Origin of the sequence: Pseudomonas sp. BJP69, assembly GCF_007633355.1 — a bacterium.
GTDB lineage: Bacteria > Pseudomonadota > Gammaproteobacteria > Pseudomonadales > Pseudomonadaceae > Aquipseudomonas > Aquipseudomonas juntendi.
The window spans coordinates 2800614-3025334 of record NZ_CP041933.1 but is presented as its reverse complement, the minus strand read 5'-3'; the positions used below and the strand labels follow the sequence as shown (position 1 = coordinate 3025334).

Below are 224721 nucleotides of genomic sequence, written 5' to 3'. Positions count from 1 at the left end.
ATCAACGCTTGCTGTTGGGCCTCATACCGGCGCTTGAGTTCGGTCAGTTCCTGCTTCAGTGCCTCGACCTGCGGGTCGGCAGCGGCATACAGCAATGTGGCCGGAGCCAGGGTAGTCAGACAAACAAAAGCCTTGAGCGTAAAAGATCGGTGCATGGAGTTGCCGTCCCTTCCAACTACTTTTGATGAGACTGAGCGTAGATCAGTATCCGAAAGTGCGAAGGCCTTTGAGCTGATCGAGGCTGCCATTGAGCGAAGCCGCTGTCGGCATGCTCTCGCGCATGACCACGTTGAGGGAGGTGACATTGCTGACCAGGTTGCCGTTGCCCAGCAGCGTGGTGTTCTGCATCAGGCCGCCCTGGGCCAGGCGTTGCATGCTGCTGCCCTGGTTGTTGCTGGCGTTGATGTTCAGCTGCACGCCCACGCCGCTGGCCGAGACGCTCAGCGAACCGGCGCCGTTTTCTGCGTTCAGGGTCTGGCCTGCGGCCAGCGCCTGGCCCTGCTGTTGCACCACCGGTGCCTGGTTGGCCTTGGTGACGTTGATGTCGACGTTGTTGTATGCGCCGTTGTTATCACCGGCGGCGCGCACTACCTGGGTGACGCCCTCGCTGGTGGCCAGCCCGGCACCGCCGGTCACGCTGCCGGTCCCGGGCGCAGCGGCCGCCCCAGCCGCGCTGCCGGTGCCTTTTTCATTGATCGTCGACACGTAGAATTGTGGCTTGATTGTCGACGCTTGCACCTGCAGGCTGCTGCTGGCGCCAATCACGTCGCCTTTGGCATTTTGCCAGGTGCTGCTCATGACGATGCCGAAGCTCACGATGCGCCCCGGCATCACGTAGCGACCACGCAAAGTTGCCAGTTCCTGGTCCTTCAGTTCGATGGGTTTGAACGTTTCTGCATGAACCGGCAGGCTGGCAGCCAGGCAGGCCAATGCCAGCAGGAAGGGGTTGTTCATGGCGGGCTCCCGGGAGCGTCATGCTCCTTATCATTGGACGTATCGTTAGAAGAAGTCGCTTTTGATGAAGCCAAAGTCCAGCAGCTCTGCGTCCTGCACCGGGGTGAAGTTGTTCACTCGACCCTTGGCGGTCAGCGGCAGAGGCGGGTCGAGCAAGACATTGTTCTTGTCATAACCCTGGCCGATCACGGCGAAGATGATGCCGTTCCAGCCCTTGAGGAAGTCGTCTACCTTGTAGCGCCTGTGGCCCAGCACTGGGTCACCGACATACACCCAGCCCTTGTCGACTTTCTGCATGACCACGAAGTGCTTGTAGCCACGCACATCCATCAACACCACCACCGGAATGCGCACGCTGTGCAGGGTATCGGGCGCTACACGGTAGCCGCGGGCACGCATGCCCAGGCTTTCCACGTAGCGCTTCATGTCGAGCATCGAAAAGCCCTGGGTGCGCACCAGGTCCTGGTCGGCGTGGGCCAGCATGCCTTCGATGATCTGGTGTTCGTCCACATCCAGCCAGTAGGCCTGGCGCAGGATGGTCGCCAGGGCAGCAGCACCGCAGCTGAAGTCGGTTTTCTGTTGCACCAGGTCGGCGAACTTGCGCTCGCGCACGCTTTGCAGGGGTTTGAACACCACGGCGCCGCCCGGCAATACCGCCAGCGGCATTTGTGCAGCTTCGCTCACGCTGGCCAGGCACAGTAAAAACGCCAAGGCGATAATGCGCATGATCGGATGCCTTCTTGTTCTGTTGAAGAAAGGCCCCCCGAAGGGGGCCTTGATTGCAGCGTTAGAACGAGGTGTTGGAGATGGCCAGCGAGTTGCTCTGCTGGTTGCCTACACCGGCGGCCACGTTCACGCCCAGGTTGCCGCTGCCACCGTTGACCGAACCGCTAAGGGTTGCAGTGTTGGTAACAGGGTTGGCCCAGCCGGTCGGGGTCAGCACTTGGAAGGACACGGTATTGCTCAAGTCGTAAGCACTGCTTTCGCTGTAGCTCTTGGCGACGTCGTTGGAGGACTGATGCGATTGCTCGCCAGACTTGGAGAAGTCAGAGGCGGAAGCATTTTCGTACGAGGACTCATGAGACTTGGTGTACGAAGAATCGCGCGACTTGTCGTAGGAGGACTGGTGCGACTTGTCGTAGTTCGAGTCGAATGCCTTCTCGAAGGACGAGTCATAGGCACTTTCGTGCGACTTGTCGATCGAGGCGTTCAGCGAGGCGTTCAGCGAACCATCGAAGCTGCTGGTGCGCGAGCGTTCGCGGCGGCCGTCGTCGGTGGTGACCGTGCGGGTCGCGTCGGCTGCTGCAGCCAGGCTGGCGTTCAGGCTGGCACTGCTGGACGAGCTGTTGGAACCGCTGGCCGAACCGTTCATGCCCCAGCTGTTGGAACCGCTGGCGCTGGCACTGTTGGAGCCACTGGCGTTGGCGCTGCTCGAACCACTGGAGTTCCAGCCGCTGGAGCCGCTGTTGCTGGCGCTTTGCGAGCCGGCCACGCTGAAGCTCGACGACGCGCTGCGGTCATCGCTCGAGTTGAAGGTGCCGTCACGCGAGCTCGAGCCGCTGGCCGAAGTGGTGAAGGTCAGCGTGTCTACCCGGTAGGTGCGGTCGGCGCTGTTGTTCACCGTCAGGCCTGGGCCGGACTGGTTGGCGGAGGCGGTCGCCGTGGCGTTGCCCAATGGGGCGCCGGTGTTGGCGATGGCCATGGTGTTTTTCTGCTGGTTGAGGTCGCCACCGGCCACGTTGATGCCGATGTTGCCTTCAGCCCCGCTGGCCGAGCCGCTCATCAGCGCCGACGATTGCGTCGAGTAGTTGTCTACCCGGTTGCTGCGGCTGGTTTGCACCACGTCGGCCGTGGCGTTGGCCATGCCGAACACGAAGCTGTTGTCCAGGCTCGATTCGGAGCCGGCGTTGGCGATGGCTGCAGCGTTGTCCTGCTGGTTGCCGTTACCGGCCGCGACGTTGATGCCGACGTTGCCGCTGGAGCCGGTGCCCGAGTCGCTCATCTCGGCTTCGTTGATGGTGCCTTGGTTGGTGATGCGGTTGTTGGTACTGGTTTGAGTGTCCCAGGCATTGGCGGTTGCATACACCGGGATCTTGGTGGCAGGAGGCGTGTGCTGGCCATTGTTGTTGCCATTATGGTAGTCACCGCGCCGGTCGTTTTGCCCAGCTTGTACAGCAACAGCCATGACCGCAGCAATTGCGAAAACCAGAGGCTTGATTGCCATCGAGGGTTTCATGGTGATTCTCCGTACTCTAGTAGGTTAAGTGTCGTTCTTAACTGAAAGGGTCAGTCCGCGACCCGGATGCTCAAGGTGTTGGCCATGCGGTTTCCCACCCCGGCACTCTGGTTCAACTGGATCACCCCACGGCTACCGGTGAAGGCCTGGTCACTGGTGGTGACCTGGCGATAGCCGGCTGGGATATCCGTTGCTCCGGAGTTGTTGAGCAGCGTCACGTTCTGTTGCATGAGGACGCTGTCGTCGATGCTTTGCGGTTGTGCGCCAATGCTGATGCGCATGGCATTGGCTTGCTGGGTGTTGGCGCCTGCACTCTGGTTCACCCCCAGGGCGCCGCTGCCGTTACTGAAAGCGTTGCCCTGAATGGTCGCGCGGGCGTCCATCCTCGGGTCGGCGGGGGTGTTGAGCTGTTGGCGGATCTGGGTACTGGCGTTGGCCTCGGGGCCAACGGCGATGGCGCGGGCATTGGCCTGCTGCTGCTGGTCCCCGGCGGCCTGGTTGACGCTGAGGTTGCCTTGGTAGCGGCTGCCGGAACTGTCGATGTCAGCGTTGTTGATGACCGGAACGGGGGACTGGGCGAAGGCGGGCGCACTGCACACCGCAGCCAGCATCAGCAGCATGTACTTCATCTCACTTGCCCCCGCCGGTCAGGATTTGCAGCGGCGCCAGGCCACGTTGCACGCTGGAGTTGACCATGTTGGCGATGCCGTTACCGGAACCACCGGTACCGCGGCCGCCGGCCAGGTTGGGCAACTGGTTCTGGTTGCCGAGGTTGCCGCCCAGGTTGTTGGTCTGCTGGGTGATCATGTTGCTGATGCCAGCGCCGCTGCTGATGGCGGCGAAGTCGCCGTCGCTCAGCTCGTTGGTCTGCTTGAGCACATAGGCAGAGGGGTTGGCGTTGACCGTGGTCGGATTGGGATCGGGCCGCAGGGGGGGAACGGTTGCGTTGCGCACCTGCACGTCGCGGGTGATGGTGATGATCCCCTTGTCGGCCTGCGCCGTCAGGCTCAGTGACCCCAGTACGCAGCCCATCAGCAAGGCGTGATAAAGGTGGTTGGCTGTTTTCCTCACGACGGCACTTCCTTCTTTGAGCGCTGGGCCTGATCAGCGATGCGAAGGACAGAGCAGAAGGTGTGCCGCTTTTTGAATTGGTATGAAAATCAGGCGCTTGGCGATGACAGCTAAGACGCAGGTGGGGTGTGGTGTGTCAGCCGTGAAACAGTTGCACACCGGCATGGCCGGGCGGGCCTGCTGTGGCGTCGCCTGAAGGGAGATTTCGCAGCGGTGTTTCACCCGCTTGACACTCACCCTGCTAGTGGGAGCAGCCGCCTGGTTTCGGGGGTTGTACCGCAGGGGGCTGTGTCAGTGGCTTAACACTCGGCAGGGTAGGCTGGCTTATCGCTATCAAGGAGCCTAGCCACCGCTTCCAGGGCCAACAACTGGCGCTGTGGCCAACTCCCTTCAATTATCTGGTGGGGCTGGCCATGCTGCTGCAACCAGGCCCGGCTGTCTTCGAAAAAGCGTTGCCGATCGCGCACGTCCGGCTGGCTGCGCTGGCCGTCGGCGACCCATTCCACGCCTTGTGGGCTTAGCAAAAGATGCAGGTCGTAATGCCGGGCGAGCAGGGCCTGTTCCAGCCAGGCCGGGCAGTCGCCGAACAGGGCATGGCTCCAGAGCATGTTGCTGAGCAGGTGGGTGTCGAGGATCAGCAAGGGGGGCGCCTGCTCGCGGGCCTGGTCTTCCCATGCCAGTTGGCCACGGGCAATGCTGGGGATATCGGCGTAGCAGGTATCCCGGCGCTCCTGCTCGATGAAGTGACGCACGTATTCGGCCACCACCAAACCGCCAAAATGCGCCTGGATCACCCCGCTGAGCCAGCTTTTGCCGCTGGACTCGGGGCCGCACAGCACCAGTACTTTCGTCGCCTGCACCGTGCTCATGGCTGCACCAATGCCGGGTCTCGCCGCCATTCCAGCCAGCCGCGTACGGCTATGAGGGTCAAAACGGCGAACAAGCCTGCCGTGAAATACAGCTGCTGGTGCAGGTACAGGCCGACATACAGGGTGTCGACCACAACCCAGAGGGCCCAGCATTGCAGGCGCTTTTGCGCCATCCACAGTTGTGCCACCAGGCTGAAGCCGGTCAGGGTCGCGTCCAGCCACGGCATGGCGGCGTCGGTCCAGTGGGCCATGGCCGCGCCCAGGGCGGCACTAAGCAGCACCCCGACGGCCAGGCCGGCAAATAGCGCCGGGCCTTGCAAGCGCGAGACCTGGCGGGCGTCTTCAGCGCGGTCGGGGCGTTGCCATTGCCACCAGCCGTACAGTTGCAGGAGGGCGTAGGCCAGTTGCAGCAACATGCCCGAATACAGCTTCACCTCATAGAACAGCCAGCCATAGATCAGCACCATGACCAGGCCGATCGGCCAGCACCAGGCGTTCTGCTTGACCGTGAGCCAGACAGCGATGACGCCGAGGACGGCGGCGATGAGTTCAAGGCCGGACATCGGCGATCCTTGGAGGCTGCGGGGAAGGGGCGCGATTGTAGCTGTTCGGCGGGCGAAGGTGTAGCCGCGCCCGCCGGCAGCCCGTACTACACGCGGAACTGGCGCAGTAACTGCTCCAGTTCTTCGCTCAACTGGCCCAAGGCCACCCCCGCATCGCTGGACTGGCGCGCCGCATCGGCGGTTTGCTGGGACAGCCCAGCAGTGTCCAGTACGTTGCGGTTGATCTCTTCGACCACATGCGCCTGCTGCAGGGTGGCACTGGCAATGGACGCATTCAAGGCGGTGAGGTTGTTCAGCGCCTGGTTGATGGCGTCCAGGCTGGCGCCGGCCTCGCGGGCCTGTTCGACGGTCTGGCGCGAGGCCTCGCTGCTGGTGTCGATTGCCCGCACAGCGGCGTCCGACTGGCTTTGCAGGTGCTCGATCATGGTATGGATCTCGGCCGTGGACTGCGCGGTGCGCTGTGCCAGCAGGCGCACCTCGTCGGCGACCACGGCAAAGCCGCGGCCTTGCTCCCCGGCCCGGGCCGCCTCGATGGCGGCGTTCAGCGCCAGCAGGTTGGTTTGCTCGGCAATCGAACGGATCACGTCGAGCACGCCGCCGATGCGCGTGCTGTGCCCGGCCAGGTCGCGGATCACTTGCACAGCCTGGTCGATGGTCAGCGACAGCCGGTCGATCTGCGCCAGGCTGCCGTGGATGGCTTGCTGGCCCTGTGTGACCTGCAGTTGGGCGCTGTGCATTTCCCCGGCAGCCTGTTCGGCCGTCTTGGCCACGTCCTGCACGGCGTAGGTCACTTCGTTCACGGCGGTAGCCACCTGGTCCATCTGCAGCGACTGCTGGGCACTGCGCTGCTCGGCGGCCCCGGCATTGTCACCCACATGCCCGGCCGACTGGGCCAGCGCATGGGCGGCCCCTTGCAATTGGCCGACCACGCCCTGCAGCTTGCCATTGAAGCGGTTGAAGTGTTGAACAAGGCGGGTGATTTCGTCGCGACCATGGGTGTCCAGGCGCCGGGTCAGGTCACTTTCGCCACTGGCGATATTGCCCATGGCCTGCACCGCTTCCTGAAGGGGGCGGGCAATGCTGCGGGCGATCAGCATCACCACCAGCGCCATCAGCAGGGCAATGCCCAGGCCAACCAGCGAGGCATCGCGCAACTGGCGGGCGAATTCGGCCTGCACGTCATCGACGTACACGCCCGACCCGATGATCCAGCCCCATGGTTTGAACAGCTGTATGTAGGAGGTCTTGGCCACCGGCTCGCTCGCCCCGGGCTTGGGCCAGCGGTAGTTGACCGGGCCCGCGTCGTGCTGGCGCGCCAGGGCGACCATCTCATTGAACACGGCAAAGCCGTCGGGGTCGCGGATGGCTGACAGGTCCTGGCCGTCGAGCTTGGGGTTGGTCGGATGCATGATCATCTTCGGCCCCAAGTCGTTGATCCAGAAATAATCGTCGTGGTCGTAGCGCAGCCCCCGGACAACTTGCAGCGCTTGCTGCTGGGCGGCTTCACGGCTGAGCGTGCCGGCTGCCTCCAGCCCTTGGTAATAGGCCAGTACCCCTGCAGCGGTTTCCACCACATGGCGGGTCTTTTCGGCCTTGGCCTGGTACAGGTCGCCGTGGATCTGGCGCAGCATCAGCAGCCCCAGCACCACCAGCATGGCCACCGCCACCACCAGGATCAGCCACAGGCGTTGGCTGATCGACATTGATCTCAAAGTGTTCATCCAGCCGCTCCCCCATTGTTCTTTTTATTCAGCTGCATCCAAGCACGGTTTGCAGCCATGCCCCACTCGACTAATGGCTAAGTGCTATCTTTGTCACAGTCTGCAGAAGGTTGCGTAACGGATTTGCAAAGGTGCTCTGACAGGATTTCGGCCGCGCAAGATGAAACCTTTAGCCGCCGTGAACTTTTCCACTGGCGCTGGTCCCAACAGTCGCTGTAAAAAGCCGGTCCGCGTGCGGCAATCGTCAATAGATCAAGAACAAGGAGCCTGCTGCGAGCAGCGCTCCACCGGGGGAATGATGGATTTTTGGACTGCCTTCCAGGCAATCATCTTGGGCGTAGTAGAGGGGCTGACGGAGTTTCTGCCGATTTCCAGTACCGGCCACCAGATCATCGTCGCCGACGTGATCGGTTTTGGCGGTGAACGGGCCATGGCTTTCAACATCATCATCCAGCTGGCTGCGATCCTGGCCGTGATGTGGGAGTTTCGCAGCAGGATCTGCGAAGTGGTTTTCGGCTTGCGCAGCCAACCCAAGGCACGGCGCTTTACCGGTAACCTGTTTTTGGCATTCCTGCCTGCGGTCGTACTGGGCGTACTGTTCGCCGACCTGATCCACGAGTACCTGTTCAACCCGGTCACCGTGGCGGCAGCGCTGGTGGTGGGTGGGGTGATCATGTTGTGGGCCGAGCGGCGCACGCATCGGGTAGAAGTTGACCATGTCGACGACATGCGTTGGAGCCATGCGCTGAAAATAGGCTTCGTGCAGTGCCTGGCGATGATCCCCGGCACATCGCGTTCGGGCTCGACCATCATCGGCGGGCTGCTGTTCGGTCTGTCGCGCAAAGCGGCCACCGAGTTCTCGTTCTTTCTCGCCATGCCGACCATGATCGGCGCGGCCGTGTATTCGGGCTACAAGTACCGCCACCTGTTCCAACCGGATGACTTGCCGGTGTTCGCCATCGGTTTCGTCACGTCGTTCATTTTCGCCATGATCGCCGTGCGTGCGCTGCTCAAGTTCATTGCCAACCACAGCTATGCCGCGTTTGCCTGGTATCGCATCGTGTTCGGCCTGTTCATCCTGGCGACCTGGCAGTTCGGCTGGGTCAACTGGACCTCGGTTCATGGCTGAGCTACGGCGTGCCGCGCCGCTGGACGGGGTACGCAACCTGCGCCTGAAACTGCTGGTGCTGGCCGTGTTGTGCGTGCTGCCAGGGCTGGGCGCGGCTCGCATGGCCTGGCTCGACCAGGCCTGGTGGCCATTGGCGCTGTACCCGGCGATGAGCCTGGTCAGCGTCATGCTGTACTGGCAGGACAAACACCAGGCACGTCAGCAGGCCTGGCGCACGCCCGAGAAAGTGCTGCATGCCAGCGAGCTGCTGGGTGGCTGGCCGGGTGCGTTGCTGGCGCAGCAGCTGTTCCGGCATAAGACACGCAAGTTTTCGTACCAGCTGCTGTTCTGGGCGATTGTGCTGTTGCACCAGGTGTTCTGGGCCGACTGGCTGTTTTTCGATGGGCGCTTTCTGCCTTTAGGGTGAAGTGCGGTACCGAAGCGGGGGGGGGCAGGCGGTATTACAGCAGCAAACCCACCTGTAACCGCTTCGGCAACCGTCGCACCACCAGCTGGTGCGAACGCTGCAGCAAGTCACGCAATTCGTCCCGGCCCATGGGGTAGGGCGGCGCCATGCTGATCCAGCGTGCCCGGGCCAGGTAAGGCGCAGGTCGCACTCCAGGGCGGTCGCAATAGCCGAGAAACAAATCGTCGGCCACCTTGAACGACAGCCCTGCGCCGGCCAGGTCGAGTACCGCGAACATCTTGTTGCCGGCCACCGAGAACACCCGGATACCGCCCCACTTGTAGTCTTCCTGGGCACCCGGCAGCTCCAGGCAGAATGCCGCTACTTCGGCTTCGCTCATGTTCGCGTTCATACGTATCGCTCCCCACACGCCTCGAACGAAGCTGCCAGGTGGTCGATCCACACCCGCACAGCCGGCAACAGGCCGCGCCGGTGCGGGTACACCGCCTGCAGGTAGCCACCTGGCAGCGACCATTCAGGCAGCAGGCGTACCAGCTCGCCGCGTTCTAGCTCCGCCTCGCAAAACATGCTGGGTAATGCAGTAAAGCCCAGGCCAGCCCGTACAGCGGCATTACGTACTACGAAATCGTCGATCGCCAGGCGTGGCTCCAGGGCCAGGTCCTGTTGCTTGCCGTTGGGGCCCAGCAGGCGAAAGTGCACCAGCCGGTCTGCCTCGGCGGCGCCCAGTACCGGCAACGTCGCCAGTTCGGCAGGGTCGCGGATGTGGTCGGCGAAGCCCGGGGCGGCAACCAGCTGCATTTGCGCCTGGCGCAGGCGGCGGGTGACCAAGGCCGGGTCTTCATCGCCCAGGTCGCGCACGCGCAGGGCAACGTCGATACCTTCGGAAATCAGGTCCACCCGGCGGTTGAGCAGTACCATGTCCAACTGCACCAGCGGGTACTGCTCGAGAAAGCGGCTGATCACCTGCGGCAGAAACGCGTGGGCCAGCGCCACGGGGCAGGACACACGCAAGCGCCCGCGTGGTTCGCTGCTCATGCTGGCCACCGTTTCATCGGCAGCTTGGGCCTCCAGCAGCATGGCCTGGCAGTGATGCAGATAGCGCTCGCCCACTGCGGTGAGTTTCAACTGCCGGGTGGTGCGCTGCAGCAGGCGGGTGCCCAGGCGCTCTTCGAGCTCGGCGATGCGCCGGGACAAGCGTGACTTGGGAATGCCCAGCTGGCGCCCCGCTGCAGCAAAACCGCCGGCTTCCACTACGCGGGCGAAATAGAAAAGGTCATTGAGGTCTTGCATGAACAGGTCTCATTGTTCCACTCATGAGACAAACTAACGCATTTTCTGCGGCTTATCAGTCATTAATCACTCCGGTAGGATTCTGCCCATCGTGATCGCCAAGAGATGCGGTCTTCATTCACAGGAGAGTCCCATGAAACTGTTGCACATCGATTCGAGCATCCTGGGTGACAATTCCGCATCCCGCCAGTTGAGCCGCGAGGTGGTCGAAGCCTGGAAAGCCGCAGACCCGAGCGTTGAAGTGGTGTACCGCGACCTGGCTGCCGATGCCATTGCACACTTCTCTGCTGCCACGCTGGTAGCCGCTGGCACCCCGGAAGACGTACGCGACGCCGCCCAGGCATTCGAGGCCAAGCTCAGTGCCGAGACCCTGGAGGAATTCCTGGCCGCCGATGCCGTGGTGATAGGCGCACCGATGTACAACTTCAGCGTGCCGACCCAGCTCAAGGCCTGGATCGACCGCGTTGCCGTGGCCGGCAAGACCTTCCGCTACACCGAGGCGGGCCCCGAGGGGCTTTGCGGTAACAAGAAGGTAGTGCTGGTTTCCACCGCGGGTGGTCTGCACGCTGGCCAGCCAACGGGTGCTGGGCATGAAGACTTCCTCAAGGTGTTCCTGGGCTTCATTGGTGTCACCGACCTGGAAATCGTGCGCGCTCACGGCTTGGCCTACGGCCCGGAGCAACGTACACAGGCGCTTGACGCCGCGCAAGCGCAGATCGCCAATGAGCTGTTTGCAGCGGCTTGATGCACAGCGATAAGGCTTGCAAGGGTCAGGTGCCGGCAAGTCCGCGCTGCTGATCGTGCCCTGCTCAAGGGCACTGGAAACCCGCGAATACGCAGTGTTCGCGGGTTTTCTGCGTTATGCATCAACGTTACAGGTTGACGCAACAGTCGGACTGTTGCGCCAGCCTAGGCCACAACTGTGCTGGTCCTCTTCAGAGTTATAGCCTTATGCTGTAACGAAATATGTCTAGAACGCCTGAAGAAGGAAGCTGCCGTGCCGCTCAAGGACCTGCTCATCGCCCTGGTGGTGATTGTTGCCTGGGGAGTCAACTTTGTAGTCATCAAGGTTGGCCTCGACGGCTTGCCGCCGATGCTGTTGGGGGCACTGCGCTTTTTGCTGGTGGCGTTTCCCGCGGTGTTGCTGGTCAGGCGCCCCAAATTGCCCTGGCGCTGGCTCATCGCCTACGGCGCAACCATTTCTCTGGGCCAGTTCGCCTTTCTCTTCCAGGCCATGTACAGCGGCATGCCACCAGGGCTGGCTTCGCTGATTCTGCAATCGCAGGCATTCTTCACGCTCGGCTTCGCCGCGCTGTTCCTCGGTGAACGGCTGCGCCTGGCCAGTGTGCTGGGGCTACTGGTGGCGGCCAGTGGCCTGGCCCTGATCGGCAGCGAAGACGGTGGCCACGTGCCGATGGTGGCGCTGCTGCTGACATTGTGTGGCGGGGCCATGTGGGGGCTGGGCAACATCATTACCCGGCGCTTTGGCTCGGTTGACCTGGTGGCGCTGGTGATCTGGGGTGGGTTGATCCCGCCGTTGCCGTTCCTGGCGTTGTCCTGGTGGCTGGAAGGCCCAGAGCGTATTGGCCATGCGCTTGCCAACATCAGCCTCAGCTCGGTGCTGGCGCTGGCATACCTGGCTTTTGTCGCCACCATGATCGGCTACAGCCTGTGGAGCAAGCTGTTGTCCCGCCACCCGGCCGGTAAGGTCGCGCCTTTTTCGCTGCTGGTGCCGGTGATCGGCTTGAGTTCGTCGGCATTGCTGCTGGGCGAACGGCTGACCGCAATTCAGGGCTGGGGCGCCGTGTTGGTGATGGCCGGGCTGCTGGTGAACGTATTCGGCGCGCGGATCTGCCAGCGCTTGCGTGCGGCCAGCGCCTGACAGGAGGGTAGTGGGGGGGGCGTGGTGACGGCTGAAGCGTTGACCGGGTGGTAAGGCCCCATTGCCGGTTGCTCAGGTGCGGCTCTGTTAGACTCGGCCTCATTGTTCGAGACCAGGCCAACGGAGCGTTTGCATGATCATTTCCACTACCAGTCAACTTGAAGGTCGCCCGATTGCCGAATACCTCGGCGTGGTCAGCGCCGAATCGGTCCAGGGCATCAATTTCGTCCGCGATTTCTTTACCCGTGTTCGCGACGTGCTGGGTGGTCGCTCGCAGACCCTGGAAAGCGCACTGCGCGAGGCCCGCGAGCAGGCCACCGAAGAGCTGAAGGCGCGCGCCCAGCAGTTGCGAGCCGACGCGGTAGTCGGTGTGGATTACGAGATCAGCATGCCTTCGGTACAAGGCGGCATGGTCGTCGTGTTTGTCACCGGCACCGCAGTGCGCCTGCGCTGAAGCCCGGTTTGCCACTGGTCGGCTGCCTGGGTTTTGCCCGACTGGTCTGTAAATGACCGGCTAGTCTCACTTTTACAGGCCGCGTCACTTGGCAGCTTTTCTGGTTGCCGGCGCGTTACCGCTGAAGGGAGACAGGGCATGAGCGAATCTTTTTTCGAAGACCTTAACGATGCGTTTCCGATCAACAGCCAGGTGCGTTGCGGCCAGGCGGCATTCCGGCTGGGGTTCGCCCACATGACCCTGGATGATTCCGAGCAGCTTCAGCCTGCCCATCTGCAGCGCAGCAAAAAGGGCCGCTTCATGCCACGGGTGCCGCTGAAGAAGTAACCCCGCGCTGCCCGACGGCGGACTTTTTATGGCCATTCGTTGACCCGCCTCATGAAATGATTGGGTAACACTCGCCGGATCGCCAAGCCTGTGCTTTGCTGACGCCACATTCGAGCAACGGAGGACTGGATGCTCATGCGCGTCAGGGAAGAGACTTATTGGCACTGGGCGGACGCCCAACTACACAGCCGCAGCCACGACGAAGCGCTCAGCGATGGCACCACACTGGACGTGCAGGTGCGCTTGTCGCGCCTGGGCGCAACGCAATTGTTCCTGGGGTTGTATGCCGGGGATGGGCGGGCGCTGGTGGAGGAGTATTACCCCGCGCGGCCGGGCGAGACCATGACCCGTGCCATGGTTTGGGGTGTCGACCGCGCCAGGGCCATGGCGACAGGGGCATTGCCGTTGCCGCCAGCCCGCCGCCAGCGGCGCCAGGCATGAAAAAAGCCCGGCCTGTTCAGGCCGGGCTTTGCTAACGGTGGCAACCTCAATTGAGCGGTTCGATCACCTTGACTGCCTGCTGCTCACGGGCAGCGGGCCACTCCTGTTGCAGGGTCTGCAGCACACGGCCAACGAACTCGGTGTCGGCGGCGGCCTTCTTGCCAACGTAGCCTTGGCCACGACGGTAGACCTTGAAGCGGGCACGCATGCTGGGCAGGTGCTCTTCAAATTCAGCTTCGACGGTATTCGGTGGCAGGCGATCGAGGCGCACTTCACCGGTTTGGCTGACCCACAGCAGGTGGTCGTCGAGGCTGTCTTTGCGGCCGGCGAACAGCTGGGCCAATTGGTCGATGGTCGGATTGTTGTTCAAGTTCATCATAAAGCCCCCATTACCCATTCGTAGGTGATTTTCACAGTTGGCGCTACCACGGTGTAGCGCACTACCAACGCTGCTACAGCAGCATCGCAACAGGGGCTTTCTCACGCTGCCTTTTGGACAGTTTCCCGCTCCACGAACGGCCCGCGTTACCGCGCAGACCGTCTGGAATACCCTTGCCACCGCCCCCGATCAGGGGGACGGCTTCATCATGCACAAGGGCGATGAACGGCGTCAACCATTTTGTAGTGAATATTTTTTTTCACTACATAGTGTCGATTTGTTCGACAATCCGCAGCCTTTCTACAGGCCGGAAAGGATCGCAAAGGCGGCACGGACCCGGGCCTCATTGGGGTAATTGCGGTTGGCCAGCAACACCACCGCCAGCTGTTCGGCGGGCACGAACGCAGCGTAGGCACCAAAGCCATTGGTGGAGCCGGTCTTGTTGTACCAGGCCGCAGGCAGCGCCGGCTGGGCTGGCTGCAAGCGCGTGACTGGCTGTGGTTCACGGATCAGCCTTGGGCTGTTGCCATCGACCAGCGTGTCCAGTGCGACCGGGTAGGGGTAGCGCTCCCAACCCAGGCCCTGGGTCATGGCGCCGACCTGAAAGTAGCCTTGGCGGGTAATGCTCAAGGCTTGCTGCAGCGTTGGTGGCAGGCCCTGCGGTTGCAGGTGCAGGCGCACGTAGCGCAGCAGGTCGCGGGCGCTGGTCTTGATCCCGTAGGCTTCGTCGGCATAGGGGCCGGGGCCGACGCGTACCGGCTTGTCGGCGGCATCGTAACCTTGTGCGTACAGGCCCTGGGCGCTGGCGGGCACCTGCAGATAGGTGGCGCGCAGGCCCATCGGTGCCAACAGCCCTTCGCTCATCAGTGTCGAAAACGATTGCTGTTGTGCGCGGGCGGCCAGGTCGCCGAACAGGCCCAGGCTAGGGTTGGAGTAGCAGCGCTGGGTGCCGGGTTTGGCGCGTGGTTGCCAGTGCCGGAAGAAATCGACGACCTGCTGCGGCGTCTGGACGTCATCCGGGAACTGCAGCGGTAGGCAGTCCGCGCTGTAGGCACCGAGGTCGCGAACGGACGCCTCGCCAATAGGGGCGCCTGCCAACGCCGGGTGGTAACGCTTGGCCGGCGCCGACAGGTCCAGCTTGTCCTGCGCGCTGGCCAGCGCGGCCAAGGTGGCGGTATAGGTCTTGCTCAACGAGCCGATTTCGAACAGCGTGTCGCGGCTTACCGGCACGTTGTCGGCCTTGCTGGCCACGCCGTAACTGAAATAGTGCGCATGGCCGTGGGCATAAATGGCCACCGCCATGCCGCTGATGCCTTGCTCCTGCATCAGCGGGCGGACGACCTGGTCGACCTTGGCCTGCAACGGGTCGTGAGCCTGGGCGGTGGTATGGCCCAAGGCAAGCGTGATGGTGGTGGCAATCAAAGCCTTGCGCAAGCGCGGCATGGGCGGTTCCTTGTGTGCATGGTGTCCGTTGAGCGATACCCCAGGGGGTTCCGGCGTTAGCGCTGAAAAGCCGGAAACATTATCGTCTGCCCTTGCACAATGACAAGACGGGAGCCGTGATGAAGTATTTGCGCATGCTGTTCGACAATTTCACCCTGGCCTTGCTCGGGGTGGTCTGCATTGCCACCGTATTGCCTTGTTCGGGCGACGGCGCGGTGTACTTCGGCTGGCTGACCAACCTTGCCATCGGCCTGCTGTTCTTCCTGCACGGTGCCAAGCTGTCGCGTGAGGCGATCATCGCAGGCGCCGGGCATTGGCGCCTGCACCTGCTGGTGTTCTCCTGCACGTTCGTGCTGTTCCCGCTGCTGGGGTTGGCGTTTAAGCCGCTGTTCGTGCCACTTGTAGGCACTGAGCTGTACCTGGGTGTGCTGTACTTGTGCGCCTTGCCCGCAACCGTGCAGTCGGCCATTGCCTTCACTTCGCTGGCCCGCGGCAACGTGCCGGCGGCCATCTGCAGTGCGGCGGCGTCCAGCCTGCTGGGTATCTTCCTCACCCCATTGCTGGTGGTGATGTTGCTGGGCGCCAGTGGCGATACTGGCTCCGGCCTGGATGCGGTCCTCAAGATCACCTTGCAACTGCTGGTGCCATTCGTGGCCGGGCAGATCGCGCGGCGCTGGATTGGCGCCTGGGTCAAGCGCAATGCCCGCTGGCTCAAGGTGGTCGACCAGGGGTCGATTCTGCTGGTGGTGTATACCGCCTTCAGCGAGGCAGTGGTGACCGGCCTGTGGCACACGGTTTCGTCGCAGCACCTGGCCGGGTTGTTCGCGGTATGCGGCATTCTGCTGGCGGTGGTGTTGTTCGCTACCCGCTTGTTGGGCAAGGCGCTGGGCTTCGACCTCGAGGACCGTATCACCATCCTGTTCGCCGGCTCGAAGAAAAGCCTGGCCACCGGCGTACCCATGGCGCAGGTGCTGTTCGTGGGCAGTGGCATTGGCGCGATGATCCTGCCGCTGATGCTGTTCCACCAGATCCAGTTGATGGTGTGCGCGGTGCTGGCGCAGCGTTATGCCAGCCGTGAGCAAGGTTTGCCAGAGGCTCTGGCAGGCGCTGAACGTGCTGCGGCGGGCCCCCGCCAACCCCCAGCCAACCCGTGATCAGTCGCCCTCCAGCGCGCGTTCGACAAACGCGCGGCTGGCGCCAAGCACCTGGCCTTGCACGCTTTCGCTGACCAGCATGCGGCCAACCAGCAGCGCGCCCACGCACTGACTGATCAATACCCAGGCCAACTGCTCATCCTCCAGGGTGGCGCTCCAGGCCTGGTGCAGCTGCAGTAACCAGTGCTCGGCCACTTCCCGCACAGGCGTGTCAGCGCGGGCTATCTCCACCCCTAGCGGCGGCAACGGGCAACCCTGCTCGGCGTTGTGCAGGTGCGCCAGGCTAAGGTATTGCTGCAGGCAGCGGGCCAGGCGCTCGCGGCTGGCACCTTGGTTGGCCAGCCGGGCGAGTGGGCTGTTGCAGAGTTCCTGCCGGACCACCTCGGTGAACAGGTCATCCTTGGACGGAAAGTGGTTGTAGAACGCCCCCCCGGTCAGGCCAATGGCTTTCATCAAGCCGGCAACGCCCGTGCTGGCAAAGCCCCCACGCTTGGCCAGCGCACCGCTGCTGGCGAGCAAGCGTTCACGGGTTTGCTGCTTGTGTTCGTTTGGGTAGCGCATGGGCGTGCCTCTGCAAGACGGCTTGACGAAAGCCGGCATCGTAGCATAGCGTTCGTTTACTAAACGATCATTTACCAATGGGTGCAGGCATGTCGGAACAACAAAAAGTCGTGCTGGTGATTGGTGCGGGGGATGCCACCGGCGGCGAGATTGCCAAGCGTTTTGCCCGCGAGGGCTATATCGCCTGTGTCACCCGGCGCCAGGCTGACAAGCTGCAGCCGTTGCTGGAAGAAATACGCGCTGCCGGTGGCCAGGCCTACGGGTTCGGCTCCGATGCGCGCAAGGAAGACGACGTGGCGGAACTGGTCGAAACCATCGAGCGCGATATCGGCCCGATCGAAGCCTTTGTGTTCAACATTGGCGCCAATGTGCCATGCAGCATTCTGGACGAAACCCCACGCAAGTATTTCAAGATCTGGGAAATGGCTTGCTTCGCCGGCTTTCTGACTGCCCAGGCGGTAGCGCGGCGCATGGTCCGGCGCGAGCGCGGCACGCTGCTGTTCACTGGCGCCACCGCCGCAACCCGTGGCGCGGCCGGTTTTGCCGCCTTCGCCGGCGCCAAGCATGGCTTGCGCGCATTGGCCCAGAGCATGGCCCGCGAGTTGGGGCCGCGCAATATTCATGTCGCCCATGTGGTGGTGGACGGGGCCATCGACACTGCCTTCATTCGCGACAGCTTCCCCGAGCGCTACGCCCTCAAGGGTGAGGGTGGCATCCTGAACCCTGCACACATCGCCGACAGCTATTGGTTCCTGCACGCCCAGCCCCGCGACGCGTGGACCTTCGAGCTGGACCTGCGGCCCTGGATGGAAGGCTGGTAAACCCTTTTCCCTGCAAGGACATGACCATGCACAAGCACGTCGATTTCTACTTTGACCTGGGTAGCCCAGCCAGTTACCTGGCCTGGACCCAGCTGCCGGCGCTATGCGCCTGCCACGGGGCAACGCTGCACTACCGGCCAATGCTCCTGGGCGGCGTATTCCAGGCCACGGGCAACGCTTCGCCAGCGATGATCCCCGCCAAAGGGCGCTATATGCTCAACGACCTGGCGCGCTTTGCCGCCCGCTACGGGGTGCCGTTTGGGCTGCCACCGGGTTTTCCGGTCAATACGCTGCACTTGATGCGAGGCGTCATGGGTACGCAGTTACGCGCGCCGGAGCGTCTCGAGGGGCTGCTGGCGGTGTTGTTCAAGGGTTTGTTTGCCCAGCAGCGCAACCTGAGCGATGTGGCGGTACTGGACGCCACCCTGGCTGAAGGCGGCTTTGACCCACACGCGTTTCACGCACTGGCAGCAGATGACGAAATCAAGGCAGCACTGCGGCAGGCGACCGAGGTAGCGGTGCAGCGGGGGGTATTTGGTGCGCCGACGTGCTTTGTCGGCGAAGACATGTTCTTCGGTCAGGACCGCCTGGACTTCGTCGAGGCAGCGCTGCAGCAGGGGGCGAGCAGCCTTTCCAGCTGAGTGCGTTCCCACTGGCTGAGCAGATCGCAGGGGTTGCTGCCATACCGTTGCCAGGCATCGAGCCCGGCCTGCGCCCCGCACGGGGCCGTGCAGTGGATGCACTGGGCAAGGCCCTCGCTGTCCAGCGCGAGGGTCAGTTGCCAGCCGTCGATGATCACGTCCACCAGGGCGTGGTCATGGCGCTGGGCTATCGACAGGGTATGGATACCGAGCGCTGCGTCACGCAGGCGTTGATAGACCACCCGGCTGTTCATGCCGTCAGAAGTTCGCCGGGGTATTGGCGCTGATGATCTCGGCCTCGTCCGGGCCGATGTTCTTGAAGCTGTGCGGCAGCGTGGTGGGGATGTAGTAGCCATCACCCGAGTTGAGCACGCTGACCTGGCCGTCGACCCACAGCTCCACAGTCCCCCGCGTGACCAGCCCGCATTCTTCGCCTTCGGCATGCACGATCGGTTCGCCGGAGTCTGCGCCCGGCGCGTACAGCTCACGCAACATGCGCATCTGCCGGCCTTCGACACTGGCACCGACCAACAGCATGCGCAGGCCGTTACGGCCCAGGTCTGGCTGTTCGCCGCCGCGGAACACATAGCGCTCTTCACGTACTGGCTCGTCGAAGCTGAAAAACTCCGCCAGGCTCATGGGAATGCCTTCGAGGAGCTTTTTCAAGGAGCTGACCGAAGGGCTCACGCGGTTCTGTTCGATCTGCGAGATCGTCGAGTTGGTCAGCCCGCTACGGCGGGCCAATTCCCGTTGGGAGAGGTTGTTGCGTTCCCGCACCAGTTTGAGTCGCGTCCCCGTGTCCATAGCCGCCTTGTAATCAGAGGTGTTTAAAATAACGAGCGATGCGCATTAAAACATACTCTGCCGCGTTGCGCGCTGTGCTTCTCAACGCCTTTGTTCACGCGGGATTGGCCACAGCCCGACCAGCAACAACAGCGTTGCCACGGCCAGGAATGGCAAGCGCGGGTCCACGGCATAGACCAAGGTCCCGGCCAGCGGGCCGATGACCGCGCCCATGCCCTGGGCTGCACCTATGGAGCCGGCCGTGGCGCCTTGCTCGCCGGCCTGCATGGCATTGGCGGCCAGGGCCGAAAACGCCGGGAATACAAAACCCATGCCCGCCGCCGCCACAAAGTAGCAGGCCCATAGCCAAGGGGCCGTGGTCGCCAGCGCGCCGCTGGCAAAGCCCAGCGCCGAAACCGTGGCACCGACCCGGATCATCTTCAGCGGTGGCCACTGCAGCTGGCGCAGCAGGACCTGGGCCAGCATCAGCGCCACACCCACGGTGGTGAGGGCAATGCCGGCAGCCTGGGCGGCCTGGGCTGGCCCCAGGTGCAGGCGGTCAAGGGCGAAGAAGCCGACGGTGATCTGCGACACGGTCACACTCAGCATGGCGCTGAATGCCACCAGCAACGGCCGGCGCAGGCGGGGGTCGTTGAGCCTGACCGGGGTGGGCGCGTGGCTGTGTGCAAGCGCCTGTGGCTTCAGGGCCAACAGCAGCACCACGAAGGCACTGGCAGGGAGCAGCGACATGACCAGAAACGGCAGGCTCAGGCTATGCCGCGCCAGCAGCGCTGCCAGGGCTGGGCCGACCACCAGGCCCACGGCATTGGCCGCCCCCAGTGAAGCCATGGCACGTGCCCGCTGCTGCGGCCCGACATGGTCGGCGATCAGGGCGTTGCAGCCGACCGGAATGGCGGCATAGAAGGCACCGATGCAACCGCGGGCGACCATCAGGCCGATGAAGCCCATTGTTGCACCTGGCATCCAGCGCAGTGCACCTTCTACAAACAGGCACAACAGCCAGTAGGCCAAGGTGAAACCCGCGCTACCCAGCAGCAATACGCGCCGACGGCCAAGGCGGTCAGCTGCGCGGCCCCAAGGGCGGGCCAGCAATACCCAGACCACGCCGGCCACGGTAATGGCGGCGCCGGCTTGCCAGGTGGCCATGCCCAACTGGCGGGCGATCGGGCCGATCAAGGCGACGAAGGCCATCATCGACATCGTACAGGCCATGTTGACCAGCAGCAGCGGGCGTAGATCGAGGGTGCTGGCTGGGCTGAGCGTTGCAGGATCCTTTGCGAGGGTCATGGGGTTTCCAGGGCAGTAGGGCCGTTGACAGCCGGTCATTGATGGAGGTCGACCGCCCTGGGCTGCCTCAGGTCATTGATTGCGGCGCAGGGGGCCAGGCCACATGCTACGCAACACGCCGTCGCGGCGCACCCAGGCATGCATCAGCGCCGCACCGACATGCACCAATACGGTGGCGAACAGCAAGTAGCCCGCCCAACCATGGGCCTGGCGCAGCACGGCATACAGCTGCAGGTTGTGCGGCGCGATCGCGGGCAGGCCCAGCGGGCGCGGGTAGTCGCCGGCAGACAGCATGGCCCAGCCCAGCAGCGGCATCGCCAGCATCAGGCCATAAAGCGCCAGGTGCGATGCGCCGGCAGCCCAGCGCTGCACGGTTGGCAGGTCTGCAGGCAGCGGCGGGTGGGGTACGGCCAGGCGCACGCCAATACGCAGCACGACCAGCACCAGCAACGCCAGGCCGGTGGCCTTGTGCAGGCTGATCAGTACAGGGTGGCGCAACGACAGGTCGGCAACCATGGTCACGCCGATGAACAGCATGGCCAGGATCAGCACGGCCATCAACCAATGCAGCGCGCGGGCAAGGGGGTGGAAGGCTTCGGGCTTCATGGGCGGGCTCCGGTGCCGAGCGATTCACGGCTGCGGCGGTTGAAAGATTCCGAATAGGCGGCGGAACGGGCGGCGAGGATCGGGTCGTTGGAGGCTTCGATACCTTGCGGCAGGATCAGGGGGTCGAAGTTGATGTCGCGGCAGGCCCCTTGTTCGGGCCCATCGACCTGCTCCAGCACCAAGGTGCCGGCGTCTACGCTGCTCCGCTCGGCAGGCCAGGGGCGGGCCGGGTCATCCACCGCATCGCCCGGTTCCGCCAGCACCAGGCGCAGGGTCCAGCGCAACGGGCCTTGGGCCAGGCGCTGCTGCAAATCGTGCTGGAGGAACAACTTGTCGTCGACCTGCCCAGGCAACGCGGCGAACGGCGCCTGTGGCTCCAGCTGCCAGCGTACCGGGTGGGCCGCGCCGGCTGCGTCGATCAGGCGGAAGGCATTGATGCTGTGGTACTGCGTGCTGGCGAAGCTGTCACTGGGTTTGTAACTGGTCGCCCATTGACGAAACGCTGCGCTTTCCGGGTGTGCGGCGAAGAACGCCTGCAGCTTGGCCGGGTCGGGTTTGCCGGTGGCCTTGACCGGTGCGCTGGCCAGCACCTGCTCGTAGAACCCTTGGGGGTTGCTGACGGCAAGCACCGGCGGGTTGTTCATGCCGGTGCGCCAGACCTGGCCGTCATCGGTGCTCAACTCAATTGCCAGGCTGCGGACCGGTATGCTGGTGTCCGGGGCGAACGGGTTGGCCCCGCCGATGGCGAAACGGCCGATGACCGGCACCCGTGGCTGGCTGAATGCGCGTGCCGTGGACAGGCTGGCTGCCTGGCCGCTGGGCTGGAAGTAACCACTGACGCACAGCCCTTTGGCGTGGTTCTTGCGGTAGCCGGGGTAGTGCCCGGCTTGGGCTTCGAAGGTGTCGATGATGCGTTGCGGGGTCAACTGCGGTTGGCCCAGCCAGCCAGCGGCATACGCGAAGCCGGCACCTGCGGCCAGCATCACGGCGCCGATGGCGGCCAGGCGCAGGGCCTTGGCCGGGCCGTGCAAAGGTGAGTTCATGGTGTGCGTCCGGTTCAGTGAAGGTGCCAGTACGACGGGGTAGCGCGCTATTTATTCCCATGGGGGAATAAAATAGGCCTGCACGCGTCTGCCCCTTACACTGACTGCCCCATAGGCCGGACCTGACCATGCACGACCTGGACAACCAGCAGTGGCGCGAACTGCTCGCCCGCTTGCGCCGCTTTGCCGTATGGCTGACCCGTGAACCGGGCAGCGCCGACGACCTGGTGCAGGCTACCGTCGAGCGCGCGCTGAGCCGACGAGACCAGCAACGCGACGCGCAGGCGCTGCGTGCCTGGCTGTTCACCATCCTTTATCGCTTGTACCTGGACGGTAAACGCCGTGAGCGCCTGCATGCGCGTTGGCTGTCCTGGTTCGGCCGTGCCGAGCGCGATGACGAACCCGTTGGTGACAACCTTGAAGCGATCATCCTGGCCCAGGCCGACTTGCAAGCGTTTTCCCGGCTGAGTGCCGAGCAGCGTGCCTTGCTGCTGCTGGTCAGCGTCGAGGGCCTGAGCTACAAGGAGGCCGCCCAGGCCTTGGGCATTCCTATCGGCACGGTAATGTCGCGCCTGTCGCGGGCGCGCAATGCCTTGCGTGAACTGACCGAAGGCTCACCCCAGCCACCGGCCTTGCGGAGATTGAAATGACGCGCCTTATCCCCACCGAAGATGAACTGCACGCTTACGTCGACGAGCGCCTGGAGCCGGCGCGGCGCGCCGAGGTGCAGGCCTGGCTGGCGGCCAACCCGCAGGCGGCGGCACGTGTGGAAGGCTGGCGCGCCGATGCCCGGCGGCTGCGCACGGCGCTGGCCGGGCTTGGCGAGCCAGCCGGTGCCCCCGCGCTTGAGCTGGGCCAGCTGCGGCGGCAACTGCGCCAACGCCGGCAGCGGCGCTGGGCCGCGGCAGCGGCCATGGTGCTGGCCCTGGGTGTAGGGGGCTTGGGCGGCTGGCAGGCCCGCGATGCCACCCTGGCCAATGCCGAGCTGCCGATGGCCGATGCCGTGCAGGCGCACAAGTTGTTCGCCGCCAGCCAGGCGCTGGATATTCAGGCCAGCGACCCGGCCCAGTTGCGCGATTGGCTGGGCCGGCACTTCAACCGTGTCGGGCAGTTGCCAGACCTGGCGGGCTATGGCTTCAGGCCGGTGGGGGCGCGGTTGCTCAGCAACGAGCAAGGGCCCGCAGCCTTGTTGGTGTTCGAGGACGGCAAGGGCCAGCGTATCAGCCTGTTCATGCGTTCACCCAGCGAAGGCTTTCGGCGCATGCCGAACGGGCAACGGGTCGATGGCCAGCTGGAGGCGCGGTACTGGTCGCATGGGGCGTACAACTTTGCCTTGGTCAGCGCGGCGGACGATGTGCGTGGGGCGGGGGTAGGCGAGGTGCTGCGCCTGGGCTTGTAACCCAGGCTTTGCCGGCGCGCCCTTGTGTCGCGATCGAGCCGCCCCGGCAGACATGTTGCGCTCACACGGTCAGCTCAACTCAAGCCAGATCGGTGCATGATCGGACGGCTTTTCCATCCCGCGCAGTTCATAATCCACGCCTGCTGCCTTGATCCGCGGCACCAGCGCGTGCGAGGCCATGATCAGGTCGATGCGCAGGCCGCGCTTGGGCTCGTCTTCAAAGCCGCGGCTGCGGTAGTCGAACCAGCTGAAGCGGTCGTTCACGTCCGGGTACAGGTGGCGGAAACTGTCTACCAGGCCCCAGCCTTTCAAGCGCTCCATCCATTCGCGCTCTTCCGGCAGGAAACTGCACTTGCCGGTCTTCAGCCAGCGCTTGGCATTGTCCGGGCCAATGCCGATGTCGCAGTCCTGCGGCGAGATGTTCATGTCGCCCATCACCAGCACTGGCTGGTCGTTGCGGAACTGGCTTTCCAGCAGTACCTGCAGGTCGCTGTAGAAGCGCTGCTTGGCCGGAAACTTGGTGGGGTGGTCGCGGCTTTCGCCTTGGGGGAAGTAGCCGTTCATGATGGTGATCGGGTTGCCCTGGGCGTCGGCGAAGGTGCCCCAGATGAAGCGGCGCTGGGCGTCTTCTTCATCGCCGGCAAAGCCTTTGTGCAGGCTGAGCGGCGCCTGGCGCGAGAGCAGGGCGACGCCGTAGTGGCCCTTCTGCCCGTGGTAGTGCACGTGGTAACCCAGCGCCTGTACGTCGGCCAACGGGAACTGCTCGTCGCTGACCTTGGTTTCCTGCAGGCCGATCACGTCTGGTTGGTGCTTTTCGATCAGCGCTGCCAGCTGGTGCGGGCGGGCTCGCAGGCCGTTGATGTTGAAACAGACGATCTTCATGGAAAGACAATCCCGGTAAAAGGCGCGATGCTAGCGGACATCGCCGGCGATCACCAGCGTGGCGGGGCAGGAGGCCTGCTGCTAACGTGCTGTAAGGGTGGAACGAAGCGCGGAGCGCAACCTCCAAGGCTCTGAACGCCCATTCCAGGAGGTCTGCCCGCAATGCCCGAAACCACAGCCGCTCCGGCCCGTGTCTGCCTGCTCGATGATGGTTACAGCCGCGAGGTACGTTCCCTGCTGTACAACGCCTACCGGCACGAACCCACTTTTGCCTATATCTTCGAAGCCCAGCGCCCAGGCTATGAACGGCGCCTGCGGGTGATGGTGCGTGAATGGGTACGCCAGCACTTCTACCTGCAACTGCCTGCGATCGGCTTGCTGGTGGACGATCGCCTGGTGGCCGTGGCCCTGATCGTGCCGCCGCTGCGCCGCTTGGGTGTGGCGGACAGTTGGGCCTGGCGCCTGCGCATGATGCTCGGCACCGGCCTGCGCTGCACGCGGCGCTACATGGACTACCAGGCCGCTTTGTCGACCTGCCTGCCCAGTGATCAGGTGCATGTGCTGCCACTGCTGGGGGTGCACCCGCAGTTTCAAGGCAAGCAGTACGGCGAACAATTGTTACAAGCTGTGCATGACTGGTGCGCCGAAGACCCCGGCACCCAAGGCGTGGTGCTGGACACGGGCAATGAGCACTATCTGGCGTTTTACCAGCGCCAGGGTTACGAGGAAATTGGTGAGGTGGCCATAGGGCCGATCCGGGAACGGGTATTCTTTCACCCCAACCCGGTGGCTTCGACATCCGCTTTGGCCTGAACAGGCCGCAAGGCGGCTCCCTTGAGCGTTCGGGTCTGGTAGCATTCGCCGCATGACGTATTCAGGAAGATTGACCTGGGGCTTGGTTATCTGGGCCGCCAGTTTTGCAGCATGGGGCCAGAGCGAGTTGCTGGTGCAGGTGAAACCGGCCAACAAGGCGCTCAAGGCCAATGTCGAAGGCTATATAGGCTCACTGGGTGACCGCGATGAAGAAGCACTGTTGCGCTTCAGTCGTGGTGCAGAGGAGCAGGCGCGCAAAGCCGCGCAGGCACTTGGCTACTATCAGGCGCAGATCGACAGCGAGGTCAAGCCTGCCAGCGATGCCGACCATTCCCCGCAGTTGATCCTCAGCATCAACCCGGGCGAGCCGATTCGGCTGCGCAACGTCACGGTGCGCATCGAGGGCCCGGCCAGTGACATGAAGGCCTTTCGGGTACCCGACAGCCGGGCGCTGCGCCCGGGTGAACAGCTCAACCACGGTACCTACGAGGATGCCAAGCGCCTGATCCAGAACCAGGCGTCGCGTTACGGCTTCTTCAGCGGGCGCTTCAGCCGCCAGCGCCTGGCGGTGGACCCGCAGGCCGGGGTGGCCGATATCGAACTGGTCTACCAGAGTGGCCCGCGCTACCGCCTTGGCGCAGTCACCTTTGGCGGCGACACGCCGCTGGACGAAGACCTGCTGCAGCGCATGGTGCCGTTCAAGCCAGGTACCCCGTACGACTCGGAGCTGATCGCCGAACTGAACAACGACCTGCAGTCGAGCGGTTATTTCGAAGGGGTACGGGTGGATGCGGCGCCCACCGCCGCGGTGGGTGAAGACATACCGGTGGACGTGCGCCTGGAAACCCGCAAACCCCGCACCATGGGGCTGGGCCTGGGTTACTCCACCGACGTCGGGCCGCGCGGCAAGGCCAACTGGACCCGCCACTGGGTCAACCCCCAAGGCCACAGCTATGGCTGGGAAACCGAGCTGTCGGCGCCGCGGCAGAACGTGGGATTGTGGTACGACATTCCCCTCGATCCGCCGTTGACCGACAAATTGCGCTTTGCCGGCGGCTATCAGAATGAAGAGCTTGCCGGTACCGACACCCTCAGCAAGCTGCTGACGGTGGGCCCCGAGTGGCACAGCAAGCTGCCCAGCGGTTGGCAACGGGTGATCTCTCTGAAATACCAACGCGAAGAGTACCGCCTGGGCGACGACAGCGGGTTGAGTAATCTGCTGATGCCCGGCGTTAGCTACTCGTTCCTGCGCAGTGACAACCGCATCGACCCGCACAATGGCTACCGCCTGCAATTCGATGTGCAGGTGGCCAAGCAAGGGCTGGTGTCGGACACCAACCTGCTGCACGGCAACGTGCTGCTCAAGGGCCTGACCACCCTGGGCCACAACCACCGCTTGCTTGGCCGCGTGCAGTTCGGCGGCAGCGCAACCAACGGTTTCAAGAACAATATCCCGCCGTCGCTGCGCTTCTTCGCCGGCGGCGACCAGAGCGTGCGCGGTTACGACTACCAGACCCTGTCGCCCGAAAACAGCGACGGTGACCGTATTGGCGGGCGTTACCTGGTGGCCGGCAGTGTCGAGTACCAGTACTCGCTGACCGAGAAGTGGCGGCTTGCCACATTCGTCGACCAAGGCAACTCGTTCAACGACCTGGAATTGCCCAGCCTGAAAACCGGGGTCGGTTTTGGTGTGCGCTGGGTGTCGCCGGTGGGGCCGCTGCGCCTGGACCTGGCCAAGGCGCTGGATGACGACGGTGGCATTCGCCTGCACTTTTCCATGGGGCCCGAGTTGTGAAACGCGTAATCAGATATACCCTGCTGGGCCTGGCTGGATTGCTGGCGGGCCTGGGCCTGGCCCTCGGCTTGCTGCTGGGTACCGAGGCCGGCAGCCGCTGGGCGCTGGGCAAGGTTCCCGGTTTGCAGGTCACCGACTTCCAGGGCCGCCTGGGGGGCAGCTGGCAAGCAAGCCGGGTAAGCTGGGCCGACGCCGGCAGCAAGGTCGAGCTGCAGGCCCCGCAGTTGGCCTGGTCGCCTGCCTGCCTGCTGCGCGCCACCTTGTGCATCGACCGCTTGCAGGCACAGCGCATCGACATGGCCTTTGCCCCTAGCACCGAGCCGGCCGACAGCGGCCCCCTGCAATTGCCGGCACTGCGCCTGCCGGTGGCCATCGAACTGGGCGAGGTGAAGGTCGGGCAGCTGCGCCTGGACGGCAGTGACCTGCTGGGCGACGTGCAGCTTGCAGCGCACTGGACCCGCGGCGGGATGCAGATCGACAGCCTGCACCTGCAGCGCGACGACCTGCTGCTGAACCTGCAAGGCCATATCCAGCCCGAAGGCGACTGGCCGACAACGCTGCAGGCGCAACTGCAGCTGCCGGCTGTAGGGGGCAAGCCCTGGCAGCTGGCGCTGAACGCCGAGGGTGAACTGCAAAAGACCTTGAACCTCACGGGAGCCAGCAGCGGCTACCTGGACGCCACGTTGAGCGGCACGCTGCAGGCCCTGGCCGAGCACCTGCCTGCGACGCTGCAGATCCGTTCCGAAGCGTTCAAGCCGACTGCTTCCTTGCCTGACACCTTGCAGTTGAACCAGCTCGACCTGGCAGCCAAGGGCGACCTGCTCAAGGGCTACCAGCTGTCGGGTACCGCCAACCTGCCCGCAGAACAAACGCCGATCGCCCTGGCGTTGTCCGGCCTGGTCGACAGCAAGGGGGCCAGGCTCGATGCCCTCGACCTTACCGCCAGCGACACCCAGCGCGTCAAGCTGCAAGCCACGGCAGACTGGCAGCAAGGCCTGACCGCCGATGCTCAGCTGGACTGGCAGGATTTTCCCTGGCTGCGCCTGTATCCGCTGGAAACGCCGCCACAGGTTACCCTCAAGCGCTTCAATACCCGTGTGCATTACCGTGATGGCAAGTATCAGGGGACCTTCGCCGGTGATCTTGACGGCCCGGCGGGGGCGTTCACCCTGGCCAGCCCTTTCGAAGGCGACCTGGATCAGGTCAGGCTGCCACAACTGGCGCTCACCGCCGGCCAGGGCAAGGCTGCCGGCAGTGTTGCAGTGCGCTTTGCCGATACCCTGGCGTGGGATGTCGACTTGCAACTGTCTGCACTCGACCCGGCCTACTGGTTGGCCGAGCTGCCTGGCACCCTGGCGGGGCCATTGCGTACCAAAGGCGAGCTGAAGGATGACGTGCTGAGCCTGGATGCCCAGCTTGACCTCAAGGGGCGCTTGCGCGGCCAGCCGGCTGTGTTCAAGGCCGAGGCACAAGGGGCCGGGCAGCGCTGGACACTGGGTGCGCTGGCGATCCAGCTGGGGGACAACCGTATCAATGGCAGTGGCAGCCTGCAGCAGCGCCTGGCCGGGCGCATCGACCTCGACTTGCCCCGCCTGGGCCAGCTGTGGCCCCGGCTGCAAGGCCAGGTCAAGGGGCGCGTGGATGTCGCCGGCACGCTGCAGGCGCCGCAAGGCACCCTGACGTTGCAGGGCCAGCGCCTGGCGCAGGCTGAGAACCGCCTGCAACAACTGAACCTGGATGCCAAACTCGACAGCGCCCAGCGTGGGGTGGTCGAGCTCAAGGCCACCGGCATTCACCTGGGTGACACGGCACTGGGCACGTTGCAGGCCAGCGGCAAGGGTGACATTCGCCAGCAGGCTCTGAACCTGGCCCTGGACGGCCCGCAGCTCAAGCTTGACCTGGGGCTGGATGGCCAGTTGAGCAAGGGCGACTGGCGCGGGCGACTGGCCAGCGGGCGAGTCCAGGCCGGTGGCCAGGACTGGCAGTTGCAGGCCCCGGCGCGGTTGCAGCGGCTGGCCAACGGCCAGCTCGATTTCGGTGCCCACTGCTGGCGCTCTGGCCAGGCCAGCCTGTGTGGCGATGACCAACGCCTGGCGCCGGAGCCACGCTTGCGCTACCACCTCAAGCAGTTCCCGCTGGGCAGCCTGGCGCAGTGGCTGCCCAAGGACTTCGCCTGGCAGGGGCTGCTCAACGCCGACATCAGCCTGGATATACCGGCCAGTGGCCCCAAGGGTAGCGTGGTGGTCGATGCCAGTGGCGGCACCCTGCGCGTGCGCGACAAAGGCCGCTGGATCGACTTCCCGTATCAGGCCCTACGCCTGGACAGTACCCTGGCACCGCGGCGTATCGACACGCGCCTGGTGTTCCGTGGCGAGCGGCTGGGTGAGCTGAACGTCAACACCCGGCTCGACCCGCTGGGCAAGAACAAGCCGCTGTCGGGTGATTTCCGCCTGTCGGGCCTGGACCTCTCGGTGGCCCGGCCCTTCGTGCCGATGGTCGAGCGGTTGGCCGGCCAGCTCAACGGCAGCGGCCAGCTCTCGGGTACCTTGCTGGCACCGCAGGTCAACGGCAACCTGGCGCTCAGTGGCGGCGAAGTCAGCGGCGCGGAGCTGCCAGCCAGCCTGCAGGCACTGTCTGTGCAGGCGCAGATCGCCGGTGAGCAGGTGCGCCTGGAAGGCAATTGGCGCAGTGGCGAAGCAGGGCGCGGGCAGTTGAGCGGCAACCTCACCTGGGGCCAGGCGCTGGGCATGGACGTGCGCTTGCAAGGCCAGCAACTGCCGATCACGGTGGAGCCCTACGCCACGCTGGAGGTCGCCCCGGACCTGACCTTGCGCCTGATCGACGACAAACTGGCGGTCACCGGCAAAGTACTGGTGCCCAAAGGCAAGATCACTGTGCGCGAATTACCGCCTTCTACCGTCAAGGTCTCGGACGATACGGTCATCGTTGGCCGCCAGACCGAGGAGGGCAAGCCACCCATGGCGATGGCCATGGACATTGACGTCGAAGTGGGCCAGGACAAGCTGTCGTTCACCGGCTTTGGCCTTACCGCCAACCTGCTTGGCCATGTGCACATCGGTGACAACCTCGACACCCGCGGTGAGTTGAGCCTGGCAGACGGTCGCTACCGCGCCTACGGCCAGCGCCTGACCATCCGCCGCGCGCGCCTGCTGTTCGCCGGGCCGATCGACCAGCCTTACCTGGACATCGAAGCCATCCGCAAGGTAGACGATGTGATTGCCGGTATTCGCTTGAGTGGCAGTGCCGAACAGCCGACCAGCCAGGTGTTTTCGGAGCCGGCCATGAGCCAGGAGCAGGCCTTGTCCTATCTGGTGCTGGGGCGGCCATTGGGCACCTCCGGCGAGGACAACAACATGCTCGCCGAAGCGGCACTGGGCCTTGGCCTGGCAGGCAGCGCCGGTATCACCGGTAGCCTGGCCTCCAGCCTGGGCATCGACGACTTCCAGCTGGATACCGAAGGCTCGGGCAATACCACCAGCGTGGTCGCCAGTGGCAACCTCACCGAGAAGCTGAGCCTTCGTTACGGGGTAGGGGTGTTCGAGCCAGCGAACACCATCGCTTTGCGTTACAAGTTGAGCAAGAAGGTCTACCTGGAGGCGGCCAGCGGTTTGGCCAGCTCCCTGGATATCTTCTACAAGCGCGACTTCTAGGTTGAACGCGGCGGCGCCGTCAACGGACGGTGGCCGCGTCGATGAACTCATTACTGTCGGGTGAGGGTGGCGGGGTGGGGGCGCGTACCGGGGTGATCAGGCTGGTGTACTCCTCGATCAGCCGGTTCAGCGCTTCAGGCGGCTCACTGGCCTGGAACTGCATGCGGATCTGCACTTCGTCAGGGTCTCGGCTGTCGCCCTGGCGACCCTGGCCACCGATGGTGACCTTGAAGCTGGCAGCCTTGTTCTCGCTGGTAGGCAGTAATGCCGGCTGTGCCTCGGTGCCTTTGACACGCACCGACAGGTCAACCTGCATGCGCTCCAGCGCCAGGCCTTTGGGCGACACCAGGGCGAACAGCGGTACACGCATGATGTGCTGGCCGTCCATGGCCACTTCCACCATCTTGGCTTTCATGGGGGCGCCCAACGCTTCGCTGTCACACTCGAAGAACTGGTCGAACAGGTTGATGTACTGCTGCGCGATCAGGCTGTTGGTGGCACTGGCGGCTTCTTGCAGGCCGCGAGTGATCTCGCGCAGGTCGATTGAAGTCATGGGCGCGGGGGCCTTGTCCATTGCGTGGGTTCCTCAGGCCAGAATGGCCCCTTGTTGCTGATCAAGGGGCCAGGCGGAAGTGAGCGAAAAACATCAAGGTCTGGTTCAACCTTTTTTGTCAGCTTTGTCCGTGGGTTTGTTTGCAGCGCCGGGTGCTTTGTCGTTTTCCACCTTGAGCCCCGGTGTGTCGGCTGCCGGGTTCTTGAGGGTATCGCGCTGCGAGATCTGGTCGGGGCTTTCCAGGGCGGCGTTTTTGACCACCGTAGGTTTGGTCGCAGCGTCGGTGAGGAACTCGATCAAGCGCATGACCGCTTCCGGCGGCTCCTGGCGTTTGAGTGTGGTATTGAATGCATAGCGGGCGCGGGTATCGGTCTTGCGGGTTTGCGTGGATTTGTGGCTGACGCTGCCCCTGACGTTGAGCTTGAACGGCCCCCAGCCGATCGAGCCGCTGGCGGTGGCGTTCATGTCCTTGCTGGTCACGTCCTCCGACATCTGGTTGATGACCAGCTCGAACTCGACATTACCCTCCTCAATGGTAATGTTCGGGTGGGTAATGGCCGCCAGCAGCGGCACCTTCATGGTCTTGCTGACCACACCTTTGTATTCGCCCTGTTCGTCGACGATGGTTTCGTCATAGTCGAACTGGATGGCCACGGCCTTGCCGTTCTGGATGCAGACCTGCATCAGGAAGTCGGCGTACGATTTACTCGCGGTAACCTGCGCCTGGACCATGGCTTGCAGGGGGCCGGCGATCATGCGATCCATGGGCAGGGCATTGATGACCGAGCCAATGAGGCTGTTGTCTATCGACATAGTGGGATGCTCTTTCTAGTGGGTTGGAGCCGCCGAGGATGCTCTGGGCGGCAGGGGTTCAGCGGGCGCACGCCTCCTGGCGGCGGATGTTGCCGATTTGGCGCAGGCTCAGGCCGTACTTGTTGGCCAGCAGGCTGCGGGACAGGCCATTGGCGCTTTCTTTCTGGATTTGCTGGTTACGCAGTTGGCGCAGGAAGTGGTCCGCCTTGGGGATCTCCAGGGCTACCCCGGCAAAGCGCTTGATCAGCGCATCGAGCGCTTCGGGCGGGAGGACGTCGGCGAGCTTGGTGCGCTCGCGGTGCTTGGGGATGTATTTGGGCCTGCCGCCGAACGCGCAGGTCAGCTGGTAGGCGTTGTCGATGCCGATGCAGGTGATCAGTGCCTGCAACGAGTGGGGCAATTGGCTGATATCGATCTGGCTCAAGTCTGGCGTTTGCATGTGGCGCTCCTTCGGGATAAGGGGATATGCGACCCGATCACCCGTGGCGTTATGTCGGAGGGTGTGAGCAAATTCTGTGCGACAGCCGAGGCGTGTCGCTAGGCGGCATATGGGTTGGCGGCTGTAGCTTCGGTGAACAGGTTTTGCAGGCAGCAATATCCGCGCATGTAGGAAATGGCGTTGCTGGTAGGCTGCATAGGGTGATTTCCCGCTCGCTCACTGCCGTTCTCAACGAAAGGGTGCTGAACCCTTAGTCGCAGGGAAAACTGCTCAGCAAGCTGGCGCTGTGCAGGTAGGCTTGGGGCGCCGTTCGCATGCTTGCAGGCAACGTTCGCCAATCCACCAGCAGGCACAGGGTGTACAGGGGCTGCCCATCGCGCTGGCCGATCACCTGCCCGTCAAAGCTGCGCCGGTACAGGGCCTGGGTCTGGCGTACGGCTTGCACCTGGTCGGCCTGGGCCAGGGTTTCCCGGGCCAGGTGGGGGAGGCGGGTGGTGGGCACGGTGAAGTTCAGCGGCCTGTTGTCCCCGCCCAGGTAGCCGGCCTGGCGTACCCGTTGCCACAGTTGCTGCCACTGGCTGGTGCCGGCGTGGGTCGCCAGCTCGCGGCCCAGCTCCAGCAGGTGCTCGGCGGGTACCTGCTGGGTATCCAGGGCGTGAACGTAGACGGGGGAAAAAAACAGCGAAGTGAGGAGCAAGGGTTTGTACACGGTGCCTCCGGCATGGGTGCTTGGAGGTTTCATGCTTTCAGGCTGTCACCGCCTGACCCAGCAGGAAATGCAGCGCCGGGGCCGGTGCCCGTTGTATCATTGCCGCGGCTCATTGCGAGCCATTTGCCCCTGATGTTGCAAGGAACCTTCGATGACACACGTGCAGCGCCTCAAATATTCACTTCTGATCATACTGGTCGTACTGGGCCTGATGCTGGGCCTGTCCCACCTGCAGAAGCAGGGCACTATCAGTGAACAGACGTTCCAGATGCTGGCCATCGCCATTGCCGTGGTGGTGGTGGTGATCAATGGCATCCTGCGGCGCAAGGTCAAGCCTTGACCTGCGCGGGCCGGCCAAGCCTGGCCGGCCAGGCACTCAGCGCGCGGGCGCTTGTTCCAGTATGGCGCGCGCCTGGGGGGCAAGGCTGTAGCACTTGTCGCTGCCCAGCTGGATCACCCCCTCGCTGCACAGGCGCTTGAGCACTTCGCGCACGCTGAGGAACGACAGCGGAATATCCAGTTGCTCCAGTTGCGCGTGCACGCCACGCACGCCAATGCTGCGGCCATTGCGGTCGGCGGCGTGCAGGGCGTCGATCACCTTCAGGCGGATCAGGCTGGTGCGCAGGCCGAAGGTGCGCAGCAATTCGCGGATCTGCTCGTTGCCGGTGCGCTCGTCAGCAAATGCGTCCTGTCCCTTGGGCGCCTTGCCTGGGGCGCGCCCAGCCAGTAATGAGGGTTGCGGGTTGTACATGTGAATGCTCCTTTTCGTGGACGAACCCGAAATGTGGTTGCCTCACTTACTAGGACGAATGAGATCGCAAAAACTGCAACGCACGCGTTAAAAAAATGGCTGTTTTTCATCAAGACGTTCCATCGCCCTGTAAAACGTAAAATTTTCATCTGGCCATTCGTCTGAACGGGATAACCCGCGAACCCGAGGAATGCCCGTGTTTTCACTGTCCCGTCCCATGACCTGCACCAGCCTGGCGGCCGCCCTGGTGGCCTGGAGCGCCACTGCGCTGGCGCAACCTGCTGCAGCCGACGCCAGCGCCCAGATCCGCCGCACCAGCTTCGGCGTGCCGCACATCGTGGCCAGGGACGAGCGCGGCCTGGGCTACGGTGTCGGCTATGCCTATGCCCAGGACAACTTGTGCCTGCTGGCCAACGAAGTGTTGACCGTCAATGGCGAGCGCTCCCGGCACTTCGGCGCCACGGGCAAGACCTTGGAGCAACGCGACAACCTCAGCAGCGACCTGTTCTTCACCTGGCTCAACAGCCAGGCCGCTGTCGACGCGTTCCTCCAGGCGCAGCCGGCGCCGGTACAGGCACTGCTGGCCGGTTATGCCAGTGGCTACAACCGCGCGCTGGCCGAGCGCCGCCGCCAGGGCTTGCCTGCCGAGTGCGGAACGGGTGAGTGGGTGCGGCCGATCAGCAGCCAGGACCTGGTCAAGCTGACCCGCCGCTTGCTGGCCGAAGGCGGGGTTGGGCAGTTCGTGGAGGCACTGGCGGGGGCGCAACCGCCAGGGGCCGGCAGCCAGCTCGCGGCCGCTGGCTATGCCACCGCCCTGGCCCGGCAGGCGCGGTTTGCCACGGAGCGTGGCAGCAATGCCGTGGCGGTGGGTGCCCAGCGCTCGGCCAATGGCCATGGCCTGTTGCTGGCCAACCCGCATTTCCCGTGGATGGGTGGCATGCGCTTCTACCAGATGCACTTGACCATCCCCGGCCAGCTGAATGTCATGGGCGCGGCGCTGCCAGGCCTGCCGCTGATCAATATCGGTTTCAACCAGCACCTGGCGTGGACCCATACCGTCGATACCTCCACGCACTTCACCCTCTATCGCCTGCAGCTCGATCCCAAGGACCCGACCCGTTACCTGCTCGACGGCAAGTCATTGCCGCTGGCCCGGCAAACCGTCAGCGTGGCAGTCAAAGGTGAGGATGGGCGACTGAGCCAGGTACAGCGTGAGGTGTACAGCTCGCAGTTCGGTCCGTTGGTGCAATGGCCTGGCCGCCTGGACTGGGACACGCATGCGGCCTACAGCCTGCGTGACGCCAACCTGGACAATACCCGCGTGCTGCAGCAGTGGAACCAGATCAACCGCGCTGAAAGCCTGGCGGCCCTGCGCGGCTCGGTCGAGCAATTGCAGGGTATCCCGTGGGTCAACACCATTGCGGTGGACCAGGCGGGCAGGGCCTTGTACCTGAACCAGTCAGTGGTGCCTTATGTGGACCAGCAGATGCTCGACACTTGCAGCAATCCGCAAGCGCCGGGCAGCCTGGTGGTGCTGGACGGCTCACGCAGCGCCTGCCAGTGGAAGGTCGATGCGCAGGCGGCACAACCGGGTATTTTCCCGGCAAGGCTGCTGCCAAGCCTCGAGCGCGACGATTACGTGCAAAACTCCAACGACCCGGCCTGGCTGGCTAACCCGGCGCAGCCCCTGACCGGGTTTTCGCCGCTGGTCAGCCGCAGTGACCAGCCGTTGGGCATGCGCGGCCGCTTTGCCCTGCAGCGCTTGCAGGGCAAAGCGCGGTTGGGCGTCGATGACCTGCAGCGTATGGTCACCGACGACGAAGTCTACCTGGCCAGCCTGGTGCTGCCCGACTTGCTGCAATGGTGCCAGGGCGCCAGTACAGACGTGCAGGCCCTATGCACCAGCCTGGCGAACTGGGATGGCAAGGCCGACCTCGAGAGCGGCGTGGGCCTGGTGCATTTCCACAACCTGCTCACCGCCTTGGCTGAGCACCCGGACAGCTGGCGGGTTGCGTTCGACCCGGCCGACCCGCAACACACCCCGCGCGGGCTGGCCGTGGAGCAGGCGGCCGTGCGCAAGCGGGTGCACGAGGCGGCACTGGCCTCACTGCAGCAGGTGGCCGAGAGCGGTATGGCGCCACAGGTGAAGTGGGGGCAGGTGCAGCAGGCACTCGATGGCACGCCGGTGCCGGGCGGCCCGCAGGCCTTGGGGGTGTACAACGCGATGTACAGTGTGCCGCACGGGCAGGGCAAGCGCCTGGTGGTCAGTGGTACCAGCTATCTGCAACTGGTCAGTTTCACCGACAAGGGGCCAGAGGCCCGCGGGTTACTGGCGTTTTCGCAGTCCAGCGAGGCGGCATCGGCACACGCCAGTGACCAGACCAAGGCCTTTGCGGCCAAGCAGCTGGCGGTAATTCCCTTTACCGAGGCGCAGATCAAGGCTGACCCGCAGTACCGCGAAGTGGTGATCAGTGAAGCCGACAAGGGCGCAGTGGCACAGCACTAAGGGCGTTTGGCCCGATCGCCGGCGAGCCAGCGCCCACAAGCTCCCACCGTATTGAAGGCCTGGTGGGAATTGGGGGCCGGCTTGCCGGCGACGTTGCCTTCAGGAAAAGTCGAACGGCGCCAGCTGAAACCCTTGCTCGTCAACCTGCAAGGCCCAGCCCCGGCGGTCCCAGTCGCCCAGCACGATGCGCCGGGCCGGTTGGCCGTCCACGACCAGCTTGTGAATCGCTGGCCGATGGGTATGGCCATGCACCAGGGTACGCACGCCATGCGCCGCCATTACCTTGGGCACTTCCTCTGGCGTGACGTCGACGATTTCAGTGGATTTCATCCGCCCCTGGGTGCGGCTTTCGCTGCGCAGCTTGCGTGCCAGTCTGTAGCGAGCCGACAGCGGCAGGTGGCGCAGAACCCACAGGCTCAGTGGGTTGCGCAGCAGGCGGCGCATTTTCATGTAGCCCACGTCGCGGGTGCACAAGGTGTCGCCGTGCATCAGCAATACCTGCTCACCGCCCAGCTCGATCACGCAGGGGTCGTCGAGCAACGTGCAGCCGGCCGCCTCGCAGAAGCGCTGGCCAAGCAGGAAGTCACGGTTGCCATGCATCAGGTAGATGGCCGTGCCGCTGTCGCCCAGCTGCCGCAGGGCACGGCAGATCGACTGCTGGAACGGCGTCATGGCATCGTCGCCTACCCAGGCCTCGAAGAAATCGCCAAGAATGTACAGCGCCTGGGCGTGGCGCGCGCGGCCATCGAGCAGATCAAGAAACGCCCGGGTAATGTCCGGGCGTTCTTCTTGCAGGTGCAGATCAGAGATCAGCAGAATCACTCAATGATCTCGGCTTTCTCGATGACCACGTCGTCTTTCGGCACGTCCTGGTGGCCGGCTTTGGAACCGGTGGCGACTTTCTCGATGGCATCGACCACTTCACGGCCTTCGATCACTTCACCGAACACCGCGTAGCCCCAGCCCTGCACGTTCTTGCCGCTGTGGTTGAGGAAGTCGTTGTCGGCAGCGTTGATGAAGAACTGGGCCGAGGCAGAGTGCGGCTCCATGGTACGGGCCATGGCGATGCTGTACTTGGTGTTCTTCAGGCCGTTGTCAGCTTCGTTCTGGATGCTGGCGCGGGTTTTCTTCTGGCTCATGCCAGGCTCGAAGCCACCGCCCTGGATCATGAAACCTTTGATCACACGGTGGAACACGGTGTTGTCGAAATGGCCGTCTTTGACGTATTGAACGAAGTTCTCAACAGTTTGCGGAGCTTTTTCGGCGTTCAGTTGCAGGACGATATCGCCGTGGTTGGTGCTCAGTTTGACTTTGGACATGCTGAAATTCGCTCTTTCAAGGCATACGGGAATGAGGGCGCGCAGGGCGCGTGCTTACACCTGACGCAGGCTCAGGCGCTCGCGACACATGGCGCGCATTGGCCATTTTGCCACGCCGCGGCAAAAAGCCGTGATAAATCACGCCAGTTTATCCGGGCCCGACTGTCGGCAGCTTGACTGCTTCGGCTATGATAGGCCCTTTGATTCAATCGGCCTACCCAGGCCGGACACGTGCATTCAAGGATCCTATGAGCAAGCCCACTGCCGACAACGCGCCCAACGCCGCTGCCAAAGGCGCCCCCGCTGTCCCTGCGAACTTCCTGCGGCCGATCATCCAGGCCGACCTGGATTCGGGCAAGCACAGCAGCATCGTCACCCGCTTCCCGCCGGAGCCCAATGGCTACCTGCACATCGGTCACGCCAAGTCGATCTGCGTCAACTTTGGCCTGGCCAAGGAATTCGGTGGCGCCTGTCACTTGCGTTTCGACGACACCAACCCGGCCAAGGAAGACCAGGAGTACATCGACGCCATCCAGCGCGACGTGAAATGGCTGGGTTTCGACTGGGCCGGTGATGTGCGCTATGCCTCCGACTACTTCGACCAGTTGCACGACTGGGCGGTCGAGCTGATCAAGCGGGGCAAGGCCTATGTCTGCGACCTCACCCCCGAGCAGGCCAAGGAATACCGCGGCAACCTCAAGGAGCCAGGCAAGAACAGCCCGTTCCGCGACCGCAGCGTGGAAGAAAACCTCGACCTGTTCGCCCGTATGAAAGCCGGTGAATTCCAGGACGGCGAGCGCGTGCTGCGGGCCAAGATCGACATGGCCTCGCCGAACATGAACCTGCGCGACCCGATCCTGTACCGCATCCGCCATGCCCACCACCACCAGACCGGTGACAAGTGGTGCATCTACCCCAACTACGATTTCACCCATGGCCAGTCGGACGCCATCGAGGGCATCACCCACTCGATTTGCACCCTGGAATTCGAAGGCCACCGCCCGCTGTACGACTGGTTCCTCGATAACCTGCCCGTGCCGGCACACCCGCGCCAGTACGAGTTCAGCCGGCTGAACCTCAACTACACCATCACCTCCAAGCGCAAGCTCAAGCAGTTGGTGGACGAAAAGCACGTCGACGCCTGGGACGACCCGCGCATGTCGACCTTGTCCGGCTTCCGCCGCCGTGGCTACACCCCGGCCTCGATCCGCAACTTCTGCGAAATGATCGGCACCAACCGGTCCGATGGCGTGGTCGACATGTCGATGCTCGAGTTCAGCATCCGTGACGACCTGGACCGCACCGCACCGCGCGCCATGTGCGTGCTGCGCCCGCTGAAGGTGGTCATTACCAACTACCCGCAGGGCCAGGTCGAGCAACTGGAGCTGCCACGCCACCCGAAGGAAGACATGGGCGTGCGTGTGCTGCCGTTCTCCCGCGAGCTGTACATCGACCGCGACGACTTCATGGAAACTCCGCCCAAGGGCTACAAGCGCCTCGAGCCAGCCGGTGAGGTGCGCCTGCGGGGAAGCTACGTGATCCGTGCCGACGAAGCCATCAAGGACGCCGACGGCAACATCGTCGAACTGCATTGCTCGTACGACCCGGACACCCTGGGCAAGAACCCGGAAGGCCGCAAGGTCAAAGGCGTGATCCACTGGGTGCCGGCCGAAGGCAGCGTCGAGTGCGAAGTGCGCCTGTATGATCGCCTGTTCCGCTCGGCCAACCCGGAAAAGACCGAAGAGGGCGGCAGCTTCCTCGACAACATCAACCCCGACTCGCTGCAAGTGCTCAGCGGTTGCCGTGCCGAGCCGTCGTTGGCCCAGGCGCAGCCCGAGGACCGCTTCCAGTTCGAGCGCGAAGGCTACTTCTGCGCCGACCTGAAAGACAGCCAGCCGGGCCGTCCGGTGTTCAACCGCACCGTCACCCTGCGTGACTCCTGGGGCAGCTGAGGAACCGCCGTGCTAACCATCTACAACACCCTGACCAAAGCCAAGGAAACCTTCAAGCCGTTGGATGGCAACAAGGTGCGCATGTACGTTTGCGGCATGACCGTGTACGACTACTGCCACCTGGGCCACGGCCGCAGCATGGTGGCGTTCGACCTGGTCACCCGCTGGCTGCGCAAGAGCGGTTACGAGCTGACCTACGTGCGCAATATCACCGACATCGATGACAAGATCATCAACCGGGCCAACGAGAACGGCGAAAGCTTCGACGCCCTCACGGCGCGCATGATCGACGCGATGCACGAAGACGAGCGCCGCCTGAACATCCTGCCGCCAGACCAGGAACCGCGTGCCACCGACCATATCGCCGGCATGCACGCGATGATCCAGACCCTGATCGACAAGGGGTATGCCTACGCGCCGGGCAATGGCGACGTGTACTACCGCGTCGGCAAGTTCGTGGGCTACGGCAAGCTGTCGCGCAAGAAGATCGAAGACCTGCGCATCGGCGCCCGCATCGAGGTCGACGAGGCCAAGCAAGACCCGCTCGATTTCGTGCTGTGGAAGGGCGTCAAGCCGGGCGAGCCAAGCTGGGAGTCGCCATGGGGCCCGGGCCGTCCGGGCTGGCACATCGAGTGCTCGGTGATGTCCACCTGCTGCCTGGGTGAGAGCTTCGACATTCATGGTGGCGGCAGCGACCTGGAATTCCCGCACCACGAGAACGAGATTGCCCAGAGCGAGGCGGCCACCGGCAAGCAGTACGCCAACGCCTGGATGCACTGCGGCATGATCCGTATCAATGGCGAGAAGATGTCGAAGTCGTTGAACAACTTCTTCACCATCCGTGATGTGCTCGAGAAGTACCACCCGGAGGTGGTTCGCTACCTGCTGGTGGCCAGCCACTACCGCAGTGCCATCAACTACTCGGAAGACAGCTTGCGCGACGCCAAGGGCGCTCTGGAGCGCTTCTACCATGCCTTGCGCGGCCTGCCGCGCGTGTCAGCCAAGGGCGGCGAGGCCTTTGTCGAGCGCTTCAGCGTGGCGATGAATGACGACTTTGGCACGCCCGAGGCCTGCGCTGTGCTGTTCGACCTGGTGCGTGAGATCAACCGCCTGCGCGACAGCGATGTAGACGCTGCTGCCGGCCTGGCCGGTCGCCTCCGGGAGCTGGGTGATGTGCTGGGTGTGCTGCAGCTGGACGCCGATGACTTCCTGCGCGCGGGCGCCGAAGGCAAGGTCGATGCGGCCGAGGTCGAGGGCTTGATCCAGGCGCGCCTGCAGGCGCGGGCAGACAAGAACTGGGCCGAGTCCGACCGCATTCGCGACCAGCTGACCGCCATGGGCGTGGTGTTGGAAGACAGCAAGGGTGCCACTACCTGGCGTCTGGCTGACTGATCGGTGCAACTGGGGCCGCTTTGCGGCCCATCGCGACACAAGGCCGCAATGCAGGACTCGAAGATTACACGGTTCTTGTGGGAGCGGGCGTGCCCGCGAAGAAACCAGCGCGCTGCATGGCACCGGCTGCGCCGGTGTTCGCGGGCATGCCCGCTCCCACAGGTTACTGCGTCGGCTTTTCAAATTTGGAGAAAGACAGTTGCTCCTGCAAGTACGGCGGCAACTCCAAGCCAGCGCAGACCCCTGTGGGAGCGGGCATGCCCGCGAACACCGGCGCAGCCGGTGCCAGGCACCGCGTCGCCTGCTTCGCGGGCTTGCCCGCTCCCACAGGTGAATCGCGCAGGCTTTTCAAATTTTGAGAAAGACAGTTGCTCCTGCAAGTACGGCGGCAACTCCAAGCCAGCGCAGGCCCTGTGGGAGCGGGCATGCCCGCGAACACCGGCGCAGCCGGTGCCAGATCCCGCGTCGCCTGCTTCGCGGGCTTGCCCGCTCCCACAGGTGAATAGCGCAGGCTTTTCAAATTTTGAGAAAGACAGTTGCTCCTGCAAGTACGGCGGCAACTCCAAGCCAGCGCAGACCCCTGTGGGGGCGGGCATGCCCGCGAACACCGGCGCAGCCGGTGCCAGATCCCGCGTCGCCTGCTTCGCGGGCTTGCCCGCTCCCACAGGTGAATCGCGCAGGCTTTTCAAATTTTGAGAAAGACAGTTGCTCCTGCAAGTACGGCGGCAACTCCAAGCCAGCGCAGACCCCTGTGGGAGCGGGCATGCCCGCGAACACCGGCGCAGCCGGTGCCAGGCACCGCGTCGCCTGCTTCGCGGGCTTGCCCGCTCCCACAGGTGAATCGCGCAGGCTTTTCAAATTTTGAGAAAGACAGTTGCTCCTGCAAGTACGGCGGCAACTCCAAGCCAACGCAGGCCCTGTGGGAGCGGGCATGCCCGCGAACACCGGCAAAGCCGGTGCCAGAGACCGCGTCGCCTGCTTCGCGGGCTTGCCCGCTCCCACAGGTGAATCGCGCAGGCTTTTCACATTTTTGAGAAAGACAGTTGCTCCTACAGCGTGGCCTTGTGTCGCGATGGCCTGCAAAGCAGCCCCGATGGTTATTTGGCCAGCCCGGCCAATGGGCAATGCAGTACCAGCTTGGCCCCACCCAAAGGGCTCTCGCCAATTTCCAGGCCGAACCCATGCAGGTCGACGATCGCCGCAACGATTGATAGCCCCAGGCCGAACCCGGCGTGGCGGTGGCCTTCATCACTGCGGTAGAACCGCTTCAGTACCGCCGTGCGTTCTTCTGCCGGAATACCCGGCCCGCTGTCTTCGATGGCCACATGCACGCCGGTGTCGTCCTGGGTGGCGGCCACGCGCACCTGCCCACCTTCCGGGGTGAACTTGATCGCGTTACCTACCAGGTTGGCCAGCGCCTCGAACAACAGCTCGCGGTCGCCGTGCAGTGCCGGCAAGTGCCCAGGTTGGTGCAGCTCCAGGTGAATGCCGCCATCTTCGGCCAACGGCAGGTAGAAGTCGTGCAGCTCTACCAGCAAATCATGCGGGTCAAGCTGCACGAAGCCGGCCCGGCGTTGGCGGTCTTCCAGTTCGCTGATGCGCAACAACCCACGAAAACGCGCCATCAGGGTGTCGGTTTCGCCGATGGCCTGGTCCAGTGCCTCGGCTTGCGCGGAATCGTTGTCGCTTTGCTGGCGTATGCGGTACAGCTGGGCGCGCAGGCGGGTCAGTGGGGTGCGCAGGTCGTGGGCAATGTTGTCGCACACGCCCTTGACCTCGTGCATCAGCCGCTCGATGCGGTCAAGCATGGCATTGACGATGGCGGCCAGCATGTCCAGTTCGTCGCGCCGGGCCGACAGCGGTAGGCGGTGCGTGAGGTCGCCGGCGACAATCAGCTCGGCCTGGGCCTGAATGGCCCGGATGCGTTTCAGGGGGCGGCGGCGCAGCAGGTACCAGCCGGCGAAGCCGGGGATCAGGGTGAAGGAGATACCCCAGAGCAGGGCATCGAGAATGATCCGTGTGACGACGAACAATGAGCCGTTATCGCGGAACAGCACCAGCCAGCGCCCATCCTGCACCTTGATGGCCACGGCATCGCAGCTGTCGCGGGGCATGCGCGGATCATCGGCGTCCAGGCAACGCTTCAGCTCATGGATCTTGCCGTCCAGCCGCAGCCCAGGGGGCAGGGCACGAACACTGCCGCCCAGCGGGTTGAGTTGTGCATCGAACAGGCCATAGGCATCGAAGCTGCGTTCCTCGAAAGCCTGGCTGGCAATCAGGGCGTCGTCCAGCTGCTTGCCGCTCATGTGCGCGAACAGGTGCTGACGCTGCAGCATGGAATGGCGGGTGAGCTTGTTCAGGTAGCTGGAAACCTCGAAGTACAGCACCCCCATGAGGATGCTGCTCCAGGCTACGAACAGAAAACTGTACAGTGCCAGCAGGCGGCTGGTGGACGAACTCCAGCCTTTAGACGGGTTCAGCAATGGCATAGCCGGAGCCCCGCACCGTACGGATCAGCGGCGACTGGCCGGGTGAGTCGATTTTCTTGCGCAGGCGGCCGATATGCACGTCGATCAGGTTGGTACCCGGGTCGAAGTGGTAGCCCCACACTTCCTCGAAAATCATCATCCGCGTAATGACCTGGCCGCTGTGGCGCATCAGGTACTCCAGCAGTTTGTACTCGGTCGGCAGCAGGTTGAGGGTGTTGTCGCCGCGGCGCGCTTCGTGGCTGATCAGGTCCAGTTGCAGGTCGGCGACCTGCAAGCGGGTCTGGGTCATCGGCACGCTGTTGCGGCGCAGCAGCACTTCGACCCGGGCGGCCATTTCGTCGGAGGCGAACGGCTTGGTCAGGTAGTCGTCACCGCCGGCGCGCAGGCCGCGCACCCGCTCATCGACGTCGGAGAGGGCGCTGATCATCAGGATCGGCGTGGCGATCTTGAGGTTGCGCAGGGTCGTGACGATGGTCAGGCCATCGACCTCGGGCAGCATGCGGTCCAGGGTGATCAGGTCGTAACCGCCGGCAATGGCCTTGGCCAGGCCTTCACGACCATTGTCGGCCCACTCCACCTCAAGGCCATGGCTGGTAAGTTCGGCGACGATTTCCTGGCCGGTGACGGCGTCGTCTTCGATGGTCAGTACGCGAGGCATGCTGGTTCCTGGGCATCTAATGGAGACTCGATTGTGCCAAAGAATAGACAACCGGCGATTTAAGAAAAATTCATCTTGCCACAACCCGCCTGGCTTCACCCATTGTGAAGACAGACGAGCATGTCGCAGCAGGCTGTGAGAGGATGTCCGTCAACACAGCCAGGACCCCGAACGCAGCCTGATGAAGACACCCAAAAGAATCGAACCCCTGATCGAAGACGGCCTCGTCGACGAAGTACTGCGGCCGTTGATGAGTGGCAAGGAAGCCGCCGTGTACGTGGTGCGTTGCGGTAGCCAGGTGCGCTGCGCCAAGGTCTATAAAGAAGCCAACAAGCGCAGTTTCCGCCAGGCCGCTGAATACCAGGAAGGCCGCAAGGTGCGCAATAGCCGCCAGGCCCGGGCCATGGCCAAGGGCAGCAAGTACGGCCGCAAAGAGGCCGAGGACGCCTGGCAGAACGCCGAAGTGGCGGCACTGTTCCGCCTGGCCGGCGCCGGGGTCCGGGTGCCCAAGCCCTATGACTTCCAGGACGGCGTGTTGCTGATGGAGCTGGTGACCGACGCCGATGGCGATGCCGCACCCCGGCTCAACGACGTGCACCTGGAGGCCGAGGAGGCGCGGGTGTTCCATGCCTTCGTCATTCGCCAGATCGTGCTGATGCTGTGTGCCGGGCTGGTCCATGGCGACCTGTCCGAATTCAATGTGCTGCTCGGCCCGGACGGGCCGGTGATCATCGACCTGCCGCAGGCAGTGGACGCCGCCGCCAACAACCACGCATTCAGCATGCTGCAGCGTGACGTGGACAACATGGCCCACTACTTCGGGCGCTTTGCCCCAGAGCTGAAGAGCACGCGCTATGCCCAGGAAATGTGGGCGTTGTACGAGGCTGGCAAGTTGCTGCCCGATTCCGTGTTGACCGGGGTATTCCAGGACGACGAGCATGAGGCCGACGTTGGCGGGGTAATGCGGGAAATCGACGCCGCCCGCTTGGACGAGGCCCGGCGCCGGGCAGCGCGTGCCGAGGCGGAAAACGGCCCGGCCAAGGCCGAGGAGCCGACACCGCCCTGGCTGCAATGATGTGCTGCCGGTGCAGCCCGCTTCGCAGGTTCCCCACCGAAGCGGGCGCCACCGGCTCAGCCAGTGCCCTGCGCGGCCATTACCTTTGATGCAGGACAATATCTCGTCATCCGGCCTTTTCACTGGCCCCTGACAGGCATAAGGTATACGCCGTTCAAATTCCCTGGAGCAGTCATGTCCAACCAATTCCCCTCCGTTCGTCCTCGCCGCCTGCGCCAGAACGAGTCCCTGCGCACCGTATTCCAGGAAACCGAATTCCGCCTTGAAGACCTGATCCTGCCGATCTTCGTGGAAGAAGGCATCGACGACTTCGTGCCCATCAGCAGCATGCCCGGCGTGAACCGCATCCCTGAGAAGCGGCTGGCCCAGGAAATCGAGCGCTATGCCCGCGCCGGTATCAAATCGGTGATGACCTTCGGTGTGTCTCACCACCTGGATGCCGTTGGCAGCGACACCTGGAACGAAAACGGCCTGGTGGCGCGCATGTCGCGTATCTGCAAGGACACCGTGCCGGAAATGGTGGTGATGTCCGATACCTGTTTCTGCGAATACACCAGCCACGGGCACTGCGGCGTACTGCATGACCACGGCGTGGACAACGACGCCACCTTGGTCAACCTGGGCAAGCAGGCGGTGATCGCTGCCGCTGCCGGTGCCGACTTCATCGCACCTTCGGCGGCGATGGACGGCCAGGTCCAGGCCATTCGTAGCGCGCTGGACGGTGCAGGCTTCCACGACACTGCGATCATGGCCTATTCGACCAAGTTCGCCTCGTCGCTGTACGGCCCGTTCCGCGAAGCAGGCGGCACGGCGCTCAAAGGTGACCGCAAGAGCTACCAGATGAACCCGATGAACCGCCGCGAGGCCGTGCGTGAATCGCTGCTTGACGAGCAGGAAGGTGCAGACGTGCTGATGGTCAAGCCGGCCGGTGCCTACCTTGACGTGATCGCCGACATTCGTGCGGCCTCGCGCCTGCCGCTGGCGGCGTACCAGGTCAGCGGTGAGTACGCGATGATCAAGTTCGGTGGCCTTGCCGGTGCCATCGACGAAGGCCGCGTGGTGCGCGAAAGCATTGGCGCTATCAAGCGCGCCGGTGCCGACCTGATCCTGACCTACTTCGCCATGGACCTGGCCCGCGAAGGCATTTGAGCAGCAAAGCAGCTCCCCTGGCCTGGGGGCGGGCTTACCCGCCCCCAGCGCAATTCCCTACAAAAATTCATTAAGCGCTGAATTATTTTGTGTCCCGTTGTATCAGATGCCATAGAGCATTGATCGACAGGGATACAGGCATGAAATCTCGCAGGAAAAGCGTCAAACCTATTGGCCTCAAGGACATCACGATCGTCGACGATGCCAAGATGAAGAAGGCGATCACCGCCGCTGCACTGGGTAACGCCATGGAGTGGTTCGACTTCGGGGTCTATGGCTTCGTCGCCTATGCATTGGGCAAGGTGTTCTTCCCCAACGCCGACCCCAGTGTGCAAATGATCGCGGCGTTGGCCACCTTTTCGGTGCCATTCCTCATTCGCCCCCTGGGCGGGCTGTTCTTCGGCGCCCTCGGCGACAAGTTCGGCCGGCAGAAAATCCTTGCCGCCACCATCGTCATCATGTCCCTCAGCACCTTTGCCATTGGCTTGATACCGTCCTATGCCAGTATCGGCATATGGGCGCCGATACTGCTGTTGCTGGCGAAAATGGCCCAGGGCTTCTCGGTGGGCGGCGAGTACACCGGCGCGTCGATCTTCGTGGCCGAGTATGCGCCTGACCGCAAGCGCGGCTTCCTTGGCAGCTGGCTGGACTTCGGCTCGATCGCCGGCTTCGTGCTGGGCGCCGGGGTAGTGGTGCTGATTTCCACGGTGCTTGGTGAAGAAAGGTTCCTTGAGTGGGGCTGGCGCCTGCCGTTCTTCCTGGCATTGCCGCTGGGCATCATCGGCCTCTACCTGCGTAACGCCCTGGAGGAAACCCCCGCGTTCCAGCAGCACGTCGACAAGATGGAGCAGGGTGACCGCGAGGGCCTGGCGTCGGGGCCCAAGGTGTCGTTCAAGGAAGTGGCGACCAAGCACTGGCGTAGCCTGGTGACCTGCATTGGCGTGGTGATCGCCACCAACGTCACCTACTACATGCTGTTGACCTACATGCCCAGCTACCTCTCGCACAACCTGCACTACAGCGAGGACCATGGCGTACTGATCATCATCGCGATCATGGTCGGCATGCTGTTCGTGCAGCCCATTATCGGCCTGCTGAGCGACAAGTTCGGCCGTCGCCCGTTTATCGTGGTCGGCAGTATCGGGCTGTTCGCCCTGGCCATTCCGGCGTTCATGCTGATCAACAGCGGTGTGCTGGGGTTGATCTTCTCGGGGCTGCTGATCATTGCCGTGCTGCTGAACTTCTTCATCGGTGTGATGGCGTCGACGTTGCCGGCGATGTTCCCCACTCACATCCGCTACAGCGCACTGGCCAGTGCCTTCAACATTTCCGTGCTGATCGCCGGCCTGACCCCCACCATCGCCGCCTGGCTGGTGGAAAGCAGCGGCAACCTGTACATGCCCGCCTACTACCTGATGGTGATCGCCGCGGTGGGCCTGGTGACCGGCCTGACCATGAAGGAAACCGCCAATAAACCGCTGCGCGGTGCCGCACCGGCGGCATCGGACATCGACGAGGCGCGCGAGCTGCTGCAGGAACACCACGACAACATCGAGCAGAAGATCGAGGACATCGACGAGCAGATCGCCGAGCTCGAGGCCAAGCGCAAGTTGTTGGTCCAGCAGCACCCGCGCATCGATTGATCAGCGCGGCATGTAGCCACGCTGCCAGGCACGGGGAATGAACCGCGACACCAGGGCCAGCAGGCACGCCAGCACGCAACTGCCGGCCAGTGCCTGCAGGCCCAGGTGGTGTTGCAGCCAGGCGCCCAGCGCGGCGCCCAGCAGCATCCCTGCCCACGGCACCAGTTGCACCCGCCAGCCGTGGCGCCGCTCGCCCAGCAACCAGCGCCCAAGGCCGCGGCCGAAGCGTGACAGTGCACCGGTGACGTAGGTCAGGCCGATTGGCAGGCCGTTCACTTGCTCGACGACTGCGTTGATCATGCCCATGGCCAGGGTCGCGGCCAGCAATGCCGGGAAGGTGGCCGCCAGTGGCCACGCTGCAGCGCAGGCCAGCAACGCCGCCACGACCACCAGCACGGGCCAGGCCCGGCGACGGAAGCCGCGCGCCAGCACTACCCCCAATGTGTTACCCGCGACAAAGCCCAGCAAAGCGCCGCTCAGGCGCAGCACCAGGGCCAGGTCAGCCTGGCTGATCGCCACCGCCAGGCGCGTGGTATTACCGCTCATGAACGATACGAAGTCGCCCAGGGCCAGCAGGCCAATGGCGTCGGTCATGCCTGCCAGCACCGACAGCCCGGCCACCAGGCCAAGGCCGACACGGCCACGCAGCACCTGCAGGCGCAAGCGCCTGGCCGTACGGGTAGTAAGGGGATGGGGTAGCACGGGCAGGCCTCAGGGCAACAGGTTTTCGCGGGCCAGGGTGCCTTTGATGGTGCGCTCGACCACATCCACCAGCACCATGGTCTGGTGATCGACCTCGATGTTCAGCAAATCGCCGGCAGCGTAGCTGGCGAACGTGGTCTGGCGCAGGGTTTCCGGGATCAGGTTGATGGTGACCAGGTTGTCTTCCACGTCGGCCACGGTCAGGCTGCAGCCGTTGACCCCGATGAAGCCCCGCGGGAACACGTACTTGCCCCATGGCGGCGGCATGCGGAAACGGATGAAGGCGCCGGTCTGCTCGATCGACAGTTCGACTATTTCTGCGGTCGTGGCAATGTGGCCAGCCATGAGGTGGCCGCCGACTTCGGCGTTCATCTTCGCCGAACGCTCGATGTTGACCCCTTGGCCGGCCTTGAAATTGCGCAGGTTGGTGCGTTCCAGGGTGGCCGTCATTGCATCGAACCTGACGTGGCTGCCGTCGATCTCGGTGACAGACAAGCACGTGCCCTCGACGCTAACGCTGGCGCCGATCTTCAACTCATCGAGCAGTTCCGGGGTGAGATCGATGGTGAACTGGTTGTGGCCCGGGTAGCTGGTCACATCAAGCAGTGGGCGGACGGCCTGGACGATGCCGGTGTACATGGTGTTGCTCCTGGGCGCGAAAAGAAAACACCCGAACGCTATGCCTGTACGGCCTCAAAAGCAAGGCGCCAGCGCCCTGGTGCTGCCCAGGCATGCGGCCGGGCACACGCAGGGCGCTGGCCGGCTCACACATGCCCGGTGCTGTTGACGATGCGCAGGCACAGCGCTTCGTACGGGTCCAGGTTCACCAGCAAACGGCCATCCTCAGTCAGGTCGCCTTCTACCGTTTCGTTGATCATGTCCACCACCGGCCCTGGCGTGAAGCCCGTTAGCAGTAGCTCCTCGGCGATCACCTCCTGGCTGAAGTTCAACGCACTGATCTGGATGCCGCGCCCCGCCGGTAGCTCATGCACCATGACCAGCAACCCAGGGCTGCTGACCTCCGGCACCAGCACCTGGCGGCTGGTGGCAATGCCGTAGGCCTGGCGCACCGCGAGCAGTTTTTTCACCTTGCAGGCGAAAGAGTCAGGGTTGTCCAGTTGGCTGTCGAGGCTGCCATACAGCGCCCGCGCCCGCGGCATGCCGCGCACTGACGTGTCCGCTTGCGGGTCGAGCCCGGCCAGGTCGTAGCCGCCGCGGTGAATCCAGCGGGTATCGCCGTCGAGCATGCGCTCGGCCACGGCTTCGCCTGGCAAGGGCAGGGCGCCGACCATGTCCCAGCCCGACAGCGCCACCACACCTGGCTGCATGGCGTTGTACATGACCAGCAGCAGGTGCAGTTTCTGGATCTGCTCGATGTCCGCCGGGCCTATTTGGTCGAGGTCGCGGATGCCCAGTGCCGCAGTGATGAGGCTGGCGGTGGTGCAGGCGATGCCATTGGTGACGAAGCGTAGGTTGTAGGGCGCATGCTCGCCCGACAGGCGTTCGTAGATTTCTTCGCGGATGTGCTCGCGCAGGATGTTGCCGGGTAATGTCTGGCCCTTGTACAGGTACATGTCATGGGCATGCAGGGTCCAGAAGTGCACCAGCTCCACGGTCAGTTCGTCGTGGTTCTGCAGGGCATGGATCAGTGAGGCCGGGTCGATGCCGAAGGCGTGCATTTCCTTGAGCATCAGGCGCAGGAACTCGGTGTCGCCGGTCAGCAAGGCATGTTGGTAGGCGGGCCGGGTGACGAAGTCGTAGGACAGGTCGGCACCGCCCTTGGACATTTGCGCAATGTCATCGAGGGTCAGGTTCAGTTCCTGGAAACTGAAGCCGCCGGCCTTGCGGATCATGCCACCGATCAATTGGTTGCCGACCAGCGACAGCGGGTGGCTTTCCGACCAGGCGGTGCCACTGGCACGGGTTTCCACCCCGAGAAAACCGTTGGCATCCAGGCGCAGGCCACGTGCACCCAGGCAATCCAGGGCATGCAGGGCGTCGCCGATGATCATCTGCTGGGCGGCAAAGGTGGGGTCCAGCCAGTTCAGCGACGGTTGGCCATCTTTGAAGTAGTGCAGGTAGACCCAACGCCGGGTCTTGCCGTCGACACCGGTGACCGGTGGGGTGGCGCTCCAGTCGGTTTCCTTGACCCCCGGCTCGAAGAAAATCACTCGCTGCAACTGCCCGACGATGTGATGGCGTGCCTTGAGCTCGTCGCACTGTGCGGGCAGCAGGTTGGCCGAGTCACGTCCGGGTGGCACCTCGGGCAGCAAGTGCCAGTCTTCCTCGCGTATCTCCACCATGTGGTACAGCCCCGGGTAGGCGCCGTAGGCCATTTCCGCCAGGCGGAAGTCGGCGCCCTTGCCGGTGTGCGAGGGGATCAGGTCGTCGATGGTCACCGCATTGTGCGCGGCGGCCATGCGGCTCATCTGGATCAACTCCGGCTCGCTGCCATAGAGCGGGTCGATATCGAAGCTGATGCGGTCGAAGTTGCCGTCTACGCTAGGTGTGAGCTCGCGGTCGCGAATACCGCCAGACAGCTTGATCGGCCCGGTGTGCAGGCCTTGAATGCCGATTTCCGACAGGCGCTTCCACAAGGCTTCATGGGCCAGGGCACCGAGCACCGAGCAGCCCTCTGGGGCGATGATGGCATCGGGGTAAACGGTCAGCCAGACCGAGGCGATTTCCGTGGCCCGGCGGGGCTGTGCCTCGGCGTAGGGTTGTTGCCACAGGCGCGACTGGCCTGAGTACAGGCTGGCGCGCTCCTGGGAAGCCTTGAGCATGGCGCGCGCTTCGAGCCATTTCACGTATGCAGGGTCGGGCTGGGTCATTTCGCGTCCTCTTTGCGTGTCGGCACCGGCTCAGGTTATGACGGCAGAGCGGTCGGATCGTTCGGCTGGGAGCCAGGGCCTGCACGAAATGCCTGGCACAGCGTGCTCAGCGCCGTGCAGCCCACTGCTGCGGTGCCAGGAAGGCGCCGTGGAAGTAATTGCGCAAAGCCTGCATCGCCGGGCTGAACGCCCGCTCGCGGTGCCAGGCCAGCCCCACGCTCATGGGCGCTACCGGGTCGCTGATGGTGACTGTTTCGATGCGCTTGCCCTCCAGCGACCATGGCCGGTGCACCAGGTCTGACAAGATCGCTACGCCACTGCCATTGGCGACCATGCTGCGCACCGCCTCCACCGAACTGGTGCGCACGCGCACGCTGGGCCGTTGCCCGGCCTGCTGCCAATAGCGCATGGCGCTTTGCTCGGCTTCGTCCACGGTCAACAAAATGAACGGCTCTGTGGCGACATCGGCCAGGCTCACGGCCGAGCGTTCGCACAGGGGGTGGTGCGCGGGCAGCCATAGGCGGCGCTCGGAGTTGAACAGCGTTTCTGAAACGATAGCCGGGTGGGTCAGGTTGGCGGTCAGCACCACCGCCATGTCGAAGCGCCCCTCCAGCAGCCCTTGCTCGATGGCACTGCGCTCCTGTTCGTAAAGTTCCAGGGTCACGTCGGGGTGCCAGTGCTCCAGGCGCTGCAAGTGGTGCGGCAGGAAGTAGCCGATTACCGTGTAGCTGGCTGCCAGGCGCAACAGGCCGCTGGCGCGTATGTCCGGCAACGGGCTGTTCAGCGCATCGTCGACGCTGCGCAGGATGACGTAGGCGCGGTTGAGGAAGTGCCGGCCGGCTTCGGTCAGGTTCATGCCCTGGGCGGAGCGCTGGAACAGCAGCACGCCGAGCATGGCCTCCAGCTCTTTGATTGCCGTGGTGACCGCCGACTGGGAAATATTGAGGTGGATGGCGGCCTGGGAGATCTGGCCGATTTCGGCAGTGGCGACAAAGTAGCGCACCTGGCGCAAGGTAAGTGACACGGCAGGCTCCCGGGGTATCTGTTTTTCCGAAGACACCCATTCTGTTTATAGATCTTCCCAAGGGGTAGGGGAGAATCTAACGTGGCTTGCATGCAGCCACAAGCGCCAGGGAGATACGGTCATGCAAGCAGTGGATTTCAACTCGGACATGGGCGAGGGCTTTGGCCCGTGGACCATTGGCGACGGCGTGGATAACGAGCTGATGGGTTACATCAGCAGCGCCAATATCGCCACCGGTTTTCATGCCGGCGACCCCGGCACCATGCGCCGTACGGTGGAGCGGGCCAAGGCCCTGGGGGTTGCCGTGGGGGCACACCCGGGGTTCCGCGACCTGGTCGGTTTCGGTCGCCGGCACATCAACGCATCGGCGCAGGAACTGGTCGACGACATGCTTTACCAGCTCGGGGCGCTGCGTGAAATCGCCCGGGCCCAGGGCGTGAGCCTGCAGCACATCAAACCCCACGGGGCGCTTTACATGCACCTGGCCCGTGACGAGCAAGCTGCACGCTTGCTGGTGGAAAACCTGCGGCTGATCGAACCGCAGTTATTGCTGTTCTGCATGCCCGGCTCGGTGATCTGCCGCATTGCCCAGGAGCTTGGCCAGCCGGTGGTGCGCGAGTTCTATGCCGACCGCGAGTACGACCTGAGCGGCTCGATCGTGTTCACCCGTAACGTAAGGGGCTACCAGCCTTTGGCAGTCGCCGAGCGTGTACTGCGGGCTTGCCGGCAAGGTGTGGTGCGCACCGTCGAGGGCCAGGACCTGGCCATCGAGTTCGATTCCATTTGCCTGCACAGTGATACGCCGGGCGCCCTCGACCTGGTCGAGGCCACGCGCAAGGCGCTGGACCAGGCTGGCATCGTGGTGCGTGCACCGCGCTGACGCTGGCATCCGGCAGCCACAGGCCGGAGCCTGATCATGTTGTTTTCGCCTGCCTTTCTATAAAGATTTCAAGAAAAGGAACAGTCATGGCCGAATCGCTTGCTACAACGCCTATCCGCTACAGCTTCGGCGCCGACGAGCACCTGTTTGCCGAGGTCAGCGAGAGCATGTCGCTGGAAGCCTTCTTCAAAGGTATGGCCGTCACCCGTGCGGTACAGCGCCTGGCGCTGGACGGCGTGCTGGATGTGTGCCTGGCCAATGCGTCGTTCCAGGTGCGTTTCGACCCCGACCGCATCGCCCCCGATGCCCTGCTGGCAGCGGTGCGCGGCGCCGAAGCGCAGGCGGTGGCCGAGCGTTCGTTGCATACCCGCATCATCGAGATTCCGGTGCTGTACAACGACCCCTGGACCCACGAAACCTTGATGCGCTTCCGTGACCGCCACCAGGACCCGGCCAGCACCGACCTGGAGTACGCGGCCCGCATCAATGGCCTGGCCGATGTCGACGCGTTCATTGCCGCGCACAGCGGTGCACCGTGGTTCGTTTCCATGGTCGGCTTCGTCGCTGGCCTGCCGTTCATGTTCCAGATGGTCGAGCGCCAGCGGCAATTGCAAGTGCCCAAGTACCTGCGGCCGCGTACCGACACGCCCCGCCTGACCCTGGGCCATGGCGGTTGTTTCGGTTGCATCTATTCGGTGCGCGGCGCGGGCGGTTACCAGATGTTCGGCGTCACCCCGGCACCGATCTACGACCCGCAACAGACCTTGAGCTACCTGAAGGAGCACATGGTGTTCTTCCGCCCAGGTGACATCGTGCAATTCAAACCCATCGACCGCCGCGCGTATGACCAGGCAGTGGCTGAGGTGGAGGAGGGCCGTTTCGACCTGCGCATTCGCCCGGTGGTGTTTTCCCTGGACGCATTCCTTGCCGACCCGGTCGGCTACCCCAAATCGCTGCAGGAGGTGCTGGCATGATCAAGGTACTCAAACCGGGCCTGGCGACCTCCGTGCAGGACCTGGGCCGCGAAGGCTATTACCACCTGGGCATTCCGCCATCTGGCGCGCTCGACCAGTATGCCCTGAGCGCAGCCAATTACCTGGTGGGCAACCCGCCGGGCGCTGCCGGCCTGGAATGTGCGCTGGTCGGCCCTGAACTTGAGTTCCAGGCAGATGCGCTGGTGGCAGTGTGTGGTGCACAGATGCCCGCCTTGCTCGATGGCCGCGAGCAGCGGCCCGACACGGCATTTGCCGTGCGCGCCGGGCAGGTGCTGCGTTTCAGCTTCCCGACGGCGGGGGCGCGGGCCTACCTGGCAGTGGCGGGGGGTATTGATGTGGCCGAGGTGCTGGGTAGCCGATCGACCTACGCGCTTGGGGCCTTGGGTGGCTTCCAGGGGCGCAAGTTGTTGGCCGGTGACCTGTTGCCGGTCGGTACGCCCACCGGCACCGGCCGCGCCGGCGCAAGCCTGCCGATGGCACTGCGCCAGGCCCTGGGCGGCGAAGTGGTGCTGCGGGTGGTGCCGGGGTTGTATTTTCACCGGCTGACCGAAGCTGCTGCGCAAAGCTTCTTCACCGAAGCCTGGACGGTAGGCTCCGAGGCGGATCGCATCGGTTACCGCTACAAAGGCGGCAGTGCCTTGAGTTTCCAGCCACGGGAGCAACCGTTCGGTGCTGGTTCGGACCCTTCCAACATCGTCGACAGCTGCTACCCCATCGGCTCGATCCAGGTACCGGCCGGGCTGGAGCCGATCATCCTGCACCGGGATGCCGTATCGGGCGGTGGCTACGCCATGATTGGCACGGTGATCAGCGCCGACCTCGACCTTATCGGGCAGATGCAGCCGAATCAGCAGGCACGCTTTCTGAAAGTCAGCCTGGAGCAGGCACTGGAGGCACGCCGCTCTTACAAGAAGAAGCTGGCGTGCCTGGCCCGGTTGTTCAGCTGAACGGAGGACAACTTGCCGATGCGGGGGGGCAAGGGCCGCCAACCCCGCTCGGCCATTTACGCGGGTTGCTGGGCCAAACCGTTACTGACGTTGCGCCCCAGCACCAGCACGGTGACGAAGCCACAGCCCACCAGTGCCGTGGCCAGGCTCAAGAGCACTGCGGTGCCCATGTGGTCCACCACTTGGCCGCCAAAGAACGAGCCTACGGCAATGATCACCTGGAACAAGGCCACGAACAGCGGCATGCCCCGCTCGACATCCTTGGGCGCGACCACGAACATCCATATATTGGCGCAGGCCGGGAACGCGCCGAAGGCGAACCCCCACAGCGCAATCAGCATCGCCGCGCCGGTCAGGCCGGTGGCGAAGTACGGAAACAGCGCTGTGCTGGCGGCGATCAGCAGTGCCACCAGCATCAGCGAATGGCGCACACTGCGGTTGGCGGCGAAGCCGGCGAAGATATTGCCCATGAACCCGGCCACGCCATACAGCAGCAACAATGAGCCGATGGTCGGGCCGTCGAAGCCGGCGTTCTGTTTGAAGAACGGCGCTACATAGGTGTAGGCGGCAAAATGCGCCAGGCCAATCAACAGCACGGCGATCAGGCCAACACGCGCTTGCGGGTTGATGAACAGCGCCGGCAGGTCGCGCACACCAATGGCTTTTTCGGGCAACAGCCGCGGCAGCAGCAACACCTGCGCCAGGAGCACAGGCACGCCCACCAATGCAGTCACCAGGAAGGTCATTCGCCAGCCCAGCAGGCCACTTAGCCAGGTGCCTACCGGCACGCCCACCACCGTCGCCAGGGTCACCCCGGCCATGATGATCGAGTTGGCCTTGGCCACGCCAACGCCCTCAGGGGCCAGGCGCCCGCTGAGGGCGATGGCAGTGGCCCAGAAGCCGCCGATGCTGACACCCAGCAGCACCCGGCCGAGCAGTAGCAGGCTGAAGTCGCCCGCATAGGCGACGATGCTGTTGGCGATGATCATGATCAGCGTCAGGCCGATCAGCAGGTAGCGCCGGTCCAGCGCGCCAACGCCCACGGAAATGGCCGGGGCGGCCAGCGCGGCCATGATGCCGGGCAGGGTGACCATCAGGCCGGCGAAGCCTGCACTGATACCCAGGTCGCTGGCGACATCGTTGAGAACGCCCACTGGCAGAAATTCGCTGGTGACCAGGGCGAAGGCGCCAATGGCGACCGAGAGGATCGCCAGCCACTGCTGGGTCACACTCTGTTGATTATGTTCAGGACGGCCCCGTGGGGCCTGGCTGGCACTTGGCATGGTGTTGACTTCCAAGGAGGGATGACGCCTGTAGCAGGCGCGGGAGGGGGGATTGGCCGGGGATTATAGGGGTGGGTGTGGGTGGCCGACAGGCGAACGGCGTGATAGTGAACATCAGTGCCATCGATGAAACGCCGGGTGCAGAGCGATTGCTGGCGAATGACGCCTCGGCGTGCAGACCGCTGACCCAAAATATTGCATGAGTCTTCTTGATGCTTTCACCTAGCGGTACTAATACTAAATCACGGCCGCAGAGGGATGATCATGCAAACACGGTTCGTTGTGGTTCCCGCAGTGCCGCTGAAAAAAGAGGTTCAGCCTCGGCGGCTTGGCTTTCCCGCTGCATTGGGCGAGGGTTACGACCTCTACGATACGCAAGACAAGGTGCGTTTGAGCCTGAACTTTGCCACCCGAGCCCAGGCGGAATTCGAGTGTGACTGTCGCAACCGCTGCCCGGATGCCGACGCTGCGGAGATCGCCGGCATGGTCTAGTCACGTACGGTGGGCTTTCACCAAGGGGTGAGGGTAGCGATCAGCCGTGCTTGCGCAGGGCGGCGACCAGTTCGGCCTTGGTCATGCTGGAGCGGCCTTTTATGGCTTTGCTGCGGGCTTCCTTCAGCAGGCTTTCCTTTGTCTGGCTTTCCAGTGAGCTGCTGGATGCGCGCGCGTGCCCGTGGCGGGTGTGTGCTGCCCGCCTGGCCGAATCGGCGCGGGCGGTTTTCTGCTCGCTGGCAGAGGTGCTGTTCCCCGAACCGCCTTGCTTTTCACCGCCGCCGGATTGCTTGTTGACCGTGGCCCAGGCGCGCGCTTCGGCTTCCTCTTTGGCCAGGCCTTTATCCTCATAGGCGTGCTCGATGTGCTCGGCCTTGCGCTTCTGTTTTTCGGTGTACTTGCCTTTGTCGCCGCGTGGCATGGTGTTCACTCCTGCAGTTGTACCTGAACGGTTGAAACGCTCCCCGCCAGAGAGTGCCGGTCACTGGACGAGCGGCACCGCGGGGGCGCATCGACGACAACAGCCCCTGTGGGAGATTCTCTGGTTTCGGGCAAGGGTAGCCGCAGTATCTTCAGCGCCTGTGAGATCGAGCGCCGCCCGCGCGGCGCATCGCGAGCTGCGCTCGCTCCTACGTTTTTTTCGGGCCAATTATGCCTGGGGGATTTGCGCGCGAACCCTTTGGCGCATGCCTCAATATCGCGTCGTATGAACCAGGCGGTCGCGCGCGCCTCTCACAGGCCTCACTGGCCCGAAACAAACGTAGGAGCGAGCGCAGCTCGCGATGCGCCGCGCGGGCGGCGCTCGATCGCACAGGCGCTGCATACCTTGTGGCAAACACCTGTCCGAATCAGGATCAACCAACGGCCTGCCTTTCAATGGTCACAAAGCTGTAACACAGCTGATGCAAAGTGTGCCGGCCATCACAAGGAGCGCTTTTCGATGATTCGCCTGATGAAGTCTGCTGCACTCGCCGTTGCCGTTTCGCTTTGCGCCACTTCCGCTGCATTTGCTGCTGAAAACGTACGCCTGACCGGTTCCGGCGCCAGCTTCCCGGCACCGATCTACCTGACCTGGTTCAAGGATTTCAGCAAGAACACAGCGGGCGTTACCGTTGATTACCAATCCAAGGGGAGTGGCGCGGGCGTTCAGGACTTCCTGAACAAGACCGTCGACTTCGCCGCCAGCGACTCGGCCATGAGCGAAGCCGACATCGCCAAGGTTGCCGAGGGCGTCCAGTTGCTGCCGATGACCGCCGGCGAAATCGTCCTGGCTTACAACCTGCCCGGCAACCCCAAGGGCCTGAAGTTGCCGCGCGATGTTTACTCGAACATCTTCCTCGGCAAGATCACCCAGTGGAACGACCCGAAAATCGCCGCGGCCAACCCGCAAATGAAGCTGCCTGACCTGCCCATCACCGTGGTGGTACGTGCCGACTCCAGTGGCACCAACGCCGTGTTCACCAAGCACCTGTCGGCCATCAACGCCGACTTCAAGAGCACCTTGGGTGAGGGCAACACGGTCAACTGGCCAGCGACCGACAAGTTCATCAAATCGCCGAAGAACGACGGGGTGACCGCTACCGTTCGCCAGACCCCAGGTGCCATTGGCTACATCGAGTACGGCTTCGCCAAGCTGGCCAAGGTGGACTTCGCTGCCCTGGAAAACAAGGCTGGCCAGTACGTGGTGCCGAATGCCGAAAGCGGTGCCCAGGCCCTGGCAGCGGTGAAACTGCCGGAAAACCTGGTCGCCAACCTGCCCGACCCGGAAGGCGCCAAGTCCTACCCGATCACCTCCTACACCTGGATGATCTTCCGCAAGGACAACGGCAACCCGGCAAAGGCCAAGGCCATGCGTGAGATGGTCGAGTACGGCCTCACCCAGGGCCAGAAGATTGCCGACTCGATGGGCTACATCCCGCTGCCGCCATCGGTTGTCGACCAGGTGCGCAAAGCGTCTGCAAACATCCAGTAACACCCAGGCGCTCCCGGCAGCGGCATGAAGCCATGCCGGGGGTGTTTGTCCCTTGTCCCGGAATACGCCATGAACACACCTTTTGCCATACCGGATAATCCCGATTCCGCGTGCCAGCCACCGTCTACGAAAGACTTTCTGGTCGACCGCACCTTCCGTGCGCTTGCCCGTATCGGGGTGGTGCTGGTACTGGCGCTGGTTTTCGCGCTGGTCTACGAAGTGGGCCGCAAGGCACTGCCAGGCATTGAAAAGCACGGTTTCGACGTGCTCCTGGGCAGTGTCTGGGATGTCAACCAAGGCAAGTACGGTATTCTGCCCGCGATCTGGGGTACGCTCTACAGCGCCTTCATCGCCCTGTTGATTGCCGGTTTCTTCGGCGTCAGCATGGCCATTTTCCTCACCCAGGATTTCCTTCCGGCCAGGCTTGCCGCGGTGTTCCGCACCATCGTCGAGCTGCTCGCCGCCATCCCCAGCGTGGTCTATGGCCTGTGGGGCATCTATGTGGTCATCCCGGCCATTCGCCCCCTGACCACCTGGTTGAACAGCGAGCTGGGCTGGATTCCGTTTTTTGGCACCTCCCTCAGCGGGCCCGGCCTGCTGCCGGCCGCACTGGTCCTGGCGATCATGATCCTGCCGACCATTGCGGCCGTTTCGCAAGACGCGCTCACCAGCGTGCCGATGAAAACCAAGCAGGCCGCCTACGGCATGGGCACCACGCACTGGGAAGCCATCCTGAAAGTGATGGTGCCCTCTGCGGCCACCGGTATCTTTGGCTCGCTGGTGCTGGGCCTTGGCCGGGCACTGGGCGAAACCATGGCGCTGGCCATGCTGGTGGGCAATGCCAACACCATTTCCGTGTCCTTGTTCGCCCCGGCCAATACCCTGGCGGCGCTGCTGGCGCTGAACTTCCCGGAAGCCGGCCCGAACGAGATCGAAGTGCTGATGTATGCGGCACTGGTACTGATGTTCATCACCCTGCTGGTGAACGTGCTTGGCTCGATGATCATGCTCTACGCTCAGCGGGGGAATAAACAATGACCAACCTGACAACCCCTGCCGCCGCGCTGCCCAGCCTGCAGCGCCGGCTCGAAGGCCGCGCCTTGCGCAGCCTGGTGTTGACCATCCTGGCCTGGTTGGCCGCGTTGCTGGCCAGTGTGCCGCTGATTTCCGTGCTGTACATGCTGATCACCCGCGGCGGTGCCCGCCTGAACCTGGAAGTGTTCACCGAACTGCCGCCGACGGGGTTCGAGATGGGCGGCGGCTTCGGCAACGCCATGGCCGGTACCTTCGTCATGGTCGGCATCGCTGCCGCCATCGCGGTGCCGGTGGGTATCCTGGCCGCGGTGTTCCTTGCCGAGCTGGGCCCGGACAGCAAGCTGGCCAACGCTGCAAGGTTTGCCGCCAAGATGCTCACCGGCCTGCCATCGATCCTGGCCGGTGTGTTTGCCTACGCCCTGGTGGTGATGACTACCGGCACCTATTCGGCACCGGCAGGCGGGGTGGCACTGGCGGTGCTGATGCTGCCCATCGTGGTACTGACCGCCGAAGAGGCGATGAAGATGGTACCCAAGATCATGAAGGACGCTGCCTACGGCATGGGCTGCACCCGTGCCCAGGTCATCTGCAAGATCGTGCTGCCCACCGGCTTGCCGGCCATTCTCACCGGCGTGATGCTGGCCGTGGCCCGTGCCGCAGGTGAAACCGCGCCCTTGCTGTTCACCGCGCTGTTCAGCAACTACTGGATCTACCACAACGGCGACCTGGCGGTGATGAACCCCACTGCCTCGCTGGCAGTGCTGATCTATAACTTCTCCGGCATGCCGTTCGACAACCAGCTGGAGCTCGCCTGGGCGGCCTCGCTGGTGCTGGTCATGATCGTGCTGGTCATCAACATCCTTAGCCGTGTATTCGGCAAGCCCAAGTATTGAGAACAGGGAGCATCCATCTTGAACGTATCCACCGCACAACGTGCCGCTCCCGTGGCCAGCGAAGCCACCCCCATCGTCATGGACTGCAAGCTGGACAAGATTTTCTACGGCAACTTCATGGCCGTGCGCGACAGCCACGTGCCGATCCGCAAGAACGAGATTACCGGCTTCATCGGGCCGTCCGGCTGCGGCAAGAGCACCGTGCTGCGTAGCCTGAACCGCATGAACGACCTGGTGAAAGGCTTCCGCTTCGAGGGCCACGTGCACTTCCTGGGCCAGGATGTGTATGGCAAGGGCGTAGACCCGGTAGTGGTGCGCCGCTATATCGGCATGGTGTTCCAGCAGCCCAACCCGTTTTCCATGAGCATTTTCGACAACGTTGCCTTTGGCCTGCGCCTGAACCGCTACAAAGGGGACCTGGGCGAGCGCGTGAAACACGCCCTGCAAGGCGCTGCGCTGTGGGACGAAGTGAAGGACAAGCTCAAGGTCAGCGGCCTGTCGTTGTCCGGCGGCCAGCAGCAGCGCCTGTGTATCGCCCGGGCCATCGCTACCGAGCCGGAAGTGCTGCTGCTGGACGAGCCGTGCTCGGCACTTGACCCCATTGCCACCCGCCGCGTGGAAGAGCTGATGGTCGAGCTGAAGAAGGACTACACCATCGCCCTGGTGACCCACAACATGCAGCAGGCGATTCGCGTTGCCGACACCACGGCGTTCTTCTCGGTGGACATTTCCCAGGGGACCCGTACCGGCTACCTGGTCGAGATGGGGCCGACCGCGCAGATCTTCCAGAACCCGCGTGAACAACTGACCAGTGACTATATCAGCGGCAAGTTCAGCTGACCCATCGCTGCACAAGGGGGCGGTGCTGCAACCAGGGAGGTGGCAGCACCGCCCGCACAACCTTTGGTTAAAGTGTTACCCAGGATTTCCAATGCAACCGATGCGTCGATTAGATCTGTCTGCGGTAGAGCGCGCTCTGCGCGAGGTGCAGGGCCGTTTTGCCGAGCTGAGCCAACACTTCACCGAACCGCGGGACCCGTTCACCGACGAGGTGCTGCTGAATGTGGTTGAAGGCTACGCGCTGATTGACGACTATGTCGCTCGCGGAATAGACCTGTTCGACCTGCAACAGCTGAACCTGATGCTGGAAATCAATGCCACGGTGCTGTGTGGCCGTGACCCGGCCCGGCGCGTGGAGTTCGCGGCGCACCTGGCGGCGACCGAAGCGCATTTTTTCAACAATGTGGAAGGTGGCATCAAGGACTTGCATAACTGGTATTGCGCCTACCGCAGCGATTCGATCTGGAAGCGGGCAGCCGGTGTGTACGTACGTATCCTCAGCAAGCCACAGCTGTTCATCGAAGGTAACAACCGCACCGGCTCGCTCATCGTCAGCTACCTGCTGATGCGTGCCGGGCTGCCGCCATTCGTGCTGTCGCTGGACAACGCCGAGGGCTACTTCAACCCGTCCTCGGTCATACGTAATTCCGCCAAACACGGTGTCAAGGCTTTGTACGAACTGCCCAAGATCAAGAAAAAGTACGCCTCGTTCCTCGAGGCCAAGGCGCCTGCGCCCGGCAAGTTCTTCCTGGGCGCCACCGCGGTGCCTGTTTGCGCGGGGGGGCGCTGATGCAACCGTTCACCCTGATAGAGCGCGGGCGGCAGGCCATCGAGCGCAAGCTCAAGCGTGGCCAGGTGCGCATTTCGTTCGATATCGACGACACCCTGGCCTGCCAGCCTGAGCACGCGGCCGCCGAGCACAGCAGGTTGCCGGGCTTCGTCCACCGCTGGCTCGGTGAGCCCCTGCGCAGCGGTACCCGCGAGCTGATTCGCGACCTGCGCCGCCAGGGCTGCAGCATCTGGATCTATACCTCGTCCGGGCGCACCCCAGCGTACATCCGCCGTTGGTTGCTGCTGTACGGCATTCATGTGGACGGGGTGGTCAACAGTGACCGCCACCAGCACATACTGGCGCGGAATGGGCTGGCGCATTCCCCGTCCAAACTGCCTTCGGCCTTCGATATCGACCTGCATGTGGATGACTCCGAAGGCGTGCGGCTGGAAGGCGTGGACCATGGTTTCCGCGTTGTGGTGGTGTGCCCGCAGGACCAGCACTGGGCGCAGAAGGTCAAGGCCGCAGCGGTGGACGTGCAGGCCCGCCTGGCCCGGCAGCAGCCGCACCGCTACGAAGCGCCTGTGAGATCGAGCGCCGCCCGCGCGGCGCAATCGCGAGCTGCGCTCGCTCCTACGTTTGTTTCGGGCCAGTAACGCCTGTGACAGGCGCGCGCGGCCGCCTTGTTTGTACGGCGCGATATTGAGGCATGCACCAAGGCGTTCGCGCGCGAATCCCACAGGAATAATTGGCCCGAAACAAACGTAGGAGCGAGCGCAGCTCGCGATTGCGCCGCGCGGGCGGCGCTCGCTCTAACAGGCGCTGCCATACCTTGTGGCAAACACCTGTCAGCCCTAAGGCGATCCCTGTGGGAGCTGGCTTGCCGGCGATGGGCCGCAAGGCGGCCCCGGTTCATTCAGGCGTATTGATACCCGCCTGCCACGCCTGCCTACACCCTAAGTCTTGCCCCCCGACCCCAGCAGGTCCCAAGACCAAATCACCGCGCCACACCCTCCGCCCCAAAGCACCCGCCAACCCACGCCAAAGCAGCGTTCCGGGTGGCCTGCCGGCTTCTGATAATCGCCTCCGACATCCTGTCCCCCGTTTGGAGCGCGCCATGCACAACAACAAAAAGCACCTGCCGCCTCGTTTTCTCGCTGCTGCCTTCGCCAGTGTTTCCGCCTTGGGCCTGAGTGGTGCCGCCGAAGCCGAGATCATGCTGTACGACAAGGACCAGACGACATTCTCTACCGATGGCTACATCAACGCCTTCTATGTCAACAGCAAGGTCGACCGCGAGGGCGAGCAGTTCGACCGGCGCCAGTCGCGGGTGAAGATGGGCTTTTTGCCCAACTACATCGGTTTCAACATGGGCAAGCAGGTAGACGACCTGAAACTCGGCGCGCGGGCGTCGTTCTGGGTCACCATCAACGACAGCGAAACCAACGGCACCGATACCGCCATCGACGTGCGCCAGTTCTACGGCACGGTGGCCAACCCTGAGTGGGGCGAAGTGCTGATCGGCAAGGACTTTGGCCTGTTCGCGCGCTCCAACATCCTGTTGGACGAGCTGCTGGCCGGTTATGGCCAGGTCAGTGACACGCTGGGCCTGGTGGATGGCGGCGGGGTGTCGTTCGGCAACATCGGCAGCGGTTATCCCTATCCGTTTCCCACCTCGCAGATCACCTACCGCACGCCGGTGATGGACGGCCTGCGCGTGGCGGTCGGCATCATGGACCCTGTGGATACCAACGACAGCAGCCCGACCGGCAAGGCCTACCAGGAAAACCCACGCACCGAGAGCGAAATCACCTACCAGTTCGACCTGGCGGGGGCGCAGATCTACAGCTGGGTCAACGGTAGCTACCAGACCTCGGACAACACCGACTCGACGGTCAAGTCCGTCACCTCCAAGGGGGTCGGCTATGGGGTGCAGGCGAAGCTGGGCGGCTGGTCATTGACCGGCTCTGGGTTCCAGGCCAAGGGCATCAACCCGTTCTTCACCAATAACGCGGGCGAGCCGGTGTTGCGTAATGTGGACAGCGACGGCTACCTGTTACAAGGCTCCTACAAGTTCGGCAAAAACCGCGTGGCGCTGTCGTATGGCAAGACCAAGGACGATGGCAACGGTGCGGTGGGCAGCGGTGCCGACTACAAGACCCGTGGCGTAGCGTTGTTCCACGACGTCAACGACAACCTCAAGCTGGTGGCCGAGTACAACCAGTTCTCCATCGATGGGCATGAGGGCAGTGCGCAGAATGAAGACACCGATACCTTGGCTGTGGGCGCGGTGCTGACCTGGTAAGCACGGGGCGGCAAGGCAGGCGCAGGTGAAGCTGGCACTTACACCCTTGGAACCGCCCACCCGCTACCCAAGTAGCATTCGCCCCACGTACCCGGCTTCGTACACTGCACCTTCAGCCGCCCTGCGCCGGAGACTTTGATGCAACAGGCCCTCAACGACGGTGTGCTCAGCGCCATGTCCCAGGCCACCGATGCCCGGTTGGCCGCCCAGGACCTGGCGCGACAGCTCCTGCACCCCCACCTGGGCCTGGTGCTGTTTTTCTGTTCCGCCGAATACAACCTGCAGGAACTGGCCCAGGCGTTGGAACAGGGGTTTGGCGGCATCCGCCTGGTGGGGTGCACCAGTGCCGGCGAAATCACCCCTCAGGGGTACGGCCGCAACTGCGTGACCGCGCTGGGCTTCGATCACCGGCACTTTTCCATCGCCACCGGGCTGATCGACGAAATGGAGCACTTCAGCCTCATCGATGCGCAACAGATGGTCGAGCGCCTGGTCGGCACCTGCCGCAGCAATTCGTTGGCGCCGATCAAGGGCCACAGCTTCGCCCTGACCCTGCTCGACGGGCTGTCCAGCCGGGAGGAAATGGTCCTCGCTGCCCTCAGCGCGGCGTTGGGGGACATCCCGCACTTCGGCGGTTCGGCCGGCGACGACAACTACCTCAACCGCACGCATGTCTACCACGGCGGCGCCTTCCACAGCGGCGCAGCGGTGGTGGTGCTGGTCAACACCTGGCTCGACTTCGAAGTGTTCACCACCCATCACATCCAGCCGCGCCAGGAAAAACTGGTGGTCACTGGCGCCGACAGCGGCCAGCGCCGTGTATTCGAGCTGAATGCCGAACCCGCTGCCGAGGAATATGCCCGGCTCATCGGTGTGCCGGTGGCGGCGCTCGATTACCGGGTGTTCGCCGCGCACCCGTTGGCCGTGCGCATTCACGACCAGTACTACATGCGCGCCGTCCAGCGTGTGCACGATGACTTGAGCCTGAGTTTCTACTGTGCCGTGGAGAACGGCATCGTGCTCACGGCCATGACCCCAGGGCCGTTGCTGCCGAACCTGCATGAGCTGTTCGACGGCCTGCACCAGCGCCTGGGCCCGCTGTTGTTGACCATTGGTTGCGACTGCTTCCTGCGGCGTCTGGAACTGGAGGGGCAACACAGCCTGGAACTGGTGGGGGCGTTTCTGCGCGAGCAACGGGTGATCGGGTTCAACACCTACGGAGAACAGTTCAATGGCATGCATATCAACCAGACCTTCACCGGCGTCGCCATTGCCCGCAACCGGCCTCCTGTCGGTCGCTGACCTGCAGGCCGAGGTGGCCCGGCTGCAGCAGCAGAACCATAAGCTGCAGCGCATCAATGGTGCGCTGATCGAACGTGTCGAGTCCGGGGTCACCCGCGGCAACGACCCGTACGCGGCGTTTCAGCATTCGGTGGTGCTGGCCGAGCAGGTGCGCGAGCGCACCGATGCGCTGAGCCAGGCCATGGCCGAGTTGAAGGCGGTGAACCACCTGCTCAGCGAGGCCCGGCAGCGGGCCGAGACCGCGCACCAGCACCAGATTCGCCTGATCACCGACAACGTTCCGGCGTTGATCGCCTACCTCAATGCCGACCTGGTCTATGAATTCACCAACAAGGTGTATGAGGAATGGTACTGCTGGCCGCGTGGCGTGATGCTGGGGCAAAGCCTGCGCGAGGCCCACAGCGAACAGCACTACCAACGCCTCGAGGCCTATGTGACGCGGGCATTGGCGGGCGAGAGCGTGACCTTCGAGTTTGCCGAAACCAACATCAAGGGCCAGGAGCGCTACATGCTGCGCTCCTATGTCCCCAACCGCCTGGCCAGCGGCGAGGTGGTGGGTATCTTCGTGTTGATCCGCGATATCACCGAGCGGCGCAATACCGCGCAGGCATTGCACCAGGCCTATCAGCACCTGGAGCAGCGGGTGCGTGAGCGCACGGCGGAGCTGACCAGCCTCAACGACCAGTTGCTGCAGGAAATTGAAGAGCGCAGCCAGGCGCAAGCGCGGCTGCGCGAAGCCAAGCGCGAGGCCGAACAGGCCAACCTGTCGAAAACCAAGTTTCTGGCTGCGGTCAGCCATGATTTGCTGCAACCGCTGAATGCGGCGCGGCTGTTCACCAGCGCGTTGCTGGAAAGCCGCGAACCGCAGCACAGTGCCCAGTTGGTCCGCAATGTCAGCAACTCGCTGGAGGATGTGGAGAGCCTGCTGGGCACCCTGGTCGACATTTCCAAACTTGATGCGGGCGTGATCAAGGCCGATATCGCGCCTTTCGCGCTCAGCGAGCTGCTGGACAACCTGGCGGCCGAATATGCCCAGGTCGCGCGTAGCGAGGGCCTGGCCCTGCATTTTGTGGGGTGTTCGGCGGTGGTGCGCAGTGATATCCAGCTGTTGGCGCGCATTCTGCGCAACCTGCTCAGCAATGCCATCCGTTACACCCGCAGCGGGCGGGTGGTGCTGGGTTGCCGGCGCCTGCGTGGCGGCCTGCGGATCGAGGTGTGGGACAGCGGCATCGGCATCGCCGAAGAACACCTGGAGGAAATGTTCCAGGAGTTCCGGCGCGGTGATGTGCAGCGCCCTGAGCAGGATCGCGGGCTGGGCCTGGGCCTGGCGATCGTGGAGAAGATCGCCGGTATCCTGGGCCATCGCATCCGCGTGCGGTCATGGCTGGGCAAGGGATCGGTGTTTGCCGTCGAGGTCCCGTTGAGCACCGTTGCGCCCAAGGCGCAGCCGAGCCAGCCTCTGTGCGAGCCGATGTTCGAACGCCTGCGTGGGGCGCAAGTCTGGGTGCTGGACAACGATGCGGCCATTTGTGCCGGCATGCGCACGCTGCTCGAAGGCTGGGGGTGCAAGGTGATCACCGCGCTGTCGGAGGAAGACCTCGCGCGCCAGGTAGACAATTACCACGCCGAGGCCAACCTGCTGATTGCCGACTACCACCTGGACAATGACTGCAACGGCCTCGACGCGGTGGCGCGGATCAATGCCCGCCGCACCCAGCCGCTACCGGCGCTGATGATCACGGCCAACTACAGCAACGACCTCAAGCAGCAGATCCGTGAGCTGGGCCATACCCTGATGCACAAGCCGGTGCGGCCGTTGAAATTGAAGACTGCAATGAGCCATTTGCTGGGCACCCAAGGCTAGGGCCGGGTGTGCTATGGGGGCTGCAACGCGGCCCCCATGAAGCTGGAGACGGTCAGCGCCGCAGGTAGTCGGCGAAGTCGATATCGCCCGCACTGAGAATGGCCTGCACGCGGTTGTGCACATTGAGCTTGCGCAAGATCGCCGACACATGCGCCTTGACCGTGGTCTCGGCGATATCCAGGGTGTAGGCAATCTGCTTGTTCGATTCCCCCTTGGTCATGCGTTCCAGTACCAGCAACTGCTTGCGGGTCAAGGCCTGGAGCATTTCCGGCGGGAAGCTCGGCGCATCGTTCTGGCGCCGGCCGGTGCTGCTTTTCTGCGCGCGGATGATGTCGGGCGGCAGGTAGACATTACCGTTGAGGATCTGCTCGATCGCCTCGATCATCTGTGCGCGCGGCGAGGACTTGGTGATGAAACCCACCGCGCCGTAGGTGATGGCCTGCAGCACGATCTGTTTCTCCTGTTCGGCCGACACGATCACCACCGGCGTGGTCGGTGCTTCGTTGCGCAGGGTGATCAGGCCGTTGAGGCCGTGCATGCCGGGCATGTTCAGGTCGAGCAGGATCAGGTCGAGGTCGTCATGCGCCTGGGTCAGCGCCAGGGCGCTGTCCAGGTCGGCGGTTTCCATGACCTCGCTGCCTTGGAACCCATCGCTGATGACGTTGTGGATGGCTTCGCGAAACAGGGGGTGATCGTCGGCAATCAGAATTTTGTACATGGCCTTTTCACCTTGTTTTTATTGGATGGAGCAGGGCACGCAGTGGCAGTTGAACAGATCAGGGCAAAGGCACCGGTTGCGCCGGCTGCAGCGGCAGGTTGGCCTGCTGCCACGCGTCAACGCCGTCGCGGTACCAGTACAGGTTGTGGTAACCCAGGGCTTTAGCGCGTTTTACCGCGTTCCAGCTCAGCCAGCAATCGGCGCGGCAGTAGAACACCACAGGCTGGTCGGGGTGCCCGGCGGTGGCGCTTTGCAGGTTGTGCGCAAAGTACGCCTGCCAGGCCGGGCTCAGCTCGCCATCGCCGGTGTTGGCCAGCCACAGGCTGCCGGGAAGGTTGGCGTGCGGCTCGTCTTCGATGAAGCGGCCCTGCAGCCACTGGCGGCGGTACACGTCGATCAGTACCGGCCGCGGCTGCTGGCTGAGCAGGCGTTGCAATGTGGCGGTGTCTACCACCTGGCCGCCGTCGACCTGCGCTGGGGTCGGGCTGCGGTAAAGGGTGATGCGGTAACCGTCGGCAGAGAACAGCGGCGCCGTGTCGGCCTGGGCGGTGCCCAGCGTCAGGCTCATTGAAAGTGCCGCCAGCAAGGGGCGTGGCAGCCGGGGCAGGGCACATGGCATGGGGTTCTTCCTTTTTGTTATGAACCCATTACATGCCAGTAGCGGTGCTTTGTGAATGCGACGATAGACAGTAAATGCAGTACTAAAGTAGTAGATGGCTTAGCGCCGCCCGTCAGCTTTGGCCGCGTCAGGCCACAGGATCATCGCGGCTTGCGCAACGCTGCGTGCTGGGGGTTGAAGGTGGCAATCGCCAGCAGCGTGAACAGCACCGTCAAGCCCAGGCACACCGCCAGCGCCAACAGGTTCAGGCGCTGGTACAAGGCAAACCGCACCAGCTCCACGGCATGGGTGAACGGGTTCACCGCGCACAGCCAGTACAGCCACTCGCTGGCTTCGCGCATCTTCCACAGTGGGTACAGCGCCGAAGACAGGAAAAACAGTGGGAAGATCACGAAATTCATCACCCCGGCAAAGTTCTCCAGCTGGCGGATGGCGTTCGACAGCAGCAGCCCCAGGGCACTGAGCATGAACGCCACCAGCAGCAGCGCCGGCAGTGCCAGCAGCAACCCCGCCGCCGGCGGTTGCACACCGTACACCCAGGCGATGGCGAGGAACGCGTACACCTGCAGCAGGGAAATGAGCGAGGTCGCCAGCAACTTGCTGGCCAACAGGAACGGCCGCGGCAGGGGGCTGGTCAGCAGCACGCGCATGCTGCCCATTTCCCGGTCATAGACCATCGACAAGGACCCTTGCATGCCGTTGAACAGCAGGATCATGCAGGCCAGCCCCGGGATGATGTACACCTCGTAGGGGATGTAGGTGTCGTACGGCTCGATGATGGCGATGCCCAGCGCTGCCCGAAAGCCGGCGGCGAACACCAGCAACCACAGCAACGGGCGCACCAGGGCACTGAGCAGGCGCGTGCGCTGCAATACGAAGCGCAGCCATTCGCGCAGCATGATGCCGTTGAAACACTGCCAGTAGGCGTTCATCGGGTGTGGGCTCCTGAAGGCTGCCGGGTCAGGTGGGCAAAGGCATGGTCCAGGTCGCCGCCGTGCTGCAGGCTCAGGGCATCGGCGGTACCGCTGGCCACCAGGCGCCCTTGATGGAGAATCAGCAGGTCGTCGCTAGGCTGCACTTCGTCCAGCAGGTGGGTGGTCCACAGCACACTCAACTGCTGCTGGCGGCACAGCTGCCGCACGTGCTGGTTGAGTGCCAGGCGGCTGGCCGGGTCGAGGCCGACGCTGGCCTCGTCGAGCAGCAGCAGGCGTGGCTCGTGCAGCAGCGCACGGGCGATTTCCACCCGTCGGCGGTGGCCGATATTCAGCTCGCGCACGCTGTGGTGGCGGCGCTCGCCCAGGCCCTGGCGCGCCAGCTCGGCCTCTACCCGCTGGTTGCCCTGGCGCCGTGACAGGCCATGCAGGGCGGCGTGGTAGCGCAGGTTCTGCTCCACGCTCAGGTCCAGATCCAGGGTGCTCTGCTGGAACACCACGCCCATCTGCCGCAGCGCCGGGCGCGGGGTGTCGCGCAACGAGCAGCCGCACACCCGGATATCGCCGTGCTGCAGGTCGTACAGGCGGGTCAGCAGGGCGATCAGGGTCGACTTGCCGGCGCCATTGGGGCCCAGCAACGCGGCAAAACGGCCCGGTGCCAGGCTGAAACCGACCTGCCGCAGCGCCTCGCGCTGGCCGTAGGCGAAGCTCACATCGGCCACCTCGAGGGCGTTCATGGGGTGACCACCACGCCCCAGGGGTAGCGCCCGACTTTCACCGATTTGAGCACCTTGAGGTTCTGCGTATCGATTACCGATACATCGCCGCTGACCCCGTTGGTGGCCAGCAAGCGGCGCTGGTCGGGGGAGAACGCCAACTGCCAGACCCGCCGCCCGACCAGCAGGTAATCGAGCACCTCGTAGGTCTTGGCATCGATCACCGCCACATGGTTGGCCGGGCCCAGGGCGACGAAGGCATACTTGCCGTCCGCGCTGAGCTTGATGCCCACCGGCTGGACCTTGTCCGGGTGCACGCCCTTGATCTGGAAGTTCAGGGTTTTCAGCACCTGGCGCGTGGCAACTTCAAGGACAGTCACCGTGCCGCCGATTTCCGCCGAGGCCCACAGCCTGGAACCGTCCTGGCTGAATTCGACGAAGCGCGGGCGCTGGTCGACCAGGGTGCTGTCGGCCAGGGTCTGGGTGCTGGTGTCGATCCAATGCAACATGTTGGTGGTTTCGCTGGTGTTGACCGCCCATTTGCCATCGGGGCTGACGGCCATGCCTTCAGGTTCGATACCGACATCGATCTGCCCCAGTACCTGGTCGGTCACGGTGTCGATCACGGTCACCAGCGCATCGTCTTCGTTGGAAACGTACAGCCAGCGGTCGTTGGGGTGCAGGGCGAACTGCTCGGGGTCCTTGCCAGAGGGCAGTTCCTTGATGATCTTGCGGGTGGCCACGTCCATCACCTGTACCCGGTCGGAATCGCTGGCGCAGATGTACAGCAGCTTGTTGTCATGCGACAGCAGCAGCCCCCGAGGGCGTTGCCCGACCGCAAGGGTTTCGGTGACCTCCAGGGTCTGCAGGTCGATCAGGCTGAGGCTGTTGTCCTTTTCGTTGGACACCCAGGCAGTGGCGGCCAGCGCATGCCCGCAGGCCAGCGCCAGGGCGCCCGTCAGCAGGCTGGGGTAGAGCAGGGCGCGGGAAAGCAGAGGGCGGCGCATGGCGTATTCCTTATTGTTGTGGTTGTCGGCTCAGGGGTACGTGCAGGTCACTTCGGGCTTGTCGTAGCCCAGGCTGTCCATTTCGTTGAAGGGGTGCAGGAAGCCATCTTGTGGCGACGTGCTGACCAGTGCGCGAGGCTGTACCAGCGCAATCGGTTGGCGCAGCTCGCCGTTCCAGGGCCGGTAGCTGAGCTTGCGGCCCTTGAAACCGTCCAGGGGCAGTTGCTCGCTGAGCAGCAGCTGTTGCAGCGCCCGTGGGTCGTCCTGGCGCAGTTTGCTGACCGCGCTGGCAATGCTGCGCACGGCCATCCAGGCGGCGAAGTCACGGTCGTTCATCCAGCGCCCGGCCTGGGCCTCGAAACGTTTTTGCAGTTGCGCCGCGCCGAAGGTTTCCACGGTCTTGTGCCAACCGGTGGGGGTCAACCCCTGGGTGCCCGCCACTGGCCGCGGGTACCAGGTCTGGTAGGGCAGGTATTCGCCAAAGTCACCGCGTTCGTCGGCCACCAGCACCACGTCGTACTCGGCGGTTTGCGTGAACAGCGGCATGTCGGCCTGGGCGCTGCGGCGCTGGTCGTTGTCGAAGGTCCAGGCTTTTTCCGCGACCAGCTGCACGCCGAAGCGTTTAGTCGAGCGGCGCAGGGCGGCGGCGTAGGCCTGGTCATCTGCGGTCTGGCCGACCACCAGCAGCGCGCGTTGCCATTTGCGCAGCACCAGGAACTGCACCAGCGCATCGGCGAGCATTGCCCGGCCCGGCAGGCTGTGCAGCACGTTACCCAGGCACTGGCTGCTGCGCAGGCTGTCGTCGGGGCTGCCGGCATTGAACAGCAGGCTGTCGGGCAGCGCCGCGGCCAGCGCGCGCAGGCTGGTGGCCGGGGCGTTGACCACGAACAGGCGCAGGCCTTGGTCATGTTGTGCTTGGGCCGCCTGCAACAGCGCCTCGGGGCTGTCCACGTTGGCGCGGGTCAGCTGGAACTGTTGCTTGAGAAAACGGCCGGTGCTGTTGCTGTCGACGATCGCCAGCTCGGCGCCTTGCAGGCCAGCGTCGGCCGGTTCGGGGATGATATTGGACAGCAGCGGGCCCGGGTCGGGCCGGTAGCCCAAATAGCCGATGCCCACGTGCAATAGGGCGTCGGCCTGGCCCGCAGCGGCCGACGCATGGGGCGCGGACAACACGGCGATCAGGGCCAGCAGGCAGAACAAGGCAAGGTGGGCAGGCTGGCGCATGACACACTCCACGGCAGATGGCGCCAGCATAGGAACCCCGCCGGGCGCGGGAAATATGCAGAAAGTAGCGCCCGGCCGGTACCAAGGTAGTAATTTCCCGCGCCACCTACGGTTTTACGATGGGCCTCGGCACCCCTGAAGAGAGCTCCCATGCGCCTGTTCAACTTGTCTGCGCTGTGGCGCATCAACCTTTGGGTCACCGGCTGCTTCGCCCTGGTGACGGTAGCCTGTGCCGGGGTGCTGCTGCACCAGGCTGTGGCCGACGTGGAGCGTGAGCTGCAGTCTGCCGAAGCCGTGGTGACCTACCTTGCCGAGACTGCCGAGCGTGACCCGGCCAGTTTGCAGCCGGGCCTGACCCAGAACCTGCGCCATGTGCGGGTGCATTGGCTGGCAGCTGGCGACGCCGCCCTGTTGCCGGGGGATGCCGGTGTGGATGCCTGGCTGGGCCGCCAGCTGTTCGGTCAACACCACCCAGGTGGCCGTTTACTGACACTGAGCGACGGCCGGCGGGTGCTGATTGCCGTGGATGCCCGCGATGAAATCGACGAAGTCTGGGAGTCGCTGGTGCAATTGCTGAGCTTGTGCGGCCTGGCGCTGGTATTGAGCCTGGTGACCATCCGTTGGGCGGTCGGGCGGGCCATGGGGCTGCTGGCTGAATTGCTGGGGGCGCTGCGGCAGGTGTCGGCGGGGCACCTGGCCGTGCGTTTGCGCGAGGCCAACCTGCCGGAGGCACGCCAGTTGGCTGCGCACTTCAACGCGATGGTGGCGAACCTGGAGCAGGCGCGGGCCGACAATACGCAACTGACCCAGGCCCTGCTGGCGGTGCAGGAGCAGGAGCGTACCCGGCTGGCGCAGGCCCTGCACGATGACCTTGGGCAATACCTGGCCGGTATCCGCGCCCAGGGCTGCCTGCTGCGCATGGCAGCCGACCAGCCCGCTGTGGTCAAGCAGACCACACAGCAACTGGAACTCAATTGCGAACATTTGCAGCAAGGGTTTCGTGCCCTGGTACAAGACCTGTATCCGGTGGCGCTGCAACACATGCCGCTGGCGCAGGCCATTGGCCTGCTGGTGAGCCAGTGGCAGGCCAGGCAGGGCATCGATTGCCGGCTGCGGGTTGGCGAGCATTTGCCAGACTTGCCCGCGCCGAGCAGGACGCACTTGTACCGGCTGCTGCAGGAGGCGTTGACCAATGTCGCCCGGCATGCCGGCGCCAGCCAGGTGCGGGTGCGCCTGCAGCGCAGCGCCAAGGGGTTGCGCTTGTTCGTGCGCGACAACGGGTGCGGCGCGCGCCAACCGCGCCGGCCTGGGGTTGGCCTGCACTCGATGGCCGAACGCGCGCGCAGCCTGGGGGGTGAATTACGCATTTTCAGCCGCCCGGGTGGCGGTTGGGCGTTGGCGCTGAACATCCCCAAGGAGGTGTGATGAATATCGTACTGGTCGACGACCATGCTGTGGTCCGCCAAGGCTATGCCAGCCTGCTGCGGGCGGTATTGCCAGACATCCAGGTGCGCGAAGCGGCCAGTGGCGAAGAGGCGCTGGCCCTGGTGCACGAGCAGGTGCCCAACCTGGTGGTCATGGACTTCGGCCTGCCGGGCATCAGCGGCCTGGAAGCCACCCGCCGGCTGCGTCAGCGCCTGCCCCAGCTGCGGGTGCTGTTCTTCAGCATGCACGACGAGTTGCCCCTGGTGCGGCAGGCGCTGGAGGCCGGGGCGTCGGGCTACCTGACCAAGAATTCGGCGCCCGAGGTGCTGATCGAGGCGGTGCAGCGTGTATTGGCCGGGCATGCCTACATTGAACAGCCGCTGGCCACGCAATTGGCCTGCACCACCCCGCACAATGAAAGCGACCCGCGCCTGCAGCGCATGACCCAGCGCGAGCTGGAGATTTTCGTCATGCTTGCCAAGGGCACCCCGGCGCGGTTGATTGCCGAGCAGTTGTGCATCAGTGCCAAGACCGTGTCCAACCATTTGACCTTGCTCAAGAGCAAGCTGCAGGTCAGCTCGCATGCCGAGCTGGTGCACCTGGGGATTGACTTGGGGCTGGTGCGGGTAGCGGGGTAGGCCTTGTGTCGCGATGGGCTGCCTGTAGGAGCGGCCTTGTGTCGCGATGGGCTGCAAAGCAGCCCCAGGGTTTCAGCATGGTGCACAAATTGCCGGGGCTGCTTTGCAGCCCATCGCGACACAAGGCCGCTCCTACAGCCAGGGGCAAACAGTCATTTGTCCCAGGTTTCGGGGCAGCCTGTGCATCCCTCCATGTTGGCCTCCTGAAAATTCCCGTAATGCTGCCGTGCCCCGCGCAGGTCGGCGCGCGCCAGGTTGCTTTGGCCGAACTTGGCCTCCTGCAGGTTGGCATCGGTCAGCCTGGCCTCCTGCAGATCGGCCTTGCTGAGCCAGGCCATTTCGAGGTCCGCAGCCTGCAGGTTGGCTTTGTGCAACTTGGCCCCGGACAACCGGGCGAACTGCAGATAGGCCGCGCTGAGGTCGGCGTTCTCGAACTGCGCGCCTTGGGCGAACAAGCCCCAGCCCTGAATGGCCACCAGGTGGCTATTGCTCAGGTCGGCCAGGCGCAGGTTGCTCTGCTGCAGGCTGGCGCGGGTCAGGTTGGCGCCTTGCAGGCGGGCTTTTTCCAGGTTGGCCAGGTCCAGTTGGGCGTGGCGCAGGTCGGCGTCGCGCAAGTCGGCGCCGGCCAGGTTCATCTTGCGCAGGTCCTGGTTAGCCAGGTTGGCGCCGCGCAGGTCGGCACCCGGGCACTGGCTGGCTTCGGCGATGACGCAGCCGTTGATGGTCAGTGGGGCATCGTCGCCAGCGTCTTCGGCATGTGCGGCCAGGGCAGGCGAGAGCGCCAACAACAGGGCAATGGGCAGGTAGTTCATGGCGAATGGCTCTCGTGGGTGTAAGCACCAGGTGAAGGGGCCGCAACGCGGCCCCGGGTATACGCCACCTCAGGCGATCACCGCTGGGCGGTCTTGTTGTCCCAGCTCGGGATCTTGAACACCCAGAACGAGCCACCCTGGGCAACGGGCTTGGTCAGTTCGGCCATGTCGCCACCCCACAGCGGCACCGCACCGCCGTAGCCGACCGTCACGCCGATGTACTGCTCGCCATCCTGCTCCCAGGTGATGGGCGGGGATACGATGCCGCTGCCGGTCTGGAACTTCCACAGCTCCTTGCCCGTCTTGGCGTCGAAGGCCTTGAAGAAACCATCGCCGGTGCCGGTGAACACCAGGTTGCCCTTGGTTGCCAGCACGCCTGCCCACAGTGGCAGGTGCTCTTTGTGTTCCCACACCAGTTTGCCCGTGGTCGGGTCCATGGCGCGCAGGGTGCCGACGTGATCGTCGTACATGCGCTTGATGCGGAAGCCCATGCCGAGGTAGGCCGAGCCTTTCTTGTAGTTCACTTCCTCGGTCCAGTATTCCTCCTTCCACTGGTTGCCGGGGATGTAGAACAGGCCGGTGTCCTGGCTGTAGGCCATGGGGTTCCAGTTCTTGCCGCCGAGGAATGGCGGTGAAACCTCGACTGGCTTGCCTTTGGTTTCACCCGGCAGCGGCTTGGCCGGGCGCTGGCCGGGGTTTTCCACCGGGCGCCCGGTCTTCAGGTCGATATGGCTGGCCCAGGTGATGTTGTCGACGAAGGGGAAGGCGTTCTGCAACTTGCCATTGTTGCGGTCGACCACATAGAAGAAGCCGTTGCGGTCGGCGTGGCCGGTGGCCTTGACCACCTTGCCGTCCTTGCCTTTGTAGTCGAACAGCACCAGTTCGTTGTTGCCGGAGAAGTCCCAGGCGTCGTTGGGGGTGTGCTGGTAGAACCACTTGACCTCGCCGGTGCTCGGGTCTACACCGACCTGGCCGGAGGTATACAGGCTGTCGTAGTCGTGCGGGTTGCCGTCTTTCGAGGTACGCGCCCAGGTGTTCCAAGGCCCCGGGTTGCCCGCCCCGACGATGATGGTATTGGTTTCCGGATCGAAGCTGGCGCTTTGCCAAGGGGCGCCGCCACCATGGCTCCAGGCTTCGACCTTGCCGGTTTCGGTGGTGGGGTCATCTGGCCAGGACGGTGCCTTGACGTCGCCGGTCGGGGTGCTGTCCTTGCCATTCAGGCGGCCCATGTGGCCCTCGACGAAAGGCCGCATCCACACTTCTTCCCCGGTGTCCGGGTCGCGTGCGAACAGCTGCCCGACCACGCCGAATTCATCCCCCGAGCTGCCGTGGATCAGCAGGACCTTGCCACTGGTCTTGTCCTTGATCAGCACCGGCGCGCCGGTCATGGTGTAGCCGGCACTGTGGTCGCCGAACTTCTTGTTCCAGACCACTTTGCCGGTGTGTTTGTCCAGGGCCACGACCCGCGCGTCGAGGGTGCCGAAGTAGATCTTGTCACCGTAGATGGCAGCGCCCCGGTTGACCACGTCGCAGCAGGGGCGAATGTTGTCGGGCAGGCGGTGGTTGTAGGTCCACAGGCGTTTACCGGTCTTGGCATCGAGGGCAAATACCCGTGAGTACGACCCTGTCACATAGACCACACCGTCGCTGACGATGGCCTGCGATTCCTGGCCGCGCTGCTTCTCGTCGCCGAACGAGTAGGACCACGCCGGGGTGAGCTTGAACACGTTCTTGTCGTTGACCTGAGCCAACGGGCTCCAGCGCTGGGCATTGGTGCCCATGCCGTACTGCAGCACGTCGTTGGTGGTGAGGTGGTCGTTGGCGATGTCTTCCCAGGTGACGTTCTTGGTGGCAGGTGCCGCAGGGGGGGTGGCCGCTGTTGCCACGCTGCCCAAGGCCAGGCTACCGGCCATCAGCAGCACGCGCACGCTCAAGGCCAGAGGGGAAAGGGCGGGTAGCGATCTTATTGTCATGGTTGCAGTTCCCAGTGGAGGTTTTGGCCTGCACAGGGTGGGCCGCCGGTGCGCTCTACGGATACGGAAAAAATCCCGCCATTGCCGGGAAGAGTTCCCGGTCGGCACCTCATTTGGCCGTTCGCCACAAGCCCTACTACCAAGGGAGGAAGGCGCGACCACCAAAGCAGCATTCGGCCGTATGCCGGGTGTTTTTAAGATGGCGACACGGCCTCTGTGGTTGAGGCTTTGCGTGCAATGGTGAGGGCATAACAATGACAACAAAACGCAATGTGTGGCTTGCTGCAGGCTTGTTGGCCGGCGCGGTAATGACCGGTACGGCCTGGGCCCATGGCAATGTAGTCCCACAGGCGGTAGAGACCAAGGGGCTGACCCCAGTCAAGGACGCTGGGGTGAGCCTGGACGCAGACGGCTGGGCGGCGGTCAACCCTTACCGTAGCTCGCCGGAACACGACAAGGCAGTCGAGATCGGCGCCTCGGCCTATAACCAGAACTGCGCGGCCTGCCATGGCCTGGAAGCCAAGTCTGGCGGCATTGCCCCGGACCTGCGGCTGCTCGATGCCGGCGACGCCGGCGATGAATGGTTCGTCGAGCGTGTGCGCCATGGCGCGGTGCGCGACGGCCGCGTGTACATGCCGAAAATGGCCGACTACCTGAGCCAGGAGGCCTTGTGGGCGGTGCGCACATACCTGGACAGCGTGCACGTCGAGGAGTAACGGCCATGCGCCTGATGGCGGTGCTGTTCAGTGCCCTGTTGCTGTGCTGTGCGGCGGCCCAGGCGCAAGTGCGCAACTACGACACGATCATCGCCGCCGGGGAGCTCAAAGTAGCGGTGTACAAGGACTTTGCGCCTTACAGTTTCCAGGACCACGGCCAGCCGCGGGGCGTGGATGTGGACCTGGCGCAGGCACTGGCCGAGGCGATGGGCGTGCGCCTGAAACTGATCTGGGCGCCGCCTGGGGAAAAGCTCGACGACGACCTGCGGGACTACATCTGGCGCGGCAGCCCGCTGCGTCATCAGCAATTGGCAGACCTGATGCTGCGGGTGCCCTACGACCACGATTATGCGCAGAGGCGCAACGAGCTGGGCGAGCTGGAAAACGCCCAGGTGGTGATGTTCGGCCCGTATCAGCAAGAACGTTGGCAGGTGGCCTATGACCGCCGCCGGTTGCCTTCGGTGGCCAGTGTCGCGGTATTCCAGCAGCACCCGATTGGGGTAGAGGTCGACAGCGTGCCGTCGTTCTACCTGACCTCGGTGCTCAACGGCATGCTCAGCGCCAAGACCCACCATTACCCCGGCGTGCAGCAAGCCTTCGCCGCCATGCAGGCCGGTGAGGTAGACGCGGTGATGGCCATGCGCGGCGAGGTCGACTGGCAACTGCATGAGGCCGCGAACCCACAGCTGGCGTTGGCGGAAAATGCGTACCCCAACCTGGGCAAGCAGGCCTGGGACATCGGCATGGCCGTGCATGAAAGCAACCGGCAGTTGGCCTATGCGGTCGAGGAGGCGCTAGAGGTGTTGATACGGGAGGGGCGCATGCAGGCGATCTATGCCCAGTACGGGCTGCGTTACCAGGTGCCGGACATGTACCAGTAGCCTGGGCTCGGCAGCCCGGTAAATGGGAGCGGATCATGAACCTCAAAGCAACCTTGCTGTTGGCCTGCTGGCTACCTTGGGCAAGTCAGGCCCTGGCCAGCGAGCCGCGTGCCAACCAGGACCCGGTGCCCTCGGTGATGTGGGACTTCTACCACAAGCAACTGCTCGACCAGGCAGCGTTCGTCTTCGATGAGCGGGTCAAGCTGCTGGCTCCACCTTTTGCCGAGGACGCACGCCAGGTGCCGTTGGAAATCGATGCCCGCGCGTTCACTGGCGAGGTGGTGCGCATCATTGCCTGGGCCGAACTCAACCCGCTGCCGCGCATTGTCGACTTCCAGCCCGGCGAACGGGTACTGCCGTGGTTATCGCTGCGTATCCGTATCGAGCAGGCCACACCACTTCGCGCGGCGGTGCTCACGCGCGACGGCCTGTGGCACGTGGGCTCGACCCTGATCGATGCTGCCGGCGGTGGTTGTACCGCCCCCAGCGTGGTGCGCACCCAGCCCGGCTGGGAAGAGCACCTCGGCGAGGTGCTGGGGGGCCGCTACCCGCGTGGCGACAGCAGCCGCCTGCGCCTGCAGGTGGCGCACCCGATGGACAACGGCCTGGTCAGTGGCATTCCCGAGTTCTACCTCAACCATGCCGAGTTGCAAGGCGCCGATGGCCAGCGCCTGGCCAGCCTGACGCTGTACCCGGCGGTCAGCGAGAACCCGAACCTGAGTTTCGATATCCAGGGCCCCGGGCCGACCCGGCTGTTGTTGCAGGACAACAGCGGTAACCAGTTCGAGGCGGCAGTGCCTTGAGCGCGGTCGCCATCCACCCCTGAACCGAGGCGCCTGCCATGCGTTGGATCCTGCTGTTGCTGTTGTGCCTGGGCCTTCCGGCCCAGGCCAACCTGGATTACCGGCTCGCCCCCCGGCAGATTGCCGAGGGTACCTGGCTGCTGGAGGGCAGTACCGACAATTTCGCCAAGGCCAATGGCGGCAACGTGGTCAACACGGCCTTCATCGTGACCGACGAGGGGGTGGTGGTGATCGACAGCGGGCCGTCCAGACGCTATGGCGAGGCCTTGCGCCAGGCGATTGCCACGGTGACCGACAAGCCGGTGCTGGAAGTGCTGCTGACCCATCATCACCCGGACCATGTGCTGGGCAACCAGGCGTTCACCGACGTGCCCATCGGTGCCCTGGCCGGCACCGCTGCGTTGTTGCGCGAGCAAGGCGATGCCATGGCGGAAAACATGTACCGCCTGGTTGGTGACTGGATGCGAGGCACCGAGGTGGTGCTGCCGACCCGGGTCGTGGAGCCGGGTGTGCGCGAGGTGGGCGGGCACCGCCTGCGCCTGCTCGGGCTACGCGGGCATACCGGTGCGGACCTGGCGATCCTCGATGAAACGACCGGGGTGCTGTTTGCCGGCGACCTGCTGTTTTATCAGCGTGCCCTGACCACCCCCAACAGCCCGGGCCTCGATGTGTGGCTGCACGACCTCGACACCTTGCAGGCGCTGCCCTGGAAGCAGCTGGTAGCCGGCCACGGGCCGCTGGCCAGTGATGCGCAACCGTTCTTGCAGATGCGCGACTACCTCACCTGGCTGGACAACCTGCTGCGCGACGGCGCCGCCCGTGGCGACGATATGGCCGAAATGATCCGCAGCCCGATACCCGAACGCTTCGCCGGCCTGAGCCTGACGCGCTACGAACTTATTCGCAGTGTCAGCCACCTATACCCGCGGTACGAACGCCAGCAACTTCGGCGGGTAGATAGTACGCCCTGAGCCAGACGCTACGGCGTGGGAGCGGCCATGCGCCGCGAGAGGGCGGCGCAGCAGCGCCGGCAATTTCCGCTGACACCAACCCAGGGGCCGCTTTGCGCCCCTTTCGTTTAAAAGGCAGCTGCTACCAAGGAACTAGAAATCTCCACACTGCGAGCAATTGTTGGCAAACACCCCGGGACCAAGAATTCCCGGCACACCGGGAAAATTTCCCGGGCACAACAAAAAAACCAAAGGTAGCCGACATGACCCGATCCCCACGTCGTCCCGCGTTCGCCGTGAGCCTGGTGCTCAGCGCCATGTTGCTGGCCGGCGCTGCCCACGCCGCCGTCAGCACTGAAGATATCCTCCAGGACCCGAAGAACTCCCAGCAGATCGTGACCAATGGCCTGGGCGTGCAGGGCCAGCGTTACAGCCCGCTGGACATGCTCAACACCAACAACGTGAAGGAACTGCGCCCGGTCTGGGCGTTTTCCTTCGGCGGTGAGAAGCAGCGCGGCCAACAGGCGCAGCCGCTGATCAAGGATGGGGTGATGTACCTGACCGGCTCCTACTCGCGGGTATTCGCCGTGGACGCGCGAACCGGCAAGAAACTGTGGCAGTACGATGCGCGCCTGCCCGATGACATCCGCCCATGCTGCGACGTGATCAACCGGGGCGTGGCGTTGTACGGCAACCTGGTGTTCTTCGGCACCCTCGACGCCAAGCTGGTGGCGCTGAACAAGGACACCGGCAATGTGGTGTGGAGCAAGAAGGTGGCCGACCACAAGGAAGGCTATTCGATCAGCGCCGCGCCAATGATCGTCAACGGCAAGCTGATTACCGGCGTGGCTGGCGGCGAGTTCGGTGTGGTGGGCAAGATCCAGGCCTACAACCCGGAAAACGGTGAGCTGCTGTGGATGCGCCCCACCGTGGAAGGCCACATGGGGTATGTGTACAAGGACGGCAAGGCCATCGAAAACGGTATTTCCGGTGGCGAAGCCGGCAAGACCTGGCCGGGCGACCTGTGGAAGACCGGCGGTGCAGCGCCGTGGCTGGGCGGCTACTACGACCCGGAAACCAACCTGATCCTGTTCGGCACCGGCAACCCGGCACCGTGGAACTCCCACCTGCGCCCAGGGGACAACCTGTATTCCTCATCGCGCCTGGCACTGAACCCGGACGATGGCACGATCAAATGGCATTTCCAGAGCACGCCACACGACGGTTGGGACTTTGATGGCGTCAACGAGCTGATCTCGTTCAACTACAAGGACGGCGGCAAAGAGGTCAAGGCCGCTGCCACTGCCGACCGCAACGGCTTCTTCTACGTGCTGGACCGCACCAACGGCAAGTTCATCCGCGGCTTCCCCTTCGTCGACAAAATCACCTGGGCCACTGGCCTGGACAAGAACGGCCGGCCGATCTACAACGAGGCCAGCCGCCCGGGTGCACCGGGCAGCGAAGCCAAGGGCAGCTCGGTGTTCGTTGCCCCGGCGTTCCTCGGTGCGAAAAACTGGATGCCGATGGCCTATAACCAGGACACCGGGCTGTTCTACGTGCCGTCCAACGAGTGGGGCATGGACATCTGGAACGAGGGCATTGCCTACAAGAAAGGGGCGGCGTTCCTGGGCGCCGGCTTCACCATCAAGCCGCTCAACGAAGACTACATCGGTGTGCTACGTGCCATCGACCCGGTCAGCGGCAAGGAAGTGTGGCGCCACAAGAACTATGCACCGCTGTGGGGTGGGGTACTGACCACCAAGGGCAACCTGGTGTTCACCGGTACCCCGGAAGGCTTCCTGCAGGCGTTCAACGCCAAGACCGGCGACAAGGTCTGGGAGTTCCAGACCGGCTCAGGCGTGCTCGGTTCGCCGGTGACTTGGGAAATGGACGGCGAGCAGTACGTATCGGTGGTGTCCGGCTGGGGCGGCGCGGTGCCGCTGTGGGGCGGCGAAGTGGCCAAGCGGGTCAAGGACTTCAACCAGGGCGGGATGCTCTGGACCTTCAAGTTGCCCAAGCAGTTGCAGCAGACCGCCAGCGCCAAACCCTGACCCCTACTACCAAATGACGAGAGCCCCGCTGCCAACGATGCATTCGCCTGGCAGGCGGGGCTTTTTACCATCGGCATATCGCCTGTCGTGGGACAGGCATTGACCTGCAGAGGCTCAGCATGATCTACGCACAACCCGGAACCCCAGGCGCCGTCGTTTCCTTCAAACCGCGCTATGGCAACTTCATCAATGGCGAGTTCGTGGCGCCCTTGGCTGGCCAGTACTTCACCAACAGCTCGCCGGTCAATGGCCAACCGATCGCCGAATTCCCACGTTCTAGCGCACAGGATATCGAGCGCGCCCTGGACGCTGCCCATGCCGCGGCTGACGCGTGGGGCAAGACCTCGGTGCAGGAGCGGGCCCTGGCGCTGCTGAAAATCGCCGACCGGATCGAACAGAACCTCGAAGTGCTGGCGGTTACCGAAAGCTGGGACAACGGCAAGGCCGTACGCGAAACCCTGAATGCCGACGTGCCGCTGGCCGCGGACCACTTCCGTTATTTTGCGGGCTGCATTCGTGCCCAGGAAGGTGGCGCGGCGGAAATCAACGAAACCACCGTGGCGTATCACCTGCACGAACCCCTGGGTGTGGTCGGGCAGATCATCCCGTGGAACTTCCCGTTGCTGATGGCCGCCTGGAAACTCGCCCCGGCGTTGGCGGCGGGTAACTGCGTGGTGCTGAAACCGGCCGAGCAGACGCCGCTGTCGATCACCATTTTTGCCGAGCTGATCGCCGACCTGCTGCCGGCCGGGGTGCTGAACATCGTCCAGGGCTATGGCCGTGAGGCTGGAGAGGCGCTGGCCACCAGCAAGCGTATTGCCAAGATCGCCTTCACCGGGTCGACCCCGGTGGGCTCGCACATCATGAAGTGCGCGGCCGAGAATATCATCCCGTCTACCGTCGAACTGGGTGGCAAGTCGCCGAACATCTTCTTCGAAGACATCATGCAGGCGGAGCCGGCGTTCATCGAGAAAGCCGCCGAGGGCCTGGTGTTGGCGTTCTTCAACCAGGGCGAGGTGTGCACCTGCCCGTCGCGTGCGCTGATCCAGGAGTCGATCTACGAACCGTTCATGGCCGAGGTGATGAAGAAGGTCGCCAAGATCAGCCGTGGCAACCCGCTGGACACCGAAACCATGGTTGGCGCCCAGGCGTCGGAGCAGCAGTACGACAAGATCCTCTCGTACCTGCAGATTGCCCGGGAGGAGGGTGCCGAATTGCTCACTGGCGGTGCTGCCGAGCGCCTGCAGGGTGACCTGGCCAGCGGCTATTACATTCAGCCGACCCTGCTCAAGGGCCACAACCGGATGCGCGTGTTCCAGGAAGAGATCTTCGGCCCGGTGGTGGGGGTGACCACCTTCAAGGACGAAGCCGAGGCCCTGGCGATTGCCAACGACAGCGAGTTCGGCCTGGGGGCCGGCCTGTGGACCCGCGACATCAACCGTGCCTACCGCATGGGCCGCGGCATCAAGGCCGGCCGGGTATGGACCAACTGCTACCACCTGTACCCCGCGCATGCGGCATTCGGTGGCTACAAGAAGTCGGGTGTGGGCCGAGAGACGCACAAGATGATGCTCGACCATTACCAGCAGACCAAGAACCTGCTGGTGAGCTACGACATCAACCCGTTGGGCTTCTTCTGACCCCCTGATGAACCTGCGCGGTTGGCGCAGCGGCCTGTTGTCGCGGCCAGGCTGCGCAGCCACCCTCATTGCTGTAGCGGTGCAGCGAATGCCAGGCCGCCTGCCCAGGCGCCCTGGCTGGCCTGATGGCAATGTGTGGCAACCCCGTTGCTACCAATGCACCCGGCAAACTCGTTCCAAAGTAGCATTCGCCCTCACCACCGCCCATGCATTAATGCCTCTACCGGAATCGCCCGGCACAAGAAGAGGACATGCCCCATGTGGACCAAACCCGCCTACACCGACCTGCGCATTGGCTTTGAAGTGACGATGTACTTCGCCAACCGCTGATGCCTGCCCGGCCACCGTCAAGGTGGCCGGATCCCCACGCCCGGTGCCTGCCGTGAAACTGATCGACCGCCAGCAGACACTGGCCCTGGCCAAGGGCTTGCGGCTACGCTGGGACCCGTTGCAGGCATGCCATGTGCTGCTGTACCCCGGGGGCGTCATCGAGCTCAACGCCAGTGCCGGCTGGGTGCTGGAGTTGCTGGACGGCCAGCGCAGTACGGCAGCGATCATCGACCAGCTGGCACAGCGTTTTCCCGGGGTTCCCGGCCTTGGCGAGGACGTACTGGCGTTTCTTGAGGTGGCCCGCGCCAAGGCGTGGATCGAATGATGCCTGTGCCGCTTTGGTCTGGTTGCTTTCGCCGCGGGATGCTTTACGCTGGCGGTTATCTTCCAGAACAATAAGAACAGGCTTTACGATGAGCCAGAGTTTCAGCCCCCTTCGCAAGTTCGTTTCGCCTGAAATCATCTTTGGTGCCGGCTGCCGACATAATGTGGCCAACTACGCCAAGACCTTTGGTGCGCGCAAGGTCCTGGTGGTCAGCGACCCTGGGGTGATTGCCGCTGGCTGGGTGGCCGACGTCGAGGCCAGCCTGCAGGCGCAGGGTATCGACTATTGCCTGTACACGGCCGTTTCGCCCAACCCCCGGGTCGAGGAGGTGATGCTCGGCGCCGAGATCTACCGGCAGAATCACTGCGATGTGATCGTCGCGGTCGGTGGTGGCAGCCCGATGGATTGCGGCAAGGCCATTGGGATCGTGGTCGCCCACGGGCGCAGCATCCTCGAGTTCGAGGGCGTGGACATGATTCGCGTGCCCAGCCCGCCGTTGATCCTGATCCCGACCACCGCCGGTACCTCGGCCGATGTGTCGCAGTTCGTGATCATCTCCAACCAGCAGGAGCGCATGAAGTTCTCCATCGTCAGCAAGGCGGTGGTGCCCGACGTGTCGCTGATCGACCCGCAAACCACGTTGAGCATGGACCCGTTCCTGTCGGCTTGTACCGGCATCGACGCGCTGGTGCATGCCATCGAGGCGTTCGTGTCTACCGGTCATGGCCCGCTGACCGACCCCCATGCGCTGGAAGCCATGCGCCTGATCAACGGCAACCTGGTGGAAATGATCGCCAACCCCGGCGACATTGCCCTGCGCGAGAAGATCATGCTCGGCAGCATGCAGGCGGGGCTGGCGTTCTCCAACGCGATCCTGGGCGCGGTGCATGCCATGTCGCACAGCCTCGGCGGTTTCCTCGACCTGCCTCATGGCCTGTGCAATGCGGTGCTGGTCGAGCACGTGGTGGCGTTCAACTACAGTTCGGCGCCCGAGCGCTTCAAGGTCATTGCCGAGGTCTTCGGCATCGACTGCCGCGGCCTCAACCACCGGCAGATCTGCGGCCGCCTGGTGGAACACCTGATTGCCCTGAAGCACGCCATCGGCTTCCATGAAACCTTGGGCCTGCACGGGGTGCGCACGGCCGATATTCCGTTCCTGTCGCAACATGCGATGGATGACCCGTGCATCCTCACCAACCCGCGCGCGTCGAGCCAGCGAGATGTCGAGGTGGTCTATGGCGAGGCCCTCTGACGAGCAGCAGCGGGCGCTGGCAGGGCTGCTAGGCCTGGGCGACCACTCGGCGCGTAAAAGCCACTACCCGGAATTGTCTGCCCGGCTGGATGAACTGGAAGCCGAGCGCAACCGCTACAAATGGCTGTTCGAGAACGCCGTGCACGGCATTTTCCAGGCCAGCCTGCAGGACGGCATGCGTGCTGCCAACCCGGCATTGGCCCGTATGCTCGGCTATGACGACCCACAGCAAGTGCTGTTTTCCCTGACCGACCTGGCGACCCACCTGTTCGATGGCGGTGCGCAAGAGCTGCAGGCGATTACCGCGATTCTCGCCCGGGAGCACAGCCTGCATGGCTATGAAACCCGGCTGCGGCGCAAGGATGGCAGCCACCTCGACGTGCTGATGAACCTGCTGCTCAAGCCCGGTCACGAAGGCCTGGTTGAAGGCTTCGTGGCCGATATCACCGAGCGCAAGCAGGCCCAGCAGCGCCTGCAACAGCTCAATGACGAACTGGAGCAACGGGTTGCTGCACGTACCGATGAGCTGATCGAGGCGCGCGATGCTGCCGAAGCCGCCAACCGCAGCAAGGACAAGTACCTGGCCGCTGCCAGCCATGACCTGCTGCAACCGCTGAACGCCGCGCGCCTGTTGATCTCCACCTTGCGTGAGCGGCCGCTGCCAGATGCCGAACATGTGCTGGTGGAGCGTACCCACCAGGCGCTGGAGGGCGCCGAAGACCTGCTGACCGATTTGCTGGATATCTCGCGGCTCGACCAGGCTGCGGTCAGGCCCGATGTGGCGGTTTATCGCCTGGATGAGCTGTTTGCGCCTTTGATTTCAGAATTCCGCTCGGTGGCCGATGCCGCGGGCCTGAAATTTCACGCCAGGGTTGCCGATTATGCCGTCAGCACGGATCTGCGCTTGCTGACGCGCATTCTGCGCAACTTCCTCAGCAATGCCTGCCGCTACACCGACGAGGGCCGCGTTCTGTTGGGGGCAAGGCGCCGCGGCGAACACTTGCGCCTGGAGGTATGGGACAGCGGGCGCGGCATCGCCCAGGACCGTTTGCAAGCCATATTCCTGGAGTTCAACCAGCTGGACGTTGGCCGCGCAGCGGACCGCAAGGGTGTAGGCCTGGGGTTGGCCATTGTCGAGCGGATCGCCAAGATTCTCGGCTACCGGATCGAAGTGCGTTCGTGGCCGGGGCGTGGCTCGGTGTTCAGCATCGAGGTACCGCTTGGCCAGGCGCTGCCGCCGCTCCTGCAGCCCACGCTGCCCCAGCCCACTGCCGGCAACCCGCTGCCGGGCCGTCGCCTGCTGGTGCTGGACAACGAAGTGAGCATTCTCGAAAGCATGGGCGCGTTGCTGGGGCAGTGGGGCTGCGAAGTGGTCACCGCCACCGATCAGCAGGGTGCCTTGCAGGCGCTTGAAGGGCGCGCCCCGGAGCTGATCCTGGCTGACTTTCATCTGGATCACGGCGTGGTGGGCTGTGAGGTGGTGCGGCAGTTGCGCGAACATTACGCCAGCGCCATACCCGCGGTCATCATCACGGCCGACCGCAGTGACCAGTGCCGGCGCTCGTTGCGCAAGCTTGGCGCACCGTTGCTGAACAAACCGGTGAAACCAGGCAAGTTGCGTGCGGTATTGAGCCAGTTGCTGGGCTGAGGGGCATGAGGCGTATTGGGGGGCGGCACCGCCCTTTGAGGGGGCGGGCTGATCCACGAAAAGGCCGGGCCTGCTGGCCGGGATTTCCCGGCCATTCCCCCATCAGCCATACGGCGGCGCCGGCAGCTCGGCCAGCAAGGTTTTCAGGCCTTCGCCCCACTGCCGGCGAATCTGCTGGTAATAGGCATCGTCGCTGGCGATGCGGATGGGCTGCGGTGCCTCCAGGGCATCGGCTCGGTACACCAGCAAGTCCAGCGGCATGCCTACCGACAGGTTGCTGCGGATGGTGGAGTCGAACGAGATCAGGCCACAGCGCAACGCCTCATCCAGCGGGGTGCGGTACTCCAGGTTGCGGTCGAGTATGGGCCGCCCGTATTTGCTTTCCCCCAACTGCAGGAAAGGCGTGTCGCGCGTGGCCTGGAAAAAGTTGCCTTGGGCATAGACGTTGTAGATCGCCATCGGCCCGCCCGCAATCTGGCCACCGACGATGAACGAGCTGCTCAGGTCGATACCGGCCGTCAGCTTGCTGCGGTCGCGGCACACCACCTCGCGCAGGGTATCGGCCACCAGCACGGTGGCATCGTAGAGCGTGGCGACATTCAGCAGGTGCGGGCCGCTGCCCTGGCTGCGTTGCTGCAGCAGGTTGACCACTGACTGCGAGGTTGCCAGGTTGCCCGCCGTCTGCAGCACGATCAGGCGCTCACCGGGTACGCTGAAGACGAACAACTTGGCAAAGGTGGAGATCTGGTCGATACCGGCATTGGTGCGTGAGTCGCTGATGAAAACCAGCCCGTCTTGCAGGTGCATGGCGACACAGTAAGTCATGCAAGTTCCCTTGTGTGGCAGAGGTAGTGGCCTTGCTGCAGGCGCGCAGCAAGGCTGGCTTGAGGGCCAGGCGTCACTGGCGATGCACGTGAACACTGGCTTGCATGGACTCGGTGCCACCCCCGCGGCGCACGCCCCTGACCGGGCAGGCGTCGAGGTAGTCCAGGCCCACGGCCAGCTTCAGGTGCCGCTCGGGCCGGGTCAGGCGGTTGGTGATGTCGAAGCTGTACCAGGCGTCGTCGACCCAGGCTTCGGCCCATGCATGGCTGGCCAGGTGCTGTTCATCCTCGGTGCACAGGTAGCCGGAAACATAGCGGGCCGGCACCCCCAGGCTACGGGCGCAGGCCAGGAAGGCATGGGTATGGTCCTGGCACACGCCCGCACCGGCATTGAACGCTTCGCTGGCCGTAGTGCCGACGGAGGTCGACCCTGGGCTGTAGGGCATGCGCTCGGCCAGCCCCTGCATCAGGTCGATCAATGCGGCGCGGTCACGGTGCGTGCCGCATTGCCGGGCGGCGAAGGCCACCAGCGCGTCATCGGCCAGGGTCAGGTGGCTGCCACGCAAGAACGGCAGGGGTGACTGGCAGGCTGCCTCCTGTTCGCAGGCCGGGTCGATTTCGACCTGGCCGCTGGCAGTAAGGGCCAGGTGCCCATGGGGTTTGTCCAGCGTCAGCACATGCAGGATGTTGCCGTACGGGTCGATCTGGCTCTTCACCTTGCAAGGCAGGTCCAGTTGCCATTCGACGATGCGCTGGCGTTCGCTGCTGCGCGGGGTAAGGCGCAGGAACTGGATGCTGTTGGACACATCACTGGCGTAGCTGTAGGTGGTGTCGTGGCGGATGGACAGTTTCATACAACCTCCAGGTAGGAGTGATGGACCGCCTGGCCCAGTTGGTTGACGCGGCCGATGAAATCGCTGAGCCAGGGATGCAGCCCGGCGTCGAGGATTTCGTCGATGGCGGTATAGCGCAGCCGCGCGTTGAGCTCGGCGGCCAGCCGCTGGGCCGCTCGCCCGGTACTGCCAGGCAGGCCGGCCAGGATCTGGTCCAGCTCCTCGATACAGGCATGCAGCGAGCGCGGCACGTCGACGCGCAGCAACAGCAATTCGGAAACCGGCCCGGCACTGGGCGCGGCGCGGTAGATTTGATTGAAGGCTTCGTAGGAGGTCAGGGCGCGCAGCAAGGCACTCCACTGGTAGAAACCCCTGGCCGAGTCGTCGCTGACCTCGTCGGAGGCCTCGCCGAACATTTCATAGCGCGCATCGAGCAGCCGCAGGGTGTTGTCGGCCCGTTCCAGGAAGGTGCCCAGGCGAATGAAGCTGTAGGCATCGTTGCGCATGATGGTACCGGAGGTGGCGCCGCGGAACAGGTGCGAGCGCTCCTTGACCCAGTCACAGAACTGGCTGATGCCGTAGCGGCCCAGCCCGTTGCTGGCAATGTTGCGCATTTCGATCCAGGTGGCGTTGATGTTCTCCCACATGTCCGCCGTTATCCGCCCGCGCACTGCATGGGCGTTGGTTCTGGCCGCCTGCAGGCAGCAGTAGATGCTGCCGGGGTTGGTGGCATCGAGGGCGAAGAAATGCAGCATGCGCTCGGTGTCGAGCTCGGCGTGGCGACGGATGTAGTCGTCGAGCGTGCCCGAGGCCAACAGTGACATGGCCAGTTCGGCATGGCCGTCGCTGCGCCCCGCCTGCGGCATCAGTGACAGCGAGTAGCTGACCTCGAGCATGCGCGCCAGGTTTTCCGCACGTTCCAGGTAGCGGGACATCCAGTACAGATCAGAAGCAGTTCGCGAAAGCATGGTTCAGTCCTCCACCACCCAGGTGTCTTTGGTACCGCCACCTTGTGACGAGTTGACCACCAGCGAGCCTTCCTTCAGCGCCACGCGGGTCAGGCCGCCTGGCACCAGGCGGGTTTCGCTGCCCGACAGTACGAACGGGCGCAGGTCGATATGCCGCGGCGCGATGCCGCTGTCGACGAAGGTCGGGCAGGTGGACAGGCACAAGGTCGGTTGCGCGATATAGGCATGTGGACGCGCTTTGATGCGGGCGCGGAAGTCCTCGATCTGCGCGGCAGTGGCGGCGGGCCCGACCAGCATGCCGTAGCCGCCGGAGCCCTGGGTTTCCTTGACCACCAGTTCGGGCAGGTTGGCCAGTACATGGGACAGGTCGGCCGGCTTGCGGCACTGCCACGTCGGTACGTTGTTGAGGATCGGCTCCTCGCCCAGGTAAAAGCGGATCATGTCGGCGACATAGGGGTAGATCGACTTGTCGTCGGCTACGCCGGTGCCCACCGCGTTGGCCAGCACTACGTTGCCGGCGCGGTACACCGAAATCAGCCCGGGCACGCCCAGCATCGAGTCGGGGTTGAACGAGAGGGGGTCGAGGTAGTCGTCGTCCAGCCTGCGGTAAATCACATCGACCCGTTGCGGGCCGGCGGTCGTGCGCATGTACACATGCTCGTCGCGCACGAACAGATCCGCGCCTTCGACCAGCTCGATGCCCATTTCGCGGGCCAGGAAGGCATGCTCGAAATAGGCACTGTTGAAGCGCCCTGGGGTAAGCAGCACAGCAGTGGGGTTATCCAGCGGGCTGGCGCTCTTGAGCGTGTCCAGCAGCAGGTTGGGGTAGTGGTCGATGGGCGCGATGCGCTGGGCGGCGAACAGCTCGGGGAACAGGCGCATCATCATCTTGCGGTCTTCGAGCATGTAGCTGACACCACTGGGGGTGCGCAGGTTGTCTTCCAGCACGAAATAGCTGCCATCGCCATCGCGCACCAGGTCCACGCCGGCGATGTGCGCATACAGGCCCCGGTGCAGGTCCAGGCCCTGCATGGCGATCTGATAACCCTCGTTGGCCAGGACCTGCTCTGGCGGGATGATCCCGGCCTTGAGGATGCGCTGGTCGTGGTAGATGTCTTCCAAAAACAGGTTCAGGGCCTGCACGCGCTGGATACAGCCGCGCTCGACCGTACGCCACTCGCTGGCGCGGATGCTGCGCGGGATGATATCGAAGGGGATCAGCCGCTCGGTGTCCTGTTTGTCGCCATACAAGGTAAAAGTGATACCGGCGCGGTGGAACAGCAGGTCGGCCTCGCGCCGGCGCTGCTCCAGCAGCTCCAGCGGGGTGTTCGCCAGCCAGCGGGCGAACTCCTGGTAGTGCGGGCGGCAGCTGCCGTTCGCGTCGTACATTTCATTGAAAAAAGCCCGGGACATACCCACTCCTTGCCGCCGTTACCGGCAGCTTCATTGCCGTTCATCTGCGTCTTTCAGGGTGCTGCCTTGCTGGTAAGTGGGGGTGTCGTCAGCCTCGGTCGCGTTGGGTTGCGGGTGCATTCCGTTCACCAACCAGCATTGCAATGAAAGTGCCGAAAACCCGGTGCAGTGCCGGGCAGGCCAGGGAATGGGCGGTGGGCAGCGGTTTTGCTGGGCGGCGCCTGGTCCAGGCGGGGTGAGGTGGCGGCCGGCTGACCGGCCGGCGTGCATCAAAACAGGGCGCCTGGTGTGCAGCCGCGTTTTTTGAACCGAGTTGGTGCGTACCGCAATGCCGGCCAGGCCAGGCAGGCGGTTCAACACCTCAACCCGCGTTGGCGGTCAGTTCCTGGCGAACGATGGCAGCCCCGGCGCTCAACGCCTTGAGCTTGCCGCTGGCGACCGCGCGTGGCAGTGGGGCCATGCCGCAGTTGGTGCAGGGGTAGAGCTTGTCGGCGTCGACGAACTGCAACGCCTTGCGCAGGGTGTCGGCCACGGCTTCGGGTGTTTCGATGGCAGGGTTGGCGACATCGATGGCACCGACCATGACCTTCTTGCCCCGAATCAGCTCAAGCAGTTCCATCGGCACATGGGCGTTGTGGCACTCCAGCGAAATGATATCGATGCTCGACTGCTGCAACGTCGGGAACACCTGTTCATATTGCCGCCATTGCGCCCCCAGGGTCTGTTTCCAATCGGTGTTGGCCTTGATCCCGTAGCCATAGCAGATGTGCACCGCGGTTTCGCACTTGAGCCCTTGAACGGCGCGCTCCAGGGCGGCCACGCCCCAGTCGTTGACCTCATCGAAGAACACATTGAACGCCGGTTCGTCGAACTGGATGATATCGACGCCCGCCGCTTCCAGTTCCAGTGCTTCCTGGTTGAGTAGCCTGGCAAATTCCCAGGCCAGTTTTTCCCGGCTTTTGTAATGGCTGTCATACAGCGTGTCGATCATGGTCATTGGGCCCGGCAGCGCCCACTTTATTGGCTGGGCAGTTTGCTGGCGGAGGAACCTGGCATCGTCGACGAACACCGGTGCCTGTCGCGCGACAGCACCCACCACCGAGGGCACGCTGGCGTCGTAGCGATCGCGAATGCGCACGGTCTGGCGTTGCTGGAAATCGACCCCGCTCAAGTGTTCGATGAACGTGGTCACGAAATGTTGGCGGGTCTGTTCGCCGTCACTGACGATAACGATGCCCGCGTGCTGCTGTTCCTGCAAGGCCAGGCGCAAGGCGTCCTGTTTGCCTTCGGCCAGCTGCGCGCCCTGCAATTTCCAGGGTGACCAGAGTGTTTCAGGCTCCGCCAGCCAGGTAGGCTTGGGCAAACTGCCGGCAGTGGAGGTGGGAAGTAGCGTGTTCATCAGCGGTTACCTTGTGCGTTGAGGTGATCAGCCGGCGTATTGAGCGGACCATTGCTCCAGGGTGGTCTGGTACGGTTTGACGAAGCGCTCCTCGGCAAACCTGCCTTGTTCGAGCGCCAGGCGGCTGCGCTCTTCGCGGTCGTAGACAATGCGTGTAAGCGAATAGTCCTGGTGCTGCAGGCTCGGTTGGTAGGCCATTGCGGCTGCCGCATTGGCGTTGTAGATCTCGGGGCGGTAGATCTTCTGAAAGGTTTCCATGGTGCTGATGGTGCTGATCAGCTCCAGGTTGCTGTAGTCGGCCAACAGGTCACCGGCAAAGTAGAAAGCCAATGGCGCCACGCTGCCGGGCGGCATGAAGTAGCGCACCTTGAGCCCCATCCTGCTGAAGTATTCGTCGGTCAGCGAGTGGTCGTTCTGGTGATACTCCACGCCCAGCACCGGGTGCTGGTTTTCAGTGCGGTGGTAAACCCTGCTGCTCGACACACTCAGGCAGATGACCGGCGGCTTGTCGAAGTGCGCCTTGTAGGTGGCCGAGTTGATGAAGCACTTGAACAGCTTGCCATGCAGTTCGCCAAAGTTGTCCGGCGTGCTGAAGCTTGGCCGACCCTTGTTGTGTTCCAGCAACAACACACTGAAGTCGTAGTCCCGCACGTACGAGGAAAAGTTGTTACCGACCATGCCATCGATGCGGCGGTTGGTGGTGTGGTCGACGATATGGGTCTGCAACAGCTCGATCAGCGGCAGGCCGCTGCTGCGCTGTTCACTGTGCAGGTGCAGTTCCACCGAAATGATATCCAGCTCTACGCTGTAACGGTCTGCATAGGCATTGTCCCAGTGCGCCAGGGCGTTGAAGCGGTTGTCGATCATCTGCAAGGTGTTGCGCAGGTTTTCCTGGCGGTTTTCCCCCCGCGCCAGGTTGGCGAAATTGGTGGTGATGCGGGTGTTTTCGCCGGGCTGGTAGTGCTCGTCGAAAGCGATGCGCTGCACAGTGAATTGCGGTGCGTAAGCCATGTTGTACGGTGTCCTGATGCCTGGCTCGTGCCGTTGGGTAGTGCAAGCAGGCAACTATTGCCATGGCGCGAGCGACGTGATGTCCGTGTTCAGGCCGTATTCTAGGCAGGGTCCCTACATGAATGATATTGAAGATAAATCACTAATGATTTAGAACCGCTCATGATGCTGGGGTGTCGGGAGTAGGCAACGGGAAGGAAAGCTTGTGTATGCGGTCGAGCGCGGGCGGTTGGCCCTGTGATCTTGCTCGCAACTTTCCAGACTAAAGGTACGGAATTTTCGAGTTGGCATGAATATCCCATGTTAGTCGGGAGTCCAGTCTCCACCTACTGCACTACCTCCATCACCTCCACGGAAGAACAAGAAAGGGGGCTAACATGAGTTGTCTGATTTGCGCAGGGCACGCGGATTCCGTCGAATGCACCCTTGGATGGGAGGAGCGGCGCTGTGCCCAATGCGGGTGTTACCGAATGTCCCAGTCGCTGATCCTGTTGATGATGGAAGAGGGGCAGATCTTCGACACCGAGCGCATGCGCGAGTGGCTGGTCGTGCAACGCGGGCAGGTGCCTGTGCCCGACATCGACCATGACCACGCCATACTGCGCTAACGGCCTGCAGCGGTGTAGCGCCACAGGCCATGGTCGTGCCTGGGGTCAGTGCGCGCTGGCCACGGTCTGCGGTTGCCAGCCGCCACCCAGGGCTTTGTAGATCGAAACGATGCCGCGGTACAGCTCGACCTCGCCTTGCGCTTGCGCATCTTCGGCACTCAACCGTTCGCGTTCGGCATCGAGCAGTACCAGGTAGTCCACGGTCCCCTCGCGATAGCGAATCGAGGCCAGTTGCGCCGCCTTGCGGCTGGCTTCGCTCTGGCGCATCAACGACAGCAACCGTTGTTGGGTCTTGGCGTAGTCGCTGAAGGCGTTGGCCGACTCTTCCAGTGCCAGCAACACCTGTTGCTCGTAATTGGCCATGGCGCCTTCGGCGTCGGCCTTGGCCCCGCGCAGGCGGGCCCGCACGCTGCCCAGGTCGAACGCCGCCCAGGTAATGCTGGGGCCCAAGGCCCAGGCGTTGGCCGCCGATGAGCCGAGCTGCGACCCGCGCGCGGCGGTAAAGCCCAGGAAGCCGCTGAGGCTGACACGCGGGAACAGGTCGGCGGTGGCGACGCCGACGTTGGCCGTGGCGGCTGCCAGCTGGCGTTCGGCGCTGCGAATGTCAGGGCGGCGGCGCAGCAGTTCGCCGGGGTCGCCCACCGGCAGCGCCTTGGCGATGGCCGGCAGCGCCTTGGGCGACAAGTCTACGCTGAGGGCGTCGGGGCGCTGGCCGAGGAGGGTGGCGATGCGGTGCCGCGCCCGCGCCTGTTCGGCCTGCAGTTGCGGCACGGTCGCTTCGACCCCGGCCAGGCGGGCATCGGCGCGTACCACGTCGAGGTCGTTGCCGACCCCGGCGTCGCGCAGGGTTTCGGTGATGCTGCGCGATTGCTGCTGGGTCTTGAGGTTGGCCAGGGCAATCTTCTCGCGCAGCTGTGCACCGCGTAATTGCCCATAGGCATCGACCAGTTCGGCGATCAGGCTGACCTGCAACTGCTGCAGGTCGGCGGCAGCGGCCGCTTCCTGCGCTTCACTGGCTTCGATCTGGCGCTGGATGCGGCCGAACAGGTCCAGCTCCCAGGCCATGTCCAGGCCCAGGTCATAGCGTTCGCTGTTCACCCGTTGCTCGGTCTGGCCAGGAACCTGGCCTTTGCCGATATCGCTGCTGGCACGGCTGGTGACCACCGGGAACGGGTCGTTCTCGGCGTCTTCACGGATCGAGCGGGCCGACTTCAGGCGGGCGAAGGCCACGCGCAGATCCCGGTTGCCGGTCAACGAAGCCTGCACCAGCTGGTTCAGTACCGGGTCGTCGAACTGCTTCCACCACAAGCTTTCAAAGTGGCTGCGGTCATAGGCCTTGGCCTGCGCATCAGCGCCCAGCGGGGCAGGTGCGGTGGCGGGGGCCTGGTAGTCCGGGCCGACCGCGCAGGCGGCCAGGGCCAGGGCCAGCAGGCTTGGCGTCAGGGGTTTGAGCAGGTTCATGCGTGGTTCTCCAGCACTTGCACGCGTTCGGCCTTGGGGGCCTGGCGACGCTCGACGAAACGGCGGATCAGGAAGAAGAACACCGGGGTGAGGAACAAGCCGAATACGGTCACGCCGATCATCCCGGAGAACACCGCCACACCCATGGCATGGCGCATTTCCGAGCCTGCACCCGAGCTGAAGACCAGCGGCACCACACCCATGATGAAGGCGATGGAGGTCATCAGGATCGGCCGCAGCCGCAGGCGGCACGCTTCCAGCACGGCAGCCAGCGGGTCGAGGCCCTTGGCTTGTTCGTCCTTGGCGAACTCGACGATCAGGATCGCGTTCTTGCACGCCAGGCCCACCAGCACGATCAGCCCGATCTGGGTGAAGATGTTGTTGTCGCCACCCGATACGATCACACCGGTGATCGCCGACAGCAGGGTCATCGGCACGATCAGGATCACTGCCAGCGGCAGGCTCCAGCTTTCGTACTGGGCAGCCAGTACCAGGAAGGCCAGCAGCACGCACAGCGGGAAGACGAACAGCGCGGTATTGCCCGACAGGATCTGCTGATAGGTCAGGTCGGTCCACTCGAAGGTCATGCCGTTGGGCAGTTCCGCTTTCAGCAGTTTTTCGATGGCCGCCTCGGCCTGGCCAGAGCTGTAGCCGGGCGCTGCGGCACCGTTGATTTCAGCGGTGATGAAACCGTTGTAGTGCATCACACGGTCCGGCCCGGAGGTATCGCTGACCTTGAGGAAGGTCGCCAGCGGTATCATCTCGCCCAGGTTGTTGCGCACCTTCAATTGGCCGATTTGCTCGGCATCGAGGCGGAACTGCTGCTCAGCCTGGACGTTGACCTGGTAAGTGCGGCCAAAGCGGTTGAAGTCGTTGGTGTACAGCGAGCCCAGGTAGACCTGCAGGGTGTCGAAGATGTCGCTGATCGCCACGCCATGGGTCTTGGCCTTTTCCCGGTCGATGGCGGCATCGACCTGCGGCACGTTGACCTGGTAGCTGGTGAACAGGCCCGTCAGCTCCGGCACCTCGTGGCTTTTGGCAATGATGTTCTGGGTTTCCTTGTACAGCGCTTCGTAGCCCAGGTTGCCGCGGTCTTCGATCTGCAGGCGGAAGCCGCCGATGGTGCCCAGGCCTTGTACCGGCGGTGGCGGGAAGATCGCGATGTAGGCGTCCTGAATGTCGGCGAACTGGGCATTGAGCGCGGCAGCGATGGCGGCAGCCGACTGGCTTGGGTCCTTGCGCTCGTCAAACGGCTTGAGTGGGGTGAACACGATGCCGCTGTTCGGGCTGTTGGTGAAGCCGTTGATCGACAGGCCAGGGAAGGCGACCGAGTCGGCCACGCCAGGTTGCTTGAGGGCGATTTCGCTCATGCGCTTGATCACCGCCTCGGTGCGGTCGAGGCTGGCGGCGTCGGGCAACTGGGCGAAGGCCACCAGGTATTGCTTGTCCTGGGCCGGTACGAAGCCGGTGGGGGTAGACGAGAAACCCAGGTAGGTCAGGCCCATCAGGCCGGCGTACACGAACAGGGCGATGCCGCTGGAGCGAATGACCCGGCGCACGCCGCCCACGTAGCGGTGCGAGGCACGGTCGAAAAAGCGGTTGAACGGGGCGAACAGCCAGCTGCCCAGGAGTTTTTCCAGTAACCGCGAGAAACGGTCCTTGGGCGCATGGTGTTCCTTGAGCAGTACGGCAGCCAACGCCGGTGACAGGGTCAGCGAGTTGAATGCCGAGATCACCGTGGAAATGGCGATGGTCAGCGCGAACTGCTTGTAGAACTGCCCGGTCAGGCCGGAAATGAAGGCAGCAGGCACGAACACCGCACACAGGACCAAGGCGGTGGCGATGATCGGCCCGGTCACTTCGGCCATGGCCTTCTGCGTCGCCTCCAGGGGTTTGAGGCCCAAGCCGATATTGCGCTCGACGTTTTCCACCACCACGATGGCGTCGTCCACCACGATACCGATGGCCAGCACCAGGCCGAACAATGACAGGGCGTTGAGCGAGAAGCCGAACAGGTGCATGACCGCAAAGGTGCCGATCAGCGATACCGGCACCGCCAGCAACGGGATGATCGAGGCGCGCCAGGTTTGCAGGAACAGAATGACCACCAGCACCACCAGCACCAGCGCTTCGAACAGGGTGTGCACCACCGCCTCGATGGAGCCGCGCACGAACACGGTCGGGTCATAGACGATGCTGTAGTCCATGCCTTCGGGGAAGTCCTTCTTCAGCTCGGCCATTTTTGCCCGTACTTCGTCGGAGATCTCGATGGCGTTCGAGCCTGGGCGCTGGAAGATCGGCAGTGCCACTGCCGGCTGGTTGTTCAGCAACGAGCGCAGGGCATATTGGCTGGAGCCGAGCTCGACCCGGGCGATGTCTTTCAGCCGGGTGATTTCGCCGTCGGCGCCGGCGCGGATGATGATGTTCTCGAACTCTTCCTCGTTGACCAGGCGGCCCTGGGTGTTGATCGACAGCTGGAAACTGGTCGAACCCGGGGCGGGCGGGGCGCCCAACTGGCCGGCGGCGACCTGGCGGTTCTGTTCGCGAATGGCTGCGACCACGTCACTGGCGGTGAGGTTGCGCGAAGCAGTTTTGTTCGGGTCGAGCCAGACGCGCAGCGAGTAGTCGCCCATGCCGAACAGCTGCACATCACCCACGCCGCCAAGGCGTGCCAACTCGTCCTTGATATTGAGGATGGCGTAGTTGGACAGGTAGAGCATGTCGTAGCGGTTGTCCGGCGAGGTCAGGTGCACGACCATGGTCAGGTCGGGCGAGGCCTTGTCGACGGTGATACCGATGCGGGTTACTTCTTCCGGCAGCTTGGGCTGGGTGCGGGTGACGCGGTTCTGCACCTGCACCTGGGCGTTGTCCAGGTCGGTGCCCAAGGCGAAGGTGATGGTCAGCGTCAGTTTGCCGTCAGCGGTGGACTGGGAAGACATGTACAGCATGTTCTCCACACCGGTAATGGCTTGCTCCAGCGGCGCAGCCACGGTTTCGCCGATGACTTTCGGGTTGGCACCCGGGAAGTTGGCGCGTACCACCACGGTTGGCGGCACTACCTCGGGGTATTCGCTGATGGGTAACTGGAACAGCGAGATCGAGCCGGCAATCAGCAGCACCAGCGACAGCACGGCGGCGAAGATCGGCCGGGTTATGAAGAATTTGGAGAAGTTCATCGGTCTGGTCCCTTAACCGCGTGGCGCCTGGGCGCTGGCGTTTTTCACGTTGTTGCCCGCCACTTTGGGCGCCGGGTTGCTGGCCTCCAGGGCCTGGCGCTGTTGGGCGAGGGCGGCCAGGGTCTGCTCGCTGGCCATCTGGGTTTCCTGCGGCGTTACCGGCGAACCCGGGCGTACGCGCTGCAGGCCCTTGACCACGATGCGCTCGTCCTTGCCCAGGCCGCTGCGCACGATGCGCAGGCCTTCAAGTTTTGGCCCCAGTTCCACAGCGCGGTAGGCGGCCTTGTTGTCCTTGTCCATGACCAGCACGAACTTCTTGCCAAGGTCGGTGCCCACGGCCTCGTCGTTGATCAGTACGGCGTCGTACTGGGCGCTGCCCACCAGCTTCAGCCGGGCATACAGGCCCGGGGTGAACTGGCCGTCGCGGTTGTCGAACACGGCGCGGCCACGGATGGTGCCCGTGCGCGGGTTGACCTGGTTGTCGACGAAGTTCATCTGGCCCAGGTGAGGGGTGCCGGTTTCGTTGGTCAGGCCGAGGTACACCGGGGTGCTCTGGCCGCGTTGGCCCTCGCGCGCCAGCTGGGTGTACTTGAGGTACACGCGCTCGTCGGCGTCGAAGTAGGCGTAGACCTTGTCGGTGGAGACCACGCTGGTCAGCGGGGTCACGTCGGCGCTGACGATGTTGCCGGCCGTGAACGCGGCGCGGCTGACCCGGCCGCTGATCGGCGCGGTAACCCGGGTAAAGCTGAGGTTCAGGCGGGCGAGGTCCAGTTGAGCCTGGATGGCGTCGACCCCGGCCCGGGCTTCGGCAGCGGCGCTGCTGCGCGATTCGGCCAGCTCGGCGGAAATGGCGTTGCTGTCGCGCAGGCGCTCACCACGGCGGGCTTCATTGGCGCTGCGGATGGCGGTGGCCTTGGCTTGTTGCAACTGGGCTTCGAGGCGGCGGACTTCTGCCTGGAACGGGCGTGGGTCGATCTGGAACAGCAGGTCGCCTTTCTTGACCTGGGCGCCCTCGGTGAAGGCGACCTGGTCGATCTGGCCGGACACCCGCGGGCGCACCTCGACGGTTTCCGGGGCTTCGAGGCGGCCGGTGAACTCGTCCCATTCATTGATCGGTTGCTCGATCACCTTGGCCACGGTGACTTTCGGCGCGGCGGGAGCCTGCACGGCGTCGGGGGTTCGGCCGCAAGCGCTGATCACCACCACAGCCAGGGCTGCGAGGGGGAAGCGCAAGGGTTTGAGTGATTGTTCCATGGAGAACTCCGCCAATGTATTAGTGATGGGCGGAGTGTGAGTGTCTTGCGCGAGAGGCACGAATCGAACGGGCCGAAATCTATTATCACGCTGAATGATAGGTCGGGATCAGCGGGTGGTGAATCGAGGGTGCGGGCCTGCACCCGAAGCCGGTGCCAGGGCCCGCTGCCACGGGCTTAGCGTTGGCTGCTGCCAGCGCCGCCTGCGTCGGCACCACCGGTCCCTTCGGACCCCGTGCCGTCCATGCCTGGCAAGTCACGACTGTCGTTCTGCTGGGCGGGCGGGCTGTCCGGGTCATTGCCCTTGATGCGCGGGTCGGTATCCCGCGGCATGGGTTTTTCGATCGGGTTGAGGGTGCTGTCCACGCCGGGCTGCGGCGCGTTGTTGTGCGGGTCGTCGGGGTAGGTCGGGCCAGTGCCGGCGGCAAGCGCCAGTGGCGAGGCGAGCAGGGCAATCAGCAGCACGCTTGAGCGGTTCATGGCAGTCTCCATTGCGTCGGGTGGGGCGTACTCCTTTTCGGCCCCACCCGTGGCGCTAACGTGCCATTGTTGCGCTCATTGTTCCGATCAGCGGTTACACCACCATCGACAACAACATGATGAAGATGATGCCGACGATGGAAAGAATCGTCTCCATCATGCTCCAGGTCTTGAAGGTTTCGGCCACGGTCATGTTGAAGTACTGCTTCACCAGCCAGAAGCCGGCGTCGTTCACATGCGACAGGATCAGCGACCCGGCGCCGGTGGCCAGCACCAGCAACTCACGGTTCACCCCCGGTACCAGGTCGATCACCGGTGCCACGATACCCGCGCCGGTGATGGTCGCGACGGTGGCCGAACCGGTGGCGATACGGATCACCGCCGCTACCAGCCAGGCCAGCAGGATCGGCGAAATTTCCGCTTGCACGGCCATTTGCCCGATCACATTGCCCACCCCGGTGTCCACCAGCATCTGCTTGAAACCGCCGCCGGCACCGACGATCAGCACGATCGCAGCGGTTGGCGCCAGGCTCTGGTCGAGCATTTTCATGATTTGCTGGCGGTTGAAACCGCGGGCCGAGCCAAAGGTGTAGAAGGCCAGCAGCAAGGCAGCGAGCAGGGCGGTGATCGGGTGGCCGATCAGGTCCATCCACTGGCGCACGATGTGCTCGGCAGGCAGCACCACGTCGGCGAAGGTTTTCAGCAGCATCAAGGCCACCGGCAGCAGCACGGTGATCAGGGTGATGCTGAAGCTCGGCAGGTTGCCCTGGTCGGACTCCTTGGCGATCTGGTCCATCAGCTCCTGCGACGGGTTGCCGGGAATGTAGCGGGAGATGAAGTTACCGAACAGCGGGCCGGCGATGATGGCGGTAGGCAGCGCCACGATCAGGCCGTAGAAAATGGTCTTGCCGATGTCGGCGTGGAAGATGCCGATCGCCAGCAACGGGCCCGGGTGCGGCGGTACCAGGCCATGCACGACCGACAGGCCGGCCAGCAATGGAATGCCGATTTTCACCAGCGAAACCCCGGAGCGCCGGGCCACGATGAACACCAGTGGAATCAGCAGCACGAAGCCGATTTCGAAGAACAGCGGAATGCCCACCAGGAAAGCGGCGAACATCATGGCCCAGTGCACGTTCTTCTTGCCGAAGGCGCGAATCAGGGTTTGCGCGATCTGGTCGGCGCCGCCGGAGTCGGCCATCAGTTTGCCAAGCATGGTGCCCAGGGCGAGCACGATGCCGACAAAGCCCAGCACACCGCCAAAGCCGTCCTGGAACGACTTCATGACCTTGGCCACCGGCATGCCGGAGGTCAGGCCCAGAAAGCCAGCCGCCAGGGTGAGGGCGACGAAGGGGTGAACCTTGAAGTGGGTGATCAGCAGGATCAGCCCGACGATCGTCACGAGCGCGTCGAGCAACAGGAAGGTATCAGTAGCCAGTCCGAACATGGTTTCAAGGCCTCGGTCTTATCGTTGTTTTGGCGTAGCGTTTTGGGAACTTTCCGCGCTTTCGCGGGGTCGGGTAGCGCTGTCTTTGGTGAGCCGGTAAACCGCTGGGTCAGGCGGTCTGCGCCAGGCCCTGCTCACCGCAGCGCTTTAGCCAGCGGTCTACCGCTTCGGCCAGGGCTTCGATGGGCTGGGTAGCGTCCAGGGCCAGGGTCAGGGGCTCGCCACGGGGCGATTCCAAGGCTGCGAACTGGCTGTCGATCAGACTGGCCGGCATGAAATGCCCAGGGCGTGCCAGCACGCGCTTTTCGGCTTCGGCAGCCGACAGTTCGAGGAAAACGAACACCAGCCCAGGCATGGCCTGGCGCAGGGTTTCGCGGTAGCGGCGTTTGAGCGCCGAGCAGGTCAGGATCGGGCGTTCGCCGGCCTGGCTGATGGTTTGCAACTCTTCGCCCAGGCGCACCAGCCAGCCGGCGCGGTCGGCGTCGTCCAGGGGGATGCCCGCGCTCATCTTGCGGATGTTTTCGGCAGGGTGGAAAGCGTCGCCTTCGATCAGGCGACCGCCGCTTCGGGCAGCGATGGCAGCACCGATGCAGCTTTTGCCGCAACCGGCCACGCCCATCACCACGATGGCGGACAGGGGAGAATTCATCAGTACCTCCTGCGGGGTGAGGTAGCGCTGTCTCGTCGCTGACGAACAGCCACCTCCCCGGTGTTATTGGTCTTGTCCTTACGCAGTATGGACGCCTGGCAGCACGCGTGTAGCGGCAGCTACCAAAGATTACATTGCCTGCATCCTGAGACAGCGCTACCTTAGTGGCCGTTCCCCATCCTTGCAAGTAGTAAAATTACAACATCCATGTCCCGCACCGGCTCCCGTACCACAGGTCGTCCTACCCTGGCTGAAGTGGCCAGGCTTTCCGGGGTTTCCCCGATCACCGCTTCGCGCGCGCTGCGCGGCGTGAGCACGGTTGCCCCAGAGCTGGCCGCAAAGGTCATGGCTGCCGCCGCCAGCCTGGGCTACGTGGCCAACCCTGCGGCCCGGGCGTTGGCCTCGGCGCGCAGCCAGTCTGTCGTGGTGCTGATCCCGTCGCTGTCCAACCAGCTGTTCATCGATACCCTGGAGGCCATCCACGACGTCATGCGCCCGCGTGGGCTCGAGGTGCTGATCGGCAACTATCACTATGACCTGGCCGAAGAAGAGAACCTGATCCGCAATTACCTGGCCTATCAGCCCTGCGGCATGTTGCTGACCGGGTTCGAGCGCAGCGATGCGGCCCGCCAGATGCTGGCCGCCAGCGGTGTACCCTGCGTGCACATGATGGAGCTCAAGGGCGAGCCGGGGGCAGTATCGGTCGGGTTTTCCCAGGAGCAGGCGGGGCGGGCTGCCGCGCGGCACCTGATCGAGCGCGGGCGCAAGCGCCTGGCATTCATAGCCGCGCAACTCGACCCGCGGGTGATGCAGCGGGCCGAGGGCTTCCGCCAGGCCCTGGCCGAGGCGGGCCTGCACGCTGCGGAACTGGAAGTGTTGGCCCCGGAGCCTTCTTCGATTGCCTTGGGCAGCACACTGTTCAGCCGCCTGATGCAGCAGGCCCCGGATGTGGACGGCATCTTCTTCTGCAACGACGACCTGGCCCAGGGCGCTGTCTTGCAGGCGTTGCGCCAAGGTGTGGAGGTGCCTCGCCAGGTGGCCATGGTGGGCTTCAACGACCTGCCGGCTTCGGCGCACATGGTGCCGCGCCTCACGTCTATCCGTACCCCGCGGGCTGCCGTCGGTCGGGGCGCGGCCCAGGCCTTGCTCGCGTTGCTGGACGGCAAACGGGTGGCCAGTGCCCAACAGGACCTGGGTTTTGAGCTGATGGTGCGGGAAAGTACCTGATTCGCTCCCCTGTGCAATGGCGTTGACCACGCCCTGGCGACATGCCGGCGTAACAGAAATGGAGTAATCACAAAGCGATGGCACTGTGCTTGCACCGCGCATACGGCCATCTATGCTCATGAAACCGCGCATAAAGGAGGCCCGGCGTCATGTTCGATTTCCATCGCAAATCCGATTTGGTCGAGATCCAGCGCAGCCATCAGGCATTGGCCGACGCACAGGCCAAACTGGCTGCCATCAGTCGCTCCATGGCAATGGTCGAATTCGCCCCGGATGGCACCATTCTCGACGCCAACGACCGCTTCTGCCAGGCCATGGGTTACAGCGCTGAAGAGCTGCGCGGCAAGCACCACCGGCTGTTCTGTGAGCCGGGCTATGCCCAGAGCGCCGAGTACCAGCAACTGTGGCATGAGCTCGGCCAGGGCAAGGCCATCAGCGGCACATTCGAGCGCGTCGACAAGGCCGGCCGTGAAGTCTGGCTGGAGGCCAGCTACATGCCCGTGCTGGATGCCCAGCGCCAGGTCAGCAGCGTGATCAAGGTGGCGTCCGACATCAGTCAGCGCGTCGCCCTTGAGCATGAAAGCGAAAGCCTGCTGAAGGCGATCAGCCGCGCCATGGCAGTGATCGAGTTCACCCCGCAAGGGCGGGTGATCAAGGCCAACCAGAACTTCCTGGACACCATGGGTTACCGGCTCGACGAGGTGGTAGGCCGCCACCATGGCCTGTTCTGCCTGCCGCACGAGCGTGAGTCGGCCGAGTACCGCCAGTTCTGGGCCTCGCTGAACCGTGGCGAATACCACTCGCACCGCTTCGAGCGGGTGAACAAGCAAGGCCAGACGGTGTACCTGGAAGCCTCCTACAACCCGATTTTCGACAGCAAGGGCCGCCTGTACAAGGTGGTCAAGTTCGCCAGCGACATCACCGACCAGGTCTGTACCCAGCAAAGTGCCGCCGATGCGGCCCATGCCAGTTCGGTGCAGACCGATGCCTGCGCGCGCAAAGGCACCGAAGTGGTACAGCAGACCGTGCAGGTGATCGAGCAGATTTCCGTGGAGCTCAACGACGCAGCGCGCAGCATCGATGCGGTGAGCAAACAGTCGGATGTGATCGGGCAGATTGTGCTGACCATTCGTGGTATCGCCGACCAGACCAACTTGCTGGCGCTGAATGCGGCCATCGAAGCCGCCCGTGCCGGCGAACACGGGCGCGGTTTTGCCGTGGTCGCCGACGAGGTGCGCAACCTGGCCGCGCGCACCAGCAAGGCTACCCTGGAAATCGTCGATGTGGTGCGGCAGAACCACGACCTGTCGCTGCTGGCTGTGGCCAGCATGCAGTCAAGCCTGAACCGCACCGGCCATGGCGTGGCGCTGGCCAATGAAGCCGGCACGGTGATCATGGAGATTCAGCAAGGCTCAAGGCACGTGGTCGATGCCATCAGCCAGATCAGTTCGACGCTGCAATTGCATTGAGCGCAGCACGCATATCGTCCAGCAGGGCCTGCAGGCTGGCTTGCAGCCGTGCGCGCGGCTCGTCGGTCGGCGAGCCTTGCGCCTGGGCCGCTTCGATCGCTTCGCAATCCTGGACCACGGTGCGTACCCTGATCATCTTGGCACCGCCCTTGATGCGGTGGGCCAAGGCACGCAGCGCCTCTTTTGGCGCGTCCGCCGCCAGCGCATGCAGGGCCGCCAGGTCTTCACCAACGCTGATCGACAGTTGCTCGAGCAAATGCCTGGTGAGCTGCGCGTCGTCCTGAGTCAGGTGGCGTAGCTCATCCAGGTTCAAGCCGCCCGCGCGCGCTGTTGGCGCAGGTGGGCGGGCCTGGGGCAGGTGGGCTTTGAGGGTTCGCAAACCTATCGGCTTGAACAGGCAAACGTCCATCCCGCTGGCCAGGCAGCGGGTACGTTCCTCGGCCTGGGCATTGGCGGTGATGCCCAGAATCCGGCACCTGGGCAGGCTGCGCTCGGCCTCGAACTGGCGAATGCGCCGGGTGAGTTCATGGCCATCCATGACCGGCATGCTGCAATCGGTGATCACCACATCGAAGCGCCCCGCTTGCCAGCGGCCCCAGGCGACTTCACCGTTCTGCGCCAGGCTCACCTGGTGCCCAAGGGTGTGCAATTGCCGTTCCAGCAATAGCAGGTTGGCAGGGTAGTCGTCGACGATCAGCACATTCAAAGGGCCGTCGCTGTTTTCCAGTTGGGCCGGGTCCTCGGGCACGGCTGCCGGGGGCGCGCAGGTGGGCAGCTGCAGGTTCACTTGCACCCGGGTGCCGACGCCTTCGACGCTTTGCAGCTTCAGCGTGCCGCCCATCAGCTCGGCAAGCGTGCGGCTGATGACCAGGCCCAAGCCTGCGCCCTGGCGGGCCCTGGGGCCGTCGGCCTGGACAAAGGCATTGAACAGGCGGGCCTGGTCGGCAGGGCTGATACCGATGCCGGTGTCGCGCACATCCAGCTCCACCGGCAACATGTCATGGCCGGCGATAACCGGCAGAAGCAGGTTGGCCTGCACCTCGCCACGGTCGGTGAACTTGATGGCGTTGCTGATCAGGTTCGACAGGATTTGCTTGAGCCGCAGCGGGTCCGCCAGCACCCAGGCCGGTTCAGCGGGCACTTCGCCGTGCAGGTGCAGGCCCTTGGCCCGGGCGTTGCCTTCGAACACGCGCAAGGTGGCGCGCACCAGTTCGCGCAGGTCCGTGGGCACGGGTTGCAGGGTGATGTGCCCGGACTCGATCCGGGAAATATCGAGAATGTCGCCAATCAGTTCCAGCAGGCCAAGCGCTGAATCATGGGCCGTCTGCAGCGTATGGATATCGCTGCGGCCGCTACGGCAGTCCTCCAGCGCAAGTTCCAGCAACCCGATCACGGCATTCATCGGGGTGCGGATTTCATGGCTCATGGTGGCCAGGAACGTGCTTTTGGTCTGGCTGGCCTGTTCAGCGTCGTCCTTGGCCTGGCGCAATTGCTCCAGCAGCCCGCGGCTCAGCGCGAGCTGGTCCTGCAGGGCGTGTTGAGCCTCGGTGCGCTGGTTGATCAGCTTGCGCAGGTAGCTGTTCCAGAACACCACGCCGGCCAGCAGCAGCGCCGACAGCACCAGCACTTGCAGGGCGAGGGTGCGGTAGTCGCGCCACGGGCTGTCGCTGACCAGTGAGCTGGTGCGCCAGCGGTTGATCAGCTGCGCCAGTTCTTCAGGCGGAATGCTCAGCAGTGCCTTGTCGAGAATGGCCTGGAGCTGGGGCTGGTCGGCGGCCACGGCGAAGGCGGCCAGGGCCGGGTCTTCATCGAGCACACTGGCAATGCGCAGGCGGTCCTTGAATACATGGCTGATGTAGTACGCCGCATTGATGTGGTTGCTCAGGGCGACGTCGGCACGGCCATTGGCCACGGCCTCCATCAGGCCCAGCGGGTTGTCCACCTCGACCAGGCGGGCCTGCGGGTAGCGTTGCTGCAGCAAGGCGCGTTGCGGCGAGCCTTTGACCACCGCGATACGCTGGCCGTCCAGGGCCTTCAAAGGGGCGGGTGCGGTGGTGTCGCTGCGGGTGACCAACACCCTTGGGCTGACCAGGTAAGGCCGGGTGTAGCGCAGTTGCCTGGCGCGGTCTGCGCCGTAGCCCAAGGCGCCGATCATCAGCGCATCACCTTGGTTCAGCCGCTCGACCATGTGGTAGGCCGATGTGCTTTCAACGGTCTTGAACTGCAACCCAGTGCGCAAGCCGATCTGCTTGAGCAGATCCAGGGTGATGCCGTTGGCGTTGTCCTGGGCGTCGTTGAAGGTCAAGGGCGCCAGTGATGTGTTGATCAGCACGTTGACCACGGGGTGCTCGGCGATCCAGGTTTCCTCTTCGGCACTGAGGGCCGTCAGGTGGCGCTGCAACAACAGGCTGGTATTGCCACCGCTCCAGCGGCGCAGGATGTTCAGCCGTTCGCTTTCACTGATGCGGGCCAGTGCCTTGTCGACCAGCTGGCGCAAGTGCAGGTTGTCGCTGGACAGGGCGAACGCGAACGCTTCGGGGGCGGCCGGGGAAAAGTGGTCGATCTTCAACGTGCCCTGGAAGCTTTTGCCGATCATGAAGTCGGTACTGATGGCGTCGCCCAGGTAGGCGTCGGCCTCGCCCAGTTCGACAGCGGCCAGCCCGGCCAGGGTGGAGCGGTACAGGCTCAGTTGCGCCTTGGGGTACAGGCTGCGTACGGTATTGGCGGGCAGGTAGTGATCAACCATGGCCAGGCGCAGGCCGGCCAGGTCGGGCGTGGCCTTCAGGCTGCGCCCCTCCCGGGTCACGACCACCGGCAGGTCGTCGGCATAGGGTGAGCTCAGGCTGAGGTGGGCGTCTGCTGCCTCGAAGGCGTTGGAGCTGCCCAGCAGGTCGATGCGCCCCTCATGCAGGGCAGTGATGGCTTCGTGGCGGCTGGCAAAACGGCGCACTTCGATGCCAATGCCAAGCTGCTCGCCGATCAGGCCGGCGTAATCGGCGCTCAGGCCTTCGTAGTCACGGGGGCTGACATTGATCTCGAAGGGCGGGTAGTCCGGCCGCGAACTGCCCAGTACCAGTTGCCGGTGCTGCTGCAGCCACTGGCGGTCTTCGGCCGAGAGCGCCAGCGGCGCGGCAGCACTGACCGAGCGCGCCAACAACTGCCGGGGTTCGCTGCTGGCCTGCAACCCGCTGGCATTGGCCAGGCTGATGATCATGAAGGCGCTCGCCAGCAGGAACTTCATGCTCGCCAGCCGCTCAGTAGACGCTATTGCGCTTGGCCAGGTCGACCATCTCGACCAGCGATTCGGTCTTGAGTTTTTCCATGATGCGGCCCCGGTAGGTGCTGATGGTCTTGGCGCTCAGGTTCATGCAGGTTCCAATGTTCTTGTTGTTCTCGCCGCGTGCCAGGCGCCGCAGCACTTCCATCTCACGGTTGGAAAGGCTGGCCAGGCGCACCGGTTCGCTCTCCAGGGAGTTGCTGTTGACCGACATCTGCGGAAACGTCGAATAGCCCTTCACCAACGCCTTGAGGGCGAACAGCAGGGCCTCGTGGTCTTCTTCCTTGGTGACGAACGCGCCGATACCGGCATCCAGGCAACGGCGCACGTACAAGTCGGTGGCCTGGCCAGTGAGCACCATGATCTTGGGGGTTGGCTCCAGGCACTGAAGGCGCTTGATGACCTCCATGCCGTCCAGGCCAGGCAGGCCGATATCCAGCACCACCACGTCCGGGCGCAGTTCACGGGCCACCTGCGCCACCTCGCTGCCATTGCCGACTTCGCCGACGACATGGAAGCGCTCACGCTCGAGCAGTAGGCGCAACGACAACCGCACGATAGGGTGGTCGTCGACGATCAGCACGGTTGTCATGGGGAAAACTCCTGTCAGGATGTGGTCCGCTTCCTGGAACACTCAGGAATACGTTTGCAAGCGGGTTAATCGGAAGCGCAGCACCATACGGCCAAACCTGACGTTTGGTAATCCCGAGTATAGAAGTGTTGAAAGTTTCCGGACTACTTGTCGAAAATTCCTACAAGTAGTGGAAAAACATCACCACTGCCACAATGGTGATGTCAGACAGGAAAGGGCGCTCAGGCGCAGCCAGTGGGGTTTCGACCCTGTGCAGGGGCAAGCCTGGGCGTGCTCAGTCGCCAAGCCGATACAGGTGGGCGTGACCGGCACGGTACAAGGCGGATTCGGCGAACGGCGCATCCCCCAGTACATGGCCTACCAGAATCAGTGCCGTGCGCCGGAAGTGCTTGGCGGCGCTGCGCTCGACGATGTTGCCCAGCGTGCCGCGCACCCAGTCCTGGTCTGGCCAGGTGGCGCGGTGCACCACGGCCACCGGGCACTCGGTGCCGTAGTGGGGCAGCAGCGCTTCAACGATCCGTGGCAGGTGCTTGACCCCCAGGTGAATCGCCAGGGTGCTGCCGTGGCGGGCCAGGTCGGCCAGCTGTTCCCCGGGTGGCATTGGCGAACTGTCGCCGTAGCGGGTCAGAATCACGGTCTGCGCCACTTGCGGCAGGGTCAGTTCACAGCCGAGCAGGGCAGCGCTGGCGGCCGTGGCAGTGACCCCGGGGATGATCTGGTAGTCGATACCCAGTGCCTTGAGGTGGCGGATCTGCTCGCCGATGGCGCCGTACAGGCTGGGGTCGCCGCTGTGTACGCGGGCGACATCCTGGCCGTGTTCGTGGGCGGTGCGCATGGCTGCGATGATCTGCTCCAGGTGCAGTTCGGCGCTGTTGATCACGGTACTGGCCTGGTGGCCTTCGAGCACGGCAGCCGGCACCAGCGAGCCTGCGTAGATGATCACCGGGCATTGGCGGATCAGCCGCTGGCCCTTGACCGTGATCAGTTCGGGGTCGCCGGGGCCGGCGCCGATGAAGTAGACGGTCATGCAATGTCCTTGCAAAAAAAGGGTATGGCGCGTTCAGCAGGCCAGGGCGAGTGTCGCCGGGCCGAGCACCTGGCGCTTGAGCAACAGCCGTGGGCTGCCTTGTTGCCGATCGGCCAGGGCCAGTGCGGTGCTCTCGGCCACGCCCCAACACCCGGTGTGGGCATGGGCGGCGGCGGAGCGGTGGCTGAGCAGTGGCTGGTAAGCGTGCAGTTGCTGGCTATGGTACAGCACCAATGGCACACCCAGGTGCTCGGCCAGCTGCTGCAAACCCGGCTCGTCAGCCTTCAGGCTGATGCTGGCGATGCCGCGCAGGTCTGCCAGTGCCAGGCCGTGGTTGGCCAGGGCCTGGCACAACAGGGTGTGCAGGGTGGCCGCCGGGCAACCCCGGCGGCAGCCAAAACCGGCATAGAAAGTGCCCATCAGGCCTGGCTGGAACGGCGGAACAACCAGGCGCTGAGCAGGCCCAAGGCCAGCCAGAACGCCGCATTGGTCAGCCACGAGGCCAGCTTGAACTGGGTTTCCAGGGCCTGCGGGGCCAGGCTTTGGTGAACCTCGGGCTGCGGGGCGCCGAGCACATGCGGAATTACCAGCAGCACCGCGCCCAGCACTTTCAGCAGCCCGTGGCGGGCGAACACCAACAAGGCCAGGCCGAGCGCGGTGGCGCTGGCGGTGCCGACCCACCAGGCCTGGCGTTGCCCCAGGTCTGCTGCAGCGGTGCCTGGCAGTTCGGGCGGCAAGCCCAAGGTCGGGGCCAGGCAGAACACGGCGAACCCGGCCAGCCCCCACAAGGCACCGGTACTGGCGCGGGTGGGCGCGCGCAAGCTGTACAGCGCGGCGAGAACAAGGGCGAAGCCGACGGCAACCACCAGGTTGCCGCCCGTGGTGGCGAGCACCCGTTGCCAGCCATCTTCCGGCGACCAGGCCTCGGCGCTGTGTTCATGGGCAGGCACTTCACTGCCATGCTCATGGTGCGCGGCAGGTGCCGAGGACTCGTAGGTTTCCGCCTGAAGAATCAGCGGGGCCACCCAGAAGCTTTGCAGCAAGGTCAGCAGCAGGGCGGCGAGCAGCCCGCTGAAACCCGCAGTGCGGGCAATGCGCATGATCATGGGGGCGTACTCAGTGGCAGGGGAAGGCGGCGCTGTGGCGGGTGTCGTGGGCGGCGTTATGCACCGCCTCGATGTGCGAGAACCCGGCGAAGTAGACCAGGCACAGGCCCAGCAAGCTGGCACCGACGGCAATGATGACGCGCTGGCTGAGGGTAGCGGGGGTGGCAAGGCTGTGTGGCTTGGTGCTGGCGACGGGCATGACGCGTTCCTCTGCTTTTTGTGGGCAATGGGCAGGCGCGGCAGCCCCGGGCGCGGTTACCCAGGGGAATGCAACAGCGCCCGCCCACCGCGGGTTGTTCATGAACGCCAGGCCGGTCTCCGGGCTTGCGAGGAGGAGCAGGGCTCCTGGCAAGCGTCACCTTCCCATGCCGCACTACATGGCACAGTGGTACAGACGCTTCGCTCGCTTACCGTTGCGGGGGCAGCACCGGCATTGTCGGGCCCTGGTCAGGGCCTGCGACGCACCGGTTTCCCGTTTCACCCCATGAAGGGGCACCTGAACGTGAGGCGTAAGGAGAGCATGGGGCGGCCCTGGCGTCAATTACCCGGTGGGCTGCGCATGTGCCTGGGCCGGGTGGAGCAACCGTTAGCCCCGCGCGAATGCCGCCAGCTTGTCCCCGTCCAGGCGGTAGCGTACCCACTCATCCTGGGCCTCGGCGCCCAGCTTCTGATAAAAGCCGATTGCCGGCTCGTTCCAGTCCAGCACGCTCCACTCCAGGCGCCCACAGTTGTTGGCCACCGCCTCGCGGGCGATGTGCTGCAGCAACTGGCGGCCAGCCCCGTCACCGCGCTGTTCGGGGGTGATGTACAGGTCTTCCAGGTAGATGCCGTTGCGCCCCAGCCAGGTGGAATAGCTGTAGAAATACACGGCAAAGCCGATCGCCTGGCCATCGCGTTCGCAGATCAGGCTGTGCACGGTACTGCCTGCACCGAACAGGCTGTGCTCGATATCGGCCAGGGTCGCGACCACCTCGTGGCGCGCGCGCTCGTACTCGGCCAGCTCGGTGATGAAGTTGAGGATCTGCGCGGCATCGGCAGGCGCGGCAGGGCGAATGGAAAGGCTCATGAGACGGCTTCCTTGATCCAGGATGGCAGTACAGTGAAGTGTATCTGCATAATTTGTTTTAACTGTATTGGTCGCCGAGGAGGACGACTCCGGTAGTGTGGCAGCACCCTCAATGAAAGTGGAATGCCCGCCATGCTTGCCTCTGTCGACCTGCTGAGCGCCTTCGTGCTGTTCGCCTTTGTATCTTCGATCACGCCAGGTCCAAACAACACCATGCTGCTGGCCTCGGGCGTGAACTTCGGCGTGCGCCGCTCGGTACCCCATGCCCTGGGTATCAGTTGCGGTTTCATGGTCATGGTGCTGGCGGTCGGCCTGGGCCTGGGTGAAGTCTTCAAGGCCTGGCCGCCGCTGTACACGGTATTGCGCTACACAGGCGCGGCCTACTTGCTGTACCTGGCCTGGAAAATTGCCACTTCCGGGCCTGTGGATGCTGCCTCGCCTGGCGCGCGCAAGCCGCTGGGCTTCTGGGGCGCAGCCGCATTCCAATGGGTCAACCCCAAGGCCTGGGTAATGGCAGTGGGGGCCATTACCACCTACACCCCGGCGCAAGGCTACGTGACCAATGTAATGGTCATTGCCGCAGTGTTCGCGTTGGTCAACCTGCCGAGCGTGGGCGTGTGGGTGATGTTCGGCAGCGCCTTGCGCAACCTGCTGCAGAACCCGCGCTGGCTGATGCTGTTCAATGTCCTGATGGCCCTGCTGCTGGTGATTTCACTGTACCCGCTGCTATTTGTAGAATCGGTGTTTCCCTAGCATTGCGAGTGCCGTAAACCCATGCAGTTGATTCCCTGGTCCCATGAATGCGCCGAAGGCTTCACCTTGCGTGGTTGGCGAACCCCGGCCAGCGGCAAGCCACTGCTGCATTTCTTGCATGGCAACGGTTTTTGCTGTTTGGCCTACCAGCCGTTGCTGATGCGCCTGGGTGAACACTTCGACCTGTGGCTATGTGATGTGCAAGGGCACGGTGACAGTGACCATGGCGGGGCGTTTCTGGGTTGGAACCGTACGGCGGCGCTGGCCGTGGAGGCCTTCGAAGCGGGCCGTGGCGAATACGGCGAGGTGGCCCGGTTTGCCGTGGGACACAGCTTCGGCGGCGTGTTGACCGGGCTGATGTTGGCCAGTGACCCGCAGTTGTTCGGCCGTGCTGTGCTGCTCGATCCGGTGTTGTTCAGCCGCCGAATGCTCGGCGTGATGGGCGCCGCGGCGCTGGTTGGCCTGCACCAGCGTCATGCCTTGGCGCGCAAAGCCGCCAGCCGCCGCAGCCATTGGCCTGATCGCACAGCGGCGCTGGCTTCGCTGCAGGGCCGGGGCATCTTCAAAGGCTGGGCCGATGCGGCGTTGCAGGCGTATGTCGAGCATGCCATCGGCGATTGCGGCGAGGCCGTGGTGCTCAAGTGCCGACCCAGCCGCGAAGTGGAAATCTTCAGCTCGTTCCCCAAGCGCATGTGGGCCAGCCTGTGTGCAATCAATACCCCGACCCACGTGATCTATGGCAAGCACACCTATCCGTTCGTGCCACGCTCGGTGCAGCGCTTGGTGTCGCTGAATGCCAGCATCAGTGCGCAGGAGGTCGCCGGTGGGCACTGCTTCATGCAGGAAGACCCGGCGATGGCAGCCGAGCAGGTGCTGGCTTTCTTGCAGCGGTGATTGTTCTGTAGGTGGAACGATGTGGGCCGTTAAAGCCCTCTACCGGCAGATTGTCATCATTGATAAGGTGATCCAAACCGAAACAGGAGCCTTCTCATGAAAACCATTCTGGGTATCCACCACAGCCCCCACGCCCATTGGGTGGGTGATGGCTTCCCGGTCCGCAGCCTGTTCACCTATGACCACCTGGCCAGCCATATCAGCCCGTTCCTGCTGCTGGACTATGCCGGCCCGCATGCGTTCACCCCAACCCAGGCCCGGCGCGGCGTTGGCCAGCACCCGCACCGTGGTTTCGAGACAGTGACCATTGTCTACCAGGGCGAGCTGGAGCACCGCGATTCCACGGGTGCCGGCGGCCTGATCGGGCCGGGCGATGTGCAATGGATGACCGCCGCCAACGGCATCATCCATGAAGAATTCCATTCGCCAGCCTTTGCCGAGCGGGGCGGCATGCTGGAGATGGTGCAGCTGTGGGTCAACCTGCCCGCTCGCGACAAACGTGCGGCGGCGGGCTACCAGACGCTGCTGGCCAGCGATATCCCGGTGGTAGCGCTGGATGACGGGGCCGGCAGTGTGCGGGTGATCGCCGGGCATTACCACGGTCACCTGGGGCCGGCGCGCACTTTCACGGCCATGGACGTCTGGGACCTGCGCCTGAACAATGGCGCTGCCTTGGCGTTGCCGGTGGCCGCCGGGCGCAACGCGGCGCTGGTGGTATTGCGCGGCCGCGTGCGGGTCAATGGTGAGCGCGAAGCCGGGCCGTCCAGCCTGGTGCTGTTCGACCGCGAGCACGCGGATGTACGGGTCGAAGCGCTCGAAGGTGCCAGCGTGTTGCTGCTGAGCGGTGAGCCGATCGACGAGCCGATCGTGGGTTACGGCCCGTTCGTGATGAACAGCCAGGCGGAGATTGCCGAGTCGTTCGACGACTTCCATGCCGGGCGGTTTGGCCAGTTGCAGCAGTAGAAGGGCGCGGGGCGCCGGTGCCGGCCCCCACGGAAGCCCTGCGCAACCATTCGTCGTGAAGTTCGTTGCTGCGACCGAACACCCGATCCCGGCAGGCGATCTTCCACTAAGGTGCTAGAGGATTCCCCGCATCATCATTGCCCCGGGGCATGGACGCCCGCCGCGGCATGCGCATTATCAATTGGCACCCAGCCCCACGAGGGCGTACTTCCTCACAACAGGCCATCCCACCGAGAGGGTCGTACCATGTCGTTGATAGGAGTTTCCATGCTCGAGCTGCGGCAGTTGATCGAGCATGCTTGCCTGCCAGATCGCTGTGAAATCAGCTGTACCGATGGTGCCAACCTGACCATCCGGCTCGGTCAGGGCCAGAGCCTCGATGAGTGCTGCACCCTCAGCGGGGTGCCATTGCGCAGCCTCAACAGCTGCCGCGATGTGCTGAACCTGGTGGAGCAATTGCATACCCTGCGTGACCGCCCGCCTGCACCGCTCAAGTCCATCGCCTGATGCGAGTGCGCGAACCCCGCCCAGCCCTTGGCTGGCGGGGGAAGGGCTGCGCGCAGCCGCCAGCCGTAGATCGCCTACTGCAGTTCCACCAGCAGGTTCAACCCGCCATCGCCACACTTGCCCTTGTCGCGAACGACCCCATGGTAGCTGCGACCGTCCCACATGAACGCCACGCTATGGGCACGCTCGACCTTGTGCGGGAGCGGTGGGCAGATGTGTACACGCAGGGCCGCGCGGCCCTGCAGATTCAAGGGCGCAAGTTGGCACTGGCATTCCACGGACTGCGCAACCGGCCCGAACAGGGTATCGCGAACGTAGTCCAGTTGCAGTGAGGCATTGGGTGCACGGCCGGGCATCCTCATAGGGATTCGACTCGTTGATTACGGCAAGGGCGGCAGGTCTGGCAAGGCATGACGGACTCCTGGCGGGCAGCACTGTAATTATGCTCTGAACCCTGGGGTGGCCAGTCGTTCAACCTGTTTCATGCCTGTGTGGCACAGGCCCGACAAAGCCTAGCCGCCCGCCTTGCGCAAGGTGAGGTTGATGCGCCGCTCGCCCATGCGCGGGTGCACGCCGGGCTTGATCGGCAGTACGCCATGAAAGCGCAGGCGGTCTTCGCCGCCCCACACCAGCACATCGCCGTGGCTGAGGGCTATGCGCTGGGTTTTGTCGGCCCGCTGCAACCCGCCGAACAGGAACACCGCCGGCAGGCCCAGCGACAGTGAAACGATCGGTTGGCCGAAATCGTGCTCGTCACGGTCCTGGTGCAGGCTCAAACGTGTGCCCGGCAGGTAGTGGTTGATCAGGCAGGCGTCCGGGGTGAAACCGTCGAAACCGGCCATGGCGGCAGCGCGGTTGGCCAGGGTGAGCAATATCGGCGGCAAGGCAGGCCAGGGCTGGCCGGTCAGCGGGTCCGAACGGCTGTAGCGGTAACCCTGTGCATCACTGACCCAGCCAAGTGTGCCGCAATTGCTCAGCGCCACCGCCATGCGCAGCCCGCCGGGCGTGTGCATGTGCCGAAACGGTGCGGCACGCAGTACCGGGCGCAACGCGTCGAGCAGTGGTTCGACATCGCCCAAGGCAAACCTGGGCAACAGCACGGTTTCGCTTGCCAGGCGTTGTGGCTGAGGGCCGAACAGGTCGAGGTCGGACTGAATCATGGCCTGGTTATCGAATGGGGTAGGCCCATTGTACTGGGCTTCGTCGCCCAGGCCTATGCGCGGCTCAATACCCGTGGTCGCAATGTCAAGATTGAAACCGGTTTCAAAAGATTTCTGAACGCGCTAGATTACTCGGCTGTCTTTTTGAAGGCCCAACAAGACCCGCCCGCACAACACCAGATGGCGCTTATAAGGCCGCCCGCAGCCGATGAGGATTCACCATGCCCGAGCATGCTCCCGACAACCCGCGCAGGGACTTTCTGCGCAAGACCTTGACCTTGATCCCCGTGGTGACCGTCGCCAGCACCGGGCTCGGGGCAGGTGCCAGCCAGCTGCTGGCCGCGCCGCAGCAGGAACCGAAGGTGCCGGCAGCGCCACCGGCGGGCACGTACCAGCCAACCTTCTTCAGTGCCGAGGAATGGGCCTTCGTGCAGGCCGCCGTAGCGCGCATCATCCCTGCCGATGCCCTCGGGCCCGGTGCGCTTGAAGCCGGGGCCGCCGAGTTCATAGACCGGCAGATGAATACCCCCTACGCGACCGGGGCTCAGTGGTACATGCAAGGCCCGTTCAACGCCGACGCCCCACCCGAACTGGGCTATCAACTGCAGTTGAACCCGCAGCAGATCTACCGCCTGGGCATCGCCGCAGTGGATGGCTGGTGCAAGGCCAACAGTGGGCAAGTGTTCGCTGCCCAAGACAGCGCTACCCAGGACCGGATACTCGGCAAGGTCGAGGCGGGTGAGCTGGCATTCGAGGCAGTACCGGCCACGGTATTCTTCAGCCTGCTGGTGCAGAACACCCGTGAGGGGTTCTTCTGTGACCCGATTCATGGCGGCAACAAGGGCATGGTCGGCTGGACCCAGATCGGCTTCCCGGGCGCGCGCGCCGACTTCATGGACTGGGTGGAGCGCAACGAGCCGTACCCGTTCCCGGCTGTATCGATCCGCGGCGAGAGGGCCTGAGGCATGGCGACTGTTTTGAAAAAGGTGGATGCCGTCATTGTCGGTTTTGGCTGGTCGGGTGCGATCATGGCCAAGGAGTTGACCGAAGCCGGCCTGCAGGTGGTGGCCCTGGAGCGCGGGCCGATGCAGGACACCTACCCGGAGGGTAGCTACCCGCAGGTAATCGACGAGCTCACCTACAGCGTGCGCAAGAAGCTGTTCGTCGACGTGTCGAAAGAAACCGTCACCATTCGCCATAGCGTGAACGACGTGGCACTGCCCAACCGCCAACTGGGCGCCTTCCTGCCTGGCAAGGGCGTGGGTGGGGCAGGCTTGCACTGGTCGGGTGTGCATTTCCGGGTAGACCCGGTCGAGTTGCGCCTGCGCAGCCATTACGAGGAGCGCTACGGGCGCAAGTTCATCCCCGAGGGCATGACGATCCAGGACTTCGGCGTCAGCTACGAAGAGCTGGAACCGTATTTCGACTTTGCCGAGAAAGTGTTCGGCACCTCTGGCCAGGCCTGGACGGTCAAGGGCCAGCTGGTAGGTGAGGGGCGGGGTGGCAACCCTTATGCACCCGACCGTTCCAACCCGTTCCCGCTGCCGGCGCAGAAGAACGTGGTGTCGGCCAGGCTGTTCGAAAAGGCCGCCAGCAGCCTGGGCTACAAGCCCTACAACCTGCCTTCGGCCAACACGTCAGGGCCTTACACCAACCCCTACGGCGCGCAGATGGGGCCGTGCAACTTCTGTGGTTTCTGCAGCGGCTACGTGTGCTACATGTATTCCAAGGCATCGCCGAATGTGAATATTCTGCCAGCGCTGCGCCAAGTGCCGAATTTCGAGTTGCGGGCCAACGCCCATGTGCTGCGGGTGAACCTGGACGACAGCAAGCGCAAGGCTACCGGCGTGACCTACATCGACGCCCAGGGGCGCGAGGTGGAGCAGCCGGCCGACCTGGTGATCCTGGCGGCGTTCCAGTTCAACAACGTGCGCTTGATGCTGCTTTCCGGTATCGGCAAACCCTACGACCCGGTGAGCAACGAGGGTGTGGTCGGGCGCAACTTTGCCTACCAGAACATGGGCACGGTCAAGGCGTTCTTCGACAAGGACACCTACACCAACAACTTCATCGGCGCCGGTGGCAATGGCATTGCCATCGATGACTTCAACGCCGACAACTTCGACCATGGCCCGCATGGCTTCGTCGGTGGCTCGCCAATGTGGGTGAACCAGGCTGGCAGCCGGCCCATCGCCGGTACTGCCAACCCGCCTGGCACCCCGGCCTGGGGCAGCGCCTGGAAGAAGGCCACGGCCGACTATTACACCCATCAGGTGTCGATGGACGCCCACGGCGCCCACCAGTCCTACCGTGGCAATTACCTGGACCTGGACCCGACCTACCGGGACGCCTACGGCCAGCCACTGCTGCGCATGACCTTCGACTGGCAGGAAAACGACATCAAGATGAACCAGTTCATGGTCGACAAGCTGAGCAAGATTGCCCAGGCGATGAACCCCAAGGCCATTGCCGTGCTGGGCAAGAAGGTCAAGGACCACTTCAACACCGCCAGCTACCAGACCACCCACCTGAACGGCGGCGCGATAATGGGCACCGACCCGACAACCAGCGCGCTCAACCGTTACCTGCAGTGCTGGGATGTACACAATGTGTTCGTTCCGGGGGCATCTGCATTCCCCCAGGGGCTGGGTTACAACCCCACCGGGCTGGTGGCGGCGCTGACCTACTGGTCGGCTCGGGCCATTCGTGAGCAGTACCTGAAAAACCCCGGCCCGCTGGTCCAGGCTTGAGGAGCGATGAGCATGAAGACAATGTTGATCGCAACCCTGCTACTGGGCGCCGGCGTGGCTGGCCAGGCCGTTGCCGCTGAGGATGCGCAGGTGCGCCAGGGTGAATACCTGGCCCGCGCCGGTGACTGTGTGGCCTGCCACACCGCCAAGGGGGGCAAGCCCTTCGCCGGTGGCCTACCGATGCAAACACCTATCGGCACGGTGTACTCCACCAATATCACCCCGTCCGCCAGTGGCATTGGCCATTACAGCTTCGAAGACTTCGACCAGGCTGTACGCAAAGGCATCGGCAAGGACGGCAGCACCCTGTACCCGGCCATGCCATACCCTTCGTACGCGCGGATCACCGAGCAGGACATGCAGGCGCTGTACGCCTATTTCATGAAGGGCGTCGAGCCGGTGGAGCAGCCCAACCAGGCTACCGATATTCCCTGGCCGCTGAGCATGCGTTGGCCGTTGGCCATCTGGCGTGGCATGTTCGCGCCTGCGGCAACGCCCTGGCAAGCCTCGGCAGCGGCTGACCCGGTGGTCGACCGTGGCGCGTACCTGGTCGAAGGCCTGGGGCATTGCGGTGCCTGCCACACCCCGCGGGCGCTGACCATGCAGGAAAAGGCGCTGAGCCCGGCCGAGGGCAAGCAGTTCCTTGCCGGCAGCGCGCCATTGGAGGGCTGGATCGCCAAGAACCTGCGCGGCGATCACAAGGACGGCCTGGGCAGTTGGAGCGAAGCCGAGCTGGTGCAGTTTCTCAAGACCGGGCGCAGTGACCGCAGTGCGGTGTTCGGCGGCATGAGCGACGTGGTCGAGCACAGCATGCAATACATGACCGATGCCGACCTGACGGCAATTGCCCGTTACCTGAAGACCCTGCCGCCCAGCGACCCGAACGACCAGCCGCATGTCTACGACAAGCAGGTGGCCGATGCCCTGTGGCGCGGTGACGACAGCAAGCCTGGCGCCGCGGTGTACATCGACAACTGTGCCGCTTGCCACCGAACCGATGGCCAGGGCTACACCCGTGTGTTCCCGGCCCTGGCCGGCAACCCGGTGGTGCAGACGGCGGACGCCACCTCGCTGATCCATGTGGTGCTGGCAGGCGGCACGGTGCCGGCGACGCACACCGCACCGTCGAACTTCACCATGCCAGCGTTTGGCTGGCGGCTGAGCGACCAGGAAGTTGCCGAGGTGGTGAACTTCATCAGGACCAGCTGGGGTAACCAGGCGGGGGCGGTTACCGCCGGGGATGTGAAGGCATTGCGCTGAGAGGGGTTGCCTCAGGTTCGGCGAAGGCATTGTGTCGCCGAACCTGGCCTTGCCCGGCTGGCCAGCCCGCTCGCTTCGGCCGACCAACGGCATATTGACGAAAGCACCAAGTTTTGGTGTATTGAAACCGGTTTCATCGTCCACCTAATAATCATAAGGACACCCATGACCGACGCGCCTGCCCATGCCCGCGAACGGGTCACCATCAGCGAAGTCGCGCGAGTCGCTGGCGTTTCCAAAGCCACCGTCTCACGCTACATCGGTGGCGATCGCCAGTTGCTGGCCGACGCCACCGCCAAGCGCCTGGCCGAGGTCATCGAACGCCTTGGCTACCGCCCTAACCAGATGGCCCGTGGCCTCAAGCGCGGGCAGACGCGCCTGATCGGCATGCTGGTTGCCGATATTCTCAACCCCTATTCCGTAGCCGTGATGCATGGCGTGGAAACCGCCTGCCGCCAGCATGGCTACAGCCTGGTGGTGTGCAACACCAACCGTGACGACGACCAGGAGCGCCACCACCTGGTCGCCCTGCAGAGCTACAACGTCGAAGGCCTGATCGTGAACACGCTGGGGCACCACCCTGGCGAACTGCTCAACCTCCAGCGCGACCTGCCCATGGTGCTGGTCGACCGTCAACTCCCTGAACTGAACGCCGACCTGGTCGGCCTGGACAATGCCGACGCCGTCGAGCAGGCCCTGGACCACCTGCAGGCACGCGGCTACCGGGATATCCTGGCGGTCAGCGAGCCGCTCGATGGCACCAGCTCGCGCCTGGAGCGGGTGCAGGCGTTCGGGGCCTCGGTCAGCCGCCGCCCAGGCATGCGTCAGCAGGTGCTGGAAACCGGCGCTGGCCTGGCAGGGCGGTTGGCCGCGTTCCTGGCTGACCGCGGTCATGGCCCGCAAGCCATTTTTACCTGCAACGGTGTTGCCACCCTGGCCGTGACCAGGGGCCTGCATGACGCCGGGTGCAACCTGTTTGCCGATGTCGGCTTGGTCGCACTCGACGATCTGGACTGGTACCCCCTGGTCGGCACTGGCATCACGGCATTGGCCCAGCCTACCGAACGCATCGGCGTAGCAGCCTTCGAAAGCCTGCTCGGCCGGCTTCGCGGCGATGGCGCAGCGGCACGACGCATCGAATTCAAGGCCACCCTGGTCATCCGCGGCTCGACCCGACCCCAGTAAGCAGCGGCAGGCCTTGTGCCTGACGCTGCCGTATAAAAATGAAACCGGTTTCAAAAGGATAAAAACAATGTACCCGAACCCCGTTTCCATCAGCCTCTCCAGCTATGGCGCCGACTTTGTCCGGCAACGTGGCCAGGAGCAGTTTCTCGACCTTTTGGCCGCCGCAGGCGTCAGCCGGGTGGAGTTGCGTGAAGAATTGTTCGTCAGTGCACCCGATGCCGCGGCACTGGGTGCCGTGATTGCCGGGTTGGGCATGGAGTGCCTGTATTCGACCCCTCTGGAGCTGTGGACGGCGCAGGGCGTGCCCGACCCTTCGCTGGTGCACAAACTGGACACCGCGCGGGCGTTGGGCGCGGTGGCGCTGAAAGTGTCCCTAGGCCATTTCGATGAACACTGCGACCTTTCGGCCTTGGCGGCGCTGCTGCCAGCGCAGGGGCCGTTGCTGTTGGTGGAAAACGACCAGACCCCGCAAGGCGGCAGAATCGAGCCCCTGCAGCGCTTCTTCGAGCAGGCCGATGCATGCGGCCTGAACCTGGGCATGACGTTCGATATCGGTAATTGGCACTGGCAGGGCGAGGTGGCGTTGCACGCTGCCCGGCAACTTGGCCGGTGGGTGCACTATGTGCATTGTAAGGGCGTACAGCGCCGTGCCGACGGCCGCCTGGTCGCCGTGCCGCCGCAAGCATCAGACCTGCGGGCCTGGGCCGAGCAATTGGCCGAATTCGCCCCTGGGGTGGTACGCGCCGTCGAGTACCCCCTGGCCGGCGACGACCTGTTGGCCCTGACCCGGGCCCAGGTGCACAGCCTGTCGCGGCTGGGTGCTGACCAGGAGGTGGCCCATGCATGAGCATGACGTGCTGTGCTTTGGCGAAACCATGGCCATGTTCGTCGCCGAGCACTGCGGCGACCTGGCCAGTGTCGGGCAGTTCGGCAAGCGTATCGCCGGCGCGGACAGTAACGTGGCCATCGGCCTTGCACGGCTGGGCTTCAAGGTGCGTTGGCTGAGCCGGGTAGGTGACGACTCGCTGGGGCGCTTCGTGCTCGACAGCCTGCGCCGTGAAGGCCTGGACTGTTCGGCGGTGGAAGTGGATGGCCACTGCGCCACCGGCTTCCAGCTCAAGGCCCGTTGCGATGATGGCAGCGATCCCGCGGTCGAATACTTCCGCCGGGGGTCGGCAGCCAGCCGGCTGTCGCCTGCGCTGCTGCAACCTGGCTTGCTGCAAGCGCGCCACCTGCATGCCACGGGCATCCCGCCGGCGCTGTCGGAAAGCTGCCGGGCACTGTCGCACGGGCTCCTCGACGCCATGCGTGCAGCCGGGCGCAGCATCTCGTTCGACCCCAACCTGCGGCCCTCGCTATGGCCGGACCAGGCCAGCATGGTGCGCGAAATCAATGCCCTGGCGAGCAAAGCCGACTGGGTCTTGCCTGGCCTGGAAGAGGGCCGCCTGCTGACGGGCCAGCACAGCCCCGCCGATATCGCAGCGTTCTACCTCGACCAAGGCGTGGAACTGGTGGTGATCAAGCTGGGCGACGCCGGGGCCTACTGGCGCAGTGGCAACGGCGAGGGCCAGGTCGCCCCTGTAGTCGTCAGCCGAGTCGTGGACACCGTCGGCGCCGGTGATGCGTTCGCCGTGGGCGTGCTCAGCGCACTGCTCGAGGGGCGCCCAGTGGGAGAGGCGGTGGCGCGAGGCAACTGGTGCGGCAGCCGCGCCGTGCAATCGCGCGGCGACATGGAAGGGCTGCCGCTGCGTCACGAACTGGAGGCCTACGACCTGCGCAGAAGTGCCTGAATGCTTTAACCGGAATCACCTGTTGCCACAAAAACAACAAGCTCAGGAGTCACAGACCATGCAAAGCCAAAAACTGGCACCGCGTCGCTGGTGGTACATCATCCCGATCGTGTTCTTCACCTACAGCCTGGCTTATCTGGACCGCGCCAACTACGGCTTCGCCGCCGCCTCGGGCATGGCCGAAGACCTGCACATCACGCCCGTGCTGTCGTCCTTGCTGGGGGCGTTGTTCTTCCTTGGCTACTTCTTCTTCCAGGTACCTGGGGCCATCTACGCTGAAAAACGCAGCGTGAAGAAGCTGATATTCGTCTGCCTGATCCTCTGGGGCGGTTTGGCCACGCTTACCGGGATGGTCAGCAATGTCTACATGCTGATCGGCATCCGCTTCCTGCTGGGCGTGGTCGAGGCCGCAGTGATGCCCGCCATGCTGGTGTACTTGTGCCACTGGTTCACCCGTGCCGAGCGCTCCCGCGCCAACACCTTCCTGATGCTGGGCAACCCGGTCACCATCCTGTGGATGTCGGTGGTGTCGGGTTACCTGATCAAGCATTACGACTGGCGCTGGATGTTCATCATCGAGGGCCTGCCGGCGGTGATCTGGGCGTTCTTCTGGTGGCGCCTGGTGGATGACCGCCCAGCCCAGGTCAGCTGGCTGAGCGCCCAGGAAAAAGCAGACCTGCAACAGGCGCTGGCAGCCGAGCAGCAGGGCATCAAGCCGGTCAAGAACTACCGCGAGGCATTCCGCTCACCGCAGGTGATCATCCTGGCGCTGCAGTACTTCTGCTGGAGCATTGGCGTGTACGGCTTCGTGCTGTGGTTGCCGTCGATCCTCAAGCAGGCGGCCAACGTCGACATTGTGCAGGCCGGCTGGCTGGCCTCGGTGCCCTACCTGGCGGCGGTAGTGGCCATGGTGGGCGTGTCCTGGGCCTCTGACCGCGTGCAAAAGCGCAAGCGCTTCGTGTGGCCGCCGCTGCTGATCGCTGCCGTGGCGTTCTATGGCTCTTATGCCCTGGGCACCGATCACTTCTGGTGGTCGTACGCGCTGCTGGTGGTCGCTGGCGCCTGCATGTACGCGCCCTATGGCCCGTTCTTCGCCATCGTGCCCGAGATACTGCCGGCCAATGTCGCCGGGGGTGCCATGGCGCTGATCAACAGCATGGGGGCGCTGGGCTCTTTCGGCGGCTCCTGGCTGGTGGGCTACCTCAATGGCGCCACGGGTGGGCCTGGCGCCTCGTACCTGTTCATGTGCGGTGCGCTGCTGACTGCCGTGGCGCTGACGGCCGCCCTCAATACTTCCCAGACCTCCGGCCGGGCCAAACGCAATGGCACGCGCCTGGCGCTGAACCCTTAGGAATGACTGCAATGAAAAAACGAATCGTCTTGTACAAGCGCCTTTCCGATGACCTGATGGCGCGCCTGCACGCCCAGGTGGACGTGACCTGGGTGGACATTGCCCAGCCCGATGGCCTGGCGCGCCTGCGCGATGCCTTGCCAGGGGCGCACGGTTTGCTGGGCGCCAGCCTGCGCCTGGACGCCAGCCTGCTCGATTTGGCGCCGCAGCTGGAGGTTGTGTCCAGCGTTTCGGTCGGGGTGGACAACTACGACGTTGCGCAGCTCAGCCGCCGTGGCGTGATGCTGACCAATACCCCGGACGTGCTGACCGAAACCACGGCGGACACCGGTTTCGCCCTGATCCTGGCGACCGCCAGGCGCGTGGTGGAGCTGGCCAACTGGGTGCGTGACGGCCAGTGGCAGGCCAACCTGGGGCCGGCGCATTTTGGCTGTGATGTGCATGGCAAGACGCTGGGCATCGTCGGCATGGGCCGCATTGGCGAAGCGTTGGCCCGGCGTGCTGCCGCAGGCTTTGGCATGCGCGTGCTGTACCACAGCCAGCGCGCCAAGCCCGACGTGGAAGCACGCCACGCTGCGCGCCAGTGCAGCCTGGACGCGCTGTTGCAGCAAGCGGACTTCGTCTGCCTGACGGTACCGCTCAGTGCCAGTACTGAAGGGCTGATCGGTGCGCGTGAGCTGGGGTTGATGAAGCCCGAGGCGATTCTGGTGAACATTTCCCGCGGGCGGGTGGTGGACGAGGCTGCGCTGATCGACGCGTTGCGCGCCAGGCGTATCCGTGGTGCAGGGCTGGATGTGTTCGTGCAGGAGCCGTTGCCGATCGACTCGCCACTGCTGCAGTTGGACAACGTGGTAGCAACCCCGCACATCGGCTCTGCAACCCAGGAAACCCGCCAGGCCATGGCGCGCTGTGCAGTGGACAACCTGCTCAGCGCGCTGGCGGGCGAGCGGCCTGCGAACCTGGTCAACGGCTGATAGAAAGCAGCGCTGTGGCGCGCCCGCGCGCCGTCAGCGGCAGTTACCGGCCTTGCGGTAACCTGCCGCCTGCGCCTCACCTTCATTGGCGAAACTGACCTGGTTCTTGGCCGCTACCTGGGTGTAGCCGGGGCAGCCCACTGCCAGGTGGTAGACGTGGCTGTTGCGGTTGCCCAGCACCGAACCCGGCGCCCCGGCATTGGCCTGGCCCGGCTTGCCTGGTGCCTGGGCGGGCGCCGATTGCGCCACGCCAACCCCGCTGGGTTTGTAATCAGCCGTCCACTTGCGCTGGCCGCTGACGAAAGGGTTGGCATGCCCCATGATCGCGGCGATGCGGCGGTCGCGCTCCTTTTCCCACGCTGACACCGGGTACTGCTTGTCCCAGGCCATCAGCACTTGTTGCTGCTGGCGCGACATGTTCAGGCGATAGCGGTCGTACATGTAGAACGTGGTGCGGGCCACCAGGCCTTTGACTTCGTCACGGGGCTCGGCGGCGCGCTGGGCGAAATCCACCTTGGTGGTGCACTGGCCGTATTCGCCGGCGTTGCCGCTGACCATGCCGTAGTTGAAGTTGCTGCGGTCGCCATTGACCTCACCCACGGCCGGGTACAGGTTGAACAGGTCGGCCTCCATGGCGCGGAACACGGGGTCGCTGTCCACACAATGCTCGCGCCCACCGTTCTTCCAGCATTGGCGCTGGTTGCCGAAGGTATAGGCCGGCACGATGTGTTCCCATTCGGTGCGCTCGGCGCGATTTTGCTGCTTGCGCGTCTGATAGCCGCACGACGCCGCATCGACCCGCCCACCGGACTTGCCGACCCAGGTCCATTTGCAGCCGCAATACAGGTCGCCCATGGCACTGCTGGCTTGGTCCAGGTACACCTTCTGCTTGGCCACGACCTTGGCCTCGGTGAAGGTGGCAGGGGGTGTGGCCCACGCGGGCAAGCTAAAGGAAAATAGTAGAGTTACGGCATAAAGCAGTGATTTCATGAGAGAAAATATTCAAATGCGAGGACGCGCATTGTAATACTTTCATCGTCATTGGCCAGCACGCCGGGCATACCCGGCGAGCTGGCAAAGGCCCACGCTACTTGAAGCCTGCCACCGCGTGCGGGATATACGGCGCCTGCAGCCGTGCCACTTCATCGGCACTGAGCTGCACCGACAGCGCTGCCAGCGCATCATCCAGATGGGCGGGTTTGGAGGCGCCGACGATCGGTGCGCTTACGCCGTTTTTGCCCAACACCCATGCCAGCGCGACCTGGGCCATTGGCACCCCCCGTTCGCCGGCAATCTGCTCGACGACATCGATGACCCGGCCATCCTCGACCTCGGTATCTTTATAGAACGACTGCCCGGACAGGTCGCTACGGGTGCGGTCGGTCTGCTGGCCGTTGGGGCGCGTGAGGCGGCCGCGGGCCATCGGGCTCCAGGGCAACAAGCCCACGCCTTGGTCCAGGCACAGCGGGATCATCTCGCGTTCTTCTTCGCGGTACAGCAGGTTGAGGTGGTTCTGCATCGAAACGAAGCGGCTCCAGCCGTTGCTGGCCGCCACCTGCTGAGCCTTGGCGAACTGCCAGGCGTACATCGACGAAGCGCCGATGTAGCGCGCCTTGCCAGCCTTGACCACGTCGTGCAGGGCTTCCATGGTTTCCTCGATGGGCGTGTGGTAGTCCCAGCGGTGAATCTGGTACAGGTCCACATAGTCGGTGCCCAGGCGCGTGAGGCTGGCGTCGATGCTGGCCATGATCGCTTTGCGGGACAAGCCCTGTTCATTGGGCCGGTGGGTGCCTTGCCCCATGTTCGGTGGGTAGAACACCTTGGTGGCGATGACTGTTTCTTCACGGCGCGTGAAGGCCTTCAGCAGTTTGCCGACGATCACTTCCGACGTGCCGGCAGAGTAGCTGTTGGCAGTGTCGAAGAAGTTGATGCCTTGCTCGACGGCATGGCGAATGATCGGCCGGCTGGCCTCTTCGCCCAAGGTCCAGGGGTGGGTGCCGGCATCCGGATCGCCGAACGTCATGCAACCCAGGCACAGCCTGGAAATATCCAGGCCGGTGCTACCCAGCTTTACGTATTGCATCGTGATCACCTTGGAAGGGGAAGGGATGAACCCAGCCTGCGGCTGGTGCTGATGGTAGTGAGTTCAGCAATGGGGGGAGGTTCATCGAGCGCCGTGTGACGCTGAACCTGCCCCTGCCCAGCACCGCTGCCGGGTCAATGCCCGCCACGCATCCGCCGGGCGAGCAGGTAGATGCCCAGCCCGACCAGCGCGGTAGCCGCGCCGATGTAGCCGGTGCTGGTCCAGCCCATGCCGGCGGTAATCGCCATACCGCCCAGCCAGGGCCCCAGCGCATTGGCCAGGTTGAACGCGGCATGGTTCGACGCTGCGGCCAGGCTTGGCGCTTCATGGGCAATGTCCATCAAGCGGATCTGCAACGGTGCCGCCAGGGCGATCATGGTGCCCACCAGGCCGATGCCCAGCAGCAGGCTCCAGAGCGCCTGCGCGGCAACGGTAAAGAACAGCAGCACGGCGATCGACCATACCAACACCCACCCCACCGCACGGAACTGCAACCGGTCGAACAGCTTGCCGCCTGCAATGTTGCCAACGATACCGCCCACACCGAAGGCCGCCAGGCCAAACGGAATCCACTGCGGCGCGACCTGGGTCACCTGCAGCATGGTCGGCGCCAGGTAGCTGAATACACAGAACATGCCGGCAAAGCCAATGGCCGCGATGCCCAGTGCCATCCACACTTGCGGCAGGGCAAAGGCGCGCAGTTCCTTGCGTGGGTCGCTGCGCACCTCATCGTGCGGCTGGGGCACAAAGCGCCAGACCAGGGCAATGGTGCACAGGGCGATCACGCCGACCAGCACGAACGCCGAGCGCCAGCCAAAGTACTGGCCGAGGAAGGTGGCTACGGGGTTGCCTAGCAGCATGGCCAGGGTCAGGCCCAGCATCACCCGGGCCACGGCCCCGGCACGCTGGTCCTTGGCAACCATGCTCGAGGCCACCACCGCGGCGATGCCGAAATAAGCACCGTGGGGCAGGCCGCTGATGAAGCGGAAAGCCACCAGGCCGCTGAAGGAAGGGGCGAGGGCGGTGGCCAGGTTGCCCAGCGCATACAGCAGCATCAACAGCAGCAGCATGTGCTTGCGCAGCAGTTTGGCGCCCAGAATCGCCAGGGTCGGCGCACCGACCATGACCCCCAGCGCATAGGCACTGATGGCGTGGCCCACTTGCGGTTCGCTCAACTGCAGGTTGCTGGCAATGTCGGGCATCAGGCCCATGATGGAAAATTCACCGGTACCGATGGCGAAGCTGCCCAGCGCCATGGCGGCTTCCATCTTGGCGACGGCGCTTTTGCTGGGCGGCGGGGGGAGTTGCTGGACTGACATCTGAATCCCTTGTTGGGCCTATGTTGAAACATGCTGAAACGTTCAAGGCGGGATGATAGTCAATCGGTGGGCGCAACGTCGAGGCAGCGCCGCCGCTCAAACCAGGAGCCAGGCGCCGATCAGCGCTCCAGATAATGCGTTTGTGCGGCGAAATCGATGAAGCGTTTGCTGGCCAGCGACAGGTATTCCCCTGAACGCCAGCACAACCTGAAGCTCATCTGCTGTGCCGGGCGGAAGGGTACGCCGACAATGCCCGGTGTACGCTGCTGCACCGAGCGCAGCAGGGTGGCCACGCCCATGTTGTCCAGTGCTGCCTGCACCACCAGCGAGACGAAATTGCTCTGCAGGGCCACTTGGTAGGTAATGCCGTGTTCGGCGAAAAATGCGTCCAGCAGGTGGCGCTGCACGAACGTCCGGTCGAATACCACCATGTCGGTATTGCGCAGGTCTTCGGCGGTGAGAAATGCCTTGCCGGCATAAGGGTGGTCGGGGTGCATGCACGCCAGCATCTCGTCGCTGCCCAGCAGGATCGACTCCTTGTCCTGAGGTACGCGCCGCGATTCCAGCAACGCCAGGTCGATTTCCCGTTGTTCGAGGCGCTGGCCGATGTCGGCGGCGCTGCCCTCGAACACGGTCATGGCGATACCGGGGTACGACTGACGGAACGCGTTCATCAAGCCTGGCACATAGTGCAGGCCGAACATTGGCGGGATACCCAGGCGCACTTCGCCGCGCTTTAGGTCCGCCATGTCGCGCAGCTCCTGCCGGGCCACATCCATTTCGCGCAGGGCAGAGGCTATGCGTGGCAGGAACTGCTCGCCCTCGGCCGTGAGCAGCACCTTGCGGGTGGTGCGGTTGAACAGGGTCACGCCCAGCTCTTCCTCCAGCCGGGTAACCGCCATGCTCAACGCAGGCTGGGCTATGTGCAGGTGTTGCGCTGCTTTGGTGAAGCTGCCTTGGCGGACGATTTCGACGCAGCAACGCAGTGCCTTGAGGTTCATTGGGGCGTACGACCTTTCGTAGTCATTGCATTCATAACGAACTGTGATGCCACGCATCATAACAATATATTTATTATTATTAACCAGAGGGCCTACGATGCGCGGCACTGAGACATCCTGCAACATCTCAGTCACGCAGCCGATCTCGCTGCAATCCCCCAAAGATTTTGAGGTAGTACCCTAAATGGCCAAGGCCGCCGATGTCGTTGTGCAATGTCTGGAAAACGAAGGTGTCGAGTATGTATTCGGCATTCCTGGTGAGGAAAACCTCGACCTGCTCGAATCCCTGCGCAAGTCGAAGATCAAACTGGTATTGACCCGTCACGAGCAGTCTGCAGGCTTCATGGCGGCTACCTACGGTCGCCTGACCGGCAAGACCGGCGTCAGCCTGTCGACCCTCGGCCCGGGTGCCACCAACCTGGTAACGGCCAGCGCCTATGCCTACCTGGGCGGCATGCCGATGATGATGATCACCGGCCAGAAGCCGATCAAGAAGTCCAAGCAGGGCCGCTTCCAGATCATCGACGTGTGCGGCATGATGGACCCCATCACCAAGTACACCCACCAGTTCGCTTCGGCCGACAACATCCCTTCGCGCATGCGTGAAGCCTTCCGCCTGGCTGAAGAAGAAAAGCCGGGTGCCGTGCACCTGGAATTGCCGGAAGACATCGCCGCCGAGCAGACCGACGCGCTGCCGATCCCGCGCAGCCTGCACCGCCGCCCGCTGGCCGAGCACGTGGCCATCGAAGCTGCCATCGAGAAATTGCGCACCGCACGTAGCCCTATCCTGGTGATCGGCGCCGGCGCCAACCGCAAGATGACCGCCAAGGTCCTCAAGCAACTGGTCGATAATACCGGTATCCCATTCGTTACCACCCAGCTGGGCAAGGGTGTGGTTGACGAGCGCAGCCCGCGCTTCCTGGGTAACGCTGCGCTGTCGTCCGGCGATTTCGTGCACCGTGCGATCGAAGCGGCGGACCTGATCGTCAACATCGGCCACGATGTGATCGAGAAGCCGCCGTTCTTCATGGTGCGTGGCGGCACCGAAGTCATCCATATCAACTTCCGCTCCGCCGAAGTCGATGCCGTGTACTTCCCGCAGGTTGAAGTGATCGGCGACATCGCCAACGCCGTGTGGCAGATCGCTGAAGGCCTGGGCGACACTTCGCACTGGGACTTCACCCGCCTCATGGCAATTCGTGAAGCCAACGAAGCGCAGATCGCCGAAGGCGCCGACGACGACCGCTTCCCGGTCTACCCACAGCGCCTGGTGGCCGATATTCGTCGCGTGCTGCCGTCCGAAGGCATCGTGGCCCTGGACAACGGCATCTACAAGATCTGGTTCGCGCGTAACTACAAGGCGCACAAGCCGAACACCGTGCTGCTGGACAACGCGCTGGCGACCATGGGCGCCGGCTTGCCATCGGCCATGGCTGCACACCTGGTCTACCCGGATCGCCCGGTTATTTCGGTGTGCGGTGACGGCGGCTTCATGATGAACAGCCAGGAACTGGAAACCGCTGTGCGCCTGGGCATGCACATCACCGTGGTGATCCTGCGTGACGATGGCTACGGCATGATCCGCTGGAAGCAGGCCAACATGGGCTTCACCGATTTCGGCCTGGACTACGGCAACCCGGACTTCGTCAAGTATGCCGAAGCCTACGGCGCCAATGGCCACCGCGTGGAAAGCGCCGACGGCCTGCTGCCGCTGCTGGAGCACTGCATCAAGACCCCAGGCGTGCACGTGATCGACTGCCCGGTCGACTACAGCGAAAACGACCGCATCCTCAACAGCGAGCTGCGTGAGCGCGCGCTGGCGGTCTGAGCCTGGGCAGCCCACCTCGGTGGGCGCGTCCTGGCGCCGTGTAAGGGCCAGCGCAATGCGGCCCTGAGTCTCCAGCTGACGCTTTGGGGCTGCCCGCAGGGTGGCCCCAATCATTACACCCGCAGATAGCTGCGCTCAGCCCTCAGCCCGAGGGCCCCGCCAGGCGGCAGCAGACAACCGCTCGACAAAGAAATCGGCCAATGCCTGTACCTTGCGTGGCCGACTCCGCGCCGAAGGGGTGACGAAATACAGGCCGCCCTGGGTCATGCTCCATGCCGGCAATACCCGTTCCAGGCGGCCATCGGCCAGGTAGTGCGCCGCAATGAACTCTGGCAGTTCGGCAAGCGCGACACCTGCCAGCAACGGCGCCACCAGTGCATCCGAGTTGGTGACCCGCAGGGGTGCTCGCGGTGTTACATACTGTTGCGTGCCATCGGCGTGGGTAAAACGCCTGACGGGGGCGGCACCCGCGCGCTAGCGAATGGGCCGCCTGTCCCGGGTGGGGTACAAATGTACTCCTTGAGCGCAAGCGCTTGAAGCGGGGTGTGATCAATGCTCTCATCCCGCGCTTGCGCTTAGGGGTTTTGAACGATGAACCGTCCGCTTTTTGTCTCTCTCGATGGCCCTAAAGGCACCGGCAAGACCACCTTGCTGGAGGCCGTTACGCAAGCCCTCAGGCTGGGCGGGCACAAGGTGGTCCGCCTGTGCGAGAGAAACAACGATCCCTACCGCGGCGATACCATGGCCTTGGTCAACAGGCTTGCCCGCAACCCTTGCCAGGCGCTGGAGCATGAGGTTTGCCAACGCTTTGCCGACAGCCGTGCCTGGATTTCCCGAAACGTGCTGCCCCGGCAACCGGCCGGCAGCATCATCCTGATCGATCGCTGGTACCCGTCGGACGCAGCCTTCCGCCGCAACGTGCCGTTTGCGCAGATCCTGCAGTTGAACCTTGAGCGCGGCGTGCAGGTGCCGGACCTGCACGTGGGCGTGGTCACCGCCGCCGAAACCTCCTGGGCCCGGGCGGCTGCGCGCACCCGCGGGCTGCGCAGTACCGTCATCCACACCCTGGATGAACAGGTAGCCTGCACCGAGGCGTTCGAACGTGCGGTTGCCGAACAGGGCTGGGTGCTGTGCCGCAATGAAGGCACGGTCGAGCAGGCCAGCTGCCAGATCGTGGCTGAAATATACGCAGTGCTGCGGCAGGTGTAAGGCCCGCCGAGCCACCCTCGGCGGTAGCCGCATCTCGTGCTCGCGGCGGATGCGAACCTCGGCCGCCTGCTGGCACCACCCTCAGGCCTCGATCGACGAGTGGTGCCCGGTGATCAGCCACTGGTCGTCGATCCGTTCAAAGGTGAACAGGAAACGCGCGGGCACCACCCGCTGAACACCAGCTTGGCGATAGACGAACGTATAGAGCCCACCGACCACCACGGTGCCGAGCTTGCGGCTTACCCGTTTCTTGAATACCTGGATGTCACACACCAGCCCATCATTGGCCAGGAAGTTGTCGAAGTAGTTGCGACGGCTGTCGTCGCAGTCCCGTACCTGGTTCGACAGGGTCGGCACCAGGATCGCATCTGGTGCATAAAGCGCCAGCACCTGGTCGACGTCACGCGTGGCGACCGTCGCTGCCCAGCGATAGAGCGCAGCCTTGGCCCCCGCCAGGCAGGCCAGTTCAGTGTCGGCGTAGGGTTCGGCGGCAGAAGTGTGAGAAGCGCGCATGCGGATTACCTGTAATGCAAGAAGAGGGTGACGGGGAAATACCCACTGGTATACAGTGTTATAACATAACATTTTAGCAGTGAGTGATGGGTCATGTCGTTCCGGTTCAAGCAGCCAGCCAGTGTCAGCCACGGGGACGCGCGTTCATGAGCCGTATCCTGATCAGAAATGCCCGCCTGGTGAACGAGGGCAAGGTGTTCGAGGCCGATGTCTTCATTGCCCGCGGCCGAATCGACAAGATCGCGGCCAGCATCGAGGGCATGAATGCCCCTGTGGAGATCGATGCCCAAGGCCGCTGGCTGGTGCCTGGCATGATCGACGACCAAGTGCACTTTCGCGAACCCGGCGCCACACACAAAGGCTGCATGGCCAGTGAGTCACGTGCTGCCGTGGCCGGTGGTATCACCAGTTTCATGGACATGCCCAACACCAGGCCGGCCACCTTGACGCTGGCGGCCCTTGACGACAAGAAGGCCCGCGCTGCCAGCTCATCGGTTGCCAACTACGGTTTCCATTTTGGGGTGAGCAAGGACAACCTGGAGACCGTTGCCCGTCTGGATCCCCGGCAAATTGCCGGGGTGAAGGTATTCATGGGGGCCTCCACCGGCGACATGCTGGTTGATGACCCCAGGGTGCTCGAGCGGCTTTTTGCCTGTGTACCGACGGTGTTGCTGGCGCATTGCGAGCATACCCCTTCGATCATTGCCAACGAAGCCCGCTACCGTGCGCAGTTCGGCGCAGGTATCACGCCAGCGATGCACCCGCTGATACGCGATGCAGACGCTTGCTGGCGCTCGTCCAGCCTGGCGGTCGAGCTGGCAAACCGTTTCGCTACCCGTCTGCATGTGCTGCACCTGACCACTGCCAGGGAGTTGCGGCTGTTCGAGCCTGGCCCGTCGGCCCACAAGCTGATCACCGCTGAGGTGTGCGTCCACCACCTGCTGTTCGATGACCGCGACTACGCAAGCCTGGGCAATCTCATCAAGTGCAACCCGGCGATCAAGACCACTGCCGACCGTGACGCGCTGCGCCAGGCCTTGCTGGAGGACCGCATCGATGTGATCGGCACCGATCATGCCCCCCATACGCTGGCAGAAAAACAACAGCCTTACGGCTTGGCACCTTCCGGGTTGCCGTTGGTGCAGCATGCACTGCCAGCGCTGTTCGAGCTGGTCGAGCAGGGGCTGCTGCCGATCACCCAGCTGGTGCGTAAAACCAGCCATGCGGTCGCCGACCTGTTCGCGATAGAGGCACGTGGCTACCTGCGCGAAGGCTACTGGGCCGACCTGGCCCTGGTCGAACGCCTCGACGCACCCAGGCCGGTTGGCCTCGACCCGGTCCTTGCCCGCTGCCAGTGGACACCTTTGCAGCACCACTGCCTGCGCCATCGGGTCACGACCACGATCGTGTCCGGGCAGTTGGCCTGGCATGAGCACAGCTTGAACGCGCACTGCCAAGGCTTACCGCTGGCGTTCAATGGCCAGCGGCGCTGAAACGCAACCCTCCACGTGAGAACGACTGCAATGACCGAAGACCAATTGCTCCGCATGCCAGAAGCGGCCTATATGGACGCTGCACAGCTGGCCTTTTTCCGTGATCTGCTGCTGGTACAGCGGACTGAGCTGCAAGCGCGAATTTCCCGTGAGTTCGAGTTGATGCAGCAGTTCGAACCCAGCAGCGACCCCTCCGACCTGGGCACCGTGGAAGAGCAACGGCACTGGCAACTGCGCTTGCTGGAGCGGGAGAAAAAGCTGCTGGACAAGATCGACGAGGCTTTGGAGCGCATTGCCCGGGGTGAGTACGGTTGGTGCAAGGACACTGGCGAACCCATTGGTCTCAGGCGCTTGCTGCTGCGCCCGACAGCCACGCTGTGCATCGAAGCGAAAGAGCGTCAGGAACGCCAGGAGCGGCATATTCGCGAGGATTGAACAGCCGTCAGCAAGGAAGCCAAAGGGGCGCGTCACCGCAGCGTTGTAGGCGGGTCTCGCGATGGCCGGCATTGACTCCCCCCGGCTGATTGCTTACACGTGAGCACTCACAACAACAATAAGAGTGGCGCGCTGTGACAACCATGGCCTCTTGCAACGGCGTTGCCCATGCGGTTTCGTTGCTGCGTACCTATACACAAGCCGCGTTGAGCTTTACCGCAGACCAGGTCGAGGCTTGCGATGCGCGGCAGGCGTCGGACGTGCTTGCAGCCAATTACAGCGCGAACCGGCTCGCCGTGGACAACCGCGATGGTGCGCTTGCCATGCAGCTGCAGCGCCGCGCTGTCGGTGAATTGCAGGTGGCCAGTTTGCGCTTTGGCGTGCCGGTCTGACCAGACGCCCACCTCGTTTTTGCTGGTCAGCACCCAGCTACAAGGCAGCGCGACCATCCACACGCCAAAAGGGGTTTACTCCGGCGGGGGCGGGCTGGTGATGATCGATTCACTGGAAGACCGTATCAACAAGGCATTCAGCGAGCAGTACCGCCGGCGCTTCGGCGAGTTGCCGTCCAGTACCCCAAGGGCCTGATCAAAGGCTCAGGAGTTCGGCCACGGGGAACTGGTTGGTTGTTTTCATCTCGCGCAACGACAGGTTGGACCTGATACTCGCCACGCCGGGCAACTTGCGCAGCACCTTGTCGATGAAGCGGCTATAGCTGTCCAGGTCCTGGGCGACAACTTGAAGCAGGAAGTCGGCTTCGCCCGTGGTGTTGTGGCAGCTCAGCACCTGCGGAGCCGCCGCGATGATCTTTTCGAACTTCGCGGTCGCCTCTTCGCTGTGGTCGGTGCAGGAAATCTGCACGAACGCCATCACCCCCAAACCCAGCTTCTTGCGGTTGAGTATGGCCTGGTAGCCCTCTATCACGCCGCTCGCTTCCAGCCGCTTCTGTTTCCTCCAGCATGATGCCTCACTCAGGCACAACTGCTCGGCCAGCTTGACGTTCGACAGCCTGCCGTCACGTTGCAGCCTGTCCGCTATTGCAATGTCTACTTTGTCCAGTGCGTCGGCCATGCGCCAATCCTTCACAATCAATGAGCTTTCTGAAGGTTTATTTCACTTGCGCACCCATGTCAACCGAACTCTGAAAGGTAATTTCAGCCGTTTTCTTCATACTGATAGCCGCCGAAAAGCGCTGCTCGGGCGCTGCCGGAAGCACGACTCATCCAACCGTTTTCAGCAGGGGTAAACGTCATGAAAGCTGTCGTCTACGAAGCCTTTTCTCAGCCACCGCGCTTGATGAATATCGCCGATCCAAGCCCGGAGCGGCATGGTGTGGTGATTGAAGTCAAAGGCACAGGCGTGTGCCGAAGCGACTGGCATGGTTGGAAAGGCCACGATCCGGACATACAGCTGCCCCACGTTCCAGGCCATGAGCTGGCAGGCGTGGTCGCCGCCGTAGGCGGCGATGTGACCCAGTGGAAGGTGGGTGACCGGGTAACCGTTCCGTTCGTAGGCGGCTGTGGCGCCTGTGCGCAGTGCCACAGTGGCAATCAGCAGGTGTGCTACACCCAGTTCCAGCCCGGCTTTACCCACTGGGGGTCTTTCGCTGAATACGTGGGTATCCATCAGGCTGACCTGAACCTGGTGGCCCTGCCGGAAACCATGGACTATGCGACTGCAGCCAGCCTGGGTTGCCGCTTCGTCACTTCATTCCGCGCGGTGGTGGACCAGGGCAGGGTCGGCGCAGGCCAGTGGGTCGCGGTACATGGCTGCGGTGGCGTGGGCCTTTCGGCGGTGATGATCGCCCAGGCCATCGGTGCCAACGTGGTTGCAATCGATATCGCGGATGACAAGCTGGCACTGGCGCGGGCACTGGGCGCCGTGGCCACCATCAACGCCAGTCAGGTAGCGGACGTGACGGAGGCGGTGATGGAAATCACCCGGGGCGGCGCACATGTGTCGCTGGACGCATTGGGCCACCCGACCACGTGCTTCAACTCCATCAACAACCTGCGCCGTCGCGGCCGGCATGTACAAGTCGGGCTGATGCTGGCAGACCACGCCCAGCCTGCGATCCCCATGAGCAAGGTGATTGCCCATGAGCTGGAGATCTACGGCAGCCATGGCATGCAAGCGCATCGCTACGATGCCATGATGGAGATGATCGGTTCGGGCAAGCTGGCCCCTGAAAAGTTGGTGGGCAAGACCATCAACCTGGCGCAGTCCATCGACGCGTTGATGAACATGGACCGCTTCGATACAGCGGGTGTGACCGTGATTACCGAGTTCTGATACACCAGCAACGGTGGGCTGGCACGGGTTACTGCCGGCGCTGGCCTGAATCGCGGGCAAAAGATAGCCCGCTGCTAGACGGGCCAATGGGAACTGCTATCACACGTAGGGATGGCTCAACGATCGCCCATCGCTTGTGAAAAATGAGTCAAAAAAAGGTGCCGACCTTGTGATCCCGCTGGGTGGGATGTATGGGTGGGGCCTCATGCTGCTGCCCAAGCTCGAATCCGCTCGAACCGGGTAGCTTCTGCTGGAATGGGCTCACGCGATACCGGGTGGGGGTATGTGGACAGCAGTCAACGCTAGTGGCGCGAAAGGTTATGGTATAACATAAATCATCGCGGGACTGGCCTTTGGCCTTGCCGCGCATTTGTCTGCCACACAACAACCCACGCCCGACTCAGGACTCTCCATGCGATTCCCCCAAGCATCGTTTGCCATTTTCACGGCAATGTTCACACCTGACCTTGTCGCCGGACAGACCGGCACCTCGACCATCACGCTCGGTGACGTGAACATCACCCAGACCGCTGGCGTAGCCTTGAGCACCGAAAACGTGCTGACCTCGGTCGACGTTCTTGGCAGCGACCAGGTGCGCGACAAGAACGTGATGAACAGCTGGCAGCTGTTGGGGCAGATGCCAGGCATCCAGTTGACCGAAACCGGCCAAGGTGCAGAGTCTGGCAAGGTCAGTTTCCGTGCGTTCAACGGCGAGGGCTACATCAACGGCATCAAGACGTTGATCGATGGCGTGCCAAGCAACGTCAACAGCGGCAACCAGCGCTTCATCGACATGATTTTCCCGTTGGACATCGAATACATCGAGGTGGTGCGCGGTACCAACGACCCGCGTTATGGGCTGCACAATATCGGTGGCAACATCAACTTTGCCACACGCCAGGGCGGCAACTATGTCGATAGCCGGGTGACCTACGGCAGCTTCGATACCCGTGAAGTGCAGTTGGCAGTCGGCCACGAGGAGGGCAACTTCGCCCAGAACTACATGCTCGCCAAGCAGGACAGCAACGGCTACCGCGACCACAGCAACTCGAACAAATATGCGTTGGGCGGCAAATGGTTTGTCAACAACGATGACCAGACCTTCCGTGTCGGGCTGATTGCCCGGCTTTATCATCACCAAGCCCAGGAGCCGGGCTTCCTCACCCGTGACCAACTGCACGCCAGCCGTACCCAGTCACCTGCCAAGAACGGCAATGATGGTGACGACCGCGACATGAAGCAGGTGAGCGTGCACAGTGACTGGCAGCTGGCCGATGACCTTAGCTTGAGCAGCAAGCTGTACTACAACAGCTACAACGATGACCGCACTGTCACCTTCACCGATTACCGGCCTGGCAACGCACCTCGCCAGCGACGCCAGTGGGACGAGCAGCAGCGCGGCATGCTCAGCAACCTTACCTGGCGCGCCAACGAGTTGCTGACGCTCGATGGCGGCATCAACTACGAAGAGCAGGACAACCTGTACCGTCGTCTGCGCTACAACTACGGTGTGCCAACCGACTTCGACGCGCCGCCGGCGCGCGTGCAAAATGACGACGCTTACACCCTGCGCAATATCGGCGGGTACGTGCAGGCGGTCATTCAGCCTACCGATGCGCTGAAGATCATCCCTGCCATGCGGGTGGATAAATTCTCCGGCAACACCGAGGTGCTCGGCGGCGCCAAGGCATCCCTGCAGGACTATGGCTGGATCCGCCAACCGAAACTCAGCGTGATCTACAGCCTCACCCCCGAAATCGACGTTTACGCCAATTGGGGGCGCACCTTCCAGGTGCTCACCGGATCGGCGGAACCGGCTTACCTGCTGCCCGGGCAAGCCTCGTACGACCCGTCCATCAACACGGGCAAGGAGGTTGGGGTGAAATTCCAGCCGTTCCCGGGTGCCCAGGCGCGGCTTGCGCTGTGGCAGCAGGATGCGACCGATGAAGTCGCGAACATGCCCAGCACCGGTACCACGGTGGGGCTCGGCGAAACCCGCCGCCGCGGCGTGGACATGCAGATCAGCGCACAGCTGGATGAACAGTGGACGGTCTGGGCGTCCCACGCGGTTCAGGAGGCGAAAGTGGTCAAGGGCCTGGCTGCCAACGGCCAGTCGCTGTCAGGAAAAGAAGTGTTTTCCACCCCTCGCTACATCAGCAATGTGGGCGTCGAGTACCGCTACAATGACGACTGGAAGTTCGGCGCGCAGGGGCGGGCACAGGGTAGCTACTACATCGATGAGCTCAACGAGCAGGGCAAGTACGGTGGCTTCGTGGTCGTGGATGCCAGCGTGAGTTACCGGATCACCCCGTCCACCAGCGTGGATCTGCAGGTGAAGAACTTGCTGGGCCGCGAATATGAATATGTCTGGTACGACAACTTCTTCTGGGGCGGCAACGACCAGCCCATGTTCTCGCCCGCCCCAGGCCGTTCGGCATTCGTGTCGTTGAACATGAGCCTGTAACAGGCTGGCCGTGCCACAGGCGAGCGTCTGCTCGCCTGCTCGGCGCCAGCGTGGCCAGCCCGCTTCGCCATCAGAAGTCGAACGTCACACCGGCATAGAGTGCGCGCCCGTCACCAGGGGCGTGCAGCGAAGCGTGCGCCCCATCCGGGTCGTACCAGGCGTACTCGTAATAGCGGTTGGTCAGGTTTTTCAGCTGCAGGTCCACGCTCATCGACGCACTGACCTGGTAGGTTGCCCCCAGGTTCAGCAACACATAGCCACCGTAGGTGCCTTGGGTGTTCTCGCGCTCCAGGTAGTAGTGGGTCTGGCCGTTTGCCCAGGCGCTCAGTTGCAGGGCAGGCGTGGCCTGGTAGTTGATGCCGGTATTCCACAGGTGGTGCGGCACATGGTCGATCTCTTTGCCTTTGCTGCCAGGCAGGGCGCTACTCGGCTCGAGGATCTTCGAATATTGCCATGAGTACGACATCCACATCTCGGTGCGTTCGCTCGGGTGCAGGTTGACCTGCAGGTCGTAGCCCCAGCGCCGTGTCTCACCAACATTGTCCGACTCCCCGCTGGGGTCGTTCAGGCGACGGCTCACTTCGCCAGAGGCGTCCTGACGCCAGTACGCCACGCGGCCATCGACCCAGCTGGCCGGGGTGAACTTGACGCCGGTTTCCCAGCCTTCGTTGATCGAAGGGGCCAGGTCCTCATTGCGCGGCGGCACCTTGTAGGCTGCGGCGCCGGTCCCGACCTGGAAGGTGCGGCCCCAGTTGGCGTAGACGCTGGCAAACTTCCATGGCGAATAGACAATGCTCAGCTTGGGCTGCTTGATCAGCCCATAGTCGTTGATGTCGTAGTCCTGCCCGGTCATCTTGTTGGTGAAGTCACCGCTGATCTTGTCCACCCGGTAGGCCGGCACGATCTTCAACGATGGGAACGGCTCGATCTCCGCCTGCACGTAGGCACCGACCGTGTTGAAGGCGAAGTCCTGGTCGCGTGTCTGCGCCTGGCGTACACGCTCCACGGTGCGATAGCGCTCGCTGCGGTTCTGTTGCTTTTGCACATCGCTGCCACCTTCCAGCGCGAAGGCGTGCAGCCAGTCCACCTGTGGCCGCCAGGTCAACGAGGTAATGGCACCGTACTGGTCTTCGTAGGTGTCTCGTTCCTGTTGCGAACTGGTACGCCAGTATTGAGTCCAGCGACGATCGTCGAAGGTATTGAGGTAGGTCTTGGCTGACCACGACAAGGTGTCGGCCAGGTCGGTATCGAAGTGCACGCTGACTTGGTTCATCCGCCGCGTCCCCTTGTCCGTGGCGTTGTAGTCATTGCTCATGCGCGGATGATGGCGGGCGTCATCCTCGGTCAGGTAGCCCGCCTCCTGAGCTTCTGACTCGTAGTGACGGGCAATCAGACCAAGGCGGTAGCTGCCATCGTCGGGGGTATAGAACCATTTGCCGCCGAAGCTGTAGCGCTCGGTATCGGCATGGTCACGGTAGCCATCAACCTGCTGGCGAGCGAAGAAGTAGTTCTGCGTCCAATTGCTGGTCTCGATGCCCTTGGCCAGTTGCACCTCACGCGTATTGAAGCTGCCGTAGCGCAGGCGGGCCTTGTTGTAGTTGCCCCCGGTGCGGGTGTGGATATTGACGTTACCGGCGATGTTGTTGAGGCCGTAGCGTGGATCGCTGGTACCACGCACCACCTCGATGCTGTCGATGTCCATGGGAAACACCGAGTCGATGAAGGGCATGTTGCCGTCGTTGGTGTTGCTGGGGATGCCATCGATCAGCAACTTCACGGCGTTCACTTCGCCTTCGCCATTGAAGCCGCGAAACGACAGCTTACCCGAGGTGGTGCCCTGGTTGAATTCGGTCAGCAACACCCCGGGCGCGCGCCTGAACAGCTCCCAACTGTAGGCCGCCGGCATTTTCTCGAGGATGTCTCCGCCCAGGATGTCCACCGAGCTGAGCACGCTGCTGGTGGCCAGCGGGCCGCTTTCGGTACTGGTCACGTTGACCGCGCCAAGGGTGAGGGTGGAGTTTTCAGCAGGCAGTGTTTCGGCCACGGCCAGTGTCAGGGGGCTGAGGCTGAACAAAGCGAGCACGGGCAAGGCAGCACGTGCGGTACAACGGAACGCAGGCATGGAAAGTTTCCTGGCTAGACAGTCGGGCAGGGCTGCGCACCGCAGGTCACGGGGCAGCTGTTGGCAATCAGCGACGGGTCAGGCCAGGGGAGAGGCGCGGGGGTTGAGCTTTGGCCACTGCTCACGCGGCAGTGGCAACCTGTGGCTGTCACCGAGCAGAAGCGCATCGGGCCAGAACCGCGGGAACAGGTGGCGATAGTAGTCGCTGGCCAGCAGGCTATGCCCGGCATGGCCACAGCAGCAGTCGCCCGCCTGGTGTTTCGTGTCCGGCTGTTCATCGAGTTGTGGCAACTCGGCCTTGAGCTGGGCCAGCAGTGACTTGGGCAGGCTCTGTGCACCGTGCAGGCTGCAAAAGCTACCGAGAATCAGGGATTGGCTGTCGACGCGGGGTGTTTGCAAGGCACGGTCGAGCGGCATCGCCAGCAGGTTGAACAGCACGGCGAAGCAGGCGAACAGACAGAGATGCGCACGCGCTCTTGAAAGCATGAATCACCCATGAAAACGTCGCGCGCATTAAGCCGTATCGGTGACGGGCAGTTCAAGTTCCGTGACGCGCTATTTTGTCGCATGCGCTAATGATCGCCGTCGTGTCTGGCGCCATTACAGAACTTGCGCAGGGCTGGAGCTCATTGTCATTTGGGTTTGAACTTGAACCGCGTTAGGATTCTCTAACTAGCACCCCACCCATTTCGGAGTAAGTACATGTCGCGTCTGGCAGAGTTTCGTCAGCTTGAACAAAAACTGGCCCAGCAATTGGCTGAACTTGAAGCGCTCAAAGGCTCGTCCGAGCTGCAAAAAGAAATCGAGTTTGAGACAAAACTACGCGACCTGCTCGCCGAATATGGATACAGCCTGCGGGACATCATCAATTTGCTCGATCCGCAGGCCAACCGTCAGTCAGCCCCTGCGGCCACAGCGAAAGCACCGCGTCGTGCCCGACAGGTCAAGCAATACAAGAACCCGCACTCTGGCGAAGTTATCGAGACCAAAGGCGGCAATCACCGCCAGTTGAAAGAGTGGAAGCAGCAATACGGCGCTGATGAAGTCGAAAGTTGGGTCGCCCGCTAACTCGTACCGCGCACAACTGATCAAGTGGGGGCGTTCTGTGCCCCGTCGCCGGCATGCCAGCTCCCACAGGAACAGCACAGCCCTCGAGCATTGCATGGTCCTGTGGGAGATTCTATGGTTTCTGGCAAGGGTAGCCGCAGCACCTTCAGCGCCTGTGAGATCGAGCGCCGCCCGCGCGGCGCATCGCGAGCTGCGCTCGCTCCTACGTTTGTTTCGGGCCAGTAACCCCTGTGTCAGATGCGCGCGGCCGCCTTGTTCGTACGACGCGATTTTGAGGCATGCGCCAAGGCGTTCGCGCGCAAATCCCACAGGAATAATTGGCCCGAAACAAACGTAGGAGCGAGCGCAGCTCGCGATGCGCCGCGCGGGCGGCGCTCGCTCTAACAGGCGCTGCATACCTTGTGGCAAACACCTGTCAGCCCTGATGCGATCCCCGTGGGAGCTGGCTTGCCGGCGATTGGCTGCGCAGCAGCCCCATTGGGTGTTACTCACACTCAAGTGAACTACCCGCTAGCGGTGGTGCACAGCTTCCCAGCGAGATACAAGCCCATTACAATCGCGATGAATTCCTATTCTCGTTTTCGCGTGGGTAACAAGATGTCCGGATCGGTCACGGAAACGACGCACCATCAACACCTGCACAGGCTGTATCAGGATCACAACGGTTGGCTACGTGGCTGGTTGCGCCAACGTTTGAGTAATTCGGCGGATGCTGCCGATCTTGCCCAGGACACGTTCGTACGCGTAATGGTCGCGCGCACTGCCCATTCGCTGCAGCAACCGCGTCATTACCTGGCGACCATCGCGCGCGGGTTGGTCATCGACCTGTATCGCCGCCGCAGCCTGGAGCAGGCGTACCTGCAAGCATTGGCGTCCAGGCCGGACGTTCATGCGCCCTGTGCCGAAACCCGGGCAATCATTCTGGAAAGCCTGCTGGCCATAGACCGCATGCTCGACGGCCTGGGGCTGCGTACACGGCAAATATTCCTTGCTGTGCAACTGGATGGGCTGACGTATGAGAAGACCGCCGAGCGTTTCAATGTGTCGGTCAGCACCGTGCGCAAGCACCTGGCCAAGGGCCTGATGCACTGCCTGTTGATGGACGGCGAATGAACCAGGTACTGGCCCAGGCGGTTGAATGGCATGTTCGCCTCAATGACAGCAGCGCCACCCAGGCCACCCGCGCGCAATGGCAGGCCTGGCTGGATGCCGACCCCGTGCATGCACAAGCCTGGCAGCGTGTAGAGCGGTTGCAACAACGTTTGAGCCTGGCACCCGCTGGCGTGGTCTCCACCACCATCGAGCAGGCACGCCAGCATAGAAGGGCGGTACTCAAACAGCTGGTTGTGCTGCTTGGGGTCGGTGCAACCGGCTGGGCAGGCTACCGGGCTTCGCCCTTCGCCGCCGACTACAGCACGGGCGTCGGCCAACGGCAGCGGCTGACGCTGGCCGATGGCAGTGTACTGGTGCTGGATACCGCCACGCGGGTGGATGTGCTGTTCGATGCCCAGCAACGGCTGATCGTGTTGCGCCAAGGTGCCATTCTGGTCGATACCGCAAAAGATGCTCGCGCCCTTAGCGTGCAGACTGCGCAGGGGCGTGTCGAGGCGCTCGGCACCCGATTCACGGTGCGTCAGGACGATGGCACTACCCGGGTTGCCGTGCAAGCGCATGCCGTGCGGGTCAGGCCGCAACTGGGCCTCGGCCAGGCACTGCGCGCCGAAGCGGGGCAGGCCGTGAGCTTCAGCGCAACCACCATAGGCCCCCTGCAGCCAGCGCCAGAACAGGGCTCTGCGTGGGCGCGCGGCATGCTGGTTGCCGTGGACTGGCGCCTGGATGCGGTACTGGCCGAGCTCTCCCGCTATCGCCACGGTGTGCTGAGCTGCTCGCCTGATATCGCCGGCCTGCGGCTCTCCGGTACTTTTCTGCTCGACGATACCGAGGGCGCGCTGGCCAACCTGGAGGCCTCACTGCCGGTTCGGGTCCGCCGCCTGACCCGTTACTGGGTAAGGCTGGAACGCCAGGCGGCATGACGGTGAATTTTTCTGCATAGAGGGGTAACAGATTTTCATTCCTGTTTCGGCTCTACCTGCATGTGCGCATCAGACGCACCCATTGCCAACGCTGACAGGAAACCTTTCATGCAAGTACGCCCCCTCTTTTCTGGCCTTTGCGGCCAACCCACAGCACGGGCCCTGTGCTTTGCTGGCGCCGTATTGGCGGTGACGCCTGCCTGGGCCAAACCGATCGACTATGACATCCCCGCTGGCACGTTGGCTGCCGCCTTGAGTCAGCTCGCTGCCGCCAGTGGCGTGATGATCACCTTCAGCTCGGAACAAACAGCGGGCTTGAGCTCGCCAGGGCTGCACGGTAGCTACGAGGTGGAGCAAGGTTTCGCCCACGTGCTTCAGGGCAGCGGGTTGCGCATTGTGCAGGCTGGCGAAAAACGGTTCGTACTCGCCAGCATGGAACCCGGCGGGGCCCTGCAGCTGGGCGCTACCACCATCGATGCAGCAGGCCTGGGCGCCATCACGGAAGGGACCGGCGCCTACACCACGGGTGCCACCAACGCCGCCACCAAGCTTGCCTTGTCATTGCGCGAGACCCCGCAAACGGTCAGCGTGATGACACGCCAGCGCATGGAAGACCAGCAACTCACCACACTAAGCGATGTGCTGAAACAGACGCCAGGCCTTTCCGTGCAGAACATCGACAGTGAACGCGTGAACATCTATTCGCGTGGGTATGCCCTGGACAGTTACCAGTTCGATGGCATCCCGACCACCTTGATCGTGCAAACCAGCGCAAGCCCGCAGAGCCTGATCGATACCTCGGTCTATGACCGGGTCGAAATCGTCAGGGGCGCCACCGGTTTGATGACCGGTGCCGGCGACCCCTCTGGCAGTGTCAACCTGGTCCGCAAGCGGCCAACCGCCGGGTTCCAGGGCTCGGTCAGCGCCGGCGCAGGCTCGTGGGACACGTATCGCACCGAAGTGGATGTGTCTGGCCCGCTGACCACCGATGCGCGCTTGCGCGGCCGCGCTGTCATGGCTTACCAGCAGGGCAACAGCTTCATCGACCACTACCAGCAGGCGAAGCAAACGTATTACGGCATTCTGGAAGCTGACCTCACCGACAGTACGCTGCTGACGGTCGGTTTCGACTACCAGAAGAATGACCCGCGTGGCGTATCCTTCGCCAGCTTCCCGTTGTTCTACAGCGACGGCGGGCAGACTGACTTCCCACGCTCCATCAACGCCGGGGCGCGCTGGAGCTATCGCCAGCAGAACACGCTCAATACCTTCGCGACCCTCGAGCACGGCCTGGCCAACGACTGGAAACTGAAGGTGGCGGTGAACAACATGTACAGCACCCGGGACTATTCGCTGGCTTCGCTCAGTGGTGGGGCACCTGACCGTGAAACAGGTGAGGGCGCCTACCTTTACGGGGGAGATGGCTATGGCTCCCAGCGCCAATTGGGTCTCGACGCCATGGCCCAGGGGCCGTTCCAGTTCCTGGGCCGCGAGCATGAACTGGTATTGGGCCTGAGCGCTTCGCAGTTTAAGGACTACAGCGACCCGGACGATGACGACCTGGAGATGCGCCCGGCCAATATCCATAGCTGGGACAACGACACCGAGCGGCCGACATCGGTCGGTAAACTGATGAACGACGACACCACGATTCGCCAGGATGCGGCGTACATGGTGGCACGCTTCAAGCCGGCGGACGATCTGTCGCTGATTGTCGGTGCCCGTGTCGGTGACTACAGCTACAAGAAGAAAGCCATCTACAACCCGCCTTACACGCGTTCGTCCAGCACTGCCGAAAGCCGTGAAAGCGGCTTCATAACGCCTTATGCCGGGGTGGTGTATGACCTCAATGACATTCATTCGGTGTACGCCAGCTACACGACGATCTACAAGCCTCAAGCCCTACGAGAGCAAAACGGCAGGAACCTGGAGCCGAGGGAAGGGGACAACTACGAAGTTGGCCTGAAAAGCGAGTTCTTCGACGGCCGCGTCAACACGGCCATTGCCCTTTATGAAATAAAACAGGACAACCTGGGGGTTCCCACGGGCGAAACCGTGGAAGGCACGGTGCGCGAGTCGGCCTACCGCGCGGTGGCCGGCGCGAAAACGCGCGGTATCGACATGGAAATCTTTGGCGAAGTGCTACCGGACTGGAATGTCAGCGCAAGCTACAGCCATAGCGTTACCAGGGATGCCGACCATGAGCGCATCAGAACCGAAGCACCGGCTAACCTGATAAAGCTCTGGACGACCTACCGTCTTCAAGGGGACCTGAACCCATTGACCATCGGCGGGGGCCTGAACTGGCAAAGTGGCATGAGCGTGACGACGAGCCAGGGCAAGGCGACGCAGGAGCAGTATGCCGTGTTAAACGTGATGGCGCGTTATGACATAACCCGGCAGCTGAGCGCTTCTGTCAACGTCAACAACGTGTTCGACAAGCAGTATTTCAGCGCCCTGGACCCGACCTTCTTCACCGGCTACTACGGTGAGCCACGCAATGTCATGTTCAGCACCCGGTACGCTTTTTAACGCGGGGAGGGTGCAGGCCCGCCGACGCCTCAGCCAGCCTTTGCAGATAGCCCGGCGCGTCAGGTTCTTGAGCCTGGCGATCCTGCTGAACTGGTCGGCTATCCAGGTGTTCAGCGTGCTGGGCACGTCGGTGATCGTGAGTGTTCACAAGCTGTCGTTCGAGAACTCCTTGTGGATCCTGGTGTTGTCCAACCTGGTGGGCTTCATCGGCTACCTGGTTCACGGTTGGCTGGGTGACCGAATTGGCCGGCGCCATCGTGCATGCCATGGGGCCGATCGGCGCCATCGTCGCCGGGCTGGGGATTACCAGCGTTTTGTCCACTGGCGGTGAATGGCACAGCGCGGCGCTCTGGTTCGGCGCGCTGCCTTGCTTCCTGTCGGGCTTGATCATGCTTGCCGCCCGGCATGTCGAACCTCTTTCAGTCAAATAACCAGGAGTTGCCGGGGAAGGCGGCGCACTGGTGGCCATTTCGTCGATTGCCGGTGGCGTGTATGGCTGGCAGGACCACGCGCATTACGCAGCGGCCAAGGCTGGGGTGCCCGGGTTGTGCCGCTCTCTGGCGGTGGAATTTGCCCCCAGGGGCATCCGTTGCAACACCATCATTCCCGGCCTGATCGAAACCCCGCAATCGCTGGACAGCAAAAATTCGCTGGGCGCCAACGGCCTGGCCAAGGCGGGCAAGGCGATCCCGTTGGGGCGCGTAGGGCGCGCCAGCGAGGTTGCCGACCTGGTCTGCTTCCTGACCGGCCCTGCGTCGAGCTACATCACCGGCCAGAGCATCGTGATCGATGGCGGCCTTACGGTGCGCTGGCCTGAATAGGAAATTGCTGCGCCGCAAGCTCGCCTTGCGGCCGCGAGGAGAACAAGCATGAAACCATTGCAGAACCGCCGCGCCGTCATCACCGGCGCGGGGAGTGGCATCGGCGCGGCCATCGCCCATGCCTACGCCGATGCGGGCGCGCTGCTCGTGTTGTGTGACCGCGACCCCCAGCGCCTGGCGGTGGTCGCGAACCAATGCCGCGACCGCGGCGCGCAGGTGATCGAATCTGTCGCTGATGTGGGTAGCCGGGAGGGTGCGCAAGCCGGTGTAGATGCCTGCGTGGCAGCGCTGGGGGGCATCGATGTGCTGGTCAACAATGCCGGCATGCTGACCCAGGCTCCCTGTGTGGACCTGACCCAGGAAATGTGGGATGAAATGCTGCGGGTGGACCTGACCAGCGTGTTCGTCGCAAGCCAGCGCGCGCTGCCGTACATGCTGGAGCAGCAGTGGGGGCGCATCATCAACATCGCCTCCCAGCTAGGGATCAAGGGCGGTGCACAACTGGCGCACTATGCGGCAGCCAAAGCCGGCGTGATCGGTTTCAGCAAGTCGCTGGCACTGGAGGTGAGCAAGGACAACGTACTGGTCAACTGCGTGGCGCCAGGGCCGATTGAAACCCCGCTGGTGGAGGGGATCAGCCAGGCGTGGAAGGTTGCCAAGGCCAAGGAGCTGCCGTTGGGCCGCTTCGGCAAGGCTGAAGAAGTGGCACCGATCGCCGTGCTGTTGGCGAGCGAGCCTGGCGGCAACCTGTTCGTCGGGCAAACCCTTAACCCCAATTCCGGCGATGTAATGCCTTGAGGTGAGCCATGTGTGGACTTTGCGGCCTGATCGGTGAGGACGCCCACTGGAGCGACCCGCTGGACACGAGCCTTCCAGGCCGCCGCGAGCGCTTGCGGCGCATCGCCGCGATCAATCAGGTGGTAGCACCCTTCAGGCTCAAGGTCAGTGACGTGCAGGGTGCGTCGTATCTGGTGCAAGGCCCTACCGGCAAGCAAGGTGTTGCCGCGGGCCTGGATCAGCTCTGGCAGACCGCCGAAAGCATACTGGGGCGCACCCTTGACCCCCTGGATCCGCGAATCCTCGATCACCTGGAGGCGTCGGCATGAGCCTTCAGATCAATGTGCTGACGGGTTTTCTGGGCAGTGGCAAAACCACCTTGCTCAAGCGGGTGCTGGCCAATGCCGACATGGGCGATACGGCGGTGCTCATCAACGAGTATGGGGAGGTGGGGATCGATGACGTGCTGGTGCAGGAAGTTGCCCCCGACACGGTGTTGCTGCCGAGTGGGTGTGTCTGCTGTTCGGTAAGGGGAGATCTGAAGCAAGCGCTGATCGAGCTGCACGGCAAGCGTGCGCGCGGGGAGGTTCCGGCTTTTCGCCGCGTGCTCCTGGAAACCACAGGCCTGGCCGACCCCGCGCCCATTCTTGCCACGCTGCAGCGAGACCCTCAACTGCGCGGCCGCTATCACGTGGGCCTGATGGTGACGGTGGTCGACGCCCAGCACGCCATGCTTCAGGAGCGGATTCACCCCGAGTGGCTGGGCCAGGTCACGGCTGCCGATCGGCTGCTGGTGAGCAAGGCAGACCTGGTAAGCGCTGCGGTGCTCGACCCGTTGCTGGCACACTTGCAAGCCCTCAACCCGACGGCATCGATCGCGTTGGCGAGCACGGTCGTGCAGGGCGATGAGCAGCTTCTGGGCGAGGGGCTGAGAAGCCTGGAGCCCGATGAGGAGGTCGCCAGGTGGCTGCTGTTTGCGCCCACCCGGCAGCCGCACCACGGCGGCGCCCAGGTGTGTGCACTGGAGTACGACACACCGTTGGATTGGCTTGCCTTCGGGGTTTGGTTGTCGATGCTGCTAAGATGCCACGGAGACCGAATTCTGCGGGTCAAAGGGATCTTGAATGTGATCGATGCTGAACAACCTATCGTCATTCACGGCGTACAGCACTGCCTGCACCCGCCTGTGCATCTTCGCCAGTGGCCAGGGCAGGCGCGGCGCTCGCGCCTGGTGATCATCGTGCGCGATCTGGATACCCAGCTGCTGCGCCGCTCTTTCCAGGCTTTTTTGCAGCGCCTGGGGCGTGCGGCATGAGTGGCCCGGTCACGTTGCGGGTATTGGGCACATCGGTCACGCTGCTGGAGCCCATTCGCTTGCGCGCGGAAAAAGAACTGGGCATTCGCATCGAGTACCAGATCCACGACGTGCAGACGGTTCAACGCATTGCGTTGATGCACCCTGAACGCTATGACCTGTACGACCAATGGTTCCATAGCATGGATTTTGTCTGGCCGGCCGGCGCCATCCAGCCTATCGACATCCGCCGGGTCGCCTTGTGGGACGAGATCAACGACCTGCCCAAGCGGGGCCGGCTGCACGCTGGGGATGAGCTGGCCGGCGGCAGCCTGCCCTGCGACCGGCTGTATGTTCAGCATGACCGGACCCTGGCCAACCGCCCGACAGACTGGATCAGCATGCTGCCGCTGACCCACAACGCGGACAGCTTTGCCTACAGGCCGGACCTTCTGCCGCAGGGGTTCGGTATCGAGAACGAGAGCTGGTCCTGGTTGGTTGACCCCAACTGGTGTGGGCATGTGGCGTTGCAGAGCGATGCAGCCATCGGGGCGCTGGACGCGGCATTGGCGGTGCAGGCCAAGGGGTTGGCCACGTTCGATGTGATCGCGAACCTGCGCCTGGACGAGATCGACCAGCTTGCGGCAGTGCTCATCAAGCTTCAGCGCCAAGGCCATTTCGCCGCGTTCTGGTCTGATGACCGCGACGCAGGCAAGCTGATGCTGGGCCCCAAGGTGCACATCGAGAGTGTCTGGTCGCCTGCCTTGATGCAGCTGCACCGCGAAGGCATTCAGTACCGCCAGGCCGTGCCCAGGGAGGGTTACCGTGGCTGGTTTGGTGGCCTGTCGTTGTCCCGTGCCGTTGAGGGTGGGGTGAAAGATGCGGCCTATGCCTACCTGAACTGGTGGTTGGCTGGTTGGCCAGGCGCGATGATGGCCCGGCAAGGGTTCTACATTTCCAATCCACTGCGCGCGCGCGATCACCTGTCGGCTGCAGAGTGGGATTACTGGTACGAGGGCAAGCCAGCCCGCGAGCAGTTGCTGGGCAGTGATGGCGAACCGCTGATCGAGCCTGGGCAGCTACGCGAAGGGGGCGCCTACGCCGAGCGTGTGGGCCGTATCAGGGTCTGGAACTCGGTGATGGATGAGCATAATTACCTGGTGCGCAAGTGGGCTGATTTTTTGCGGGCGGGTAAATGAGCCGGTCGCAGACCGGCGCCAAATACCCACGCACGCCGGACGGGCGCTATTTCGTCGTCAACGGCCAGCTCTGGCGCTGCAGCAACCCTGCGCTTGCAGACGAAGCGCGCCAGCACCTGGTGGGCGCGTTGATGGAGGCGCGGCGGGCCGTGAAGCAGGCAAAAGCCTGCGACGATGCAGCCGCTTTGAAGCGGGCCAGGGCAGCGGTCAATGATGCCAAGGTTGCATTAGGCGAGCGTGGGCCGGTGTGGTGGGATGACGGTAGCCCTGATTACAACCGCTACAAGGCTACCAACACCCCTTATGCTGCCTGGTACGACCGGCTGGTGGCGCAGCCGTGAAGGCCTTTCACCGCGCCGCCAGGGCCGCGAACCTTGCCAGCGTTCAGCGCCGAACCGATCTGATACGGAGCCTGGCACCTGCCGGCGCTCGGTGAACTTTTACCAAGGTGGACGACTAGATGCTTTTCGTGGTGCTGCTTGGGGGCAAACACCCCCAGGCAAAGATTGAGGTTCACGACATTGTGTTTGCGGCCGCGGATACGCTGGAGCAGGCATACCCGCAACTACGGGACGGTTGGTTTGGCAGCCCCAAAGGCGTGCACGTCGATGCCTGGATGGCCGTCGATGGGGTTGACAACTGGCGCGTCGAGCTCAGCTCGCTGGCGCCGTCGCCTGAATCCCTTCGGCTCTACTTCATCAACCTGGGCGGGTACGACGCCCAGGCCTTTGGCGAGGCGCACGACTATCTGCTGGTGGTCGCCAGGGACAAACGGGAGGCCATGGCTAAAGGCAAGAAACAGGCCATGGCGCACTGGTCGCAAGCACACAACGATGCAGTGCTGGATGTCGATGACTGCCTGCCCATCGACCAGGTGGGCGGGCGTTTCGTGCACCTTGTGGAGGGGCCGCATGCCGGGGTACGCAGCCGGAACCAGTACATTGTCCTTTGATAACGGTCGTGGCAGTCAGCTTGCTGGTTGAGGCATGGTCAAGCTCGTTTCTGGGCGTGGTATTCGGCCGGCGGGCTTCTCAGTTGAATTTTCCCCGCATTTCCCCCCTCACACGCATGAGTAACAGAGCGCTGTAAGTGGCATGCCACCTACAGCTAACCCCAATTGCCTGGAGGCTTTGCCATGCAACCTGAAACCAAAGGTCATGAAGAGCACGGACCGAGTGGCGTGCCGTTCATCAACGATCCGGAAAAGCCGAGTTCACCGCCTTTGAATGACGCTGATGCCACGGATGCCGCTGAGGCTGAAGAAGACATCGAGGACGATGGCCAAGCGCTGTGAGCAGCAGCGGGTCACGGATGACCATCGTTTCAGCCCGCCCCCTGGCTACTGGGGGCCGGTTTCAAGCGTGCTACACGACCTGATCTGTTGCGGGTACGGCGTGTGCCAGATCTTCAGCATCGGGCGGAGCATGCAAGAGCACGACAGGCACCGATTTCGCGGCGGGCACTTTGCTTCGCTTGGCATAGTGCCACAAGGGCACGAGCGCATTGGCCTCGGGGTAGTAAGCGGCGGCGCAGCCCACCGGTATGTCATAGGCGATAATCTGAAAAGGGCCTGCCTCGCGGCGAACTGTCGGTTCCACAGCTGTACGCAAGCGAACCCAGCCCCCCGGCACGAAGCCCAGGCGCACGATATCGTTGCGGTTGAGGAACACCACTTTGCGCGTGCCCTTTACGCCCCTGAAGCGATCGTCGTAACCGTACACGGTGGTGTTGAACTGGTCATTGCTGCGCAACGTCATCAGTTGCAGGACATCACGGCCGGCTTCGCCCGTCAGCACGTCGTCGTCTTCATCCAGCGTGCCTGGGGTAATGAACTGCGCCTTCCCTGAAGGCGTAGCCCATTGCCGCTGTGCCACGCCCAGCGGGCGATGGAACCCGCCGGGCTCCCACATCCGCGTCTCGAAGTCATGGAAAATACTTGGATAAACCTTGCTGATGGCTTCACGAACCAGGGCATAGTCGTGCTTCCAGTGTGCCCAGGGAATGGCGACCGTGTCGCCCAGCGTCGCCAGGGCCAACTCTGCGATGATCGCCAACTCCGAGCGCAGCTGCTCTCCTGCGGGTTCGGCGTGGCCGCGCCAGGCGCGGATGCAGCCGGTGCTGTCTTCAGTGGTGTAGGTTTGTTCGACGCCAAGCTGCCGGTCGATCTCGATCCTGCCCAGGCAGGGCAGCAGCCAGGTGCTTTCACCAGGGACCAGGTGGGTGCGATTGAGCTTGGTCGCGATCTGTACACTGAGGCTGAGCTGGGCCCAGGCGGGTTCCACCCGGCTGGTATCGGGCACGGCCCGCAGAAAGTTACCGCCAAGCCCGATGAACCCCTTCACACTGCCATTGAGAACGCCCTCGCAGGTGTCGACCGTCGCCAGACCCTTGTGCTCCGGAATCTTGAAGCCGAACAGCGACTCGATCTTCTCCCCTGGTACTTTCGCAGGGTCCTCGGTAATGCCTACCGTGCGTTGGCCCTGTACGTTCGAGTGCCCTCTGACCGGGCAGATACCAGCCCCTGGTTTGCCGATATTCCCGCGCAGCAATAGCAGATTCACCAGCATCTGCACGTTGGCCACCCCGTGCCGGTGCTGGGTCATGCCCATGCCATAGACTATTATCACTTTCTCGCTGCGCGCATAAACGGTGGCCGTGGCCTCCATCGCGCTTCGGCTCAGGCCGGACCGTCGCTCCAGTTCAGCCCATGTGTATTGCTGCACACGCTCCATGAACTGGGCCAGGCCGTCCGTATGTTGTGCGAGAAAATCGTGATCGAGCACCGGCGGCTCGCCGTTGCTTTTGGCCCTTTCCTCCATTTCCAGAAGCGCCTTGGCCACCCCCATGACGGCAGCGGTGTCACCGCCGATGGCCACTTGGTGGTATTGAGTGCTGATGACTGTGGATTGCGGACCGAGCATTTCAGTGGGGGACTGGGGGTTTACAAAACGCTCCAGACCACGTTCCCGGATCGGGTTGAAGGTGATGATCGGGACATTGCGCTTGCGCACCTCCTGAAGCGGGTGAAGCATGCGCGGGCTGTTGCTGCCTACGTTCTGCCCGAAGAACAGAATGCAGTCGGTATGCTCGAAATCGGCCAGTGAGACCGTGCCAACCGGGACCCCGATGCTTTCCTGCAGGCCAACCGAGGTGCTTTCGTGGCACATGTTGGAACTGTCGGGAAGATTGTTCGTGCCATAAGCACGGGCGAACAACTGGTAGATGAACGATGTTTCCAGTGATGCGCGCCCTGATGCATAAAAAACGACGTCGTCGGGGCTAAGCGCGCGCAACTGCGCGCCGATGGCTTCATAGGCTTGCTCCCAGGTCACGACCTGGTAGCGATCAGTGTGCTTGTCGTAACGCATTGGGTGGGTTAACCGGCCATGCTGCTCCAGCTCGAAGTCCGACCAGCCGCGCAACTCGGTCAAGGAGTGGGCCCTGAAGAAATCGGGCGAGGTGCGTCGTGACGTCAATTCCCATGCCGTGGCCTTGGCACCATTCTCGCAAAATTCCAGGGCATGAGGATCGCCTGGCTTGGCCCAGGCACAGCTCACGCAGGCGAAACCCTTGGGCTTGTTCAGCTTGAGCAGGGCGGTTGTGCCTTTGATCAGTGCCTGCTCGCGCCAAAGGATATTCAGCACGGAGTGGGCCGACCCCCAGCCGCCCGCTGCAGAGGTGTAGGGCCGAAAATGTGATGTGCCATGGATCATCTTCATGTCGACCTCGCCTTGCCATTAAGTGTGTCTAAACGCTACGAGTACTGGGGAGCCTCTAAGTTCGAAGCGATTCAAGGGGCGGCTGGGACCCCGCGCACGCAACGGGGGGCGAATGGGGTGGGCGCTCACGCGCCCCTGATGCCCAGGCCCTCGCGCGCTGGCACCGACAAGTTGGCTTCTTGCGGCAATGCGGTGACCTTGATCGCCCGCACCGGTACCGCGAACTTGGCGCCCACTTTGGAGAAGCGGTCGAGCAGGTGGAAGTTGATCGCCTGCTGGATGTCCATGTACAGGTTGTAGCCTGGGTCCTGGACGATGTATACGCACTCGAACTCCAACGCTTCCTTGCCAAAACCACGCAAATGAGCACGGTCGAAGCGCACCTGCGATTGCGCCTTGATAGCCTCCTCAACGATGCCAGGGGCTTTTTTCACTGCCTCGGTGGGCGAGTCGTAGGACAGGCCAAACTCAAACACAATGCGGCGTTCCTGCAGGCGTTTGTAGTTCTGGATCGTGCTGCTGATCATGCTGGCGTTGGCCATGACGATCTGCTCGCCACCCAGGCTGCGGATGCGTGTGGTTTTCAAGCCCACATGTTCAACGGTGCCCGCCAACGGGCCAATGACGATGAAGTCGCCGACCTCGAAGGGTTTGTCCACGGCGATTGACAGGGAGGCGAACAGGTCGCCGAGTATGTTCTGCACGGCCAGCGCCACGGCGATACCGCCGACGCCGAGGCTGGCGACAAACGCAGTGATGTTGACGCCCAGGTTGGACAGCATCGCCAGTACCACCACCGACCACAGCAGCACCCGCGCCCCCCACGCCGACAGGGTGGCCAGTGCGCTGGCCTGGGTAAGACCATCGGTGCGTTGACCCGCGAAGTAGCGATCCAGCCCCAGGCCGATGGCGCGGTTGGCCCACAGCCCGATTTGGAGGGCGGCGACCACGAACCACAGGCTGCTGACCCGTGTCAGCCAGCGCTCGGGCAGGTCGAGCATGCTCAGGCCTACCAGCAAGGACGCGAGCAGTAGCAGGGAATTGCTGGTGCCGGCCAGCACCTTGGCCAGCACATGGCTGAGCACGCCGTCGTGTTCGGCCCAGCGCCGGATGCGGTGCAGCAGGAAGCTGATGGCGGCGCGGGCGACCAGGAAAGTCGCGATGGCCACCACCATGGCCAGCAGCCAATTGAGTATGGAGATGCCGAACAAGTTAGTCTCGGTGAACAGGGCTATCAGGCGGTCATTCATGAGCAGTGGGTCTCCTGGGTGACTGGATTGATATGACGGTCTTTTCATGGGATGCCCTGACGGCGCCATAGGTCGATCGGATTTCAAAAACCGCACGGCGGCATGCTGAGTCATCGCTAGGTGAGCCAGCGCGCCGAGGGTAGTGTCCATGGAACGACAAGTGCACCTGGCGACTCCATTACAGCAACGGCGATCCATGGAGTGCCATGATGATCCACGTGGGATGCGCGGGCTGGAGCTTGCCGCGCCAGTATGCCGAGGCGTTCCCGCAGCAGGGCAGCCACCTGCAGCGCTACGCCGCGCGGTTGGGTGCCGTCGAGATCAACAGCTCGTTCTACCGGCCGCACCTGCCGGCGACCTATGCCCGTTGGGCTTGCGCTGTACCAGCGGATTTCCGCTTTGCGGTGAAGCTACCCAAGCACATCACCCACGAGTTGCAACTGGAACGCTTTGAGGCAGCGCTTGATACGTTTCTTGGGCAATGCCAACACCTGGGTGACCGCCTTGGCTGCCTGCTCGTACAATTACCGCCATCGCTGGCCCATGATGATGGCCGGGACCGGCGTTTCTTTGAACGCCTGCGCCAGCGCCATGCCGGGCCGGTGGCGGTCGAACCCAGGCACGCCAGTTGGCAAGCGGCGCAGTCGATGCTGGTCGACTTGCATATCGCTCAAGTGGCGGCGAGCCCTTCGCGTTTTGGCGCCGACGCACAACCCGCGGGCTGGCCAGGCTTGGTCTACTGGCGCCTGCACGGCGAACCGCGCATCTACCGCAGCGAGTATTCCCAACAATACCTGCAACAGCTGGCTGCACGGCTGCGGCGCAGCCACGCTGCCGGTGCGGCTACATGGTGCGTCTTCGACAACACGGCTTCGGGTGCTGCGCTTGGAAATGCGCTGGCGCTCGAAGGGTGTCTGAGTTAGGGCATTCTGCGGCCGTCGCAACCACCTTGCCTATTGCGTATTTTATTGCTTCAGCTAACTTGTACAAAAAACTGTACATGAATGAGGTTTTGTACATGTATTGCGAGTGGCCTCTGACGCTTTACTTTGACGGGGCCTGCCCATTGTGTGCCAGGGAGGTCGCATTTCTGCGCAGGCGTTGCACGGCAGCAAAGCTCATCCTGGTTGATATCGACAGCGATGAGTTCGATCCCACACCGCTGGGCCTGACGATTGAGGAACTACGGTCCTGTTTGCACGCAAGGTTCGCGAACGGGCAGTGGGTCACCGGCTTGGACGCGACCCTGTGGGCCTGGCGTGCTGCCGGTTTGGGTTTTTGGGCAGCACCCTTGGCGTGGCGCCCGTTGCGTCCAGTGCTTTCGGTTCTTTACAAATTGTTCTGTCGCTTGAGGCCAAGTCTGGCCTGGTTACCCCATCCCGATGGCGGGCAACGTTGCAAAGGTGAGGCCTCCAAATGTCACATTCGCTAGCCGAACACTATCGTGAAATCCTTGTTGGCGTGGGTGAAAACCCGCAGCGCGAAGGGCTCCTGGATACGCCTCAGCGTGCTGCCAAAGCGATGCAATACCTATGCAATGGCTATACCCAGAGCTTGGGTGAGATCGTCAACGGGGCGCTGTTCGAAAGCCAGAATGACGAGATGGTTGTCGTTCGCGACATTGAACTGTACTCGTTATGCGAGCACCACATGTTGCCGTTTATTGGGAAGGCACATGTCGCGTACCTGCCAACAGGGCGAGTACTAGGGCTTTCCAAAGTAGCGCGCTTGGTGGACATGTTTGCCCGCCGTTTGCAGATCCAGGAAAACCTGACTAGGCAGATTGCCTGTGCCATGCAGGAAGTGACCGATGCGGCAGGGGTTGGGGTGGTCATCGAAGCCAAGCACATGTGCATGATGATGCGTGGTGTGGAAAAGCAGAACTCGGTGATGATTTCCTCGGTCATGCTAGGCGAATTCAGAGACTCGCCAACGACGCGGCATGAATTCCTCACGCTGATTGGCCGACACACCTGAAGTTTGGTTTTGAGTCGTGGAGGAGGGCGCACCCATGGGTTCAGTGTTCGATACGTTATCTCCGAGCCGCTTTACGATCCTGGGCTACGGTGGCTTGCTTCCATTTCTGGGTCTGGCACTGCTGGTTTGTTTTGGCGGTGAGTATCGAGATAACCTGGCTGAAGCGTTGGTTGGCTATGGGGCCGTGATACTGAGTTTTGTCGGGGCCCTGCATTGGGGTTTCGCGATGACGTTGCCAGCCTTGCCTGCTACTGAGCGACAACAGCGGCTTGTGTGGAGTGTCATGCCAGCCCTTATCGGCTGGGTTGCCATGTTGTTACCGGTGTCATGGGGCTGTTGGGTACTGGCTTCAGGATTTACCGTGCACTTTTGGCAAGACCGTAAACTGGCCAACTTCATGCCCGGCTGGTATATGCCTATGCGGGTACGTTTGACGGTCGTGGCGAGCTTGTGTCTGGTATTGAGTGCCATTGTCATGGCGTTCGGAAACTGAAGTCACAGAAGAAACAAATAGCAAAATTTTCCCCCTTGCAACATTTTTGCGCTGGATAAAATCTGATGGTGTGACGCCGGGCCCCTCTGACGGTAAGTAGCCGCCATGTCGGAGTCATAGTTGTTAAACTACGACTATATAGGAGGGGCTCATGTCTGCCCTTAATACGTATCTCTCCCAAGACGTGCTTGGCACTGATCTCTGGCTGTGGCTTTCATTCTTCGCTGTCGTGTTGACGCTGCTGGCGCTTGACCTAGGGGTTCTCCATCGTGGGAATCGAGAAATCGGTGTCAAGGAAAGCCTGCTCCTGTCAGCTGGCTACATCAGCATGGGCCTGCTATTTGCAGTCTGGGTCTATTTCCAGAAAGGCAGCGACGCAAGCATGGACTATGTGACTGGCTTTCTGATCGAGAAGTCGTTGTCCATGGACAACGTGTTCGTTATTGCCCTCATTTTCAGTTTTCTTGCCATTCCCAGAGAATTTCAGCACCGAGTGCTGTTCTGGGGGATCATGGGTGTCATTGTATTGAGGGCCATCATGATAGGCCTGGGCGCGGCGCTGGTTACACAGTTCAGTTGGATTCTTTACTGCTTCGGCGCCTTCCTGGTATTCACGGGTGTGAAAATGCTGTTCGCTCGACTGGACCATGAGCCCGACTTGGAAAACAATCGCTTCGTCAAGTATCTGCGCAGTCATCTACGCGTGACTGACGAGTTGCACGGTCAGCATTTCCTGGTCCGTATACCTGATGGCTCCGGCAGGCGGGTAATATGGGTGACGCCGCTGTTTCTCGCGTTGATTCTGATTGAGTGCGCCGACTTGGTGTTCGCGGTTGACAGTGTGCCAGCGATCTTTGCCATCACGCAGGACCCCTTCATTGTCTATACGTCGAACATTTTCGCGATACTCGGTTTGCGCGCACTGTATTTTGCATTGGCTGCGATGATAAGCCGCTTCGCCTATCTCAAATACGCCTTGGCCCTGGTACTGGTTTTCCTAGGCGCGAAAATATTCCTGCACGATATCGTTGGCAAGGTGCCTGCTGAAATTTCTTTAAGCGTTACAATTGGCCTGCTGATTGGCGGCGTGCTGCTGTCACTCTGGAAAACCAGAGCGCCGGTCAAGGTTTGAAGGCTTGCATGGCGCTCAACAGCGCGGGTGGGGTGGGCTGGTCGAGGTAACATCGCCCAGCACGCCAATCCCATGGTGAAGGTCACGTGCGGTCAACGGCTAGATACAGGTTTTGCTGCATCTGATCAATGACACGCCTGGCTCTCGACGAAAGCGGCCACTCTGATCGGTAAATGAGCCAGAGCGTGTCCACAACTGCGTTCCCACACTCCACCACCTGCAAAGCATTCTGTGCATGGAAGGCGCGCCTGGCGAACCTTGGCAGCACAGTAAAGCCCAAACCTCGTGAAACCGGCTCCAGAATGAGGCTCACCTGATTACTGAAGCCGCGTTTCTTGATTGCTTGGATGCCGGCGGCGTCTGGATATCTCCGGCTAAGCAGGCGTGTTGCCATTCCGACCCCATCGGGGTGGTCGATGAAGCCGAGTTCTGAAAGCGTTTCGAAGCCAACATAAGGTGTAGTGGTGGGCAATATCAACTCCAGGGGTTCCTCGCCAAACCGCTGCGCTGTGATCCTCATGTTGTCTGGCTTGTGAGTCACGATTCCCATTTCAAAGCGATTGGTCAGTACTGCATCGAGCACCTCCGCGTCGGGGGCGAACCTGTGGCGGATAATGAGGCCAGGATGGTTTTCTTGATAATCCAGCAGGAGCGGATACAAGGCCAGCCCTATACTGCCGGGGGACACCAGGCTGATATCGCCTACGTCTTGGTCTTCTGAACTAAGGCGGGCATCGAGTGCACGGCCAGCTCGTTCCATTTCTCTGAAGTAGTCCAACACGGCACTCCCGGCAGGGGTCAGCTCAACATGCCGGTGGTGGCGAATGAAGAGGCTGCCGTAGTGCTTTTCCAGGCTCTGGATGTGCTGGCTCACTGCGGCCTGGGTCAAATTCAGATGTTCTGCAGTGCGAGTGAAATTCCCAAGTTCGGCCAGCACTGCAAAGGATCGGAGCCACTGCGGATTAACCATCATGAAGTCTTATCGTAACCATAATGTGGGCACGGTTTTCATTATATATGACCGGGCGTAGGGTAGGGACCAACCTTTCTGGAGACTGTCCGTCATGTCCGTTTACCCCCGTAATTTCTCCCATATAGGCCTCTCGGTCACCGACCTGGATGGCGCTGTCAAATTTTACACAGAGGTGCTTGGGTGGTACCTGATCATGCCGCCGACCACCATCGCTGAAGATGACAGCGCGATTGGCATGATGTGTACGGACGTCTTTGGTGCCGGATGGGGATCGTTCCGCATCGCCCATCTGTCTACGGGCGATCGTATTGGCGTCGAGATATTTGAATTCCGCAACGCCCAGCGCCCTGACGACAACTTTGAATACTGGAAAACCGGTGTCTTTCATTTTTGCGTGCAAGACCCGGATGTCGAGGGCTTGGCCGCCAGGATCGTGGCTGCAGGTGGCAAGCAGCGAATGCCGGTACGTGAGTACTTTCCAGGTGAGAAGCCATTGCGCATGGTTTACATGGAGGATCCCTTCGGCAATATCCTGGAGATCTACAGCCACAGCTATGAGCTCACCTATTCTGCAGGCGCATACCAATCATGATTTTGCCAACAACTCACCGCGCGTTTACCTGGCAGGGCAGTGCTGACCCGGCTGATCTGTTGCTCACTGAAACTCAGATTCCCAAACCGGAAGCGGACGATGTTCTTATCCGCAACGTCGTGATCGGCCTCAATCCTGTGGACTGGAAAGTCTTGGGTGGGCAACTGGTCAACTGGCAGCCCGGGCACGTACCCGGGGTCGATGGTGCGGGGGTCGTGGTTGCTGTAGGCGACAACGTCTGCACTTCCTGGGTCGGCCAGCGCGTCGCTTACCATCAAAGCCTTGGTCGGCACGGCAGTTTTGCAGAATATACCCCGGTGAGAGCCAGCGCAGTGCTTCGTGTACCAGCCATGGTTAGCTGGGAGCATGCAGCCAGTCTCCCTTGCCCAGGCTTGACCGCTTGGCTGGCGCTGGAAAAGCTGCCGCAATCATGTCGGACTTTGCTGGTGAGCGGGGCGGGCGGCTCCGTTGCCAACCACCTGATTCAGATAGCGGTGCGGCGCGGGTTGAAGGTCACTTCACTGAGCCACCGACGACATGCACAACGCCTGGCGGATCTAGGGGTGGCAGAGTGCATGGAGGGTCCACTGGATCAGGCCTGGAGCGGCCCCATGGTGTTCGATGCTGTTATAGACACCGTGAACGCTGAACATGCTGCGCGACTCGAACCCGCGCTCAAAGCCAACGGCCATCTGGTATGTGTTCAAGACCGGCTCCACGCCTCGCCCATACCACCGTTCACCCGGACCATTTCGCTGCACGAGGTCGCTCTCGCGGCATTGCATACGTTCGGTGATGATCGTGCCTGGCAAGCGCTAGTGGACGCGGGCGAGGGCATGCTTACCTCAATGGGGCGGGCGCAGTGGACGCCTGAAAGTTACAGCGTAGCCTCGTTCGAGCGTCTTCCAGATCACCTCACCGGGCTGCAACAACGCACGTTCAGCGGCAAAGGCGTGATTCGGGTCGCAAACGACTAATTGCGTGGCATGCGTGAACCACCCAGACTCGGGCCCTGAAGAATTCGCATTCCGTTTCATTCATAGCCAAGGTATACCAATGCACAGTGCCCCCGAAGGAAATGAGATCATCATTGGCGCCGACCTGGGGGGAACCAAGCTCCTGCTGGTATGCGGAGCCTATTCACGACGTTGTGAAACCGGGCCCGGCTATACGCCTGACGATTTTGCCGCCCAGCTCCGCGCCTTCATCGAAGATTTGGGGCTACGCCCGGCTCTTATCGGGATTGCGGTACCGGGGCTGGTCGGTTGCGATGGCATAGTCGTTAGTTGCGACGTGCTGCCTGGCCTGACCGGCTGGCGTCCGGCGCTTGCACTCGAAGCACTTGGGTGCCGGATAGTTGTCATCAATGATGTAGAGGCCGCCCTGCTGGAAGAAATGCAGGATGCCAGCGCTGAGTTCACGGGCGGCGTCATCATGGCCGGCACGGCCATTGGTGCTGCCTTCATGACGCACGGACGGGCGTTGCGGGGTGCCAATGGCTGGGCTGGCGAGCTTGGTTACCTGCCGCTGCGTGTTGGTGGTTCAGTCAGGCGGCTGGATGAGGTAGCCGCCGGTGGCGCTATGGCCAACCGGCTTGGCATCAGTGGCGATAAGCTCGCACGTTTGGTAGAGGCTGCAGACCCTGTCGCCATGGATACAGTCAGGGCCGGCGGCCAGGCCCTGGGTCTTGGCATTGCCACTATCATCAATTTGCTCAACCCCTCGCGTCTGGCAGTGGGCGGTGGAACCTTGAGACTCGAAGGGTACTGGGAGGGTGCTTTGCAGGCAGCCGAAGCCCATGCCATTGCACCCCTCTGGGAGGCTTGTACTGTCGAACGCGTGAAGTCGGAAGATTTCGTAGTGGCACTAGGGGCGATTCGAGCCGTTCAGAGCACCTTGAAATCATAGTGTGCCGGGGTGGTTAGAAAATGGTGGTGGAAGCGGCGCATTGAGGACATCGTGTGAGCGTCAGAGCACCTATGGACCACAGCGCGGTCGGTAAACAGATCGAGAGTTTAAGCTAATTCCAAAAAGATATTTGTTGGTAGTTTTTAAGATCGATTAGCTTTATGCCACAGGAGCTTGCTGTACCTCGCGTGCGGCTCCTCCCGGCGTCAGGCTAACCGTGTTTTGTTCCCGGCCTGTCGCCCAGTCAACTTTTCTACTCTGGGGCGAGCCGGTGGCTCGCATCCTGGGGTTGCTCGCCCGGAGCTCCCGTGACACTCATGCAAACTTCTTCGGCCACTGTGGCAACCGACTCATCTCATGCAGCTTCGGCATCGCGCAACGGATATGCGGGTGAGCGCGAGGTCGTGCTTGAATTGCGCAACCTGACCAAGGCCTATCACCGCAAAAATGCGTCGGCGCTGCCGGCGGTGAGTAACTTCAGCTTGAAAGTCCTGCGCGGCGAAGTTCTGTGCTTGATGGGGACATCTGGAAGCGGGAAGTCCACATTGCTGCGGCATGTCAACCGGCTAATCGAGCCCTCGAGTGGTGAGGTCCTGATCGACGGACAGGTCATTAGCGACCTGGGCACCAAGGCCCTGCGCGATTTGAGGTCGCGCCGCATCGGTATGGTGTTCCAGCATTTTGGCCTGTTGCCTCACCGTACCGTGCTGGATAACGTCGCGTTGCCCCTTGAGTTGCGTGGTGAGCCTGAGTCAAGTCGCCATGCAGCAGCAATGGCGCAACTGCATGCGGTAGGTTTGCAAGCATGGGCCGAGCATTATCCTCATGAGCTGTCAGGCGGCATGCAGCAACGGATCGGGTTCGCAAGGGCACTGGTGATACAACCGGACATCCTGCTGATGGATGAGCCATTCAGTGCCTTGGATCCGACTATCCGCCGCGATCTCCAGAACCATTTCCTGGGGCTGGCGCGTGAGCGGGGTATCACCACCTTGTTGGTTACCCACGACCCGGGGGAAGCTATTCGTCTCGCCGACCGCATTGCGGTGCTGCGCCGAGGCCGGCTAGTGCAACTGGGCACGCCTCGTGATGTGCTTGAGCACCCGGCTGATGCGGGGGTAGCGGATTTCTTCCAGGACTGCACCGCTCGATCCGGACCTTCGCGACACGTCGAAGCCCTAGCCACCGAGACGCAACAGAATGTGCCGTCAGTGCCGCATTACAGCCCTGGGTTGCGCCCTTGGCAGGCTCTGCTGCTGGGCCCCGCTGCCATGGCTGTGCAAGGCCTGGGTGGAGGGTTCTGGCTAACTTTCGCCACTGAGCTTGCGGCTCTGGCGGTCCTGGTGCAGGGCATTGCCACTTCATCATGGCTGGCGATTCTGGCAGCAGTCGCCGTTGTGGCGCTCAGCCGCTTCACGGCGGGTTGGCTAGGTACTCGGTCCACGCGGCGAAGCGGAGCGGGTTGGGCGCTGCCACTGGTTGTGCTGGTGGCTTGTCAAGCACTGGTGATTTGGCGCATGGGCACGCCTGATGCCTCTGGCCCTTTGCTAGAGTTCCCTGCCAACCGCCAAGCCCTGCTGCTAGTGGCCCAAGGCATCGATCAATTCATCAGCTGGTCGCAACTGACATTCGAGAGTGCATTCGTCGGCATCATCGTTGCGGTGCGGACAGTGATCGAAGGCATTGAGAACGTACTTTCCTGGTTGCCATGGCCCGTTCCTGCTCTGGCGCTGATGCTTCTGGCGTGGCGTTCAGCGAGCTTGGGGCTGGTGATCACCAGTGGCGCAGCGCTGCTCTACATTGGGGTGTTCGGGTTTTGGGAGCGAACCATTGCCACGCTGGCACTGGTTGGTTCATCGGTACTGATTGCCTTGGTAGTAGGTGTCCCGATGGGCATCCTGCTGGCGAGGCGTCCAGTCGTAAGGCGCGTGGTCACACCACTGCTGGATGTCATGCAGACCCTGCCTACCTTTGTCTATTTGATACCCGCCGTTGCGTTCTTCTCTGTGGGTAAGACACCTGCCGTGATCGCTACGGTGATATTTGCCTTGGCGCCTATGATTCGCCTGACGTCGCTGGGTATCCAGGAAGTCCCCAAAGATGCTGTCGAGGCTGCCAAGGCTCATGGTGCGAGCCCTTGGCAAACCCTGCTGAAGGTGCAGTTGCCGCTGGCTCGTCGCTCATTGTTGCTTGGCATCAACCAGACACTGGTGATGAGCCTGTCAATGGTTGTCGTGGCTGCGCTGATCGGTGCAGGCGGGCTGGGTTACGACGTGATGACCGCTCTGCGCAATATCAAGGGGGGCGAGGGCGTTCTGGCGGGTGTGGCGATTGTGTTATGCGCGCTTGTACCGGACCGAATCATTCAATCCAGCTTGCGCAAGCAAGCTCATCTGCATACCTGATAACAGTGAGACTTAATGTGAAGACACACCTCTTGCGTAAGCTAGGGCGCGTGGCAGTGTTGGCCGCCCTGATCCTTCCGACATCGGTACTTGCCAAAGAAAAAATCGTCATCGGCGAGCAGAACTGGACAGGTGCCATCGCCATTCAACATATTCTCGGGGAGCTTATTCAAAACCGGCTGGATGGCGATGTGTCGTATCTGGCGGGTGATGTTCCGGTACTCTTCAGCGCGGCAGCGAAAGGTGACGGCACCGTCGATGTGCTGACCGACATCTGGCTGCCCAATCAGTCTGCGGCGTGGGCCAAGTACGTCACAGGTGGGACCCGCTCACTGGTACCGAACACACATCCCTATGCTGGCGAACAAGGGTTTTACATCCCTGGGTATCTGCAGGACAAATACGGGATCACATCCATTTACGATCTCAAAAAGCCAGAAGTGGCGAAGCTTTTCGAGCCCTTGGGCGGCGGCAAGGCGCAATTGCTCGTAGGGCCGGCAGGTTGGGAGTCGACCTACATTGGGCAGATCAAAGCCAAGGATTATGGGTTTGCCGACAAGTTCGAGTCTGTGTCGACCGAAGCTTCGGTGACCTACGCAAAACTGGCCGCTGCCTATAAAGCGCAACGTGGGGTGGTCTTTTATGCCTATACCCCGGACTGGATTTTCTCGGCCTTTGATCTGCGCCGTCTCGAAGAGCCGGCATTTGATGGCTACGCTCAGGACAACAAAAAGGATGACCCGCTGTACAAGGCCGACGGCTGCTGGAAGTTCGTAAGCCCAACGGTGGACCCGGATTGGTTGAACAAGAGCCAGATAACCTGCGCGTTCCCTAATGCCAAGGTCCATATCCTAGCGTCTTCAGCTTTACAGAGGCGTGCGCCGAAAATCGCTGAGTTTTTGCGCAATGTCGCTATTGAGCCTGCGCAGCTCAATGAGCTGATACTGAAAATAGAAAGGGAAAAAATACCGGCTGACGAGGCCGCCAGGGCTTGGATCGAAGCCAATGGCGCCACGGTTGATCAATGGTTGGCAGCGGCAACCCCGGTGGTGAGTAAAGCGCAATGAGCACACCGATTTTGCGCTTGCTTGACGGCGGCATGGGTAGAGAGTTGAAGCGTATCGGGGCGCCATTCCGTCAGCCTGAATGGTCTGCGCTAGCCCTGATCGAAGCGCCCGGTTTCGTGCTGAAGGCACATACGGCATTCATTGAGGCCGGTGCTCGGATCATTACCACAAACAGCTACGCGGTGGTGCCGTTTCATATCGGTGATGAGCGCTTTGAGCGAGAAGGACGATCGCTGGCCGCCAGTGCCGGGCAGCTGGCTCGACAGGCCGCTTCGAGCAGTCGTGAACATGTGACCGTTGCGGGCTCGTTACCACCTGCGCTGGGTTCCTATCGGCCCGACCTCTTCGATCATCATCGTTCAGTCGGCATCCACAGGGAGCTTATCGCCGGCTTGAAGGCACACGTCGATGTCTGGCTTGCTGAAACCCAAAGCTCGATCGCTGAGGTTCGTGCAGTGGCTGAAGCGCTTGTTGCAGAGCCCGGGCCTCTATGGGTGTCGTTCACGCTCGTCGATGAGGCTGGAGCACCGCCAAGGTTGCGTTCTCAGGAGCCGGTCATTGAGGCGGTCAAGGTGGCTGTCGAGGTAGGTGCTAGAGCGGTGCTGTTCAATTGCAGCCAGCCGGAAGTCATGGCGCACGCGCTGGCTGAGGCTCGAAACGTCATTGTGCAGCTTGACCAGCGCATTGAACTAGGGGTTTACGCTAACGCGTTCCCACCTGTCAGCGCTGAGGCTGAGGCCAACAACACCTTACTGGAGGTGCGTGGCGATCTGGGCCCGGCGCCCTATCTGGAATGGGCCAGATCTTGGATTGCCGCGGGCGCCACCATCATTGGCGGTTGCTGCGGCATTGGCCCTGAACATATCGAGCACCTGCACCTGCACTTGATACCCAGCAGCGAAGAGATTGAAGCATGACAGATGGAGATGAAACGTTCGAAATCGAGCAGGCAACCTTCGCAAGCGGGTGCTTTTGGGGTGCCGAAGCAGCCTTCAGGGCGTTGCCAGGCGTGCTGGATAGCCGGGTGGGTTATGCGCAAGCAACCGCGGCAGAGCCTGAGGCTATAGAAGTTGTACAGATAGACTTCAATCCTAAGATCGTCTCCTTTGATCAGATGATCGAGCATTTCTGGAAATTGCACGACCCGACGTCCAGCGACCGCCAAGGTACGCATGTCGGGGTCAAATACCGCTCTGCGGTGTTTTATCACTCTGCGCGCCAAGCAACGTTGGCACTGGCGGCCAAACAGCGCCTGGAAGCCTGGGGCTACTTCGACAAGCCGGTGGTCACCGTCATCCTTCCATTGGGTAACTTTGAGCTCGCGCACGAGGATCACCAGCGATATCTGGAAAAGCACGGTTCAAGCAGCTGCTCAATCTGAATGTCTCGGGCGATCTGAGTAACCGAATCTTCCACTTCGTTGCAAGCGGATGATCACGCTCGCCGCAGGATTTGATTGCCTGCTCAGATGCTGGCCACTCCCATTCACGTCATGCCTTCAGGCCAACGGGCTGGAGATTGTTCGGCACCGACTCAGGCGTTACCGCCATGAAGGCTTTCAGGATCAGCGAGAGGTTGATCGGTAAACCAATGATGACAGGAACAGTGATGTCTGAACCCATACCCCTTATGTTTGCGCTCTACGAACAAGCGAGTGTCGGTTGCGGTGGGGCGCCGAGCTTGTGGACGCACCCGGCAGATGAACGCTTGGCAGCCAACACCTTCGAATTCTGGGCCAACCAGGCACGCATCGCTGACCAGGCCAACCTTGACATGCTGTTCTTCGCGGATGTTCTGGGTTTCTATGATGTTTTCGCAGGTCATGCAGGAGCAGCCGTCAAGTGGGCTATCGAAGCTCCTGCAAACGACCCGCTGATGATCATCCCGGGCTTGGCAGCAATCACGCAGCACCTGGCGTTTGGCGCTACCGTGTCCACGACTTACGAGCACCCATTTGCCCATGCCCGGCGTTTCAGTACCCTCGATCACATGACCAACGGCAGGATTGGATGGAATATCGTGACGTCCTACTTGCCCAGCGCCGCACGTAACTTCGGCTTGGAAGAAATGATCAAGCATGGCGATCGTTACGAACGTGCCGAGGAGTTCATGGACGTGGCCTACAAGCTTTGGGAAGGGAGTTGGGCCGACGATGCAGTGGTCGCCGACAAAGCGCGTCAGGTGTATGCCCAAGCTGGGCGGGTCAGGCCCATCGACCATGTAGGGCCGCGCTACCAAGTGGCGGGACCTCATCTGTGCGCCCCGTCTCCACAGCGAACGCCACTGCTGGTTCAGGCGGGTTGGTCTGGGAGAGGGCGGGAGTTTGCGGCCAAGCATGCCGAACTGATCTTCATAGCCAAGTCGAACCCGCACGAAATCCGTCAAGGGCTGGAAGAGATCTGGACGATGGCTGAGGCACGTGGCCGTGCTCGCGATGACGTAAAGTCGCTGACAGTGCTGCGCATCGTGACGGCAAAAACCGAGATCGCAGCCCAGCGCAAGTACGAAGAGCTTCAGCGCAATTATCACCTGGAAGCACAACTGGTCAGCTATGCCGGTGACACAGGCATCGACCTGAGCCGCTATGCGGACAGCGATGCGTTGTCGACTCATACCGAGGGCCTTACTTCCTACATGATGCGACCCGACGCAAGCGGCAAGCCTTTAACCGCCGGAGATGTCAGAAAGCGCTTTGCAAACGTGACACGGGGCACCGATCTGATCCTGGTAGGTACTGCGGAGCAGGTGGCAGACAGAATCGAGGCGCATGCCCGGATATCGGGTACGAGTGGCTACATGCTCAACCCGTTGACGAGCCCTGGCACATTAGAAGATTTCGTGGAGCTGGTGGTGCCGGCGCTGCAAAAGAGAGGTCTTTACCGAACCGGTGCTCAGAGCGGAAGCTTGCGTTCCAGATTGAGGGCTGACAGATCTGACCGCCTGCCAGCGTCGGCCTACGGATCCTCCTTCCGCTTTCCCGCATAAACAACATCAAAAACGGGGCCCGTGGGCTAACGCCAGTCAGTCAAATAATTTGGGGCCGCTTTGCGCCCCTTCGCGGGCGCGCCCGCTCCCACAGGGGATCGCGCATTTCTGGATTTCAGCGCCAAACCTGTAGGAGCGGGCGTGCCCGCGAAGGGCTGCAAAGCAGCCCCAGTAACGCTTAACTGACAGGCATCAGTCCGTGGGCACTGTTCGCTGTTCAGGGTGAACCTGTTCAATAGCGCATTTCCACCGCCACGTAGGCGCCGCTACAGTCCGCTTGTTGGCCAGTCGTCATCGAAGGTGTAGATGGTCTTGCTGCCAACCCAGACGCTGCCCGGCCGCCGGCCGCCTATCGCTCGCTGGGCTACATGGAAAAAAACGCTGGTTCCAGACTGGCTGCGGCGTGTTGTTCAAGCTCGGCTGACTGCTGCTGGCGCTGTACCTGTGGTGCACTCAGCGCATCGATACTTGGCGAGGCGGTTTGAGTACAGGCTCTGCGAGCACCGCTGCTGGTGCTCGCGTGGTGCTTAGATCGACAGGTGCAGCACGCGCTCACCGGCTTGCGCTTGGGCAGGGCGACGCTTGTTGACCTTCAGCTCACCCAGGTTAATTAGCAGCGTGCGGGTGACATTACGGCTCAGGCCCAACAGCTCGGCGGTGTGTACCTGGTTGTGATGGCAGAAACGGTACGCTGCGCCCAACAGTGTGCGCTGGACCTGCTCGTGCAGGTTTCCCACCTGTTCTTCGAACAATTGCTGCATGGCGTACTCCAGCAACCCCAGTGCGGACTGATCAGTACCATGCGGTTCTGCGTGCCGGTCAATGCGCAGGTTGGACAGGCGCAGGTCATCGCTGTGGATCACACTATCCTTGCATATCAGCAAGGTGTGATGGATGACGTTCTCCAGTTCCCGGATATTGCCTGGCCAGCTGTACTGGATCAGCTCGCGCTCGGCGTCGGCGCTGAGCATGATATTGCCGTAGTTCAGGCGACGGCTGTAGCTGTCGATAAAGTGTCGCACCAGCGGGATGATGTCACCTGGCCGCTCGCGCAACGGGCTCAGCTCCAGGTTGACCACGTTGAGCCGGTAGAAGAGATCTTCGCGAAAATGCCCGGCGTTGATGGCCTTTTCCAGTTGCACGTTGGTGGCGGCCAGCACCCGCACGTTGATCGGGATGCTCTTGCGCGAGCCAAGGCGCACCACCTCGCGCTCCTGTAGCACGCGCAGCAGCTTGACCTGGATCGACATCGGCAAGTCGCCGATCTCATCGAGAAACAACGTACCGCCGTTGGCCTCTTCGAACCAGCCGGCCTTGGAGCTGAGCGCGCCGGTGAAGGCGCCTTTTTCATGACCGAACAGTTCAGCCTCGACCAGTGATTCGGAAAAGGCACCGCAGTTGACGGCCACGAAGGGCTGCCCCTTGCGTGCGCTCAAGTTGTGGATATGGCGCGCTACCAGCTCCTTGCCGGTTCCGGTTTCGCCGATGATCAGAACACTGGCTTCGCTGGGCGCGACCTGTTGCAGGTGCTTGAGCAGGGCTTTGGATTTAGGGTCTTCAAAAACCTGCGCGGTGGCGCGAATCGAGGTTGCCAGAGATGGAGAAGGGGGGAGCGTCAGCAGGTGCATGGTCATTCCTGTCAATGCATAGCTATGAATAAAAAGTCGGGACGGGCGCAGGCCATGTCCTTGTATAGCGGACTGTGCCTGAATAGTTACATTTCCATGAAGTAATAAAAAAATACAAAACGGGTTGAGGAAGCGGCTTGGCCACTGGCTTGGGCACGGGTTTGACCAAAGGCTTGGGCTTGGGGGCCGGCTTGGGCGGCGGCTTGATCGCCAGCTCATCCTCCACTGGCGGTGGCGGCTCGACCACAGGCTGAGCAATGGGCTCGGGCGGTGGGGGCGCAGGCTCCACAACAGGTGGCGCCGGCTGGGCGAACTCGATAGTCATGGGCGGAATTTCCGGCGGCACCAGCGCAAGCGGCGGTGTGGATGAACTGTTGACTCAGTAAATCACCGCGCCGTGCAGCACCAGAGCGAAAGCCCCCAGCAGCGCCGCTTCCCGTCGGCTCAGAATGCGCCGGGGTGTGGTGTGCAGCCTCGACAGTGCCAAAGGGCCGCGATAGACCCGACCCAGCTCGAGCAAATCGCCCCCCGGCGCCTGGCGCCAGAGCACATCCAGTGCGCTCGCTGTTTGGGTATTGGCCATTGATTTACTCCTGGCTATTGAATGAAACGGGAACAGCTGTTCCGTGATGATTTTTTCGTAGAGCAATAGCGTGATGAAACGCTGTCGACGAACTACGTGATAATCACAAGCAAGAGACATACCAACTAACGCAACTGCGTAAATGCGCAGCCGCCTGCCCAACTCGGGTATTTTTTTAATACGATGATCCTACTTTTTGTTGATGCGCTGTTGTCTAGCGAACAGTAGGCGTTATGACGAACTTCCATTCGGCTATATGTATGAGCAGTCGCTCTGACCGAGGGGGTTGGTGGTGCAGGAAGCCGCGCTGGACATGGGCGGTGTCGCTCACGCCGAAATGCGTTACGGCGCTTAAGCCTTCAATCGTTCGGCGTTATCGCTGGGCGGGGCAATCAACTTAGTCAGCAAGACAAACGAACTGATCCGGGCAACTTACTGGATGGCACGTTTTAGATGGAAAAAAACAGGAGGGCTGGGTTGCCCTCCCTTGTGTCGTCACATCCAGCGTTTAATCTGGGCGCAAACCGCCTCTGTAGAGATACCGTATCGATCATGCAACGTTGGCAACGCGCCGGCATCCAGGAAAGCATCCGGCAGGGCAATTTGACGGAAGGTGGGTGTCACTCCGTTGCGCAGCAGCAAACCTGCGACCGCTTCGCCAAGACCGCCGATGATCGAGTGGTTCTCGGCGGTCACCACCAAACGCCCGGATTTGCGGGCCTCGCTGAGAATGGTGTGTTCATCCAAGGGCTTGATCGTCGGTACGTGCAGCACGGCCACGTCAACGCCGTCCTTTTGCAACTGTGCTGCCGCTTCCAGCGAGCGCATGGTCATCAAACCGGTTGAGATAATCAGCACGTTTCTGCCCGTACGCAGCGTCTTGGCCTTGCCAATCTCGAACTTGTAGCCGTACTCGTCCAGCACCAGCGGCACGTTGCCACGCAGCAGGCGCATGTACACCGGTCCCTGGTGTTCGGCAATGGCAGGCACTGCTTGTTCGATTTCCAGGGCATCGCAGGGATCGACAATCATCAGGTTCGGCATGGCGCGGAAGATCGCCAGGTCGTCGGTCGCCTGGTGGCTTGGCCCATAACCGGTGGTCAGGCCTGGCAACCCGCAGACGATTTTCACGTTGAGGTTTTCTTCGGCGATCGCCATGCAGATGAAGTCATACGCCCGCCGTGAAGCGAAAACAGCGTAAGTCGTTGCGAATGGTACGCAGCCTTCACGCGCCATACCTGCAGCAGCGCTCATGAGCAACTGTTCAGCCATACCCATCTGATAGAAGCGATCTGGGTGGGCCTTGGCGAAAATATGAAGGTCGGTGTACTTCGACAAGTCGGCAGACAGACCGACGATATCCGAACGCTGATTCGCAAGCGCAGCCAGCGCATGGCCGAATGGCGCAGCGCGCGTTGCTCGAACTTCCCTCGCGTGAGAAGGTTTTTGGAGTGGATGGAGAGCGAGCTAGTGCATAGCTTTGTGTTCTGAAGCCGCGCTACCGAGTTCTATAACTACTGCGGGAGGAACCTGATCGTGCCATAGCCATCCGCTTTTGGTGGGGGGCAGCTTTGTGTCGGTAGTAGCCAGTCGCGAATGACTGTCGCAAGGGGGTAGTCATCGGCGAGAAGGGCTCTTCAAACCCCTCGATTTACCCTCGAAAATGAAGTCACTACACCCCCAAGGACGTGTAGGTAAGCCTTCCAACCGCTAACCCTTGCATACGTATAGGGGGTATATCTATCATGCAGGGCGTATAGGTAGGGGGGGTATCCCATGAGTCACATTGCAGCGAACAAAGACGATCTGCTCAAACGTGTGAAACGTATCGCCGGACAAATCCAAGCCGTTGAGCGGGCATTGGAGTCGGACCTCGATTGCGCGAAAACACTGCACCTTGTCGCCGCTACTCGTGGAGCTATCAATGGCTTGATGGATGAAATCATCGAAGACCACGCGCGGGAGCATGTCGCGAATCCTGCTCTCAGCGAAGAAGAGCGTAACAAAGGCGTTCAGGAGCTTCTTGAAGCGATTCGCCGTTACTCCAAGTGAACGCATCCAGGATCAAGCTAATGTCTAGCACGAACATAAATTACGCTCACGATCATGTGTTCCTTGGCTCGGCACATGACGAAAATGCCAAACGTACGCTCTGGGTTGTGGCGCTGACCGTTGTGATGATGGTTGGTGAGATCACTGCTGGCTATATCACGGGCTCGATGGCGTTACTGGCTGATGGCTTTCACATGGCAACTCATGCCGGCGCATTGGGCATCACAGCGGCAGCTTATGTATACGCAAAACGCCACGCATCCAGCCAGCGCTACAGTTTCGGTACCGGTAAGGTTGGAGATTTGGGCGGATTCGCCTCGGCGCTGATTCTCGGAATGGTCTCAGTGGGAATGGGCGTTGAGTCTGTCATGCGCCTCACGCAGCCAACAGAAGTTCAGTTCGGCCCCGCGACGCTCATCGCGATTGCCGGTTTGATCGTCAACATTGTCAGTGCCCTGCTGCTAGGTCACGGGCATAGTCATGGGCACGATCACGATCACGATCACGATCACGATCACAGCCATGCCTACGCCCACCACGGTAACGACAACAACCTGAAATCGGCCTACGTCCACGTCATTGCCGACGCGCTGACTTCCGTTCTGGCTATTGCTGCATTGCTTGCCGGCCAGTATCTCGGATGGGTGTGGCTGGACCCGGTCATGGGGATTGTCGGCGCCATTGTTATTGCGCGCTGGGCATGGACCTTGATGGGGGCCTCCGCAGCAGTACTGCTGGATAAGACAGATGAACACGTCGCCTTGGAGATCCGCGAGCTGGTTGAGAGACAGGGGGATGTCACTATCACGGACTTGCATGTCTGGCGAGTTGGACCACAAGCCCATGCAGCTATCGTAAGCGTCCTTGGGGATGCAACTGCGAACGCTGACACCATTCGCGAACGGCTAAAACCGGTTCACGAAATCAACCATCTGACGGTTGAATACCGGCCGATCTGATTTAATTCCTGTTGAAGTGGCTGGATCCACAGGTTATATGGCTTGCCCTGGATAGCTGCTATTGACCCATAGCGGCCATTCGCAACCGTCCGCATACCACTTTCAGCAACGTTGCGAGCTATCAAATAGGTGTTTGGTAACGCCGTAATCCGTATGCGTATCTGAAGGGTGTTCTCACGCGCCTGCCATCACAGCGGGCGAGTGAGATCGGGCGATTGCTGCCGCATCAGTGGGTGCCGGCCTAGCTTACGCAAGGTAAGCTGGGCGGAGGATTATCTTTTTTCATCCCCATAGTTTCTCCGCTTGCGGCACGCCGCCATAGCCATAGGCCGTAGCACGCACGTCTATGATGTGGACGTTCGAATGAGGGTGCACATTCCCAATGCGCTCTGAGAGCAAATCATACGACTCACGCTGATAGCGCCGTTTTTGCGCCACTGTGGTCGTCTCGTCGGTAATCGTGATCTCCAGGCGAAAGCTATTTCGCCCCAAGCTCTCAAGCGATTTACTGTCGATAAACCAAAAACTAGGATCAACGAACCCAACGATCACCATCGTTTGTGATGGCTGCTTGTCCAGAACGCGTGCAGTCAGTTCAGTCAACTCGTGGCTGAGTCGGGACGCTAAGGCAGCATCAGGCGCACCAGGTAGGGTTAGGGTGATACCAGGCATTTCAGTAATCCTCGTCAGTGATGTACTAGTAACTTAGCCTTTGAACATCATCCTAAAAAGCGGGAAAATCAGTGTTCATCTTCCTGTTTATCCGGAACTTGCATGTACCACTTCGATCTCACCCAGCTCTACGTCTACTTAGCAGTCTGTAACGCAGGCAGTATCTCTGCTGCCGCTCCGGCTCTGTTTCGCTCAACCTCCGCCATCAGTGTAGTGGTCAACTCATCCCGGACACGGTTTTGAGTTTTTCTTCTGCTTTCGCTGGAGCTAGTCCATCGTTGAACTGATGAGGCCGGATCCAGTTGTAGTGGCCCATTAGGTATTGGCCAATGTCTCGTTGAGCTTGCTGCCCGGTCAGGTAGCCCGTGGTCGGTATCCACTCTGATTTCAAGCTGCGGAAGACTCGCTCCATCGGTGCATTATCCCAACAGTTGCCTCGGCGGCTCATGCTCTGGCGCATGCGGTAGCGCCACAGTCTCTGGCGGAACTGACGGCTGCCATATTGCGATCCCTGGTCGGAGTGGAACAGTAGTCCTTGAGGCTTTCCACGCTGTTCGTAAGCTACGTCCAGCGCTTTGACGACTAAGTCTGCATCCGGCTTCTCTGATAAGGCCCAGCCCACCACTCTGCGTGCGTAGAGATCCAGTACAACTGCGAGATAGTGCCATTTGCCTTGAGCCCAGACGTAAGTTATGTCTCCACACCAGACCTGATTTGGCGCTTCGACATCAAACGCTCGGTTCAAGGTATTCGGAATATCTGGCCGCTCCACTGTGGCCTTTTTGTACGCATGTGATCCTGGCTGCTTGCTGATCAACGCCAGCTCACGCATCAGGCTGCGTACCTTGAACCGCCCGATTTGCTCACCTTCTTCTTGCATCATTGCCATGATGGTACGGCTGCCGGGCGCACCTCGACCTCGCGTGAACAACTCATTCACTCGACTGCGCAACCGCAGTCGTTCAACGTCCGGAGTTCGCCTTCTGTGACGATGTGCGTAGTAACTTGAGCGAGTGACTTCAAACACTTCGCACAAACAATCAACGGGCTCATGATCGCTGAGCTGGCGGATCAGCGCGTACGCTCGAGATCTTCCGACATCAAGAGCGCGGTAGCCTTTTTTAGTATCGATTTCTCGCGTTCAAGGCGCGTGATCCGGGCTTCCAACTCTTGGATTTTTTGCTGCTCTGGCGTCAACGCTTTGCTGGCCGGCGTAACGCCGCCGCGCTCCTGCTGAAGCTGATTAACCCATTGGCGCAGTGCCGACTCGACCAAGCCGAGCGAACGGGCCGCTTCGGCATGGCTGTAGCCTTGATCGAGCACCAGGCAGGCAGCTTCGCGCTTGAACTCAGGGGTAAAGGTACGGCGTTGCTTGGTCATCGGACACCTCTCTGTGGCGAGCATTCTCGCCTAAATGGGTGTCCGGGGTTAGTAGACCACTACAGCAGGCCCTCTGGTTTGAGATGGAGATCCTCAATGCACTTGCCTTGGCCGAGTGGGAAGAGGAAGGATTCCCTCTAGATTGGTCGCACCGGTGGAGTGAAGGGTACGAGCAGGATGCGCGCGCGTTGGTTCCGGAGCTGATTGCTCTGATTGTCTGCCCTGAATCATCCGAGTAATCCACCGCAAAGACGAACTGTCGCGCAGCTATAGGGCAGGGGAGCGGATCTCATTTTGCTTCGCCCTCGCAGCGAGGGAAGGCTGAAGTCTAGAACTTGAGTGGCCATCGAAAGGAACGTCCAGCCCAGTTACACCTCCATCACCTTGCAGGTGCTCGATTTCGCAGCGCAGGCTGTTAATGAGATCCACTGGAGGCCTACCAGTCTGCTCGCTTATGGTGAGGGTCAATATGGTCAATGGGCTCAACTCCAGGCGTTGACTCACCTGCTCGAGCTTGTCCAACGTGATGCTTGCTCGAGCACCCTCCAGCTTGGAAAGGAACGTGCGGCTAGTATCACCGAAATCACGCTGCGAGATGTTTCGCTTGCTGCGAAGCGCGCGAAGCACAATGGCGAATGATGACTTTAGGGACATGTACGGCTCCTCCGCTTTAGCTGGCAACCTGCATCCACTCGAGTCGATTTTCTGCATTTACAGATTCGAAACCGGGACGCAGAGGTCGCGCTCACGTCGATGCACTGTTGATGCATACAGTATATACAGCTAAGCTCGTCAGGAGAACATTTGTATCCTCAGCAGCGACGACCGTTATGACAACCCCAGAACAAGCCGCCGACGACCGCTTTGCCTTTTTTCCCGAGAGGAGCTGCTCGAGCAGCAGTGCCTGTTGCTCGAGAGCGAGCTGGCGCTGATGGGGGAAGAGCTGACGGCCTCCCGCGAGAAGATCGCCACGCTGGTGTTGATGTGGACAAGTATCAAGAACGAGCTTCGGCAGGCTGAGGCAGATTTGAGCAAGGCGAGATATCAGCTTCAGGTAAGCGCTACGGCACACTGGTAGGGCCATTTTGTTCATTGCTGAAACCTTTCAATGGTTAGCGATCGTCTAGGCGCGACCAAAGGCTCATTACGACTGTTACTGGAAGCGCTATCATCCCGCCATTAGCTCAAGAGGAGCCCTCTGGCCGGCCAATTCCGGCACTCCCTTGGGCATAACGACAAGGAAGGTTGCGCATGGACGACATCGTTCAGCCCCTCACGCACCAAGACCAAATCCCTCCTAAAGAAGTGAAGATCCTGGCCACCTTGGTGGCGAAGCTAAACCTTGCCGACTTCCAGAACGCCATTCCCGTGATTCGCGAGCTTCGCATCTCGAACGAGACAGAAGACCGCTTCGTCAATGCGACCCTGACGTTGACCTCGGAACCTGAAGTGTTCAAGGCCAAGGTCTGGCGGATCGATGAGGTTGCGGCAGACAGCTTCCGAATCATTCCAGGGCTTGATTTGGTGCTTGACGGCCCGTTACTTAGCCGCCTGACCGAAGCAGAGCTATCGACTTTTTCTTTCGTGCTCGAGGCCGATGACAAAGAAGCCGAGAGTGGCAGAAAGCAGGTCGCCCGTCTTGAGCAAGTCGTAGACCTTCTGCCCCGTAATCAGTGGGGTGGTTTGCGGCATATTCCGGACATGACGGCCGCCTTCGTTCAGCCAAATGATCCGGCTGTCGAGCGTCTGCTGAAGCAGACGGCTGAATTGCTTCGTCAAAGTGAGCTGTCATCGTCACTGGACGGGTATGACGGGGGCGCCAAGCGTGCTTGGCAGCTGGCGTCTGCGGTCTGGAGCGCCGTTGCAAGGATGAAGCTGGACTACGCATTGCCGCCGGCAAGTTTTGAACAGTCAGGTCAAAAGGTGCGGAGTCCAAGCCAGATTGCCGATACTGGCTTGGCTACCTGCATGGATCTTACCCTGCTGTTCTGCGCTGCCCTGGAGCAGATCGGGCTCAACCCGGTCATCGTTTTCACCCGCGGTCACGCCTTCGCGGGACTGTGGATGAAGCCCGAGGAGTTCACTACTGCCCTTGTCGATGATGTGACGGCGGTACGCAAGCGGGTGAAGCTGCGGGAACTGGTTCTATTTGAAACGACGCTCAGTACGCAGAATCCTGTCCCAACCTTCTCTTACGCAGTCGAGAGAGGTGAGAAGCAGATTGCCGAAGACCCGGAAAGCGAATTTGAAATGCTGCTCGACATTCGCCGGGCTCGACTGCAACGGATCAAGCCGCTCGCAAGTGCTGAGGCTCAGATCGCACGGATTGCTGAGGAGGTTCCGGTGGCTTCTCCGACGCTCCTGGTCGAGGACGGGGCTGGAATCCCTGATGAGATCCACGAGGTAATGGTCGAAGACCTTTCCAAGCTCGACCCAGCAGACCGGCTTGGCCGGTGGCAGCGCAAACTCCTTGATCTCTCGCTTCGAAACAACCTCTTGAACTTCAAGACGGGGAAGCGGGCGCTCAAGCTGGAGTCCCCAGATCCAGGAGCCCTCGAGGACGTATTGGCCAGTGGTCAGTCGCTGAAGCTGCTCACCCGCCCAGACCTTATGGATGGTGCTGATCCGCGGGAGCGCGCTCTGTATGAGCAACGTGAGCGTGAGGATGTTCGTCGCCGGCATGCCGAGGATGCCCTTAAGCGCAGAGAGGTGTTCGTTGCGCTGACATCTAATGAGATGGATGTTCGACTCACCGAACTGTACCGAGGTGCCCGCACAGCCCTTCAGGAAGGCGGCTCAAATACGCTCTTCCTGGCCATTGGCTTCCTGAGTTGGACACGCGAGGACAGGGCAGGACAAAAGTACAAAGCGCCATTGGTTTTGGTTCCGGTCACGCTGGAGCGCAAGAGCGCTCGCTCCGGATTTACCATGGTGCTTCACGATGATGAGCCTCGCTTCAACCCAACCCTTATCGAGATGCTTCGGCAGGATTTCGAGTTGGGCTTGGGGTCGCTGGAGCACGAATTGCCTCGGGACGATTCTGGTCTTGATATCGCCGGCATCTGGAACAAGGTCGGCCATGCCATCAAGGACATACCAGGTTGGGAGTTGAGCGAAGACGTCGTGCTGTCGATGTTCTCGTTTGCCAAATACCTCATGTGGAAGGACTTGGCCGAGAACGCCGAGCACCTGCGGCAGAGCCCAGTGGTTCAGCACCTCTTGGACACCCCGCGCGATTCGTTCGTTTCGGACACACCATTCCCAGAGGCAGAGTCGCTGGATCGTGATTACGGCCCGACCGATGTCTTCTGTCCATTACCGTCTGACTCTTCGCAGCTGTCGGCAGTCATGGCAGCAGCCAAGGGCAAAGACTTCGTGCTCATTGGCCCGCCCGGTACCGGCAAGAGCCAGACGATTTCCAACATGATCGCCCAGTCGATTGCCCAAGGGCGTCGCGTGCTGTTCGTCTCGGAAAAAATCGCCGCGCTGGATGTCGTGTACCGTCGCCTGCGTGAGATTGGCCTGGGTGAGTTCTGCCTCGAGTTGCACTCAAGCAAGGCTCGGAAAACTGATGTGCTGGCCCAGCTGCAGTCCGCTTGGGAGGCCAAAGGGCAGGTCGATTCCGCTGCATGGAAGGTTGAGGCTCAGCGTCTCGCAACGCTGCGCGACAGCCTGAACATTTACGTCGAACGACTGCACCGGCGCCATCGCAACGGTTACACCATTTACGATGCGATTGGCACCGTCACTTCGGGTGGCGATGAAGCTGTTGCTCCTGTTGGTTGGGCGTCACCTGACACGCATGACCAGAATGCCATGCTTGAGCTTCGTGAATTGGGCGATCGCCTCGAAGTGAACGCGCAGGCTGTGGGCTACAGCCAGCTTGCTGGTAATGCGTTGTCCGCAGTTGGCCAAGCGGAATGGTCACCTCATTGGCAACAACAGTTCGTGCAGGCGGCTCGTGATGTGTTGCCTGCTGTGCTGGATGTGCAGCGTGCGGCTGATCGCTTCGTTGAATTAGCTGGGCTTCCAGCTTCGGAATACACCCCGAGTGTACTGGAGGGGCTGTCAGTTCTTTCCCAGGCATTACCCGCGGCAGCAGGACAAGATTGGCGCTTTGCGTTGCGGCCTGATGCCCGCTCCATTTCTCAACGCCTGAGCGACGGCTGTGCGTGGGTTGAACAACACCGAGAGCTCAACGCTAAGCTTTCGTCGCTCTGGCCTTCTCGCGTTGTGGCGGATGCGAAGCAGGGTATTGAACTGCTGCAGCAACGTCGCACCATATTCGGTGAGCTCAGCCCGGCCTGGCCGGAAAGTGTCACTGATGTGCTTGCTCAGGCGGTGGCACTGCTTGGCCAAATAGTAGAGCTCAAGCAGCAGCTAAGTGCGACCTATGGCGATACGATCGAATCGCTCGACATCGATCTGTTGCTGCGTGAGTGGAAGGAGGCTGATGAATCGTTCTGGCCAAAATCCTGGTTCGGAAAGCGTCGTGTCTCGGGTTTACTAGCCCCGACTCAAACCACTGCTGGCGAGGCTGATCACGGTAAAGATCTGGCCACCTGGGCAGAAATCCGCGCCGTGCGCCGTGCTATTGATGAGCTTGAGCCCGGGCATGAGTGCGTTGCCGTTTGGCAAGGTTCAAAGTCTGTGGCAGAGCGACTTTCGACGTCGATCAAGCTTCAAGAGGCCATTCGGCTCCAGCAAGCAGACTTGGACTGGATTGATGATGGACTCCAGTTGGTCGAGCAAGGTCAGTTGGGAGATGCATTGAAGGAAGAGCTCCGGCGGCTTCGGACGCTGACTCGCCTTGATAGCGATATGGCTGCCTTGTCCGACCTTGGCTCGAGCACTCAGCAGCTTTGGTGCGGGAAGGGCACCAACATTGACCTCCTGACTGCAGCACTGCGCTTCCAGGCTGAGCGTCGGGATATCGAAGAGCGCGGTCGCCTTGTTGATGATCACCCCGAAGTGCAAGAGGGCCGCTGTGGAGCGTTGCTGAAAGGTGACTTCGACCTGTTGAAGCAGCGGGCAGCGGTTGAACGTGATCTGTCCGACCTGGCTGACCTGCGAGAGCTGGTACCGGTCTGGAGTGACCTGAAGACCAAGCTTGAGATTGCACGTCAGGCTGTGGCGTTCCAAGGGCAGGTAGCAACTGCTGTTGCGAAGCTCGCGCTAAACCCGGAGCAGATTGCAGCTTACAAGGCTCCCCTTCAAACGCTCTTGGGCGATGGCAACGCTCTGCTAGAGCCTGAAGGTGCGATAGCTCTCGCCGGCGTTGGCCTGCGTGAAAAGCTTGCGTTGTTGCAGGAGCGTTCATCGCATCTGTCTTCGATCGGTCACTTCACCGAGGCCGGTGCTGATGAGACCTCACACCTTTCGTTGAATGACCTCAAGAAAAATTGCGAGACCGTAGTTTCTTCTGAGGCGAGACTCAAGGCATGGTGTGCCTGGAGGAAGGTGCGCGATGAGGCCTTCGCCGTTGGCCTCGCCCCAATTGTCCAGGCTATGGAAAGCGGAGCGATCACCACCGGAAAAGTCCGCCGCGTCTTCGAGGTGAATTACGCTCGCTGGTGGCTGAATACCACTGTCGATAACGAGGAAGTGATTCGGACATTTGTCAGCGTTGAGCATGAACAGCGTATTCGCGATTTCCGAACGCTGGATGACAAGTTCACCGAGCTGACGAAGGACTGGCTCCGTGCTCGGCTGTGTGCTGACCTGCCAAGTCAAGACAGCGTGAGCCGCTCTTCTGAGTGGGGCTTGCTGCGTCATGAGATGGGCAAGAAAACCAAGCATATTCCATTGCGTGAGTTGATGACTCGGGCACCAGAGGCGCTCACGAAACTCACCCCGTGCTTGCTGATGAGCCCGCTTTCGATCGCTCAGTACCTGCCGCCGGCTTCGACCCCGTTTGACCTCGTCATTTTCGACGAGGCCTCCCAGATCCCCGTCTGGGATGCGATTGGTGCGATGGCGCGAGGGAAGCAGGTTGTGATGGTGGGCGACCCGAAACAGCTCCCGCCGACCTCGTTTTTCGATCGGGCTGAGTCCACGGCCGATGACGAAGATGTTGAGGCGGATCTCGAAAGCATCCTGGATGAATGCATCAGCGCGAACCTGCCGATGCGCAATCTGAACTGGCACTACCGTAGTCGCCACGAGAGCCTGATCGCGTTCTCGAACCAGCGTTACTACGGCTCGAAGCTGGTGACGTTCCCTTCGCCATTCACGGCTGATAAGGCTGTGAGGCTGTGTCCAGTTGCTGGTGTTTACGACAAGGGCGGCTCACGTACCAACCTGATTGAAGCAAGAGCCTTAGTTGCTGACCTTGTTGCTCGCCTTCAGTCGCCGGCCTTCCGTGAGAGCCGTCGTACTGTGGGAGTGGTCACGTTCAACGGTGAGCAGCAGAAGCTCATCATGGACATGCTCGATGAGGCATGCCGGAGGGATCCGTCGCTCGACTCGTACTTCGCTGAGTCTGAGCTCGAGCCTGTGTTCGTGAAGAACCTGGAAAGTGTCCAGGGCGACGAGCGGGACATCATCTATTTCTCGACCACCTACGGGAAAGACGCTGCCGGTGTGATGTCTATGAACTTCGGCCCGATGAACCGTCCGGGTGGCGAGCGCCGACTGAACGTTGCAATTACGCGTGCTCGCCAAGAACTGGTGCTGTTCTCGACCCTCCGCCCAGAGCACATTGACCTTGCTCGGACGCAAGCCTCCGGGGTGCGTGACCTGAAGCATTTCCTCGAGTTTGCTGAACGTGGGCCGCAGGCCTTGGCTGAAGCCAATTTCGGTAGTGTGGGTGGATTCGATAGCCCATTTGAAGAGGCAGTCGCTGCTGCCTTGGCCAAGAAGGGTTGGCAGATCCATACCCAGATTGGTGTCTCTTCCTTCCGAGTAGACCTGGGGGTTGTGCACCCTGATGCTCCAGGGCGCTTCCTAGCCGGTGTCGAGTGCGATGGGGCTACCTATCACCGCAGTGCGACTGCGCGTGATCGCGACAAGCTGCGTGAGTTTGTGCTGCGTGGACTTGGCTGGGAGATCGTCAGGATCTGGTCGACCGACTGGTGGGTTGATGCCGTGGGAACCGCAGAAAAGGTGCATCAACGTCTCACCGAACTGCTTGCCGAATCGAGGGCCAAGCAGGCGGTCATCGATGCTGCCCATGAGGCTGAGCGCCTAAAAGTCGATGCTGCTATGGCTGAAGTCATTGAGGTTGTGGATCAGGTTGCTGATGTAGCTTCGACTTCAGCTGCCGGAGCCAATGATCCGTCTGGCGCAATGCCAGAGTTGAAATACGCCAGAGCTGCCGCGGCTCAAGCCGCAGAAGATACCGTGATGCCTTATGTGCCAGTAGAGCACCTGGTTTACAAGGAAGCAGACCCTTCCGAGGCTGTTGAAGCTGTTGATCCAGACAAATTCTTCGAAGCGAGCTACACGGCTACCTTGGAACAGATGATTGCCCATGTGGTGGCAGAGGAGGGGCCTGTGCTCGATATGGCGCTTGCACGGCGTATCGCGCGTGCTCATGGCTGGGTCAGAACAGGCTCGCGCATTCGTGATCGCGTCGATCAAATAGCGCGGGCACGATTCCGATCTCACGAAGAGGAGCAGGCAGGAACATTCTTCTGGCCGACTCATCTCGACTCGGATATGAACATAGTCTTTCGTAGGCCGGGGGATGACGATGCCATTCGCCCACTCGCTGAAATCTGCTTGCCCGAACTAGGTGCCTTAGTAGATGAAATGACCAAGCATGGTCACGTAGGAGAGGGGCTGGTTTACGCAGTAGCCAAAGAAGCCGGGGTCGGTAAGCTTGCCCACGCGGGCCGTCAGCGTATCGAAAAAGCGATAAAGCGGATCGCAGAGTGATACTCGATAGGGCGCATTACCAGCGCCCCTTATCGATTCAGGGTGTAGCACTGTTGCTTCGAATTGTGCCGCGCCTGTGTACACACGAAGGCTAATTTGCAGCGGCAGAACAGGTCAGCAGCGAGATCGTATGCTGACCTGTAAACCGTCATTTGCCGCGCGGTTTGCCAGCATCGCTCCGTTTATCGCGGACTTGACCGTCCTTGTTGCGAGACCGTGGTTGTTCACCACCGCCAGGCTTTGGAACGTTCACGTTGGGGTTGAGAGGGCGACGATCTGTCATACGGAATCTCCTTCATCCAGCAATGTGAGATACAAGAGGTTTTCAGTAAATCGCGAGCCGCGCAGAAAGGTGTGCACACATCATATGGTGGTTTTCCTTGCCGCAAGACACAACATAATGCGCTCCGCTGGTGTTCGCAAGTGTTTTGGATCCCTTTAAATTTCCAAATTTTTACGCCCGGGCAGTGCCGACTGTTCGACGGCATATGCTAATGTGCCATCACGCATTCGGTATGCAGCATCGTGATGGGTTGGAAAGGGACTGTAATATCGCTGCAGGCATCAGCCAGACGAGCTGAGCGCAACGCTCATCGTCGGCAGCGTGAACTCGAGAAGCGGCAAAAAGAGTTCGACAAGATGGAGGCTCTAGAGCAAGCAACGTACGAGGTAGAGGTCTATGAAAATCACATCGATCTCCTACTTTCCATGCACAAGGAATGCGCTGAGCCGGTGCAATGGAAGAAGATCCTCTCAACGCCAGAGCCCCGGCAACCCTTGAAGAGCGGAGTGCTCGAGCAAGCCGCACTTCATGCATCTGCTACCTATCGCCCTAACTTTTGGACACAGCTTTTCAAGCTTGAGCATCGCCAGCGCGAAGCGCTTTTGGGGAGAATCGGCGTCGCCGCGGCCGAAGATGAAAAACTGTTCCAGGCAGAGCTTGATGAGTGGAAGACTGCACACGACGATTGGGCGGAGGAGCGCGATATTGCTCTGCGTATCCTGGATGGTGACCGCCAAGCGAAGCTCGATGCTATAAAGGCTTTCGAATCTTTTGAGGAAATCTCCCACCTAGGCTCATCTATCCAGATGGTCGTCCATGAGGGCGGATTTCTGGAAGCGAAGCTGGCCATCCACGGTTCACACGTCATCCCGTCCGAAATCAAGTCCCTGCTCAAGAGCGGCAAGCTCTCAACCAAAGCATGGAGGATCAACCGATTCTCAGCGTTGCCTTCTCTCGGGCCACAGTCGACGGCCTGAACCTTGAGGCGATTGACCCATCAGACGCGATGAAGAACTTTGTACACAACATGAGTTTTAAGAGAAGTGGAGGGTTTTCGGCGGTGCAAGCTCTGGACGCACAGCGCTTTGCTGGTGTCGAGGCATGAGGTCATAGAGGCCTAGGCCAATCTGAGAGTGGAAATGAAGAAACGGGGTTTTATGAAAGGACAGCCTGAGGAGCGGTATGAGGATGCCATCGCAAACGACTGATTTTACGTCGAACGGGGTTTCTTGGTGCGCCAGTCGCTAAATCGTGAGACACGGCTGACGCGCCGTTTTTGCTGGGCAAACCACCAGCCTGATCATATTGATGAGACATTTTACAGCAATGTCTCCTAAAGAAGTGAACATTTTCACGTCATGTCTCATTGTTGATTTATGACGCTACAAGGGAATGTCTCGCTTTTGCGCGCCAGAATAAAGCAATAAATTGACACGGCACGGGTGTTAAAGGAAAAAATCTCCAAACCCGCATAGTTGCTGGGCTGTAGCGAGGCGAGGCCTCGCAGAGATCCTAACAATATATGCTATATGTTTGTGGGCGCGGGCAAGGTAAAGTAAATCCAAAGTTGTTATATGAGTATTTTCGATTGATGCTGGCTATGTTTTCTAAATAGCCATCAAAAATCATGTTTGATTTTCAAGTTACCACTTGATCTATTGATCGCGATATTATTATCGATACTTCGCTACTACATCTGCTGCACGCCGCTGCCTATATGACGTTGGGGCGCTTTTGGAATCTCTAGGATATTCAGCCAAGAGGCGCAATTTGTCAATATATATATTGTTGTGTTATGCCTTTGACTCGCCGGCCTTCTGCGAGGAGGGCTTGACCTGCGAGCTTACTGGAAGTTTAACTAGAAAGAGTTTCACGGCCTCGGTCGAAGAAGCCCGCTCTTTAAAAATCAATCGCGACCTTACTATAGGCAGTATTCGTGTAACTACATCTGCCGTGGTGAAAGTTAGAGTAAATATTAATGAATGATGAGAAGAATGGTGGCGACAGCAATGAGATCATGCTCGACATCAGAAGTGGCCCTAAAACTCTCGAAAGACATTACGAGGCAAGGAAGAGATATGAAGTAATCATGGATTGTCTCGGGGGAAGGCTTGAGCGCCAGCGAGCGATAGATATCCTTCAAGTAAGTAGATCTCATTTTCAGCGACTTTTAGCGAAGTGCAGGGGAGCTGTAAATTACAAAGCCTTAGTTAAAGAAAAGAGCGGTCGAAAATTTGGAAGTTTGCGCGGGCGCAGTGACACTTTGAGTCTCATTGAAGAGATGTTTAAAAAGCATTTCCCTTCAACGCGAACATTCGCAGGCGTGTGGGCTGCATGTCAAACAGAGGCAGATGTCCGAAAAATGCCACGCCCCTCCTATCACCTGGTAAAGCGATGGATTCGCTCTCAAGACTCAACTCTCATCTTCAAGCTTAAAAACGGCGAAGATGTTGCCAAGCAGAAGCTTGACCTGCGGGATGGTTACAAGAAAACTGTTCGAGCCCTTGAGTGGGTGCAAATCGATCACACCCCGATGGATTTGCTGGTTGTAGATGAAGATGATCGAACCCAGGTTCTTGGTAGGCCATATATAAGCCTGGCAATCTGTTTGCACACCAGGGCGATATTAGGATTTTACATAAGTTTGCTTCCGCCCAGTGCTGTGTCCGTGGCTATGCTGATGGAGACGATAGTTCTCCCTAAGAATGACTTGCTAAAAGGGTGGGGCTTGCCAGAGGATTTGTGGCCGATGTACGGCAAGCCAGAAGTCATTCACTCAGATAATGCAAAGGAATTTGTGTCAGATGTGTTCGTACTGAATGCTAAGTCATTCGATATTACCGTATTGCATCGCGCTATTGGGCGAAAGCATGAAGGTGGGCACATCGAAAGTCTTATCGGAAAGCAGATGCTACACACTGTGCATCAATTGCCTGGTGCTACTGGTTCTAACACGCTGCAGCGAAAGAAGATGAATAGCGAGGCAAAGGCTTGCTTTACACTGTCCGGGCTTCGTCAAGCAATGGTTTATCGAATCAAAGCGTATCATGAGACTAAACATTCGAGTCTGGGAAGATCACCTAGAGAAGCTTGGGAATCCGATTTTTCGGGAAGCTTTCATTCGCGTGAGTTGCCAGAGAACGAGCACAATACCTTCAAGTACACATTCTACCCCGAAGTACCAAAAAAGAAAAAAGTGGCACCTGAAGGCATCGAGATGTTCCGTCGGTTTTATTCTGGCCCCCTTCTTAAAGGGTTAGTTTCAGAGGAGCTTGACGTGAAGTATGATCCGTATGACCTCAGCTATATTCTTGTAAAAATAGAAGGGGAATGGAAGAAGGTTAACTGCAAAAGAAATAGGTTCAACAAAAGCAGTGATTTCGAAATGTATAGGTGGCAGAGGCAGCAACGGGGAGATCGAGATGGCACCATGAGCCCTGATGGTGCAAGAGCTTTAGGTGAATTCCACAAAACATCTGCCAAAGAGCAGAAAGCAACCCGGTCGGAGAAACAAATTAGGAAACGACAGAAGGGAAAAGAAGACTACAGAAAAGAACAGATTAAAAGATCTAAGAGTCCTGATTCCGCTAAGCCTGGTGTGCCGATCACGAGACGCAGCGAAAGTAAAGGGATGCCAGTAAGTGCCTATAAAAATAATGTATTTAGCTTTACAGGTGGTATGAATGCTGTATCGGAAGCAAGTGATGAATTCGATATGCCATTGATTTACGAGACAAGTTCGCCTTAAATTTAAAGTTCTTCGCTGCGTGCTAGAGGCAATAGGGTGGTTTGATAGAGTTGATTAAATTGGCTCTAGCACAAGGCTATTTTGTGAGTGCAATTAAATTGGATTTCAACCATGTTCATCAGTCCATACACAAACTTTTTAATCTTAGTGATCAAGAGCGAATGCTAGCATGTGCACGTGATCTTTGGGTTCGACACCCAAGTGCAGAGCGCATCATTGACTCCATACACTTTGCTATGAAAATGGAGGGGCGCATTAACGCACCATGCATGCTATGTGTTGCTCCGGGGGGGACGGGGAAAACAGCGCTGATTCATGAGCTTAGGAAGAGAGATGTTTATGCCGAAAACAAGATGTTGTTTGTCACCATGCATCAAAATGCAAATAACTATAATTTGCGAGATCTGATTTTGGTAGAGATGGGTTTGAAGGTTGGCAGGAGAGCTCGGGCGGGTGATAACCTAACTCCTGAAATGCAGAATCAAATAAAATTCAACAAAATCAGAGGGATAGTCATTGATGAGGTACATGATGCTTTGACTTTGACCGCTGCGCAGCAAAGACAGAATCTATCATTGCTCAAAAACCTTTCAAGTGATATCTACGGCCTTTCGGTATTTGCTTTCGGTGTTCCTGCTGCTGCCAGGGTTTTAAGGCAGGATACGCAACTTGAAAGGCGATATGCGGTTAGGTCTCTCGCTGCGTGGGTTAATGGCCCGGAATACAGAAGTTTTGTTGCCACTTATATTAATATGCTCCCGCTTAAAAATCAAACGAACCTTAAGGATCAGCAGCTTTATCTAAAGATCTTTGAGAAAAGCCAAGGCTTGACCGACAATATTGTAAAAATAATACAGTCTGCCGCAATGGTGGCTATTCTGGATAAAAGTGAGCGAATCACTCAGTATCATATTGATAACATTGAGGAGGTTATGGAGAATTTCACATTTTCCCTTCGTCTCAATGAAGATGATGAAAGTGAAAGCGATGATTAGGTGCGAGAAAAATTTTGAGTTGGCCCGCATCGTACTTGCTAGTCGACATGGTTTCCAGTACAGATCCCAATCATGGATAGACACATCAGATAGGCTCGTCAATTTTCTGATGTCTGACAAAAGTGGTCAGATTGCTGCTGTTACAGGCCCTTCTGGAAGCGGCGTAACGATGATGTTTCGAAGACTTATACTGCACCCGGCGTTCGATGGGGTTAAGATTTCAGCAAAAATCGAAGGCAGTGATTCTCGTTTAGTCGATCATATCTGTGCAGAGTACGGACTTACGCCCCCTGATATGAAGTTCAAGCGTTTTCCCTTAGTGTTAGCACAATATCTGAGGTTGACGGGAAAGAAGCACCTATTGATTGATGATCTAGATTGTTTAAGTGGCTCGGCACAAGGGTACTCAAAGCTGGCAGATGAGATTAGCAAATTGCAAACTGCCGAGATTAAACTGAATTTGATCATTTCGACTAGGTCTAGACAGTTGCTGACTCAGATTGCTAAGCACTGTGTCGATATCTCGGAAATAAGGTTAGAGCGTGCACTATTCAGGGATGAATGTGTGCAACTGATCAATCAGTTTTGGGATTGGTGTAATGCTAACTTTGCACTGGATTTTGGCTACCCTGATCAGGCTTTAAAAGCGTGCGCTGAACTGGAGTTTGAGATAGATAAGGTGATGGCTTACCTTGAATATACTTATGCAGCAAAAATTCTATTTGGGGCAAGCTTTGATAGCCGCAGCTTCGCAAGCCAGGAAAATTTAATGTATGAGGTCGAGTCATATTTGTACGGTTGAAAGGCTGAAGGGTGAAAGCCTTTCTTCTTATATGTATAGGTTCGCGCAAAGCAATGGTCAAGCGCTTGATCTGAAGTTGGTGGTGAGTTGCAGTGATGGTAAGTGTGATCAGGATTTTCCCAATGAGCATGAAATGGCTCGGAGATTTGCCGATAGTGGCGTGACAATTCCAGATTGCGATGACTGCGATTCTATCGGAAAAGCGGCTATAGTTCCGGCAAAATTTCGAAAATCTTATTGCTATGAATGCATCGCGGAGGGGCTTATTAATGTTAAGGAGTTTGCTTGGAGGCTTGAGTGGAGGTTATTGTATGCGCCATATTGTAGTATTCATAACACTTTACTCAGAGATGCTCCTGAAAGCGTAGCTTTGAAATACGACTTCGGACGAAAGGTGTTCGAGAGTCATTGGCATGCAGATAGCTTCAGAGAGCGCCATAATGTTGTTAGTGAAAAAGATTCTGCTTTGCTGGCTTTAGGTGCGCGTTGCCAGTCAACGCTGTTACTGCGAAGGTCGATGATAAGCGTAGATGACAGGGATCGTTTTGATAAATTTCTAATTTCATTGATGCGCGCTCTGTTAATGCCTGACTTTCATTATTCTTACATTGCTCATCAAATCTCAAGCTGGAGAGGATCTGAGTGTTTTCCGAAGTATGGTAGGAATTTTTATGTTAACTATTTTTTTGAGATCTACAGGGTATCCACCTTTGCAAGGGCTCGAGCCATTTATCTTGTGGGGTTGTTAATGGGGTTGGTAACCTCTCAGGAGGCAGGGGAGGCATTAGATTATAATTATCATTTTATTTATTCTCCAGATAAAATTTGGGAGCGTATCGACCGTAATTCGAGTCTAAAGCAATGGTTTAAGATGGATTTAGAGCGCTATGGTACAAGCGAGCTTTCTGAAAGTCATTTGCTGGGGCGGAAGTATGTTTAACTACATTTTTCCGATCTTTTTACGCCCCGATTACTACGTGTTGTCCTCTGATGGTTTCGTGAGCTCAAAGGTTGTAGTTTGCTTAATGGTTGAGTCGGGAAGCTTTAGGGTTATAAGTTGGTCTGCATGCTTTGGTTATCCACCAATAAACATGATCGAGCGGGCAAGGTTAAAACTTATGTGCTCTTTGCCTGGTTGCGGTTTAAAGCGCGTTAGTTGCAAAGTTCAAGGTCTGTTTTCAGGGATTTTGCTTCCCTGCTCAAAGCCTAATGCTAAAAATGTGCAGGAGGATCTCCCGCTTCGCGCTTTAGGTAGTTATGATAGGCCTTATAAGGTTGAAGCGTATAGGGTCTCACTATTTTGTTTATTTTATGATTGGGGTGCTGATGTTGTTGCGGATATTGAAAATCCATATTGCATTACAGTTCTAATATTGCAGCGCATCCTGAATGCTTCTATAAATAGGTGTCTTGGTGAGTCTTTCAGTTAGTCTATTTCTTAGTTGATGCGCTGCCTGTAGATTGTGGACGTTTAGATTCATAATTTCAACGCTTCGTCTCGCGGTGTTGATAAATTTGATTCAAGCGTTATACCCAAATCTTCCTTTTGACGTTACGTGTGTGCAACCTTGCGAGGGGATGCGCAAAGCGTGCCTGTAGATAGATGCTGGCATAAGGCAAGCAGAGGTAGCATCTCAGAGGTGGGAAACGTGCAGCAGTGGAACCCAGTAATAGGTGGAATCATGGCACCGCAATGAATTTTCTCGACTGGTAAGATGACTATTTGAGTATTCTCAGCGGATCATCCTGCAGAATGAATTGCGTTGCAGCCCAGATGAGAGTTCTGAAGCGCCACCTCAAGGAAGGGTCTTCCAGATTCGCCCTACGGTTGAGCGAGACAGCCCTAGGTTCTCATAGACCTCTTTCTGGGACTTTCCTGCAGCTTTAAGCGCTCCTATGGCAGCAATGGTGTCTGGAGAGTGGCGCTTGCCAGGCTTCTTCGGAGCAAGCTCACCATCGACGATCTCGCTAGGTATCCGCGCTGTTACACCCGCGTCGTCCAAAAGCTTCAGCTCAGCTGAGAGCTTGGCCATTAATTCGGCGGTAGACACGCCTTCATCGAGGCAGGTAGCCAAAATCTGAATGTTCAGAGGATGTATGTTGAGTCCAGCCGCTACCTTGCTCAGGGTATCCAGGGTTACCCCCGTTTGAGCGCTTTCCAGGTTGCGAAGGGTACGGGATTCCACATGCGACACCGCCTCCCTGGCTAGATCGTGATGAGCCCGGATTGTGCGTAGTACCGCTGCGAGGGCTTGCCTCGTGAGCATTGTGTATCCCCAAAACCGAGAATACAGCCACATTGATCAATCCCGTGCCATGCCTTATATTGCCGACTATGACGCATTGGCGCGCGGGTTACGCATCTCGAGCAGTACCTACCAAGCGGTAGAGACGGCTAGAGCTGCTCCGGAACTCCTCGCTTAGGTTGGACAATTCACCTGAATTGGCAAGTAGCGTGCGTCATGAAGATCACGAAGATCGGTGGTTCATGCTTCATCCTCCCTAAGGTGAGGGTGGTAGAAAAAGGTGACGCTAGTGTTTGTAACTTACGAAAATGAGCTTCAAGGGCAGTTCAACGCACCAGAAAGCACTCGGCTGCTTTGGGGGTCTGTGGACGTCAGCCTTTGTGAATATTCGTTTCTGATCGAGGGAGTGGGTCTTCAGGACGGTCGAATCGGGCCGGTTACGCGCCATGTCGCAGATGTTTCAACGCTCCAGCTGATCCAAGGGGCTGAGAAGGGCATTCTCTTGATGATAGATAAGGTTCAACTGATCACGCCGCCTTCAATGAACAATCAGGGCAGATATGTCATGGACGTTCTCGCTGAGATTCGGATTGTTCCCGGTACCGAAGTGAAGCCGGTCTACGAATTTCTGACAGAGGATGGGCGGGTCTACACCAGTGCCCGTACGTGAGCCTCTTTCTGGGGATTGGGCATGCCAATTTTGATTGAAGAGGCCTTCCAGTTTCTCTACGGCGATGGGGAGAGGCTTGCAGGTTGGTTTAGAGATCCGGAAGAGCTCGTTTGCCTGGCCCAGCAGACCTTCCCCGGTAAGCCTTACTGCTTGGTCAAGCGGTGGGTGGTTGCTGAGATGCTCGGGCCTGAAGATGAGCTGTCGAAGATCGTGTCTGATGGGCTGCTTACGAAAGTACTCTTTTCGCATGAAGTCGTGCGAGACAGTCGAAACCGTTTTCCGCCTGGGCACTGGGTTCGGAGCAGCTTCGGTATTTCGCATGCCCGCGTATGCATGTTCGAAACCAGAAGCACCGTTTACCTCCTGCTAGGTTATGGCTGCAAGAAGCAGGCAAGCCTCGATACGGTTTTCTCGCTGCGTCCCTAGAGCTACCGGAGATAGCCCGGCTTCCCTTCGGTGAAGCCTTGGAGAAGCGATCCTTTCAATGCTGCTCGGGAGTGAGAGAGCTGATGAGAGTATTGATCTACTCAGATCTGCATTTGGAATTCAGGGGCTTTGAGCCTCCCCAGGTCGATGCGGATTTGGTGGTACTCGCTGGAGATATTTCAGTGCGCAGTCAGGGCGTGACTTGGGCAAACCAGACTTTCAACTGCCCAGTCATCTACGTCCCCGGTAATCACGAGTACTACAAAGGTGGCCACCTGGATCGGACGCTCGCCAAGATGAAGCTGGCTGCGAAGGAGCATGTGCATGTCCTCGAAAACGAATGCTTGGTCATTGGTGATACCCGATTCCTGGTTACCACCGCCTGGACAGACTTCACCTCAACCGGCGATTACAAAGCTGCGATGTACGAGTGTTGGGAGTGGATGAATGACTTCAGGGTTATCCGGAGCGGGGAGGGGTTCAGGAAGCTTCGCCCCGTCGATCTCATTGCTCGGAACATTAACGCCCGCGATTTTCTCGCTACCGAACTCGCTAAGGATTTTTGGGGGAAAACCGTAGTGATCACTCACCACTGCCCGATCCAGGAAGTAGCTGGTAATGGGCACGAAGGTCATCTGGGTGCTGCGTATTTCAACCAATGGCATGACCTAGTTTCGCAAGCTGCTACCTGGATCTTCGGCCATACCCATTACGCGGTCGACACGGTCGTTGCGGGATGTCGGCTCGTTTCGAACCCGAAAGGGTATCCCGGTGAAAAGACCGGCTTTGTGCCGGACTTCATCATTGAAATCTAAGCGCCTCTAGGAGCGAAAGCCGTCAGAGGGATGTTGAATTGGGCGCAGGAGCGCAAGAACACATGACAGATGAGATCATGAGGTACCCAGGTGAAGAACCATCGATTTTTCAGCTCACGCGCATCATACAAGCGATGGGTCAGCAGTATCCTGTGCCGATCACTGCCTATCTGAGCGACGTTGAAATTTCGAACGATTGCGCAGTCGGGGTCGTGGTTGGTCAAATTGTTCCAGGGCTTATTGAAAAGCGCACAGGGGCATATTTGCTTACGACCCCGCCGATCTTCTCGTTGAATAGAGTAGGGCGCTTCTGGGTGGTAGATACAAAGGCGGGGAATTTCGTACTGACTTCATTCAAGCGCGGAGCGGGCCGGAAGAGTCTTCGAGCACTGATCGCAACCGCTGACCAACCTCACGCATCTTCGGAGCGCGAGCCAGGCGCCTTTACGGGCGCCTGAAAGGTCGAATATACGGATCAGGTGAGCGTCGCGAGAAGTGTACGCAAAAAATCCTGACGACGATGAATCGAGCTAAGGATCACGTAGTCGCGTTCGCCATCTGGTGGTAGATGACCACATTCCATTAGGCCGATGATGTAACCCTCCGCCTTCCCTCGGGCCTCGCGCAGGTCTTGCTCTGTTGTGGATCTGTGGATGTCATCCACCAGGCGTTTCCAACGCTCGGCTTGGCGTTTGCCGGTAGGGTCACTGGAGAAGGTAGGAGCGTGAAGGAGTGTCTCGTAATAACCGGGCGCAGCTAGCGTGCTCAAGCGGGATGCTCCAAAGATTTAACTTGAGGCAAGGTTATCATGCGTACACTCAATCGCCTGTCACTGGCCCGTCATGGGCAGGCTCCTCGCATCTATCCGCTGGAAGCTGAGCATAGAGTTGTGAGGTCTGGCTAGACACATGCTGGCAGTTTGCGGAGGTGTGGTATGAAGGTCACGCAAGCAGATGAACAAGCCATGGCCACCGACGTGCTATGCGATGTCTGCGGTATGTCTACGCGAGATGGCGAAGGTGAGCCCCAGTACGGAACGATGCATGCGTCATGGGGCAAAGGCTCAGCGCATTGCGGCGAGGAGTATGAGCTTCACCTGTGCGAGAGCTGCTTTTTCTCGCAAGTAGCTGAGATGAAGCGGGTGCGGTGGCTTGCTGTGATGTTCGATGAGGAAGGCGACGCTATTTTGGGTGATGACGCCTTCGGACGCGTTACTAAATCTGCCAAGGAGGGTGGTGGAGAGCCTTGCTGACCGTAAGCCCACGGTTTAGGTCGAATTATGGAAAAGCAATAATTATTGCTGATGCATAATTTTCGCCAGCCTGCAGCGACCGCAAGTGGCGCGCTTCAACGATAGAAGGGCGCCACTGGGTAGTAGACTAGCTTGGCTTCCCCCAAGTGCTTTGGAAGCTGGGGCCATCAGACTTGGGTGGCTGGGTTGGTTTCGCTATCTGTATCGTAACCGGGATCGGGAAATCCACACCCACCATCGCTACCTCACCCTGTTTCAGGTTTGGCAGGAATGCAGCAGCAGAGCGATCGATCTCACCGCAGGCTCGTTCAACGACTTCGCGGTCACGGTCGTTAGTAAGCCGGTGAACGAGCAGGGTACCCATCTGACTGAGCACGCCTTCGGTTATGTCGCGTGGTCGCTGGGTCGCCAGGCAAATGTTCAGCCCGTATTTTCGACCCTCCTTCGCGATCAGTTCAAAGGCATCCAGATTCTGTAGGTCATCCTCGTTACCGACGGTTTTGCCGAGGAAATTATGAGCCTCGTCGAGGATAGTGATTAGCGGCCTTGTCCTGAAAACCTCAGCCCTGAACTGGTCAAGTAATTTTGGACACCGGTTAAGGTTCATACCGCTATCTTGAGCTTTTCCTCCATGGCTACCGGCGTTTCATAGCCGTTGTAGCTGTGGAGACGCTTGAGGTTGTAGCGCATCAGATAAGCCTGGATATCTACTCGTGCCTGCGCTTCGGTCTCGTAGCCCCCTGCGGGCATCCACTCTGACTTCAACGCTCCGAAGAACCGCTCCATGGCAGCGTTATCCCAGCATTGGCCTCGATGGCTCATGCTCTGGTTCAAGTTGTACTCATCGAGCGTGGCTCTGAATTTATGGCTGGCGTACTGACAGCCCTGGTCTGAATGAAACATTACACCCGCTGGCCTACCTCGCGACTCAGCTGCCATGCGCAAGGCGTTACAAGCCAAATTGGCATCTGCAATCATCGAGAACGCCCAACCCACTACTCGGCGGGCATAAAGATCAATCACGGCGGCCAGGTACAACCAGCGCCTGCCAACCTGAATGTAAGTCACATCGCCACACCAAACCTCATTGATTGTCGAAACTTTGAAATTACGCTTCAGCTGATTCTCCGCGATCAGTGCTTCCGCGCCCGATGACCGATACCGGTGCGGCCTGCGCTGCTTGCATTTCAGGCCAGCTTCTCGCATCAACGCGCGCACCTTGAATCGCCCGACTTCATGGCCCTCACGCCGCAATTCCTGCACCAGCGTTCGCGAGCCAGAGGCACTTCGTGACGCGTTGAAGTGCTTAACCGCAAGCAGACGCAGAGCATCCCTGGCCGGGTTTTCACGCCCTTGGCGTTTGCGCCACGCGTAGAAGCTGCTGCGCTTGACCCCAAGCACGCGGCAGCAGTCGATAACAGGGTATTGCTCACTCAGCTCGTTGATCAGCGAGAACGATCTTTGGAGTCCCGAAGCAGAAGAGCACTGGCCTTTTTTAGGATTTCGATATCCCGATCTTTTTGCCGAACCAGCGCTTCGAGTTCTTCAATTCGTTGCTGCTCGGGAGTGATCGCTTTGGCTCCAGCTGGAACCTTGCCGGCTCGCTCTTCACGCACCTGCTCAACCCAACGACGCAACGCCGTAGGCCCAAGCCCAAGGGCCGCGCAGACTTCGGGGACTGACTGGCCACCGTCCAGCACCATTTCGGCAGCTTGGACTTTGTATTCTCTTGAGTAAGATTTACGCACTGATTTTGCCTCCAATTGGGCGCCATCATAGCGCCCGATGAAGATGTCCAAAATCATTAGGCCAGTTCAGCCCGGGCTCGCTGCAGTAGAAGTCTTCCGATAACGTTGGCCACCACCTCACGGGCGTTGAACTCGTATCCAATTGAGCTCAAGCAGACCCTGAACAGCTTCCTGTCGCTGCGAATGAAGCTGTCCAGTTGATCTACGAAACTGGGAAGGTCGGCAGCGGGACTGAAGACGCAGCCCAGCGACGGCGACTCCATCACGCCGAGGATGCGGGTCATCAGGGATGAGCAGTGTGAGATCTCGTTACTCGCCCCCCCAAAACGCTCAGAATCATTGAAAGCGGTCGGGTAACAGCACTCCTGCACTAACTGAGATACCAACTTGCGAGGGTTAAATGGCGTGGTTGGATTTCCTACTAGGCTTGCGTTGTTTCCTCTGTTCATGGCCTCACGGTAGACCTCTTTTGATTGGTCTATCTTAAAGACGATGTGCCTTGGGAACAGGTCAGGTGCGAGATGTACGAGTCGGAGGCTTTTGATCGCCTCCCTCAGTTTAGGGCCTTGGGTTTTACCTGATGGTTGGAAGAGGGCTATGAAGTCGGACTCGGTGAAGCTCGTCGGCGGAATGGCGACTTCTACAGAGCCTCCAGCCAGATGGAGAGGGCTGCCAAGATGGCAATGAACCGTGTCATCCCCAACGAGCGAACGGTACTCACCCGTGGCATCGATCAGCACTACTTTCGCTGAGAAGCGGCGACACTCCTCGATTAGCTTGGATGTCGTCCAGCTCTTGCCGCCGCCTGTGGAGCCTAGGATTGCGCAATGCCTTCCGAAAATTTTCTCAGGAGTGACAGCAATTGGAAATCCGCCATCCCCGGCAACGTGACCAAGGTTCAACGCCACCTCAGGTGGCGCACCATCGACCCCCGTTGAAGTCAGCAATGGAATCTGGGAGATAAACTCTCCTGGGGCGGAATAGACCCGGTCGCCAAGCCGTGGGTATGAGCTCACTCCCGCCGTGACTCGCAAGGATTGCGGGTTTACGGAGCCGAGCAGCCGTATGAAGCCGATTGCATCGATTTGGCGGCTGCCTGCAAAGTCTTGGGAAATCTCCGAGCGATCCCTGTCAGGCAGTGTCACCTCGGTTATGCGCCCGAGCAGCACGGCTTGCTGGCCTTCAATGAGCACCAGCTCGCCCACTTCACCTTTGCCGTACCGGTTGTGTCCCAAGTATTGGCCGCTCACGTTGCCCGCATGTGCCAGGTTGGTCTTTACCAGGTGAGCGCTCACACTCGAAACCACGCCAATTTTGAGATTGCTAGCAAGAATTCCGTCGAGAGCACTCATGCGTTGTGACCCCCCAGGCGTCTGACGGCATTCGCCAACTGCTCTGCGGGAGAGGCTGTTCTCAGGTGCGGAATGTGGCTGACCAGATCGCTGAACGAGCCACTGATGAAGTGGATGTCCAGACCACGCTTGGCGAGGTCATGGAATCTGCCCCAATAGTCGCTTGAGCCATGATGCCCCCGATTATGCAGGTGCGTGATGCATTGGAAATCGCAGAGTATGAGTTTCAGGCTCGGGTTGGATTGGATCGCTGAAAAGATTGGCTCGGAGAGGTGATCATCGTTGAAGCCGAAGCCCGCCACGATGAGGCAGCTGTTGGGCTGACGCAAAAACTCCAAGTAGCGCGACAGAAGCTCCAAGTGAGGCTGCAGGAATGCCTGCTGGTATTTGCCTTTGGCAGGGTAGATGAGGCACGCGTTCCCAGGAGTAGGCGCAGTGTCTTCGTAGATGTCCTTTTCCTCTCTGCTCCAGCTGACTGATCCATGCAACTTCAGTAGCTGGAACACACCTTCGGCGAACTCATGACCTTCCGCCTCTCGCCTGACGATGTCGTAGCTAAAATGCTTGCCATCGAACCGCCGCCTACGGGTGTAGGAGAAACCATCGATGGCCATCATGCCGAGGTCAGAGGCTGCTGTCTCGAAGCACATGTCATAGTTTGTGGTGAAGACCTTCAGGCGAGGATCTCGGACTCGTCGTCTCGCCAGCTTCTGCAGCAACTGCCTGTATGCCGAAATATCGGCGGTAGGGGCCCTCAGGAATGCAGAGCATGCGTCCAGGATGACTGCTTTGACCTCGCTGACGAATTCTTCGACGGTCGCGTCTTTGTTGAAGGCGAGATAGGCGTCGCACTGTGAAAGGAAATGCTCGATGTTTGGATTGATGGTTTCTTTGTAGTGCACCACATCCATCACGCGTGCTGCCGCTTCGGTAGGATCCCCTGAGCCAGGCGTACACATCGAGCGCTTCCACAGATCCCACATGCTCGGCCCACCTGGAGCCCCTAAAGACGTTCCACTTCCTGCCAAGAAGCCCAGATTGGGAACTTGCAATGCCGCAGCGAGCATGTCCGACAGAGCTGTGCGGTTGGAGACGATCCTCCCTGGATCAGATAGTGGAGCGCCCTTGAGGACGAAGTGGGCTTGTTCATTCAACGGCGCCCAATCAGAAGCCCCTGGTGCCAGATAGGCCTGAAGGCCCTTACGGTTGGCATCTAGCTCCACAGGTTTGTCAGCAGCGGGCGAGGGTACTACGGCATCTTCAGAAGGGGTGACGGTTGGCGGGGCGTTTTCGTTGGACATCAACACGATCCTTGAAGGTGTGGCGTATCCCGATGGCGTCCTATGGGCCAATCGAGTGCGCGTGATGAAACCTTTGGGCAACGCAGTGTGAGCATAATGCCATCAGCGTTCTCAAGCTGATAGATGGGGATCAGAACCCCTCTTTCAGAATGAGAATTTGAAGATAGCTGGAGTGCGTGTACCGAGAAGGCTTTCTATGGCGTTGAGCTTCTGCACATTCGCCGGCTTCTCGGCTATCTGGGCCACATTAGCGTTCCATCTCGCCTCGCCAGCATTCGGTCTTGGTACAGCCGCTGCAGGCCTCTTCGGCTTGTGGGGGGGGCGCCCGGGGCGTTGTTGGCCCCCTTTGCTGGTCGTTTAGCTGACCGGTGGGGCAGTGGCTGGGTGAACCTGATTTCTCTTGGCTCCCTGATGCTATGCGCTGTGACTGTGCTGGTTGCCGGTGACGCATCGCTGGTAGCTCTTGTCGTCGCGATTAATCTCCTGGACTTCGGCCAGCAGTCAGGACAGGTGGCAAACCAGGCGCGCATTTTCGGTCTTGAACCCAGCATCCGAGCGCGCCTGGCTGCTGCTGGCCGGCGATGAAGCCGCATTGCCTGGCATCGCGGCAATCCTAGAAACGCTTCCAGAAGACCTGGTTACACATGTCTTCATCGAGATCCCGAACGCGGACGAGCAACAGCCACTGACGGTAAGCGAAAACACCTATGTGCGGTGGATCTCGCGACAAGGCGAAAGCGGTCAGCCAGAGGAAACCCTCGCGGAGGTGCTTCGTTACAGCCCGCTACCTACTCGTTCGGGTGATGCCTGGTTGGCCGGGGAAGCTTCGATTATTCGCTTGTTGCGAACCCGCCTTTTACGCGAGCGTTCATTTGAGTTGGGGCGCGTTCATGCTGCTGGGTACTGGAAGCAGGGTGAACAAGATCACGGCGACCTGGCGGCGGGCTGAGGGGCACCTAATGAAAGCGACCATGGCTGGCTCGATGTTGCCAGCGGCTGCGCCCTTGTCGCTGGTGTTGATGCTCGGTTCCATGTCGGCTTGGGCCGAGACCGCCAATGTTGTAGAGCTGCAGAGAATTCAGATTGAGTCTTCGCCTATTCAAGCAGATCAGGATGGCTGGGTTACGTACAGGTCAAGCGCAGGCTCGAAAACCGACACCGCCCTAAGCAAAGTGCCTTGAAGCGTCGCCGTAGTCGGGTGGCAGCAGATGGACAAACAGAAAACACAGACGGCTACTTGTGGAGCTTGCTGGCTGTTCGACCGCGAGATCAGCCAGCTCACAAAATCTGCCTGACAAGCGAATCATAGCCAGGCTCAGAATGTGTTGTCTGTCATCGACCTGGAAAAACGGCCCATTTTGAGGGGTTATGTATGGGGTGAACAGCATCGGGAGCTCAACGCAAAGCTATCCGCCATTTCGCCCTCGCGAGCTATCGTCCTCAGTAACAGTTTAGAAACGCTACCATAGCGAACTAGGCCGCCACCTTATGTGCCAATTGGTGAAATTAAGGACGGCGTTTTGGCAATCCTGTGTGGGGAACCCGATGCTTCATAAGCAGCTGATCCGGCGTTTAGACTTGATCACCTTACAGCTCTTCGTAGCTGTACACGAAGAAGGCACGCTGACGCGTGCATCTGCGAGGGAGGCTATTGCGGTATCGGCCGCTAGTAAGCGTTTGATGGAGCTGGAGGAGGCACTGGGTGTTCCGCTTTACTCCCGCACAGCCAAAGGTATGGATCTTACTGCTGCTGGTGAGACGCTTTTACACCACGCTCGACGGATTCTGACTGAAGTGGAAAAAGTCGGGATCGAGGTGGGCGAGCACCTGCAAGGGCTCAGAGGCTACGTGCGGATGCTCGCGAACCTGTCGGCAATTATCCAGTTCCTGCCGGAGGATCTCCATGATTTCGTGCTTAGCCACTCCCAGGTTAAGGTGGATTTGGAGGAGCGTCCGAGTGACGGCGTGGTGCAGGGGATCATCGACGGAGTCGCTGACCTGGGTATCTGCTCGATGGACAGCGAGACCCACGGTCTACACAAGGTGCCATATCGTCACGATCAACTGGTGGTGGTGACACGCAACGATCACCCCCTCGCAGAGCGTGATCAGGTCGCATTCGTTGAAACGCTCATGTATGACCACATAGGGCTGCATTCAGCCAGCTCGATCAATAATCGAATACATGCTGCGGCAAAAGCCTTGGGGCAACCCCTTCGTTTACGTATTCATGTCCCTGGCTTCGACGCAGTGTGTCGCATGGTTCAGGCAGACATGGGCATAGGTATTTTGCCACACAAGGCGTTCGAGCTTTTCGGACGAGGGTTGGGGTTGACAGCCGTAAAACTCAGCGACGAGTGGTCAGATCGAACATTGGTTCTATTGGTGCGTGAGGGCGAAGCACTATCGCCGGTCAGCCAGCTGCTGTTCGACCATCTGCAACAGCCTCGCTAACCTCGCTTGTTCGCGAAACGCGAACGCCTCTTTCCGATAAACCGTTGGAGTTTATCTAAGGTGAACCCCTAGTCTTGGTTCAAATTCCAAGAAACAGAGGTTGCACCATGACTGCTCTCAACGGACTTCGGGTGATCGAGATCGGTACGCTCATTGCGGCACCGTTTGCTGCCCGCATGATGGCCGAATTCGGCGCCGAAGTTATCAAGATCGAATCCTTGGGGCAGGGAGACCCTCTTCGTAAATGGCGAAAACTACACGAAGGGACGTCGCTGTGGTGGTACCTGCAATCCAGGAACAAAAAGTCGATTGCATTGAACCTGAAGTCAGCGTTTGGCATTGACATCGTTAAGCAGCTGGCTGAGAGCGCTGATGTTCTCATTGAGAACCTGCGCCCTGGCGCGCTGGAGAAATTGGGGCTCGGTTGGGATGTGCTCCACGCGTTGAATCCAAAACTGACGCTGGTGCGCATCTCAGGTTACGGTCAATCGGGCCCCTACCGAGATCGTCCCGGCTTTGGCGCCATCGGTGAAGCCATGGGAGGTATCCGCTATACCACTGGTACTCCCGGCATTCCACCAGCTCGGGTCGGAGTAAGCTTGGGTGACTCTTTGGCCTCCATGCACGCCGTAATTGGTGCGCTCATGTCGGTATTGCGCGTCAAGACGGGTCAAGGTGACGGACAGGTAGTTGATGTGTCCCTCGCGGAGAGCGTTTTTAACGTGATGGAGAGCTTGGTGCCCGAATACGACATGCTTGGCCATGTTCGTGAACGCAGCGGTGGTGCATTGCCAGGCATCGCGCCATCCAACACTTACCCGACGGCGGACAATGGGTATGTGGTCATCGCAGGCAACAGTGATCCGATTTACAAGCGCTTGATGACTACGATTGGTCGACCAGATCTGGCGAATGACCCAGCGCTTGAGCACAACGATGGTCGAGCCGCTCAGTGCGAGCTTCTGGATGAGGCAATCACCCAGTGGAGCTCTAAGCTGCCGATCGATACCGTACTTGAAGCCTTGGAAAAGGCAGAGGTTCCTGCAGGCCGCATCTACTCCGTAGCAGATATCGTGGCTGACCCGCACTACCAGGCGCGCGACATGATTTTGAATGCGGAGCTTCCTGGCGGAGCTACGGTGAAAATGCCGGGGATCGTACCAAAACTGTCCGACACTCCAGGCCGTGTTAATTGGCAGGGGCCAAGCCTTGGGCAGCATACGCAGTCTGTTCTCGGTGATCTGGGGTTGCCTGATGAGATGATCAAACGTCTGAAGGATGAGGGGGTAGTGCAATGATCACAGACTACTCTCAACGCCTCATCGTCCAAGAGGTGTCGCCTCGTGACGGTCTGCAGATCGAACCGGTCTGGGTCGAGACGTCAGATAAGATCAAGCTCATTAACGAGCTGTCCTTGGCTGGCTTCAGCCGAATTGAGGCTGGGTCATTCGTATCGCCCAAGGCAATTCCTGCTCTGCGCGATGGCGAAGCGGTGTTCCAGGGAATTGAACGTCAGCCGGGCGTGGTTTATGTGGCGCTTGTACCGAACCTGAAAGGTGCCCAGCGGGCCTTGGATTCCAAAGCTGACGAGTTGAACTTGGTGTTGTCAGCTAGCCAAAGCCACAATAAAGCCAATATGCGTATGACCCGAGAGCAATCACTCGTTGCATTCAACGAGGTGGTTTCGCTCGTCCGTGGCAGCTCCGTCAGCTTGAACGGCACTGTGGCAACGACATTTGGTTGCCCATTCGAGGGCCGCATTGATGAAGATGTCGTCATCCGTTTGATTGATGCGTATCAAGAGCTCGGGATGCAAGGTGTCACCCTGGCGGATACAACGGGGATGGCGAATCCGCGCCAAGTCTACCATCTCGTGAAACGCGTGCTGACCCAGCTTCCTGCCTCGCAGCTGACCTTGCACTTTCACAATACCCGAGGTCTCGGCCTGAGTAATGTATTGGCTGCATACGAGGCTGGAGCTCGCCGATTTGATGCTTCGCTGGGTGGGTTGGGTGGCTGTCCTTTCGCGCCTGGGGCCTCAGGCAACATCTGCACGGAAGACTTGGTCAATCTGTGCGAAGAGGTCGGGATCGACACAGGAATAGATCTTCCGCATTTGCTCACGTTGTCTCGCTCGCTGCCTTCCTTACTGGGGCATGAGATGCCGGGGCAAGTGGCGAAAGCCGGCCGAAATTGTGACCTTCATCCTTTACCGCTCGGTAGTGGCTGATACCTGACAAAGCGACAAACGTCGCGAGCCAGAAAACAAAAACAATTAGAGCTTCCCTTAAGAAAGCTCACCTGGAGAAACCTAAATGTCTATTTCCGTTTCCGCGCCTGGCGACGGCATTGCCGCCACTTCCATCGATGAAAAGAAACTCATATCGAAAGTGGCATGGCGCCTGATGCCGCTGATCATGATTTGCTATCTCTTCGCGTTTTTTGACCGAATCAACATCAGCTTCGCGAAGTTTCAACTGCAGGCGGATCTCAGCCTCAGCGACACTGCGTACGGGCTCGGCGCTGGCCTGTTTGTTGTAGGTTATGTGTTGTTTGAAGTGCCGAGTAACATGATGTTGTATAAGGTCGGAGCCAGGCGGTGGATCGCCCGGATCATGATGTCCTGGGGCCTTGCTACCGCGCTCATGGTCTTCGTGACAGCAGAGTGGCAATTTTACCTCTTGCGCTTCCTGATCGGTGCCATGGAGGCGGGCTTTGCACCAGGGGTGCTTTACTACCTGACGCTTTGGTTCCCGCAACACTACCGAGGCCGTATCACATCCATGCTGTTCTTGGCGTCGGCATTCGCCGGTCTCATTGGAGCCCCCGTTTCCGGCTTGGTGCTGGGCCATATGGATGGGCTTTTCGAGATGCGTGGCTGGCACTGGTTGTTCCTGTTGGGGGGACTTCCTTGCATCGGACTGGGCCTGGTCGTTCTATTCACGTTGAAAGACCGTATCAGTGACGCCAGCTGGTTGAGCTCGGATGAGAAGTCCTACCTGGCCAGCCGGATTGCGAGCCATGAAATGAACAAGCACGAAGGGTCTTTGCTGACGGCGCTGCGCCTCCCGGGATTCATGATGCTGGCATTTATTTACTTCCTTATCCAAGTAGCATCTTATGGGCTGAATTTCTGGGCTCCGCAGCTCATTCGTAGTGCTGGCATCGAAAGTGCCACAACCATTGGATTGTTGACCGCTGTGCCTTACGTATGTGGTGCTATCAGCATGGTGCTCGTTGGTCGTCTGTCTGACGCTACGGGCGAACGGAGAAAATTCGTATGCGGCTTGGTAATCATCGGGTCGATTGGCTTCTTCAGCGCCGGTATTTTTGAGGCGCACGTGCTTTATCTCACCGTATCGCTAGCACTCTTGGGCGCAGGCATTATCGCCTCCATTCCAACTTTCTGGTCACTCCCTCCAAAACTGCTTGCTGGGGCAGGGGCCGGAGCTGCTGCGGGGATTGCGCTCATCAACACGATGGGGCAGGTAGGCGGTATTGTCAGCCCTGTTATGGTTGGCTTCATTAAAGACGTTACCGGAAGCACGACGCCGGCGCTTTATTTGATCGGTACTACCTGTCTGATTGCAGCAGCGCTATTGATCTGGGCCTTGCCTGAGAGCTTGAGGACTTTGGATAAAAAATGATGACTTCTTAAAGTTGCCATTGCTAGGTTTAGCCTTTAAATCCAGTTCTCGGAAAAATTGAGTAGAGGCTCAGAGCGCTTTGTCACGAGCACTTGCCAGTCAGAGGCTCTAACGTTCTGTAGCATCAAATGTGCATAGGCACTTATCGGTATGGTGTTTATATAGGCGCCTTCGCCCATTAGTGCTCCCCGCGTTCGCGTATCCGGCTCTGTTTTGGCTCCCCCACAATGCAGGGTCAAAGGCCGAGCCGGATTCGCTAACCTTTAATAAGAGAAGTGCAATGAACCCGATTACCCTCTTTGAGAAACTCTGGCGTCGTCATGCGGTTCTTGATACAGATGACGGCCAAACTCTGTTATATATTGACTTGCAGCTGATCAATGAAGTTACAAGTCCACAGGCGTTCGATGCACTGCGAATGAATGGGCTGAGCCCATGGCGTGTAGATTCTGTGTTGGCCACTGCTGATCATAACGTTCCGACCAAGGATCGGCCTAAAGGCATTACGGACGATATTGCTCGTCGTCAAGTTCAGGCACTTGAGCGAAACTGCGAAGAATTCAACCTCACGCTTTTCGGTATGGACGATCATCGTCAAGGGATTCTCCATGTGATAGGCCCTGAGCAAGGGGTTACCCTTCCTGGGATGTCGATCGTGTGCGGCGACTCTCACACAACGACCCATGGTGCATTTGCTGCACTCGCCTTTGGAATTGGTACGTCGGAAATTGAGCACGTTCTGGCCACTCAATGCCTTTCGATGAGAAAGCTCAAAAGCATGCGTATTACCATCGAGGGCGTGCTTAATTCCTACATAACCTCGAAGGATCTCGCATTAGCACTAATCGGGAGAATAGGTACCGCCGGAGCGACGGGGTATGCCATTGAGTTTGCAGGTTCCACGGTCGAGCGCATGACGATGGAAGCACGCATGACACTGTGCAACTTGGCAATCGAGGCAGGCGCGCGTTGTGCCATGGTGGCATTCGACGATACGACAGCTGCTTACATCCGAGGAAAGCCGATGGCACCGACAGGGCAGCGGTGGAATGACGCCGAACGCTATTGGCGTACTCTTTGCAGTGATGCCGGGGCGGTGTTCGACGCAGAAGTCCGCATGGATGCGAGCTCTATCAGACCTCACGTCACCTGGGGAACCTCTCCTGAAATGGTCGTGGACATCGACGGACATGTGCCATCCCCGCAGGAAGAACCTGATCCTGTCAAACGACAAAGTATTGAGCGCGCCTTGAAGTACATGGATTTGGAGCCGGCTACGGCAATCAAAGACATCTTTCTGGATAAGGTTTTCATTGGGTCGTGCACGAACTCTCGAATCGAGGATCTTCGTCTAGCGGCGTCTGTTGTAGCAGGAAAAAAGGTAGCCAAAAATATTAAACAGGCGCTAGTCGTTCCAGGCTCCGGTTTAATCAAAAAACAGGCTGAGTCGGAAAAGCTTGATCGTATTTTCATCGATGCCGGCTTTGAGTGGCGGGACGCCGGATGCTCTATGTGCCTGGGTATGAACGAGGACAGGCTGACCGCTGGGGAGCGTTGTGCATCGACCTCAAATCGGAACTTTGAAGGGCGACAGGGGCCCGGTGGTCGGACTCATCTTGTTAGTCCAGCAATGGCAGCTGCTGCAGCAATCGCCGGTCACTTTGTCGATATTGGAGAGGTATAAGCCACTATGCAACCATTCACTTTCCTAAAAAGTAAGGTTGTTCCGTTGGATCGCGCCAATGTGGATACTGACGCTATTCTGCCAAAGCAATTCCTGATGATTATCGAACGCAGTGGTTTTGGCCAGCATCTTTTTGATGAGTGGCGTTATCTTGATCATGGAGAACCCTATCAGGACTGCTCAAAGAGGCCACTCAACTTGAGCTTTCCACTGAATCAGCCACGCTTTGAAGGTGCTGGAATTTTGTTGACTCGGGGCAATTTTGGTTGTGGTTCTAGTCGGGAGCATGCGCCTTGGGCTTTGCATGACTGGGGGATTAGGGCGATCATAGCACCGAGTTTTGCTGAGATTTTTTATGGGAACTGCTTCAAAAACGGAATTCTACCAATCGCGCTGGACGAGGCTACCGTCGAAAATTTATTCGTCGCAGTGGAGTACCTACCAGGTTATCAACTCAGCATTGACCTTGAAAAACAAGAGATCCTAGACGACCAAGGCAGCCGCGTTCCGTTTGATGTCGACCCGTTCCGAAAACACTGCTTGCTAAATGGATTGGACGAAGTCGGTATGACGTTGCGCAAGGCGGGTGCTATTCGGCAATTCGAGAAAACGCGAATAGACTTGGAGCCATGGCTTTACGAGAGGTTTTAGCCTTGAATCGCGCCCCAACCGCAAGAAGCTTATGGCTTTATGACTCGCCTCTGGTTCCGTAGACACGTCGAACGGCTGCAAAGGGCGGGAGCGGCCCTGTACTGCCAACCTCAATGCGACTAGAGGACTTTGCTGCAAGCGGAGCGCGCCGGCCCACGGATGGGCCAGAGGCGTGAGGATGGAAGCCCGATAGGGCCGTAACCTGGCTATGCCAGGGTGCGGTTTACGACAGCCGTCCCCAGAGGGGCACGCCCAAGGCATAGCTACATGCCTTGGCCTCAAGTGCTATTGGCTGGAACGGCTGTTGGCTTTCACCGGGGTCGATCTAGCAGGGCGATGCACATGATCACCGGTTGGATCGGTAATTTGAATGACATTACCGTGCTGCCAGCCATCCGCCTGTGGATCTACATCAGGAATACGAATGTCAGCCCGCTCAGCTTTGGTTTTAGCAGCATCCACACCCAAGCGCCGATTGCGCTGTTCGACCATCACCTTGTCAGCCTGCCCATCTGCGGTAAAGCCCATCATCAACTGCGGCACACCCACAGGCAGCGCTTTGTCTTGGTCGGTGTGCCAGGTGTGCCATGTCTTCCCATAAGTATGCGCCAGGCGCTCCATCAGAGCATGCTCAGCAGGTGCTGGGATGCCTGGAGCGATCAGCTGCCCAGAGGAGACCTCATAGCCATGGCTGTGCCAAATCGCCTTCTCCTTGGGTGGTAATCCGGCGAAAAGCTTCTCGTCGATGATGTACTCGAGGCCCATGATCTTTGCGCCCTTCGTGTTTCCATTGAAGATCACGCACTGGATGACATCCTCATTCAGGATGGAGCAGTAGTGGTGCGCTTCCATCTGCACGTCAGGATGACCGTTGTAGAAATGGAAGCCATCCAGGTAGGCGTTGATGGCCTCAATGGGCGGCTTGGACTGCAGCGTCGCGGCGCCGGCTTCCAGCAACTGTGTTTTTGCCGACTCTGGCCGGCCTGGTGTCTCCACAGGAGACTTCGTTTCGGGAGCGGAGCAGGCCCACAGCAGAGTGCAGGCGAGGGGAAGAGTTATCAATTGGAATAGCTGTCGCATGAGAAAGGCTCTGGCTGTTGTCCTTAGAGGACAGCCTTGGCCGACGAAGCGGCCAGCCCAACGGACGAAATGGCCGAGTCGTGAAGAATTGCGGGCAAAAGAAAGCCCGCTGCTAGGCGGGCAAGGTCTATCACACGTAGGGATAGTCGGAGTGTCTCGTATCAGGTGTGAAAAATACGTAATCACAAGGCCGAGGTGCCTGCATGAGCTGATGAGGCGACGTTGACCAAATGCAGACAAAACGCTTAACTGTACAAATATACAGTATAGGCATTTCGTCATGATCACCATTCTCGGCCCTCTAGAACCAAGCGGAGCAAAGCTTCCGCTTTTTTCCTTCCATGTCCCAGCGGGCTTTCCATCACCTGCAGCCGACCATCTGGAAAAGCGGATCTCGCTTGATGAGCTGCTCGACGTGCGAGCCCCGCATATCTACCTAGTACGGGTGGAGGGTGACAGCATGATCGGCGCCGGCATCTTCCCTGGCGACCTCGTGATCGTGGATCGCTCCATCGAGGCTGAACCTGGCCACATTGTCATTGCGGCTGTGAACTGCGAACCCCTGTGTAAACGCCTGGCCCGAGATGGCAGTCAGGTGGTGCTCAAATCCGAAAATTTACGTTATCCATCGCGGTACCTGCTCGAAGGAGAGGAGTTGCAGGTTTGGGGTGTGGTGACCTACAGCGTGCGAAGCCATGACAAAGCCTGAGCGGGTCTTCGCCCTCATTGACTGCAACAGCTTCTACGCGAGCTGTGAGCGTGTATTTCGTCTCGACCTCCGCACCAAGCCTGTCGTCGTGCTCAGCAACAATGATGGCTGCGTGATAGCAAGATCCTCATGCTCGAAGCCGTACGTGAAGATGGGTGAACCGTATTTCCAGATTAAAGACAAACTTCGCAAGCATGGCATCGTTGCGTGCTCGTCGAACTACGAGCTCTACGGTGATATGAGCGAGCGGGTGATGACGGTCATCGAGTCCATGGTGCCCGCCGTAGAGGTGTATAGCATCGACGAAGCCTTCGCTGAGCTCACGGGTATGCCCGGCGACCTTGAGCGCCTGGGCCGACAGATCCGTTCCGAGGTTTATCGGCGGACAGGTATCCCGGTCGGCGTTGGTATTGCCTCAACCAAGACCCTGGCCAAGCTGGCAAATTATGCCGCAAAGAAATGGCAGAGCCATACCGGTGGTGTCGTCGACCTGCGCGATGAAGTAAAGCGAAACTGGGTGCTCAAGAAATGTGACGCGAGTGATGTCTGGGGCATTGGCCGTCGTCTGTCCGCTCACTTGGCGGCAATGGCTATTCGAACCGCATGGGAGCTTGCCCACGCTGATGCCTGGTCACTTCGCAAACAGTTCAGCGTGGTTCTGGAGAAGACTGTGCGTGAGCTTGGCGGCACCAGTTGCCTTGAGCTGGACGAGCCTGACCCACCCAAAAAGGAGATCTGCTGCAGTCGTATGTTCGGTACCCGACTGACCGAGCTGGCTCCAATCAAAGAGGCGGTTGCAACTTACACGTCCAGAGCTGCCGAGAAGCTGCGGGCCCAGCAGTCGCTCTGCAAACGGCTTCGAGTGAGCATCCGCACGGGCATGTTTAATCCGGATGAGGCCAAATACGCCAACGGCATCCTGGTCGAGCTGCCATATCCAACGGACGATACGCGTTTGCTGACAAAAGCTGCGCAGGAGGGCGTGGAGCGGGTTTTCCGTGAAGGTTTCCGTTACAGCAAGGCGGAGGTGCTGCTCCTCGACCTCAGCCAGCCAAACGAGATTACCGGTGACCTGTTCGCGGCTGCTCAGCCTGTGGCGAGCGAGAAGTTGATGGGCGTGCTCGATGCGGTGAATGCTAGGTGGGGTAGGGGGACGATGCGGCTGGCAAGCGTGCCGGTCGATCCAAGCTGGGGTATGCGCCGGGAGATGATGAGTCAGAGCTTTACCACTCGAGTTGATGAGCTCTGGACTGTTTACTGTAAATAACGCTGTTCCAATCTTTGAGCGCGAAGCGGTCAGAAATAGGGTACATGCGGCTGCGTCACATCGCATATCCCCGAAGGGGCTAAGAGTCATACTATAGAGCGCGACATTGAATGATTAACGACGCAGAGGCAACCAAATGAAGCGAACACTACTGGGAATTGCGGAAGCAGGTGAGCCTCTTCTGAAGCAAGCGCTGGAGGCCATCAGAGCCTACAACCAGGCAATGGCCCAGGGCAGACCCGAAGCCGAGATCGAGCGCCTTCGCGTTGCAGCGGATCACCTGTACCAGACCGTGGTCGATTATCAACTGTACAAAGCCGGTACGCTAGGTGAGTCGGTACATTAGAGAGACATGGGGCCATAGGCCACTGAATCGTAGCAGTACGGCTTTCTCGGCTGTCTTCAATCCTTCAAAGGTCAAGAAGCTGAACTGTAGGGCCCTTACTCCCGCTCTAGATTTCTCGCATCTGCTGTGACTGCATCCATAATTCCCATTAGTTCTCGAGCTAAGTCAGGCTCGAAACGTTGCAAATACGCCGAAATTGAGTCGTTGCGTAAAATTCTAGTCAAATAGCCTTTTGCTACAACCAGAACCAACATGGTTTCTCCCAAAGTATCCTCAACAAGCCGGTAATCATGGTAAAGTCTCTCCATTTCTCTTTCCATTTTCACGATATTTTCAGGCGATACACCTTCGACTGAGGTCTTAGTCTCCAATAAGTCCTCAGGTCTTGTTGCGGTCAATACCATCTGCGCGTAACGTCCGGTATAGCAGTTTGCAGAAATCATCATTTCTGCAGCTTCGATCTGCCGCATTGGCTTCATTTTTCTAAGTGCATGGAAGACCGGCTGACTAACCATTCTTGTTTTTAATAGTTCGATGGCCTCTTTCGCTATTCCTTTTAGTAGGTTTTGCCTCAGCTGGATCCGGTCAAGGCTAATATTGAGGACTTCAGCGATTCGCTCGGCAGAAACTCCTCTCTCGATAGCCTGAGTTATCATCTTGCTTTCTTGAATGGGAGTTAGTCGACTTATTTGTCTGTTATACGTGAATCCCTCGTCATCGGTCGAAAGCATACAAAGTGCATGTCGAGCGCTTAGCTGTTTTAACGCTGCTAGTCGCAGGTGTCCGTCAAGTACTAAATATCTCGATGGTCGCTCATTCAAGTCAATCGGCTCATGATGTATAGCTATTGGCTCAATGATTCCAAGCTCTCGTACGGATGCTAGTATCGTTAAATACTTAGGCGAGCAGAGAGTTGATGCTGGGATAATTCGTGATGGCAGCAATTGAGATGTTTCCAAAGTTAATAACCTGCTATCAAACGCGCTTTTAACTTCGTTCATATTTCTCCCTTGACGCGATCCGCTAAAACCTGTGGCATGTCCTCAATGCCTTCACTCTTCAATAGGGAGCAAAAATACTCATCAGAGAGAAGTTTTCTTAATGCTGTGACGATAAATAATAGGCGTTGTTCGCCGATGTCCGCTTTCTTTACCATCAATCTTTGTCTGCGTACCTCAGATTGATACGCATTAAGAAGCTGGCGGGAGGTAGTGATCTTTACAGGTATTTTCTGATGTTTGAAGCATTTCCCGCCAGCGCGACGATTGTCGATTAAGCGGCGGACTTTCATTAATTGCTCGCCCTTCAGCAACCCATTTTCATATGCCTCGAGCATGGCTGCTTGAGTTACAGTATCATCTGAGCGTGCGACTGTTATAGCAATTTTAATTGGTAGCCAGCCTTTTTCTACAGCGCTGATTAATCGCTCTTCACCTTGTCTTAGTAAAATTAGTATTCCGCCAACATAGTTATAGTCTAGGCACGTCTTCTGTGATATTTGTTTGGTGGTGTATCCGCGATCATGTAACGAATTTATTGCTTCTAGCAGGTCGCGGTTCGAGTGCTTTCGCCGCGCGAGATTTTCTACTAGACTGATCAGATATCTGTCCACTTCACTAGCGGTTATCACCACGCAAGGGATTTTTCTCTCTCCTAACACCTTAAAGGCTTCAAATCTACCTTGACCACACACTAGGTCGAAGCCTGCGTTAGTGCGGGCTACAGTTATAGGTCTTTTTAATCCTAGATTTGCTATGTTTTCAACTAATCTGGCGAAAACTTTCTTATTGCGCTGCCTTGGGTTAATAACCTTGATGAGCTCTAAGGGGATTTGTTCAATAGACGAAGCTCGGGCGACATGTAGTGTCAGCGGAGCTTCCTGAGGCGCGTTCATTACGCGGCGCTCGTCAGGTGGAATCGCTTGCTCAGCGTGGACAAGATTTCCAAACTTTCGAAGCGATACAATTCCAGTTCTCGGGGGTTTGCGTCGCCGAGCCGCAAATTAGGCGCTACCAGATCAATCATAGGAAACAGATAGTAATCAAGAACTTCTTCTTCCCCTGGGAGCATGCGTACGGCGACAGTGATGTCGGGGAAAAGGCTGAAGTCGAATCTTACTTGCCAGCGTCGACGATCCGCTCCTATTTGCTGGCAACGGCAGAGTACAATGGAAATTGTAAACTCATCATTAACAAGTACTAGTTGAGTGCTCGGATCTATGGATATTCGTCCTCCTACAGCCTCAATTTTCTGCTGCGTATCAGTGAGTATCTCAGGATAACGTTCTCGTAGATGACGATTGGCTTCAATGAAACTATAGTCCCTAGCCGGCTCATATCCGATGAGACGATAGCTGTCAATCAGACTGCCAAACCGCTTTCGGTAACAGCTGCTTGATGGTATGTCCTCCTGTTCGTCAATGATAAGGCCTGAGAGACACCCTCGCTCTTGAAATAAGTCTTTTAGACTCGTCAGCATTTCTTCGTTTGACCATAAGCGAGTACGAGCCTGAATTATTGCCTGGGCAGCAATAAATAGCGAGCGGTCAACAATTGCTGGAAATGCTGCGTCGGCTCTTATCCATTCAGTCGCGGGGTTGGCGATGCGAGGCATCTTTAGTTTTGCTGATGTATGGTTCCAAACGTTGTTGCCGATATATTTTTCATTCACAAGAATTTGATGTACAACACCGCGCGTCCATGGCCTGTTTAGGTCAGTAAGTAGCCCGCGCCTGTTTAGTGAATCGGCAATTTCTTTTTCTGTCAGAGCCTTTTTAATAAATGAGTTATATATCTCTAGCACTACTTCTCGCTCAGCGTCTGGCCCAGGCGCTAGAACTACCCTGTCGGTTTGAAGACTTTTGTATTCTTTGCAGGAAAGCGTTGCCTTAGGTCTGCCAGCTTGGTCTATGAGGTGGCGTCGTAGGCCGTAACCTGCAGTGCCGCCCTGCCTATACCCTAGCTGAATCAAACGTGACTGGCCGGCAAATACCTTCACAGAAAGTTCGCGGCTGTATTCGCCAGCCATCATTCTTTTCATGCTTTTTATGATGCTGGACACGGGGGAGCCGTCATTTACAAATTGTTCAGCACAATATTCTACTCTAACGCCTGCTTGCCGGCAGCGTACTTCATAACTTGCGCTGACGTCTGGGTCTTGAAAGCGCCCCCACCGACTGACGTCATAGACGAGCACGGTGGCGAAGTCGCAGTTTCTATATTCTACATCCGCAAGCAGACGTTGAAGAGCCTCGCGCCCATCTAGACTGAGTCCACTTTTCCCTGCATCCGTATAGATTTTTACAACATTGAGATTGTGGGTCTGCGCGTAAATGTTGATAGCGTCCAGCTGATTTTCTGTGGAGTACTGCTGATGCTCAGTCGACATCCTGACATAAGCTGCCGCCCTGTTAGTGGTTTCTGCGCTAAATGATGTGCTCGGTCGCATTTGGCAGGCCTATCAGTTGGTTTGTGGCATACCTATTACCCTAGGCAAGACTGCTGTATGCCTATCGGCGCATATCAAATAATAAATTTGGGAGGTGGAAAAATGATCGCGAAAATGGGCAATTCTTTTCCAATAAGCTCTGACGTGTACGCCCATGCGTTGGCGTCAGCGCTGCTGAACGAGCTTGGCACTTCACACAGAGCTATTAAGACCCTGCGAAATTGGACTAACGCGAGTGAAAGAACGACCAAAAATTGGATCTCTGGAGCCAACGGGCCTAGTGGGCTACATTTGATAGAAATCATGCGGCACTCCGATGCCGTTCTTCATATCGTCCTTGAACTCGCTCAACGAAGATCTATCGTCGCAGTGACGCTTCTCCCAGCTTTGAGCCAGCGACTGATCGAGACTGCTCAACTCATTGATGCGTGTCTTGCACCCAGCTTCCACCCAGCCACATCGTGACTTTTACGGAAACGCTCTGCCGGAATGGCTAAGTGAAGCAAGCGCTCGGGGCGATCCGTGTCTACAGTGAAGCGATCGCCCTAGGCCGACCCGGCACAAAGTCCGAGCGCCTTTACGTTGAGGCCTATCACCTGACCGTGGCCGGCTATCACCTGCACGCAGTCGGTACGTTAGGTCAGTCGGTACATTGAGTTGAGATGTGGCATCGGAAGGCCGCTGATTCGCAGCCATGCGGATTGCAGTGCGCTCCTCAGCCTCCATGGAGTGCGAAGCTGGTACCGCAGAAGCTGACGTATTCGAGGCTATGATTCATGTAATCGTATAGGCCCTAGGAAATACCACGATGATGAAGGATCCCAATAGCGTCCTGCTTCCTGATCATCCGATGTACACCGATGCCGTGGAGGCTATGAAACGTTATCACCAGGCGCAAGCCGACGGTGTCAGCGGGGCGGAGCTCGAGCGCCTGCGGCTGTTGGCAGAGCATAGGTTTCAGGCCGTTACTGATTATCAGCTGCGCGCACTTGGCGGCCCATCCGAGACTAGTCACTAGTAATGGCCACTTAACGCCACACTTGGTCAAGGGGGGCCGCTTGGAAGGCCAAGTCGTTCTAGCGGCATGGAGTCATTTGGAAGGAGAAGTAAAGTGAGAAGTCGTGGGCGGAGCGCACCAGCGTGACGGATGGAAGCCCGAAGGGCCGAGACGTCGCAAGGCGATGGCTCGGTTCACGACAGCCGGGCCCGGTAGGGCACGCCATAAACGCTCTACAAGGCTTTCAACATGCGCTCCAGGCTCTGATGCTCCCATGTCGATAACAGGGCAACCGGATCTGTCCGGTCACCAGGATCGAAATCCCAGCGCTGCCCATCCGGGCTAACGCACCGCTCGCAATAGTCCAGCTCATCACAGTCGTTGTAGATCGTGATCCGCCATCCCTCTATATCCACTTCGAAATGGCAGGCGTACGCCTGCTCCCAGGACTGGCTGCCAATCTTGGTCATTTTTCGGCGCCCGAACACCGCCTCTCGCAACACTTGGCAGACGTCCCGCGCCGTCAAAGCGGCTGATGGTACGTCGTGCCGGTTTTGTTCAGTCATACGCTGCCTGTGTCTCTGAGTGAACAGCTATCGATAATAACCTGTGTCAAAGGTGCTCCGGAAAACACGCGGGGTAGGGTGGTGGTTGGAGTACAAATGTGCTCCATAGCGCTATTGATAGCTGTCTTGCTCCCCTCGTGCATCCAGCTGGCTGGTTGCGCTGCCTCCACGAACGACAGTTCAGGCAATGTGGCGATCCGTCTTCTTCTGGCATGCAGCCTTTGAGTCATCTCTGGTGTCCTTGATGTATCGCTCACGAGATCTGCGCTATGAATCCAACGACACCAGACGGACGCTATTTCGTTGTCAAAGGTCGTCTCTGGCGCTGCACGAATCCTTCATTGAGTGAATGCGAGCGGCAACGCCTTGTGTATGCCCTGATGGATGCTCGACGAGATGTCAAAAAGGCCAAGCGCGCTGACGATTCGAGCATGCTGAAATCTGCGCGTGCGCGAGTGAATGCTGCCAAAGTGGGTCTGGGCGAGCGGGGGCCCGTTTGGTGGGACGACGGCAGCCCTGACTACAATCGATGTCGAGTAGACCTTTCGCCATACGCTGATTGGTACAACGCTTTGAATGCCACAAAGGGTGAGTAATGTACGTTGAAAAGACATTCACACCTCAACAGCTATTTGAAATGGTGTGGGAGCGACCTGTTCTCATCATCGCAAAGGAAATAGGTGTCTCGGATGTGGGCTTGTCGAAGGCCTGCCGCAAAGCGGGGATCACGTTGCCTACCCGGGGGCACTGGGCCAAGCCAGCCCCGAAACGCCCGCGTCGTCCAAAGCCTCCAGCCTCTACCACGCTTGTCACTTTTCACGTTCTGAATGTCGAGAAGGCTGCCAGGCTGAGGCCTGAAAATGTTATCAAAGACCCTAAAATCTTGATCGTGCCCACGGAGTTATCTGACCCTCATCCGTTGGTAAAAAAATGGCTAAGTGCAGCGAGGAAGGCCAAAGAGCTCAATAATGCACTGGTATTCGACAAAACAAAGGTATTGAACTCGCACATCTCCCGAAATGAGATGGATCGCTGCGCGCTTCTCTATGACACCTTGATCAAAGCCAGTGAGTCGCTGGGCTACACCTGGGGTGTAGGTAGTAAAGGTAGTTTTGTGCGAGTCGACGGGGAAGAGCTACTGATCACGATCCAGGAGCGCATAAAACGCTTCGATATTCCACCGCCTGCTTCCAAACCTATCAAGCCTGGGCAGCGATGGGAGCCTGACTTTGCCGCGATGAGGGCCGCTCGCTTTGGGTGGGAGCCCACTGGCGTATACTCCCTCATCGTCGATGCGCGATCCGAAGTACTGATTCAAAAAACTTGGACGGACAGCAAAACAGGGAAGCTCGAATCGAAGCTTGGTCAGATCCTTACGGGCTTTGTTCGTATTGCCGCTTCCGTGAAAGCCCAACGATCATCCGATGAAGCTAGTCGCCGTCGGCGGGCAGAGGAGGAGCGAGTGCGCACAGAGAGAATTGACCAGCAGCGTCGGTTGGACAAGCTGCGTCAGAATTTGACGAAAAATCTAGAAAGCTGGGAGCGCGCTCAGCGGCTGCGAGCATTCATCCAGGCGACAATTGAAGCCTCGCCTCGGGACGAAGCAACTCAAATGGCAATGGCAATGTGGGTTAGCTGGGCTACACAACAAGTAGAGCTGCTTGATCCATTAAAAGTAGATATCCGAAAAGTTATTGACCTATCCGTGGACTTGCCGAGCTCAGAATACGGCTACTGGAGCAGCAGTAAGAAAGCCGATGACTGGTGGCCCTGATTTTCATTTGGGTTTGAACTTAACCTGCGTTAGGATTCTCTTAAGAGCAACTACACATTACGGAGTGATGCACATGTCGCGATTGGCCGAATTTCGTCAGCTTGAGCAAAAATTGGCAGCCCAGTTGGCTGAACTGGAAACTATGAAGGGCAGCAGCGAGCTTCAGAAAGAAATCGAGTTTGAGACCAAGCTGCGCGAGTTGCTGGCCAAGTACGGTTTCAGCCTCCGTGACATCATCAACCTCCTGGATCCGCAATCTGGTCGCCGTGCTGCGCCTGCAGTGGTTGAAAAAGCTCCGCGTCGCGCTCGCCAGGTCAAGCAATATAAGAACCCCCACACGGGCGAAGTTATTGAGACCAAAGGCGGCAACCACTCGAAGTTGAAATCCTGGAAATATGAATACGGTTCTGATGAAGTAGAAACCTGGCTCTCTAAGTAAGTCGTAAGGACTGAAGAAACCTCCGCTTTCGGAGGTTTTTTTATGGCTTGAGAACGAGGTCTTATCTGCTGAGCCCATCAGTAACGGCACCAAATGCGTAGCCCCGCTGGCTATGCAGGATCGCGAGTCTGCTTTCGGTAGGGCGGAGAGAAGAGGCTCCAGACGATCAATGGCTCCATGCTCTTCAAGCGGATGGACGTACTGACTCGATGCTGGTTTCGAAACCGCCATCAGTTCAGAGCCTTTTGAGCCCGCCAAAGCGGGATATCAGCGATGCCTGATCGTGTGCGGCTAGAGCTGGTTCGCCCATCAGAGCAGGCATTTTTGCGTGGATTACAGGGGATTAGAAAAGGGGCTCACGAAAAATAATTTCAAAACACCCCCTTGAAATTTTTTTTGCGAGACGGAGTATATATTTTGTAATCAACAAAATGCAGGGTGCTAGGGCTCCCTCACCGTATCCGGCACCTCTCCTACCGCTTCCATCGCTGGCCTTCAGTTGCCATCTAGAATTCCTGTCTACTTTTTGACCAGTTATCCTGTCCTCGGGTCTTGATGACTGACTATGGCTTGGGAGCTTCGCTAAAGTAGTCGCTTCCTCCGGCCTTCAGGCCGGCTAGCTTTGCTTTTGTACTCAAGTTCAGAGCCGTCCCAATTTTTTTTGAGATGGGATCGTGTGGAATGCTCTACAGAGGCTATGCCGAAACAGAGGTAGGCTGCCCGCGCCGAGCCGCGCCTAGCTGCTTGCTTAGTCGTAGATCGGGTTGCGCGCTCTTCAGCGTTGCAGGCAAACGGGCCGACGCCTGAGCACATTAGAGGTTTTTCATGCACGACGACCATAAGGCTCAACTCACAAAAGCTACAGAAGGGCTGCACTATTGCGACTTGATTCTGACCGCCCAAGAGGCCAGGGATCTGCAGGCGCTCGTTCAAGAGCTCCAAGCAACGGGTAAGCACCCTGGGCTCAGTGGTGTGTTCAGAACCATTCTGGAAGAAACCTGGAGCGGTGATGAACCGTGGCCCACGATCTCATCACCATCGAAGCCCGAGCTCGATTGAGCTCATGTCACTTCCAACGAGCGGCTGCTCGAATGCTGTCTGTAGTTCAGGAAGCTTGAAAGCAGAGCTGGGTTTAGAGGGCTAGCGACGCCTGGTGTTTGCGAGGCTTACGAGCAGTTGTGCAATGGGTGGTCTGCTCCAAACCCGGTATACCCCCATCGCACTCTAGGCCTTCAATCTCCGAGCGGAGGTCATCGATGAGTTCGACTACGGATTTGCCGGACTCCTGGCTCAAAGTGAAAGTCAGCAACGTCAAGGGGCTCAACTCAAGACGCTGGCTCACCTGTTCGAGCTTGTCCAACGTGAGGCTTGATCGAGCGCTTTCCAATTTGGAGAGGAAAGTCCGACTCGTATCACCAAAGTCACGCTGCGACAGGTTCCGCTTACAGCGAAGCGCCCGAAGGACGATGGCGAATGATGACTTCAGTGACATGTACGGCTCCTCCGTATGACTTTCCTCAGTGACCTCGACACTGCAACCGCTATCCACCTCGAAAGCTGCGCTACTAGCTGGGCTAGGCGCCGGGTGGGTGTGCTCCATTCCGTCGAAATACTGTTGATGCGTACAGTATAGCTCGCTAAGCTCGGCCTGAGAACATTTGTACTCTTGATGGTGACAAGCGTAATGAATCACTCAGATGAGACCGTCGACGACTGCTTCGCTTTCTTTTCGCGCGAGGAACTGCTCGAGCAGCAGCCCCAGGTTGCAGGCATTCCTGAACGACCTGGGCTTTGAACGGTTTCGGATAAGAGCTTCGTTGGCGCATGGAAATCCTGGCGATAAAGGTGATCGCGTCCGCTTAAAAATACGCGGACACCATCGCCCTTAAAGCTGGAGTTCGGAAGGTGAGTTGGCCGGACGCTTACCGTGAACCGATCCTAGGTTTACCTAGTCTCGGCCCTGCGGGCTATCATCCTCACGCCTGCGCGCTCTGCTTGCTAAGCAGCTTCGCCGAGTAAGCGACGCTCTTGGCGTCCGTTGTCACGGGACAGGCCCAAACATATTCGGTCAGAGACTGAGCATCAGCACAATAGCATCCTGCTCCAATGCGTAAAACTAAGCCGCA

General features: G+C 60.9%; 215 protein-coding genes, 6 pseudogenes and 1 riboswitch (2 of these 222 running past the window's edge). Of the genes and pseudogenes, 125 read left to right on the top strand and 96 right to left on the bottom strand.

What is annotated here, in order from left to right; all coding sequences use genetic code 11:
- From FPB55_RS14040 to mcpP, 9 genes are all read right to left on the bottom strand, one after another.
- A protein-coding gene (locus tag FPB55_RS14040) for a hypothetical protein (protein ID WP_029884820.1) crosses the window boundary here: on the bottom strand, window positions 1-155 show its 5' end (the start). The gene continues 1126 nt to the left of window position 1, outside the view; 155 of the gene's 1281 nt are visible here — the first part of the coding sequence; the start codon lies at window positions 153-155; its stop codon lies beyond the left edge, outside the window.
- A gap of 46 nt (window positions 156-201) precedes the next feature.
- On the bottom strand, window positions 202-954 hold the full coding sequence (locus FPB55_RS14035) for a hypothetical protein (protein ID WP_144188463.1): 753 nt from the start codon (window positions 952-954) through the stop codon (window positions 202-204).
- 45 nt (window positions 955-999) lie between these two features.
- A complete protein-coding gene (locus FPB55_RS14030) occupies window positions 1000-1680 on the bottom strand; it encodes a C39 family peptidase (protein ID WP_009685453.1) in 681 nt (226 codons plus the stop codon).
- 61 nt (window positions 1681-1741) lie between these two features.
- Complete coding sequence (locus tag FPB55_RS14025) at window positions 1742-3190, bottom strand: hypothetical protein (RefSeq protein ID WP_029884822.1); 1449 nt, start codon at window positions 3188-3190, stop codon at window positions 1742-1744.
- A gap of 50 nt (window positions 3191-3240) precedes the next feature.
- The gene (locus FPB55_RS14020; RefSeq protein ID WP_110675939.1) at window positions 3241-3819 is read right to left on the bottom strand and encodes an adhesin; all 579 of its coding nucleotides are present in this window, start codon (window positions 3817-3819) and stop codon (window positions 3241-3243) included.
- Between the two features lies 1 nt (window position 3820).
- On the bottom strand, window positions 3821-4261 hold the full coding sequence (locus FPB55_RS14015) for a hypothetical protein (RefSeq protein WP_009685450.1): 441 nt from the start codon (window positions 4259-4261) through the stop codon (window positions 3821-3823).
- A gap of 299 nt (window positions 4262-4560) precedes the next feature.
- On the bottom strand, window positions 4561-5130 hold the full coding sequence (locus FPB55_RS14010; RefSeq protein WP_009685449.1) for an AAA family ATPase: 570 nt from the start codon (window positions 5128-5130) through the stop codon (window positions 4561-4563).
- Complete coding sequence (gene pnuC, locus FPB55_RS14005; protein ID WP_029884823.1) at window positions 5127-5693, bottom strand: nicotinamide riboside transporter PnuC; 567 nt, start codon at window positions 5691-5693, stop codon at window positions 5127-5129. The genes FPB55_RS14010 and pnuC overlap by 4 nt, the downstream gene beginning before the upstream one ends.
- Before the next feature lie 86 nt (window positions 5694-5779).
- Window positions 5780-7414 (bottom strand): methyl-accepting chemotaxis protein McpP, encoded by a 1635-nt coding sequence (mcpP, locus tag FPB55_RS14000; protein WP_144188461.1) that lies wholly within the window; start codon window positions 7412-7414, stop codon window positions 5780-5782.
- A gap of 298 nt (window positions 7415-7712) precedes the next feature.
- Between mcpP and FPB55_RS13995 the strand changes: the two genes are divergently transcribed.
- Together FPB55_RS13995 and FPB55_RS13990 are read left to right on the top strand one after the other, a co-directional pair.
- A complete protein-coding gene (locus FPB55_RS13995; RefSeq protein WP_009685446.1) occupies window positions 7713-8543 on the top strand; it encodes an undecaprenyl-diphosphate phosphatase in 831 nt (276 codons plus the stop codon).
- Entirely contained in the window at window positions 8536-8949 is a 414-nt protein-coding gene (locus FPB55_RS13990; RefSeq protein ID WP_054904379.1) for a DUF1294 domain-containing protein, read from the top strand. The genes FPB55_RS13995 and FPB55_RS13990 overlap by 8 nt, the downstream gene beginning before the upstream one ends.
- Window positions 8950-8983: 34 nt before the next feature.
- Here the strand turns inward: FPB55_RS13990 and FPB55_RS13985 are convergent, their stop codons facing one another.
- On the bottom strand, window positions 8984-9328 hold the full coding sequence (locus tag FPB55_RS13985) for an MmcQ/YjbR family DNA-binding protein (protein WP_009685444.1): 345 nt from the start codon (window positions 9326-9328) through the stop codon (window positions 8984-8986).
- Between the two features lie 8 nt (window positions 9329-9336).
- Entirely contained in the window at window positions 9337-10239 is a 903-nt protein-coding gene (locus FPB55_RS13980) for a LysR substrate-binding domain-containing protein (RefSeq protein WP_144188459.1), read from the bottom strand.
- Window positions 10240-10372: 133 nt separating this feature from the next.
- Here FPB55_RS13980 and FPB55_RS13975 point away from each other — a divergent pair, with 133 nt between their 5' ends.
- The 5 genes from FPB55_RS13975 to FPB55_RS13955 all read left to right on the top strand — a co-directional run bounded on the left by FPB55_RS13975 (window position 10373) and on the right by FPB55_RS13955 (window position 13343).
- Entirely contained in the window at window positions 10373-10984 is a 612-nt protein-coding gene (locus FPB55_RS13975) for an FMN-dependent NADH-azoreductase (RefSeq protein WP_009685442.1), read from the top strand.
- Between the two features lie 252 nt (window positions 10985-11236).
- A complete protein-coding gene (locus FPB55_RS13970) occupies window positions 11237-12121 on the top strand; it encodes an EamA family transporter (RefSeq protein WP_144188457.1) in 885 nt (294 codons plus the stop codon).
- Window positions 12122-12254: 133 nt separating this feature from the next.
- On the top strand, window positions 12255-12575 hold the full coding sequence (locus FPB55_RS13965) for a YbjQ family protein (RefSeq protein WP_009685439.1): 321 nt from the start codon (window positions 12255-12257) through the stop codon (window positions 12573-12575).
- 138 nt (window positions 12576-12713) lie between these two features.
- A complete protein-coding gene (locus FPB55_RS13960) occupies window positions 12714-12902 on the top strand; it encodes a hypothetical protein (RefSeq protein ID WP_003253897.1) in 189 nt (62 codons plus the stop codon).
- Between the two features lie 129 nt (window positions 12903-13031).
- Complete coding sequence (locus FPB55_RS13955) at window positions 13032-13343, top strand: hypothetical protein (RefSeq protein WP_054904382.1); 312 nt, start codon at window positions 13032-13034, stop codon at window positions 13341-13343.
- A gap of 46 nt (window positions 13344-13389) precedes the next feature.
- Here FPB55_RS13955 and FPB55_RS13950 read toward each other — a convergent pair whose 3' ends face one another.
- Both FPB55_RS13950 and ampC read right to left on the bottom strand, forming a co-directional pair.
- Window positions 13390-13722, bottom strand: a complete 333-nt coding sequence (locus FPB55_RS13950; RefSeq protein ID WP_029884829.1) for a hypothetical protein — start codon at window positions 13720-13722, stop codon at window positions 13390-13392.
- Window positions 13723-14022: 300 nt separating this feature from the next.
- The gene (gene ampC / locus FPB55_RS13945; protein WP_144188455.1) at window positions 14023-15165 is read right to left on the bottom strand and encodes a class C beta-lactamase; all 1143 of its coding nucleotides are present in this window, start codon (window positions 15163-15165) and stop codon (window positions 14023-14025) included.
- Between the two features lie 119 nt (window positions 15166-15284).
- Between ampC and FPB55_RS13940 the strand changes: the two genes are divergently transcribed.
- Window positions 15285-16319, top strand: a complete 1035-nt coding sequence (locus FPB55_RS13940) for a bile acid:sodium symporter family protein (RefSeq protein ID WP_144188453.1) — start codon at window positions 15285-15287, stop codon at window positions 16317-16319.
- On the opposite strand, the gene FPB55_RS13935 is transcribed toward FPB55_RS13940, so the two are convergent.
- Window positions 16320-16880 carry a TetR/AcrR family transcriptional regulator gene (locus FPB55_RS13935; RefSeq protein ID WP_009685434.1) on the bottom strand — a complete coding sequence of 187 codons (561 nt, stop codon included), beginning with the start codon at window positions 16878-16880 and terminating at the stop codon, window positions 16320-16322.
- A gap of 89 nt (window positions 16881-16969) precedes the next feature.
- Here FPB55_RS13935 and FPB55_RS13930 point away from each other — a divergent pair, with 89 nt between their 5' ends.
- Together FPB55_RS13930 and FPB55_RS13925 are read left to right on the top strand one after the other, a co-directional pair.
- Window positions 16970-17701 carry an SDR family NAD(P)-dependent oxidoreductase gene (locus FPB55_RS13930; RefSeq protein WP_029884833.1) on the top strand — a complete coding sequence of 244 codons (732 nt, stop codon included), beginning with the start codon at window positions 16970-16972 and terminating at the stop codon, window positions 17699-17701.
- A gap of 26 nt (window positions 17702-17727) precedes the next feature.
- A complete protein-coding gene (locus FPB55_RS13925) occupies window positions 17728-18342 on the top strand; it encodes a 2-hydroxychromene-2-carboxylate isomerase (protein ID WP_144188451.1) in 615 nt (204 codons plus the stop codon).
- Here FPB55_RS13925 and FPB55_RS13920 read toward each other — a convergent pair.
- The 5 genes from FPB55_RS13920 to FPB55_RS13900 form a co-directional block, all read right to left on the bottom strand.
- Window positions 18279-18596: a hypothetical protein gene (locus FPB55_RS13920; protein ID WP_154211170.1), complete on the bottom strand. Its 318-nt coding sequence runs from the start codon at window positions 18594-18596 to the stop codon at window positions 18279-18281. The two genes, FPB55_RS13925 and FPB55_RS13920, sit on opposite strands and share 64 nt — an antisense overlap.
- Before the next feature lie 4 nt (window positions 18597-18600).
- Window positions 18601-19146 carry a cupin domain-containing protein gene (locus FPB55_RS13915; protein ID WP_003248033.1) on the bottom strand — a complete coding sequence of 182 codons (546 nt, stop codon included), beginning with the start codon at window positions 19144-19146 and terminating at the stop codon, window positions 18601-18603.
- A gap of 81 nt (window positions 19147-19227) precedes the next feature.
- Window positions 19228-20433, bottom strand: coding sequence for an MFS transporter (locus FPB55_RS13910; protein WP_144188449.1), 1206 nt, complete (start codon window positions 20431-20433; stop codon window positions 19228-19230).
- A 72-nt stretch (window positions 20434-20505) separates the two neighbouring features.
- A complete protein-coding gene (locus FPB55_RS13905; RefSeq protein WP_009685430.1) occupies window positions 20506-21039 on the bottom strand; it encodes a cytochrome b in 534 nt (177 codons plus the stop codon).
- Window positions 21036-22082, bottom strand: a complete 1047-nt coding sequence (locus FPB55_RS13900; RefSeq protein WP_144188447.1) for a catalase family peroxidase — start codon at window positions 22080-22082, stop codon at window positions 21036-21038. The genes FPB55_RS13905 and FPB55_RS13900 overlap by 4 nt, the downstream gene beginning before the upstream one ends.
- Before the next feature lie 128 nt (window positions 22083-22210).
- Here FPB55_RS13900 and FPB55_RS13895 point away from each other — a divergent pair, with 128 nt between their 5' ends.
- Both FPB55_RS13895 and FPB55_RS13890 read left to right on the top strand, forming a co-directional pair.
- Complete coding sequence (locus FPB55_RS13895) at window positions 22211-22732, top strand: sigma-70 family RNA polymerase sigma factor (protein WP_009685428.1); 522 nt, start codon at window positions 22211-22213, stop codon at window positions 22730-22732.
- A complete protein-coding gene (locus FPB55_RS13890; RefSeq protein WP_054881108.1) occupies window positions 22729-23481 on the top strand; it encodes an anti-sigma factor in 753 nt (250 codons plus the stop codon). Before FPB55_RS13895 ends, FPB55_RS13890 begins: the two co-directional genes overlap by 4 nt.
- Window positions 23482-23550: 69 nt before the next feature.
- On the opposite strand, the gene xthA is transcribed toward FPB55_RS13890, so the two are convergent.
- Window positions 23551-24363, bottom strand: coding sequence for an exodeoxyribonuclease III (gene xthA / locus FPB55_RS13885; protein ID WP_009682174.1), 813 nt, complete (start codon window positions 24361-24363; stop codon window positions 23551-23553).
- Between the two features lie 162 nt (window positions 24364-24525).
- Between xthA and FPB55_RS13880 the strand changes: the two genes are divergently transcribed.
- The 3 genes from FPB55_RS13880 to FPB55_RS13870 are packed head-to-tail and all read left to right on the top strand — an operon-like array spanning window position 24526 to window position 30642.
- Window positions 24526-25176, top strand: coding sequence for a GNAT family N-acetyltransferase (locus FPB55_RS13880; RefSeq protein ID WP_009682173.1), 651 nt, complete (start codon window positions 24526-24528; stop codon window positions 25174-25176).
- Between the two features lie 52 nt (window positions 25177-25228).
- On the top strand, window positions 25229-26971 hold the full coding sequence (locus FPB55_RS13875; RefSeq protein WP_144188445.1) for an autotransporter assembly complex family protein: 1743 nt from the start codon (window positions 25229-25231) through the stop codon (window positions 26969-26971).
- Complete coding sequence (locus FPB55_RS13870) at window positions 26968-30642, top strand: translocation/assembly module TamB domain-containing protein (RefSeq protein ID WP_144188443.1); 3675 nt, start codon at window positions 26968-26970, stop codon at window positions 30640-30642. The genes FPB55_RS13875 and FPB55_RS13870 overlap by 4 nt, the downstream gene beginning before the upstream one ends.
- A gap of 19 nt (window positions 30643-30661) precedes the next feature.
- Here the strand turns inward: FPB55_RS13870 and FPB55_RS13865 are convergent, their stop codons facing one another.
- From FPB55_RS13865 to FPB55_RS13850, 4 genes are all read right to left on the bottom strand, one after another.
- Window positions 30662-31216 (bottom strand): DUF2589 domain-containing protein, encoded by a 555-nt coding sequence (locus FPB55_RS13865; RefSeq protein WP_009682168.1) that lies wholly within the window; start codon window positions 31214-31216, stop codon window positions 30662-30664.
- Between the two features lie 84 nt (window positions 31217-31300).
- Complete coding sequence (locus FPB55_RS13860) at window positions 31301-32008, bottom strand: DUF2589 domain-containing protein (RefSeq protein WP_054904393.1); 708 nt, start codon at window positions 32006-32008, stop codon at window positions 31301-31303.
- Between the two features lie 58 nt (window positions 32009-32066).
- Complete coding sequence (locus FPB55_RS13855; RefSeq protein WP_029884845.1) at window positions 32067-32447, bottom strand: Mor transcription activator family protein; 381 nt, start codon at window positions 32445-32447, stop codon at window positions 32067-32069.
- A 250-nt stretch (window positions 32448-32697) separates the two neighbouring features.
- Entirely contained in the window at window positions 32698-33156 is a 459-nt protein-coding gene (locus tag FPB55_RS13850; protein ID WP_029884846.1) for a hypothetical protein, read from the bottom strand.
- A 151-nt stretch (window positions 33157-33307) separates the two neighbouring features.
- Between FPB55_RS13850 and FPB55_RS13845 the strand changes: the two genes are divergently transcribed.
- Complete coding sequence (locus FPB55_RS13845; RefSeq protein ID WP_003248064.1) at window positions 33308-33496, top strand: hypothetical protein; 189 nt, start codon at window positions 33308-33310, stop codon at window positions 33494-33496.
- A gap of 36 nt (window positions 33497-33532) precedes the next feature.
- Here the strand turns inward: FPB55_RS13845 and FPB55_RS13840 are convergent, their stop codons facing one another.
- Complete coding sequence (locus FPB55_RS13840; RefSeq protein WP_009682163.1) at window positions 33533-33907, bottom strand: hypothetical protein; 375 nt, start codon at window positions 33905-33907, stop codon at window positions 33533-33535.
- 196 nt (window positions 33908-34103) lie between these two features.
- Here FPB55_RS13840 and FPB55_RS13835 point away from each other — a divergent pair, with 196 nt between their 5' ends.
- On the top strand, window positions 34104-36413 hold the full coding sequence (locus tag FPB55_RS13835; protein ID WP_144188441.1) for an acylase: 2310 nt from the start codon (window positions 34104-34106) through the stop codon (window positions 36411-36413).
- A gap of 99 nt (window positions 36414-36512) precedes the next feature.
- Here the strand turns inward: FPB55_RS13835 and FPB55_RS13830 are convergent, their stop codons facing one another.
- Together FPB55_RS13830 and FPB55_RS13825 are read right to left on the bottom strand one after the other, a co-directional pair.
- A complete protein-coding gene (locus tag FPB55_RS13830) occupies window positions 36513-37235 on the bottom strand; it encodes a UDP-2,3-diacylglucosamine diphosphatase (protein ID WP_125854312.1) in 723 nt (240 codons plus the stop codon).
- Window positions 37232-37732: a peptidylprolyl isomerase gene (locus FPB55_RS13825; RefSeq protein WP_009682159.1), complete on the bottom strand. Its 501-nt coding sequence runs from the start codon at window positions 37730-37732 to the stop codon at window positions 37232-37234. The genes FPB55_RS13830 and FPB55_RS13825 overlap by 4 nt, the downstream gene beginning before the upstream one ends.
- A 248-nt stretch (window positions 37733-37980) precedes the next feature.
- Between FPB55_RS13825 and FPB55_RS13820 the strand changes: the two genes are divergently transcribed.
- Entirely contained in the window at window positions 37981-39684 is a 1704-nt protein-coding gene (locus FPB55_RS13820) for a glutamine--tRNA ligase/YqeY domain fusion protein (RefSeq protein WP_009682158.1), read from the top strand.
- 9 nt (window positions 39685-39693) lie between these two features.
- Entirely contained in the window at window positions 39694-41076 is a 1383-nt protein-coding gene (gene cysS, locus FPB55_RS13815; protein WP_144188439.1) for a cysteine--tRNA ligase, read from the top strand.
- 1097 nt (window positions 41077-42173) lie between these two features.
- Here the strand turns inward: cysS and FPB55_RS13805 are convergent.
- Entirely contained in the window at window positions 42174-43565 is a 1392-nt protein-coding gene (locus FPB55_RS13805; RefSeq protein ID WP_144188437.1) for a HAMP domain-containing sensor histidine kinase, read from the bottom strand.
- Window positions 43543-44223 (bottom strand): response regulator transcription factor, encoded by a 681-nt coding sequence (locus FPB55_RS13800; protein ID WP_047149773.1) that lies wholly within the window; start codon window positions 44221-44223, stop codon window positions 43543-43545. Before FPB55_RS13800 ends, FPB55_RS13805 begins: the two co-directional genes overlap by 23 nt.
- Before the next feature lie 181 nt (window positions 44224-44404).
- On the opposite strand from FPB55_RS13800, the gene FPB55_RS13795 reads away from it, so the two are divergent.
- The 3 genes from FPB55_RS13795 to proP all read left to right on the top strand — a co-directional run bounded on the left by FPB55_RS13795 (window position 44405) and on the right by proP (window position 48090).
- The gene (locus tag FPB55_RS13795) at window positions 44405-45298 is read left to right on the top strand and encodes a PA4780 family RIO1-like protein kinase (RefSeq protein WP_054881106.1); all 894 of its coding nucleotides are present in this window, start codon (window positions 44405-44407) and stop codon (window positions 45296-45298) included.
- A 174-nt stretch (window positions 45299-45472) separates the two neighbouring features.
- Window positions 45473-46447, top strand: a complete 975-nt coding sequence (hemB, locus tag FPB55_RS13790) for a porphobilinogen synthase (RefSeq protein WP_029887703.1) — start codon at window positions 45473-45475, stop codon at window positions 46445-46447.
- A 140-nt stretch (window positions 46448-46587) separates the two neighbouring features.
- Window positions 46588-48090, top strand: a complete 1503-nt coding sequence (gene proP / locus FPB55_RS13785; protein WP_009682151.1) for a glycine betaine/L-proline transporter ProP — start codon at window positions 46588-46590, stop codon at window positions 48088-48090.
- On the opposite strand, the gene FPB55_RS13780 is transcribed toward proP, so the two are convergent.
- From FPB55_RS13780 to FPB55_RS13765, 4 genes are all read right to left on the bottom strand, one after another.
- Window positions 48091-48792, bottom strand: coding sequence for a YoaK family protein (locus FPB55_RS13780; RefSeq protein ID WP_033690228.1), 702 nt, complete (start codon window positions 48790-48792; stop codon window positions 48091-48093).
- A gap of 9 nt (window positions 48793-48801) precedes the next feature.
- Window positions 48802-49431: a riboflavin synthase gene (locus tag FPB55_RS13775; protein WP_009682149.1), complete on the bottom strand. Its 630-nt coding sequence runs from the start codon at window positions 49429-49431 to the stop codon at window positions 48802-48804.
- Window positions 49432-49556: 125 nt separating this feature from the next.
- Window positions 49557-51623, bottom strand: coding sequence for a maltose alpha-D-glucosyltransferase (gene treS, locus FPB55_RS13770; RefSeq protein ID WP_144188435.1), 2067 nt, complete (start codon window positions 51621-51623; stop codon window positions 49557-49559).
- 106 nt (window positions 51624-51729) lie between these two features.
- A complete protein-coding gene (locus FPB55_RS13765) occupies window positions 51730-52647 on the bottom strand; it encodes a LysR family transcriptional regulator (protein ID WP_009682147.1) in 918 nt (305 codons plus the stop codon).
- A gap of 121 nt (window positions 52648-52768) precedes the next feature.
- On the opposite strand from FPB55_RS13765, the gene FPB55_RS13760 reads away from it, so the two are divergent.
- The 3 genes from FPB55_RS13760 to FPB55_RS13750 all read left to right on the top strand — a co-directional run bounded on the left by FPB55_RS13760 (window position 52769) and on the right by FPB55_RS13750 (window position 55469).
- Entirely contained in the window at window positions 52769-53527 is a 759-nt protein-coding gene (locus FPB55_RS13760) for a 5-oxoprolinase subunit PxpA (RefSeq protein WP_009682146.1), read from the top strand.
- 86 nt (window positions 53528-53613) lie between these two features.
- A complete protein-coding gene (locus tag FPB55_RS13755) occupies window positions 53614-54501 on the top strand; it encodes an allophanate hydrolase subunit 1 (protein WP_054904401.1) in 888 nt (295 codons plus the stop codon).
- Window positions 54498-55469, top strand: a complete 972-nt coding sequence (locus tag FPB55_RS13750) for a biotin-dependent carboxyltransferase family protein (RefSeq protein ID WP_054913054.1) — start codon at window positions 54498-54500, stop codon at window positions 55467-55469. Before FPB55_RS13755 ends, FPB55_RS13750 begins: the two co-directional genes overlap by 4 nt.
- A 56-nt stretch (window positions 55470-55525) precedes the next feature.
- Here FPB55_RS13750 and FPB55_RS13745 read toward each other — a convergent pair whose 3' ends face one another.
- Entirely contained in the window at window positions 55526-56752 is a 1227-nt protein-coding gene (locus FPB55_RS13745) for an MFS transporter (protein ID WP_110676015.1), read from the bottom strand.
- A gap of 258 nt (window positions 56753-57010) precedes the next feature.
- Between FPB55_RS13745 and FPB55_RS13740 the strand changes: the two genes are divergently transcribed.
- Window positions 57011-57244, top strand: coding sequence for a hypothetical protein (locus tag FPB55_RS13740; protein ID WP_009682142.1), 234 nt, complete (start codon window positions 57011-57013; stop codon window positions 57242-57244).
- A gap of 40 nt (window positions 57245-57284) precedes the next feature.
- On the opposite strand, the gene FPB55_RS13735 is transcribed toward FPB55_RS13740, so the two are convergent.
- Window positions 57285-57665 carry a termination factor Rho gene (locus FPB55_RS13735; protein WP_115294299.1) on the bottom strand — a complete coding sequence of 127 codons (381 nt, stop codon included), beginning with the start codon at window positions 57663-57665 and terminating at the stop codon, window positions 57285-57287.
- A 519-nt stretch (window positions 57666-58184) separates the two neighbouring features.
- Here FPB55_RS13735 and pstS point away from each other — a divergent pair.
- The 9 genes from pstS (at window position 58185) to FPB55_RS13690 (ending at window position 68227) form a co-directional block, all read left to right on the top strand.
- Window positions 58185-59216 (top strand): phosphate ABC transporter substrate-binding protein PstS, encoded by a 1032-nt coding sequence (pstS, locus tag FPB55_RS13730; RefSeq protein ID WP_054904403.1) that lies wholly within the window; start codon window positions 58185-58187, stop codon window positions 59214-59216.
- Between the two features lie 69 nt (window positions 59217-59285).
- Window positions 59286-60254: a phosphate ABC transporter permease subunit PstC gene (pstC, locus tag FPB55_RS13725; protein ID WP_009681760.1), complete on the top strand. Its 969-nt coding sequence runs from the start codon at window positions 59286-59288 to the stop codon at window positions 60252-60254.
- Window positions 60251-61144 (top strand): phosphate ABC transporter permease PstA, encoded by an 894-nt coding sequence (pstA, locus tag FPB55_RS13720; protein ID WP_009681761.1) that lies wholly within the window; start codon window positions 60251-60253, stop codon window positions 61142-61144. Before pstC ends, pstA begins: the two co-directional genes overlap by 4 nt.
- A 78-nt stretch (window positions 61145-61222) precedes the next feature.
- Complete coding sequence (gene pstB / locus FPB55_RS13715; RefSeq protein WP_238706640.1) at window positions 61223-61984, top strand: phosphate ABC transporter ATP-binding protein PstB; 762 nt, start codon at window positions 61223-61225, stop codon at window positions 61982-61984.
- 91 nt (window positions 61985-62075) lie between these two features.
- Window positions 62076-62774, top strand: coding sequence for a hypothetical protein (locus FPB55_RS13710; protein ID WP_125855743.1), 699 nt, complete (start codon window positions 62076-62078; stop codon window positions 62772-62774).
- On the top strand, window positions 62774-63412 hold the full coding sequence (locus tag FPB55_RS13705) for an HAD family hydrolase (protein WP_238706586.1): 639 nt from the start codon (window positions 62774-62776) through the stop codon (window positions 63410-63412). Before FPB55_RS13710 ends, FPB55_RS13705 begins: the two co-directional genes overlap by 1 nt.
- A 461-nt stretch (window positions 63413-63873) precedes the next feature.
- On the top strand, window positions 63874-65061 hold the full coding sequence (locus tag FPB55_RS13700; protein WP_009681766.1) for a porin: 1188 nt from the start codon (window positions 63874-63876) through the stop codon (window positions 65059-65061).
- Window positions 65062-65199: 138 nt separating this feature from the next.
- Window positions 65200-66363 carry a nitric oxide-sensing protein NosP gene (nosP, locus tag FPB55_RS13695; protein WP_009681767.1) on the top strand — a complete coding sequence of 388 codons (1164 nt, stop codon included), beginning with the start codon at window positions 65200-65202 and terminating at the stop codon, window positions 66361-66363.
- Entirely contained in the window at window positions 66332-68227 is a 1896-nt protein-coding gene (locus tag FPB55_RS13690; RefSeq protein ID WP_125854646.1) for a NahK/ErcS family hybrid sensor histidine kinase/response regulator, read from the top strand. Before nosP ends, FPB55_RS13690 begins: the two co-directional genes overlap by 32 nt.
- 52 nt (window positions 68228-68279) lie before the next feature.
- On the opposite strand, the gene FPB55_RS13685 is transcribed toward FPB55_RS13690, so the two are convergent.
- The 6 genes from FPB55_RS13685 to FPB55_RS13660 all read right to left on the bottom strand — a co-directional run bounded on the left by FPB55_RS13685 (window position 68280) and on the right by FPB55_RS13660 (window position 73443).
- Entirely contained in the window at window positions 68280-68945 is a 666-nt protein-coding gene (locus tag FPB55_RS13685; RefSeq protein WP_009681769.1) for a response regulator transcription factor, read from the bottom strand.
- Window positions 68946-69003: 58 nt separating this feature from the next.
- Window positions 69004-69564: a PQQ-dependent catabolism-associated CXXCW motif protein gene (locus FPB55_RS13680; RefSeq protein WP_047149590.1), complete on the bottom strand. Its 561-nt coding sequence runs from the start codon at window positions 69562-69564 to the stop codon at window positions 69004-69006.
- A gap of 140 nt (window positions 69565-69704) precedes the next feature.
- A complete protein-coding gene (locus FPB55_RS13675) occupies window positions 69705-70496 on the bottom strand; it encodes an ABC transporter permease (protein ID WP_009681771.1) in 792 nt (263 codons plus the stop codon).
- The gene (locus tag FPB55_RS13670; protein WP_009681772.1) at window positions 70493-71233 is read right to left on the bottom strand and encodes an ABC transporter ATP-binding protein; all 741 of its coding nucleotides are present in this window, start codon (window positions 71231-71233) and stop codon (window positions 70493-70495) included. The genes FPB55_RS13675 and FPB55_RS13670 overlap by 4 nt, the downstream gene beginning before the upstream one ends.
- Entirely contained in the window at window positions 71230-72219 is a 990-nt protein-coding gene (locus FPB55_RS13665) for a YVTN family beta-propeller repeat protein (RefSeq protein WP_009681773.1), read from the bottom strand. The genes FPB55_RS13670 and FPB55_RS13665 overlap by 4 nt, the downstream gene beginning before the upstream one ends.
- A gap of 30 nt (window positions 72220-72249) precedes the next feature.
- Window positions 72250-73443, bottom strand: a complete 1194-nt coding sequence (locus FPB55_RS13660) for an ABC transporter substrate-binding protein (RefSeq protein ID WP_144188431.1) — start codon at window positions 73441-73443, stop codon at window positions 72250-72252.
- A gap of 150 nt (window positions 73444-73593) precedes the next feature.
- On the opposite strand from FPB55_RS13660, the gene FPB55_RS13655 reads away from it, so the two are divergent.
- Both FPB55_RS13655 and FPB55_RS13650 read left to right on the top strand, forming a co-directional pair.
- Complete coding sequence (locus FPB55_RS13655; protein ID WP_029885150.1) at window positions 73594-74868, top strand: histidine kinase; 1275 nt, start codon at window positions 73594-73596, stop codon at window positions 74866-74868.
- Window positions 74868-75506 (top strand): response regulator transcription factor, encoded by a 639-nt coding sequence (locus tag FPB55_RS13650; RefSeq protein WP_029885149.1) that lies wholly within the window; start codon window positions 74868-74870, stop codon window positions 75504-75506. The genes FPB55_RS13655 and FPB55_RS13650 overlap by 1 nt, the downstream gene beginning before the upstream one ends.
- A 152-nt stretch (window positions 75507-75658) precedes the next feature.
- Here the strand turns inward: FPB55_RS13650 and FPB55_RS13645 are convergent, their stop codons facing one another.
- Together FPB55_RS13645 and exaA are read right to left on the bottom strand one after the other, a co-directional pair.
- Window positions 75659-76318: a pentapeptide repeat-containing protein gene (locus FPB55_RS13645; protein ID WP_009682329.1), complete on the bottom strand. Its 660-nt coding sequence runs from the start codon at window positions 76316-76318 to the stop codon at window positions 75659-75661.
- Between the two features lie 77 nt (window positions 76319-76395).
- Complete coding sequence (gene exaA, locus FPB55_RS13640; RefSeq protein ID WP_054905457.1) at window positions 76396-78291, bottom strand: quinoprotein ethanol dehydrogenase; 1896 nt, start codon at window positions 78289-78291, stop codon at window positions 76396-76398.
- Between the two features lie 254 nt (window positions 78292-78545).
- On the opposite strand from exaA, the gene pedF reads away from it, so the two are divergent.
- From pedF to FPB55_RS13590, 10 genes are all read left to right on the top strand, one after another.
- Window positions 78546-79007, top strand: coding sequence for a cytochrome c-550 PedF (pedF, locus tag FPB55_RS13635; protein WP_009682327.1), 462 nt, complete (start codon window positions 78546-78548; stop codon window positions 79005-79007).
- Window positions 79008-79012: 5 nt separating this feature from the next.
- Window positions 79013-79888, top strand: a complete 876-nt coding sequence (locus FPB55_RS13630; RefSeq protein ID WP_054905455.1) for a transporter substrate-binding domain-containing protein — start codon at window positions 79013-79015, stop codon at window positions 79886-79888.
- Between the two features lie 35 nt (window positions 79889-79923).
- The gene (locus FPB55_RS13625) at window positions 79924-80691 is read left to right on the top strand and encodes a quinoprotein dehydrogenase-associated SoxYZ-like carrier (protein ID WP_009682325.1); all 768 of its coding nucleotides are present in this window, start codon (window positions 79924-79926) and stop codon (window positions 80689-80691) included.
- A 38-nt stretch (window positions 80692-80729) separates the two neighbouring features.
- A complete protein-coding gene (locus FPB55_RS13620) occupies window positions 80730-81662 on the top strand; it encodes a quinoprotein relay system zinc metallohydrolase 1 (protein WP_115294305.1) in 933 nt (310 codons plus the stop codon).
- Between the two features lie 242 nt (window positions 81663-81904).
- Window positions 81905-83692 (top strand): PQQ-dependent alcohol dehydrogenase PedH, encoded by a 1788-nt coding sequence (gene pedH / locus FPB55_RS13615; protein WP_144188429.1) that lies wholly within the window; start codon window positions 81905-81907, stop codon window positions 83690-83692.
- A gap of 119 nt (window positions 83693-83811) precedes the next feature.
- A complete protein-coding gene (locus FPB55_RS13610) occupies window positions 83812-85332 on the top strand; it encodes an aldehyde dehydrogenase family protein (protein WP_125854650.1) in 1521 nt (506 codons plus the stop codon).
- A 258-nt stretch (window positions 85333-85590) separates the two neighbouring features.
- Complete coding sequence (pqqA, locus tag FPB55_RS13605; RefSeq protein WP_003243383.1) at window positions 85591-85662, top strand: pyrroloquinoline quinone precursor peptide PqqA; 72 nt, start codon at window positions 85591-85593, stop codon at window positions 85660-85662.
- Window positions 85663-85714: 52 nt separating this feature from the next.
- Window positions 85715-85987: a pyrroloquinoline quinone biosynthesis peptide chaperone PqqD gene (gene pqqD / locus FPB55_RS13600; protein WP_029885144.1), complete on the top strand. Its 273-nt coding sequence runs from the start codon at window positions 85715-85717 to the stop codon at window positions 85985-85987.
- An 88-nt stretch (window positions 85988-86075) separates the two neighbouring features.
- Entirely contained in the window at window positions 86076-87239 is a 1164-nt protein-coding gene (gene ercA, locus FPB55_RS13595) for an alcohol dehydrogenase-like regulatory protein ErcA (RefSeq protein WP_009682320.1), read from the top strand.
- Complete coding sequence (locus FPB55_RS13590) at window positions 87223-88887, top strand: NahK/ErcS family hybrid sensor histidine kinase/response regulator (RefSeq protein WP_115294306.1); 1665 nt, start codon at window positions 87223-87225, stop codon at window positions 88885-88887. The genes ercA and FPB55_RS13590 overlap by 17 nt, the downstream gene beginning before the upstream one ends.
- Window positions 88888-88989: 102 nt before the next feature.
- On the opposite strand, the gene FPB55_RS13585 is transcribed toward FPB55_RS13590, so the two are convergent.
- The 6 genes from FPB55_RS13585 to FPB55_RS13560 all read right to left on the bottom strand — a co-directional run bounded on the left by FPB55_RS13585 (window position 88990) and on the right by FPB55_RS13560 (window position 95335).
- The gene (locus tag FPB55_RS13585; RefSeq protein WP_029885142.1) at window positions 88990-89712 is read right to left on the bottom strand and encodes a proteasome-type protease; all 723 of its coding nucleotides are present in this window, start codon (window positions 89710-89712) and stop codon (window positions 88990-88992) included.
- Window positions 89713-89785: 73 nt separating this feature from the next.
- Entirely contained in the window at window positions 89786-90565 is a 780-nt protein-coding gene (locus FPB55_RS13580; protein ID WP_009682317.1) for a transglutaminase family protein, read from the bottom strand.
- A complete protein-coding gene (locus FPB55_RS13575) occupies window positions 90562-91512 on the bottom strand; it encodes an alpha-E domain-containing protein (RefSeq protein WP_125854651.1) in 951 nt (316 codons plus the stop codon). Before FPB55_RS13575 ends, FPB55_RS13580 begins: the two co-directional genes overlap by 4 nt.
- Before the next feature lie 3 nt (window positions 91513-91515).
- Complete coding sequence (locus tag FPB55_RS13570) at window positions 91516-92925, bottom strand: circularly permuted type 2 ATP-grasp protein (RefSeq protein WP_029885140.1); 1410 nt, start codon at window positions 92923-92925, stop codon at window positions 91516-91518.
- A gap of 361 nt (window positions 92926-93286) precedes the next feature.
- Window positions 93287-94324 carry a methionine synthase gene (locus tag FPB55_RS13565; RefSeq protein ID WP_144188427.1) on the bottom strand — a complete coding sequence of 346 codons (1038 nt, stop codon included), beginning with the start codon at window positions 94322-94324 and terminating at the stop codon, window positions 93287-93289.
- Between the two features lie 27 nt (window positions 94325-94351).
- Window positions 94352-95335, bottom strand: a complete 984-nt coding sequence (locus FPB55_RS13560) for a DUF1852 domain-containing protein (RefSeq protein ID WP_144188425.1) — start codon at window positions 95333-95335, stop codon at window positions 94352-94354.
- Between the two features lie 470 nt (window positions 95336-95805).
- On the opposite strand from FPB55_RS13560, the gene FPB55_RS26320 reads away from it, so the two are divergent.
- The gene (locus FPB55_RS26320; protein ID WP_178097509.1) at window positions 95806-95943 is read left to right on the top strand and encodes a hypothetical protein; all 138 of its coding nucleotides are present in this window, start codon (window positions 95806-95808) and stop codon (window positions 95941-95943) included.
- Between the two features lie 45 nt (window positions 95944-95988).
- On the opposite strand, the gene FPB55_RS13555 is transcribed toward FPB55_RS26320, so the two are convergent.
- From FPB55_RS13555 to FPB55_RS13530, 6 genes are all read right to left on the bottom strand, one after another.
- Complete coding sequence (locus tag FPB55_RS13555) at window positions 95989-97404, bottom strand: TolC family protein (RefSeq protein ID WP_125854658.1); 1416 nt, start codon at window positions 97402-97404, stop codon at window positions 95989-95991.
- Entirely contained in the window at window positions 97401-100580 is a 3180-nt protein-coding gene (locus FPB55_RS13550; RefSeq protein WP_115294312.1) for an efflux RND transporter permease subunit, read from the bottom strand. The genes FPB55_RS13555 and FPB55_RS13550 overlap by 4 nt, the downstream gene beginning before the upstream one ends.
- A gap of 12 nt (window positions 100581-100592) precedes the next feature.
- A complete protein-coding gene (gene mexE, locus FPB55_RS13545; protein ID WP_009682303.1) occupies window positions 100593-101834 on the bottom strand; it encodes a multidrug efflux RND transporter periplasmic adaptor subunit MexE in 1242 nt (413 codons plus the stop codon).
- A 176-nt stretch (window positions 101835-102010) separates the two neighbouring features.
- A complete protein-coding gene (locus FPB55_RS13540; RefSeq protein WP_144188423.1) occupies window positions 102011-102313 on the bottom strand; it encodes a hypothetical protein in 303 nt (100 codons plus the stop codon).
- Window positions 102314-102407: 94 nt separating this feature from the next.
- The gene (locus FPB55_RS13535; protein WP_029885131.1) at window positions 102408-103760 is read right to left on the bottom strand and encodes a GntP family permease; all 1353 of its coding nucleotides are present in this window, start codon (window positions 103758-103760) and stop codon (window positions 102408-102410) included.
- Between the two features lie 109 nt (window positions 103761-103869).
- Entirely contained in the window at window positions 103870-104409 is a 540-nt protein-coding gene (locus FPB55_RS13530) for a gluconokinase (protein ID WP_009682299.1), read from the bottom strand.
- Between the two features lie 207 nt (window positions 104410-104616).
- Between FPB55_RS13530 and FPB55_RS13525 the strand changes: the two genes are divergently transcribed.
- Window positions 104617-105636 carry a LacI family DNA-binding transcriptional regulator gene (locus FPB55_RS13525; protein ID WP_054913263.1) on the top strand — a complete coding sequence of 340 codons (1020 nt, stop codon included), beginning with the start codon at window positions 104617-104619 and terminating at the stop codon, window positions 105634-105636.
- A 149-nt stretch (window positions 105637-105785) separates the two neighbouring features.
- Window positions 105786-107105: a PAS domain-containing methyl-accepting chemotaxis protein gene (locus FPB55_RS13520; protein WP_115294315.1), complete on the top strand. Its 1320-nt coding sequence runs from the start codon at window positions 105786-105788 to the stop codon at window positions 107103-107105.
- Here FPB55_RS13520 and FPB55_RS13515 read toward each other — a convergent pair.
- From FPB55_RS13515 to FPB55_RS13485, 7 genes are all read right to left on the bottom strand, one after another.
- A complete protein-coding gene (locus FPB55_RS13515) occupies window positions 107080-110346 on the bottom strand; it encodes a transporter substrate-binding domain-containing protein (protein WP_144188421.1) in 3267 nt (1088 codons plus the stop codon). The genes FPB55_RS13520 and FPB55_RS13515 overlap by 26 nt on opposite strands.
- A 13-nt stretch (window positions 110347-110359) precedes the next feature.
- Window positions 110360-110974, bottom strand: a complete 615-nt coding sequence (locus tag FPB55_RS13510; protein WP_009682293.1) for a response regulator transcription factor — start codon at window positions 110972-110974, stop codon at window positions 110360-110362.
- 274 nt (window positions 110975-111248) lie between these two features.
- Entirely contained in the window at window positions 111249-112001 is a 753-nt protein-coding gene (cobM, locus tag FPB55_RS13505) for a precorrin-4 C(11)-methyltransferase (RefSeq protein WP_047149585.1), read from the bottom strand.
- A gap of 33 nt (window positions 112002-112034) precedes the next feature.
- On the bottom strand, window positions 112035-112421 hold the full coding sequence (locus FPB55_RS13500) for a cobalamin biosynthesis protein (RefSeq protein WP_009682290.1): 387 nt from the start codon (window positions 112419-112421) through the stop codon (window positions 112035-112037).
- Complete coding sequence (locus tag FPB55_RS13495) at window positions 112421-113107, bottom strand: CbtA family protein (protein WP_009682289.1); 687 nt, start codon at window positions 113105-113107, stop codon at window positions 112421-112423. Before FPB55_RS13495 ends, FPB55_RS13500 begins: the two co-directional genes overlap by 1 nt.
- Before the next feature lie 10 nt (window positions 113108-113117).
- Complete coding sequence (locus FPB55_RS13490) at window positions 113118-113306, bottom strand: CbtB-domain containing protein (protein WP_009682288.1); 189 nt, start codon at window positions 113304-113306, stop codon at window positions 113118-113120.
- A gap of 92 nt (window positions 113307-113398) precedes the next feature.
- A riboswitch (cobalamin riboswitch) is annotated at window positions 113399-113622 on the bottom strand.
- Window positions 113623-113693: 71 nt separating this feature from the next.
- On the bottom strand, window positions 113694-114173 hold the full coding sequence (locus FPB55_RS13485) for a GNAT family N-acetyltransferase (protein WP_029885123.1): 480 nt from the start codon (window positions 114171-114173) through the stop codon (window positions 113694-113696).
- A gap of 123 nt (window positions 114174-114296) precedes the next feature.
- On the opposite strand from FPB55_RS13485, the gene FPB55_RS13480 reads away from it, so the two are divergent.
- From FPB55_RS13480 to FPB55_RS13465, 4 genes are all read left to right on the top strand, one after another.
- On the top strand, window positions 114297-114926 hold the full coding sequence (locus FPB55_RS13480; protein WP_009682286.1) for a LysE family translocator: 630 nt from the start codon (window positions 114297-114299) through the stop codon (window positions 114924-114926).
- Window positions 114927-114947: 21 nt separating this feature from the next.
- Window positions 114948-115820, top strand: coding sequence for an alpha/beta hydrolase (locus tag FPB55_RS13475; RefSeq protein WP_029885121.1), 873 nt, complete (start codon window positions 114948-114950; stop codon window positions 115818-115820).
- A 96-nt stretch (window positions 115821-115916) separates the two neighbouring features.
- Window positions 115917-116783, top strand: coding sequence for a pirin family protein (locus tag FPB55_RS13470; protein WP_115294319.1), 867 nt, complete (start codon window positions 115917-115919; stop codon window positions 116781-116783).
- Window positions 116784-117029: 246 nt separating this feature from the next.
- Window positions 117030-117290 carry a DUF1652 domain-containing protein gene (locus tag FPB55_RS13465; protein WP_033690293.1) on the top strand — a complete coding sequence of 87 codons (261 nt, stop codon included), beginning with the start codon at window positions 117030-117032 and terminating at the stop codon, window positions 117288-117290.
- 74 nt (window positions 117291-117364) lie between these two features.
- Here FPB55_RS13465 and FPB55_RS13460 read toward each other — a convergent pair whose 3' ends face one another.
- The gene (locus tag FPB55_RS13460; protein ID WP_029885118.1) at window positions 117365-117652 is read right to left on the bottom strand and encodes a hypothetical protein; all 288 of its coding nucleotides are present in this window, start codon (window positions 117650-117652) and stop codon (window positions 117365-117367) included.
- Between the two features lie 150 nt (window positions 117653-117802).
- Entirely contained in the window at window positions 117803-118450 is a 648-nt protein-coding gene (gene alkB / locus FPB55_RS13455) for a DNA oxidative demethylase AlkB (RefSeq protein WP_009682281.1), read from the bottom strand.
- 221 nt (window positions 118451-118671) lie between these two features.
- Between alkB and FPB55_RS13450 the strand changes: the two genes are divergently transcribed.
- The 8 genes from FPB55_RS13450 to FPB55_RS13415 all read left to right on the top strand — a co-directional run bounded on the left by FPB55_RS13450 (window position 118672) and on the right by FPB55_RS13415 (window position 127760).
- Window positions 118672-119412: a gluconate 2-dehydrogenase subunit 3 family protein gene (locus tag FPB55_RS13450; protein WP_009682280.1), complete on the top strand. Its 741-nt coding sequence runs from the start codon at window positions 118672-118674 to the stop codon at window positions 119410-119412.
- Window positions 119413-119415: 3 nt separating this feature from the next.
- On the top strand, window positions 119416-121200 hold the full coding sequence (locus tag FPB55_RS13445; protein ID WP_115294320.1) for a GMC family oxidoreductase: 1785 nt from the start codon (window positions 119416-119418) through the stop codon (window positions 121198-121200).
- Window positions 121201-121212: 12 nt separating this feature from the next.
- Window positions 121213-122460 (top strand): cytochrome c, encoded by a 1248-nt coding sequence (locus tag FPB55_RS13440; RefSeq protein WP_144188419.1) that lies wholly within the window; start codon window positions 121213-121215, stop codon window positions 122458-122460.
- Window positions 122461-122625: 165 nt separating this feature from the next.
- Window positions 122626-123645 carry a LacI family DNA-binding transcriptional regulator gene (locus FPB55_RS13435; RefSeq protein WP_144188417.1) on the top strand — a complete coding sequence of 340 codons (1020 nt, stop codon included), beginning with the start codon at window positions 122626-122628 and terminating at the stop codon, window positions 123643-123645.
- 67 nt (window positions 123646-123712) lie between these two features.
- On the top strand, window positions 123713-124492 hold the full coding sequence (locus FPB55_RS13430) for a TIM barrel protein (protein WP_144188415.1): 780 nt from the start codon (window positions 123713-123715) through the stop codon (window positions 124490-124492).
- Window positions 124485-125435, top strand: coding sequence for a sugar kinase (locus FPB55_RS13425; protein ID WP_144188413.1), 951 nt, complete (start codon window positions 124485-124487; stop codon window positions 125433-125435). Before FPB55_RS13430 ends, FPB55_RS13425 begins: the two co-directional genes overlap by 8 nt.
- A gap of 58 nt (window positions 125436-125493) precedes the next feature.
- Complete coding sequence (locus tag FPB55_RS13420) at window positions 125494-126786, top strand: MFS transporter (RefSeq protein ID WP_009682274.1); 1293 nt, start codon at window positions 125494-125496, stop codon at window positions 126784-126786.
- Between the two features lie 11 nt (window positions 126787-126797).
- Window positions 126798-127760: a D-glycerate dehydrogenase gene (locus FPB55_RS13415; RefSeq protein WP_009682273.1), complete on the top strand. Its 963-nt coding sequence runs from the start codon at window positions 126798-126800 to the stop codon at window positions 127758-127760.
- A gap of 33 nt (window positions 127761-127793) precedes the next feature.
- On the opposite strand, the gene FPB55_RS13410 is transcribed toward FPB55_RS13415, so the two are convergent.
- The 4 genes from FPB55_RS13410 to FPB55_RS13395 all read right to left on the bottom strand — a co-directional run bounded on the left by FPB55_RS13410 (window position 127794) and on the right by FPB55_RS13395 (window position 132163).
- Window positions 127794-128750, bottom strand: a complete 957-nt coding sequence (locus FPB55_RS13410) for an endonuclease (protein ID WP_029885110.1) — start codon at window positions 128748-128750, stop codon at window positions 127794-127796.
- Window positions 128751-128847: 97 nt separating this feature from the next.
- Window positions 128848-129843, bottom strand: a complete 996-nt coding sequence (locus tag FPB55_RS13405) for an aldo/keto reductase (RefSeq protein ID WP_009682271.1) — start codon at window positions 129841-129843, stop codon at window positions 128848-128850.
- A gap of 134 nt (window positions 129844-129977) precedes the next feature.
- Window positions 129978-131162: an MFS transporter gene (locus FPB55_RS13400; protein WP_009682270.1), complete on the bottom strand. Its 1185-nt coding sequence runs from the start codon at window positions 131160-131162 to the stop codon at window positions 129978-129980.
- Between the two features lie 119 nt (window positions 131163-131281).
- The gene (locus FPB55_RS13395; RefSeq protein ID WP_009682269.1) at window positions 131282-132163 is read right to left on the bottom strand and encodes a LysR family transcriptional regulator; all 882 of its coding nucleotides are present in this window, start codon (window positions 132161-132163) and stop codon (window positions 131282-131284) included.
- 184 nt (window positions 132164-132347) lie between these two features.
- Between FPB55_RS13395 and FPB55_RS13390 the strand changes: the two genes are divergently transcribed.
- The gene (locus FPB55_RS13390; RefSeq protein WP_054881147.1) at window positions 132348-133991 is read left to right on the top strand and encodes an acetolactate synthase large subunit; all 1644 of its coding nucleotides are present in this window, start codon (window positions 132348-132350) and stop codon (window positions 133989-133991) included.
- Between the two features lie 135 nt (window positions 133992-134126).
- Here the strand turns inward: FPB55_RS13390 and FPB55_RS13385 are convergent.
- Window positions 134127-134441 (bottom strand): annotated as a pseudogene (locus FPB55_RS13385) (LysR substrate-binding domain-containing protein); the annotation flags it as partial.
- A 141-nt stretch (window positions 134442-134582) separates the two neighbouring features.
- Between FPB55_RS13385 and FPB55_RS13380 the strand changes: the two are divergent.
- A complete protein-coding gene (locus tag FPB55_RS13380; protein WP_144188411.1) occupies window positions 134583-135200 on the top strand; it encodes a dTMP kinase in 618 nt (205 codons plus the stop codon).
- Between the two features lie 81 nt (window positions 135201-135281).
- Here the strand turns inward: FPB55_RS13380 and FPB55_RS13375 are convergent, their stop codons facing one another.
- Window positions 135282-135713, bottom strand: a complete 432-nt coding sequence (locus tag FPB55_RS13375) for a DUF4440 domain-containing protein (RefSeq protein ID WP_009684820.1) — start codon at window positions 135711-135713, stop codon at window positions 135282-135284.
- 146 nt (window positions 135714-135859) lie between these two features.
- Between FPB55_RS13375 and FPB55_RS13370 the strand changes: the two genes are divergently transcribed.
- The 3 genes from FPB55_RS13370 to FPB55_RS13360 all read left to right on the top strand — a co-directional run bounded on the left by FPB55_RS13370 (window position 135860) and on the right by FPB55_RS13360 (window position 138033).
- Window positions 135860-137206, top strand: a complete 1347-nt coding sequence (locus FPB55_RS13370) for a dihydroorotase (RefSeq protein ID WP_144188409.1) — start codon at window positions 135860-135862, stop codon at window positions 137204-137206.
- Between the two features lie 30 nt (window positions 137207-137236).
- The gene (gene dksA, locus FPB55_RS13365; protein ID WP_009684822.1) at window positions 137237-137641 is read left to right on the top strand and encodes an RNA polymerase-binding protein DksA; all 405 of its coding nucleotides are present in this window, start codon (window positions 137237-137239) and stop codon (window positions 137639-137641) included.
- Between the two features lie 179 nt (window positions 137642-137820).
- Window positions 137821-138033: a hypothetical protein gene (locus FPB55_RS13360; protein WP_144188407.1), complete on the top strand. Its 213-nt coding sequence runs from the start codon at window positions 137821-137823 to the stop codon at window positions 138031-138033.
- A gap of 196 nt (window positions 138034-138229) precedes the next feature.
- Here the strand turns inward: FPB55_RS13360 and FPB55_RS13355 are convergent, their stop codons facing one another.
- Complete coding sequence (locus tag FPB55_RS13355; protein WP_144188405.1) at window positions 138230-138712, bottom strand: Lrp/AsnC family transcriptional regulator; 483 nt, start codon at window positions 138710-138712, stop codon at window positions 138230-138232.
- Between the two features lie 180 nt (window positions 138713-138892).
- On the opposite strand from FPB55_RS13355, the gene FPB55_RS13350 reads away from it, so the two are divergent.
- Together FPB55_RS13350 and FPB55_RS13345 are read left to right on the top strand one after the other, a co-directional pair.
- A complete protein-coding gene (locus FPB55_RS13350) occupies window positions 138893-139933 on the top strand; it encodes a zinc-dependent alcohol dehydrogenase family protein (protein ID WP_115294328.1) in 1041 nt (346 codons plus the stop codon).
- A gap of 412 nt (window positions 139934-140345) precedes the next feature.
- Entirely contained in the window at window positions 140346-142397 is a 2052-nt protein-coding gene (locus FPB55_RS13345; RefSeq protein ID WP_009684828.1) for a TonB-dependent receptor, read from the top strand.
- 70 nt (window positions 142398-142467) lie between these two features.
- On the opposite strand, the gene FPB55_RS13340 is transcribed toward FPB55_RS13345, so the two are convergent.
- Both FPB55_RS13340 and FPB55_RS13335 read right to left on the bottom strand, forming a co-directional pair.
- On the bottom strand, window positions 142468-144519 hold the full coding sequence (locus tag FPB55_RS13340; RefSeq protein ID WP_144188403.1) for a TonB-dependent receptor: 2052 nt from the start codon (window positions 144517-144519) through the stop codon (window positions 142468-142470).
- A gap of 78 nt (window positions 144520-144597) precedes the next feature.
- Window positions 144598-145005 (bottom strand): DUF2946 family protein, encoded by a 408-nt coding sequence (locus FPB55_RS13335; protein WP_009684831.1) that lies wholly within the window; start codon window positions 145003-145005, stop codon window positions 144598-144600.
- Window positions 145006-145221: 216 nt separating this feature from the next.
- Between FPB55_RS13335 and FPB55_RS13330 the strand changes: the two genes are divergently transcribed.
- The 13 genes and pseudogenes from FPB55_RS13330 to FPB55_RS26315 all read left to right on the top strand — a co-directional run bounded on the left by FPB55_RS13330 (window position 145222) and on the right by FPB55_RS26315 (window position 155537).
- Window positions 145222-145587: a histone-like nucleoid-structuring protein, MvaT/MvaU family gene (locus FPB55_RS13330; RefSeq protein WP_009684832.1), complete on the top strand. Its 366-nt coding sequence runs from the start codon at window positions 145222-145224 to the stop codon at window positions 145585-145587.
- A gap of 597 nt (window positions 145588-146184) precedes the next feature.
- Window positions 146185-146700, top strand: a complete 516-nt coding sequence (locus FPB55_RS13325) for a sigma-70 family RNA polymerase sigma factor (RefSeq protein ID WP_029886101.1) — start codon at window positions 146185-146187, stop codon at window positions 146698-146700.
- Window positions 146697-147620, top strand: coding sequence for a FecR domain-containing protein (locus FPB55_RS13320; protein WP_115294332.1), 924 nt, complete (start codon window positions 146697-146699; stop codon window positions 147618-147620). The genes FPB55_RS13325 and FPB55_RS13320 overlap by 4 nt, the downstream gene beginning before the upstream one ends.
- A gap of 108 nt (window positions 147621-147728) precedes the next feature.
- A complete protein-coding gene (locus tag FPB55_RS13315) occupies window positions 147729-150152 on the top strand; it encodes a TonB-dependent receptor (protein WP_144188401.1) in 2424 nt (807 codons plus the stop codon).
- Window positions 150153-150228: 76 nt separating this feature from the next.
- Window positions 150229-150583: pseudogene (locus FPB55_RS13310) on the top strand (MFS transporter); the annotation flags it as partial.
- Between the two features lie 12 nt (window positions 150584-150595).
- Window positions 150596-150973, top strand: a pseudogene (locus FPB55_RS13305) (SDR family oxidoreductase); the annotation flags it as partial.
- Window positions 150974-151021: 48 nt separating this feature from the next.
- On the top strand, window positions 151022-151771 hold the full coding sequence (locus FPB55_RS13300) for an SDR family NAD(P)-dependent oxidoreductase (protein ID WP_144188399.1): 750 nt from the start codon (window positions 151022-151024) through the stop codon (window positions 151769-151771).
- Window positions 151772-151779: 8 nt separating this feature from the next.
- Complete coding sequence (locus FPB55_RS13295) at window positions 151780-152079, top strand: hypothetical protein (RefSeq protein WP_110676424.1); 300 nt, start codon at window positions 151780-151782, stop codon at window positions 152077-152079.
- Window positions 152076-153065, top strand: coding sequence for a GTP-binding protein (locus FPB55_RS13290; protein WP_144188397.1), 990 nt, complete (start codon window positions 152076-152078; stop codon window positions 153063-153065). Before FPB55_RS13295 ends, FPB55_RS13290 begins: the two co-directional genes overlap by 4 nt.
- A complete protein-coding gene (locus FPB55_RS13285) occupies window positions 153062-154243 on the top strand; it encodes an extracellular solute-binding protein (protein ID WP_144188395.1) in 1182 nt (393 codons plus the stop codon). Before FPB55_RS13290 ends, FPB55_RS13285 begins: the two co-directional genes overlap by 4 nt.
- Window positions 154240-154584 carry a hypothetical protein gene (locus FPB55_RS13280; RefSeq protein WP_009684848.1) on the top strand — a complete coding sequence of 115 codons (345 nt, stop codon included), beginning with the start codon at window positions 154240-154242 and terminating at the stop codon, window positions 154582-154584. The genes FPB55_RS13285 and FPB55_RS13280 overlap by 4 nt, the downstream gene beginning before the upstream one ends.
- A gap of 119 nt (window positions 154585-154703) precedes the next feature.
- Entirely contained in the window at window positions 154704-155195 is a 492-nt protein-coding gene (locus FPB55_RS13275) for a DUF1543 domain-containing protein (protein WP_009684849.1), read from the top strand.
- A 183-nt stretch (window positions 155196-155378) separates the two neighbouring features.
- Entirely contained in the window at window positions 155379-155537 is a 159-nt protein-coding gene (locus tag FPB55_RS26315) for a hypothetical protein (RefSeq protein WP_009684850.1), read from the top strand.
- A 70-nt stretch (window positions 155538-155607) separates the two neighbouring features.
- On the opposite strand, the gene FPB55_RS13270 is transcribed toward FPB55_RS26315, so the two are convergent.
- On the bottom strand, window positions 155608-157962 hold the full coding sequence (locus tag FPB55_RS13270; RefSeq protein ID WP_144188393.1) for an FdhF/YdeP family oxidoreductase: 2355 nt from the start codon (window positions 157960-157962) through the stop codon (window positions 155608-155610).
- 125 nt (window positions 157963-158087) lie between these two features.
- On the bottom strand, window positions 158088-159212 hold the full coding sequence (locus FPB55_RS13265) for a mechanosensitive ion channel family protein (protein WP_009684852.1): 1125 nt from the start codon (window positions 159210-159212) through the stop codon (window positions 158088-158090).
- A gap of 209 nt (window positions 159213-159421) precedes the next feature.
- Here FPB55_RS13265 and FPB55_RS13260 point away from each other — a divergent pair, with 209 nt between their 5' ends.
- The 5 genes from FPB55_RS13260 to FPB55_RS13240 all read left to right on the top strand — a co-directional run bounded on the left by FPB55_RS13260 (window position 159422) and on the right by FPB55_RS13240 (window position 162814).
- On the top strand, window positions 159422-160135 hold the full coding sequence (locus tag FPB55_RS13260; RefSeq protein WP_115294336.1) for a DUF72 domain-containing protein: 714 nt from the start codon (window positions 159422-159424) through the stop codon (window positions 160133-160135).
- Window positions 160136-160230: 95 nt separating this feature from the next.
- Window positions 160231-160644 carry a DUF393 domain-containing protein gene (locus tag FPB55_RS13255; RefSeq protein ID WP_033690796.1) on the top strand — a complete coding sequence of 138 codons (414 nt, stop codon included), beginning with the start codon at window positions 160231-160233 and terminating at the stop codon, window positions 160642-160644.
- The gene (gene folE / locus FPB55_RS13250) at window positions 160629-161189 is read left to right on the top strand and encodes a GTP cyclohydrolase I FolE (protein ID WP_009684855.1); all 561 of its coding nucleotides are present in this window, start codon (window positions 160629-160631) and stop codon (window positions 161187-161189) included. The genes FPB55_RS13255 and folE overlap by 16 nt, the downstream gene beginning before the upstream one ends.
- A 34-nt stretch (window positions 161190-161223) precedes the next feature.
- Window positions 161224-161682, top strand: a complete 459-nt coding sequence (locus FPB55_RS13245) for a DUF3429 domain-containing protein (RefSeq protein WP_009684856.1) — start codon at window positions 161224-161226, stop codon at window positions 161680-161682.
- Between the two features lie 151 nt (window positions 161683-161833).
- Window positions 161834-162814 carry a TerC family protein gene (locus FPB55_RS13240; protein ID WP_144188391.1) on the top strand — a complete coding sequence of 327 codons (981 nt, stop codon included), beginning with the start codon at window positions 161834-161836 and terminating at the stop codon, window positions 162812-162814.
- 82 nt (window positions 162815-162896) lie between these two features.
- Here the strand turns inward: FPB55_RS13240 and FPB55_RS13235 are convergent, their stop codons facing one another.
- Window positions 162897-163787 carry a LysR family transcriptional regulator gene (locus FPB55_RS13235; protein WP_009684858.1) on the bottom strand — a complete coding sequence of 297 codons (891 nt, stop codon included), beginning with the start codon at window positions 163785-163787 and terminating at the stop codon, window positions 162897-162899.
- 91 nt (window positions 163788-163878) lie between these two features.
- Here FPB55_RS13235 and FPB55_RS13230 point away from each other — a divergent pair, with 91 nt between their 5' ends.
- The 7 genes from FPB55_RS13230 (at window position 163879) to msrA (ending at window position 171140) form a co-directional block, all read left to right on the top strand.
- A complete protein-coding gene (locus tag FPB55_RS13230; RefSeq protein ID WP_125855269.1) occupies window positions 163879-164379 on the top strand; it encodes a lactoylglutathione lyase family protein in 501 nt (166 codons plus the stop codon).
- On the top strand, window positions 164376-165356 hold the full coding sequence (locus tag FPB55_RS13225; RefSeq protein ID WP_144188389.1) for an alcohol dehydrogenase catalytic domain-containing protein: 981 nt from the start codon (window positions 164376-164378) through the stop codon (window positions 165354-165356). Before FPB55_RS13230 ends, FPB55_RS13225 begins: the two co-directional genes overlap by 4 nt.
- A gap of 79 nt (window positions 165357-165435) precedes the next feature.
- Entirely contained in the window at window positions 165436-166287 is an 852-nt protein-coding gene (locus tag FPB55_RS13220; RefSeq protein WP_144188387.1) for an ROK family protein, read from the top strand.
- Window positions 166288-166604: 317 nt separating this feature from the next.
- Window positions 166605-168692, top strand: coding sequence for an ATP-binding cassette domain-containing protein (locus FPB55_RS13215; protein ID WP_144189637.1), 2088 nt, complete (start codon window positions 166605-166607; stop codon window positions 168690-168692).
- 50 nt (window positions 168693-168742) lie between these two features.
- Complete coding sequence (locus tag FPB55_RS13210; RefSeq protein WP_305955434.1) at window positions 168743-169759, top strand: glycine betaine ABC transporter substrate-binding protein; 1017 nt, start codon at window positions 168743-168745, stop codon at window positions 169757-169759.
- Window positions 169756-170676 carry a homocysteine S-methyltransferase family protein gene (locus FPB55_RS13205; protein ID WP_144188383.1) on the top strand — a complete coding sequence of 307 codons (921 nt, stop codon included), beginning with the start codon at window positions 169756-169758 and terminating at the stop codon, window positions 170674-170676. The genes FPB55_RS13210 and FPB55_RS13205 overlap by 4 nt, the downstream gene beginning before the upstream one ends.
- On the top strand, window positions 170673-171140 hold the full coding sequence (gene msrA / locus FPB55_RS13200; RefSeq protein ID WP_144188382.1) for a peptide-methionine (S)-S-oxide reductase MsrA: 468 nt from the start codon (window positions 170673-170675) through the stop codon (window positions 171138-171140). Before FPB55_RS13205 ends, msrA begins: the two co-directional genes overlap by 4 nt.
- A 109-nt stretch (window positions 171141-171249) precedes the next feature.
- Here the strand turns inward: msrA and FPB55_RS26830 are convergent, their stop codons facing one another.
- Complete coding sequence (locus FPB55_RS26830; protein WP_258869091.1) at window positions 171250-171381, bottom strand: hypothetical protein; 132 nt, start codon at window positions 171379-171381, stop codon at window positions 171250-171252.
- Here FPB55_RS26830 and FPB55_RS13195 point away from each other — a divergent pair.
- On the top strand, window positions 171368-172744 hold the full coding sequence (locus FPB55_RS13195) for an LLM class flavin-dependent oxidoreductase (RefSeq protein WP_125855281.1): 1377 nt from the start codon (window positions 171368-171370) through the stop codon (window positions 172742-172744). The genes FPB55_RS26830 and FPB55_RS13195 overlap by 14 nt on opposite strands.
- A 527-nt stretch (window positions 172745-173271) precedes the next feature.
- Here FPB55_RS13195 and FPB55_RS13185 read toward each other — a convergent pair.
- The 3 genes and pseudogenes from FPB55_RS13185 to FPB55_RS13175 all read right to left on the bottom strand — a co-directional run.
- Window positions 173272-174372, bottom strand: a complete 1101-nt coding sequence (locus FPB55_RS13185; protein WP_125855274.1) for a sigma-54 dependent transcriptional regulator — start codon at window positions 174370-174372, stop codon at window positions 173272-173274.
- 121 nt (window positions 174373-174493) lie between these two features.
- A pseudogene (locus FPB55_RS13180) lies at window positions 174494-174955 on the bottom strand (energy transducer TonB); the annotation flags it as partial.
- Window positions 174956-175450: 495 nt separating this feature from the next.
- Window positions 175451-176377 (bottom strand): annotated as a pseudogene (locus FPB55_RS13175) (transketolase family protein); the annotation flags it as partial.
- A 354-nt stretch (window positions 176378-176731) separates the two neighbouring features.
- Between FPB55_RS13175 and FPB55_RS13170 the strand changes: the two are divergent.
- The 3 genes and pseudogenes from FPB55_RS13170 to FPB55_RS26685 all read left to right on the top strand — a co-directional run.
- On the top strand, window positions 176732-177007 hold the full coding sequence (locus tag FPB55_RS13170) for a metal/formaldehyde-sensitive transcriptional repressor (RefSeq protein ID WP_144188380.1): 276 nt from the start codon (window positions 176732-176734) through the stop codon (window positions 177005-177007).
- 20 nt (window positions 177008-177027) lie between these two features.
- Window positions 177028-177966, top strand: coding sequence for a CDF family Co(II)/Ni(II) efflux transporter DmeF (gene dmeF, locus FPB55_RS13165; protein ID WP_144188378.1), 939 nt, complete (start codon window positions 177028-177030; stop codon window positions 177964-177966).
- Window positions 177967-178124: 158 nt separating this feature from the next.
- Window positions 178125-178211 (top strand): annotated as a pseudogene (locus tag FPB55_RS26685) (hypothetical protein); the annotation flags it as partial.
- Window positions 178212-178248: 37 nt separating this feature from the next.
- On the opposite strand, the gene FPB55_RS13155 reads toward FPB55_RS26685, so the two are convergent.
- Window positions 178249-178638, bottom strand: a complete 390-nt coding sequence (locus tag FPB55_RS13155; RefSeq protein ID WP_144188376.1) for a tautomerase family protein — start codon at window positions 178636-178638, stop codon at window positions 178249-178251.
- A 217-nt stretch (window positions 178639-178855) separates the two neighbouring features.
- Window positions 178856-180018 (bottom strand): IS3 family transposase gene (locus FPB55_RS13150; protein WP_144188374.1). Its coding sequence is split into 2 segments (ribosomal slippage): window positions 178856-179763 and window positions 179763-180018, totalling 1164 coding nucleotides; the frame shifts between segments, so codons are not numbered across the junction.
- Between the two features lie 1251 nt (window positions 180019-181269).
- Between FPB55_RS13150 and FPB55_RS13135 the strand changes: the two genes are divergently transcribed.
- From FPB55_RS13135 to FPB55_RS13110, 6 genes are all read left to right on the top strand, one after another.
- Window positions 181270-187896 carry a DUF3320 domain-containing protein gene (locus tag FPB55_RS13135; protein ID WP_144188372.1) on the top strand — a complete coding sequence of 2209 codons (6627 nt, stop codon included), beginning with the start codon at window positions 181270-181272 and terminating at the stop codon, window positions 187894-187896.
- A gap of 528 nt (window positions 187897-188424) precedes the next feature.
- Window positions 188425-189156: a hypothetical protein gene (locus tag FPB55_RS13130; RefSeq protein WP_238706585.1), complete on the top strand. Its 732-nt coding sequence runs from the start codon at window positions 188425-188427 to the stop codon at window positions 189154-189156.
- A gap of 1001 nt (window positions 189157-190157) precedes the next feature.
- A complete protein-coding gene (locus FPB55_RS13125; protein ID WP_144188370.1) occupies window positions 190158-191927 on the top strand; it encodes a Mu transposase C-terminal domain-containing protein in 1770 nt (589 codons plus the stop codon).
- Between the two features lie 83 nt (window positions 191928-192010).
- Window positions 192011-192922 carry a TniB family NTP-binding protein gene (locus tag FPB55_RS13120; protein ID WP_238706584.1) on the top strand — a complete coding sequence of 304 codons (912 nt, stop codon included), beginning with the start codon at window positions 192011-192013 and terminating at the stop codon, window positions 192920-192922.
- A gap of 109 nt (window positions 192923-193031) precedes the next feature.
- A complete protein-coding gene (locus FPB55_RS13115; RefSeq protein WP_144188368.1) occupies window positions 193032-193724 on the top strand; it encodes an AAA family ATPase in 693 nt (230 codons plus the stop codon).
- Window positions 193696-194664 carry a TniQ family protein gene (locus FPB55_RS13110; protein ID WP_144188366.1) on the top strand — a complete coding sequence of 323 codons (969 nt, stop codon included), beginning with the start codon at window positions 193696-193698 and terminating at the stop codon, window positions 194662-194664. Before FPB55_RS13115 ends, FPB55_RS13110 begins: the two co-directional genes overlap by 29 nt.
- 856 nt (window positions 194665-195520) lie before the next feature.
- Here the strand turns inward: FPB55_RS13110 and FPB55_RS13105 are convergent.
- Entirely contained in the window at window positions 195521-195910 is a 390-nt protein-coding gene (locus tag FPB55_RS13105; protein ID WP_144188364.1) for a hypothetical protein, read from the bottom strand.
- A 349-nt stretch (window positions 195911-196259) separates the two neighbouring features.
- On the opposite strand from FPB55_RS13105, the gene FPB55_RS13100 reads away from it, so the two are divergent.
- The 4 genes from FPB55_RS13100 to FPB55_RS13085 all read left to right on the top strand — a co-directional run bounded on the left by FPB55_RS13100 (window position 196260) and on the right by FPB55_RS13085 (window position 198339).
- The gene (locus tag FPB55_RS13100; protein WP_178097508.1) at window positions 196260-196640 is read left to right on the top strand and encodes a hypothetical protein; all 381 of its coding nucleotides are present in this window, start codon (window positions 196260-196262) and stop codon (window positions 196638-196640) included.
- Window positions 196641-196661: 21 nt separating this feature from the next.
- Window positions 196662-197066, top strand: a complete 405-nt coding sequence (locus FPB55_RS13095; RefSeq protein ID WP_144188362.1) for a hypothetical protein — start codon at window positions 196662-196664, stop codon at window positions 197064-197066.
- 83 nt (window positions 197067-197149) lie between these two features.
- The gene (locus FPB55_RS13090) at window positions 197150-197881 is read left to right on the top strand and encodes a metallophosphoesterase (RefSeq protein ID WP_144188360.1); all 732 of its coding nucleotides are present in this window, start codon (window positions 197150-197152) and stop codon (window positions 197879-197881) included.
- Between the two features lie 62 nt (window positions 197882-197943).
- Complete coding sequence (locus FPB55_RS13085) at window positions 197944-198339, top strand: hypothetical protein (RefSeq protein ID WP_144188358.1); 396 nt, start codon at window positions 197944-197946, stop codon at window positions 198337-198339.
- Between the two features lie 17 nt (window positions 198340-198356).
- Here the strand turns inward: FPB55_RS13085 and FPB55_RS13080 are convergent, their stop codons facing one another.
- Window positions 198357-198650 carry a hypothetical protein gene (locus FPB55_RS13080; RefSeq protein ID WP_144188356.1) on the bottom strand — a complete coding sequence of 98 codons (294 nt, stop codon included), beginning with the start codon at window positions 198648-198650 and terminating at the stop codon, window positions 198357-198359.
- 165 nt (window positions 198651-198815) lie between these two features.
- Here FPB55_RS13080 and FPB55_RS13075 point away from each other — a divergent pair, with 165 nt between their 5' ends.
- A complete protein-coding gene (locus FPB55_RS13075) occupies window positions 198816-199133 on the top strand; it encodes a hypothetical protein (RefSeq protein WP_144188354.1) in 318 nt (105 codons plus the stop codon).
- 127 nt (window positions 199134-199260) lie between these two features.
- On the opposite strand, the gene FPB55_RS13070 is transcribed toward FPB55_RS13075, so the two are convergent.
- The 5 genes from FPB55_RS13070 to FPB55_RS13055 are packed head-to-tail and all read right to left on the bottom strand — an operon-like array spanning window position 199261 to window position 203534.
- Window positions 199261-199740, bottom strand: a complete 480-nt coding sequence (locus FPB55_RS13070; RefSeq protein WP_238706583.1) for an ATP-binding protein — start codon at window positions 199738-199740, stop codon at window positions 199261-199263.
- Window positions 199737-200549 carry an IS3 family transposase gene (locus FPB55_RS13065; protein ID WP_232555061.1) on the bottom strand — a complete coding sequence of 271 codons (813 nt, stop codon included), beginning with the start codon at window positions 200547-200549 and terminating at the stop codon, window positions 199737-199739. Before FPB55_RS13065 ends, FPB55_RS13070 begins: the two co-directional genes overlap by 4 nt.
- Before the next feature lie 29 nt (window positions 200550-200578).
- Window positions 200579-200938 (bottom strand): transposase, encoded by a 360-nt coding sequence (locus tag FPB55_RS26680; protein WP_009685034.1) that lies wholly within the window; start codon window positions 200936-200938, stop codon window positions 200579-200581.
- Window positions 200938-202233, bottom strand: coding sequence for a DUF87 domain-containing protein (locus tag FPB55_RS13060; protein ID WP_238706582.1), 1296 nt, complete (start codon window positions 202231-202233; stop codon window positions 200938-200940). The genes FPB55_RS26680 and FPB55_RS13060 overlap by 1 nt, the downstream gene beginning before the upstream one ends.
- Complete coding sequence (locus FPB55_RS13055) at window positions 202230-203534, bottom strand: SIR2 family protein (protein WP_178097507.1); 1305 nt, start codon at window positions 203532-203534, stop codon at window positions 202230-202232. The genes FPB55_RS13060 and FPB55_RS13055 overlap by 4 nt, the downstream gene beginning before the upstream one ends.
- 538 nt (window positions 203535-204072) lie before the next feature.
- On the opposite strand from FPB55_RS13055, the gene FPB55_RS13050 reads away from it, so the two are divergent.
- From FPB55_RS13050 to leuD, 8 genes are all read left to right on the top strand, one after another.
- Complete coding sequence (locus FPB55_RS13050; RefSeq protein WP_178097506.1) at window positions 204073-204483, top strand: siderophore-interacting protein; 411 nt, start codon at window positions 204073-204075, stop codon at window positions 204481-204483.
- A 10-nt stretch (window positions 204484-204493) separates the two neighbouring features.
- Window positions 204494-204715 carry a hypothetical protein gene (locus FPB55_RS13045; RefSeq protein ID WP_144188350.1) on the top strand — a complete coding sequence of 74 codons (222 nt, stop codon included), beginning with the start codon at window positions 204494-204496 and terminating at the stop codon, window positions 204713-204715.
- Window positions 204716-205079: 364 nt separating this feature from the next.
- Window positions 205080-205988, top strand: coding sequence for a LysR family transcriptional regulator (locus FPB55_RS13040; protein WP_144188348.1), 909 nt, complete (start codon window positions 205080-205082; stop codon window positions 205986-205988).
- 107 nt (window positions 205989-206095) lie between these two features.
- Complete coding sequence (locus FPB55_RS13035; protein ID WP_144188346.1) at window positions 206096-207286, top strand: CaiB/BaiF CoA-transferase family protein; 1191 nt, start codon at window positions 206096-206098, stop codon at window positions 207284-207286.
- Entirely contained in the window at window positions 207283-208218 is a 936-nt protein-coding gene (locus FPB55_RS13030) for a hydroxymethylglutaryl-CoA lyase (RefSeq protein ID WP_144188344.1), read from the top strand. The genes FPB55_RS13035 and FPB55_RS13030 overlap by 4 nt, the downstream gene beginning before the upstream one ends.
- An 85-nt stretch (window positions 208219-208303) precedes the next feature.
- A complete protein-coding gene (locus tag FPB55_RS13025) occupies window positions 208304-209635 on the top strand; it encodes an MFS transporter (RefSeq protein ID WP_144188342.1) in 1332 nt (443 codons plus the stop codon).
- Between the two features lie 280 nt (window positions 209636-209915).
- Entirely contained in the window at window positions 209916-211319 is a 1404-nt protein-coding gene (gene leuC, locus FPB55_RS13020) for a 3-isopropylmalate dehydratase large subunit (RefSeq protein ID WP_144188340.1), read from the top strand.
- A gap of 6 nt (window positions 211320-211325) precedes the next feature.
- Entirely contained in the window at window positions 211326-211970 is a 645-nt protein-coding gene (leuD, locus tag FPB55_RS13015; RefSeq protein ID WP_144188338.1) for a 3-isopropylmalate dehydratase small subunit, read from the top strand.
- A 285-nt stretch (window positions 211971-212255) separates the two neighbouring features.
- On the opposite strand, the gene FPB55_RS13010 is transcribed toward leuD, so the two are convergent.
- Window positions 212256-213050: an OBAP family protein gene (locus FPB55_RS13010; protein WP_144188336.1), complete on the bottom strand. Its 795-nt coding sequence runs from the start codon at window positions 213048-213050 to the stop codon at window positions 212256-212258.
- A gap of 280 nt (window positions 213051-213330) precedes the next feature.
- Between FPB55_RS13010 and umuD the strand changes: the two genes are divergently transcribed.
- From umuD to FPB55_RS12995, 3 genes are all read left to right on the top strand, one after another.
- The gene (gene umuD, locus FPB55_RS13005) at window positions 213331-213759 is read left to right on the top strand and encodes a translesion error-prone DNA polymerase V autoproteolytic subunit (RefSeq protein WP_144188334.1); all 429 of its coding nucleotides are present in this window, start codon (window positions 213331-213333) and stop codon (window positions 213757-213759) included.
- Window positions 213746-215026 carry a translesion error-prone DNA polymerase V subunit UmuC gene (gene umuC / locus FPB55_RS13000; protein WP_144188332.1) on the top strand — a complete coding sequence of 427 codons (1281 nt, stop codon included), beginning with the start codon at window positions 213746-213748 and terminating at the stop codon, window positions 215024-215026. The genes umuD and umuC overlap by 14 nt, the downstream gene beginning before the upstream one ends.
- A gap of 136 nt (window positions 215027-215162) precedes the next feature.
- On the top strand, window positions 215163-215372 hold the full coding sequence (locus FPB55_RS12995) for a hypothetical protein (RefSeq protein ID WP_144188330.1): 210 nt from the start codon (window positions 215163-215165) through the stop codon (window positions 215370-215372).
- A 95-nt stretch (window positions 215373-215467) separates the two neighbouring features.
- Here FPB55_RS12995 and FPB55_RS12990 read toward each other — a convergent pair whose 3' ends face one another.
- Genes FPB55_RS12990 through FPB55_RS12980 form a run of 3 tightly spaced genes read right to left on the bottom strand, consistent with a single transcriptional unit; the run spans window position 215468 to window position 218819 of the window.
- Window positions 215468-216373, bottom strand: a complete 906-nt coding sequence (locus tag FPB55_RS12990) for a plasmid partitioning protein RepB C-terminal domain-containing protein (protein WP_144188328.1) — start codon at window positions 216371-216373, stop codon at window positions 215468-215470.
- Window positions 216370-217266, bottom strand: coding sequence for a plasmid partitioning protein RepB C-terminal domain-containing protein (locus FPB55_RS12985; protein ID WP_144188326.1), 897 nt, complete (start codon window positions 217264-217266; stop codon window positions 216370-216372). Before FPB55_RS12985 ends, FPB55_RS12990 begins: the two co-directional genes overlap by 4 nt.
- Window positions 217266-218819: a recombinase family protein gene (locus FPB55_RS12980; protein WP_144188324.1), complete on the bottom strand. Its 1554-nt coding sequence runs from the start codon at window positions 218817-218819 to the stop codon at window positions 217266-217268. Before FPB55_RS12980 ends, FPB55_RS12985 begins: the two co-directional genes overlap by 1 nt.
- Before the next feature lie 808 nt (window positions 218820-219627).
- Here FPB55_RS12980 and FPB55_RS12970 point away from each other — a divergent pair.
- A complete protein-coding gene (locus FPB55_RS12970; RefSeq protein ID WP_135192852.1) occupies window positions 219628-219837 on the top strand; it encodes a hypothetical protein in 210 nt (69 codons plus the stop codon).
- Between the two features lie 212 nt (window positions 219838-220049).
- Here the strand turns inward: FPB55_RS12970 and FPB55_RS12965 are convergent, their stop codons facing one another.
- Complete coding sequence (locus FPB55_RS12965) at window positions 220050-220382, bottom strand: hypothetical protein (RefSeq protein WP_178097505.1); 333 nt, start codon at window positions 220380-220382, stop codon at window positions 220050-220052.
- Between the two features lie 269 nt (window positions 220383-220651).
- On the opposite strand from FPB55_RS12965, the gene FPB55_RS26675 reads away from it, so the two are divergent.
- The 4 genes from FPB55_RS26675 (at window position 220652) to FPB55_RS12945 (ending at window position 223654) form a co-directional block, all read left to right on the top strand.
- Window positions 220652-220978, top strand: coding sequence for a hypothetical protein (locus FPB55_RS26675; RefSeq protein WP_144188321.1), 327 nt, complete (start codon window positions 220652-220654; stop codon window positions 220976-220978).
- Window positions 220978-222156: a hypothetical protein gene (locus FPB55_RS12955; RefSeq protein ID WP_144188319.1), complete on the top strand. Its 1179-nt coding sequence runs from the start codon at window positions 220978-220980 to the stop codon at window positions 222154-222156. Before FPB55_RS26675 ends, FPB55_RS12955 begins: the two co-directional genes overlap by 1 nt.
- Before the next feature lie 73 nt (window positions 222157-222229).
- Window positions 222230-222595: a histone-like nucleoid-structuring protein, MvaT/MvaU family gene (locus tag FPB55_RS12950; RefSeq protein WP_144188317.1), complete on the top strand. Its 366-nt coding sequence runs from the start codon at window positions 222230-222232 to the stop codon at window positions 222593-222595.
- 825 nt (window positions 222596-223420) lie between these two features.
- Window positions 223421-223654, top strand: coding sequence for a hypothetical protein (locus tag FPB55_RS12945; RefSeq protein ID WP_144188315.1), 234 nt, complete (start codon window positions 223421-223423; stop codon window positions 223652-223654).
- Between the two features lie 73 nt (window positions 223655-223727).
- Here the strand turns inward: FPB55_RS12945 and FPB55_RS12940 are convergent, their stop codons facing one another.
- Together FPB55_RS12940 and FPB55_RS12935 are read right to left on the bottom strand one after the other, a co-directional pair.
- On the bottom strand, window positions 223728-224087 hold the full coding sequence (locus tag FPB55_RS12940; protein ID WP_144188314.1) for a helix-turn-helix transcriptional regulator: 360 nt from the start codon (window positions 224085-224087) through the stop codon (window positions 223728-223730).
- A gap of 624 nt (window positions 224088-224711) precedes the next feature.
- Window positions 224712-224721: the final stretch of a hypothetical protein gene (locus tag FPB55_RS12935; protein WP_144188312.1), read on the bottom strand. It continues 1118 nt past the right edge of the window; the window shows 10 of its 1128 coding nt (coding positions 1119-1128); its start codon lies off the right edge, out of view — the gene reads right to left on this strand; it ends in the stop codon at window positions 224712-224714.

Coding starts and splice junctions, on each gene's coding strand:
- FPB55_RS14035 (WP_144188463.1), bottom strand. CDS start 954: ATGAACAACCCCTTCCTGCTGGCATTGGCCTGCCTGGCTGCCAGCCTG.
- FPB55_RS14030 (WP_009685453.1), bottom strand. CDS start 1,680: ATGCGCATTATCGCCTTGGCGTTTTTACTGTGCCTGGCCAGCGTGAGC.
- FPB55_RS14025 (WP_029884822.1), bottom strand. CDS start 3,190: ATGAAACCCTCGATGGCAATCAAGCCTCTGGTTTTCGCAATTGCTGCG.
- FPB55_RS14020 (WP_110675939.1), bottom strand. CDS start 3,819: ATGAAGTACATGCTGCTGATGCTGGCTGCGGTGTGCAGTGCGCCCGCC.
- FPB55_RS14010 (WP_009685449.1), bottom strand. CDS start 5,130: ATGAGCACGGTGCAGGCGACGAAAGTACTGGTGCTGTGCGGCCCCGAG.
- pnuC (WP_029884823.1), bottom strand. CDS start 5,693: ATGTCCGGCCTTGAACTCATCGCCGCCGTCCTCGGCGTCATCGCTGTC.
- mcpP (WP_144188461.1), bottom strand. CDS start 7,414: ATGAACACTTTGAGATCAATGTCGATCAGCCAACGCCTGTGGCTGATC.
- FPB55_RS13995 (WP_009685446.1), top strand. CDS start 7,713: ATGGATTTTTGGACTGCCTTCCAGGCAATCATCTTGGGCGTAGTAGAG.
- FPB55_RS13990 (WP_054904379.1), top strand. CDS start 8,536: ATGGCTGAGCTACGGCGTGCCGCGCCGCTGGACGGGGTACGCAACCTG.
- FPB55_RS13985 (WP_009685444.1), bottom strand. CDS start 9,328: ATGAGCGAAGCCGAAGTAGCGGCATTCTGCCTGGAGCTGCCGGGTGCC.
- FPB55_RS13980 (WP_144188459.1), bottom strand. CDS start 10,239: ATGCAAGACCTCAATGACCTTTTCTATTTCGCCCGCGTAGTGGAAGCC.
- FPB55_RS13975 (WP_009685442.1), top strand. CDS start 10,373: ATGAAACTGTTGCACATCGATTCGAGCATCCTGGGTGACAATTCCGCA.
- FPB55_RS13965 (WP_009685439.1), top strand. CDS start 12,255: ATGATCATTTCCACTACCAGTCAACTTGAAGGTCGCCCGATTGCCGAA.
- FPB55_RS13960 (WP_003253897.1), top strand. CDS start 12,714: ATGAGCGAATCTTTTTTCGAAGACCTTAACGATGCGTTTCCGATCAAC.
- FPB55_RS13955 (WP_054904382.1), top strand. CDS start 13,032: ATGCTCATGCGCGTCAGGGAAGAGACTTATTGGCACTGGGCGGACGCC.
- FPB55_RS13950 (WP_029884829.1), bottom strand. CDS start 13,722: ATGATGAACTTGAACAACAATCCGACCATCGACCAATTGGCCCAGCTG.
- ampC (WP_144188455.1), bottom strand. CDS start 15,165: ATGCCGCGCTTGCGCAAGGCTTTGATTGCCACCACCATCACGCTTGCC.
- FPB55_RS13940 (WP_144188453.1), top strand. CDS start 15,285: ATGAAGTATTTGCGCATGCTGTTCGACAATTTCACCCTGGCCTTGCTC.
- FPB55_RS13935 (WP_009685434.1), bottom strand. CDS start 16,880: ATGCGCTACCCAAACGAACACAAGCAGCAAACCCGTGAACGCTTGCTC.
- FPB55_RS13930 (WP_029884833.1), top strand. CDS start 16,970: ATGTCGGAACAACAAAAAGTCGTGCTGGTGATTGGTGCGGGGGATGCC.
- FPB55_RS13925 (WP_144188451.1), top strand. CDS start 17,728: ATGCACAAGCACGTCGATTTCTACTTTGACCTGGGTAGCCCAGCCAGT.
- FPB55_RS13920 (WP_154211170.1), bottom strand. CDS start 18,596: ATGAACAGCCGGGTGGTCTATCAACGCCTGCGTGACGCAGCGCTCGGT.
- FPB55_RS13915 (WP_003248033.1), bottom strand. CDS start 19,146: ATGGACACGGGGACGCGACTCAAACTGGTGCGGGAACGCAACAACCTC.
- FPB55_RS13910 (WP_144188449.1), bottom strand. CDS start 20,433: ATGACCCTCGCAAAGGATCCTGCAACGCTCAGCCCAGCCAGCACCCTC.
- FPB55_RS13905 (WP_009685430.1), bottom strand. CDS start 21,039: ATGAAGCCCGAAGCCTTCCACCCCCTTGCCCGCGCGCTGCATTGGTTG.
- FPB55_RS13900 (WP_144188447.1), bottom strand. CDS start 22,082: ATGAACTCACCTTTGCACGGCCCGGCCAAGGCCCTGCGCCTGGCCGCC.
- FPB55_RS13895 (WP_009685428.1), top strand. CDS start 22,211: ATGCACGACCTGGACAACCAGCAGTGGCGCGAACTGCTCGCCCGCTTG.
- FPB55_RS13890 (WP_054881108.1), top strand. CDS start 22,729: ATGACGCGCCTTATCCCCACCGAAGATGAACTGCACGCTTACGTCGAC.
- xthA (WP_009682174.1), bottom strand. CDS start 24,363: ATGAAGATCGTCTGTTTCAACATCAACGGCCTGCGAGCCCGCCCGCAC.
- FPB55_RS13880 (WP_009682173.1), top strand. CDS start 24,526: ATGCCCGAAACCACAGCCGCTCCGGCCCGTGTCTGCCTGCTCGATGAT.
- FPB55_RS13875 (WP_144188445.1), top strand. CDS start 25,229: ATGACGTATTCAGGAAGATTGACCTGGGGCTTGGTTATCTGGGCCGCC.
- FPB55_RS13865 (WP_009682168.1), bottom strand. CDS start 31,216: ATGGACAAGGCCCCCGCGCCCATGACTTCAATCGACCTGCGCGAGATC.
- FPB55_RS13860 (WP_054904393.1), bottom strand. CDS start 32,008: ATGTCGATAGACAACAGCCTCATTGGCTCGGTCATCAATGCCCTGCCC.
- FPB55_RS13855 (WP_029884845.1), bottom strand. CDS start 32,447: ATGCAAACGCCAGACTTGAGCCAGATCGATATCAGCCAATTGCCCCAC.
- FPB55_RS13845 (WP_003248064.1), top strand. CDS start 33,308: ATGACACACGTGCAGCGCCTCAAATATTCACTTCTGATCATACTGGTC.
- FPB55_RS13840 (WP_009682163.1), bottom strand. CDS start 33,907: ATGTACAACCCGCAACCCTCATTACTGGCTGGGCGCGCCCCAGGCAAG.
- FPB55_RS13825 (WP_009682159.1), bottom strand. CDS start 37,732: ATGTCCAAAGTCAAACTGAGCACCAACCACGGCGATATCGTCCTGCAA.
- FPB55_RS13820 (WP_009682158.1), top strand. CDS start 37,981: ATGAGCAAGCCCACTGCCGACAACGCGCCCAACGCCGCTGCCAAAGGC.
- FPB55_RS13805 (WP_144188437.1), bottom strand. CDS start 43,565: ATGCCATTGCTGAACCCGTCTAAAGGCTGGAGTTCGTCCACCAGCCGC.
- FPB55_RS13800 (WP_047149773.1), bottom strand. CDS start 44,223: ATGCCTCGCGTACTGACCATCGAAGACGACGCCGTCACCGGCCAGGAA.
- FPB55_RS13795 (WP_054881106.1), top strand. CDS start 44,405: ATGAAGACACCCAAAAGAATCGAACCCCTGATCGAAGACGGCCTCGTC.
- hemB (WP_029887703.1), top strand. CDS start 45,473: ATGTCCAACCAATTCCCCTCCGTTCGTCCTCGCCGCCTGCGCCAGAAC.
- proP (WP_009682151.1), top strand. CDS start 46,588: ATGAAATCTCGCAGGAAAAGCGTCAAACCTATTGGCCTCAAGGACATC.
- FPB55_RS13775 (WP_009682149.1), bottom strand. CDS start 49,431: ATGTACACCGGCATCGTCCAGGCCGTCCGCCCACTGCTTGATGTGACC.
- treS (WP_144188435.1), bottom strand. CDS start 51,623: ATGACCCAGCCCGACCCTGCATACGTGAAATGGCTCGAAGCGCGCGCC.
- FPB55_RS13760 (WP_009682146.1), top strand. CDS start 52,769: ATGCAAGCAGTGGATTTCAACTCGGACATGGGCGAGGGCTTTGGCCCG.
- FPB55_RS13755 (WP_054904401.1), top strand. CDS start 53,614: ATGGCCGAATCGCTTGCTACAACGCCTATCCGCTACAGCTTCGGCGCC.
- FPB55_RS13750 (WP_054913054.1), top strand. CDS start 54,498: ATGATCAAGGTACTCAAACCGGGCCTGGCGACCTCCGTGCAGGACCTG.
- FPB55_RS13745 (WP_110676015.1), bottom strand. CDS start 56,752: ATGCCAAGTGCCAGCCAGGCCCCACGGGGCCGTCCTGAACATAATCAA.
- FPB55_RS13740 (WP_009682142.1), top strand. CDS start 57,011: ATGATCATGCAAACACGGTTCGTTGTGGTTCCCGCAGTGCCGCTGAAA.
- FPB55_RS13735 (WP_115294299.1), bottom strand. CDS start 57,665: ATGCCACGCGGCGACAAAGGCAAGTACACCGAAAAACAGAAGCGCAAG.
- pstS (WP_054904403.1), top strand. CDS start 58,185: ATGATTCGCCTGATGAAGTCTGCTGCACTCGCCGTTGCCGTTTCGCTT.
- pstC (WP_009681760.1), top strand. CDS start 59,286: ATGAACACACCTTTTGCCATACCGGATAATCCCGATTCCGCGTGCCAG.
- pstA (WP_009681761.1), top strand. CDS start 60,251: ATGACCAACCTGACAACCCCTGCCGCCGCGCTGCCCAGCCTGCAGCGC.
- pstB (WP_238706640.1), top strand. CDS start 61,223: ATGGACTGCAAGCTGGACAAGATTTTCTACGGCAACTTCATGGCCGTG.
- FPB55_RS13710 (WP_125855743.1), top strand. CDS start 62,076: ATGCAACCGATGCGTCGATTAGATCTGTCTGCGGTAGAGCGCGCTCTG.
- FPB55_RS13705 (WP_238706586.1), top strand. CDS start 62,774: ATGCAACCGTTCACCCTGATAGAGCGCGGGCGGCAGGCCATCGAGCGC.
- FPB55_RS13700 (WP_009681766.1), top strand. CDS start 63,874: ATGCACAACAACAAAAAGCACCTGCCGCCTCGTTTTCTCGCTGCTGCC.
- nosP (WP_009681767.1), top strand. CDS start 65,200: ATGCAACAGGCCCTCAACGACGGTGTGCTCAGCGCCATGTCCCAGGCC.
- FPB55_RS13685 (WP_009681769.1), bottom strand. CDS start 68,945: ATGTACAAAATTCTGATTGCCGACGATCACCCCCTGTTTCGCGAAGCC.
- FPB55_RS13680 (WP_047149590.1), bottom strand. CDS start 69,564: ATGCCATGTGCCCTGCCCCGGCTGCCACGCCCCTTGCTGGCGGCACTT.
- FPB55_RS13675 (WP_009681771.1), bottom strand. CDS start 70,496: ATGAACGCCTACTGGCAGTGTTTCAACGGCATCATGCTGCGCGAATGG.
- FPB55_RS13670 (WP_009681772.1), bottom strand. CDS start 71,233: ATGAACGCCCTCGAGGTGGCCGATGTGAGCTTCGCCTACGGCCAGCGC.
- FPB55_RS13665 (WP_009681773.1), bottom strand. CDS start 72,219: ATGCGCCGCCCTCTGCTTTCCCGCGCCCTGCTCTACCCCAGCCTGCTG.
- FPB55_RS13660 (WP_144188431.1), bottom strand. CDS start 73,443: ATGCGCCAGCCTGCCCACCTTGCCTTGTTCTGCCTGCTGGCCCTGATC.
- FPB55_RS13655 (WP_029885150.1), top strand. CDS start 73,594: ATGCGCCTGTTCAACTTGTCTGCGCTGTGGCGCATCAACCTTTGGGTC.
- FPB55_RS13650 (WP_029885149.1), top strand. CDS start 74,868: ATGAATATCGTACTGGTCGACGACCATGCTGTGGTCCGCCAAGGCTAT.
- FPB55_RS13645 (WP_009682329.1), bottom strand. CDS start 76,318: ATGAACTACCTGCCCATTGCCCTGTTGTTGGCGCTCTCGCCTGCCCTG.
- exaA (WP_054905457.1), bottom strand. CDS start 78,291: ATGACAATAAGATCGCTACCCGCCCTTTCCCCTCTGGCCTTGAGCGTG.
- pedF (WP_009682327.1), top strand. CDS start 78,546: ATGACAACAAAACGCAATGTGTGGCTTGCTGCAGGCTTGTTGGCCGGC.
- FPB55_RS13630 (WP_054905455.1), top strand. CDS start 79,013: ATGCGCCTGATGGCGGTGCTGTTCAGTGCCCTGTTGCTGTGCTGTGCG.
- FPB55_RS13625 (WP_009682325.1), top strand. CDS start 79,924: ATGAACCTCAAAGCAACCTTGCTGTTGGCCTGCTGGCTACCTTGGGCA.
- FPB55_RS13620 (WP_115294305.1), top strand. CDS start 80,730: ATGCGTTGGATCCTGCTGTTGCTGTTGTGCCTGGGCCTTCCGGCCCAG.
- pedH (WP_144188429.1), top strand. CDS start 81,905: ATGACCCGATCCCCACGTCGTCCCGCGTTCGCCGTGAGCCTGGTGCTC.
- FPB55_RS13610 (WP_125854650.1), top strand. CDS start 83,812: ATGATCTACGCACAACCCGGAACCCCAGGCGCCGTCGTTTCCTTCAAA.
- ercA (WP_009682320.1), top strand. CDS start 86,076: ATGAGCCAGAGTTTCAGCCCCCTTCGCAAGTTCGTTTCGCCTGAAATC.
- FPB55_RS13590 (WP_115294306.1), top strand. CDS start 87,223: ATGGCGAGGCCCTCTGACGAGCAGCAGCGGGCGCTGGCAGGGCTGCTA.
- FPB55_RS13585 (WP_029885142.1), bottom strand. CDS start 89,712: ATGACTTACTGTGTCGCCATGCACCTGCAAGACGGGCTGGTTTTCATC.
- FPB55_RS13580 (WP_009682317.1), bottom strand. CDS start 90,565: ATGAAACTGTCCATCCGCCACGACACCACCTACAGCTACGCCAGTGAT.
- FPB55_RS13575 (WP_125854651.1), bottom strand. CDS start 91,512: ATGCTTTCGCGAACTGCTTCTGATCTGTACTGGATGTCCCGCTACCTG.
- FPB55_RS13570 (WP_029885140.1), bottom strand. CDS start 92,925: ATGTCCCGGGCTTTTTTCAATGAAATGTACGACGCGAACGGCAGCTGC.
- FPB55_RS13565 (WP_144188427.1), bottom strand. CDS start 94,324: ATGAACACGCTACTTCCCACCTCCACTGCCGGCAGTTTGCCCAAGCCT.
- FPB55_RS13560 (WP_144188425.1), bottom strand. CDS start 95,335: ATGGCTTACGCACCGCAATTCACTGTGCAGCGCATCGCTTTCGACGAG.
- FPB55_RS26320 (WP_178097509.1), top strand. CDS start 95,806: ATGTCCCAGTCGCTGATCCTGTTGATGATGGAAGAGGGGCAGATCTTC.
- FPB55_RS13555 (WP_125854658.1), bottom strand. CDS start 97,404: ATGAACCTGCTCAAACCCCTGACGCCAAGCCTGCTGGCCCTGGCCCTG.
- FPB55_RS13550 (WP_115294312.1), bottom strand. CDS start 100,580: ATGAACTTCTCCAAATTCTTCATAACCCGGCCGATCTTCGCCGCCGTG.
- mexE (WP_009682303.1), bottom strand. CDS start 101,834: ATGGAACAATCACTCAAACCCTTGCGCTTCCCCCTCGCAGCCCTGGCT.
- FPB55_RS13540 (WP_144188423.1), bottom strand. CDS start 102,313: ATGAACCGCTCAAGCGTGCTGCTGATTGCCCTGCTCGCCTCGCCACTG.
- FPB55_RS13535 (WP_029885131.1), bottom strand. CDS start 103,760: ATGTTCGGACTGGCTACTGATACCTTCCTGTTGCTCGACGCGCTCGTG.
- FPB55_RS13530 (WP_009682299.1), bottom strand. CDS start 104,409: ATGAATTCTCCCCTGTCCGCCATCGTGGTGATGGGCGTGGCCGGTTGC.
- FPB55_RS13525 (WP_054913263.1), top strand. CDS start 104,617: ATGTCCCGCACCGGCTCCCGTACCACAGGTCGTCCTACCCTGGCTGAA.
- FPB55_RS13520 (WP_115294315.1), top strand. CDS start 105,786: ATGTTCGATTTCCATCGCAAATCCGATTTGGTCGAGATCCAGCGCAGC.
- FPB55_RS13515 (WP_144188421.1), bottom strand. CDS start 110,346: ATGAAGTTCCTGCTGGCGAGCGCCTTCATGATCATCAGCCTGGCCAAT.
- FPB55_RS13510 (WP_009682293.1), bottom strand. CDS start 110,974: ATGACAACCGTGCTGATCGTCGACGACCACCCTATCGTGCGGTTGTCG.
- cobM (WP_047149585.1), bottom strand. CDS start 112,001: ATGACCGTCTACTTCATCGGCGCCGGCCCCGGCGACCCCGAACTGATC.
- FPB55_RS13500 (WP_009682290.1), bottom strand. CDS start 112,421: ATGGGCACTTTCTATGCCGGTTTTGGCTGCCGCCGGGGTTGCCCGGCG.
- FPB55_RS13495 (WP_009682289.1), bottom strand. CDS start 113,107: ATGATCATGCGCATTGCCCGCACTGCGGGTTTCAGCGGGCTGCTCGCC.
- FPB55_RS13490 (WP_009682288.1), bottom strand. CDS start 113,306: ATGCCCGTCGCCAGCACCAAGCCACACAGCCTTGCCACCCCCGCTACC.
- FPB55_RS13485 (WP_029885123.1), bottom strand. CDS start 114,173: ATGAGCCTTTCCATTCGCCCTGCCGCGCCTGCCGATGCCGCGCAGATC.
- FPB55_RS13480 (WP_009682286.1), top strand. CDS start 114,297: ATGCCCGCCATGCTTGCCTCTGTCGACCTGCTGAGCGCCTTCGTGCTG.
- FPB55_RS13475 (WP_029885121.1), top strand. CDS start 114,948: ATGCAGTTGATTCCCTGGTCCCATGAATGCGCCGAAGGCTTCACCTTG.
- FPB55_RS13470 (WP_115294319.1), top strand. CDS start 115,917: ATGAAAACCATTCTGGGTATCCACCACAGCCCCCACGCCCATTGGGTG.
- FPB55_RS13465 (WP_033690293.1), top strand. CDS start 117,030: ATGTCGTTGATAGGAGTTTCCATGCTCGAGCTGCGGCAGTTGATCGAG.
- FPB55_RS13460 (WP_029885118.1), bottom strand. CDS start 117,652: ATGAGGATGCCCGGCCGTGCACCCAATGCCTCACTGCAACTGGACTAC.
- alkB (WP_009682281.1), bottom strand. CDS start 118,450: ATGATTCAGTCCGACCTCGACCTGTTCGGCCCTCAGCCACAACGCCTG.
- FPB55_RS13450 (WP_009682280.1), top strand. CDS start 118,672: ATGCCCGAGCATGCTCCCGACAACCCGCGCAGGGACTTTCTGCGCAAG.
- FPB55_RS13445 (WP_115294320.1), top strand. CDS start 119,416: ATGGCGACTGTTTTGAAAAAGGTGGATGCCGTCATTGTCGGTTTTGGC.
- FPB55_RS13440 (WP_144188419.1), top strand. CDS start 121,213: ATGAAGACAATGTTGATCGCAACCCTGCTACTGGGCGCCGGCGTGGCT.
- FPB55_RS13435 (WP_144188417.1), top strand. CDS start 122,626: ATGACCGACGCGCCTGCCCATGCCCGCGAACGGGTCACCATCAGCGAA.
- FPB55_RS13430 (WP_144188415.1), top strand. CDS start 123,713: ATGTACCCGAACCCCGTTTCCATCAGCCTCTCCAGCTATGGCGCCGAC.
- FPB55_RS13425 (WP_144188413.1), top strand. CDS start 124,485: ATGCATGAGCATGACGTGCTGTGCTTTGGCGAAACCATGGCCATGTTC.
- FPB55_RS13420 (WP_009682274.1), top strand. CDS start 125,494: ATGCAAAGCCAAAAACTGGCACCGCGTCGCTGGTGGTACATCATCCCG.
- FPB55_RS13415 (WP_009682273.1), top strand. CDS start 126,798: ATGAAAAAACGAATCGTCTTGTACAAGCGCCTTTCCGATGACCTGATG.
- FPB55_RS13410 (WP_029885110.1), bottom strand. CDS start 128,750: ATGAAATCACTGCTTTATGCCGTAACTCTACTATTTTCCTTTAGCTTG.
- FPB55_RS13405 (WP_009682271.1), bottom strand. CDS start 129,843: ATGCAATACGTAAAGCTGGGTAGCACCGGCCTGGATATTTCCAGGCTG.
- FPB55_RS13400 (WP_009682270.1), bottom strand. CDS start 131,162: ATGTCAGTCCAGCAACTCCCCCCGCCGCCCAGCAAAAGCGCCGTCGCC.
- FPB55_RS13395 (WP_009682269.1), bottom strand. CDS start 132,163: ATGAACCTCAAGGCACTGCGTTGCTGCGTCGAAATCGTCCGCCAAGGC.
- FPB55_RS13390 (WP_054881147.1), top strand. CDS start 132,348: ATGGCCAAGGCCGCCGATGTCGTTGTGCAATGTCTGGAAAACGAAGGT.
- FPB55_RS13380 (WP_144188411.1), top strand. CDS start 134,583: ATGAACCGTCCGCTTTTTGTCTCTCTCGATGGCCCTAAAGGCACCGGC.
- FPB55_RS13375 (WP_009684820.1), bottom strand. CDS start 135,713: ATGCGCGCTTCTCACACTTCTGCCGCCGAACCCTACGCCGACACTGAA.
- FPB55_RS13370 (WP_144188409.1), top strand. CDS start 135,860: ATGAGCCGTATCCTGATCAGAAATGCCCGCCTGGTGAACGAGGGCAAG.
- dksA (WP_009684822.1), top strand. CDS start 137,237: ATGACCGAAGACCAATTGCTCCGCATGCCAGAAGCGGCCTATATGGAC.
- FPB55_RS13355 (WP_144188405.1), bottom strand. CDS start 138,712: ATGGCCGACGCACTGGACAAAGTAGACATTGCAATAGCGGACAGGCTG.
- FPB55_RS13350 (WP_115294328.1), top strand. CDS start 138,893: ATGAAAGCTGTCGTCTACGAAGCCTTTTCTCAGCCACCGCGCTTGATG.
- FPB55_RS13345 (WP_009684828.1), top strand. CDS start 140,346: ATGCGATTCCCCCAAGCATCGTTTGCCATTTTCACGGCAATGTTCACA.
- FPB55_RS13340 (WP_144188403.1), bottom strand. CDS start 144,519: ATGCCTGCGTTCCGTTGTACCGCACGTGCTGCCTTGCCCGTGCTCGCT.
- FPB55_RS13335 (WP_009684831.1), bottom strand. CDS start 145,005: ATGCTTTCAAGAGCGCGTGCGCATCTCTGTCTGTTCGCCTGCTTCGCC.
- FPB55_RS13330 (WP_009684832.1), top strand. CDS start 145,222: ATGTCGCGTCTGGCAGAGTTTCGTCAGCTTGAACAAAAACTGGCCCAG.
- FPB55_RS13325 (WP_029886101.1), top strand. CDS start 146,185: ATGTCCGGATCGGTCACGGAAACGACGCACCATCAACACCTGCACAGG.
- FPB55_RS13320 (WP_115294332.1), top strand. CDS start 146,697: ATGAACCAGGTACTGGCCCAGGCGGTTGAATGGCATGTTCGCCTCAAT.
- FPB55_RS13315 (WP_144188401.1), top strand. CDS start 147,729: ATGCAAGTACGCCCCCTCTTTTCTGGCCTTTGCGGCCAACCCACAGCA.
- FPB55_RS13300 (WP_144188399.1), top strand. CDS start 151,022: ATGAAACCATTGCAGAACCGCCGCGCCGTCATCACCGGCGCGGGGAGT.
- FPB55_RS13295 (WP_110676424.1), top strand. CDS start 151,780: ATGTGTGGACTTTGCGGCCTGATCGGTGAGGACGCCCACTGGAGCGAC.
- FPB55_RS13290 (WP_144188397.1), top strand. CDS start 152,076: ATGAGCCTTCAGATCAATGTGCTGACGGGTTTTCTGGGCAGTGGCAAA.
- FPB55_RS13285 (WP_144188395.1), top strand. CDS start 153,062: ATGAGTGGCCCGGTCACGTTGCGGGTATTGGGCACATCGGTCACGCTG.
- FPB55_RS13280 (WP_009684848.1), top strand. CDS start 154,240: ATGAGCCGGTCGCAGACCGGCGCCAAATACCCACGCACGCCGGACGGG.
- FPB55_RS13275 (WP_009684849.1), top strand. CDS start 154,704: ATGCTTTTCGTGGTGCTGCTTGGGGGCAAACACCCCCAGGCAAAGATT.
- FPB55_RS26315 (WP_009684850.1), top strand. CDS start 155,379: ATGCAACCTGAAACCAAAGGTCATGAAGAGCACGGACCGAGTGGCGTG.
- FPB55_RS13270 (WP_144188393.1), bottom strand. CDS start 157,962: ATGAAGATGATCCATGGCACATCACATTTTCGGCCCTACACCTCTGCA.
- FPB55_RS13265 (WP_009684852.1), bottom strand. CDS start 159,212: ATGAATGACCGCCTGATAGCCCTGTTCACCGAGACTAACTTGTTCGGC.
- FPB55_RS13260 (WP_115294336.1), top strand. CDS start 159,422: ATGATCCACGTGGGATGCGCGGGCTGGAGCTTGCCGCGCCAGTATGCC.
- FPB55_RS13255 (WP_033690796.1), top strand. CDS start 160,231: ATGTATTGCGAGTGGCCTCTGACGCTTTACTTTGACGGGGCCTGCCCA.
- folE (WP_009684855.1), top strand. CDS start 160,629: ATGTCACATTCGCTAGCCGAACACTATCGTGAAATCCTTGTTGGCGTG.
- FPB55_RS13245 (WP_009684856.1), top strand. CDS start 161,224: ATGGGTTCAGTGTTCGATACGTTATCTCCGAGCCGCTTTACGATCCTG.
- FPB55_RS13240 (WP_144188391.1), top strand. CDS start 161,834: ATGTCTGCCCTTAATACGTATCTCTCCCAAGACGTGCTTGGCACTGAT.
- FPB55_RS13235 (WP_009684858.1), bottom strand. CDS start 163,787: ATGATGGTTAATCCGCAGTGGCTCCGATCCTTTGCAGTGCTGGCCGAA.
- FPB55_RS13230 (WP_125855269.1), top strand. CDS start 163,879: ATGTCCGTTTACCCCCGTAATTTCTCCCATATAGGCCTCTCGGTCACC.
- FPB55_RS13225 (WP_144188389.1), top strand. CDS start 164,376: ATGATTTTGCCAACAACTCACCGCGCGTTTACCTGGCAGGGCAGTGCT.
- FPB55_RS13220 (WP_144188387.1), top strand. CDS start 165,436: ATGCACAGTGCCCCCGAAGGAAATGAGATCATCATTGGCGCCGACCTG.
- FPB55_RS13215 (WP_144189637.1), top strand. CDS start 166,605: ATGCAAACTTCTTCGGCCACTGTGGCAACCGACTCATCTCATGCAGCT.
- FPB55_RS13205 (WP_144188383.1), top strand. CDS start 169,756: ATGAGCACACCGATTTTGCGCTTGCTTGACGGCGGCATGGGTAGAGAG.
- msrA (WP_144188382.1), top strand. CDS start 170,673: ATGACAGATGGAGATGAAACGTTCGAAATCGAGCAGGCAACCTTCGCA.
- FPB55_RS13195 (WP_125855281.1), top strand. CDS start 171,368: ATGTCTGAACCCATACCCCTTATGTTTGCGCTCTACGAACAAGCGAGT.
- FPB55_RS26830 (WP_258869091.1), bottom strand. CDS start 171,381: ATGGGTTCAGACATCACTGTTCCTGTCATCATTGGTTTACCGATCAAC.
- FPB55_RS13185 (WP_125855274.1), bottom strand. CDS start 174,372: ATGCACCTGCTGACGCTCCCCCCTTCTCCATCTCTGGCAACCTCGATT.
- FPB55_RS13170 (WP_144188380.1), top strand. CDS start 176,732: ATGAGTCACATTGCAGCGAACAAAGACGATCTGCTCAAACGTGTGAAA.
- dmeF (WP_144188378.1), top strand. CDS start 177,028: ATGTCTAGCACGAACATAAATTACGCTCACGATCATGTGTTCCTTGGC.
- FPB55_RS13155 (WP_144188376.1), bottom strand. CDS start 178,638: ATGCCTGGTATCACCCTAACCCTACCTGGTGCGCCTGATGCTGCCTTA.
- FPB55_RS13135 (WP_144188372.1), top strand. CDS start 181,270: ATGGACGACATCGTTCAGCCCCTCACGCACCAAGACCAAATCCCTCCT.
- FPB55_RS13130 (WP_238706585.1), top strand. CDS start 188,425: ATGGGTTGGAAAGGGACTGTAATATCGCTGCAGGCATCAGCCAGACGA.
- FPB55_RS13125 (WP_144188370.1), top strand. CDS start 190,158: ATGAATGATGAGAAGAATGGTGGCGACAGCAATGAGATCATGCTCGAC.
- FPB55_RS13115 (WP_144188368.1), top strand. CDS start 193,032: ATGTCTGACAAAAGTGGTCAGATTGCTGCTGTTACAGGCCCTTCTGGA.
- FPB55_RS13110 (WP_144188366.1), top strand. CDS start 193,696: ATGAGGTCGAGTCATATTTGTACGGTTGAAAGGCTGAAGGGTGAAAGC.
- FPB55_RS13095 (WP_144188362.1), top strand. CDS start 196,662: ATGCCAATTTTGATTGAAGAGGCCTTCCAGTTTCTCTACGGCGATGGG.
- FPB55_RS13090 (WP_144188360.1), top strand. CDS start 197,150: ATGAGAGTATTGATCTACTCAGATCTGCATTTGGAATTCAGGGGCTTT.
- FPB55_RS13085 (WP_144188358.1), top strand. CDS start 197,944: ATGACAGATGAGATCATGAGGTACCCAGGTGAAGAACCATCGATTTTT.
- FPB55_RS13075 (WP_144188354.1), top strand. CDS start 198,816: ATGAAGGTCACGCAAGCAGATGAACAAGCCATGGCCACCGACGTGCTA.
- FPB55_RS13070 (WP_238706583.1), bottom strand. CDS start 199,740: ATGAACCTTAACCGGTGTCCAAAATTACTTGACCAGTTCAGGGCTGAG.
- FPB55_RS26680 (WP_009685034.1), bottom strand. CDS start 200,938: ATGATTTTGGACATCTTCATCGGGCGCTATGATGGCGCCCAATTGGAG.
- FPB55_RS13060 (WP_238706582.1), bottom strand. CDS start 202,233: ATGAGTGCTCTCGACGGAATTCTTGCTAGCAATCTCAAAATTGGCGTG.
- FPB55_RS13055 (WP_178097507.1), bottom strand. CDS start 203,534: ATGTCCAACGAAAACGCCCCGCCAACCGTCACCCCTTCTGAAGATGCC.
- FPB55_RS13045 (WP_144188350.1), top strand. CDS start 204,494: ATGAAAGCGACCATGGCTGGCTCGATGTTGCCAGCGGCTGCGCCCTTG.
- FPB55_RS13040 (WP_144188348.1), top strand. CDS start 205,080: ATGCTTCATAAGCAGCTGATCCGGCGTTTAGACTTGATCACCTTACAG.
- FPB55_RS13035 (WP_144188346.1), top strand. CDS start 206,096: ATGACTGCTCTCAACGGACTTCGGGTGATCGAGATCGGTACGCTCATT.
- FPB55_RS13030 (WP_144188344.1), top strand. CDS start 207,283: ATGATCACAGACTACTCTCAACGCCTCATCGTCCAAGAGGTGTCGCCT.
- FPB55_RS13025 (WP_144188342.1), top strand. CDS start 208,304: ATGTCTATTTCCGTTTCCGCGCCTGGCGACGGCATTGCCGCCACTTCC.
- leuC (WP_144188340.1), top strand. CDS start 209,916: ATGAACCCGATTACCCTCTTTGAGAAACTCTGGCGTCGTCATGCGGTT.
- leuD (WP_144188338.1), top strand. CDS start 211,326: ATGCAACCATTCACTTTCCTAAAAAGTAAGGTTGTTCCGTTGGATCGC.
- FPB55_RS13010 (WP_144188336.1), bottom strand. CDS start 213,050: ATGCGACAGCTATTCCAATTGATAACTCTTCCCCTCGCCTGCACTCTG.
- umuD (WP_144188334.1), top strand. CDS start 213,331: ATGATCACCATTCTCGGCCCTCTAGAACCAAGCGGAGCAAAGCTTCCG.
- umuC (WP_144188332.1), top strand. CDS start 213,746: ATGACAAAGCCTGAGCGGGTCTTCGCCCTCATTGACTGCAACAGCTTC.
- FPB55_RS12995 (WP_144188330.1), top strand. CDS start 215,163: ATGAAGCGAACACTACTGGGAATTGCGGAAGCAGGTGAGCCTCTTCTG.
- FPB55_RS12990 (WP_144188328.1), bottom strand. CDS start 216,373: ATGAACGAAGTTAAAAGCGCGTTTGATAGCAGGTTATTAACTTTGGAA.
- FPB55_RS12985 (WP_144188326.1), bottom strand. CDS start 217,266: ATGAACGCGCCTCAGGAAGCTCCGCTGACACTACATGTCGCCCGAGCT.
- FPB55_RS12980 (WP_144188324.1), bottom strand. CDS start 218,819: ATGCGACCGAGCACATCATTTAGCGCAGAAACCACTAACAGGGCGGCA.
- FPB55_RS12970 (WP_135192852.1), top strand. CDS start 219,628: ATGATGAAGGATCCCAATAGCGTCCTGCTTCCTGATCATCCGATGTAC.
- FPB55_RS12965 (WP_178097505.1), bottom strand. CDS start 220,382: ATGACTGAACAAAACCGGCACGACGTACCATCAGCCGCTTTGACGGCG.
- FPB55_RS26675 (WP_144188321.1), top strand. CDS start 220,652: ATGAATCCAACGACACCAGACGGACGCTATTTCGTTGTCAAAGGTCGT.
- FPB55_RS12955 (WP_144188319.1), top strand. CDS start 220,978: ATGTACGTTGAAAAGACATTCACACCTCAACAGCTATTTGAAATGGTG.
- FPB55_RS12950 (WP_144188317.1), top strand. CDS start 222,230: ATGTCGCGATTGGCCGAATTTCGTCAGCTTGAGCAAAAATTGGCAGCC.
- FPB55_RS12945 (WP_144188315.1), top strand. CDS start 223,421: ATGCACGACGACCATAAGGCTCAACTCACAAAAGCTACAGAAGGGCTG.
- FPB55_RS12940 (WP_144188314.1), bottom strand. CDS start 224,087: ATGTCACTGAAGTCATCATTCGCCATCGTCCTTCGGGCGCTTCGCTGT.